At 53.7% G+C, this 230,686-nt stretch carries 203 protein-coding genes, 4 tRNA genes and 1 riboswitch (1 of these 208 cut by a window edge); of the genes, 59 read left to right on the plus strand and 148 right to left on the minus strand.

Annotated elements, in window-relative coordinates:
* Window positions 1-88 precede the first annotated feature (88 nt).
* The 7 genes from JTP09_RS04410 to JTP09_RS04440 all read right to left on the minus strand — a co-directional run bounded on the left by JTP09_RS04410 (window position 89) and on the right by JTP09_RS04440 (window position 7,279).
* Window positions 89-700 carry a hypothetical protein gene (locus JTP09_RS04410; RefSeq protein ID WP_204877249.1) on the minus strand — a complete coding sequence of 204 codons (612 nt, stop codon included), beginning with the start codon at window positions 698-700 and terminating at the stop codon, window positions 89-91.
* 182 nt (window positions 701-882) lie between these two features.
* Window positions 883-3,435, minus strand: a complete 2,553-nt coding sequence (pheT, locus tag JTP09_RS04415; RefSeq protein ID WP_204877250.1) for a phenylalanine--tRNA ligase subunit beta — start codon at window positions 3,433-3,435, stop codon at window positions 883-885.
* A 3-nt stretch (window positions 3,436-3,438) separates the two neighbouring features.
* The gene (pheS, locus tag JTP09_RS04420; protein ID WP_204877251.1) at window positions 3,439-4,575 is read right to left on the minus strand and encodes a phenylalanine--tRNA ligase subunit alpha; all 1,137 of its coding nucleotides are present in this window, start codon (window positions 4,573-4,575) and stop codon (window positions 3,439-3,441) included.
* 696 nt (window positions 4,576-5,271) lie between these two features.
* A complete protein-coding gene (locus JTP09_RS04425; protein WP_204877252.1) occupies window positions 5,272-5,469 on the minus strand; it encodes a hypothetical protein in 198 nt (65 codons plus the stop codon).
* On the minus strand, window positions 5,469-5,828 hold the full coding sequence (locus tag JTP09_RS04430; protein ID WP_204877253.1) for a hypothetical protein: 360 nt from the start codon (window positions 5,826-5,828) through the stop codon (window positions 5,469-5,471). The genes JTP09_RS04425 and JTP09_RS04430 overlap by 1 nt, the downstream gene beginning before the upstream one ends.
* A gap of 36 nt (window positions 5,829-5,864) precedes the next feature.
* On the minus strand, window positions 5,865-6,332 hold the full coding sequence (locus JTP09_RS04435; RefSeq protein ID WP_204877254.1) for a (deoxy)nucleoside triphosphate pyrophosphohydrolase: 468 nt from the start codon (window positions 6,330-6,332) through the stop codon (window positions 5,865-5,867).
* 2 nt (window positions 6,333-6,334) lie between these two features.
* Window positions 6,335-7,279, minus strand: coding sequence for an RNA methyltransferase (locus tag JTP09_RS04440; protein ID WP_204877255.1), 945 nt, complete (start codon window positions 7,277-7,279; stop codon window positions 6,335-6,337).
* A 188-nt stretch (window positions 7,280-7,467) separates the two neighbouring features.
* On the opposite strand from JTP09_RS04440, the gene JTP09_RS04445 reads away from it, so the two are divergent.
* Window positions 7,468-8,145, plus strand: coding sequence for an NAD(P)H-dependent oxidoreductase (locus JTP09_RS04445; protein ID WP_240333908.1), 678 nt, complete (start codon window positions 7,468-7,470; stop codon window positions 8,143-8,145).
* 83 nt (window positions 8,146-8,228) lie between these two features.
* On the opposite strand, the gene JTP09_RS04450 is transcribed toward JTP09_RS04445, so the two are convergent.
* From JTP09_RS04450 to infC, 4 genes are all read right to left on the minus strand, one after another.
* A complete protein-coding gene (locus tag JTP09_RS04450) occupies window positions 8,229-8,429 on the minus strand; it encodes a hypothetical protein (RefSeq protein ID WP_204877256.1) in 201 nt (66 codons plus the stop codon).
* Window positions 8,430-8,675: 246 nt separating this feature from the next.
* Window positions 8,676-9,059 carry a 50S ribosomal protein L20 gene (gene rplT, locus JTP09_RS04455; protein WP_204877257.1) on the minus strand — a complete coding sequence of 128 codons (384 nt, stop codon included), beginning with the start codon at window positions 9,057-9,059 and terminating at the stop codon, window positions 8,676-8,678.
* A gap of 122 nt (window positions 9,060-9,181) precedes the next feature.
* Window positions 9,182-9,376 carry a 50S ribosomal protein L35 gene (gene rpmI, locus JTP09_RS04460; protein WP_204877258.1) on the minus strand — a complete coding sequence of 65 codons (195 nt, stop codon included), beginning with the start codon at window positions 9,374-9,376 and terminating at the stop codon, window positions 9,182-9,184.
* Window positions 9,377-9,577: 201 nt separating this feature from the next.
* On the minus strand, window positions 9,578-10,240 hold the full coding sequence (infC, locus tag JTP09_RS04465) for a translation initiation factor IF-3 (protein WP_204877510.1): 663 nt from the start codon (window positions 10,238-10,240) through the stop codon (window positions 9,578-9,580).
* Window positions 10,241-10,607: 367 nt separating this feature from the next.
* On the opposite strand from infC, the gene JTP09_RS04470 reads away from it, so the two are divergent.
* Complete coding sequence (locus tag JTP09_RS04470) at window positions 10,608-11,036, plus strand: DUF1844 domain-containing protein (protein ID WP_204877259.1); 429 nt, start codon at window positions 10,608-10,610, stop codon at window positions 11,034-11,036.
* Window positions 11,037-11,146: 110 nt separating this feature from the next.
* On the opposite strand, the gene JTP09_RS04475 is transcribed toward JTP09_RS04470, so the two are convergent.
* The 7 genes from JTP09_RS04475 to JTP09_RS04505 form a co-directional block, all read right to left on the minus strand.
* Window positions 11,147-12,037, minus strand: a complete 891-nt coding sequence (locus JTP09_RS04475; protein WP_204877260.1) for an SseB family protein — start codon at window positions 12,035-12,037, stop codon at window positions 11,147-11,149.
* Window positions 12,037-12,771 (minus strand): bifunctional 1-(5-phosphoribosyl)-5-((5-phosphoribosylamino)methylideneamino)imidazole-4-carboxamide isomerase/phosphoribosylanthranilate isomerase PriA, encoded by a 735-nt coding sequence (gene priA / locus JTP09_RS04480; RefSeq protein ID WP_204877261.1) that lies wholly within the window; start codon window positions 12,769-12,771, stop codon window positions 12,037-12,039. The genes JTP09_RS04475 and priA overlap by 1 nt, the downstream gene beginning before the upstream one ends.
* Before the next feature lie 71 nt (window positions 12,772-12,842).
* Window positions 12,843-13,010 carry a hypothetical protein gene (locus tag JTP09_RS04485; protein ID WP_204877262.1) on the minus strand — a complete coding sequence of 56 codons (168 nt, stop codon included), beginning with the start codon at window positions 13,008-13,010 and terminating at the stop codon, window positions 12,843-12,845.
* Window positions 13,011-13,685 carry an imidazole glycerol phosphate synthase subunit HisH gene (gene hisH, locus JTP09_RS04490; RefSeq protein WP_204877263.1) on the minus strand — a complete coding sequence of 225 codons (675 nt, stop codon included), beginning with the start codon at window positions 13,683-13,685 and terminating at the stop codon, window positions 13,011-13,013.
* Window positions 13,686-13,687: 2 nt separating this feature from the next.
* Window positions 13,688-14,311 (minus strand): imidazoleglycerol-phosphate dehydratase HisB, encoded by a 624-nt coding sequence (gene hisB / locus JTP09_RS04495; protein WP_204877264.1) that lies wholly within the window; start codon window positions 14,309-14,311, stop codon window positions 13,688-13,690.
* 70 nt (window positions 14,312-14,381) lie between these two features.
* Window positions 14,382-15,512: a histidinol-phosphate transaminase gene (locus tag JTP09_RS04500; RefSeq protein ID WP_204877265.1), complete on the minus strand. Its 1,131-nt coding sequence runs from the start codon at window positions 15,510-15,512 to the stop codon at window positions 14,382-14,384.
* 29 nt (window positions 15,513-15,541) lie between these two features.
* A complete protein-coding gene (locus JTP09_RS04505; protein WP_204877266.1) occupies window positions 15,542-16,033 on the minus strand; it encodes a LysM peptidoglycan-binding domain-containing protein in 492 nt (163 codons plus the stop codon).
* A 222-nt stretch (window positions 16,034-16,255) separates the two neighbouring features.
* Between JTP09_RS04505 and lexA the strand changes: the two genes are divergently transcribed.
* Window positions 16,256-16,966, plus strand: a complete 711-nt coding sequence (gene lexA / locus JTP09_RS04510) for a transcriptional repressor LexA (RefSeq protein WP_204877267.1) — start codon at window positions 16,256-16,258, stop codon at window positions 16,964-16,966.
* Between the two features lie 180 nt (window positions 16,967-17,146).
* Here lexA and JTP09_RS04515 read toward each other — a convergent pair whose 3' ends face one another.
* The gene (locus JTP09_RS04515) at window positions 17,147-19,198 is read right to left on the minus strand and encodes an ATP-dependent DNA helicase (RefSeq protein WP_204877268.1); all 2,052 of its coding nucleotides are present in this window, start codon (window positions 19,196-19,198) and stop codon (window positions 17,147-17,149) included.
* A complete protein-coding gene (hflX, locus tag JTP09_RS04520) occupies window positions 19,199-20,797 on the minus strand; it encodes a GTPase HflX (protein WP_370592498.1) in 1,599 nt (532 codons plus the stop codon).
* Between the two features lie 146 nt (window positions 20,798-20,943).
* Between hflX and JTP09_RS04525 the strand changes: the two genes are divergently transcribed.
* Window positions 20,944-21,552, plus strand: coding sequence for a class I SAM-dependent methyltransferase (locus JTP09_RS04525; RefSeq protein WP_204877269.1), 609 nt, complete (start codon window positions 20,944-20,946; stop codon window positions 21,550-21,552).
* Between the two features lie 94 nt (window positions 21,553-21,646).
* Here the strand turns inward: JTP09_RS04525 and dapF are convergent, their stop codons facing one another.
* The 3 genes from dapF to miaB form a co-directional block, all read right to left on the minus strand.
* The gene (gene dapF, locus JTP09_RS04530) at window positions 21,647-22,591 is read right to left on the minus strand and encodes a diaminopimelate epimerase (RefSeq protein WP_204877270.1); all 945 of its coding nucleotides are present in this window, start codon (window positions 22,589-22,591) and stop codon (window positions 21,647-21,649) included.
* Between the two features lie 186 nt (window positions 22,592-22,777).
* Window positions 22,778-23,710 (minus strand): tRNA (adenosine(37)-N6)-dimethylallyltransferase MiaA, encoded by a 933-nt coding sequence (gene miaA / locus JTP09_RS04535; RefSeq protein WP_204877271.1) that lies wholly within the window; start codon window positions 23,708-23,710, stop codon window positions 22,778-22,780.
* Complete coding sequence (gene miaB, locus JTP09_RS04540; protein ID WP_239478803.1) at window positions 23,710-25,218, minus strand: tRNA (N6-isopentenyl adenosine(37)-C2)-methylthiotransferase MiaB; 1,509 nt, start codon at window positions 25,216-25,218, stop codon at window positions 23,710-23,712. The genes miaA and miaB overlap by 1 nt, the downstream gene beginning before the upstream one ends.
* A 41-nt stretch (window positions 25,219-25,259) precedes the next feature.
* On the opposite strand from miaB, the gene JTP09_RS04545 reads away from it, so the two are divergent.
* Window positions 25,260-26,432 (plus strand): hypothetical protein, encoded by a 1,173-nt coding sequence (locus JTP09_RS04545; RefSeq protein ID WP_204877273.1) that lies wholly within the window; start codon window positions 25,260-25,262, stop codon window positions 26,430-26,432.
* A 17-nt stretch (window positions 26,433-26,449) separates the two neighbouring features.
* Here JTP09_RS04545 and JTP09_RS10005 read toward each other — a convergent pair whose 3' ends face one another.
* The 11 genes from JTP09_RS10005 to dapB all read right to left on the minus strand — a co-directional run bounded on the left by JTP09_RS10005 (window position 26,450) and on the right by dapB (window position 38,781).
* Window positions 26,450-27,463 (minus strand): regulatory protein RecX, encoded by a 1,014-nt coding sequence (locus tag JTP09_RS10005; protein WP_239478805.1) that lies wholly within the window; start codon window positions 27,461-27,463, stop codon window positions 26,450-26,452.
* A gap of 144 nt (window positions 27,464-27,607) precedes the next feature.
* Complete coding sequence (gene recA, locus JTP09_RS04555; RefSeq protein ID WP_204877274.1) at window positions 27,608-28,735, minus strand: recombinase RecA; 1,128 nt, start codon at window positions 28,733-28,735, stop codon at window positions 27,608-27,610.
* 260 nt (window positions 28,736-28,995) lie between these two features.
* Window positions 28,996-29,217: a DUF3046 domain-containing protein gene (locus JTP09_RS04560; RefSeq protein WP_204877275.1), complete on the minus strand. Its 222-nt coding sequence runs from the start codon at window positions 29,215-29,217 to the stop codon at window positions 28,996-28,998.
* 121 nt (window positions 29,218-29,338) lie between these two features.
* Window positions 29,339-29,791, minus strand: coding sequence for a helix-turn-helix domain-containing protein (locus JTP09_RS04565; RefSeq protein WP_204877276.1), 453 nt, complete (start codon window positions 29,789-29,791; stop codon window positions 29,339-29,341).
* A gap of 281 nt (window positions 29,792-30,072) precedes the next feature.
* On the minus strand, window positions 30,073-30,570 hold the full coding sequence (locus tag JTP09_RS04570) for a CinA family protein (RefSeq protein WP_204877277.1): 498 nt from the start codon (window positions 30,568-30,570) through the stop codon (window positions 30,073-30,075).
* A gap of 23 nt (window positions 30,571-30,593) precedes the next feature.
* On the minus strand, window positions 30,594-31,199 hold the full coding sequence (gene pgsA, locus JTP09_RS04575) for a CDP-diacylglycerol--glycerol-3-phosphate 3-phosphatidyltransferase (protein ID WP_370592499.1): 606 nt from the start codon (window positions 31,197-31,199) through the stop codon (window positions 30,594-30,596).
* A gap of 91 nt (window positions 31,200-31,290) precedes the next feature.
* Complete coding sequence (locus JTP09_RS04580; RefSeq protein WP_204877278.1) at window positions 31,291-34,359, minus strand: DNA translocase FtsK; 3,069 nt, start codon at window positions 34,357-34,359, stop codon at window positions 31,291-31,293.
* A 124-nt stretch (window positions 34,360-34,483) separates the two neighbouring features.
* Entirely contained in the window at window positions 34,484-36,193 is a 1,710-nt protein-coding gene (locus tag JTP09_RS04585; protein WP_204877279.1) for a ribonuclease J, read from the minus strand.
* A gap of 136 nt (window positions 36,194-36,329) precedes the next feature.
* On the minus strand, window positions 36,330-37,262 hold the full coding sequence (gene dapA, locus JTP09_RS04590; RefSeq protein ID WP_204877280.1) for a 4-hydroxy-tetrahydrodipicolinate synthase: 933 nt from the start codon (window positions 37,260-37,262) through the stop codon (window positions 36,330-36,332).
* Between the two features lie 166 nt (window positions 37,263-37,428).
* Window positions 37,429-38,025 (minus strand): hypothetical protein, encoded by a 597-nt coding sequence (locus JTP09_RS04595; protein ID WP_204877281.1) that lies wholly within the window; start codon window positions 38,023-38,025, stop codon window positions 37,429-37,431.
* Complete coding sequence (dapB, locus tag JTP09_RS04600) at window positions 38,026-38,781, minus strand: 4-hydroxy-tetrahydrodipicolinate reductase (protein WP_204877282.1); 756 nt, start codon at window positions 38,779-38,781, stop codon at window positions 38,026-38,028.
* Window positions 38,782-39,034: 253 nt separating this feature from the next.
* On the opposite strand from dapB, the gene JTP09_RS04605 reads away from it, so the two are divergent.
* Window positions 39,035-40,966 carry an acyltransferase family protein gene (locus JTP09_RS04605; protein ID WP_204877283.1) on the plus strand — a complete coding sequence of 644 codons (1,932 nt, stop codon included), beginning with the start codon at window positions 39,035-39,037 and terminating at the stop codon, window positions 40,964-40,966.
* A gap of 78 nt (window positions 40,967-41,044) precedes the next feature.
* On the opposite strand, the gene JTP09_RS04610 is transcribed toward JTP09_RS04605, so the two are convergent.
* The 5 genes from JTP09_RS04610 to JTP09_RS04630 all read right to left on the minus strand — a co-directional run bounded on the left by JTP09_RS04610 (window position 41,045) and on the right by JTP09_RS04630 (window position 47,497).
* Window positions 41,045-42,376 carry a pitrilysin family protein gene (locus JTP09_RS04610; RefSeq protein ID WP_204877284.1) on the minus strand — a complete coding sequence of 444 codons (1,332 nt, stop codon included), beginning with the start codon at window positions 42,374-42,376 and terminating at the stop codon, window positions 41,045-41,047.
* A gap of 143 nt (window positions 42,377-42,519) precedes the next feature.
* Window positions 42,520-44,754 carry a polyribonucleotide nucleotidyltransferase gene (locus JTP09_RS04615; protein ID WP_204877285.1) on the minus strand — a complete coding sequence of 745 codons (2,235 nt, stop codon included), beginning with the start codon at window positions 44,752-44,754 and terminating at the stop codon, window positions 42,520-42,522.
* Window positions 44,755-45,082: 328 nt separating this feature from the next.
* Window positions 45,083-45,352, minus strand: a complete 270-nt coding sequence (gene rpsO / locus JTP09_RS04620; RefSeq protein ID WP_204877286.1) for a 30S ribosomal protein S15 — start codon at window positions 45,350-45,352, stop codon at window positions 45,083-45,085.
* Window positions 45,353-45,617: 265 nt separating this feature from the next.
* Window positions 45,618-47,030 (minus strand): amino acid permease, encoded by a 1,413-nt coding sequence (locus JTP09_RS04625; protein ID WP_204877287.1) that lies wholly within the window; start codon window positions 47,028-47,030, stop codon window positions 45,618-45,620.
* A gap of 161 nt (window positions 47,031-47,191) precedes the next feature.
* Window positions 47,192-47,497, minus strand: a complete 306-nt coding sequence (locus tag JTP09_RS04630) for a hypothetical protein (protein WP_204877288.1) — start codon at window positions 47,495-47,497, stop codon at window positions 47,192-47,194.
* 140 nt (window positions 47,498-47,637) lie between these two features.
* On the opposite strand from JTP09_RS04630, the gene JTP09_RS04635 reads away from it, so the two are divergent.
* The 3 genes from JTP09_RS04635 to JTP09_RS04645 are packed head-to-tail and all read left to right on the plus strand — an operon-like array spanning window position 47,638 to window position 49,707.
* On the plus strand, window positions 47,638-48,111 hold the full coding sequence (locus tag JTP09_RS04635; protein ID WP_204877289.1) for an S-ribosylhomocysteine lyase: 474 nt from the start codon (window positions 47,638-47,640) through the stop codon (window positions 48,109-48,111).
* Window positions 48,111-48,887 carry a 5'-methylthioadenosine/S-adenosylhomocysteine nucleosidase gene (mtnN, locus tag JTP09_RS04640; RefSeq protein ID WP_240333911.1) on the plus strand — a complete coding sequence of 259 codons (777 nt, stop codon included), beginning with the start codon at window positions 48,111-48,113 and terminating at the stop codon, window positions 48,885-48,887. Before JTP09_RS04635 ends, mtnN begins: the two co-directional genes overlap by 1 nt.
* Window positions 48,880-49,707: an aldo/keto reductase gene (locus JTP09_RS04645; protein ID WP_204877290.1), complete on the plus strand. Its 828-nt coding sequence runs from the start codon at window positions 48,880-48,882 to the stop codon at window positions 49,705-49,707. The genes mtnN and JTP09_RS04645 overlap by 8 nt, the downstream gene beginning before the upstream one ends.
* A 111-nt stretch (window positions 49,708-49,818) precedes the next feature.
* Here the strand turns inward: JTP09_RS04645 and JTP09_RS04650 are convergent, their stop codons facing one another.
* From JTP09_RS04650 to rimP, 9 genes are all read right to left on the minus strand, one after another.
* Window positions 49,819-50,778, minus strand: coding sequence for a bifunctional riboflavin kinase/FAD synthetase (locus JTP09_RS04650; RefSeq protein WP_204877291.1), 960 nt, complete (start codon window positions 50,776-50,778; stop codon window positions 49,819-49,821).
* Window positions 50,779-50,869: 91 nt separating this feature from the next.
* Window positions 50,870-51,292 carry a hypothetical protein gene (locus JTP09_RS04655; RefSeq protein WP_204877292.1) on the minus strand — a complete coding sequence of 141 codons (423 nt, stop codon included), beginning with the start codon at window positions 51,290-51,292 and terminating at the stop codon, window positions 50,870-50,872.
* 60 nt (window positions 51,293-51,352) lie between these two features.
* Window positions 51,353-51,727 carry a hypothetical protein gene (locus JTP09_RS04660; protein ID WP_239478807.1) on the minus strand — a complete coding sequence of 125 codons (375 nt, stop codon included), beginning with the start codon at window positions 51,725-51,727 and terminating at the stop codon, window positions 51,353-51,355.
* Window positions 51,724-52,791 (minus strand): tRNA pseudouridine(55) synthase TruB, encoded by a 1,068-nt coding sequence (truB, locus tag JTP09_RS04665; RefSeq protein WP_204877293.1) that lies wholly within the window; start codon window positions 52,789-52,791, stop codon window positions 51,724-51,726. Before truB ends, JTP09_RS04660 begins: the two co-directional genes overlap by 4 nt.
* Window positions 52,792-52,801: 10 nt before the next feature.
* Window positions 52,802-53,257, minus strand: a complete 456-nt coding sequence (gene rbfA, locus JTP09_RS04670; protein ID WP_204877294.1) for a 30S ribosome-binding factor RbfA — start codon at window positions 53,255-53,257, stop codon at window positions 52,802-52,804.
* Window positions 53,258-53,486: 229 nt separating this feature from the next.
* On the minus strand, window positions 53,487-56,381 hold the full coding sequence (gene infB, locus JTP09_RS04675) for a translation initiation factor IF-2 (protein WP_204877295.1): 2,895 nt from the start codon (window positions 56,379-56,381) through the stop codon (window positions 53,487-53,489).
* A gap of 197 nt (window positions 56,382-56,578) precedes the next feature.
* Window positions 56,579-56,926: a YlxR family protein gene (locus tag JTP09_RS04680; protein WP_204877296.1), complete on the minus strand. Its 348-nt coding sequence runs from the start codon at window positions 56,924-56,926 to the stop codon at window positions 56,579-56,581.
* Between the two features lie 103 nt (window positions 56,927-57,029).
* Window positions 57,030-58,037, minus strand: a complete 1,008-nt coding sequence (gene nusA, locus JTP09_RS04685; protein WP_204877297.1) for a transcription termination factor NusA — start codon at window positions 58,035-58,037, stop codon at window positions 57,030-57,032.
* 148 nt (window positions 58,038-58,185) lie between these two features.
* Window positions 58,186-58,770, minus strand: a complete 585-nt coding sequence (gene rimP, locus JTP09_RS04690; protein WP_204877298.1) for a ribosome maturation factor RimP — start codon at window positions 58,768-58,770, stop codon at window positions 58,186-58,188.
* A gap of 119 nt (window positions 58,771-58,889) precedes the next feature.
* On the opposite strand from rimP, the gene JTP09_RS04695 reads away from it, so the two are divergent.
* Window positions 58,890-59,738: a hypothetical protein gene (locus JTP09_RS04695; protein ID WP_204877299.1), complete on the plus strand. Its 849-nt coding sequence runs from the start codon at window positions 58,890-58,892 to the stop codon at window positions 59,736-59,738.
* Window positions 59,739-59,759: 21 nt separating this feature from the next.
* Here JTP09_RS04695 and JTP09_RS04700 read toward each other — a convergent pair whose 3' ends face one another.
* From JTP09_RS04700 to JTP09_RS04720, 5 genes are all read right to left on the minus strand, one after another.
* The gene (locus JTP09_RS04700; protein ID WP_204877300.1) at window positions 59,760-60,533 is read right to left on the minus strand and encodes a TSUP family transporter; all 774 of its coding nucleotides are present in this window, start codon (window positions 60,531-60,533) and stop codon (window positions 59,760-59,762) included.
* Between the two features lie 130 nt (window positions 60,534-60,663).
* Window positions 60,664-62,463, minus strand: coding sequence for a proline--tRNA ligase (locus JTP09_RS04705; protein WP_204877301.1), 1,800 nt, complete (start codon window positions 62,461-62,463; stop codon window positions 60,664-60,666).
* Between the two features lie 215 nt (window positions 62,464-62,678).
* Complete coding sequence (locus tag JTP09_RS04710; protein WP_204877302.1) at window positions 62,679-63,719, minus strand: GNAT family N-acetyltransferase; 1,041 nt, start codon at window positions 63,717-63,719, stop codon at window positions 62,679-62,681.
* 60 nt (window positions 63,720-63,779) lie between these two features.
* A complete protein-coding gene (gene ispG, locus JTP09_RS04715) occupies window positions 63,780-64,946 on the minus strand; it encodes a flavodoxin-dependent (E)-4-hydroxy-3-methylbut-2-enyl-diphosphate synthase (RefSeq protein ID WP_204877303.1) in 1,167 nt (388 codons plus the stop codon).
* A 140-nt stretch (window positions 64,947-65,086) separates the two neighbouring features.
* The gene (locus JTP09_RS04720) at window positions 65,087-66,424 is read right to left on the minus strand and encodes an RIP metalloprotease (RefSeq protein WP_204877304.1); all 1,338 of its coding nucleotides are present in this window, start codon (window positions 66,422-66,424) and stop codon (window positions 65,087-65,089) included.
* Between the two features lie 451 nt (window positions 66,425-66,875).
* Here JTP09_RS04720 and pflB point away from each other — a divergent pair, with 451 nt between their 5' ends.
* From pflB to pflA, 3 genes are read left to right on the plus strand one after another with little or no spacing between them, the layout of a single operon-like run.
* A complete protein-coding gene (gene pflB, locus JTP09_RS04725) occupies window positions 66,876-68,990 on the plus strand; it encodes a formate C-acetyltransferase (RefSeq protein ID WP_204877305.1) in 2,115 nt (704 codons plus the stop codon).
* 53 nt (window positions 68,991-69,043) lie between these two features.
* Window positions 69,044-69,298, plus strand: coding sequence for an autonomous glycyl radical cofactor GrcA2 (grcA2, locus tag JTP09_RS10155; RefSeq protein ID WP_204877306.1), 255 nt, complete (start codon window positions 69,044-69,046; stop codon window positions 69,296-69,298).
* Window positions 69,299-69,306: 8 nt separating this feature from the next.
* Entirely contained in the window at window positions 69,307-70,173 is an 867-nt protein-coding gene (pflA, locus tag JTP09_RS04735; protein ID WP_204877307.1) for a pyruvate formate-lyase-activating protein, read from the plus strand.
* Between the two features lie 94 nt (window positions 70,174-70,267).
* Here pflA and dxr read toward each other — a convergent pair whose 3' ends face one another.
* On the minus strand, window positions 70,268-71,578 hold the full coding sequence (gene dxr / locus JTP09_RS04740) for a 1-deoxy-D-xylulose-5-phosphate reductoisomerase (RefSeq protein WP_204877308.1): 1,311 nt from the start codon (window positions 71,576-71,578) through the stop codon (window positions 70,268-70,270).
* Between the two features lie 116 nt (window positions 71,579-71,694).
* On the opposite strand from dxr, the gene JTP09_RS04745 reads away from it, so the two are divergent.
* Complete coding sequence (locus tag JTP09_RS04745; protein ID WP_204877309.1) at window positions 71,695-72,663, plus strand: alpha/beta hydrolase; 969 nt, start codon at window positions 71,695-71,697, stop codon at window positions 72,661-72,663.
* A 104-nt stretch (window positions 72,664-72,767) separates the two neighbouring features.
* Here JTP09_RS04745 and JTP09_RS04750 read toward each other — a convergent pair whose 3' ends face one another.
* The 10 genes from JTP09_RS04750 to rpsB form a co-directional block, all read right to left on the minus strand.
* Window positions 72,768-74,591 carry an ABC transporter ATP-binding protein gene (locus JTP09_RS04750; protein ID WP_204877310.1) on the minus strand — a complete coding sequence of 608 codons (1,824 nt, stop codon included), beginning with the start codon at window positions 74,589-74,591 and terminating at the stop codon, window positions 72,768-72,770.
* A 183-nt stretch (window positions 74,592-74,774) separates the two neighbouring features.
* Window positions 74,775-75,035: a GlsB/YeaQ/YmgE family stress response membrane protein gene (locus tag JTP09_RS04755; RefSeq protein WP_204877516.1), complete on the minus strand. Its 261-nt coding sequence runs from the start codon at window positions 75,033-75,035 to the stop codon at window positions 74,775-74,777.
* Window positions 75,036-75,303: 268 nt separating this feature from the next.
* Complete coding sequence (locus JTP09_RS04760) at window positions 75,304-76,920, minus strand: cation acetate symporter (protein ID WP_204877311.1); 1,617 nt, start codon at window positions 76,918-76,920, stop codon at window positions 75,304-75,306.
* Window positions 76,917-77,312 (minus strand): DUF485 domain-containing protein, encoded by a 396-nt coding sequence (locus JTP09_RS04765; protein ID WP_204877312.1) that lies wholly within the window; start codon window positions 77,310-77,312, stop codon window positions 76,917-76,919. Before JTP09_RS04765 ends, JTP09_RS04760 begins: the two co-directional genes overlap by 4 nt.
* A gap of 182 nt (window positions 77,313-77,494) precedes the next feature.
* Complete coding sequence (locus JTP09_RS04770; RefSeq protein ID WP_204877313.1) at window positions 77,495-78,073, minus strand: DivIVA domain-containing protein; 579 nt, start codon at window positions 78,071-78,073, stop codon at window positions 77,495-77,497.
* Between the two features lie 19 nt (window positions 78,074-78,092).
* Window positions 78,093-78,956, minus strand: coding sequence for a phosphatidate cytidylyltransferase (locus JTP09_RS04775; RefSeq protein ID WP_204877314.1), 864 nt, complete (start codon window positions 78,954-78,956; stop codon window positions 78,093-78,095).
* A gap of 19 nt (window positions 78,957-78,975) precedes the next feature.
* Window positions 78,976-79,533 (minus strand): ribosome recycling factor, encoded by a 558-nt coding sequence (frr, locus tag JTP09_RS04780; RefSeq protein ID WP_204877315.1) that lies wholly within the window; start codon window positions 79,531-79,533, stop codon window positions 78,976-78,978.
* Between the two features lie 188 nt (window positions 79,534-79,721).
* The gene (pyrH, locus tag JTP09_RS04785; RefSeq protein WP_204877517.1) at window positions 79,722-80,462 is read right to left on the minus strand and encodes a UMP kinase; all 741 of its coding nucleotides are present in this window, start codon (window positions 80,460-80,462) and stop codon (window positions 79,722-79,724) included.
* Window positions 80,463-80,620: 158 nt separating this feature from the next.
* Window positions 80,621-81,451 (minus strand): translation elongation factor Ts, encoded by an 831-nt coding sequence (gene tsf, locus JTP09_RS04790; protein ID WP_204877316.1) that lies wholly within the window; start codon window positions 81,449-81,451, stop codon window positions 80,621-80,623.
* Window positions 81,452-81,595: 144 nt separating this feature from the next.
* The gene (rpsB, locus tag JTP09_RS04795; protein WP_204877317.1) at window positions 81,596-82,402 is read right to left on the minus strand and encodes a 30S ribosomal protein S2; all 807 of its coding nucleotides are present in this window, start codon (window positions 82,400-82,402) and stop codon (window positions 81,596-81,598) included.
* 655 nt (window positions 82,403-83,057) lie between these two features.
* Here rpsB and JTP09_RS04800 point away from each other — a divergent pair.
* Window positions 83,058-83,540 carry a M23 family metallopeptidase gene (locus JTP09_RS04800; protein ID WP_204877318.1) on the plus strand — a complete coding sequence of 161 codons (483 nt, stop codon included), beginning with the start codon at window positions 83,058-83,060 and terminating at the stop codon, window positions 83,538-83,540.
* Between the two features lie 476 nt (window positions 83,541-84,016).
* Here the strand turns inward: JTP09_RS04800 and JTP09_RS04805 are convergent, their stop codons facing one another.
* The 11 genes from JTP09_RS04805 to dusB all read right to left on the minus strand — a co-directional run bounded on the left by JTP09_RS04805 (window position 84,017) and on the right by dusB (window position 95,916).
* Complete coding sequence (locus JTP09_RS04805) at window positions 84,017-84,340, minus strand: hypothetical protein (RefSeq protein WP_204877319.1); 324 nt, start codon at window positions 84,338-84,340, stop codon at window positions 84,017-84,019.
* A gap of 113 nt (window positions 84,341-84,453) precedes the next feature.
* Window positions 84,454-86,949, minus strand: coding sequence for a S8 family serine peptidase (locus tag JTP09_RS10010; protein WP_239478811.1), 2,496 nt, complete (start codon window positions 86,947-86,949; stop codon window positions 84,454-84,456).
* A 229-nt stretch (window positions 86,950-87,178) separates the two neighbouring features.
* Window positions 87,179-87,252 (minus strand) — tRNA-Ile (locus tag JTP09_RS04815).
* Window positions 87,253-87,322: 70 nt separating this feature from the next.
* Window positions 87,323-88,552 carry a glycosyltransferase gene (locus JTP09_RS04820; RefSeq protein ID WP_204877320.1) on the minus strand — a complete coding sequence of 410 codons (1,230 nt, stop codon included), beginning with the start codon at window positions 88,550-88,552 and terminating at the stop codon, window positions 87,323-87,325.
* 175 nt (window positions 88,553-88,727) lie between these two features.
* Complete coding sequence (locus JTP09_RS04825; protein WP_204877321.1) at window positions 88,728-89,594, minus strand: phage holin family protein; 867 nt, start codon at window positions 89,592-89,594, stop codon at window positions 88,728-88,730.
* 124 nt (window positions 89,595-89,718) lie between these two features.
* Window positions 89,719-90,183 (minus strand): OsmC family protein, encoded by a 465-nt coding sequence (locus JTP09_RS04830; protein ID WP_204877322.1) that lies wholly within the window; start codon window positions 90,181-90,183, stop codon window positions 89,719-89,721.
* Window positions 90,184-90,568: 385 nt separating this feature from the next.
* Window positions 90,569-90,641: transfer RNA gene (locus JTP09_RS04835), tRNA-Asn, on the minus strand.
* A gap of 130 nt (window positions 90,642-90,771) precedes the next feature.
* A complete protein-coding gene (gene dnaG / locus JTP09_RS04840) occupies window positions 90,772-92,673 on the minus strand; it encodes a DNA primase (RefSeq protein WP_204877323.1) in 1,902 nt (633 codons plus the stop codon).
* Between the two features lie 108 nt (window positions 92,674-92,781).
* The gene (locus JTP09_RS04845) at window positions 92,782-94,110 is read right to left on the minus strand and encodes a deoxyguanosinetriphosphate triphosphohydrolase (RefSeq protein WP_204877324.1); all 1,329 of its coding nucleotides are present in this window, start codon (window positions 94,108-94,110) and stop codon (window positions 92,782-92,784) included.
* Window positions 94,111-94,132: 22 nt separating this feature from the next.
* Window positions 94,133-94,648 (minus strand): hypothetical protein, encoded by a 516-nt coding sequence (locus JTP09_RS04850; RefSeq protein ID WP_204877325.1) that lies wholly within the window; start codon window positions 94,646-94,648, stop codon window positions 94,133-94,135.
* Between the two features lie 86 nt (window positions 94,649-94,734).
* On the minus strand, window positions 94,735-95,916 hold the full coding sequence (gene dusB / locus JTP09_RS04855; RefSeq protein ID WP_204877326.1) for a tRNA dihydrouridine synthase DusB: 1,182 nt from the start codon (window positions 95,914-95,916) through the stop codon (window positions 94,735-94,737).
* Between the two features lie 226 nt (window positions 95,917-96,142).
* Here dusB and JTP09_RS04860 point away from each other — a divergent pair, with 226 nt between their 5' ends.
* Complete coding sequence (locus JTP09_RS04860) at window positions 96,143-96,493, plus strand: MGMT family protein (RefSeq protein WP_204877327.1); 351 nt, start codon at window positions 96,143-96,145, stop codon at window positions 96,491-96,493.
* Window positions 96,494-97,037: 544 nt separating this feature from the next.
* Here JTP09_RS04860 and JTP09_RS04865 read toward each other — a convergent pair.
* Together JTP09_RS04865 and JTP09_RS04870 are read right to left on the minus strand one after the other, a co-directional pair.
* Window positions 97,038-97,844 carry a DUF2382 domain-containing protein gene (locus JTP09_RS04865; protein ID WP_204877328.1) on the minus strand — a complete coding sequence of 269 codons (807 nt, stop codon included), beginning with the start codon at window positions 97,842-97,844 and terminating at the stop codon, window positions 97,038-97,040.
* Window positions 97,845-98,400: 556 nt separating this feature from the next.
* Window positions 98,401-99,381 (minus strand): GNAT family N-acetyltransferase, encoded by a 981-nt coding sequence (locus JTP09_RS04870; protein WP_204877329.1) that lies wholly within the window; start codon window positions 99,379-99,381, stop codon window positions 98,401-98,403.
* Window positions 99,382-99,544: 163 nt separating this feature from the next.
* Between JTP09_RS04870 and JTP09_RS04875 the strand changes: the two genes are divergently transcribed.
* Complete coding sequence (locus JTP09_RS04875; RefSeq protein ID WP_204877330.1) at window positions 99,545-100,153, plus strand: GNAT family N-acetyltransferase; 609 nt, start codon at window positions 99,545-99,547, stop codon at window positions 100,151-100,153.
* Window positions 100,154-100,362: 209 nt separating this feature from the next.
* On the opposite strand, the gene JTP09_RS04880 is transcribed toward JTP09_RS04875, so the two are convergent.
* On the minus strand, window positions 100,363-101,745 hold the full coding sequence (locus tag JTP09_RS04880; RefSeq protein ID WP_204877331.1) for a glycine--tRNA ligase: 1,383 nt from the start codon (window positions 101,743-101,745) through the stop codon (window positions 100,363-100,365).
* Between the two features lie 150 nt (window positions 101,746-101,895).
* Here JTP09_RS04880 and JTP09_RS04885 point away from each other — a divergent pair, with 150 nt between their 5' ends.
* Entirely contained in the window at window positions 101,896-102,123 is a 228-nt protein-coding gene (locus JTP09_RS04885) for an RNA-binding S4 domain-containing protein (RefSeq protein WP_204877332.1), read from the plus strand.
* Between the two features lie 133 nt (window positions 102,124-102,256).
* On the opposite strand, the gene JTP09_RS04890 is transcribed toward JTP09_RS04885, so the two are convergent.
* The 3 genes from JTP09_RS04890 to JTP09_RS04900 form a co-directional block, all read right to left on the minus strand.
* Complete coding sequence (locus JTP09_RS04890) at window positions 102,257-102,934, minus strand: alpha/beta hydrolase (protein WP_204877333.1); 678 nt, start codon at window positions 102,932-102,934, stop codon at window positions 102,257-102,259.
* Window positions 102,935-103,005: 71 nt separating this feature from the next.
* Complete coding sequence (locus tag JTP09_RS04895) at window positions 103,006-104,226, minus strand: homoserine O-acetyltransferase (RefSeq protein WP_204877334.1); 1,221 nt, start codon at window positions 104,224-104,226, stop codon at window positions 103,006-103,008.
* Between the two features lie 116 nt (window positions 104,227-104,342).
* Window positions 104,343-105,686: an O-acetylhomoserine aminocarboxypropyltransferase/cysteine synthase family protein gene (locus tag JTP09_RS04900; RefSeq protein ID WP_204877335.1), complete on the minus strand. Its 1,344-nt coding sequence runs from the start codon at window positions 105,684-105,686 to the stop codon at window positions 104,343-104,345.
* 152 nt (window positions 105,687-105,838) lie between these two features.
* A riboswitch (SAM riboswitch) is annotated at window positions 105,839-105,973 on the minus strand.
* A gap of 206 nt (window positions 105,974-106,179) precedes the next feature.
* On the opposite strand from JTP09_RS04900, the gene JTP09_RS04905 reads away from it, so the two are divergent.
* Window positions 106,180-108,345, plus strand: coding sequence for a S9 family peptidase (locus tag JTP09_RS04905; protein ID WP_204877336.1), 2,166 nt, complete (start codon window positions 106,180-106,182; stop codon window positions 108,343-108,345).
* Window positions 108,346-108,484: 139 nt separating this feature from the next.
* Here the strand turns inward: JTP09_RS04905 and gatB are convergent, their stop codons facing one another.
* The 9 genes from gatB to JTP09_RS04950 form a co-directional block, all read right to left on the minus strand.
* On the minus strand, window positions 108,485-109,990 hold the full coding sequence (gene gatB / locus JTP09_RS04910; protein WP_204877337.1) for an Asp-tRNA(Asn)/Glu-tRNA(Gln) amidotransferase subunit GatB: 1,506 nt from the start codon (window positions 109,988-109,990) through the stop codon (window positions 108,485-108,487).
* Window positions 109,991-109,996: 6 nt separating this feature from the next.
* Window positions 109,997-111,580 carry an Asp-tRNA(Asn)/Glu-tRNA(Gln) amidotransferase subunit GatA gene (gene gatA, locus JTP09_RS04915; protein WP_204877338.1) on the minus strand — a complete coding sequence of 528 codons (1,584 nt, stop codon included), beginning with the start codon at window positions 111,578-111,580 and terminating at the stop codon, window positions 109,997-109,999.
* A gap of 17 nt (window positions 111,581-111,597) precedes the next feature.
* Complete coding sequence (gene gatC, locus JTP09_RS04920) at window positions 111,598-111,894, minus strand: Asp-tRNA(Asn)/Glu-tRNA(Gln) amidotransferase subunit GatC (RefSeq protein WP_204877339.1); 297 nt, start codon at window positions 111,892-111,894, stop codon at window positions 111,598-111,600.
* 179 nt (window positions 111,895-112,073) lie between these two features.
* A complete protein-coding gene (locus JTP09_RS04925; protein WP_370592500.1) occupies window positions 112,074-112,733 on the minus strand; it encodes a transglycosylase family protein in 660 nt (219 codons plus the stop codon).
* Between the two features lie 524 nt (window positions 112,734-113,257).
* Window positions 113,258-115,453: an NAD-dependent DNA ligase LigA gene (gene ligA, locus JTP09_RS04930; protein ID WP_204877341.1), complete on the minus strand. Its 2,196-nt coding sequence runs from the start codon at window positions 115,451-115,453 to the stop codon at window positions 113,258-113,260.
* A 175-nt stretch (window positions 115,454-115,628) separates the two neighbouring features.
* Window positions 115,629-116,720: a PP2C family serine/threonine-protein phosphatase gene (locus tag JTP09_RS04935; RefSeq protein WP_204877342.1), complete on the minus strand. Its 1,092-nt coding sequence runs from the start codon at window positions 116,718-116,720 to the stop codon at window positions 115,629-115,631.
* A complete protein-coding gene (locus tag JTP09_RS04940; protein ID WP_204877343.1) occupies window positions 116,717-117,844 on the minus strand; it encodes an adenylate/guanylate cyclase domain-containing protein in 1,128 nt (375 codons plus the stop codon). The genes JTP09_RS04935 and JTP09_RS04940 overlap by 4 nt, the downstream gene beginning before the upstream one ends.
* Window positions 117,845-118,014: 170 nt before the next feature.
* A complete protein-coding gene (locus tag JTP09_RS04945) occupies window positions 118,015-118,473 on the minus strand; it encodes a hypothetical protein (RefSeq protein WP_204877344.1) in 459 nt (152 codons plus the stop codon).
* 184 nt (window positions 118,474-118,657) lie between these two features.
* Window positions 118,658-119,503 (minus strand): biotin--[acetyl-CoA-carboxylase] ligase, encoded by an 846-nt coding sequence (locus JTP09_RS04950; protein WP_204877345.1) that lies wholly within the window; start codon window positions 119,501-119,503, stop codon window positions 118,658-118,660.
* A 191-nt stretch (window positions 119,504-119,694) separates the two neighbouring features.
* On the opposite strand from JTP09_RS04950, the gene JTP09_RS04955 reads away from it, so the two are divergent.
* The 4 genes from JTP09_RS04955 to JTP09_RS04970 all read left to right on the plus strand — a co-directional run bounded on the left by JTP09_RS04955 (window position 119,695) and on the right by JTP09_RS04970 (window position 123,726).
* Window positions 119,695-119,979: a YciI family protein gene (locus JTP09_RS04955; RefSeq protein ID WP_204877346.1), complete on the plus strand. Its 285-nt coding sequence runs from the start codon at window positions 119,695-119,697 to the stop codon at window positions 119,977-119,979.
* 75 nt (window positions 119,980-120,054) lie between these two features.
* Entirely contained in the window at window positions 120,055-121,656 is a 1,602-nt protein-coding gene (locus JTP09_RS04960; RefSeq protein ID WP_204877347.1) for an acyl-CoA carboxylase subunit beta, read from the plus strand.
* Between the two features lie 30 nt (window positions 121,657-121,686).
* A complete protein-coding gene (locus JTP09_RS04965; RefSeq protein ID WP_204877348.1) occupies window positions 121,687-121,938 on the plus strand; it encodes an acyl-CoA carboxylase subunit epsilon in 252 nt (83 codons plus the stop codon).
* A gap of 84 nt (window positions 121,939-122,022) precedes the next feature.
* Window positions 122,023-123,726 (plus strand): DUF885 domain-containing protein, encoded by a 1,704-nt coding sequence (locus JTP09_RS04970; RefSeq protein ID WP_204877349.1) that lies wholly within the window; start codon window positions 122,023-122,025, stop codon window positions 123,724-123,726.
* A gap of 74 nt (window positions 123,727-123,800) precedes the next feature.
* Here JTP09_RS04970 and JTP09_RS04975 read toward each other — a convergent pair whose 3' ends face one another.
* Together JTP09_RS04975 and JTP09_RS04980 are read right to left on the minus strand one after the other, a co-directional pair.
* Complete coding sequence (locus tag JTP09_RS04975) at window positions 123,801-124,823, minus strand: Gfo/Idh/MocA family protein (RefSeq protein ID WP_204877350.1); 1,023 nt, start codon at window positions 124,821-124,823, stop codon at window positions 123,801-123,803.
* A 120-nt stretch (window positions 124,824-124,943) separates the two neighbouring features.
* Window positions 124,944-126,353, minus strand: coding sequence for a dicarboxylate/amino acid:cation symporter (locus JTP09_RS04980; protein WP_204877351.1), 1,410 nt, complete (start codon window positions 126,351-126,353; stop codon window positions 124,944-124,946).
* A gap of 395 nt (window positions 126,354-126,748) precedes the next feature.
* On the opposite strand from JTP09_RS04980, the gene JTP09_RS04985 reads away from it, so the two are divergent.
* The 3 genes from JTP09_RS04985 to JTP09_RS04995 all read left to right on the plus strand — a co-directional run bounded on the left by JTP09_RS04985 (window position 126,749) and on the right by JTP09_RS04995 (window position 131,761).
* Window positions 126,749-129,082, plus strand: a complete 2,334-nt coding sequence (locus tag JTP09_RS04985) for an NAD-glutamate dehydrogenase domain-containing protein (RefSeq protein ID WP_204877352.1) — start codon at window positions 126,749-126,751, stop codon at window positions 129,080-129,082.
* Window positions 129,083-129,178: 96 nt separating this feature from the next.
* Window positions 129,179-129,841: a nucleoside triphosphate pyrophosphatase gene (locus JTP09_RS04990; protein WP_204877353.1), complete on the plus strand. Its 663-nt coding sequence runs from the start codon at window positions 129,179-129,181 to the stop codon at window positions 129,839-129,841.
* Between the two features lie 123 nt (window positions 129,842-129,964).
* Window positions 129,965-131,761, plus strand: coding sequence for a biotin carboxylase N-terminal domain-containing protein (locus JTP09_RS04995; protein WP_204877354.1), 1,797 nt, complete (start codon window positions 129,965-129,967; stop codon window positions 131,759-131,761).
* An 83-nt stretch (window positions 131,762-131,844) separates the two neighbouring features.
* Here the strand turns inward: JTP09_RS04995 and JTP09_RS05000 are convergent, their stop codons facing one another.
* Window positions 131,845-133,263 (minus strand): NAD(P)H-quinone dehydrogenase, encoded by a 1,419-nt coding sequence (locus tag JTP09_RS05000; RefSeq protein WP_240333916.1) that lies wholly within the window; start codon window positions 133,261-133,263, stop codon window positions 131,845-131,847.
* A gap of 124 nt (window positions 133,264-133,387) precedes the next feature.
* Here JTP09_RS05000 and JTP09_RS05005 point away from each other — a divergent pair, with 124 nt between their 5' ends.
* The 4 genes from JTP09_RS05005 (at window position 133,388) to JTP09_RS05020 (ending at window position 137,264) form a co-directional block, all read left to right on the plus strand.
* On the plus strand, window positions 133,388-134,227 hold the full coding sequence (locus JTP09_RS05005) for a purine-nucleoside phosphorylase (protein ID WP_204877355.1): 840 nt from the start codon (window positions 133,388-133,390) through the stop codon (window positions 134,225-134,227).
* A 9-nt stretch (window positions 134,228-134,236) separates the two neighbouring features.
* Window positions 134,237-135,931: a phospho-sugar mutase gene (locus JTP09_RS05010; RefSeq protein ID WP_204877356.1), complete on the plus strand. Its 1,695-nt coding sequence runs from the start codon at window positions 134,237-134,239 to the stop codon at window positions 135,929-135,931.
* 27 nt (window positions 135,932-135,958) lie between these two features.
* On the plus strand, window positions 135,959-136,651 hold the full coding sequence (gene deoC, locus JTP09_RS05015; protein WP_204877357.1) for a deoxyribose-phosphate aldolase: 693 nt from the start codon (window positions 135,959-135,961) through the stop codon (window positions 136,649-136,651).
* A gap of 220 nt (window positions 136,652-136,871) precedes the next feature.
* Window positions 136,872-137,264, plus strand: coding sequence for a hypothetical protein (locus JTP09_RS05020; protein ID WP_204877358.1), 393 nt, complete (start codon window positions 136,872-136,874; stop codon window positions 137,262-137,264).
* A 70-nt stretch (window positions 137,265-137,334) separates the two neighbouring features.
* Here JTP09_RS05020 and mfd read toward each other — a convergent pair whose 3' ends face one another.
* Window positions 137,335-140,976, minus strand: coding sequence for a transcription-repair coupling factor (gene mfd / locus JTP09_RS05025; protein WP_204877359.1), 3,642 nt, complete (start codon window positions 140,974-140,976; stop codon window positions 137,335-137,337).
* Between the two features lie 458 nt (window positions 140,977-141,434).
* Between mfd and JTP09_RS05030 the strand changes: the two genes are divergently transcribed.
* From JTP09_RS05030 to JTP09_RS05075, 10 genes are all read left to right on the plus strand, one after another.
* Window positions 141,435-142,079, plus strand: coding sequence for a hypothetical protein (locus tag JTP09_RS05030; RefSeq protein ID WP_204877360.1), 645 nt, complete (start codon window positions 141,435-141,437; stop codon window positions 142,077-142,079).
* Between the two features lie 151 nt (window positions 142,080-142,230).
* Window positions 142,231-145,335, plus strand: a complete 3,105-nt coding sequence (locus JTP09_RS05035) for a fibrinogen-like YCDxxxxGGGW domain-containing protein (protein ID WP_204877361.1) — start codon at window positions 142,231-142,233, stop codon at window positions 145,333-145,335.
* 733 nt (window positions 145,336-146,068) lie between these two features.
* Window positions 146,069-146,812: a CDP-alcohol phosphatidyltransferase family protein gene (locus JTP09_RS05040; RefSeq protein ID WP_204877362.1), complete on the plus strand. Its 744-nt coding sequence runs from the start codon at window positions 146,069-146,071 to the stop codon at window positions 146,810-146,812.
* 1 nt (window position 146,813) lies between these two features.
* Window positions 146,814-147,737, plus strand: a complete 924-nt coding sequence (locus tag JTP09_RS05045) for a glycosyltransferase family 2 protein (RefSeq protein WP_204877363.1) — start codon at window positions 146,814-146,816, stop codon at window positions 147,735-147,737.
* A 20-nt stretch (window positions 147,738-147,757) separates the two neighbouring features.
* On the plus strand, window positions 147,758-149,056 hold the full coding sequence (locus JTP09_RS05050; RefSeq protein ID WP_204877364.1) for an O-antigen ligase: 1,299 nt from the start codon (window positions 147,758-147,760) through the stop codon (window positions 149,054-149,056).
* A 3-nt stretch (window positions 149,057-149,059) separates the two neighbouring features.
* Window positions 149,060-150,538 carry a lipopolysaccharide biosynthesis protein gene (locus tag JTP09_RS05055; RefSeq protein WP_204877365.1) on the plus strand — a complete coding sequence of 493 codons (1,479 nt, stop codon included), beginning with the start codon at window positions 149,060-149,062 and terminating at the stop codon, window positions 150,536-150,538.
* 50 nt (window positions 150,539-150,588) lie between these two features.
* Entirely contained in the window at window positions 150,589-151,842 is a 1,254-nt protein-coding gene (locus JTP09_RS05060) for a YveK family protein (RefSeq protein WP_204877366.1), read from the plus strand.
* 44 nt (window positions 151,843-151,886) lie between these two features.
* A complete protein-coding gene (locus JTP09_RS05065) occupies window positions 151,887-152,336 on the plus strand; it encodes a UDP-N-acetylglucosamine--LPS N-acetylglucosamine transferase (RefSeq protein ID WP_204877367.1) in 450 nt (149 codons plus the stop codon).
* Between the two features lie 30 nt (window positions 152,337-152,366).
* Complete coding sequence (locus tag JTP09_RS05070) at window positions 152,367-152,981, plus strand: glycosyltransferase (protein ID WP_204877368.1); 615 nt, start codon at window positions 152,367-152,369, stop codon at window positions 152,979-152,981.
* 152 nt (window positions 152,982-153,133) lie between these two features.
* On the plus strand, window positions 153,134-153,634 hold the full coding sequence (locus JTP09_RS05075; RefSeq protein WP_204877369.1) for a DUF2505 domain-containing protein: 501 nt from the start codon (window positions 153,134-153,136) through the stop codon (window positions 153,632-153,634).
* Window positions 153,635-153,700: 66 nt separating this feature from the next.
* Here the strand turns inward: JTP09_RS05075 and JTP09_RS05080 are convergent, their stop codons facing one another.
* The 8 genes from JTP09_RS05080 to rfbB all read right to left on the minus strand — a co-directional run bounded on the left by JTP09_RS05080 (window position 153,701) and on the right by rfbB (window position 161,543).
* On the minus strand, window positions 153,701-154,120 hold the full coding sequence (locus tag JTP09_RS05080) for an adenylyltransferase/cytidyltransferase family protein (protein WP_204877370.1): 420 nt from the start codon (window positions 154,118-154,120) through the stop codon (window positions 153,701-153,703).
* Window positions 154,121-154,333: 213 nt separating this feature from the next.
* Complete coding sequence (sufU, locus tag JTP09_RS05085; RefSeq protein WP_204877371.1) at window positions 154,334-154,786, minus strand: Fe-S cluster assembly sulfur transfer protein SufU; 453 nt, start codon at window positions 154,784-154,786, stop codon at window positions 154,334-154,336.
* 35 nt (window positions 154,787-154,821) lie between these two features.
* Window positions 154,822-156,123, minus strand: a complete 1,302-nt coding sequence (locus JTP09_RS05090) for a SufS family cysteine desulfurase (RefSeq protein WP_204877372.1) — start codon at window positions 156,121-156,123, stop codon at window positions 154,822-154,824.
* Between the two features lie 133 nt (window positions 156,124-156,256).
* Window positions 156,257-157,297: an acyltransferase gene (locus JTP09_RS05095; protein ID WP_204877373.1), complete on the minus strand. Its 1,041-nt coding sequence runs from the start codon at window positions 157,295-157,297 to the stop codon at window positions 156,257-156,259.
* Window positions 157,287-157,883, minus strand: coding sequence for an aminoacyl-tRNA hydrolase (gene pth, locus JTP09_RS05100; protein ID WP_204877374.1), 597 nt, complete (start codon window positions 157,881-157,883; stop codon window positions 157,287-157,289). Before pth ends, JTP09_RS05095 begins: the two co-directional genes overlap by 11 nt.
* 149 nt (window positions 157,884-158,032) lie before the next feature.
* On the minus strand, window positions 158,033-158,725 hold the full coding sequence (locus JTP09_RS05105) for a 50S ribosomal protein L25/general stress protein Ctc (protein WP_204877375.1): 693 nt from the start codon (window positions 158,723-158,725) through the stop codon (window positions 158,033-158,035).
* 394 nt (window positions 158,726-159,119) lie between these two features.
* Window positions 159,120-160,541 (minus strand): dTDP-4-dehydrorhamnose reductase, encoded by a 1,422-nt coding sequence (gene rfbD / locus JTP09_RS05110; protein WP_204877376.1) that lies wholly within the window; start codon window positions 160,539-160,541, stop codon window positions 159,120-159,122.
* Window positions 160,542-160,544: 3 nt separating this feature from the next.
* Window positions 160,545-161,543 carry a dTDP-glucose 4,6-dehydratase gene (gene rfbB / locus JTP09_RS05115; RefSeq protein WP_204877377.1) on the minus strand — a complete coding sequence of 333 codons (999 nt, stop codon included), beginning with the start codon at window positions 161,541-161,543 and terminating at the stop codon, window positions 160,545-160,547.
* 74 nt (window positions 161,544-161,617) lie between these two features.
* Here rfbB and rfbA point away from each other — a divergent pair, with 74 nt between their 5' ends.
* The 4 genes from rfbA (at window position 161,618) to JTP09_RS05135 (ending at window position 165,225) form a co-directional block, all read left to right on the plus strand.
* Window positions 161,618-162,478 (plus strand): glucose-1-phosphate thymidylyltransferase RfbA, encoded by an 861-nt coding sequence (gene rfbA, locus JTP09_RS05120; RefSeq protein WP_204877378.1) that lies wholly within the window; start codon window positions 161,618-161,620, stop codon window positions 162,476-162,478.
* A 107-nt stretch (window positions 162,479-162,585) separates the two neighbouring features.
* A complete protein-coding gene (locus tag JTP09_RS05125) occupies window positions 162,586-164,004 on the plus strand; it encodes a polysaccharide biosynthesis tyrosine autokinase (protein WP_204877379.1) in 1,419 nt (472 codons plus the stop codon).
* 64 nt (window positions 164,005-164,068) lie between these two features.
* Window positions 164,069-164,932, plus strand: a complete 864-nt coding sequence (locus JTP09_RS05130; protein ID WP_204877380.1) for a nucleotidyltransferase family protein — start codon at window positions 164,069-164,071, stop codon at window positions 164,930-164,932.
* 2 nt (window positions 164,933-164,934) lie between these two features.
* Window positions 164,935-165,225 (plus strand): PqqD family protein, encoded by a 291-nt coding sequence (locus tag JTP09_RS05135; protein WP_204877381.1) that lies wholly within the window; start codon window positions 164,935-164,937, stop codon window positions 165,223-165,225.
* Between the two features lie 53 nt (window positions 165,226-165,278).
* Here the strand turns inward: JTP09_RS05135 and JTP09_RS05140 are convergent, their stop codons facing one another.
* The 14 genes from JTP09_RS05140 to JTP09_RS05205 form a co-directional block, all read right to left on the minus strand.
* Window positions 165,279-166,421: a glycosyltransferase gene (locus JTP09_RS05140; protein ID WP_204877382.1), complete on the minus strand. Its 1,143-nt coding sequence runs from the start codon at window positions 166,419-166,421 to the stop codon at window positions 165,279-165,281.
* Window positions 166,422-166,444: 23 nt separating this feature from the next.
* Entirely contained in the window at window positions 166,445-167,386 is a 942-nt protein-coding gene (locus JTP09_RS05145; RefSeq protein WP_204877383.1) for a glycosyltransferase family 2 protein, read from the minus strand.
* 54 nt (window positions 167,387-167,440) lie between these two features.
* Entirely contained in the window at window positions 167,441-168,487 is a 1,047-nt protein-coding gene (locus JTP09_RS05150) for a glycosyltransferase family 4 protein (RefSeq protein WP_204877384.1), read from the minus strand.
* Window positions 168,488-168,511: 24 nt separating this feature from the next.
* A complete protein-coding gene (locus JTP09_RS05155; protein ID WP_204877385.1) occupies window positions 168,512-169,525 on the minus strand; it encodes an acyltransferase family protein in 1,014 nt (337 codons plus the stop codon).
* A 396-nt stretch (window positions 169,526-169,921) separates the two neighbouring features.
* On the minus strand, window positions 169,922-171,157 hold the full coding sequence (locus JTP09_RS05160; protein ID WP_204877386.1) for an O-antigen ligase family protein: 1,236 nt from the start codon (window positions 171,155-171,157) through the stop codon (window positions 169,922-169,924).
* A gap of 1 nt (window position 171,158) precedes the next feature.
* Complete coding sequence (locus JTP09_RS05165; protein WP_204877387.1) at window positions 171,159-172,256, minus strand: glycosyltransferase; 1,098 nt, start codon at window positions 172,254-172,256, stop codon at window positions 171,159-171,161.
* A gap of 29 nt (window positions 172,257-172,285) precedes the next feature.
* The gene (locus JTP09_RS05170; protein ID WP_204877388.1) at window positions 172,286-174,529 is read right to left on the minus strand and encodes an N-acetylneuraminate synthase family protein; all 2,244 of its coding nucleotides are present in this window, start codon (window positions 174,527-174,529) and stop codon (window positions 172,286-172,288) included.
* 14 nt (window positions 174,530-174,543) lie between these two features.
* Entirely contained in the window at window positions 174,544-175,257 is a 714-nt protein-coding gene (locus tag JTP09_RS05175; RefSeq protein WP_204877389.1) for a cytidylyltransferase domain-containing protein, read from the minus strand.
* Window positions 175,257-176,351, minus strand: a complete 1,095-nt coding sequence (locus JTP09_RS05180; RefSeq protein WP_204877390.1) for an RNA-binding protein — start codon at window positions 176,349-176,351, stop codon at window positions 175,257-175,259. Before JTP09_RS05180 ends, JTP09_RS05175 begins: the two co-directional genes overlap by 1 nt.
* Complete coding sequence (locus JTP09_RS05185; protein WP_239478815.1) at window positions 176,342-177,196, minus strand: glycosyltransferase; 855 nt, start codon at window positions 177,194-177,196, stop codon at window positions 176,342-176,344. Before JTP09_RS05185 ends, JTP09_RS05180 begins: the two co-directional genes overlap by 10 nt.
* Before the next feature lie 150 nt (window positions 177,197-177,346).
* A complete protein-coding gene (locus JTP09_RS05190; protein ID WP_239478879.1) occupies window positions 177,347-178,348 on the minus strand; it encodes an NAD(P)-dependent oxidoreductase in 1,002 nt (333 codons plus the stop codon).
* Window positions 178,349-178,405: 57 nt separating this feature from the next.
* On the minus strand, window positions 178,406-178,942 hold the full coding sequence (locus JTP09_RS10230) for a DapH/DapD/GlmU-related protein (protein ID WP_304621700.1): 537 nt from the start codon (window positions 178,940-178,942) through the stop codon (window positions 178,406-178,408).
* Between the two features lies 1 nt (window position 178,943).
* Entirely contained in the window at window positions 178,944-179,840 is an 897-nt protein-coding gene (locus tag JTP09_RS05200; protein WP_204877393.1) for a glycosyltransferase family 2 protein, read from the minus strand.
* A gap of 14 nt (window positions 179,841-179,854) precedes the next feature.
* Entirely contained in the window at window positions 179,855-180,997 is a 1,143-nt protein-coding gene (locus tag JTP09_RS05205) for a Coenzyme F420 hydrogenase/dehydrogenase, beta subunit C-terminal domain (RefSeq protein ID WP_204877394.1), read from the minus strand.
* Window positions 180,998-181,288: 291 nt separating this feature from the next.
* On the opposite strand from JTP09_RS05205, the gene JTP09_RS05210 reads away from it, so the two are divergent.
* Together JTP09_RS05210 and JTP09_RS05215 are read left to right on the plus strand one after the other, a co-directional pair.
* The gene (locus JTP09_RS05210) at window positions 181,289-182,392 is read left to right on the plus strand and encodes a polysaccharide pyruvyl transferase family protein (protein WP_204877395.1); all 1,104 of its coding nucleotides are present in this window, start codon (window positions 181,289-181,291) and stop codon (window positions 182,390-182,392) included.
* Window positions 182,392-183,840 carry a lipopolysaccharide biosynthesis protein gene (locus JTP09_RS05215; protein ID WP_204877396.1) on the plus strand — a complete coding sequence of 483 codons (1,449 nt, stop codon included), beginning with the start codon at window positions 182,392-182,394 and terminating at the stop codon, window positions 183,838-183,840. The genes JTP09_RS05210 and JTP09_RS05215 overlap by 1 nt, the downstream gene beginning before the upstream one ends.
* An 80-nt stretch (window positions 183,841-183,920) precedes the next feature.
* On the opposite strand, the gene JTP09_RS05220 is transcribed toward JTP09_RS05215, so the two are convergent.
* From JTP09_RS05220 to JTP09_RS05230, 3 genes are all read right to left on the minus strand, one after another.
* Window positions 183,921-184,904 carry a ribose-phosphate diphosphokinase gene (locus JTP09_RS05220; protein WP_204877397.1) on the minus strand — a complete coding sequence of 328 codons (984 nt, stop codon included), beginning with the start codon at window positions 184,902-184,904 and terminating at the stop codon, window positions 183,921-183,923.
* Window positions 184,904-186,379 carry a bifunctional UDP-N-acetylglucosamine diphosphorylase/glucosamine-1-phosphate N-acetyltransferase GlmU gene (gene glmU / locus JTP09_RS05225; protein WP_370592504.1) on the minus strand — a complete coding sequence of 492 codons (1,476 nt, stop codon included), beginning with the start codon at window positions 186,377-186,379 and terminating at the stop codon, window positions 184,904-184,906. The genes JTP09_RS05220 and glmU overlap by 1 nt, the downstream gene beginning before the upstream one ends.
* A gap of 72 nt (window positions 186,380-186,451) precedes the next feature.
* Window positions 186,452-186,523: transfer RNA gene (locus JTP09_RS05230), tRNA-Gln, on the minus strand.
* Window positions 186,524-186,671: 148 nt separating this feature from the next.
* Between JTP09_RS05230 and JTP09_RS05235 the strand changes: the two genes are divergently transcribed.
* Window positions 186,672-188,495 (plus strand): ABC-F family ATP-binding cassette domain-containing protein, encoded by a 1,824-nt coding sequence (locus JTP09_RS05235; protein WP_204877398.1) that lies wholly within the window; start codon window positions 186,672-186,674, stop codon window positions 188,493-188,495.
* Between the two features lie 124 nt (window positions 188,496-188,619).
* Here JTP09_RS05235 and JTP09_RS05240 read toward each other — a convergent pair whose 3' ends face one another.
* The 5 genes from JTP09_RS05240 to rsmI form a co-directional block, all read right to left on the minus strand.
* Entirely contained in the window at window positions 188,620-189,606 is a 987-nt protein-coding gene (locus JTP09_RS05240; RefSeq protein WP_204877399.1) for a 4-diphosphocytidyl-2C-methyl-D-erythritol kinase, read from the minus strand.
* Window positions 189,603-190,466, minus strand: coding sequence for a 16S rRNA (adenine(1518)-N(6)/adenine(1519)-N(6))-dimethyltransferase RsmA (gene rsmA, locus JTP09_RS05245; protein WP_204877400.1), 864 nt, complete (start codon window positions 190,464-190,466; stop codon window positions 189,603-189,605). Before rsmA ends, JTP09_RS05240 begins: the two co-directional genes overlap by 4 nt.
* Before the next feature lie 86 nt (window positions 190,467-190,552).
* The gene (locus JTP09_RS05250) at window positions 190,553-191,149 is read right to left on the minus strand and encodes a low molecular weight phosphatase family protein (RefSeq protein ID WP_204877401.1); all 597 of its coding nucleotides are present in this window, start codon (window positions 191,147-191,149) and stop codon (window positions 190,553-190,555) included.
* A gap of 104 nt (window positions 191,150-191,253) precedes the next feature.
* A complete protein-coding gene (locus JTP09_RS05255; protein WP_204877402.1) occupies window positions 191,254-192,324 on the minus strand; it encodes a TatD family hydrolase in 1,071 nt (356 codons plus the stop codon).
* Window positions 192,325-192,360: 36 nt separating this feature from the next.
* Window positions 192,361-193,287, minus strand: a complete 927-nt coding sequence (gene rsmI / locus JTP09_RS05260; RefSeq protein ID WP_239478817.1) for a 16S rRNA (cytidine(1402)-2'-O)-methyltransferase — start codon at window positions 193,285-193,287, stop codon at window positions 192,361-192,363.
* 70 nt (window positions 193,288-193,357) lie between these two features.
* On the opposite strand from rsmI, the gene JTP09_RS05265 reads away from it, so the two are divergent.
* Window positions 193,358-194,980 (plus strand): dolichyl-phosphate-mannose--protein mannosyltransferase, encoded by a 1,623-nt coding sequence (locus JTP09_RS05265; protein ID WP_370592505.1) that lies wholly within the window; start codon window positions 193,358-193,360, stop codon window positions 194,978-194,980.
* A gap of 79 nt (window positions 194,981-195,059) precedes the next feature.
* Here JTP09_RS05265 and JTP09_RS05270 read toward each other — a convergent pair whose 3' ends face one another.
* The 4 genes from JTP09_RS05270 to JTP09_RS10235 form a co-directional block, all read right to left on the minus strand.
* Window positions 195,060-196,205: a TIGR01906 family membrane protein gene (locus JTP09_RS05270; protein ID WP_204877404.1), complete on the minus strand. Its 1,146-nt coding sequence runs from the start codon at window positions 196,203-196,205 to the stop codon at window positions 195,060-195,062.
* A gap of 128 nt (window positions 196,206-196,333) precedes the next feature.
* Window positions 196,334-197,593, minus strand: coding sequence for an Ig-like domain-containing protein (locus JTP09_RS05275; RefSeq protein WP_204877406.1), 1,260 nt, complete (start codon window positions 197,591-197,593; stop codon window positions 196,334-196,336).
* A 161-nt stretch (window positions 197,594-197,754) separates the two neighbouring features.
* Window positions 197,755-198,021 carry a DUF3499 family protein gene (locus JTP09_RS05280; RefSeq protein WP_204877407.1) on the minus strand — a complete coding sequence of 89 codons (267 nt, stop codon included), beginning with the start codon at window positions 198,019-198,021 and terminating at the stop codon, window positions 197,755-197,757.
* 18 nt (window positions 198,022-198,039) lie between these two features.
* Complete coding sequence (locus JTP09_RS10235) at window positions 198,040-198,498, minus strand: WhiB family transcriptional regulator (protein WP_304621701.1); 459 nt, start codon at window positions 198,496-198,498, stop codon at window positions 198,040-198,042.
* 370 nt (window positions 198,499-198,868) lie between these two features.
* On the opposite strand from JTP09_RS10235, the gene JTP09_RS05290 reads away from it, so the two are divergent.
* The 5 genes from JTP09_RS05290 (at window position 198,869) to JTP09_RS05310 (ending at window position 204,394) form a co-directional block, all read left to right on the plus strand.
* Window positions 198,869-199,621 (plus strand): TIGR03089 family protein, encoded by a 753-nt coding sequence (locus tag JTP09_RS05290; RefSeq protein ID WP_204877408.1) that lies wholly within the window; start codon window positions 198,869-198,871, stop codon window positions 199,619-199,621.
* Window positions 199,622-199,690: 69 nt separating this feature from the next.
* Window positions 199,691-200,881: a 5-(carboxyamino)imidazole ribonucleotide synthase gene (locus JTP09_RS05295; RefSeq protein ID WP_204877409.1), complete on the plus strand. Its 1,191-nt coding sequence runs from the start codon at window positions 199,691-199,693 to the stop codon at window positions 200,879-200,881.
* Between the two features lie 82 nt (window positions 200,882-200,963).
* The gene (purE, locus tag JTP09_RS05300; RefSeq protein WP_204877523.1) at window positions 200,964-201,572 is read left to right on the plus strand and encodes a 5-(carboxyamino)imidazole ribonucleotide mutase; all 609 of its coding nucleotides are present in this window, start codon (window positions 200,964-200,966) and stop codon (window positions 201,570-201,572) included.
* 138 nt (window positions 201,573-201,710) lie between these two features.
* On the plus strand, window positions 201,711-203,279 hold the full coding sequence (locus JTP09_RS05305) for an LCP family protein (protein ID WP_204877410.1): 1,569 nt from the start codon (window positions 201,711-201,713) through the stop codon (window positions 203,277-203,279).
* Window positions 203,280-203,377: 98 nt separating this feature from the next.
* On the plus strand, window positions 203,378-204,394 hold the full coding sequence (locus JTP09_RS05310) for a peptidoglycan bridge formation glycyltransferase FemA/FemB family protein (protein ID WP_204877412.1): 1,017 nt from the start codon (window positions 203,378-203,380) through the stop codon (window positions 204,392-204,394).
* A gap of 221 nt (window positions 204,395-204,615) precedes the next feature.
* Here JTP09_RS05310 and glpX read toward each other — a convergent pair whose 3' ends face one another.
* Entirely contained in the window at window positions 204,616-205,611 is a 996-nt protein-coding gene (gene glpX, locus JTP09_RS05315; protein ID WP_204877413.1) for a class II fructose-bisphosphatase, read from the minus strand.
* 182 nt (window positions 205,612-205,793) lie between these two features.
* Between glpX and JTP09_RS05320 the strand changes: the two genes are divergently transcribed.
* The 3 genes from JTP09_RS05320 to JTP09_RS05330 all read left to right on the plus strand — a co-directional run bounded on the left by JTP09_RS05320 (window position 205,794) and on the right by JTP09_RS05330 (window position 208,710).
* Complete coding sequence (locus JTP09_RS05320; RefSeq protein WP_204877414.1) at window positions 205,794-206,510, plus strand: DUF4245 domain-containing protein; 717 nt, start codon at window positions 205,794-205,796, stop codon at window positions 206,508-206,510.
* A gap of 58 nt (window positions 206,511-206,568) precedes the next feature.
* Window positions 206,569-207,216 (plus strand): carbonic anhydrase, encoded by a 648-nt coding sequence (locus JTP09_RS05325; protein ID WP_204877415.1) that lies wholly within the window; start codon window positions 206,569-206,571, stop codon window positions 207,214-207,216.
* A gap of 84 nt (window positions 207,217-207,300) precedes the next feature.
* The gene (locus JTP09_RS05330; RefSeq protein ID WP_204877416.1) at window positions 207,301-208,710 is read left to right on the plus strand and encodes a class II fumarate hydratase; all 1,410 of its coding nucleotides are present in this window, start codon (window positions 207,301-207,303) and stop codon (window positions 208,708-208,710) included.
* Between the two features lie 629 nt (window positions 208,711-209,339).
* Here JTP09_RS05330 and JTP09_RS05335 read toward each other — a convergent pair.
* Genes JTP09_RS05335 through JTP09_RS05345 form a run of 3 tightly spaced genes read right to left on the minus strand, consistent with a single transcriptional unit; the run spans window position 209,340 to window position 211,154 of the window.
* The gene (locus tag JTP09_RS05335) at window positions 209,340-209,825 is read right to left on the minus strand and encodes an NUDIX domain-containing protein (RefSeq protein ID WP_204877417.1); all 486 of its coding nucleotides are present in this window, start codon (window positions 209,823-209,825) and stop codon (window positions 209,340-209,342) included.
* A gap of 36 nt (window positions 209,826-209,861) precedes the next feature.
* Window positions 209,862-210,389, minus strand: a complete 528-nt coding sequence (locus JTP09_RS05340; protein ID WP_204877418.1) for a prepilin peptidase — start codon at window positions 210,387-210,389, stop codon at window positions 209,862-209,864.
* Between the two features lie 3 nt (window positions 210,390-210,392).
* Window positions 210,393-211,154: an isoprenyl transferase gene (locus JTP09_RS05345; protein WP_204877419.1), complete on the minus strand. Its 762-nt coding sequence runs from the start codon at window positions 211,152-211,154 to the stop codon at window positions 210,393-210,395.
* A 174-nt stretch (window positions 211,155-211,328) separates the two neighbouring features.
* Between JTP09_RS05345 and JTP09_RS05350 the strand changes: the two genes are divergently transcribed.
* Window positions 211,329-212,018, plus strand: a complete 690-nt coding sequence (locus JTP09_RS05350) for a hemolysin III family protein (protein WP_370592506.1) — start codon at window positions 211,329-211,331, stop codon at window positions 212,016-212,018.
* Window positions 212,019-212,119: 101 nt separating this feature from the next.
* Here the strand turns inward: JTP09_RS05350 and JTP09_RS05355 are convergent, their stop codons facing one another.
* Both JTP09_RS05355 and mca read right to left on the minus strand, forming a co-directional pair.
* Window positions 212,120-212,395 carry a hypothetical protein gene (locus JTP09_RS05355; RefSeq protein ID WP_204877420.1) on the minus strand — a complete coding sequence of 92 codons (276 nt, stop codon included), beginning with the start codon at window positions 212,393-212,395 and terminating at the stop codon, window positions 212,120-212,122.
* Window positions 212,396-212,404: 9 nt separating this feature from the next.
* A complete protein-coding gene (mca, locus tag JTP09_RS05360; protein WP_239478911.1) occupies window positions 212,405-213,322 on the minus strand; it encodes a mycothiol conjugate amidase Mca in 918 nt (305 codons plus the stop codon).
* Between the two features lie 212 nt (window positions 213,323-213,534).
* Here mca and JTP09_RS05365 point away from each other — a divergent pair, with 212 nt between their 5' ends.
* Window positions 213,535-213,939 carry a DUF4307 domain-containing protein gene (locus tag JTP09_RS05365; RefSeq protein WP_204877422.1) on the plus strand — a complete coding sequence of 135 codons (405 nt, stop codon included), beginning with the start codon at window positions 213,535-213,537 and terminating at the stop codon, window positions 213,937-213,939.
* A 180-nt stretch (window positions 213,940-214,119) separates the two neighbouring features.
* Window positions 214,120-214,623 (plus strand): transcription elongation factor GreA, encoded by a 504-nt coding sequence (gene greA / locus JTP09_RS05370; RefSeq protein WP_204877423.1) that lies wholly within the window; start codon window positions 214,120-214,122, stop codon window positions 214,621-214,623.
* A gap of 78 nt (window positions 214,624-214,701) precedes the next feature.
* On the opposite strand, the gene ilvA is transcribed toward greA, so the two are convergent.
* From ilvA to JTP09_RS05440, 14 genes are all read right to left on the minus strand, one after another.
* Entirely contained in the window at window positions 214,702-215,952 is a 1,251-nt protein-coding gene (ilvA, locus tag JTP09_RS05375; RefSeq protein WP_370592507.1) for a threonine ammonia-lyase, read from the minus strand.
* A 56-nt stretch (window positions 215,953-216,008) separates the two neighbouring features.
* Complete coding sequence (locus JTP09_RS05380) at window positions 216,009-217,256, minus strand: AI-2E family transporter (RefSeq protein WP_204877425.1); 1,248 nt, start codon at window positions 217,254-217,256, stop codon at window positions 216,009-216,011.
* Window positions 217,257-217,468: 212 nt separating this feature from the next.
* Window positions 217,469-218,356 (minus strand): Bax inhibitor-1/YccA family protein, encoded by an 888-nt coding sequence (locus JTP09_RS05385; RefSeq protein WP_370592508.1) that lies wholly within the window; start codon window positions 218,354-218,356, stop codon window positions 217,469-217,471.
* A gap of 86 nt (window positions 218,357-218,442) precedes the next feature.
* Complete coding sequence (locus tag JTP09_RS05390; RefSeq protein WP_204877426.1) at window positions 218,443-219,330, minus strand: HAD family hydrolase; 888 nt, start codon at window positions 219,328-219,330, stop codon at window positions 218,443-218,445.
* A gap of 353 nt (window positions 219,331-219,683) precedes the next feature.
* Window positions 219,684-219,757, minus strand: a tRNA-Leu gene (locus JTP09_RS05395).
* 75 nt (window positions 219,758-219,832) lie between these two features.
* Window positions 219,833-221,218, minus strand: coding sequence for an NAD(P)/FAD-dependent oxidoreductase (locus JTP09_RS05400; protein ID WP_204877427.1), 1,386 nt, complete (start codon window positions 221,216-221,218; stop codon window positions 219,833-219,835).
* Window positions 221,219-221,499: 281 nt separating this feature from the next.
* Window positions 221,500-222,450, minus strand: coding sequence for a Ppx/GppA phosphatase family protein (locus JTP09_RS05405; protein ID WP_204877428.1), 951 nt, complete (start codon window positions 222,448-222,450; stop codon window positions 221,500-221,502).
* A gap of 2 nt (window positions 222,451-222,452) precedes the next feature.
* Window positions 222,453-223,028 carry a DUF501 domain-containing protein gene (locus JTP09_RS05410; RefSeq protein WP_204877429.1) on the minus strand — a complete coding sequence of 192 codons (576 nt, stop codon included), beginning with the start codon at window positions 223,026-223,028 and terminating at the stop codon, window positions 222,453-222,455.
* Window positions 223,029-223,126: 98 nt separating this feature from the next.
* On the minus strand, window positions 223,127-223,828 hold the full coding sequence (locus JTP09_RS05415) for a septum formation initiator family protein (RefSeq protein WP_204877430.1): 702 nt from the start codon (window positions 223,826-223,828) through the stop codon (window positions 223,127-223,129).
* Between the two features lie 221 nt (window positions 223,829-224,049).
* The gene (gene eno, locus JTP09_RS05420) at window positions 224,050-225,330 is read right to left on the minus strand and encodes a phosphopyruvate hydratase (RefSeq protein ID WP_204877431.1); all 1,281 of its coding nucleotides are present in this window, start codon (window positions 225,328-225,330) and stop codon (window positions 224,050-224,052) included.
* A 216-nt stretch (window positions 225,331-225,546) separates the two neighbouring features.
* Complete coding sequence (locus JTP09_RS05425; RefSeq protein WP_204877432.1) at window positions 225,547-226,278, minus strand: MazG family protein; 732 nt, start codon at window positions 226,276-226,278, stop codon at window positions 225,547-225,549.
* Window positions 226,278-227,501 carry an adenosine deaminase gene (locus JTP09_RS05430; RefSeq protein WP_204877433.1) on the minus strand — a complete coding sequence of 408 codons (1,224 nt, stop codon included), beginning with the start codon at window positions 227,499-227,501 and terminating at the stop codon, window positions 226,278-226,280. Before JTP09_RS05430 ends, JTP09_RS05425 begins: the two co-directional genes overlap by 1 nt.
* Window positions 227,502-227,634: 133 nt before the next feature.
* Entirely contained in the window at window positions 227,635-229,854 is a 2,220-nt protein-coding gene (locus JTP09_RS05435) for a hypothetical protein (RefSeq protein WP_204877434.1), read from the minus strand.
* Window positions 229,855-229,955: 101 nt separating this feature from the next.
* On the minus strand, window positions 229,956-230,686 hold the 3' portion of the coding sequence (locus JTP09_RS05440) for a thymidine phosphorylase (protein ID WP_204877435.1). Its footprint extends 577 nt past the window's final position; only the last 731 of its 1,308 coding nucleotides appear in the window; its start codon lies off the right edge, out of view; it ends in the stop codon at window positions 229,956-229,958.

The following is a 230,686-nucleotide window of genomic DNA, read 5'->3' on the forward strand; positions in this document are numbered from 1 at the left end:
CCCTCCACAACAAAACATCTGGTGGTTTTGTTTATTTAAATAAACACCACACCCCCCGCCACCGGCTTTTACTGATAAAAACTAAGACTTAGGCAGCTTTGCGGAAGAAGAAAATACTACCCAGCACCCCAGCAATCATCATCAACAGAGCTCCGGCAACCATCATCCAGCCCATGATCCGCTGCGTAGTAACCGTCGATGAAGTCACCTCCTGCAAAGAACCGGGTTTACCCGTGCGAACCACCTGCAAGGTGCCGTTCTCGTGTTCAGCCAAAAGCGCATCCACCTTCTCGGGAAAATCAGCGCGCACACTACCCGCCTGAGAACCGCGGAATTCAATACGCTCGCCGACCGCCTGAACCTGGGTATCATCGCCCAAGTCTGACTTGTAGGTCATGCCCACCAAGCGAGTATCAGCAGGAAGATTACCGGCGTAGGTTGCCACATTAGATTTGGTCTGCAAGTCCGGGGTCAGATCAAGATATTCACCGCTAATCACCCAGGTGCGGTCTTCATACCCCTCATTGGCGTCCGCTTCGTTCACCGAACGAACCCCAAAGAGGGCAAGCCCCAAGGTGATGATAACCGCTAAAAGCATCGTGCCGACGGCAACCCATCGGTATTTGTTATCGTGAGGCTCCTCATCATATGAGTCATCATCGAACTCAAAAAAGTCTGTTTCTTGGTAATCCTGACTCACGCTTGTGCTCCCGACGTTATCGCCCGTTATCGAGCGAGTGCAAAGGCCTGTTATAAAAATCTAACTCTACCGCAGATTAGAGGGGATGCTTCACTGTTATAAACGCCGAGAGCACACTTTAAGACCGTTTTTAAGCTAAAACATGTCTTAAAGTACACTCTCGGCGATCTATGAGCGAGTACTTATGCTCGCTGAGTAGCCCCGTGACACTCGGTGACCAGAGCAACCGCTGCTTCGCGGGCGGCAGTTGCCTCATCAGCGGTCAGGGTGCGATCGGTAGCACGGAAGCGCAAGGTGAAGGCAACAGACTTCTTGCCCTCTTCAATACCGGTACCGCGGTAGTCGTCAAAGACGCGGATGTCTTCGAGCAGCTCTCCGGCGCCCTCAGCAAGGGTTGCTTTGAGGTCGGCAGCGGGAATCTGCGCATCCACAATCAACGCAACATCTTGGTTGGTTGCTGGGTAGCCGAAGATACCGGTTGCTTCTACAACACCGGTTTTCGCCGCAACAAGTGCAGTGAAATCCAGTTCGTAGGCAGCAGAGCGTTCGGGCATGTCCAGGCTTGCCAGCAGCTTGGGATGCAGTTCGCCTGCGTACCCCAAGTGAGTACCATCTGCCAGTGAGAGGGCAGCGGTGCGACCGGGATGGAATGCCTGGTGGGCACCCTGAGAAATCACAATCTCAACACCTGCAACGGCAGAGATGAGGCGGACGGCGTCCACCGCGTCCTGCCAATCGTAGGCGCGCGGTGTCACACCGGGGGTAGCCTCAGCGTCAGCGCCAGCAAACACGCCAGCAATGAAACGGGGCTGGTGAGGCAGACCCTCATTGATAGATGTCAAAACATCATCAGAGGGCTTTTCACCCAAACCGGGAATAGTGTCTGCGCCCATCTGGCTCTTGGGAATAAAGACGTGCCCGGTTTCAAAGATCGCCAAGTTGCGGAAGCCACGGGAGACATTGCGTTTGAGCACCGTGGTCAGACCGGGTAGCAAAGAACGACGCAGCCAACCGGTGTTCTCAGCAATCGGGTTTGCCAGCTTAATTGAGTCTACGGTCTCTGCGGCAGAAGCTGATGCCCAACGGTTATTATCGTCTGCTGAGACGAAGGGATAGGCAAAGACCTCGGTGCCACCTGCTGCTGCCAGTGCGTTGAGGACGCGACGGCGCACGGTCTGCTCAAGGCTGTAACCGCGGCCGGGAGGGGCAACGGGCAGGGTAGATGGAATCTGGTCGTAACCCACCAGACGCGCAACCTCTTCGGTCAGGTCTTCTTTGTCGGTGATATCAGGACGCCATGAGGGTACAGTCACAGTGTAGGAACTGGTGCCGGTTTCAACCTGGGCACCGATTTCGGTCAGCGCACCGGTGATCTGCTCGGGGGTGAAGTTAATACCGACGCGCGATGCGGTGTAGGCGTTGGGCAGTTCAACCACGGTGGGTTCAAAAGTATCGCCGTAGTCGGTAACGCCCTCTTCGATTTGAGCACCACCGAGTTCAACCAGCAGTTCCACGGCACGCTGAGCTGCGGCAGCCTGAATCTGCGGATCCACACCGCGTTCGAAACGCTTGGACGCCTCTGAGGTGAGCTTGTGACGGCGGGCAGTGCGAGCAACAGAAACCTCGTCAAAACGGGCAGATTCCACCAGAATTGAAGTGGTCGATTCGCTCACTTCGGTAGAAGCTCCACCCATGACACCGGCAAGACCAATGGGGCCCGACTCATCGGTAATCAGCAGATCTTCTGCGTGAAGCTGGCGCTTTTTCTCGTCCAGGGTAGTGAGTGTTTCACCAGCGGACGCGCGACGCACGGTGATGCTACCGCTGAGTTTTTCAGCGTCGTAGAAATGCAGGGGCTGACCGGTCTCAAGCATGACGTAGTTAGAGATATCGACAGCCAGTGAGATGGAGCGTACACCGGCGAGGCGCAGGCGTGATGACATCCAGGTGGGTACCGGGGCGGATGCATCAAAGCCGGTGACCTTGCGGGTCACGAAGCGGGTGCAACCGGGCTTACCGTGGATGGGTGCTGCGTCCTCAACAGCAACGGGGAACCCAGCAACGTTAGCTGCCGGCGCTTTCGCTGCCAGTTCCAGCACGAAATCGTCAAAGGTGTTACCGGTAGCGTGGCAGTACTCGCGGGCGATACCGCGAATGGAGAAACCGTAGCCACGGTCGGGGGTGACGTTCACTTCTGCTGCCTGATCGTACAGACCCAGCAGCTCCATCGCGTCCGTACCTACCTCGGGGTCAAGACCGAGGGTTGAGAGCACCAAAATGCCACCATGATCGTCACCAATACCGAGCTCTTTGACAGAAGCAATCATGCCAGCCGACTTGTGACCGTAGGTCTTACGAGCGGTGATGGCGAAGCCACCGGGCAGAACAGCACCGGGAAGGGTCACAACCACCTTGTCGCCGGGTACGAAGTTGTGGGCGCCGCAGATAATGCCCTGCACACCTGAATCTTCGATGCCCTTACCGGTCAAGGTTTGGGTCTGCCCCTCAGGCACCACACGCACCTGGCACCAGTTCACGGTTTTGCCGTTGGAGTGGGTTTCAGGCTCCATAGAGAGCACCTGACCTACCACGATGGGGCCGCTCAACTCGTCAGTGGGGCGATGCACATCTTCTTCTTCAAGACCGACCTTCACCAGGTCAGCCATTACATCTTCTGCAGTAGCATCTGCAGGAACAGGCGCGTATTCACGCAGCCATGACAAAGGAATTCGCATTATTTAGATCTCCATCCCAAACTGCTGTGAAAAACGAATATCGCCTTCAATCATGTCGTGCATATCGGCTACGCCGTTGCGGAACATAAGAGTGCGCTCAATCCCCATACCGAAAGCAAAACCTGAGTAAACTTCGGGGTCGATGCCAGCAGCGCGCAGAACGTTAGGGTGTACCATACCGCAGCCACCCCACTCGATCCAGGCGGGCCCGCCTTTGGCGTCCGGGTGCCAGATATCAAGCTCAGCAGAGGGCTCAGTAAAGGGGAAGTAGTTGGGACGCAGACGAATCTTCGCCTCCGAACCGAACATGGCGCGTGCCATGTGCTCCAGGGTGCCCTTGAGATCTGCCATGGTCAGACCCTTATCAACTGCCAAGCCCTCGATCTGGTGGAAGACCGGGGTGTGGGTGGCATCCAGCTCATCGGTGCGGTAGACCTGACCGGGGCAGACAATGTACAGCGGGCGCTCCTGACTCACACCGCGTGAAAGCAGCGAGCGCATCTGAACCGGTGAGGTGTGGGTGCGTAGCATCAGGTGCTTCTCAACGGGGTCAACGAAGAAGGTGTCCTGCAGCTCGCGGGCGGGGTGGTCAGGTTTGAAGTTCAGGGAGTCAAAGTTGTACCACTCTGATTCTAATTCGGGACCGTCTGCGACTTCCCAGCCCATGCCGACGAAGATATCGGTTAGGTTTTCCTGCAAAACGTTAATGGGGTGGCGAGCGCCTGCGTGACGGCGACCAGAGGTAGCGGTAACGTCCACTGCTTCTTCAACCAGGATGCGTGCTTCGCGTTCCTCTTCAAGCTGGGAAGTACGGGCGTCTAAAACCTTAGCCAGGCGTCCGCGGGCTTGCCCCATCAGTTTGCCGACTTCAGCTTTGTGCTCTTTGGAGAGGTTGCGCATCTGCTTATTAGCAAGAGTAAAAGCGCCCTTATCGCCGGTGAAGGCAAGTCGGATTCGTTTGAGTTCATCAAAGTCAGTAGCGTTTTCGGTGATCTCGTGGGCAGCGCGTTCGTATTCGGCGGTGAAAGCCTCGCGCACTGTTTCAAGACCGTTGGGGTCGTTCTCAAGAACCTGGGTGAGGTTAGCTAGAACCTCATAGGAACGAGGGTTCTGAGTTTCCTCAGGCAAAGAATCAGTCATCAAACTCATCTTCTTATTGGCGAATAGGTACCTTACCCTTTTGCAAAGGGCATTTGGTTAACAGTTTAGTACAGGTGATGAAGATGGTCTTGTTCTTGGCTATCGCGCAAGGTCAACCTTAGTCAGCCTCGGGGGGGGCAAAGCATTGTTTTATATCCCTTCGGCTGTCAAAAAAAGAACCAGGCAGATCCGAGCGCCAGGTTAAAGATAGCAGAGGCGACAGTCCAGGTATTGCCCCAGTTGACAACCAATCCGATACCTCCGACGATGACGAACATGATGGCAATCAGAAAACCTATCATGCGAGCTGTACCGTTACGCCGCCCCAAACCTCGCACTACCCAATAGGTTAGGAATGCATAGATGACGAGGCTAAAGAGAGCAGGTATCCACCCTTGCTGCCCCCGGTAGCACGAAGTTGCTGATAACGGTATAGACGGCTCCAATCACCGCTACGGTTTGCAAACCCCGCACGGCTAAAGGAGTGGCGCTCAGGTCTTTGTCGATTAAAGTACTGCGTGGTCTTTTCGCCGAAGGACGTGCGTCCTGCCCTTGTTTGAGTATTCTGTTCGTGCTTTCGTGATGACTTCATGCCAGCCAGCTCCTTATGAACCAGATTACTATTTCTTAGAACGTGATGATACGCAAAAAGCAAGAACCCCTTATGGGGTCTCTCGCCTTTTGTATATAGAGAGTTTAGCGCAGTGCCGCGCTAACCTCTCGTGATGAAACCAGAACAATCCAGATGATCGCGCAAACAATCCATCCCAGCAAGAAAATCAGGTTGAGCGGCTCAATGAGCAAAGCTCCAAAACTCTGCATCAGTGCGCTGGCAAAGCTCAACCCCGCAAAGATGTAACCGATAGACCGACCAGATTTTTTGCGTTTAGCCATCAGCCCAAACACCTGACAAAAAAGCTAAGACCAATGACAACGCTGACCAAGGCACCTACCAAAGTCGGAACATAACTACCGCCTTCACCGCGAACAAACGTCCATCCGTTATACAGGTCGTACAGCTTGGTTACAGTAAAAAATGCTGCGGTTGCTAGCAGAACAATCTGCGAACGCTTAATTTTTTCTGTTACCTGCGGAGTCTCGAAAACCTGCGGCATAGGCTGACCGTACTGATTATACTGTTGCGGCATCTGACCGTAGCCGGGGTAATTGTAGGCTGAGGCGTTCTGCGCGCTGCCAGGATTCTGGTAAGCGTCGTTGTAGGGGTTGTTGTTATGATTCGGTGGGTAAACCATGGGCTATTTTCCTCGTGTAGGTATTACTCAGTGCTACTATCCACCGTAGCTAAGGCTACAGGTAATGCTGATGCGGGACGCTGAAAGCTGAGCCAACAGCTGCTCTACGATGGGAAAATCAGCCGGAATCCACTCGATATTCAGCAGAGACTGATCGAGCGAGCACCAGCGTAATTCGTGGTGGTCTTGCAGGGGCTGGGGTTCACCGCTTGAAATTTCAGCAAACCATACACGCATGGCATGGCGGTCAGTGAGTTGCCATCCCTGAGCGTGAGGCCCGGCAATTTCGCGTCCTAAAGTAGCTGTAACACCGAGTTCTTCTGTCAGCTCGCGCAGTAATGCCTGTTGGCAGCTCTCACCGGCATCGACCTTTCCACCGGGAAACTCCCACAACCCCGCTACTTTCTCAGGAGCGCTACGCTGACCAACCAGAATTTTAGTGGGGTGCTCCAGCGAATCAACGATTGCTGCACCCACTACCTGAACTTCGAACGTTTCTACCAAGATTAGCTCGCTACCGTTCCGGTGGCGTTCTGAGCACGAGCCGAAGCGTACAGACACACAGCAGAAGCAATACCAACGTTCAGGGATTCTGCCTGACCGTGTACGGGAACCGCTACGCGAAGGGTCGCAGCGCGTTTCTCTTCAGCGTTCAGCCCCTGGGCTTCGTTGCCAAAGAGCCACATGGTTTTCTGCGATAGGTCATACTTAGTTTTCTTCTCTAGTTCAACGCCGAAACGCTGAGCAGCAGCGGCATCTTCGAGATCATAGATATTGACACGACCGTAGCCATCGGCTGCCAGTACGCCGATGCCCTGAGCTTTCGCGTCCTCAGCAAACTCTTCAAGATCCACACCGGAGATCACCGACACGTGAAAGATTGAGCCCGCAGTAGAACGCACCGCCTTGGGGTTATACAAATCGACGGTGCCCTTGGTACACACAATCAAATCAGCACCGGCAGCATCGGCTGCGCGGAAGATGGTGCCCGCATTACCAGGGTCTTGTACACGTGCCAGCACAGCAACCAGTCGGGGGTTGATACCCTCAGCACCCCAAATGTCAGCAGGAGTCACATCGAGCATGAAGCTCACAGCAATGATGCCCTGCGGTGAAACGGATTCAGCCATCGCATCCAGCACCTCGTCGGTCACCATACGCATGAAGACCTTACGCCCCTGCTCGGGGGTGGGTGTGCCATGTACTTCTTCCATCAGCTCAACAATGTCATCGTGACGGTCAAAGGCTGATTCAGTAATGTACACTGCGTCAAGCACCGGACGCTGCTGGTGAGCTTTGAGAGCCTCCCGCACCGCCTGTGGTCCCTCCACCAAAAACTGGTTCTTTTTATTGCGCCCCGTACGGGTAGCAAGTTTCGCGATATCTTTCACGCGATCAGCGTGAGGGTTTTCCATAATAACGGGAGTGCAAAGGCGTTCTCTAAAATCCATAGTTTCTATTCTCTCACGCCTCAGCTCACCATTGAGGGGGTATGTGGGCAAGGACGCTCTCGTAAATTCAACCCCGAAACTGTGGCGGCGCTGACCCGCGAGAGGGAATATTCACTCCCTGTACAGTGTTATGCGAAACTACCTATGACAATTACGGGCAGCGTAGAAATAATACAAGGAGCTACTCCGTGCAGAACAAAGAGATCAAAAACCTAGTTCTTGAAGCCAGCGAACGTCGAAGCGCCATCAAATTTTTTGACCCCGAGAAAAAAATCACCCGCGAAGACATGGATTACATCCTGGAAGTCGCCCGTCTCTCCCCCAGCTCTGTGGGCGGACAAGGCTGGCGTTTCGTAGTCTTGGAAAACCCCGAGGTCAAAGAAGCGCTCAAGCCCTTTAGCTGGGGCGCAGCCCGACAGCTGGATAGCGCCAGCCACTTTGTTCTTCTACTCGCAAAGCGCAATATGCACTACAATGGTCCGCACATGCAAGCTTCCCTAGAAAGCCGCAACCTCTCACCTGAAGATTACGCCAAGGCTATTGAGACCTACAAAAACTTTCAGGTCGATGACATGCAACTAGACACTGATCGCGCGCTCTTTGACTGGGCAGCGAAACAGACCTACATTGCCTTAGGCAATATGATGACCGCAGCAGCTCTAATCAATATTGACTCCTGCCCCATTGAAGGCTTCAACGTACAAAAAGCTAACAACCTGCTAGCTGAACACAAAATTCTAGACCCCGAAGAAGAAGGCATCGTCACCATGCTCGCGCTGGGCTACCGCCAGCAAGATCTGCCCTGGCCCAAAAACCGTAAGCCAGCCGAGGAAGTCATTACCTGGGCACAATCGTTAACCCCGTAGCCTACCGATGTAAACCGTAAAGAAAGATGCGGTATCCACCCCGTGCTGGAGCGGAGACCGCATCTTTTTTCGCAAAAACAACTCTAACTATTTCTGTCACAATCTTCTCGGTACTGACGAATAGCAACAACAGTCAGCACGAGGGTCACCGCAAAATAGGGCACTACCAAAGTCAAAATAGACCCCAGCGGCCAACCCCATATGGTGTACAAGAAACCAAAGAGGGGTAAAAATACCCACAAAGCACTTACATAGCCCGGATTGATTTTCTTCTGCTGACGCATTATCTCTACTCCTTAAAAAGATGAGGTTTTGTCATTGAGATATACCGTCACAAGGTCGGTGTACACACGTCCATCCGTTATGTCTCTCTACAACAGTCATTACCCTATCCACCGTCCAGTGGACCACGGACGCTTAGAGCGGATCACACAACCCAGAAAACAAAAAGAACGCTGCGTCTTTCCCTGTAACAGGAGAGACGCTGCGTCCCCTTTTTTTCAGCTTATTCAAGCTGTGAAATCAAATGCTTAGGCAACCTTGGGTGCTGAAGTGTCTTCAGGCAGGTTGTCCTTAGCGATCTGAACCAGAGCTGAGAAAGCCTCTGCATCGTTTACAGCCAGCTCAGCCAGCATACGACGGTCAACCTCAACCTCAGCAGCTTTCAGACCTTGGATGAAACGGTTGTAAGTCAGACCTTCAGCGCGAGCTGCAGCGTTGATACGCTGAATCCACAGGCGACGGAAGTCACCCTTCTTTTTACGACGGTGGTCGTAGCTGTACACCAGCGAGTGAATGACCTGCTCTTTTGCCTTACGGTAAAGGCGTGATCGCTGACCACGGTAACCTGATGCGCGTTCCAGAATGACGCGACGCTTCTTATGCGCGTTAACCGCGCGCTTCACACGTGCCACGTGTGTTCTCCTTCGTCTTATGTCCCCTACCGGCTAGAGAAAAATGCCAGTAGCAGGAGCGAGTTTGAAAAATGTTAGGTGCGAAAAAACTTTACTTTCGCAACAACGAGATGCAAAAGGGTTTACTTACCCAGCATCTTCTTGATGACTTTAGCCTGACCACCGGTTACAATCTGGTCTGATGCCAGACGACGGGTCACGCGTGATGACTTGTGCTCCAGGTAGTGGCGACGGTTTGCCTGCTGGCGCTTTACCTTGCCAGTACCGGTGAGCTTGAAGCGCTTTTTAGCACCAGAGTGGGTCTTCTGCTTCGGCATATCTGCCGTTCTCCTTACGTATAGCCTGCATCTTCATTTCAAAGCGCAGGAAACTTGGTTTGTGACGCTTTCACCCGCAAGGGGCAAAAGTGCCACCTCGAAAGGTTGGCTTATCGATCGCTTCTTCATTAGAAGTATCTAGCAGCCAAGCACTCAACCGGGCATGGGTAAACGCCCGATTATTGAAGTGCGTACCGACTGTCAGTTCTGTTCCTCTGCTGACGCCTGAGCCTTCAACTCTTCAGGCATTGCATCTGCCAGAGAGTTAGACACGGGAGTAGCAGTGGTGGTGTCAATGCGTTCGCGACCCTTGCGCCCGCCTGATGCCTTGGCTACATTCTGGCGTGATTCTGCCTTGCCGCGAAGCGGGGCAAGAACCATCACCATGTTGCGACCATCGACGCGGGGGTTAGACTCAACGGTGCTAACCCCTGCCAGGTCGGTAGCCATACGCCTAAGCAGGCGCACACCCATCTCGGGGCGTTGCTGTTCACGACCACGGAACTGAATCATAGCCTTGACTTTGTCACCACCGGTGAGAAAACGACGTGCGTGACCCACCTTGGTTTCATAGTCATGGGTGTCAATCTTAAGACGGAAACGGATTTCCTTCAAAGCAGAATTGACCTGCTTCTTGCGGGATTCACGCGCCTTGACAGCAGCCTCGTACTTGAACTTGCCGAAGTCCATCAGCTTGCACACCGGAGGCTTAGCGTTCGGTGCGACTTCAACCAAGTCAAGATCAGATTCGCGCGCCAGACGCAGAGCATCTTCAACGCGAACGATGCCTACCTGCTCGCCGCCCGGACCGACAAGACGGACCTCGGGAACGCGGATTCTTTCATTGATACGTGGATCGCTAATGGCACAGCTCCTGTACTAGGGTGGGGCGCGAACCCCTTTAACATTTCATTCTTGAACTGCCACACGAAAAAAGCCTTCCCTGCGGCAGCGCAAGCGAAGGCTCAAAAACTTAAGCAAAACCCGGTCTTACAGTTAGGTACGAGGCTCTACTGTAAGCGGCATGTTTTACCACTGTACCCGTCAACCGTGAGGTTGAAGCAGGTGGAAAGCTCTAGTCTTTCGCTTGCAAACTTCTCAATATTTTACACAGGTTAAAGGGATTTCACAAGGTCTGCTACCCCACACCATGACTTAAGTTACGCACCCCACTTTTATACGGTGTGACCTTAATTTTTGAGCCACCCGCGCTCTGTGAGATTCTTAGAGCATGACTAACGAAAATCAGAATGCTTTCCGCTTCGAGGATTCAGTCCCCGAGACTAAGCAAACCTCAAGCTACGAACCCACTGCCGAAGAAATCGACGCTGTGAACGCGCAGATGCGCGATATCGCCGAAGTTCCCGCAGTCGAAATCATTACCACCGCAGCTGTTCACCTCATGAGCGCCGCAGCCGTCAAGTGCGGTTTGGCTGCTGATGAAAACGCAGAAGAACTCAAAGACCTGGACGAAGCCCGCAAGCTCATTACCGCTCTTGCAGGGTTCCTCACCGCAGCGTCCCCTGAGATTGGCTCCCAGCACGCAGCTCCCCTGCGCGATGGTCTGCGCACTCTACAGCTGGCTTTCAAAGAAGCATCCACTATTCCCGATGCTCCCGGAGCCGGCCCCGGCGAAAAGTTCACCGGACCCGTTTTCTAAACATGCTTAGATAGGCACCAACCTACGCAGACAGTAATGACACCGCACTTACTCATACTGCCGGGGCTACTTGATATATCAAGTAGCCCCGGCAGTTTTACTGTATGCGCTCAATGCTCCTGCGCAGGGATAAGAGCCATCTGCACAGAATCGACCTTGTCAGAAATAACCTGAGAGGTCGCCAACTTTTGCTGGTAGGCTCCAACCACAGTGTTCAAGCCTTCACGGTCTAAGCCGGGAGCAAGCACCAGCGTAATCTTCAGCTCAGGGCCAGAGCCGCCACCGTCAAGAACTTTCCCCGAGCGGTGAGCCGTGTTGGATCCCTCGCCCCTCGATACACGCACCTGCACAATGCTGCCGATACCCTGCGCCAAGGCGGTCAGCTCACGGCTAATCTCCGGGTCACAATAGGAAGGAACCCATGACTCGTCCTTAGCCAGCGCCCACAGAGCCGGGCGTCTCACCACGAACGTCACATCATCACCAGGGTTAATCACCAATAATTGATTGCCATCGTCCACAGCACTCAACGCGGTCTTTCGAATATCCGCAGCAACAGGACGCGCCTGCTCATGCCAGCTCGTCAGCCCCTCAGTGCTGGTGAACAGGGGTAACGCCTTACGACCGTCCGGAGCCTGAATGCTCACCAGTGCCATATCTGACTCTTTATCAGAGACCAGCCCCTCATCAGTCACATGCGCCTGAGTCAGCTGAGCCACCACAGCAGCAAACACACGAGTATCACGAAGGGCAGCAACCACCTCAGCCTCACCCGCGCGTCCATCAGCAAAAGCCTCAAGAACTAACTGCAAACGAGCATCCGCAGCACCTGAATCATCGGGAAACTGATGAGTATGCGATGTACCCTCACCCAGATTACGCCCAGCCCACGGCTGACCACCGGTATCGGTTTCACGACCAGCACTAGCAAGCTGAGCAGCAATATGAGCAGGTAGCTGGCGCGGGGATGAAGAACGCTGAGTTGCAAACTCTTCAGCCATTACTCGGGGTGCCCCGCAACATCAAGGGCTTCTTCCAAAGTGAACTTACCGGCGTACAACGCCTTACCCATAATGGCACCTTCTACCCCGTATTCTACGAGCTCACGCAAAGCGCGAATATCCTCAAGGTTAGAGATACCGCCGGAGGCAACAACCGGCTTATCCGTACGTTCAGCAACCTGCTTCAGAAGCTCAAGGTTGGGCCCCTGCAAGGTACCGTCCTTGGTCACGTCCGTCACCACATAGCGAGCACAGCCATCAGCTTCAAGGCGATCAAGCACGTCCCACAAATCGCCGCCCTCCTTCGTCCAACCACGGGCAGCAAGGGTGGTTCCACGAACATCCAGGCCCACAGCAATCACATCACCATGTTCAGCAATGACGCGACGGGTCCACTCAGGATTCTCAAGGGCTGCAGTACCCAAGTTAATACGGGCAGGCTTGAGGCTCAGCGCACGTTCCAAAGACTCATCATCACGAATACCACCTGACATCTCAATCTTAATATCAAGGGCAGCTGCAACTCGCTGGAGAACATCGAGATTATCTCCCCTACCAAATGCCGCATCAAGATCAACGAGGTGAAGCCACTCAGCACCAGCATTCTGCCATGCCAGAGCCGCTTCAACAGGATCGCCATAACCTGTTTCTGAGCCAGCTTCACCCTGAACCAGGCGCACAGCCTGACCATCAGCTACATCCACTGCCGGCAGCAGTTCGAGTCTTTTATTCATGTTTAACTCCTTAGCGAGAAAACTATTCATAGATACCCACCCCACTCGCGGGAGCACTGGGTACCCATCTACTAATAATTAAAAAGAACGTACCCGCCGTAGACGAGAACAACCAAACCTAAGAGGGCAACAACAGCAGTAGCTACGATAGGTAGCTTCTGCTGATAAAAAGAAAAAGCTCCGCCCAAAAGGAAAAAACCAAAAACCATCAAAACCAGTGCTGAAACTGTGGGACTCACCTAGATGCCCTCCTTCAATCTGCCGGTACGCGGAAGGGAGCCAACCCAATTACGCAAAAGGGCGATACCTGCATCCCCCGATTTTTCGGGGTGAAACTGGGTTGCGCTCAGCGGCCCGTTCTCAACAGCAGCGATGAAAGGAGCACCGTGGTGTGACCAGGTCACTTGAGGGGGCACCATCGACTCATTGTTCTGGTCAAACTCCCACCGTTGCACACCGTACGAATGCACAAAATAGAAACGCTCACTCTCAATGCCCCTGAACAGGGTTGAGCCTTCAGGCACCTCAACGGTGTTCCACCCCATGTGAGGTACAACCTCAGCCTTGAGTTTCTCGACAGTGCCGGGCCACTCACCCATACCCTCAGACTCAATACCGTGCTCAACACCGCGCTCAAAAAGCACCTGCAAACCCACGCATATACCAAGCACCGGACGTCCGCCCGCCACCCTGCGACCAATCATACGCAGGGCATCAGCCTGTTTGAGACCTGTCATAACAGCGTCGAAAGCACCAACACCGGGCACCACTAGACCATCAGCACCCAAAACATCAGCCTCAGCGCGTGAAAGACGAACAATAGCCCCGGCTTCTTCTAAGGCGCGAACGGCGGAGCGAATATTACCGGCACCGTAATCAAGCACGGTTACCGTTGGCTTATCATCAACAGTCATCGTTAGAGAGCGCCCTTCGTAGAAGGAATGTCCTTATGACGCGGGTCAGGCTCAACAGCCTGGCGCAGTGCTCGCGCTAGCGCTTTAAACTCAGCCTCGGCAATATGGTGGGGGTCGCGTCCGCCCAAAACATTGATGTGCAGGCAAATGCCGGCGTGGTAAGCGAAAGCCTCGAAGAGGTGGCGCACCATAGAACCGGTAAAATGACCGCCAATCAGATGAAATTCAAAACCATCTGGCTCGCCGCTATGCACGAGATAAGGTCTACCCGAAATGTCCACGACCGCCGAGGCGATAGCTTCATCAAGGGGAACTATTGCCTGACCAAAACGGCGGATTCCCGCCTTATCTCCCAACGCTTGTTTGAGCACCTCGCCCAGCACAATAGCGGTATCCTCCACCGTATGATGCACATCGATATGAGTATCACCGGTTGCTTTGATATTCATATCAATCAATGAGTGCTTCGAGAGGGCGGTGAGCATGTGATCGTAGAAAGGCACCGAAGTATCGATGGTAGAAACGCCGGTACCATCGAGGTTAATCTCAACACTAATAGAAGACTCGCTGGTAGTGCGCTGCATCGATGCGGTGCGTGGGCCAATGCCTGTGGAGGTCTGAGCCATGATTAGTCCTTCTTTCGATTTTAAGCGGTTCTATAACACGCTCAAGAATCCATCAATAGTGGTCGGCGGGTTAGTGATCTGATGCGCGCGTGTAAGCACCCGTTTCAACCAGGTAATCTTCAAGCGCCTGCAAAAATTGAGTAGTTTCTTCTTGCGTTCCAGCGGTGACCCGCAGGTGACCGGGAATACCGTTATCTCGCACCAGGATCCCTCTGTCTAGCAGATACTGCCAGGCGGCTTTTTCATCCTGTAAGCCCGAGAAAAAGACGAAGTTAGAATCAGATGCTGCAGGTGACAGTCCCAACTCAGTGAGTCTTTGGACGATGCGATCGCGGGCGACCTTAATATCTTCAACGTTGGCAAGTAGTTGAGTGCGATGACGCAAAGCGGCAATAGCAGTTGCCTGAGTGACGCTTGAGAGATGGTAGGGTAGCCGTACCAAACGGACGGCGTCCGCGATGGCAGGATCAGCGGCAAAATAGCCCAAACGCACCCCCGCAAAGGCAAATGCCTTGCTCATGGTTCGGGTAACAACAAGGTTAGGGCGGGATGGCAGCAGAGTAAGGGCAGTCTGCTCGGGGTCTTGGGCGAACTCAGCGTAGGCTTCATCGACAATCAATATGCCGTTATACTCGCTCAGTGACTCATACACCTTTTTGATAACCTCAAGCCCCAGACCGGTGCCGGTGGGGTTGTTAGGGGAACACAGCACAACGATGGTTGGCTGATGCTCTCGCACCTGCTCAACGGCAGAAATCGCAGAAAGTGAAAAATCCTCGGCACGAGATCCGGCGATGAAGCTAGTATTGGTGCCATCAGCAAGCAAGGGATACATGGAGTAAGTGGGCACGAAGCTCATGACGCTTCTGCCCGGTCCGCCAAATACCTGAAACAACTGCTGCAAAATTTCATTAGAGCCATTGGCAGCCCAAACTTGTTCGGGGCTGATGCCGTGACCTAAGAATGAGGCAAGCTCCTCGCGCAGGGTCACGAACTCACGGTCAGGGTAACGGTTAAGCGCAGAGGCTACTTGAGTAACCTCTCGACCAATAGCATCAATGACCTCTTGCGGCATGGGATGCGTATTTTCATTGACGTTGAGGGTAACCGGAACGTCAATCATGGGGGCGCCGTAGGGTGAACGACCCCGCAGGTCTTCACGAATCGGCAACTTATTCATAGCGTCTAATGCATCACTCACGCTGATAGTCTACCGGTGTATCAAAGCAATTAATGATTTGTGACAGGGATTTCCAAATCTTGGCCAGCTGAGAGAGCGGTGTCTGTCAGCCCGTTGATTTTCATAATCTCTGACATCACATCGCGAGTATCGCGCTCGGGCTCCACCTGCTGAGCAATTTCCCATAGAGACTGCCCGTGCTTCACAGTGAGGGTGTATGAAACCTCAGATACCCGAAGACTCTCCCCCGCCTGGGCATCACGAGGGACAATGAATGCTAAAGCACCCAAAGCCACCAGTGCCGCCAGAGTCATCAGCGCAAGACGGCGCACACCAAAACGCGGACGGGGTCGTTCCACGTGGGGCATTATAGGCTGCTCAGCTCGTGGAGTCCTCTGAGCAGGCAGGGCACGCGCGGGCTTGATGACCTTAAGCTGAACCGGGCTCTGCGGCGCGGACGCGCGGGGGCGTTCGAAAACTGCATGGGCACGAGAAAATGCGGTACCTGGGCGCACCGGACGCTGAATCACTACGCTGCTCATGATCTACTCCTCAACACTTAATATTCGAACTTTTGTTCGAAGTTCGCATATATGTTCTATCAGAAAATTCGAATATAGTCGAGGAAAATTAGAACAAATGTTTGGTTTTCGAATAAAAGTAGCATAGGCTAAGACCAAGGTACATAGCACCTGATTCCTGTCAGAACAGGGCAAAGACAGCAACCTCTATGCCAGATAAGACCAACAGAAACGAGGTAGACCGTGAGCAACACTGCAGATTTTCCGCACGGCCAGCCCGCCGACCGCAGACGCCCGCTGACCACCCGTCAACACCGAATCTTGACGGCAATCACCACCTCGATTAATGAGCAGGGCTACCCGCCGTCCATGCGTGAAATTGGCGATATCGTTGGTCTAGCTTCTCTTTCATCTGTTACTCATCAGCTGGCACGACTTGAAAAGATGGGCTACATCAGGCGTGACCCCAAGCGTCCGCGCGCTATCGAGGTCTTAGACTATGAGCCAGGTACAACTACCGAACAGACCGCAGAAGTTATTACTCTGCCCCAGCTCCCCACTTTTGAATCAGCTGATGAATCCCTCGCGCGAGTGCCACTGATGGGTCGCATTGCAGCGGGTGCCCCTATCACCGCTGAACAAAATGTTGAAGATGTGCTTTCCCTCCCCCGCCAGCTGGTCGGCAAAGGCGAGCTCTTCATGCTTAAAGTACGAGGCGACTCAATGATTGACGCCGCTATTATGGATGGCGACTGGGTGGTAGTGCGTTCACAGAGCACCGCCAATAACGGTGATATCGTAGCCGCGCTCCTCGATGATGAGGCAACCGTGAAAACCTTCCGCCAGCGCGACGGTCATACCTGGCTTCTTCCCCAAAACACCCAGTACGAGCCTATTCTCGGCGACCAAGCAACTATTATGGGCAAAGTCGTTTCGGTACTGCGTAGCCTGTAAAAACATTTCACGCAACAAACCCCGCTCTGGCCCATCTGCAACATCAGATAAGCCTGAGCGGGGTTTTGTTGTGTGAACCTATCGGCGTTGTAAGGAGCACCCGTACCTGCGGGTAGGTTCAAGCGGTAACGCCTCTTATTTATGAGGGAACGCCAGAGTTACTCTGGCGTAGGGTACCGCCTAAGAGGGTTCAATGGTCGCCGCTAACCGCTGCAAAGCACCCACCGTTTGGTCCTTGTTTTGGGTCGTCCAAAAAGGTGGTAGCGCTTTGACTAAGTAGGAACCATAACGTTGAGTAGCAATACGCGAGTCGAGCACCGCCACAACCCCGCGGTCATTCACCGAGCGCACTAAACGTCCAGCTCCCTGCGCCATACGAATCGCTGCGTGATAGGCAGAGACTGCCATGAACCCATTACCGCCAGCCTGCGCCACAGACCGTGAACGCGCCGCTGATAGGGGGTCATCGGGGCGTGGAAACGGAATACGATCCATCATGACCAAACGGCACGCATCACCCGGAACATCAACGCCCTGCCACAAACTCATGGTGCCGAACAGACACGAGTCTGTGTCCTCAGCGAACTCTTTAACAAGGGCACGCAAAGAAGATTCACCCTGTACCAGAATATTGAGGTCAGTTCTCTTTCGAACGTATTCGGCAGCTAACTCAGCTCCTCGCTTCGAGGAGAAAAGCCCGAGCGCGCCACCGCGCGAAGCTTGAATCAGTTCAAGGACGCGTTCAAGCTGCTCCTCCGATACACCGCGCCCAGGTTTAGGCAGGTCAGAAGCCAGGTAAAGAACACCCTGCTTGGGGTAGTCAAAAGGAGAGCCAACGTCCACGGCCTCCCAACGAGGCGCACCAGCGCCCTGCAGTCCCAGAGCACCGGCAACAGAATCAAAAGACTCACCAACCGTCAGCGTTGCCGAAGTAAGTACCACCGTGCGGTCTTCGAACAGACCTTCTCTCAGGCGTCCGGCGACAGACAACGGCGCTACGTGAAGTGTTGCAGGGTCAGTATCTGAAGCAGCGACGTAACCGCGCCCAGGTTCCCAGGATCCCACACGAGATACCCAAATAACTTCGTATTTCTCGTCAGCGTTGAGCATCCGCTCAGAGAGCTCCATGACTTCGGTGAGACGCGCTCTGGCAAGCTGACGACCAGCATCAGAATCTTTTGCATCGCTCTTAGTCTCTGACAAAGCGGTGCGCGCAGCATCCATCACCTGGCTCATTGCATGAGCGATACGTTCGGGTAACCCTCGGGGCAGTAGTTCTGCGGGCACGCCCAATAACGCTGTTTCGAGGTTACGAGCTGCCGTTTCAAGGGGCGCAGATTCTGCTTTGGTGTTCTTCTTAAGGCTGCGGGCGGCAGCTTGCACCATAACCGGCGAGAGAAGACCAGTCACTGCCCCGGTCACGCGGTCGGCAAGCTCGTGTGCCTCATCGATGATGACGGTGTCATGCTCGGGTAAAACCCCAATACCCTCAAAGGAATTAATCGCTAAGAGGGCATGGTTGGTAATGACAATATCAGACTCATTAGCGCGCGTCTTCGCCATCTCAGCAAAACACGATTCAGACAAGGGGCATTTGCGCCCCAAGCATTCAGCTGAACTAACTGAAACCTGACGCCAAGCTTTATCGCTCACACCGGGAATCAGCTCATCACGGTCACCGGTATCAGTGGTTTCAGCCCAGGCGCGCAAGCGCATGACTTCTTCGCCCAGTCTACCGGTGGTTCCGCCAGGATCGACGCTAAAGAGTGCGTCCTGCTCGTCCTCTGGGTAACCGCCCTCAAGTTTATTGACACAGACATAGTTATTGCGCCCTTTGAGAATGGCAACCTGAGTTTCAGCCTCGGGAGTGTCACCAAAGGACTCCAACAAGCGAGGAATATCTCGGTTAACAATCTGCGATTGTAGAGCCAAGGTCGCCGTGGCAACAATAATGGGCTTATCACTCTGCTGGGCAAAGTGAACAGCGGGCACCAGGTACGCTAAAGACTTACCCGTGCCGGTACCAGCCTGAACCAACAAATGCCGGTCAAGTTCTAGAGACTGGGCAACATGAGCCGCCATGAGGCGCTGCCCGTCACGACGCTGACCGCCTGATGCCTCTACTACCGTATCGAGAAGATCAAGAACGTCAGCGGCACCGGGCAGAGTTTCAATTTCATTACCCGTGAGTGGGGTACGCACTGGGCTATCGGCATCTCTCAGACCTGACATTTAGCGCACCGTTTCGGTTGCACCGGTGACCTCTGCCTCTTCAATTTCGGGTTGCAGAACTTCCAGCAGGTCATCATCAAGCACGTATTCAGCCAAGTCGGACGCGACTTCTTCGCGGACGAGTGCCTGAACGTAAGTGCCATCTGAGACAAAGGCGGTACGCAGAATTTCAGCGTCCCACTCATGCAAACGTGAGACGATTTCTCCGTGGTTGTAGGGCACCAGCAGATGCACCTCAATTGAGGGGCGGGGAATCATATCGGCAATCAGCTGCTTGAGCTCTTCAATACCTTCACCGGTGCGTGCCGAAACCACCACGGTGTTTTCTTCACGCTGACGCAAACGCTCAATCACAAAGGGGTCAGCGGCATCCGCCTTATTGAGTACAACAATCTCGGGGATATTTTGTGCCTCAACCTCGGTGAAAACCTCACGCACCGCGTGAATCTGCCCCTCGGGGTCAGGGTGCGAAACGTCTACCACATGCACAATCAAATCAGCGTCAGCTACCTCTTCAAGGGTGGAGCGGAAAGCCTCCACCAGCTGGGTAGGCAAGGAACGTACAAAGCCCACAGTATCGGAGAGAGTGTAACCTACTCCGTCAGGGGTCTGAGCCTTACGGACGGTGGGGTCTAGGGTTGCGAACAGAGCGTTTTCAACCAACACACCGGCATCGGTCAGGCGGTTGAGCAACGAAGACTTACCCGCGTTCGTGTACCCTGCGATAGCAACAGAGGGCACACGGTTACGTTTGCGGTTAAGACGCTTAGTCTCGCGTGCAGGAGCCATCTGAGCAATTTCGCGGCGCAATTTCGCCATGCGCGAGCGCAGACGGCGGCGGTCAAGTTCAATTTTGGTTTCACCGGGACCACGCGAGCCAATACCTTCACCACCGGCGGCGCGTCCACCTGCCTGACGAGAGAGGGATTCACCCCAACCGCGCAGACGAGGAAGCATGTATTCCAGCTGGGCGAGCTCCACCTGAGCTTTACCTTCGCGTGATTTCGCGTGCTGGGCGAAGATATCAAGAATCAGGGCGGTGCGGTCAATGACTTTTACCTTCACCACGTCTTCAAGGGCGCGGCGCTGGGAGGGGGCGAGTTCGGCATCAACAATCACGGTATCGGCACCGTGCATCTCCACAATTTCTTGGAGCTCTAGGGCTTTGCCTGAGCCCAAGAAGGTACCGGGATCTGGTTTGAGGCGACGCTGCACCAAACCGTCCAGCACTTCAGAACCCGCGGTTTCAGCAAGCGCTGCCAGCTCACGCAGGGAGTTTTCAGCGTCCTGGACGGTGCCTTCGGTCCACAACCCGGCAAGTACAACGCGCTCAAGGCGCAACTGGCGGTATTCAACTTCGGTCACGTCTTCGAGCTCGGTGGAGAGACCGGCTACACGGCGCAACGCACGGCGCTCTGCAAGGTCCTGCTGGTCACCATCGTAGGACGAGTGTTCACGGGTAAGGTTAGAGAGCTCACGAGCTCGAGTATCAAGCACCCGAGTGTTCTCCGATGATTCTGCTCTGCCCAACACTCGATCGACAGTTGCTCGCAACTGCTCGTCACTGGGCAGTTTTTCGGTGTTGGAGGTATCGCTCACGCGCACATGTTCCTTTCGAGGCAAGAATAGTTGTTCCAGTCTATCGAACACACCTACGAATAACCATAGTCTGTGCCTTGTTTCATCTCAGGGCTAAGTTGGTCCTCTTTTCCCTTTATCTCAGCCAACCACGTAGAATCGTGGTTATGGTCAACCAGCACTATTTTTCATCAAATCCCGATACCGACTTCGTTCCCAAACACCTTAAAGTGCGTCTAGCGGGTGCCGAGCACACCGTGGTCACGGCACCGGGTATTTTCTCCCCCGGCGGTATCGACAAAGGAACAGCCGTGCTGTTAGCAGAAGTACCCCCAGCAACCGGTAAGAACCTGCTGGATATCGGTTGCGGTTGGGGACCTATCGCACTCACGATGGCGTTAGAATCTACCGAATCTCAGGTCTACGCCGTTGATGTAAATACACGCTCCCTGCAACTCACCGCAACTAACGCCGAGCGGCTGGGGGCAACCAACCTACACGCATCCGCCCCCGAAGATGTTGATGCTACCCTAGAATTTGACCTTATCTGGTCAAACCCGCCCATTCGCGTCGGCAAAGATGTGCTGCACGATATTATGCGCACCTGGTTGCCCCGCTTGACAGTCGGCGGCGAGGCCTACCTAGTGGTTCAGAAGAACCTCGGTGCAGATACTTTGCAAAAGTGGCTGTTTAATGAACTCGGCAATCAGTTTATTGTGGAGCGCCATACCACGTCTAAAGGCTTCAGAATTTTGCGTGTTGAACGTACAGCCTAAGTCATAGTGCTTACACCAACTATGCAAAAGATCCCGATGCGCCGTTACGATGCACCGGGATCTTTACAAACAGCAATCTAGCCGTTATGGGTATCTAGCCCAGGGTAACCTTGCCGGTCATTTCTGCCGGCCCTGCCAGCACTACATGCTCTAGATTATCGGGACCCAGCACGAAGGTCACTGCCAGGGTGCCACCGGGCACATGAACCAGCCACTCATCCGGAGCTTCATCTCCACCCCAGAAGCGGACGGCAGCGGCAGCGGCACACGCACCGGTACCGCATGAGAGAGTCTCCCCCACGCCGCGTTCGTACACTCGCATGCGAATCGCACCCACATTAGCTTCACCAGTTTCAGCCTCTGTTTCTTCGATTTCTTCAGGCACCACAAACTCAACGTTAGTGCCCTCCGGTGGAACAGGGGTCACCTTCGGCGCGGTCTCCAACCCCAAGCCTTCTAGTTTGCCCTCAGTACCCAGAGCAACCACAGTGTGGGGGTTACCCATCGAAATAGAGACAGCAGGACGCGGGGTCTTAAGCCCTCGGGCGGTCACCATCGCGTCGTGCCCATTATCACGGGCAGAATCACCGTCAATAAAGCTCCAAGGGCCCATATCTACCGCATACCCGTTATCAATCCGCGCCACCGTCTTGATGCCGGCGCGAGTGCCAATGCGAACATGCTCGCCTTCTTCAAGAATGAGTAATTTCTGGGTGATCAGGTACTCGATGAAAGCGCGCACCCCGTTGCCGCACATCTCCGAGATAGAACCGTCGGCATTGCGGTAGTCCATGAACCACTCGGCATCTTCAGCTTCATCGAGCAGATACTTGCCCTCAGCGAGCTCTGAGGTTTTGATAGCACGAATAAAACCGTCAGCGCCAATACCAAAGTGGCGGTCGCATACACGTGCCACCAATTCAGGATCCAACGACAGCGCACCATGCTCATCGGTTACAAACACAAAATCATTACCGGTACCCTGCCCCTTGGTCAGGGGAATACCGGAAAGTTCACCCCAGCGTTCTTGTTCAGTCATGATGATCCTTTTATCTCGTGCGACCAGCAAATGTTCTTCTACCTATTGAACCATGAAGCCCCGGTTCACAGCCGAGAGAGCACCAGCTGCCGTAACAACCCACGCTTATTTTTATGGTATTTCAGCCCTTATAGAGTTCTTCCGCGATACCACGGCGCTACTTGTCCAAGGTTCAGAAGATTCTTTCTACTGTTCGCTTTTATGCACACGCGCCAGCGCCTGAGCACGGAGGTCAGCATCAGCCCAGTCTAACCAGTTCACCCGGTCATCAGCGTTGAACCAGGTAATCTGGCGGCGGGCAAACTGGCGTGTAGCGGTCACGGTGTCTTCGATAGCTTGCTCGCGGGTATAACCGGTTGCTTCAGGAACACCGCGTTGGGCGTCCAGCAGACGCAAGTACTCCCGGTAGCCGATGGCACGCGAGGCTGTTTTGCCTTCACGCAACCCGCGTTTTTCGAGGGAGCTCACCTCATCGAGCAGACCGAGCGCGTCCATGAGCTCAACGCGACGGTGCAAACGCTCGTGCAGCTGCGCTCTGTCGCCGTTAAGCCCAATCTGCACGGTCTCGGTGACGTACTCACGACGAGGCATAAACGAGGTAAAGGTTCGCCCCGTCACCTCATACACCTCAAGGGCACGCACTAAACGGCGATCATCCTTAACTCGCGAAGCTGACTCCGGATCAACCTCAGCCAACCGGGCAAGCAAAACGCCGCGTCCGCTCGTCGCAAGTTCCTCTTCAAGGCGGACGCGCACCGCCGGGTCAGTCTCGGGGAACTCCAGCACATCAAGAACAGCACGAACATACAAACCTGAACCACCCACCAGAATCGGGTAATGCCCGCGAGCGCGCACCTCCTCGCAGAGGGCACGCGCCTGAGCTTGGAAGGTGGCAACGGAGGCTTCATCGCGTACATCCATAATGTCAAGTAGGTGATGGGGTACGCCCTTCATCTGCTTACTGGTGACTTTGGCTGTACCGATATCCATGCCTCTGTAAAACTGCATCGAATCGGCGTTGATACATTCGCCGCCAAGCTCCAGTGCCAGTTCAATGGCAAGATCTGATTTGCCGGACCCCGTAGGCCCCACCACAGAGATGACCGGTAGCGTGTTCATTACTTACGTAAGGTGGGGAAGCCCAGTGATACTGGCGCGCCGGGTACCTGAGTGATACCGGTACCGCAAGAATCTGCCTGGGCGCGGTCCCACGCATCGCCCGCGCGGGAACGACGCACAGCATACTGCTCAGCGGTGGGGTCAGAAATCAGGTGGAAGGAACCGGCTTCGGTGATGGGTAGAGTCACCAAATCTCCGGGGCGCGGAGTCTCGCAACCTGCCGGAATGGAGAAGTGAACCAGACGCATATCCTGAGTACGACCCGAAAGACGGTGGGTCTGCTCTGCCTTACGACCAGATTCTGCTACCACCATCAGCTCAACCGTTTTACCCATCTGCTTACGGTTTTCTTCAGCTGCAATGCGATCCTGCAAAACGGTCAGACGCTCGAAGCGTTCCTGCACAACTTCTTTGGGAACCTGGTTCTCAAACTCAGCGGCAGGAGTGCCGGGGCGAATGGAGTATTGGAAGGTGAAAGCGGTTGAAAAGCGGGCTTCTTCAACCACGCGCATGGTTTCTTGGAAATCCTCTTCGGTCTCACCGGGGAAGCCCACAATAATATCGGTGGTGATAGCCGCGTCCGGCATTTTCTCGCGCACCTTTTCGAGGATACCCAAGAATTTCTTGGAACGGTAGGAACGGCGCATATCTTTAAGCACCTTGTCAGAACCCGATTGCAGGGGCATGTGCAGCACCGGCATCACGTTGGGAGTCTCAGCCATCGCATCAATCACGTCGTCGGTAAACATTGCCGGGTGAGGGGAGGTGAAGCGGACGCGCTCCAACCCCTCAATCTCACCGCAGGCACGCAACAGCTTAGAAAAGGCCTGACGGTCGCCGAATTCAACGCCGTACGAGTTCACGTTCTGACCCAGCAGGGTCACCTCAATAGCACCGTCGTCGACTAGAGCCTGAACTTCAGCCAGAATATCTCCGGGACGGCGGTCTTTCTCTTTACCGCGTAGTGAGGGCACGATGCAGAAGGTACAGGTGTTGTTACAGCCCACCGAAATTGAAACCCAGCCCGAGTAGACGTGATCACGCTTGGTCGGCAGCGTGGAGGGGAAAACCTCCAGTGATTCCAGCAACTCAGCCTGTGCCTCATTGTTGTGGCGAGCGCGTTCTAAGAGGGCAGGCAAAGAACCAATATTGTGAGTGCCAAAGACAACATCAACCCAGGGAGCACGCTTGATGATGGCGTCCTGATCTTTCTGCGCCAGGCATCCGCCTACAGCAATCTGCATGCCTTCGTTCTCACGCTTGGTGGGAGCCAACATCCCCAGATTGCCGTACAGCTTGTTCGAGGCATTTTCACGCACAGCGCAGGTATTGAACACTACAAGGTCAGGAGTCTGCCCTTCTTCTACCGGAAGGTAACCGTTAGATTCCAACAAACCGCTCATGCGCTCGGAATCGTGCACGTTCATCTGGCAACCGAACGTGCGTACCTCGTAGGTGCGGGCGCTGTTGGCAGTTACTGCGGGGGTCTGAGTTTCATCTAAGTTCAAAGTCACCTTACAAGACTACTCGATAAGGCATAATGTGCTCCATGAATAATACGCCACGTTCACCACACTGCCAGGGGCTGTACGATGCGGCGTGCTCTCGTTATCAGCCCCAACCGGCGGACTCCCCCGTTGATACTCCCAAATTTGCTTCTCTTCTTGATGCCCTGGTTTCGGTGGCAGCTGGTGTCTGCAATATTGAGCAGGACGCGCTAGAGCACCTTGAGATCCTTTCAGCTGGTATGCGTTCGGTGGTGGTTCGTTGTGTCTTTGCTTTTGGTGCTGATTCTAGTCCACAAGGTTCCAGGCACACGTTTTCGGTTATTGCCAAGCACTACAGGCGCAAGGATTCTGCAACCAATTCCGGCGGGTTCGGGTATATTCGCGAAGTCTGTTCGCTGCCGACTTTTAACTATTGGGCACCTAAACTCTTTAGCTCGCTGTTGGGTTCTGACCCTTTAAAGCGGGTGACTGTTACTGAGGATTTAGGGAATTTTCGTTCCGTTCATGCCCTACTGACCAAGGGCGAAATAGAGGCTGGTCTTGATGCCTATCTGAAATTTTTTGAGGATATCTATGCTCAAGATGACACCTGGCACATAGAGTTCCAAGCAGCGGTGAAGGAGCTTGACCCCCAGGCGACATCACCGGGGTCACTCACCAGCCCCCGTTTAGGTATCAAGGGGTGGCGGCGTTTGGCTGCCATTGCTGGAGTACCACTGGCTGAGTCTGTGGAATGCACTCTTGAGATCAATACGGTACCCGCTTTTTCCATGCACACTGTACTTTCGCACGGAGATTTTTCTCCGCACAATATAGCGGTCGCTGACGCAGAGGTGCGTGCTTTTGACGCGGAGGGAGCTGCTATTCATCACGCCTTTTTACCGATTGCCGATATGTTGCTGGGGTTCCCTCTCTCCCCATATCACCGCGACTATTTACCGCTGGTAGAAAGGGCGCTATGGCAGGACGCCTGCCGGCGGCTCTACGCCCTAGCATCTCAGCACGATTTGGAAGCTGGTTTCGATACTGACTTACATCTAAGCGAACAGATGATGGTTATGGCAGGCATGGTCTTGGAACTTACAGGTTTCACCGCCCACGACCTAACCGATACACACCGTCAGCTACTCACGCACACCGCCGCCCGCGTAGCGCAACACTACCCGGATGCGTCCGCACTGATACAGCGGGTCTTAGAGCACCGCAATCTCTAGCTCGCAAGCGGGGTATGTTAGAAGTAATACTCCTCAGATTCTGCTGATCTGCCGCCATTCTCCTGCACGTAGTTCTCAATTTCTTCGCTGACCACGCTAAAAGCCATAGAGGGCGGATAGCCCTTGCGTGCCAGCATACCCACCAGCCGGCGCATAATCTTTTCTTTTTCTTTCCGATCTGAAAAGTCCATAGAAGGTCGCATTTTTTTGGCAACCAGCTGGTGAGCGTCGCTGCGTTCGTCCTCTTCGCTGCGCTGCTCAAGAGCTTCAGCAACGTGCTCCTCAGCGACCCCTTTACTTTTGAGCTCGCGGGCTATTGCTGAGCGTGATAGCTTTTTGAAAGTCACTTTTTCCCGAACGTACATCTGAGCGAACTCTTGATCATTTATGAGTTTGGCTGCTTCAAATCTATCGAGAACATCAACGATGGTTTTTTCGCTAATTTCTTTGTCTCGGAGTTTCTTCTCAAGCATCACCCTTGACTTAGCGCTAGCTGCCAACTGGTTGAGCACAATATTTTTAGCTTTGGTAAATTCGCTCTCAGGCTCATGGGCAGCCCCCCTGCGCCAGGGCTTTTTGGCTTCGTCGGGCGTCCCTACCCCGTGCAGGGCGTATAGCGCCAAATCTTCTTCAGTATCAGGCTGGGCAAGTCTGCTTTCGGGGCGAAACTGAGTTGTCTTAGCCGGTTTATGTGGTCCTTTCTTCTCGTCCTCAAGCTCTGGCGCAGCGCCGAAAGCCGGGGCGAAAGGGGAATTCTGCAGGTACTTAGCCGGTGGTTTACGAAACCCTTTTTTGCGTTGAGTGTTCGGGTTCCTGCTGTGTTGCCGTCCTGAACGGTTACGACTGGACGCCTCCTCTTCCATGCGCCTATCGCTCTTGGAAGATTCAGAAAACGGTGCGTTTTCGCCAGTATATTGGCGTCCCACAGTGTTAGCGCTTGGACGGATACCCTCCCCCGGCTTTTCTTCTTGGGCGCCGGTAGATGCGGGGTGCCAGTCAGGATAATCGTTAGCTGGGTTGCTTACCATCATGTTCTAGGGCACCTCCTCCATTTATATACTCACGGTGCTTAGCCATTGTAAAAGGTAAGAGACTACTGACTTGTTTCAACGCAAAAAAGTGTTGCTACCAACGAAAACCGCAGGTAGCAACACTGTGATAACCCGCGTGCCGAGTTAGAAGTTTTCGGGCAAATCTCCTAGGGGATCAATAGCGTCGTCGGTGATGACTCCATCTGCATCTACTCCATCAGGAGCGTCCGCGTTTTCGTCCTCAATGATTCCCAGCTTCACGAGAGTCTTGTACTGGATTTCCTCAGCAAGCTCGGGATTGTCTTTGAGGAAGCGGCGGGCGTTTTCTTTACCCTGCCCCAGCTGATCGCCTTCGTAAGTAAACCATGCACCTGACTTCTTGACGATGCCGTTTTCAACACCCATATCGATGATACCGCCCTCAACGGAAATACCTTCACCATAGAGAATGTCGAATTCTGCCTGCTTGAAGGGCGGTGCCATCTTGTTCTTCACGATCTTGGCACGGGTGCGGTTACCAATCGGGTTTGCACCGTCTTTGAGAGTTTCAATACGGCGAATATCAATACGAACCGATGCGTAGAACTTCAGTGCTTTACCACCGGTAGTGGTCTCGGGTGAACCGAAGAAAACACCGATCTTTTCGCGCAGCTGGTTGATGAAGATGGCGGTGGTGTTGGTCTGAGCGAGGCGACCGGTAATCTTACGCAGTGCCTGTGACATGAGGCGAGCTTGCAGACCCACGTGTGAGTCACCCATTTCGCCTTCAATTTCGGCGCGGGGAACGAGTGCGGCAACGGAATCAACGACGATGATGTCCACTGAGCCTGAGCCGACGAGCATATCCATGATTTCCAACGCCTGCTCACCGGTATCGGGCTGAGATACCAGCAGTGAGTCGGTATCGACGCCTAGCTTAGCTGCGTAAATGGGGTCAAGAGCGTGCTCAGCGTCGATGAAAGCTGCAATGCCACCCGCTTTTTGAACGCTAGCAACGGCGTGCAGAGCAACAGTGGTTTTACCTGATGATTCAGGGCCATAGACCTCAATCACGCGGCCGCGGGGCAAACCGCCAATGCCGAGTGCAGCGTCTAGGGAGAGAGCACCGGTTGAGATGGTCTCGACCTTGACAGCTTCTTTGTCGCCCAGACGCATGACAGCGCCTTTGCCGTAGTTCTTGTCGATTTGTGCGAGGACGCCTTCGAGCGCCTTTTCGCGGTCTGATGCCGGAACCTGGCTCACTGAAGTGTTAGCACGTGCTTTAGCTGCCATGTTTTGCCTTCTTTCATGGTGTAATCTCGTGGTGCGCCTGAACTTCAGCGGTTCAGACTTCGTGTTTTCTATAGTCACCACGGTAGCGGTACCGGCTGACAATTTAGGACCGTTTGAGCAAATCTGTGGATAACTTGCTCATTTTTCGACCGTTTTGACCGATTGTGGAAACAACTCTACCAGATTTTCGAACATATTTTCTAGTTACACGGGTAGATTCGAATACCTAGAATATATTTACGAAAAGATTGGTGGTGAGCCTATCGCTTCGGAGCGATATCAGGCCCCCACCAGCGTTCCTCCGGTATTTCCTGCACCTGACATACTGCCCGCCACACCTCTGCCGGGTCAAACCCCTGCCGAAGCGCTTCCTCTGCGGTGAAGTCACCACACTGCCCCAGCACTAAATCGCGGGCAAGCACTCGGGCATACCCCTCACCGAACTCATGCCCCATCAAAAACCAGAACTCACTCAGCTTCATGTGTCTTGAGTTTACTCTCAATCATCATCTGATACATGTCTGCCCCCTCACAAGAAATGAACGCTCTATATAAAAGTGCCCCGCACTTCACCAAGTGCGGGGCTTTTCTGAGATCTAGACCTTAGCGGGCAACGCTCAAGGAGTGAGCGTCCTGAGGAATATCCTTGCTTGAAGTTGCAGCGATGCCGTACTCACGCTTGAACTGATCTGAGAATTCAGCAGGTACGGTGTCAGGCACAGTAAAGCCGGTCTCAGGTGCCATGCGGTCTGATACTTCGCGCAGCATCTGCGACAGTGAAATATCGAGCGCCTCGCAGATTGACGCCAGAAGCTCAGATGATGCTTCTTTCTGTCCGCGTTCTACTTCTGAGAGGTACCCCAGAGATACGCGAGCACTGTGTGAAACTTCGCGCAGGGTGCGACTCTGACGCTGGCGAACATCGCGCAACACTTCACCGATAGCGTGGCGCAGGAGAATAGTTTTGGGAGCAGAAGTGGTAGGTGCAGCTGCCTCTGATTGGTCAACGTCCTTCCATCGAACGACGCCGTTTACTGATACTGGTTGCTTCGACATGAGAGTCTTTTTCCTTCAGTGATCATCGCGCTCTTTCTTCTAATGAGCGCTCCTTTGTGTTCTACTCAACAGCCTAACGCATTTTTGAGCAGTATGCACTGTGTTTCGTGGGACGCCCCCACGCTTCACTCATTGCGTTATGACTATTTCAACGCATGAAGCTGGGAGTTTGTTCCCGGTTTACCGCAGAATTTTCTGACGAGAAGCTGAGCGAAAGCTGGTAGAAGATGTGCCTTGTTCATGCAAAGTTCATTCAGCGCACTGAGACAGGCGTACTATATTCAGGTGCCCACCGACAGTTTCTCGAGATGCGCTAAGAGATAAGCCAGTACGTCCTCTACCGTTGCCTGACGAATCTCTTGCCTGTTGCCCTCATATTTTTTCTCATACGCATAGGTCTCGCCAGCACAAAATATACCAATAAATACTGTACCCACGGGTTTGCCATCGGCAGGCTCAGGGCCAGCAGCACCCGTGGTTGCAACAGCGCAGTCTGCCTCGCAAACGCGTGCCGCGCCCTGCGCCATGGAGCGAACTACCTCAGAGTCTACTGCCCCCTGAGTTTTCAGCAGCTGGGCAGACACACCCAAAACCCCGGCCTTCACATCGCTACTGTAAGAAATCACACCACCACGATATACAGCTGAGGCACCGGGGACATCGCACAGAGTTGCCCCAACTAACCCGGCGGTCAGCGACTCAGCCGTTGCGAGCTGAACACCTCGCGTCTTGGCGGTTTCGATGACCCGTTGCGCTAGAGAATAACCCCGTGAGCTCATGATTCGATTCGCTCCTGTCTGTGTTATTTGTTCTGAGACGTGAAGTAGTCACGGCGCAGCTGCATAGCCTTAATCACGTAATCCATACCGGTTACCACAGTGACGATAACGACTGCTGCCATGACCAGCCAACCAGGCCATAGCGCCCAAGCGCCCAAGGACGCCAGCGGCAACAGCATCAGCACTAGAGCCACCGTCTGCAAAACAGTTTTGAGTTTGCCACCCTTCGAGGCTGCCATTACCCCGTACTTAATGATGAAAAGACGCATCACGGTGATGCCCCACTCACGCACCAGAATGACAATAGTAACCCACCACCACAGCTCACCCAGCATCGACAGCAGAACAAAGGCTGCGCCGGTGAGTAGTTTGTCAGCGATGGGATCAGCAATCTTACCGAAGCTGGTAATAAGGTTACGCGAGCGTGCGATGGAGCCGTCCAGCCAGTCGGTAATCATTGCCAGTATGAACACTGCTACTGCCCACCAGCGCATGCTCATGTTGGTTTCGCCGTAGGTACCTCCCAGCCAGAGAAGCCAGATGAACAGTGGAACCATCAGGATGCGTAGCGCGGTCAGCGCGTTGGGGAGGTTCCAGTTTGACGCGGTGGGGTTCACGGGGGTTGTCACTTTTATGCCTTTCGCAGGTGGCGGTGGCGTACTGTCTTTTTCTTTACAGTACGCCACCGCCGTCAGTAGTCCAGGTAGCTCCGTCAGTGTTTTATCTGCCGGTGAGGTTCCAGGCGTCCTCACCGGTGGGATCTTCAGCGTCGTCGAAGTAGTCAACAGCAGGTTCGCCCATAGCGTCGAGAGAATCAGCGACTAGGTCGGTGGGTTCAGCTGCGGGAGGCTCTTCACCGCGTAGGCGTGCTAGGACGGTGGGAAGGTCATCGGGCTGAACCAGCACGTCGCGTGCCTTAGACCCTTCTGAGGGGCCCACAATTTCTCTAGATTCCAACAGGTCCATCAGGCGCCCTGCTTTAGCAAAGCCCACGCGGAGTTTACGCTGAAGCATAGACGTTGAGCCGAACTGGGTGGTAACGATCAGTTCAGCTGCCTGCAACAGAACGTCAAGGTCGTCTCCGATATCATCGTCAATCTGCTTCTTGGGAGCAGCGGCAATGACATCGTCGCGGTATGAAACCGGCATCTGGGTTTTGACGTGTTCCACGATTTCGTGAATTTCAGATTCACCCACCCATGCGCCCTGAACACGCATGGGTTTAGAAGCGCCCATGGGCAGGAACAGCGCATCGCCCTGACCAATGAGTTTCTCTGCACCCGGCTGGTCAAGAACAACACGAGAGTCGGTAACAGATGAGGTCGCAAACGCCATGCGAGAAGGCACGTTGGCTTTAATCAGACCCGTTACCACGTCAACAGAGGGACGCTGGGTTGCAAGAACCAGGTGAATACCGGCAGCTCGCGCTAGCTGGGTAATACGCACAATAGATTCTTCAACATCGCGCGGGGCAACCATCATCAAGTCGGCAAGCTCATCAACAATCACCAAAAGGTAGGGGTAAGCCTTAATCTGGCGTTTGCTGCCGGGTTCGGGCTGAATCTTGCCAGCTTTGACGGCTTTATTAAAATCGTCGATGTGTTTGTAGCCGTAGTGTGCCAGATCGTCGTAACGCGCGTCCATCTCACGCACTACCCACTGCAGTGCCTCAGCGGCTTTCTTGGGGCTGGTGATGATGGGGGTAATCAAGTGTGGAATACCCTCATAAGCGGTGAGTTCAACGCGCTTGGGGTCTACCATGACCAGACGCACCTGATCGGGGGTTGAGCGCATCAGGATTGAGGTAATCATCGAGTTCACAAACGATGATTTACCGGCACCGGTTGCACCCGCCACCAGCAGGTGAGGCATCTTCGCCAAGTTGGCGAGTACGAAACCGCCCTCGACGTCTTTGCCCACGCCCATGACCATGGGGTGTTCGTTGGTATGTGCCTGGGGGGAACGCAGTACATCACCGAGTGCCACGGTTTCGCGGTCGGTGTTAGGAATCTCGATGCCGATAGCAGATTTTCCGGGAATCGGCGAGAGAATACGAACATCTGCTGAGGCAACAGCGTAGGAGATGTTTTTACTCAGTGCGGTGACTCGCTCTACCTTGGTGCCAGGGCCGAGCTCAATCTCGTAGCGGGTGACGGTAGGACCGCGGGAGAAGCCGGTGACAGCTGCATCAACGTTGAACTGGTTGAGTACCTCGGTAAGAGATTCCACCACCTGCTCATTGACCTCAGATGATTCTTTGGCGGGAGGGCCCGCTTCGAGCAGGGTCTCAGACGGTAGATCGTAGTTACCTGCCGATGACTCCACGCTGATACTGCCGCGCGGTTGCTCGGTCGTTGCAGGTACCGTGTGATTGGCGATATTCGTAGGCGCTTTTGGCTTCTCTGTCGCAGTGGTTTTGCTCGTTGCAGGGTTTGTAGGTTGAGCTACAGGCGGACGCGACGCCGCAGATGCAGACGCTGGGGCTGATCGCTGCGGAGCAGCAGCCGGCACCGTCTGAGTGCGCGGTTGTGGTTTTTCTTCTGTCATCGGTTCAGCGCGGGGTGAACCTGACGGCTTGTCGAGCTCGTCAGTGTAATCAAAAAGATCCGGGGTTTGGGTTTGCTGGGCTCGTCCACTATCTACCGCAGCTTGACGGACCTTCTCCAAACGCTGAGCGGGCGCGTCCGACCACTCGCCCTGGTCAAAGAGGGTGGGTTCAGCTTTTTTCTTGTTTTTCTTGGGGCGTCGAGGCGCGGGTGGCTCAACATCAAAATCTCGGTTGACACGTTGCAGAGGAGCGGTATCTGACACAGGCTCGTCAGGGTGCAAGAGCGCAGTGTCGAAAGCTTCATCGCCCTCGTAGCTATCAAGACGGCGACTACCAGAGCTGCCGTTGCCAAAGCCCAACCACGCTAAAATTCCCTTACGGGGTGCGGGCGCTGCTGGTGTAGATTCATCGTAGAGGTAAGAACGGTCATGCGATTCCTCGCGGTGCAGTTCCTGCTCTTCATGGGCTTTTTCGGGTTTTGAGGGTGCCTCGCCAAGCATGATGCTCATCAGGTGTACCAGCCGAGGCCCAATCATGCGCAACGGAGTTTTAGTTGCGATCAAAAGACCCAGCGCAAAAACAGCCGCGGTAACCAGCCATTCAAAGATTGAAATACCGCCCACGAGGCGAGAGAGAGGGTTAGCCACAAGCAACCCAATAATGCCGCCGCCAGCCCATACGTCCTCAAAACCACGACCACGGACGAGGGCGGGAAAGCCAGCGAGTTTAGCGGCGAGCATTGACCCGGCGACCAGCATGATGAAAAGACCAACAGCAATGCGGTTATTAGCCCCAATCTCTAGCGGATGTCTAAAGATGCGCCAGGCGAAAATGAAGGCAAAGATTGGAATCAGCAGGGCACCGTGGCCGAAGGTGCCGCCCACCATCACGTGCCACGCATTAATAGGGGCTTCAAACCATCGGTAGGTATCAACGGTGCGTAGCGCCCACCATTCCACCAAAGCGGTGATGAAGCCAAAGAGCAGAATCAGCAGCGCTCCCCCATCCCTGCGGTCTTCGGGGGCTAAATCGGTGCGCAGGGCACCCACGCGGCGCACAGCGGCGCCCACGATGTGGGCGCACGTCAACCAGGCACCCAGAACAACCTTGCTCACCATGTTCTGCTGGGGAGCCGTTGATTTAGCTTTGGTGTTCTGGCGGGATCGGGCGGAACCGCGTGCCGCAGTCTTCGTCGCTTTGGGCTGCCTCGATGAACGCGGAGCTGACTTTCGTGATGCCATTGTTTCCAATCACTGCAATCGCTTGTCTATAACACCTCACGCGCGATGGGGTCTGCATCGCAAAGATATAAGACTCCACCGCGCGCGGGTAAAGGTTAAACATTATGTTTAAGGTACAGGATTTTTAGCCCTTATCGGTATGAGTTTCAACCACAACCGGAATAATCATGGGTTTGCGACGCAAACGACGTGCCACCCATGAGCCGATGGTACGGCGGACGATCTGCTGTAGCTGGTGAACAGTGTGCACTTCGTGCGGGGCACGACGCAGAGCGTCCTCCAGGGCGGCAGTGATTTTGGGAGTGATGTCGTCAAAGACTGAGTCGTCTTCGGCAACACCGCGGGCGTGTACATCGGGGCCGGTGACCACGCGCTTGGTAGCACGGTCAATAACGGTCACGATAGAGACAAAGCCCTCTTCACCCAGAGTACGGCGATCCTTGAGATCTTCTTCGGTAACCTCACCGACGGAGCGGCCATCAACGTAAACGTATTCGTTAGGCACCTGCCCCACAATGCGCGCCTTTCCGTCCGCTAGGTCCACAACGGTGCCGTCCTCACAGATCAACACGCCCTCGGGATCAATACCGGTTTCAATCGCCAAATCGGCGTTGGCGATGAGGTGGCGAATTTCGCCGTGAACGGGCATAACGTTCTTGGGCTTGAGAATGTTGTAGCAGTAAATCAGCTCACCGGCAGCGGCGTGACCCGAAACGTGAACCTTAGCGTTGCCTTTATGCACAACGTTAGCGCCAAGTTTCATGAGACCGTTGATGACACGGTAAACGCTGGTTTCGTTGCCGGGAATCAGTGATGAAGCGAGAACTACGGTATCGCCCTGTTCAATCTGAATCTTGTGATCGCCATTTGCCATGCGTGAGAGCGCGGCCATAGGCTCACCCTGCGAACCGGTACACATCATCACGATTTCTTCGGGACGGTAGTCATCAACTTTTTTCAAATCTACCAGTAGACCCTGGGGCACGTTGAGATAGCCCAGCTTCTCAGCGATGGTCATGTTACGCACCATCGAGCGCCCCACCAGCACGACCTTGCGTCCGCGCTCAGCCGCAGCGTCAAGCACCTGCTGAACGCGGTGAACGTGCGATGAGAAGGACGCGACGATAATGCGCTGAGGAGCATCGCGGAATACCTGGGACAAAACGCCGCCGATGTTCTTTTCGGTCGGAGTAAAGCCGGGAACTTCAGCGTTAGTGGAGTCAGGCAAGAACAAGTCGATGCCTTCTTCACCCAGACGAGCAAAGTGGCGAAGGTCGGTCAGGCGTCCGTCGAGGGGCAGCTGATCCATCTTGAAGTCACCGGTGTGCAAGACCTTACCCGCCTGGGTGCGAATAAAGACTGCGAGCGCGTCCGGAATCGAGTGGTTAACCGCTACAAATTCGCATTCGTAGGGACCGAATGCCTCAACCATACCCTCTTCAACGGTGAGGGTGTAGGGCTTGATGCGGTGTTCAGCAAGTTTCGCTTCGACCAGTGCCAGGGTCAGCTGCGAACCGACCAGGGGAATATCTGCGCGACGCTTGAGCAAGTAGGGCACGGCACCAATGTGGTCTTCGTGACCGTGGGTCAGCACAACTGCGACAATGTCATCGAGGCGGTCCATGATGTAGTTCAAATCGGGCAGAATCAAATCAACGCCGGGCTGGGACTCTTCGGGAAAGAGCACGCCACAGTCAACAACGAGCAGTTTTCCGTTGATTTCGTACACGGTCATGTTACGACCAACTTCACCCAAACCACCGAGGGCTACAACGCGCAGGGTGTCGCGCTTTAGTTTGGGCGGGCGGGGCAAATCGAATTCTAGATGAGCCATAAAACCTCTTTCATAGACACGGTGAAAGCGGATTCTTGCTGGTATGTGCCAGCTGAACCCGCCTCACGCTGTGGTGCAGTGCAGTTGCGGGTCACCTGTTATTCGGTGCCAGTTGCTGCCTTTTCTGCTTTTATTTTTACTGAGTGATGGTTGATGCCAGTGCTGATTCAGCGAGGTCTGCGCGCATGGCAGCTTCTTCTGAGTCGGTCGGACCAACGTGGGGCAGTCGGACTGCGCTCGATTTGAGCGCTCCCTGCCATTTCAAAATTTCTTTTGCAGCGACGCAACCGGGGACGCGCCCCATAGCGGCGCGAATAACGGGCACTAGATCGCGATGAATCTGCTGGGCGTGGGCAAGTTCTCCACCGATGAAGGCATCGAGCATATCACGGAACATTTCGGGGGCTACGTGTGAGGTGACGCCCACATGCCCTACAGCTCCAATACTGAGCCAGGGCAAGAGCAAACCGTCATCGCCAGAGTAGTACTGTAGGTCGGTGGCTGCCATTACTTCGGAGGCAGCACCCAAATCAGCCTTTGCGTCTTTAACCGCCACAACAGTGGGCAGCTCAGCGAGAACTTTGTAGGTGTCTACAGCAATCGGGATGCCCGCGCGACCGGGAATATCGTACAACATCACAGGGGTATCAGATGAGCGCGCGACCTCGGTGAAGTGACCTACCAAGCCTGCTTGGGTTGGCTTGTTGTAGTAGGGGGTCACTACCAAAAGACCGTCAACACCCACACGATCGGCAGCCTTGACTAGGTTCAGGGTGTGGTTGGTATCGTTCGAGCCAACACCGGCAATGATCTTAACGCGATCGCCCACAGCATCTTTCACAATGTCAAAGACGCGTTCGTTTTCCTCATCGGTCATCGTGGAATACTCACCGGTGGTACCGCACACCACAAGACCATCGTGACCACGGTCAGCGAGGTGAAGAGCAAGTTCAGCAGTGGCGGTTTCGTCGACCGATCCATCATCAGCGAAAGGCGTCACCATAGCGGTGAGCAAACGCCCGAAAATAGGCTCGGCAAATGTTCCAACGGTGTTCTGTGACTGCGACATATCTCTAATCTACCCTGTGTTGTGCGCACTTACTACTTGTAACTGGTACGTAGAAGTTCACATATGTTGAGTTTTGTGTTCTTATCTAGGATGCTCCATGAAGGTGCAGATAGCGAGCTGTGAGCACTTCGTTACCTAGTATGTTCCTCCTGTTCTACGAGGTGTGTCAGGAAGCAACCAGTTTTCCTGCGCGTAAAGCAATGGCGTCACGCATGGCGGAGCGGGCACGCTTACGATCACCTGAGGCATCGTAGGCTAAAGACAGGTTGAACCAGTTCTGCCATTTTTCAGGGTTCTCTTCAGCTGCCCTGCGGTACTTCTCAAATTGTGCGTCCGCGTCCTGCCGTACCATACGCCCCGAGGGGTGACGCTCGATGGTGTCTTCAGGGAGCAGACCTTGGGCCGCCATTTCTTCTGCCATCGTTTGAATCCGAGAGCCAAAAATGATTTCGCGGATCATAGCCCAGGCGCCAATAACCGGTAGCACTATCAGGCTCATACCCAGTACTACGCCGACCCACTCGCCACTGGTCATCAAAAGGATGCCGCGTTGAACGGTTACTCCCAGATACAGAGTCAGCAAGGCGATGACGATGGCAGCAAAAAGTTTGCCGCGCCCGCGCCCCTCAATCACCGTAAAAACGCCAACAAAAGCCAGCACCATAAAAACAGTAATTTTCGCGCCCTGAGGTAACGGTAGCAAGAGCACGGTGAGAGCAACCAGCACTATAGCGGTGGCACTAAATAGTTTGAGCGAGTTCATCTATGAAAGATCCAAATACCCGTCAAGCCCGTGCGTCAGACCGGGTTGCTGGGCAACTTCTCGAACGCCCAAGAGTACACCGGGCATAAAGGACGCACGGTCAAAGGAATCATGGCGAATCACCAGCTGCTGCCCCGGATCGCCCAGCAAGATTTCCTGATGAGCAACAAGCCCTCGCAGACGAACCGCGTGAACGTGTACACCGTCAACAACCGCACCGCGTGAACCGCCCTCATCGTGTTCGGTAGCATCAGGGGACTCTCCTACGCCGGCGTTTACTCGTGCCTCAGCGATTTTGCGGGCGGTGTGAACCGCTGTACCCGAGGGCGCATCAACCTTATTCGGGTGGTGCATCTCGATAACCTCAACAGAATCAAAATAGCGAGCGGCTTTAGCGGCAAACTCGGTGGCAAGAATCGAACCGATAGCAAAATTGGGGGCAATAAGCACACCAACCTGCGGGTTTTCAGCTAACAAAGCACGCAAATTCTCGAGGCGTTCAGTGTCCCACCCAGTCGTGCCCACCACCGCATGCATGCCGTTTTCAACTGCGAACCGCACGTTCTTCTCAGTGACAGAAGGGACGGTCAGGTCAACGACGATTTCAGCGCCGGCATCAACCAGTTCCTGCAAAGAGTCGCCAGACCCCAGTGCCGCTACCAGATCCATATCCTCAGCAGTGTTGATAGCTCGCACAGCTTCGCTACCCATGCGTCCGCCCGCCCCGACAACAGCAACTTTAAGAATTCTCGTCATAGCTTCTAAACGCCCACCCTCTCACAAAATTTTGGCAATGGCTTACTACTTTACCGCGATAGTCACAGGAGTTCCCCGTTTGTGTCGATACATGAAACATCTGTGTACCCACTAAACTGGTACGGGAGTACTACAGCGCCACCTGCCTCAGGTCGCCACCTCTACCCGCTCCATCCGTTTCATGCCGTACCATCTGATACGCGCCCTGCGCCCTTGGCAGATATCGGCACCCAGCACGTCAGTGAAGGTAAGTATGCAGCAAGAACACGTTTTCTACTCCAGCGTTCGCCCTGAAGAAGGAACCAGGCGTTTCGTTCTGCCCGGTCTTGATGGGTTGCGAGCTGTGGCGGTCTTGCTAGTGGTCATCTACCACCTGTGGCCGGCTGCTCTTCCCGGCGGCATGATCGGTGTTGATATCTTTTTTGTCATCTCTGGTTACTTGATTACAGCGCTCTTACTACGCGAAGGCGCGTACACCGGCAAGATGAACATTATTGCTTTTTGGGTACGCCGCCTGCGCAGGCTCGTTCCGGCTGTTGCTGCTCTGGTGCTCACCATAGCTCCCGTGGCGCTTCTGGTCGGTGGGGATATTCTGGTAGGATTCGGCAGGCAGCTGCTCGGTGCGTTTACCTATTCTTCTAACTGGTTCTCTATCGCTGCCGGTAACGACTATTTCACGCAGACTTCGCCCGAACTACTGACGAATTTCTGGTCGTTGGCGGTGGAGGAGCAGTTCTACTTCTTCTGGCCCGTTGTCTTAGTGTTTGCCTGTATCTTTTTGAAAACCTGGCGGCAGCGAGCATTGGTGCCGGTTATTCTGGGCGTTCTCTCGCTGGTATTAGTAATAATTTTGGTATGGTCAGGCGGCAGCTTTGCTCGTATCTACTACGGCACTGACACGCACCTCTACGGGCTGATGCTCGGAGTGCTTTTGGCACTGCTAATCCCGTGGAGCATGTACCCGCCCGTGGACGCGCGTCTTTACACCCACGTAGGCTATGGCAACGGTCTCTGGGGTACAGTCCGGGCTCTTGTGGGGTGGTTCAGTCTTGCCGCTATAGTGCCGTTGGCTAGGGTGCTTTCTGAGCATGAGCAGTCTGTGTTGCAGCCCTGGGGATTGCTGGCTGGGGCGTTATTGGGGCTCGGCGTTTTGCAGGCGCTACTGCCCGATACTCGCTCAGCCATTGCCCGGTGGCTCAGAGGTGCTCTATCGTTCGCGCCCCTGGTCTGGATTGGTAAGCGTTCCTACGGAATCTATCTGTGGCACTGGCCGCTGGCTGTATTAGCCCACTATATTTTCGGTCCCGGCTTCGGTCTGTGGGTACAGATTCCCCTGCTCCTGTTGACTCTAACTATTGCTGGTTTTTCCTATATGTACATCGAGACGCCGGTGCGCAGGTACGGTTTCCGAGGGGCCCTCACAGCCTGGGTGGAGGCGATCTTCTCCCCCGCTAAAGCCCTGCCTGTTGCTGGCGTAGCTCTGCTGGTTGTGGGTGCAGCAGCTAATGTTTTCGCGGTACAAACCGCCCCGCACATGACCGAAGCCCAAGCTCTGATTGCTCAGGGAAAAGCCCAGCTTAACCGGGCGCAACAAGAATCTGGATCTTCACACGTGGCTGAGAATCAACAAACGACAGCACCCGACGCGCCCTCTTCCGTATCTACTGATAGTGCAGAAATAGCTCCCGAAGAAAGCAATAGCGGCATCAGCATTATTGGCGACTCAGTGTCATTGGCATCTGCCGGTCAGCTTCACGAGAAACTACCCGACTCCGCCGTCAATGCTGAAATCTCACGGCAGTTCGCAGCAGCTCCGGACATCATTTTCTCACTCAAGCAAGAAGGCACACTAGGCGATACCCTGGTGCTCTCTTTGACCACCAACTCCACCATTTCCCCAACCATGGTCGACCAAGCCATCACCGCAGCCAAAGACGCAGGCGTACAACATATCGTGCTCGTCACCGGCCAGGCACCCGCCCACCTCACCTGGGTTCAGGCTTCCAACGAGGTGCTGCAAGCCACCGCCCAACGACACCCGGAGGTAGCGCTCGCCGACTGGGCAACCGCATCCACCGGCAAACCCCAGCTTTTCGCGAACGACGGCGTCCACCCCACCCCCGAAGGCGCCGAGCTCTACGCCCAAACCATCAAGGACGCGGTAGAGAAGGTAAAGGGGCGCTAGACCCTCACATACTTAAAGAACCGAGGCGGAAGCCCATTATTTTAGGGGGCTCCCACCTCGGTTTACTGTACGAAGGAACTAGCGAACAATGGTAGTCACTTCAGGCTGTTGAGCAAGAAATTCTAGCAGTTCTTTAATATCGCGATGGGTCACAGAACGCACACCGTGTAGGATTTCGTCCAGCGTAGAAAATTCACCAGCGTCAAGTTCAGCCCGTCCTAGACGCGACATGCGGGAACCTGCATCTTCGCTGCCTAGAATAGTTGCCCCACCCAGCTGGCCTAAGACTTTACTAAGCTCAGCGTCGCCGAGGCCTTCCCGCACGAGCTGTTCAAACTCCCGGTACATGATCTCTTGCACCTGCTCAGTTTTCGCGGGTAGGCAACCAGCGTACATGCCAAAATAACCAGCGTCCGAGTAGGTACCAGAGAAAGCGAAAGTTGAGTAAGCGAGTCCTCTTTTTTCGCGGATTTCTTGGAAGAGGCGCGAAGACATACCGCCACCAAGAGCTGATGCGAGAACACTCATCACATAGCGACGCTCGTCACCGGCAATGATTGAGGGACGACCAACCACGATATTGGTCTGTTCAAAGCCTTTATCAAGTTCAAGGTGGGCAGACGCTGGGCTAATCAAAGTTGCTGAGCGAACACGACGGGGCGATGGCATAACGCCTTCGGTGAGATTCCACCCACTATTTTCAAGGGCTGCAAGAACATAGGAGACAATTTGTGAGTGGTCCAGCGAACCGGCTGCTGAAACAACGAGACGGTCAGGGGTGTAGAACTTCTTGTAGTGTTCATACACTGCCTCGCGGGACACATTCATAATCTCTTCGGGGTTGCCTCCAATGGGTCTACCCAACGGGTTTGTCCCCATGAGCTGCTCAATATGGTTCTCAAAGGCAACGTCTGTAGGGTCATCTTGATCCATAGCAATTTCTTCGAGAATAACGCCACGTTCCTGCTCCATATCAGCGTCATCAAGGCGGGCGCTAGTCACCATATCTGCAATAACATTGATAGCCATTTGGGTATCATCGTCCAGGACGCGCGCATAGTAGCAGGTATGTTCTTTAGCGGTCAGCGCGTTGGATTCTCCACCCACTTCGTCAAACGCTTGAGCGATATCGAGTGCGCTACGTTTTTCGGTGCCTTTAAAGAGTAGATGCTCTAAGAAGTGAGTTGAGCCAAGCATTCCAGGCTGCTCATCGCGAGAACCTACCCCCACCCAAAAACCGATGGAAACACTGCGTTGGGAAGGCATACGCTCGGTAATAACGCGGACGCCGCCGGGCAAGATGGAACGACGTACCTCATTGCCGCCCTCACCTGCGTACACGAGGCGACCGGTGACATAATTGAGTTCGCCTTGTGCAGCAGCGGTGGTGAGCGGAAGGACGATGGGCATAAAAACCTTTCAGAAGTAGGCGCGTAGTTTGTAGTGTGGTTATGCGCCCGGGAAGAGAGTTTAAAAGATAAGAAAAAGATGCAGCCTCACCCCGTGAGAGGGTCGAGGCTACATCTTTTGCCAAGTTATGACGAGGTAAGAGGTTACGCTTCGTCCGCAGCCTCAGCTGCTTCTTCAGCTACAACCGGTGACAGTGAGAGCTTGCCGCGATCGTCGATCTTGGTGATCTCTACCTGTACCTTCTGGCCGACGCCAACAACGTCTTCAACGTCGTCTACGCGCTTGCCGTCGTTGAGCTTACGCAGCTCTGAAATGTGCAGCAGACCGTCCTTACCGGGGGTCAGTGACACGAACGCACCGAAAGTGGTGGTCTTGACGACGGTACCGAGGTAGCGTTCACCGATTTCGGGAACCTGCGGGTTAGCAATCGCGTTGATTGCTGCGCGAGCTGCCTCAGCGGAGGGACCGTCGGTTGCACCGATGTATACGGTGCCGTCGTCCTCAATGGAGATGTCGGTGCCAGTTTCTTCCTGAATCTGGTTAATCATCTTGCCCTTGGGGCCAATGACCTCACCAATCTTAGAAACGGGAACGTTCACTGAGATCACGCGCGGTGCGTAATCACTCATCTCATCGGGTGCATCAATAGCGGCATTGATAACTTCAAGGATGTGCAAACGTGCCTCGCGTGCCTGGGTCAGCGCGGCTGCCAGAACAGATGCGGGAATGCCGTCCAGCTTGGTGTCGAGCTGAATTGCGGTAACGAATTCGCTGGTGCCTGCTACCTTGAAGTCCATATCGCCCAGTGCGTCCTCGGCACCGAGAATATCGGTCAGAGCAGCGTAGCGGGTTTCGCCATCAACCTGGTCTGAGACCAAGCCCATTGCGATACCTGCAACAGGTGCGCGCAGAGGCACACCAGCGTTGAGCATAGACAGGGTTGAGGCACAAACTGAGCCCATTGAGGTTGAGCCGTTGGATCCCAAAGCCTCTGATACCTGACGGATCGCGTAGGGGAATTCTTCGCGTGAGGGCAGGACGGGGGTCAGCGCACGCTCTGCCAGAGCACCGTGGCCGATTTCGCGGCGCTTGGGTGAGCCCACTCGTCCGGTTTCACCGGTTGAGTAGGGCGGGAAATTGTAGTGGTGGATGTAGCGCTTCGCCTTGACGGGGTGCAAAGAATCCAGCTGCTGTTCCAGCTTGAGCATGTTCAAGGTGGTAACACCCATAATCTGGGTTTCACCGCGCTCAAAGATTGCTGAACCGTGAACGCGAGGCAGAACCTCAACCTCAGCGGTCAGCTGGCGGATGTCGGTGAGACCGCGACCGTCGATACGAACCTGCTCGGTGAGGATGCGCTGACGCACGGTGTGCTTGGTCAGGGCGTTGAAAGCAGCGTTAACTTCGTTCTCGCGACCTTCGAATTCCTTGCCTTCGCCAGCAAGGGCTTCCATGATTTCCTTCTGCAAATCTTCAGAAGCGATTTCACGTTCCTGCTTACCCGCGATGGAGTAAACATCAACAATCTTCTGTGAAGCGTATTCCTTGACAGCTGCATCAACGTCATCACCGTGTGAGCCGAAGAAGGGCAGTTCTAGAGCGGGCTTGCCAGCGCGTGCCTTGAGTTCAGCCTGAGCCTGGCACAGAGCCTTAATAAAGGGCTTTGACGCTTCAAGACCTTCAGCAACGATTTCTTCGGTGGGTGCCTGAGCGCCGTTTTCCTTGATAAGGTTCCAGGAGTTATCGGTAGCTTCAGCTTCAACCATCATGATTGCAACGTCTTCAGTACCATCTGCACGGGTGATGACGCGACCTGCTACTGCCATGTCGAACACAGCGTTTTCAAGCTGTGAGTGCTTGGGGAAAGCAACCCACTGACCGTCAATCAAAGCAACACGTACGCCACCGATGGGGCCCGCGAACGGAGCACCTGAAAGGGTAGTTGAGCAGGATGCTGCGTTGATAGCCACGGTGTTGTAAATTTCGTCGGGCTCAATGGAGAGCACGGTGACAACAACCTGAACCTCGTTGCGAATGCCCTTGGTGAAGGCAGGACGCAGGGGGCGGTCGATCAGGCGAGCTGCCAGAATCGCTTCGGTGGTGGGGCGTCCCTCGCGACGGAAGAATGAAGCGGGAATTTTGCCGGCTGCATACATACGCTCTTCCACATCAACGGTGAGGGGGAAGAAGTCGAAGCCTTCGCGGGGCTGTTTGCCAATGGCGGTTGCTGAGAGCATTGAGGTTTCATCGTCGATGTAAACCATCGCTGAGCCTGCTGCCTGCTGAGCAAGGCGACCTGTTTCGAAACGAACGGTACGCTTACCGAACTTACCGTTGTCTATGATTGCTTCTGCAAACTGAATTTCGGGACCTTCCAAGGTTCCTCCATTTTCTTTATATCTATCGCGCACATCTTTATTTTTATTCGGCGCAGTCTTCGATCGAAGCCCACGGAAAAATTCTTTGTATTTTCCGGAAGCCACTACCGAGGACTCAACCGCATCTTCGATGTGCTTTTTATGTTCTTGTTCTGGTTTTTCTCGATTAAAGGTTATCGAGAAAATATGTAAGACGTAAGGGCGGTACTCATTCTTACGCCTAGATTCTACGCCGGTAGGATGCCGGTTGAGAAGATACCTTCTGCAACAGGTGTACCGAGAGAATCATGCGTAAAAATCAGTGGACCGCCCTTACTATCAAACGTATTTATCGACGCAGACCCAAGCGCTCGATCAGAGCACGGTAGCGTTCAATGTCGATGCCCTTGAGGTAACCCAGCAGGTTGCGACGGCGACCAACGAGAATCATCAGACCACGACGTGAGTGGTGATCGTGCTTGTGTTCCTTCATGTGCTCGGTCAGGTCGGTGATACGACGGGTCAGAACAGCAATCTGCACCTCGGGTGAACCGGTGTCGCCCTCGTGAGTTGCGTATTCTGCAATGATTTCCTGCTTGATTTTGGGATCAAGTGCCATGAGTATAACTCCTAGAGTTAGTGCCGTGACGGCCCGGTTTTGCTTTTGCCCACCGGGTTTCACAAAGCGCCTCGAAAGGGACCTGCGAGGTGCGACAACCACGGACAGCAGTCGCACACTTAGAACTTACTTTACCCCAAAAGTCCTCTGCGGTGGAAGAGATGGGGGTGCGCTAGTAGTGCAAGTTAGGGCACATACGCCAACCGCCCGTTAGCTTTTGAGGGAGGCTAAACGGGCGGTTGTGTGCTGTGAGGTTATTTCAGGTTTACTGTTTTAGGTCGGCGTTTGTGCTTTCGCTTTTACCGCGCACTGCCACGGCATAAATAACTGCCAGGAAGATACACCAGATAACACCGGCAATTAGCGCCAGCTGGGTGTCTTTGTAGAAAGCAAAGAGAACAATCACGAAGATCATGAAGGCAAGTGCTAGGTAGGACGCGGCAGGCCAGGCGGGTACTGCGAACTCGGTGCTTGCCCCGGCGCGTTTCATTTCTTTCTTGAAAGCAATGTGCGACAGCAGAATCATCACCCACACCATAACGGTTGCGAAAGTTGCGATGGCGGCGACGATCAAGAAAGCGTTTTCGAAAAGGATGTTCACGAAGACGCCAATCACCATAACAACGCCCATGCAGACCACCGTCATGAAAGGGGTTCCGTTTTTAGCGACCTTGGTGAAGGATGCAGGCGCCATGCCGCGGTGTGCTAGACCATACAGCATGCGTCCTGCCGCGTAGAAGTCTGCGTTCATAGCCGAAACGGCTGCGGTAATCACCACAAAGTTGAGAATATGAGCGGCAGCCCCGATGCCCAGACCTTCAAAGATCTGCACGAAAGGTGAAGCCTCACCCGAAATCTGGTGCCAAGGGTAGAGAGACATAATGACGGTGAGGGTCAAGATGTAAAAGAGCAGGATGCGTACCGGCAGGGTGTTGATAGCCTTCGGGATAGACACGCGAGGGTTTTCTGCCTCTCCCGCGGCGATGCCCACTGTCTCAATGCCGCCAAATGCGAACATCACAACGGTAAAGCAGGCGAGAAAGCCGGTGATGCCGTTGGGGAAGAAGCCGCCCTCGTCCCAGAGGTTGGTAACGGAGGAGTCCTGCCCCACATTGAACTGGGCACCAAAAATTAGCAGGAGAATGCCGCCCACAATCATGGCGATAATAGCGGCAACCTTGATAAGAGTCATCCAGAATTCAGATTCGCCAAAAGCTTTCACCTTAGCAAGGTTGATACCCAAGATAACCAAAATGAGACTGGAAATCCAGATCCAGGCGGGAGTAGTGGGAAACCACAGCTTCATATAGGTGGCGAATGCTGTCACGTCAGCAATAGCGACGAACGCCATCTCAAGGGCGAAAGTCCAGCCGGTGATAAAACCCGCACCGCGTCCTAAATAACGGGTAGCGTACTCAGAGAAGGAGCCAGAAACGGGGTGCGCCAGTGCCATCTCGCCCATGGCGCGCATGACCATAAAAACCGCGGCACCACCGATAAGGTACGCCAGTAGCACCGAGGGACCCGCCAGCTGAATGGCTGATGCCGAGCCGTAGAACAGCCCAGTGCCGATAGCAGAGCCCAGGGCGATAAAGAGAATATGCCTGAGCGTGAGCCCCCGTTTGAGTGCCTGCACTTCGTGGGGCGGAACGCTGCCCGCTGCCTGTGGTGTATTCACTGAATCGCCCTTTACTCTCTCATAAAACTTAAAAATGTGTGCAGGTACTAGCTATTTCTAGCCGGCACCTGCACACCTGTGTACTTACCCTATTGTGAGCTTTCACCGGGCAAAAGTCATCTTTTAAGCGGTGATAGTGTCACACTGTGGTCAGCGCTCCCCTACTTTTTGGGGCCACCTGCTACCAGTGAGGCGAGTGCGGTCGCGGCGGTAACACTCGCGACGGCGGGCCAGGGGCCAATTTTTTTGTACAGAACGTGGGAGTAGCCGAAGCTACCCAGGTAGACACCGGTAAGGGCAGCGGCGGTGGCAGTACCGCGGTTATTCTGCCAGCCTTTGAAGGCAGTGACGCCACCTGCTGCGAGCGCTAGACCACCGATGGGGCGGACGCCGGTGAGTCGGGCGAGGCTGTAGCCGCCGACCAGACCTGCGGTTGCTGCGGTGGTGGGAATCAAAACGTGAGTCATGGGGTTATTCTTTCTACTCGTAGAATGACGTGATACTAATTTTACGCCGAGATCCTGTTTTGTTGCCGAGATCCTGATTTAAAACAGGATTTGGGTGATAAATCAGGATCTCGGTGGAGAAAATGCGAAAGAATGAGGGTATGGAGAATTTTTCTAAAGACAAGACCAACGTGGAATCCTTCGATTTGGACCACACCGCTGTTGCTGCACCCTATGTGCGCGTAGCCGACCGTAAGACCTTGCCCGGTGGCGATGTACTGGTGAAGTACGACGTACGCTTCACCCAGCCTAATAAGGGGCACCTGGGCATGAAAGCGGTTCACTCCATTGAGCACATGACCGCTCACCACATGCGGAATCACACGGACGCGCTCATCGACTTTTCACCAATGGGCTGCCAGACCGGCTTTTATGCGCTGACTCTTGGCGTTGAGCTTGAAGACTTCCTGCCAATTCTTGAGCGTTCCATGAATGACCTCTTAGAGGCAACCGAGGTTCCTGCAGCTAATGAGGTGCAATGCGGCTGGGGCACTAACCACTCCCTCGATGAGGCGCAGGCTGCGGTGCGCGAGTTCCTTGCTAGTCGCAATGAGTGGGAACAGGTGATGGCATAGTGTCAGTTTCAGTGCTAGCAGGTTTTGAAGGAGCCGCTGTTATTCAGGTGGCAATGGACGCCGAGGCAGCCCCTTTTTTGGAGGCTTCAGCCTCTGCCGGTGAGGACTTTTCGGTGGGTGTTGCCCACTTCTACCCGCGCGTCCTTGAAACTGAGAACGGTCCGGTGCCTTTTATTCTGGTGCGTTCCATGATTGGTTTGGTGAACGCTGCGACTGCTTTGACCGTTGCCCTTGAGTTGGTTCCTTCCCCGAGCGTCATTGTCTCAGCGGGAACAGCCGGGGGCTTGCGTCAAGATATCAATGTGGGTGATCTTGCTGTGGGTGTTGATTACACCTATACAGATGCGGACGCAACAGCTTTTGGTTACGCACGCGGTCAGGTACCGGGTATGCCCGAAAAATTCGGCTCTCCCGCGCAGCTCATCTCACTGGCGCACGAAGTAGCTGATGGCTACAAGGGCGAGGGTACCGTTTTCTTCGACACTATGCTTGCCGGTGGATCGTTCGTGACCGCCCATAACGTTGCTGATACCCGCGAGGTCTTTCCGCAGGCGATTTCCACCGATATGGAAACCACCGCGCTCGCCCAGGTTTGCAGCACCCGTTCCCTACCTTTTATTGCTACCCGCGGTATCTCAGATTTGTGCGGTCCTGCAGCCGATCAAGATTTCCATATGGCAACCGATATTGTGTCTCAGCGTTCAGCCAACTTTGTGCTGGCGTTGGTCACCCGCGTCCGTGACGGACGCACCGAGGCAGGAGCAGCAAATGCTTAAGCACACCCTTCGTGATGGTAAGACTATTCCCGCTATCGGGTTTGGCACCTATCCCCTGAAAAATGCTGAGGCTGAGGTTCATGTTTCTGAAGCTCTACTGCGTGGTTGGCGTCTGATTGACACCGCTGTGAACTACGGCAATGAAATCGGTGTGGGTCGCGGTATTAACCGCAGTGGCATTGACCGTTCAGAAATTTTCGTGCAGACCAAGGTACCGGGCCGTCACCACGGCTTTGAAACCACCAAGGCTTCTCTCAAAGAGTCGTTGGAACGCCTTGAACTGGATTACGTTGATATGTACCTGATCCACTGGCCCAACCCCTCGGTAGGCAAGTTCGTTGATACCTGGCGGGCAATGATTGAGTTGCGCGATGAGGGTCTGACTCGCTCCATTGGCGTCTCCAATTTCTTACCCGAACATGTGGATGCGCTCATTGCGATAACCGGGGAAACCCCGGCTGTGAACCAGATTGAGATTCAGCCGACCTTCCAACAAGAAACCCAGCGTGAATATGACCGTTCCCAGGCCATGATTACTCAGGCGTGGTCGCCTCTGGGTCGCGGCAAAGATATTCTAGAACTACCCGCCGTAATCGAGATTGCCCGCGAGGCACAGGCAACTCCCGCCCAGGTGGTGCTGCGCTGGAATGTGCAATCCAACCTGCTACCCATCGTCAAAACCGCTAACACCGAGCGCATGGTGGAAAACCTCAATATCTTTGAGTGGGAGCTGACAGAAGATCAGATGAACCGACTTAAAATGCTGCACACCGGCATCGGCGTCTTTGGCTACGATCCAGCAGAGCACGAAGAAAGGTAAAGCTGGCGCGCCCCGGTATTCACACCGCACACCGTGCTAACGCAAAACCCGTCTTCTGTATCAGGTAACTGACACGAAAGACGGGTTTTTGCTCTTTCAATCTCGGAAGAACTACAGGGCAAGACCCAAAACTTGTTGCGCGTCCTGAACGTCCTTATTCATCTGCTCAATCAAGGCTTCAACACCGGTATAAGCAACCATGGGTCGCAGACGAGCAGTGAATTCGAGAACAACTCTTTGATCGTATAGATCGAAATCTTCAACACGTTCTTGAGGTCTGCCCATAACGTGCGCCTCCACCTGGCGGCGCTCAACACCCTCAAAGGTGGGGTTCGTACCCACCGAAGTCGCAACCGGCCAGCGGTTACCCGCCTCATCAGTCAGCCACCCAGCATACACGCCGTCCGCCGGAACAAACCCGTCTGAATCAACGCTCAAATTAGCAGTGGGGAACCCCAACTCGCGTCCGCGCGCCAAGCCATGCACCACTTCACCGCGCATCAGGTGCGGGCGTCCCAAAATTTCAGCAGCATCTTCAACCTGCCCCTCAGCAAGAAGCTCGCGAATCCATGTAGAAGAACAGCGGCGGGCAGAATCATGGGTTAGATCATCAACGGTGAAAACCTCAAAGCCGTACTTTTCGCCCAGCTCTATCATGGTGCTCAAGTCCCCTGAATTACGGTAGCCAAAGCGAACGTCATCGCCCACCACCACAGCCTTAGCCTTCAGCGCATCCACAAAGGTAGACTTTACAAATTCTTCAGCCGACTGGGCAGAAAACTCCAACGTGTAATGGATCAACACATAGTGTTCAAGACCCATCTGCTGCAGCAGACGCTGACGGTCCTCCTGCCCCATAATCTCGGGGTGATAGGCACCAGGGTTATGCACCACAGCGGGGTGAGGGTCAAATGAGACAGCCACAGAAGTCAATCCGCGCGCGCGGGCAACATCAACAACACGCTCGATCACCTTGGCGTGCCCGCTGTGGGCGCCGTCGAAGTTACCGAGGGTCACCACAGAGGGGCCGAAGTCAGCGGGAACCTGCTGCAAATCGGTATAGCGTTCCACGTAGTCTCCTTATTAGAGTCCAAGAGTTGAGATGTTCGTGCCCGCACGAACCCTAGAAACAATCCTAACGCCGTAGCCGCACTGTAAAAAACTAGTGCTCTGCTGTTACCCGTGATCCAGAGTGCGAACGCGTGCGGTTCAGCCACCACAACCCCACCATAGGCAGTAGCAGGGGAATATAGCCGTAGCCTGACCCAAAATGAGACCACACCGAGGGAAGCTCAAAAAGGTCAGGTCTGATATAGCTGAAAACACCAATCAACAGCACGCCGACCATCTCAGCAGAAACAGCCGCCAGCGAGAGCTTCCATGCTGAGCTTCCCTTCTTCGCTAAAGCCACTGTAGCCACAATATAAATGAGAGCCGAAAGAGCTGAGAGGCTAATAGAAAGCGGCGCTTCATCAAACTTTCGAATCACCTGGTACAGGGCGCGAGCGGTCGCTGAAAGTGAGAATACCGCGTAAATAACAACCAGTAACCGACCGAAGCCGCTGTTTTTTGCCTGCTGAACCATGGTGAGCTGAAAAGCCTTTCAAATGAAAAGTGGGGCTGTCTCAAGAAAAGAAGAAACGGTTTAGTAGTAGTACCAGAGCATGTTCATACGGTGAACCATGACAATCAGTACCGGGCCCGTCACCGCAAGGACGAGGGTTGACCAGCGGGTTCGCTCAGATAATGACCAGGTCAGAGTGCCCGCAGGAATAATCATTGCGGTCAGCAAATAACCGTAGTACTCTAACCAGTCCCCCGTTGGACCGTCCGTCATCAGTTGCATCATGATAGAACCCACGAAGTAGATCATGAGGAAACCCTCAAGCACAATAATTGAGCCCTGGGACCAGTCATCAGCTGCGGCCCCGCGCAGAAACTGAATGATGCAAATCAGCGCTGAAGCAAGACCGAGTACGGTACATATCCAAAACCACAGGTCAAGACCGGCAATCATCATGAGGTGCTCCCGTATGTTTTACCCGATTCAAAGACGAGGACGGGGGCGGCGACTTTTTCACCGCGCCACTTCTTATTCTCAAGAATCGCGACCAAGCTACCGTCAGGGGCAAAAGCAGCTGTTAAACCAGCTGTACTGACTTTGCTGTGTGCGCTCGGCACGTCCTGAGTCGCCGAGGGCGCGATACGGCGTCCGTTAGAAATGTCAGTGGCTTCAAGGTCACTGAGAGCGCGAGAGGCAAAGAGCCGCCGCGCTGAATCTTCTAAGCTCAGCATGGGGAGGGGATAATCGGGAGCCTGCTCTTTCAAAAAGGCAAGCTGTTCTAAGGTTGCCGCAGTGTCGATACCGACCTCACCGATAGAAACACGGCGCAGGGCAGCCAGATGAGCACCGGTATTCAAAGCCCTACCTAAATCGCGCGCCAAAGCACGAATATAGGTACCCGATGAGCACGAAATTGTTGCTTCGACATCCACCACGGCACATTGACCGGGCGAAATATAGTCGGGCACCGTGTCACCGGTGTAATCCACCAACTGCTCGGGGGCTTCGACCTGCTCAGGGATTACCGCATGAACTTCAAATGAATGCACAGTAATCGGGCGAGCCTCAAGGCTTACCTCTTCACCAGAACGAACGCGCGCGTAAGAACGCACCCCGTTCACCTTAATCGCTGACACGGACGAAGGCACCTGCATAATCTCACCGCGTAGCGCAGTAAGAGCATCTTCTATTTTCTCAGCCGTCACCGCTGCTAGAGCGTCGGGGGAGGCAAGCGCAGTTGCTTCGCCTTCGGCGTCATCGGTAACAGTTGAGATGCCCAAACGCATGGTCGTAGTGTAGGTCTTAGACTCCCCCACCACCCAGGTCAGCAATTTGGTTGCCTTATTCACCCCCAAAATCAATACGCCTGTTGCCATAGGATCAAGCGTGCCAGCATGCCCTACTTTGCGGGTGCCTGCCAACTGCCGAACCCTCGACACTACATCGTGGCTGGTCATGCCCGCAGGCTTATCAATGACAACTAGACCAGAAGGTCCTTTGTTCGTGTTCTTACGCGCCATCAATTAGGTTCTATGCCTCGCGAGTTTCTTCTACTGACTCGTCCTCGTCCTCAGGCTTCTTGTAAGGATCAGCCTCACCAGCGTAGGACGCGCCCTCAGCCGCAGCGGCAAGCTCGGCATCGCGTTCACGGGTCTTACGCAGCAAATCTTCAAGATGAGCGGCGTTCACAGGAACCTCGTCAGAAACAAAAGTGAGAGTAGGGGTCAATCGAGCAGTGATGTTCTTGCCCACTTCTGAACGCAAAATACCCTTCGCTGATTCAAGAGCAGCCTTAGTGGATGCCTGCTCTTCTTCGCTGCCAAAAACGGTGTAGTAGATGGTTGCGTGCTGTAGGTCGTTAGTGACGCGAGCATCGGTCACAGTAATGAAACCCAAACGGGGGTCTTTAATGCGGCGTTCCAGAGCCTGAGCCACAATAACCTGAATACGATCTGCCAGTCGGGCGGCGCGTGCTGCATCTGCCATGATTATTCTTCTTTCCTCTTTCTTCAACGGCGCACTCAAGCACCGCTCTTATCTGTATCTCTAACTCTATCGTGCTCATAACCCTCCATGCACCGCGAGTTCTCACCTATCAGAAAATTTTCTCGGCACGCCAATAAATCGCAAGTGTTAAAAGGGTGAGCCGGTCACTATCGCTAGTAACCGGCTCACCTTACACGCTAGGGTGCGTTAGCTCACCTACGAGTGAGGATTAGACGCGAGGCTTTTCACGCATCTCCCAGGTCTCAATGATGTCGCCTTCTTTAATATCGTTGAAGGAGCCCAAACCAATACCACACTCGAAGCCCTCACGGACCTCGGTAGCATCATCCTTGAAGCGTCGCAACGACTCAATCTTGAGCTTCTCGGAGATAACCGAGCCATCTCGTACCAGTCGAGCGTTAGCGTTGCGCTTGATGAGGCCGTTCTTGACGATTGAACCTGCGATGTTACCCCACTTGGAAGAGCGGAATACTTCGCGTACTTCAGCTGAACCGAGTTCAACTTCTTCGTACTCGGGCTTGAGCATGCCCTTGACTGCCTGCTCGATTTCTTCAATCGCGCGGTAGATGACGGAGTAGAACTTCATCTCAACGCCTTCGCGATCAGCAAGTTCTGCAACGCGCTCTGCAGGGCGAACGTTGAAGCCGATGATAACCGCGTTATCAACGGTTGCCAGGTTCACGTCGTTCTGGGTAATCGCACCAACACCGCGGTGGATAACGCGCAACTGAACTTCGTCGCCGCCAACCTCAATCTTCATGAGTGATTCTTCCAGAGCTTCAACAGCACCTGAAACGTCACCCTTGATAATGAGGTTGAGGGTGTCCATCTTGCCTTCAGCCACAGCGGCATCGAAGGATTCGAGGGTCACGCGCTTGCGGCGCTTAGCCAGCTGAGCATTACGATCTGCTGCCTCACGCTTTTCAGCAATCTGGCGTGCGGTACGCTCTTCCTCGGTAGCCAAGAAGGTGTCACCTGCGCGGGGCACGTTCGACAGACCGAGCACCTGAACAGGACGTGAGGGGCCAGCTTCCTCAACGCTGTTGCCCTTCTCATCGAACATCGCGCGGACGCGACCGTGGGCTGCACCTGCAACGATGGCATCGCCAACGCGCAGAGTACCTGACTGAACCAGGACGGTTGCAACGGCACCGCGCCCCTTATCAAGGTTAGCTTCAATGGCAACGCCGCGAGCTTCCTTATTGGGGTTAGCCTTAAGTTCTAGAGCACCATCGGCAGTCAGAACAACTGCTTCGAGCAGTTCATCGATATTCAGACCGTTACGAGCTGAAACGTCAACGAAGAGGGCGTCGCCACCGTATTCTTCGGGTACCAGACCATACTCGGCCAGCTGGCCACGTACCTTATCGGGGCTTACGCCTTCCTTATCGATCTTGTTGACAGCTACCACGGTCGGCACGTTTGCTGCCTGTGCGTGGTTCAGCGCTTCAACGGTCTGAGGCATAACGCCGTCGTCCGCAGCAACCACCAGAATTGCAATATCGGTAACCTTGGCACCGCGGGCACGCATAGCGGTAAACGCCTCGTGACCGGGAGTGTCAATGAAGGTCAGTGCGCGGTCTTCGCCGCCAACTTCGGTGTGAATCTGGTAGGCACCGATGTGCTGGGTAATGCCACCAGCTTCACCATCGATAACGTTGGTGTTACGGATAGCGTCGAGCAAGCGGGTTTTACCGTGGTCAACGTGACCCATAACGGTAACAACCGGCGGGCGGAATTCCAGTGCGTCGTTTTCTTCTTCAGCAACAGCTTCTGCTTCGAGATCGATCGCGAAGGATTCCAACAGTTCGCGCTCTTCGTCCTCGGGTGAAACAACCTGAACCTTGAAGCCGAGCTCTGCACCCAACAATTCAAAGGTCTCTTCATCCAGTGACTGGGTCTGAGTCGCCATCTCGCCCAGATGGAAGAGAACGGTAATCAGTGATGCGGGGTTTGCATTAATCTTTTCAGCAAAGTCCATGATGGAGGCACCGCGGCGCAAGCGCACTACGGTGTCGCCGTTACCGCGGGGAACAACTACGCCACCTACTGCTGGTGCCTGTAGCTGATCTTGCTCGCGGCTCTTGTTCTTACGTCCCTTGCGCTTACCGCCGCCGCGGCCGAAAGCTCCCTGAGCGTTACCGCGACCGCCGCCGGGGCCACCGCGACCGGGACCGCGGTTGAAGCCGCCACCGTTACCGCCAGCGCCGCCACCACGACGAGGGCCGTTTCCTGAACCTGAGCCACCGCGACCGGGTGCCGGAGCAGCTGCCATCTTGGTGGGCATCATATTCGGTGAGGGGCGGTTAGCGCCACCTGCGGGCCGCGGTGCCGCGTTGTTGTTTGAGGATGCATTGTTACCTGCGGGGCGGGGACCGCCGTTACCTGCACCTGCAGGACGCTGACCGTTACGACCAGCCGGACGAGGGCCGCCATTGCCTGCGGGGCGGGGTCCGCCGTTGCCAGCGCCACCGGGACGGGGTCCGCCGTTGCCACGCTGAGGACCGCGACCACCGGGACGAGGACCGCCGTTACGACCTTCACCGCGTCCGCCTTCGTTGCGCTTCATGCCCTGGTTGTTAGAGAAGGGGTTGTTGCCGGGGCGGGGCGCACCGGGCTTAGCAGCAGGACGCGGTGCAGCAGGCTTGGGAACGCTGGGGCGGGGTGCGTCCATACCCTGGTTAGTTGAGAAGGGGTTGTTGCCAGGGCGGGGACCACTCGGCTTCTGCGCTGAGTTAGCCTTGGGAGCAGCAGCAGGCTTAGGAGCTTCTGCTTTCTTTCCAGCGGGAGCTGAAGTCTTTTCAGCAGGTGCTGAGGTCTTAGCTGCGGGCTTAGGCACAGGCTTGTTAGCACCGGGCTTAGCAGGGCTCTTTGCGGCACCGGGCTTGGGTGCTGATGAACCTGGCTTAGCAGCCGGAGCAGGTGCTGATTCTGCTGGGGGAGCAGCATCGGGGAAGGCAGCGCGCAGTTTTTTGACTACAGGCGGTTCCAAGGTTGATGCTGCGCTCTTGACGAATTCGCCAAGTTCTTGAAGCTTAGCGACAGCTTCTTTTGAGGGGATTCCGAGCTCTTTAGCGATCTCGTGAACGCGGGGCTTAGCCACTTTTCTCCTGTCCTGGCTCGCACCAGGACGGCGCGAACCTTCAGTTTTTAGTTAAATGCGCAACGGTGATTACCGTTGCACCGTGATGTTTGCCGGAGGCAGAGCACACAAAAGTACTCATTGTGCGGCACTCATTGGTTGTTTTCCATCAGTTCTCTGACTCGCTTTCGTGATTTCAAGCCGTCAAACTCGTTGACTTATTCGTTTCGCGCAGAGATTTCTCTGCATTCACCCTCATCGAGACTTTCAACCAATTCACCGGTTGGAATGTTTTCGAGGTGGGTTGCATTGACGCGGGCACGAAATGCTTTGTTGAAAGACCCTCGTTTAAGGGCTGTGGCAAAGCACTGCGGGTTCGGGTGAACCCACGCGCCGCGTCCTGATGCGCGTTTAGCGGTATCGAGAAAAACCACCGGTGTACCGGTCGCTTCTTTCTTGAGCGCTACACGTAATAAAGACCCGCGGCTATCGGTGGTGCGGCACCCGATGCAGGTACGAACGGGTACAGCGGTAAGTGCTGTTACCTGTTGCGGGTTTTCCTGCATACTGATGGGGTACCTTCTTTCGATAAGGCGCAAGGTCTTTATTCTTAGTTACCAGTCTAGCCCTTTTGTGGGGGCTAGAGGTAACTTAAGTAGTTTAGCTCTCTTAAGCTTCTTCGGTAGCAGCGCGGGCTGCTTCAGCCTCGTTGAAGCGTGATTCAGAGATGATGTCGATGCGCCAGCCGGTCAGTTTCGCTGCCAGACGTGCGTTCTGCCCCTCTTTGCCAATCGCCAGAGAGAGCTGGTCATCGGGCACAATAGCGCGGGCTGACTGGGTAGCAGGATCGGTCACATCAACTGAGACGACCTTGGACGGTGAGAGAGCCGAGCGAATAAAGACAGTGGGATCCTCGTCGAAATCTACAATGTCGATTTTCTCGTTGTTCAAATCTGACATGACGGCACGCACGCGCGAACCCATTTCACCGATGCAAGAGCCCTTGGGGTTAATGCCGGGCTTGGTAGCGCGCACAGCAATCTTGGTGCGGTGACCAGCTTCGCGGGCAATTGCCATGAGCTCTACTGAACCGTCCTGAATTTCGGGGACTTCGTGCTCGAAGAGACGACGCACTAGGTTGGGGTGCGAGCGCGAGAGAACAACAGAGGGACCCTTCTGACCGCGCTTAGCCTCAAGAAGGTAGGCGCGGATGCGGGTGCCGTGGCGGTATTTTTCGCCGGGAACCTGCTCTGAGCTGGGCAGAACTGCCTCAACAGTGCCCAGGTCAACCTGCACCATGCGGGGGTTCTGACCTTGCTGAATCAGACCTGAAACGAGTTCGCCTTCGCGGTCGCGGAACTCACCCAAAACGTGGGAGTCTTCAGCATCGCGCAGACGCTGGGTGATAACCTGACGCGCTGTGGATGCCGCGATGCGACCAAAGTTGTTGGGGGTGTCGTCGAATTCGCCAATGCGCTGGTCATCTTCATCGAGCTCGGGCGCCCAGATGGTGATAGCGCCAGTCTTACGGTCGATTTCTGCGCGTGAACCGTGAATAGCTCCAGGCTGCTTGTTGTACGCCAGCAACAGGGCGCTTTCAATCATTGGAATGAGCTCCTCGATAGAAATATCGCGCTCTTTTTCCAGCAAACGCAGGTTGCTCAAATCAATATCCATATTGCTGGCCCTTCTTTCGTGATAACAGTACAGGGACGCTGTGAGCGTCCCTGCGTGAAAATTTATGAACCCTTCTCACAGTTTGCTCGACGCTGCGCAAACTGAGACAAAAGTAATGAGTTGTCTCTTTGATTCTATCGAATACAGGTTAGTTGGTGAACTCAATTTCTACTTTTGCGGCAGAAATTGTGCTCCATTTGATAGTTTCGGGGTCTTTGTAGGAGGGTTTTTGCCCCTTCTTCGTTTCTTTTTTACGGGAAATCACAGCGCCGGCGTCGGTGACTTCGTGTAGGCGTGCCAGGAACTTCTCACCCTGCACGTCGGTGATATTAATCAGGCGACCGATGGAGCGCTTCCAGTGGCGGCGTTCGATCAGCGAACGAGTAGCTCCGGGTGAAGACACTTCAAGGAGGTAGGGAGAGTCGCCGTCTTCTAGCTCATCGAGCTTGGCGCTAATTGCCTGGGATACTTCAGCCAGTGTGTCGAGTGAAACGAAGTCAGTGCGGTCTTCGTGCAGGTCGACAATGATTTCGAGAGTCTTGTTAACTCCATTGCCTTTTGTCTTGAGGGCTTCCAGGTGCAGACTGAATTGGTCGATCATCGGTAGCAGGTTCTCACGCAGTTCATCTACGTTGAGGAAGAACTGTTGAGGGGTGGGGGTGGTGGTGCCTGTTGCTGCGCGTTCAGCGGCGCGGCGGTCGCGGGCATTTGCTGCGTCTTTGTTTTTAGCCATTGATGTACTCACCTCGGGTAGTTGAACGTAGATACCAGTCTAACGCACCGTGTAAGGTGTGTTCGTGGGCAAGTTAGTTGCAGGCGCTTGTCGTTGTTAGTTGATGAGGTTGAGGGTTCATGCGTTTTCTCACGTGGGGTGCGGTCATTGCCACCGTAGTGGCAGTGGTTTTTGCACTGCTGGGCTTTTCTGCGGTAGGTCAGCAGAATAAGGTGTATGAGAGCCTGAGCGGTGAACGCACGATAGCTCAGCATATGCTGGCGGTACAGGCGCACGGTGACCTCAGCGATGAACAAGACCAGATTGTGCAGGACGCGCTGGAGCAGCTGCCCGAAGCCGCGGTTGAGCAAGCGCGTCAGCAGCCTGCAGATTCCCAGGTATCCTCGCAGGAGCTGTTCGAACGTCTGGTTGCCGCAAGCCTTGAGGCGCAAACCCCTCAGCAGCGTGTCTTTACCGCGCAGACAGCTCACAGCTGGCTTTCTGCTACCCAAGAAACTGACGAGGAGCTTTCGCGAGAGACAATCGATGAGGCATTTAAACACGAAAGGGTAGGGCAGTGCGAGGTTACCGAAGAAACCGGCGCCTCAGGTGCTGAAGCTGACCAGATGCAGGCAGTAAGTACTGTAGATGCGCTCGCCCAGTCTCTCTACTCCCTCAAGTACTACGCCGAGGTCTCCAGTGCCAGGGCTGATTTTGCCGGGTATACCGCAGAAGAAGCTGCCGCCCTTGAAGATGCAGGTCACTACGCACGTCAGGTTCTTACTGAACTTGAAGCAGAACTAAACTGCACCGACCACTCCCCCACGCAGCGTCCTAGCTATGTACTCGATAACGGCGCGGTGACCAATGCGCTGGCTACCTACCATGGCGTTATTGATCAAAACCTACTGGCAGTATTGGCAGACCCAGCCTTCAACGATGCCTCAGATGTACACCTTATCGCTCTAGATGCCCTGCTAAGGGCATAGCAACCTACCAGCTTTGACGCTCTAGGACGCGAGCGCGTCCCACCCCAATTTGAGAATCAACGCACTGACCACAACTACCATGAGCACCCGAATGAAGCCAGCGCCGCGGGCAATAGCTGTGCGCGCTCCCCAGTAACCGCCCACCATATTGGCAAACCCCATCAGTAGGCCGAGAGCCCAGATTTGGTGACCACCCAGCGTAAAGAAAATGAGAGCGCCAAGGTTGGTTGCAGCGTTAATGATCTTGGTCTGCGCGACAGATTGCAGCATAGAGTATCCCAGAAAAACCACCGTGCCCATCATCAAAAACGATCCGGTGCCAGGGCCCAAGATACCGTCATAAAAGCCGATTCCTGCCGCAAGCCCCAAAGCGATGCCCAGGTGTTTTCTGCCCGTGAATCTCAGTGCTGTAAGCTCCCCTTCGGCAGGCTTAACGATAGTAAACACAAGCACCGCGAAGAGGGCAACGATAATAATGGGCGTGAACACTTGGGCAGGAATTATCGTGGCAGCCGCTGCCCCGCCACAACTCGCGCACAGGGCTAGAGTAGCCATCGGCAAAGCCGTTTTTATATCGGTAGTGGTTCGCCGGTAGTAGGTCACGGCGCTGGTGATAGTACCGCAGATAGAACTCAGCTTATTCACCGCGAGCGCTTGCACCGGTGTGAGTCCAGGAACCAGCAACACCGCCGGTAGCTGAATGAGCCCACCGCCACCCACTACCGCATCCACCCACCCTGCCAGTAAGGCAGCGAACAAAAGCAAGATGATAGCGGTAGGGGCTAAGGCTTCCATACGACAAGGCTACAAGAAGCACCGTCTCAGCCCCACATCATTATTGAGGCTCGACGCGCCGCCTAAAAATAATAAAAGGCAGGTACCCCACTGCACTTTGGTGGGGCACCTGCTTTGACACTCACCGGCGTTAGCCGCGAACCTCAGCAATAACTTCATCGACTGCGGTGGCTACCTGAATATTGCGTGCCTCGCCACTACGACGATCTTTAAGCTCAAGTACGCCATCTTTGTAACCGCGACCAATCACCACAATAGTGGGAACACCCAGCAGTTCAGCATCACCGAACTTCACACCGGGGGATGCCTTGGGACGGTCATCGACCATCACCTCAAGACCAGCTGCCTCCAGCTCAGCAACCAGTTCATCACCGTAGGAGAAAATTTCCTCGCCCTTGCCGGTAATAACCACATGCACATCTGCCGGTGCCAAGTGACGGGGCCAGATCAAGCCCTTCTCATCGTGGTTTCCCTCGGCAATAGCTGCCAGCGCACGGGTAACGCCGACGCCGTACGAACCCATAGTGACGGTCTGCAACTTACCGTTGTTATCAAGAACCTTCAAACCGAGCGCCTCAGCGTACTTGCTACCAAGCTGGAAGATGTGCCCCATCTCGATACCGCGAGCTGCTTCCAGCGGACCAGAACCATCGGGAGCCATATCGCCCTCACGCACCTCGCACGCCTCAACGACACCGTCAGCGGTGAAATCGCGTCCAGCAACCAGGTAGTAGACGTGCTTGCCATGCTCATTAGCACCGGTAATCCAGTCAGAACCATCGACGACGCGAGGGTCAAGGAAGTAGGGAATACCAGTGGTTGATTCTTTGCCCAACAAGGGCGCATCCAGGGTCAAACCGGGGCCGATGTACCCCTTAACCAGCTGGGGGAAGTTCTTGAGATCTTCTTCGGTTGCCGCCTCGACCTCAACTTCGCCACCAATACCCAGCAGGGCACCGATGTTCACCTCAACACGAGCCATATCTACTGCGCGGTCGCCAGGAAGACCGATAGCAACCATGTGGCGCTCGCCAGCCGGATCAATCACAGCAACGATAACGTTTTTGAGGGTGTCAGCCGCTGCCCAATCACGACCTTCTCTGGGGTACAGCTTATTAGACTGATCAACCAGGGTTTCGATGGTCGGGGAATCAGGGGTTTCGAAAACCTGCGCTACCGGAGTGTTCGATGCATCCACGGGGTCGGGAACCACCGTAGTGACCGCTTCAACGTTAGCGGCGTAGCCACCTGCTGAGCGCACGAAAGTATCTTCACCGATAGCAGTGGGGTGCAAGAACTCTTCTGAGCGGGAACCACCCATAGCGCCGGACTGCGCCTGCACAATGACGATGTCCAAACCCAGGCGTTCAAAGATTCGCTGGTAGGCAGCGCGGTGCGCCAGGTATGCCTCTTCAAGACCAGCGTCGTCAATATCGAAGGAGTAAGAATCCTTCATCACGAACTCGCGTCCGCGCAACAGACCCGCACGCGGACGCGCCTCGTCGCGGTACTTGGTCTGAATCTGGTACAGGGTCACCGGAAGGTCTTTGTAAGAAGAGTAGAGATCTTTTACAAGCAGGGTGAACATCTCTTCGTGGGTGGGTGCCAAGAGCATATCGGTGCCCTTACGGTCTTTGAGGCGGAAGAGGTTATCGCCGTACTCGTCCCAACGGTTGGTGGTCTCATAGGGCTCACGCGGCAGCAGGGCAGGAAAGTGAACTTCCTGAGCACCGATAGCATTCATTTCTTCACGCACAATGTTCTCGACCTTGCTCAGAACCTTCAGACCGAGCGGCAACCAGGTATAAATACCGGGTGCGGCACGACGAATGTAGCCGGCACGCACCAGTAACTTGTGGCTTGCGACTTCGGCATCTACCGGGTCTTCACGCAAAGTGCGCAGAAAAAGGTTTGAAAGGCGAGTTGCCACCGTGAATCTTATCCAATCTTTGTGTTGAGCTCGCACAGCACACCCGTAGGCTGCCTGCATTTAGTATCTCTAGCAGTTTACCGCGTCCGCCTGCCCTCTTTCATACAACAAAAAAGGACGTTACAGCAAAATGCTACCAAGTGTATGTCAGGCTACTAGTGATGTGTTCCGTCAGGAACTACATGAGTACATGCTTCTCAGCAGCACCAGAGGCACTAGAAAAGAATCGTCGAAAACGTATTAATCTGTTCGAAGCCAACAGCCCGGTAGAGCGCACGAGCGCGCGCATTATAGTCATTGACGTAGAGCGAGATGTGAGCGTAGCGGGGTCGAATCAACTGGCATACTTGGGCAAGGAGCGGCGCCGAAAGTCCATGACCGCGGTATGCCGGGTGCAACCAGACCCCCTGCAACTGGCAGTGGTTGTTGTGGGCAAGCCCCAAATCTACTTTGAAGACCACCACGCCCTCACTGTTCGTTGCTACCAGGGAGCGTCCGCCAGTGATGAACTCGCTGACACGTCGAGCATAGCCCGTAGCGTCCCGTTCGAGCGGGTCGTAGCCCACCTCCTCGGTGAACATAGCGACTGAGGCTTGCAAAAGTGATGAGCGGTCGGTGGTGCGCGCCCAGCGCACACCGTAGTCAATGGCTGGCACGCGCAGGTTATGCCGGTAGAGGTCTGCCTGTGCGTGAAGCTGCGTATGAGGAGCAAGGTAGAGCAGTGGCTGGTGGGGGCGTTCGTCCATGACCGACTGAAAGCCATGCTGGGAGCGCTCCCACAACGGCCGCACAAGCTCTGCAACCCCAAATATTGAGGCGAGATACCTGCTGTTGCTCATGATAAATTCGGCGGTAGCATCAAGGTACTGCTCGGGTACCTGCAACGGTACGCAGTTGCCACACAACCAGATGGCACCCACCAGCTCTTCACGCGGTGCCGGTGTGGTAGTGGCTGACCGCCCCAAAAAATGCTGGGTCATAGTGCGAATAACCTGCGGTACCGGGTTCGCAGTCTCTGAGTAAGCCGATAAACTACCGGGATCAGGTACTTCACGCTCAAAAATTCCTACAAACCCGTAGGGCGGACGCACCGGCAGCGCCCTACCCGTGGCAGGCAGCCCAAAGGTATTCAGATGCTCGGCTTCAAAGAGATGAGCCACCGGATCATATGACATCATCCGGTGAAGGTCTTCGAAATACTGGCTGGTCAGCGGTCGAAGAATCACACGTTGATCGCGTGCAAATTTAGGTTTCATATACCCCGGCGGCTCGTTAGTGTGTCTAACCCCTTACAGAACAAGAGGGGCTATCACGCATTAGTTGCTGACATTGACGGAGGGGGTACCCTCTGGAACGTAGAGACCGCTGGCTTCCATTTCAGCTGCAATGCGGTTAGCTTCTTCGATGAGGGTTTCAACAATCTGGTCTTCAGGAACGGTCTTGATAACCTCACCCTTGACGAAAATCTGGCCCTTGCCGTTGCCCGAGGCAACACCCAAATCAGCCTCGCGTGCTTCACCAGGACCATTGACGACGCAACCCATGACAGCAACGCGCAGGGGCACCTTCATGCCCTCCAAACCTGCGGTGACGTTCTCTGCTAGCTCCCACACATCCACCTGCGCGCGTCCACACGAGGGGCACGAAACAATATCGAGCTTACGCGGACGCAGGTTCAGCGATTCAAGAATTTGTGAGCCAACCTTGACCTCTTCAACGGGAGGGGCAGACAAAGAAACACGAATGGTGTCACCAATGCCATCAGAGAGCAAAGCACCGAAAGCAGTCGCGCTTTTGATGGTGCCCTGGAAGGCAGGACCAGCTTCGGTCACGCCCAGGTGCAGGGGCCAGTCACCGGCAGCAGCCAGCTGACGATAAGCCTCCACCATAATCACGGGGTCATTGTGCTTCACCGAAATCTTGAAGTCATTGAAACCGTGCTCTTCAAAGAGGGAAGCCTCCCAAACAGCTGACTCCACCAGAGCCTCAGGAGTGGCGCGTCCGTACTTTTCAAGGAGGCGCTTATCAAGCGAACCACCGTTAACACCAATACGAATAGAGGTGCCGTGATCTTTCGCCATCTGTGCGATCTCTTTGACCTGGTCATCAAACTTGCGAATGTTACCGGGGTTCACACGCACAGCACCACAGCCTGCTTCAATTGCCTGGTAGACGTACTTGGGCTGAAAGTGAATATCAGCAATCACGGGAATCTGTGACTGCTTAGCGATAATAGGCAGTGCCTCAGCGTCCTTATCAGTGGGGCAGGCAACGCGCACAATATCGCAACCAGCAGCGGTCAGCTCAGCGATCTGTTGCAAGGTTGCACCGATATCGTGGGTTTTTGTGGTGGTCATTGACTGCACCGAAACGGGTGAGTCAGAACCAACACCAACCTTGCCCACAGAAAACTGACGGGTCTTGCGACGCGGTGCCAAAGTGGGCGCAGGCGGCAGGGGCATTCCTAGATTGACCGCGGTCAAAGCGTTCCTCCAAAACTTACGTTTACTCTTTAGTTTTAAAGAGCATAGTGTGTCATCTTCTATTGTGCACCAGTACACGAGGTTTTATGAAGAGACTTAGGCTGGCTCACAGCTAAATGCACCAGCGTTATCTACAGGGCTTAGAACAGGCTCACCGGCTTGAAAATATCAGCAACAATAAGCACCAACGACATCACCATAAATGAGCCCGCCACCACGAAGGTCAGCGGCAGCAAACGCGCAGCGTCAAAAGCTCCGGGGTCTGGTTTACCAGCAAGACGAGCGAACCCTCTGCGTACAGACTCCCACAGAGCACCCAAGACGTGCCCGCCATCCAAGGGCAAAAGGGGAATAAGGTTGAAAGCAAAAAGAAAAAGGTTCAAAGTACCAATCATCGACACCAAGGTCGCAGCTTTTTCTTTCAGGTTAATCTGATCGGTGGCAGCCACCTCACCGGCAATACGCCCTACGCCCACCACCGACATAGGACCATCGGGATCACGCTCCCCGTTGGTTGCCAAGACCACCGCAACGTCCCACACACGGGCAGGCAATCTCAGTACGGACGCGTAGATGCTACGCAGCTGCTCCCCCACTATTGGCATGACTTCCCCGGCAGTTCCCGGTACCAGCTGCGTGTCAGGACCCACACCAATAAAGCCAACATCACGGGTTTTATAGCTACCATCAGGGTTGGTTTCATAGCTGCCAGTAACCTCATTAAAGAGAGGACGCGCAGTCAGCATGGGTTCAATACGTAGTTGCTTCTCTTCCCCCTCACGCAACACCGTCATAGAAACTTCCTTATTAGCATGAGCGCGAATAAGTTCGGTCAGCTGTTCCCAGCTATCAATACGCACACCGGCAAACTCAACCACCGTATCGTTGAGCTGCACCCCGGCAAGAGCCGCCGGAGCTTGAGGGTCTTTATCGGTGCAAGTGGCAGCATTTTCCTGGGCAGCAACTACCGTCTTAACGCACTCGCTCATGGAAGCAACGGTCGTAGTCGGTTGCGCCGAACCAAATCCCAGAATCAATACGGCGGTACACACCACGCCAATTGCAAGGTTCATCAGTGGCCCACCCAGCATAATGATGATCCGCTTATAAATAGGCAGTTTATAGAAAACCCTGTTCTCGTCCCCCGGTTGCAAGCGCTCATAGTCGGTAGCACGCGCGTCCTCTACCAGCTGACTAAACGGACCGGTAGTACTAGCGCGCAACCCCGCCTCAGCGTTCGACGGCGGGTACATACCTATCATCGAAATATAGCCACCCAGCGGAATCGCTTTGACACCGTACTCGGTTTCACCGCGACGCCACGAAAAGAGAGTTTTGCCGAAGCCAATCATGTACTGGGGTACCCGCACACCAAATTTTTTGGCAGGTAGCAGATGCCCTACCTCGTGCAGACCGATTGAGAAGCCGATGGCGAGAGCCATGATCAGCACACCTACCAGAAACAAAAGTATTCCCACTTAACTGATGACCTTTACTTTTTCGCGTTGCGTGTTAGGGTTCGGGTAAGCCCCCTTACCTCTGCATATAGCATTTCGATAGTACCCCTCTAACCTGGGAGTCTTCGAGGTGCTTACCTATATTGCTTGATGGCGAAAGCGTTGTCTACATCAGCGGGGCTTGAGGTCATTTTCACCTGTTTGTTGAGGTACTTTGAACCTAATTTTTTGAGTAAAAAATACCCTAACGTCATATTTGGTATTTTTGGGCTCTACACACACCTAAATCTTGCATAAAAAATGCGACATAACAGTATTTAGCCTAGTCAAAACTATTTTTCTAAAAATCAAGCCCATGCCTGGTACCTCAGCAAAAATTTTCGTCACCTTGTATTTTCTCACTGCATCAATAGGCTTGTTAAGTAAGAAACTACGTTCATTCACTAGTAAGCATCAAAGGAGCATCTAGCACATGACTGCACTAGCCAACGCCGAAGAGGCAACCCTCATTCGTCCCGAGTTTGCGGACGCGTGGCGCGGCTTCAACGACGGCGAGTGGAAGCGCGCTGTCGAAGTTCGCGACTTCATTCTCAAGAACTTCACCCCCTACGAGGGCGATGCATCATTCTTGGCAGGCCCCACCGAAAAGACCCTCCGAGTCTGGGACACCCTTGAAAAGAAATTCCTCTCAGTAGAGCGCAAGCAGCGCGTTTACGATGTAGACACCGAAACCCCCGCTGAAATCGATGCTTTCGATGCAGGCTACATCTCAAAGGACGACGACGTTATCGTCGGCCTGCAGACTGATGTGCCCCTCAAGCGCGCCATGATGCCCAACGGTGGCTGGCGCATGGTTGAGACCGCTATTAAAGAAGCGGGTAAAGTACCCAACGAAGACGTCAAGAAAATCTTCACCGAGTACCGCAAGACCCACAACCAGGCTGTCTTCGACATCTACACCCCTCGCATCCGCGCAGCTCGTTCATCACACATCATCACCGGTCTGCCCGATGCTTACGGCCGCGGTCGCATCATCGGCGACTACCGCCGCGTAGCTCTCTACGGTGTTGACGCGCTGATTGCTGATAAGGAACGCGCAAAGGACGCCGTAGCGGACCAAGGTTTCTCAGAGCACTGGGCACGCTACCGCGAAGAGCACTCAGAGCAGATTAAAGCTCTGCAGCGTTTGAAGAAGATGGCAGAGAAGTACGGCTTCGACATCTCAGGTCCTGCACGCAACGCTAAAGAAGCTGTTCAGTGGACCTACTTTGGTTACCTGGCATCGGTGAAGTCACAGGACGGCGCTGCAATGTCCATCGGTCGTCTCTCAGGCTTCTTGGATGCCTACTTCGAGCGTGACTTTGCAGAGGGCACTATCACCGAGTCTGATGCTCAGGAAATGATTGACGCACTGGTTATCAAATTGCGTATTACCCGATTCCTGCGCACCATCGATTACGATCAGATTTTCTCAGGTGACCCCTACTGGGCAACCTGGTCAGACGGTGGTTTCGCTGAAGACGGTCGTACCCTGGTTACTAAGACCTCCTTCCGTTTGTTGCAGACCCTGCGTAACCTTGGTCCTGCTCCCGAGCCCAACATCACCATCTTCTGGGACGAGCAGCTGCCCAACGGCTACAAGGAATTCTGCTCCGCAATCTCCATTGAGACCTCTTCCATTCAGTACGAATCTGACCCCCAGATTCGTCAGCACTGGGGCGACGACGTAGCTATTGCTTGCTGCGTATCCCCCATGAAGGTCGGTAAGCAGATGCAGTTCTTCGGCGCACGCGTCAACGCTGCAAAGGCTCTGCTGTACGCACTGAACGGTGGCCGTGATGAGATGACCGGCAAGCAGGTTGTTGAAGGCTATGAGCCCATCAAGGGCGACGAGCCCCTCGACTTTGATGAGGTCTGGCACAAGTACGAAGAAATGTTGGACTGGGTTATCGGCACCTACGTCGAGGCGCTGAACATCATTCACTACAGCCACGACAAGTACGCCTATGAGTCCATCGAAATGGCTCTGCACGACTCAGACATCATCCGCGCAATGGGCTGCGGTATCGCAGGTCTCTCCATTGTTGCTGACTCGCTGGCAGCTATCAAGTACGCAAAGGTAACCCCTGTACGAGATGAGACCGGTCTGATTGTTGACTATATCACCGAAGGCGACTTCCCCGCCTACGGCAATGATGACGACCGCGCAGACGATATCGCTGCAACCATCGTCCATACCGTCATGAGTAAGATCAAGGCTATCCCGCTCTACCGCGACGCTATTCCTACCCAGTCGGTTCTGACTATTACCTCAAACGTTGTCTACGGTAAGGCAACCGGTAACTTCCCGTCAGGCCACCGTGCTGGTAACCCCTTCTCCCCCGGTGCAAACCCCGAGAACGGTAAAGACACTCACGGTATGGTTGCTTCGATGCTCTCAGTCGGCAAGCTCGACTACGATGACGCACTCGACGGTATCTCACTGACCAACACGATCACCCCGACCGCGTTGGGTCGTGACAAGGACGAGCAGGTTAAGAACCTGGTTGGCATCCTCGATGCCGGCTTCATTCCTGAAGAAGACTAATCCTCGCCTTTACACGGCAAACCCTTATATTTCAAACGAAAGAAGGTCATATCATGGCTGTCAAGACTTACGAAGAGCGCCTTGCATCGATGAAGGCTAACCGTGCGGCAAAGCCCGCCGACAGCAAGGGTCTCTACCACGCGAACATCAACGTTCTAAACAAGGACACCCTGATCGACGCAATGGAGAACCCCGATAACTACCCCAACCTGACCGTTCGCGTTTCAGGTTACGCAGTCAACTTTGTTCGCCTTACCCGCGAGCAGCAGCTTGACGTTCTCTCACGCACCTTCCACCAGGGCGCATAAATTCAATAATGACTATTGAAGTCAAGCCTCTGGCGGAGCAGGGTTTCGCTCCACCAGAGGCTCGTCAGTCAGGTGCTGGCACCTGGGGTCTTGGAGATATGACCGATCTTGAGCGTTCGTCTCAGCTGAAGCTAATGCGCGAAGGCAAGATGGGTTCTATTCACTCCTGGGAGCTAGTAACCGCTGTCGATGGTCCGGGTACCCGCATGACAGTGTTCATGAACGGTTGCCCGCTGCGCTGTCTCTACTGCCACAACCCCGATACTTTTCAGATGCGCGATGGCAAACCCATCATGATTGATGAGCTGCTGAAGAAAATTAAGCGCTACCGCAAGATTTTTAAGTCAACCGGTGGCGGTCTCACCATCTCTGGTGGTGAAGTTCTGATGCAGCGAGCTTTCGCAGAGAACCTGCTGATTAGTGCTAAATCTTTGGGCGTTCATACCTGCATTGATACCTCAGGGTACTTGGGCAAAACAGTGACCAATGAATTCTTGGACTACGTTGATCTGGTTCTGCTTGATATTAAATCGGGTGATGAGGAGACGTATAAAAAGGTCACCGGCAGAGAATTGCAGCCCACCATTGACTTTGGCGACAGGCTCAACGCGTTGGGTAAGGACGTGTGGATTCGCTTTGTCGCTGTACCCGGCTACACCGATTCTTATAAAAATGTTGAGAAGGTCGCCGATATTGTGTGCCGTTGGCCCAACGCGGTCAAGCGTGTGGAGGTTCTACCTTTCCACCAGATGGGCACCGATAAGTGGCAGTCACTGGGCTTGGAGTACAAGCTCGATGACGTAAAACCTCCGACTAAGGAGGAAACCGAGCGTATTCGCGATCAGTTCCGCGCCCGCGGGCTGACCGTCTACTAAAGGTTTCACCTATAGACTGTAAAACCCCGCTCACCTAGCCTTTATGGAATAGGGTGAGCGGGGTTTCTTTATGCTCGAACGCTTGCGAGCATGGTTAGCTCAGAATCTCGTTGGCACGGGCGCGTGCCCATTTCTCTGCTTCAAGGACGGCGTCCAAGGTGAGATGTGCGTCCTCGGTTTTCGCTGTCGAATTCTCATGTTCTTCAAGCACACGCTGAACGGTATCGATCATGTCGGTAAAACGAATTTTTCCGGCGTGGAAGGCAGCAACTGCTTCTTCATTAGAGGCATTAAAAGCGGCAGGGAAGGTTCCGCCGCGTTTGCCTGCCTGCTTAATCATCTCAACAGCAGGGAATGCCTGGTTATCGAGGGGTTCGAAGGTCCACTTACTAGACTGTGACCAGTCATAGGGGTTTGCAACGCCGGGGACGCGGTGGGGCCAGGTCAGCCCCAAGGCGATAGGAAGCAACATGGTAGGTGGGGACGCCTGAGCAATGGTTGAGCCGTCCACAAACTGCACCATGGAGTGTACCACCGACTGGCGGTGAACGGTCACGTCAATGCGGTCAAGATCTACACCAAAAAGATGGTGGGCTTCAAGGACTTCCAGCGCCTTATTAACCATAGATGCCGAGTTAGTAGTCACTACCAGACCCATATCCCAAGTGGGGTGAGCCAACGCCTGAGCAGGAGTTACATCGTGCAACTGCTCACGGGTTTTACCGTGGAAAGGCCCACCGCTTGCCGTGAGAATAAGCCGGTCAATTTCGCGGTCAGTACCCGATGCTAAGGCTTGAGCGAGAGCTGAGTGTTCTGAGTCCACCGGAATCAAGGGCTGTTCGAGCGGCGAAGCGTCAACCGCTGCGCGCACCAGCGGGCCACCAGCAATCAGCGACTCTTTATTAGCCAGCGCCACCTGCTGACCAGAGTGAAGAGCGGCAAGAGTCGGCTCTAAACCAATAGAACCAGTAATACCGTTGAGCACCACGTCCGCCCCAAAAGTTGCAGCTTCGGTAGCGGCTTGCGGACCGTAGACAATACGCGGGGTGTAGCTAACTCCGGCGACAGCGGCGGCGTCCTTGATCAGCTGGGTGAGTGTGGCAGCGTCCTCAGCGTTACCAGAGGTAGCCACCAGCGCCGCACCGGTAGTAACCGCCTGGCGGGCAAGCAACGGCAGGGATGAACGTCCCGCAGCTAAAGCAACTACGCGCAAGGGAGCGTCATGGCTACCGGTTAACGTTGAGGCAAGAGACGCCATGTGGTCAATAACTTCGAGTGCCTGGGTACCAATGGAACCAGTAGAGCCAAGAATAGTTACCGTACGCCCCTCCCCCAGAAAATCAAGAAGCTCGGGGGTGAGAGATTCACGGGTGCCAAATTCAGGAGGTGTCGCGCCAAATTTCATGGTTTTAAGTATGGCACGCTCTTGTGCCGCTGTTTCCTCCCTAGAATGAAAGAGAATTGGTTTTTTGTTGGAGGAAGGCAGATGGTATGCAGGCACCCGAGGTTCAGAGGCCGAGCATGAGCACTCTTATACCGTATGCACTGCAGCAGATACCGAAAGTGCAGCGGGTTGATCCCTCGCTACGCCACTGGATGCTCTACACCCCCTGGCATGTAAAAATGGGGTTGAAAGTGCGTGTACGCAACTGGAAGAAGTTTGAAGCGCAACCTGAACAGCAACAGCCTGTACGGGTGCGGGTCATTACGCCGAGTGTTGAGGGTTTAGCAGGCGGTCAGCCGTCTTTTCTGAATGTTCCTGAGACAAGGACCAGCAATGGCGCTGTCCTTTTTATTCACGGTGGCGGGCATTTACGCGGGGTCGCTGAGCCAGACCAGCCTTTTGTGAAACGCCTGGCACGGGCAGTGGGCGTTGCCGTCTTAAGCGTTGCCTATAGGTCTGCGGAGGAGGAGCCTTTCCCCGCCGATTTAGACGATTGCTATGTTTCCTTGCGCTGGTTGCAGATGAATACCCAGAAACTAGGTATCGACCCGGCAAAGATTGCCGTGGTAGGCAAGAGTGCCGGTGGTGGCCTGGCAGCAGCATTGGTGCAGAAGGCTCTCGATTCAGGGCATCCGGTGGGTTTTCAGGGGCTGCTCTACCCCATGTTGGATGACCGCACCGCTTTGCGTGATGAGCACGAGCATCGCGGGGAATTTTTCTGGTCGGATGCGTGGAACAAGTACGCCTGGAATCTCTACCTGGGTGAGCAGGTGCAAGAGGAGAACGCCCCAAAATATGCCGCACCTGCCCGCCGCGAAAACTACGAGGGTCTGCCTAACACCTGGTTGGGTGTCGGCACACTCGACCTTTTTCACCCGGAATGTCTGACATACGCCCAGAACCTTCACGACGCCGGGGTTCAGGTACAAACCATTGAGATACCGGGTATGTTCCACGGTGCCGATCTCATGTTCCCCCAAGCCACCGCGTCTTTGAAACTCTGGAACTCGCTGTTTGTTGCCTTAGAAAAGTTCTTTGCCGGGTAAGACATTTTCCCGGAACTGACAAGAAAGTACCCCGCGTTAGTGTGAAAGTACTCTTCGTAAAGACAGTACTTTCACGCTAGCGCGGTACGATTCTGTGCAGATTATTAGCTGACGATATCGAAGCTCTGCAACCTCTTCTTATCGGATTTCTTACCGGAATCTTGCAGTGCCAGAAGCTCTGCGTAGATACCACCGGAGGCGGCAAGTTCTGCTGGGCTACCGATTTCGTCGATGTGCCCGTCCTTGAGCGTCACGATGCGATCCACCGCCGAAATCGTCGAAAGGCGGTGGGCGATAATCAATGATGTGCGACCCTCCATCAGTTCGTCTAATCCCTTCTGAACAGCTCGCTCAGCCTTGGTATCAAGAGCCGACGTTGCCTCATCCAAAATCAGGATCGGCGCGTCCTTGAGAATAGCGCGAGCCACCGCAATACGCTGCTTCTGACCGCCCGAAAGTTTCAGACCGCGTTCGCCAATCAAAGAGTCATAACCGTCGGCGAACTTCTCAATAAAGGTGTGGGCATTAGCCTTCTGTGCGGCAGCCACAATTTGCTCGCGGGTGGCATGCGGGTTGGAGTAGGCGATATTCTCAGCGATAGTTCCCGAGAACAAAGAAGCGTCCTGGAAAACCATTCCGATGCGAGAACGTAGCTGCTCCAAATCTGCACTGGCGATGTCGTGACCGTCAACAACAACCTTACCCTCACGCGGGTCGTAGAGACCCTCAAGCAAAGCCATGAGAGTAGACTTGCCGCCGCCCGATTCGCCCACGAAAGCGATCTTTTCCCCGCGTTTAATAGTCAGGTCAATGTTTTCTAGAACGTTAGCTTCGCCCTCGTAGCCGAAAGCCACACGGTCAAAGGCTATGAGGTTACCGCCGGGCTGGGTTGTCAGCGGGGACGTGCGGACGCCTTCGGTCTGTGCCTCTGCGCCTACTAGAGCTAGGGCGCGCGTGTCAGCGTCAAGAGCCATCACATCGAAGTAATCCTTTGAACCGGCGATCGCTCGCTGAGCAGAATCAACAACCCAGCTCAAAGACGAAATGGGGTGTACTGCCATATTCATAAGCTGGATAAGAAGCACCATGTCGCCGATAGTGAAGTCGCCGCGGAGAGTACGCACGAAAATCATGAGGTAAAGACCGAAAAAGATGAGGTCAAGAAAGCCGCGGCGGGCAACATCCATACGGTGCCAGTAAGAGGACTGAGAGCGGGTGAGTCCAATTGTTTTTGCAAAGTGGCTGCTGAAGAGCCCGAGTTCGCGGCGCTCCTGTCCAAAGGATTTAACAACGCGAATCTGACCGATGACCTCGTTGAAGCGACCGGAGGCGATGTCAATGTTCTTGTTCTTGTCGCCTTCCCAGACCTGCCATTTTTCACTGGTCTTTGAGGTGAGCCAGAAGTAGACCGGGAAGATAATCACCAGCAGCAGTGCCAGCGGCCAGTAGTACCAGCCGCTAATAGCAATTACGGCGATGGTCGTGATAATCATCGTGAAGAAGGAGTTGGAGAACATCTTCACGAAGTTAGTGATTTCGGTAATTGAACGGTTAAGCCGCGAAATGATAGTTCCTGTGAGCTCCGAATCGAAGTAGCTCTGGGGCAAAACCATGAGCTTTTCGTAGTAGCGGTTAGAGAGGATGGTACGCATTTTCTGGCTCATCACGTCGCCCCAAAAGCCCCCGATATTAGAAATGACGGTGTTGAACAGCTGAGAGGCAAAGTAGGCAACTGCGAACCAGATGATGATGCTCACCGGTTGCGGATCTGAGCCGTTGAGGGTGTTGACTACCGTATCGGTGGCGCCTTTGATGACGAACGGTGCAGCAAGCGCTGTGATAGAAACAGCGATGGAACAAACGATAATTCCTACGTAGTAGGGCATGAGTTCCTTGGTGGCACTCATGATTCTAAAGATGCTTTTCATGCGGTTTCTTTCTCAACCTTCAGGTGCGTGTGTTTCTTCCACTGTGCCAGTTCTTCTGTAGTCGGCGGTTATTTAGTGCGGTTATTTTACCCATACCCCAGCTACTTGCAGTGCCCGCACAAACAAAGCACCCGCGTCCTTGATATAAGGACGCGGGTGGAAAGTTATGTAAGTCGCCAGGACTTAGCGGCGCTTGGTTACCGCACCGTAAATCCACAGAACGATCAGTGAACCAATAACTGCGGTGAAGAGAGTGCCGATACTGAATGACTGAATGCCGTCTGACAGACCGGGAACCATACTACCCAAGAAGCCACCGAGCATAGCGCCTACGATGCCGAGAACCATAGTGACGAGGATGCCACCACCCTGCTTGCCGGGCATGATGAGCTTAGCGAGTGCGCCAGCAATAAGACCAAGAATAATCCAACCAATGATACCCATGAGGTTTTCTCCTATGTATGTGTTCATGCAAACGCCATTAAATTGCGTTATGCTGTTGAACCTCATCTTATCTGCTTTACAAGGAAAATATAAGCTGTCTTGGGGGTTTCACCAGAAAGTATGTTTTTATTCATAGTGCAGTGAGAATATACGGGCTAAAACCGTCACAGCCACAAAAATTTACCGGCTCACCGTGCTTTTGTCTCTATTGCGAGAGGCGGTAGCAGGGCGTGCCGGTAAATCTTTTGAGGGGTGTTACTGATTGTTTTTAGTGGTCGATTGCGCCCTCTGCGCCGACGCCGGTGAGTGAGCGAACTTCCATCTCAGCCTGCTTATACTCGTCCTCTGAACCATCCGTCAAGGAGCCGATGAAGCCCAAGAGGAAAGCCAGCGGAATGGAAACCAAGCCGGGGTTGCTCAGCGGGAAGATCGCGAAATCCGCTCCGGGAATCATTGAAGTTTCAGCGCCCGAGAGAACCGGGGAGAAAATGATGAGAACAACCGACGAGATCAGACCACCGTACATTGACCACACCGCGCCGCGAGTAGTAAAACCCTTCCAGAACAGTGAGAACAAAATGGTGGGCAGGTTAGCCGAGGCAGCAACCGCGAAAGCAAGCGCTACCAAGAAGGCAACGTTCTGCCCTTGGGCACCGATGCCACCTGCAACCGCCAGCAGACCGATAACAACCACGGTAGTCTTAGCAACCTTGATTTCTTTCTTGGGGTCAGCCTCACCCTTGCAGATCACCGAGGTGTAAATATCGTGAGCGAAGGATGCTGATGCGGTGATAGCAAGACCAGCAACCACAGCCAGAATAGTTGCAAACGCAATAGCTGCTACCAGCCCCATGAGTACTGAGCCACCCAGATGGAAAGCCAGCAGCGGAGCCGCCGAGTTCACACCGCCGGGTGCTGCTTTAATCGCGTCCTGACCAACCAGAGCTGCGGCACCGTAACCCAGCACCAAGGTGAAGAGGTAGAACAAGCCAATGAGACTAATAGCCCACACCACCGACTTACGAGCTTCTTTAGCGGTGGGCACCGTGTAAAAACGCATGAGCACGTGTGGCAGACCAGCCGCACCGAAGACCAAAGCCAATGACAGTGAAATAAAGTCGAGCTTAGCGATTTCGCTGTGACCGTACTTGAGTCCGGGTTCAAGCAGGGCGGGGTTGCCAGTATTTTCAACCGCAGCCCCCAGCAGAGCTGAGAGGCTAAAGCCGTTGAGAGCTAGAATCCAAACGGTCATGACACCCACCGCCGCAAGCAAGAGGCAAGCCTTGATAATCTGAACCCAAGTTGTGCCCTTCATTCCACCGATGAGTACGTACACGATCATCAGCACGCCCACAATAACGATCACCAGCGACTGCCCTGCCTTGGAGCTAATACCCATCAGCAGTGAAACCAGCGCACCTGCACCAGCCATCTGAGCCAGTAAGTAGAAGAGGGTTACGGCAAGGGTTGAGATACACGCTGCAATACGCACCGGGCGCTGACGCAAACGGAAAGACAGCACATCTGCCATAGTGAATTTACCGGTGTTACGCAGCATCTCAGCGACCAGTAGCAAAGCCACCAGCCACGCCACTAAGAAGCCAATGGAGTAGAGAAAGCCGTCATACCCCTGAAGTGCAATAGCACCCACGATGCCCAAGAAGGACGCTGCTGAGAGGTAATCACCGGCGATGGCGAGACCGTTCTGAGTGCCGCTGAAGGAGCGTCCACCTGCGTAGTAGTCTGCGGCGGTTTTATTGTTTTTGGACGCGCGCAGCACCACCACCATGGTGGCTGCCACGAACAGCCCAAAAACGAGCATGTTGATCCAGGGAGTGCCTACGGTTTCTTGCGCCTCGCCTGCTGCTATGACAAGAGTATTCATGAGTGGCTCCCGCGGGTGTGAGTTGAGGGGTAAACATCGTTTTCGAGGTCAGCACGCAAAGCCGCTGCCTGGGGGTCAAGAGTGCGGTTAGCAAAACGTACGTACAGTCCTGTAATCGCAAAGGTAGAAACGAACTGCAGAAGACCCATCACAACACCCACATTGATGTTGCCCCATACCTTGGTTGTCATGAAGCTGGGCACGTAAATCGCCAAAATTGCGTAGAGAAAATACCAGACGAGAAAGATAAGCGCCATCGGGAAAATAAAAGAACGCTGGTCTTTGCGAAGTTTCTGAAAGGCATCGCTACGCTGCGCTGCCGCGAAATCTACCCGATCTGCGTCGAAGGCTCGTGCCTCCGGTGCCGGTGTTGGTGTTGGTTGCTGGGTCATATAACCCACCTCCTCAATTTTATATGACTGAGATAACAATATTATGAGTTCTGCATCACATGGAGAATTTGGGGTAAAAAATATTTTCGGCGAGTCGCACAACACATCGGGTATAAGAAAACCGCCCTCACCACAGGGGCAAGAGCGGTTAACACCAGCACAGGCGCTGAATACCTCACAACCTACTTCAGGTAGTGCATCAAATCCAAGCAACGATCCAAAAAAGCGTCCACCTGGGTTTCATCGTACGATTTAGCACCCGTAGCGGAACGGAAAACAGCACCACGAATCAGCTGCACGTCAACATCGTCCGACATCTTAAACTCGGTTGCCAGTTGCTGGCACAGTGAATCCACATCAGCAATAAGATACCCTTTGGTCAGCTTCTTTGAGGGGTGCCTAAAACGCTGACCAGCCGGACGCTGCAACCTACCCATAATCGTTTCAGCAAGCTGCTCAATGTGGGCGCTCCAAGCGCTCATCCCATGCTCAGCAATAAACCCCCGACGCTCAATCGCCGCGAAGCGATCCTCAACGCGATCAAGAGCCGAATCAACGTCCTCAATGCAATAGCCGCCAGGTGCTGGAGGGAAGCTCTTCATGCGTATCGAACGCGCCGTCGAACCCCCGGAGGCAGATTCACCGGCACGCAAGCTCTCATAATCATTAGCAAGCTCATCAAAATACTCATCCACAGCTTCAACGCTGTAGCCAACCTTACGCCCCTTCGCCAGAGCAAACTCAGAAATTCTTTTCTGCACGATCATTTCTACCTTCCACTTACAGGCTCAGCGACCAGGGGTCAAGCAACTCAAAAATCACGTACCCCGCAGCAATAGCAAACACGATTGAATCCAAACGATCCATCACCCCACCGTGCCCCGGCAGAATATTGCTCATGTCCTTAATACCAATTTCGCGCTTCACCATGGACTCAGCCAAATCACCCACCGTTGAAGCAATCACCAAGAAGAAAGCAATAATAAGACCAAACCACCAGCGCTCACCCATCACCACCATACAGATGATGCCAACAATGAAGGATCCAAGCATCGACCCAGCAAAGCCCTCCCACGTTTTCTTGGGAGAAATCTTCGGTGCCATAGGGCGTTTGCCCCACCGCACACCAGCAATATAGCCCCAGGTGTCGTTGCCAATTGCCATGACAACAATCGTAAAGACTTTGCCCACGCCCGTATCTTCGCGATAGAGCAAAAGCGCAAGCGAAATAAGAAACGGCACCCAGCCCATCACGAACATCGAGCCCATGATTGACATAATCATGCCGTTCTTCGAACCGAAGAGCCGCCAAATAATCACTAGCAAGCTAGAAGCTACCACGCCAAAAATAAGCCACTGGGCTCCACCGTAGTAGGCAAAAAAAGGCATCGTTGCCGCAGCAACCACCGCGGGAATCACAGGAACACCCATGCCGCGCTTCTGGTTCAGCCCGTTCGTTACCTCCCAGGCACCCACAGCAGTAGCAGAGGCAGCTAAACACACCAAAATAACCGGTACAAAAAACAAACCCACCGCCAGCAAGCCACCGAGAACAACCCCGACAGTGATGGCGGCAGGTAAGTTACGACCAGCCTTAGATTTTTGGGGCTGGCTCGCTGTACCTTCAGAGAGCTTCTCGCTCATAGATACAGACCTTAATCGTTTAGACTTCCGAAAGCTCAGTTTCTTTGTGCTTCAGCAAGGTATCGATGGTCTCAACGTGCTTCTTCGTCAAACCGTCGAGTTCCTTTTCAGCGCGAGTACCCTCGTCCTCACCAATTTCGCCGTCCTTGACGAGCTTATCGATGCTAGTCTTGGCGTGACGACGCACGTTACGCACTGCAACACGAGCGTCCTCAGCCTTGTGGCTGACTAACTTGATGTATTCTTTACGACGCTCTTCAGTCATTTCGGGCATCACGATGCGAATAACGTTGCCGTCATTTGAGGGGTTAGCACCCAAATCTGAGTCGCGCAGAGCCTTCTCAATGGCGCTCATTGCACCCTTATCGTAAGGGGTAATCAAAATGGTACGAGCCTCAGGAGTCTGGAATGAAGCCAGCTGCTGCAAAGGGGTCGGCGCACCGTAGTAATCAACAGTCAATGATGAGAACAGTGAGGGGTTCGCGCGACCGGTACGAACGTTTGAAAATTCGTTTTTTGCAGCGTCAATGGCTTTATTCATCTTTTCGCCAGCTTCAGCCAAGATTTCTTCGATCATAGGCGTTTCTCCTTATATAGAACTACAGGTTTTCATCCCGCAGCGGCGAGGAGTATTCCCCACCCAATATTATTTCTCTCTCAACAGTCTAGTAGCCCAGTCACTGACCGGGCTACTTCTAAACACCCAAACACCCGATTACTAGATTTCTTTTGCCTCTAGCATCGAGTCAGGGTGTACACACTGTTTTATGCGGTAACGAGAGTACCCATCTTCTCGCCCAAAATAGCGCGAGCCACGTTGTCTTCACCTTGCATACCGAACACACGCATTGAAACCTTGTTATCGCGGCACAGAGCAAAAGCGGTCTGATCCATGACACGAATATCGCGCTGCATCGCCTCATCATAGGTGAGGCTAAAAAGACGCTCAGCATTGGGGTCCTTGTTGGGATCAGCAGTGTAAATACCATCTACACCGTTCTTAGCAACCAGCACCTCGTCCGCCTGAATCTCAAGAGCACGCTGCGCGGCAACAGTGTCGGTGGAGAAGTAAGGCAAGCCAGCACCAGCACCGAAAATCACCACGCGGTCTTTTTGCATGTGGCGGATAGCGCGACGAGGAATGTAAGTCTCAGCAACCTGCGGCATGGTGATGGCTGACTGCACACGGGTATCGATACCTGCCTGCTCCAGGAAATCCTGCAAGGCCAGTGAATTCATCACCGTACCGAGCATGCCCATGTAATCAGCGCGTGAGCGATCCATACCGGCAGTTGACAGTTCAGCACCGCGGAAGAAGTTACCGCCACCAATGACAATCGAAGTCTCGACCTTGCCTACGGTGGACGCAATCTGCTCAGCGATACCGCGAATCACCTCGGTATCAATGCCTACCTTGCCACCGCCAAAAACCTCACCAGAAAGCTTCAGAAGGACGCGGCGGCGTCCGGTGGCGTCATTATTAATCTTGGTTGCGGTCTCGGTCATGGGATCCTCCACAGAATAATCGGGCAAAAGCGCTTGCAAACGCACCTTTGCAGGCTCTAGAAAAGCATACGACAAAGGGGAGCACCGTTGCGGTACTCCCCCAATGTCACCACTAAATTACATGTATATCACACACGCAGTGGCAGGTGGTGAAAACCTTATGCACCTACGCGGAAACGCTCGAAAGCAGTTGCGGTTGCACCAGCTTCTGACAGAACCTGAGCAACTGACTTTGAGGAGTCCTTTGCGAAGTCCTGGTCGAGCAGGGTGTTTTCCTTGTAGAAAGCCTTGAGCTTACCCTCAACAATTTTGGGGATAATCTGCTCGGGCTTGCCCTCAGCTGCTGCGGTCTCTTCAGCAACGCGCTTTTCAGCTGCGATGTCGTCTGCTGAGATAGCATCTGAGTTGAGGTACTTGGGTGACATAGCAGCAATGTGAACTGCAACGTCGTGTGCAACCTCGTCGGTGTTTGAACCCTCAACAGCCAGCAGAACGCCAACCTGTGCGGGCAGATCCTTTGAGGTCTTGTGCAGGTAAACTGCTACGTTTTCGCCCTCAATACGTGCTACGCGACGAACAACAACCTTTTCGCCCAGCAATGCGCCAGCTTCGGTGGTCAGTTCTTCAACGGTCTTGCCGTCAACGGTAGCTGCCTTGAGTTCGTCCAGGGTTGAAGCGTTCGCTGAAACAGCTGCTTCGAGAACGTTGTTAGCAAAAGCAATGAAAGGCTCGCTCTTAGCCACGAAGTCGGTTTCTGAGTTAACTTCAACCATGAAACCTGCGCCGTTTTCAACGCGAGCGGCTACGATGCCCTCTGCGGTTGCGCGACCTTCACGCTTGGTGACACCCTTGAGACCCTTAACGCGGATGATCTCCATTGCCTTCTGCTGATCGCCGTTAGCCTCGTCGAGAGCCTTCTTGACGTCGAGCATGCCAGCGCCGGTCTTTTCGCGCAGTGCCTTGATGTCTGCTGCAGTGTAGTTCGCCATAGTGTGAACTCCTAAGTTATTGATTTCAAAGGTTTGTGGGGCACAGCATCTCACCACTTTCGCAAGAGGTAAGGCTCTGCGGGGAACATAAGACGGCACACCGTTTGCATCAAAGGGGGTACCGTCTTATGTTGTTCAAGCTATTTACTTAGCTGACTCTTCTGCTTTTTCTGACTTTGCAGCTTCGTGCTGCTCCAGCAGTTCCTTTTCCCATTCAGCCATGGGCTCTTCGGTTGAATCAGCCTTGCCAGCCTTCTTGTTGTTACGCTCAAGCAGACCCTCAGCAACCGCGTCCGCGATAACACGGGTCAGCAGATTGATGGAGCGGATTGAGTCGTCGTTACCGGGGATGGGGAACGCAACTTCGTCCGGGTCTGCGTTGGTGTCAAGAATACCAACAACGGGGATGTTCAGCTTCTGAGCTTCGTCAACCGCGAGGTGTTCCTTCTTGGTGTCAACGATCCAGATGAGTGAAGGAGCCTTGGTGAGGTTACGGATACCGCCAAGGGTCTTCTCAAGTTTCTCGTGCTCGCGACGCAGCAGAAGGAGTTCCTTCTTAGTGTACTGTGAGCCTGCGACATCGTCGAAGTCCAGCTGCTCAAGTTCCTTCATACGATCGATTCGCTTTGAAACGGTCTGGAAGTTGGTGAGCATACCACCGAGCCAGCGGTGGTTAACGTAGGGCATGTTGACGCGGGTTGCCTGGTCAGCAATTGCTTCCTGAGCCTGCTTCTTGGTACCAACGAACAGTACGGTGCCGCCGTGTGCAACGGTGGTCTTGACTGCTTCGTATGCCTTGTCGATGAATTCGAGTGACTGCTGCAAGTCGATGATGTAGATGCCGTTGCGCTCGGTGAAAATGAAGCGCTTCATCTTGGGGTTCCAGCGGCGGGTCTGGTGACCAAAGTGAACACCTGAATCGAGCAGCTGACGCATAGTTACGACGGGCATGTCGTCTCCTTTAGAAAGTGGTGCCGGGCAGTCCCCTGGTTCCAGGCTAGATCTGCCACGCGCATAGTAGTTATCGGTTACACGGCAAACTCTTATTGTTTTGCCCCTGGCAAACCGCCGGTAATCTTCGAAGAAGTGACGAAGTTTTCACCGTCGAGCCCTGACTGCTGGTGCAGACCGAAGGTCTCTTATCACTGCGTAAGGGATCGGTTGCTACCGCAAGAATTTACGGAGCTGTTGAGCCTTAGCATGTGCGCGGGTTTGCGCGTTGTCAGATCGTTAGGTAACTAACGATGAACACGCGTGTAAGTGCGTTCTTTGTCTTTTCGTAAAGTTCTTTACGAAAGGCAAACTGCAAGCACCAACTATACCCCAGGTTGTGGTGCATTCAGCGGTTTTGTGAGGCAAAATGCACCAAAGGAAAGGATTGAGTGATACCCCACACACCACTTACCTGTGGATAAAGTTGATAAGGGGGTATTTATCCACAGATTTAAGGGTTTTACTCCCCCAATCGACGTATCTGTGGTTCGCTCGTTACATGAACTGCACCCAGTATTTATCTTCTTTTCATTTTTATCTTCAACGGTGGACGCGCCGCGTGAGCTCCCGGACCATAATACGGGTTGCGCTGGCAATAGTGATGCTAGGGGTTATGGTAGGAAGCACCCCCGCAATTGCTGAATCCACCCCATCCTTACCCAGCTGGCACCCACCGGTGACACATCCTTATTTAGTAGATCGGGAGTTCGATAAGCCCGCGAAGAAGTGGCAGGCAGGGCACCGCGGCGTTGATTTTAGGGTTGATGCGGAGGCTAAGGTTTACTCCCCTGCTACCGGTGAAATTACTTTTTCGGGAACGGTAGTTGACCGTCAGGTGATTACCGTAACCCACAGCGACGGGCGTAAATCCAGCTTTGAGCCTGTCGCTGAACCGTTGCCAGTCGGTGAGCGCGTTGAGGCGGGGCAGGTAATTGCTGTAATGGACGCCAGTATTGAACATTGCGCGGGCGGCGGGCACTGCCTGCACTGGGGCGTGCGAGAGAAAGAGACAGAGGAATATCTGAACCCGCTGCTACTTCTGGGTGAAGGTGCGCCCTCCGTTCTCTTACCCATTACCGATGATTTTGCGGCATAGACGACAGACACCCCGTACTGCCTACCTTAAATCGCCAAGGGATGCCGTACGTCCCTTGTGAAAATACCCAAATACATTGGCATGGACGTACAGCACCCCTTGAGAGTTGAGAGCGACTACTGCAAAGAACTAGTAGGCGCGTAGGGCACCGTGATTGCTGAGTCGGTACATGAAAGCACCCATCGCATCGCGTTTCACGGGGCTGACCGCACGGAAAGTGCGGTCAGGTCACCCTGTTGAAATACCGGTTGCAGAAAGCCAGGCAATTTCGTTTCCCCTGTATGCCTGAATACCAACATACGCCATCACGTATTTTCCGTTGGCTGCCTTCTCAACAGAAGGAGCCCAGGTTTCAAAACACCCTGAAACTGCCGTATTGCAGTTGGGCTGTTGCTTAACCCAGGTGCCCGGTAGAGCCAGAGTATCGTTGTACCAATAATCAGAGGCGTTCGCAGGCTTGCGACCTGCGGGGCTGGCTACAGGGGTGTATCGCTGGTTGGTCGTCTATTTTTCAGGTCGGTGGAAGTAATCAGGGGGACGTTGCCTCCGCCCATGCTCGTACCGTAGGCGTAGTAGGTGCCATTTTCTTGGAAGACATCGGGATCAGCGAGATCGCCAATAGTGATGTTATGTCCGGGTACCCACTGACCAGTTGTTACGTAAGGTTTACCGGCAACGAACCAAGGACCATCGGGGTAAGCGGACGCCGGTGGCATAGCGAGCGCTGCAGCCACTGTTACTGCCGCTGCCGCCAAACCCACCTTTTTGAGCGCTCGAAAGCGTGAGAGAAGGGCAGACATAGAGTATGTGCTTTCTTGTGTGTGAGTGAAAAGGTTTTCGGGTTCTATGGTAGGTGCGTTGCCACCCATTGACTTTTCGGCTCAGAGGGGACGATTGCTCGAACAGGTGGCATTTACTTAGCCGCGTTTTTGAGCAGCTGTTTCTGGTCAGCGCGGTACATAAAAGCTGCCATTGCCTCACGAGTGACGGTGGCACGGGGGCGGAAGGTGCCGTCCAACCAACCGGTTGTTATACCGGTAGCAGCAAACCAAGATACTTCATGATAGAACATGTCGTTGGCGGTGATGTCAGTAAAGGGCGAGCGCGTAGCAGCAGTGTGCGAGGGTTCTCCTGCCATGCGGTAAAAGAAAGCTGCCATGGCGTCTCTGTTAATGGCTTGGTCTGGTCGGTAGGTTCCGTCTGACCAACCAGTGCTAATACCGTTTTCTGCTAGCCAGGAAATCTCGTGGTAGAAGGGGTGGGTAGTGGGTAGGTCTTTGAAGTTGGGGGTTGTCGGTGCGGTGTAGGTAGGGGAACCCGCTAGACGGTATAGGAAGGCAGCTATATCAGCGCGGCTCACTGCTTGATAGGGACGGTAGGTTCCGTCTGACCAACCGGTGCTGATACCTGCTTGTAAGAGCCACCGTATTTCTTGTGCGAAGCTAGAACCAGTGATATCGGTGAAGCCAACGCGCGTCACTCCCCCAGTGGGTGTCCACCGCAGCTTCACGCCGCTGGTGAAAGTGACAGTGATAGAGCCATCCGGTTGAGGCACCTCACCTGTGACCGGGTAGCCCAGTGTGCGAGTAAAGCCGTTATTGCGCCAGTGCCAGTAGAGAGCACCCTTAAGGTTGAGGGTTTGTACACCGCCCTGCGGTGACCAGATGAGGGCGGTTTCTACCCCGGTTGCGGTGCGGAAGTTTTGGATTGCTCCGGGTCCTAAGATGTGCTCCGCATCGGTGGGGTAACCGTAGGCGTTTTCGTAACCGGCTGTGCGGTAGAAAGATCCGATAGCGCCATTGAAGTAGACGGGTGCGGCACCGGTGAAAGGCGACCAGTAAATAGTTGTTCCAGAATCAAAGTTTTGGGCGTACCCGCCATCGCGTAGAGGAAATTCAGCGCCGAGGGGCTGGCCGAAGTGCGTGGCACCGCCACGGCCCCAGTAGTAGTTTCCAATTGCTCCGGTCAACGCAAAACGCGGTACAAGGACAACGGCTTCCGTTGCTTTTCGGGCATTCACCATCAGGTAACCGTTAACAGAGGTTCCTGTAGCTTTGAGAATTTCGCGAATACGCTCTACCGAAAGATTCGGGTCGCGTTCCTTCATCAGGGCAACAATTCCGGTCACGTGTGGCGCTGCCATTGAGGTGCCGTGTAAATAGCCATAGGACGCAGCCCCCTGGGTATAGGTGCCGGTATTCTTTGTTGACCACAAGGGCGCAGCTGAGTTGCCACCGGGAGCCAATACATCGAGCATTGGACCCCAGTTAGAATAACCGACCATTGTGTTATTGATGCTGGTTGATCCCACCACGATAGCGCCCAGACAGTTAGCGGGCATCACTGTATTGGCGTTAATACCCTGGTTACCCGCCGAAGCAATCACCGGAACGTTGCGGGCGTGCGCGAGGTTCACGGCGTCCTGCATAACCTGAGGGCAGCGTCCGGTAGGCATAACGATACCTTCAGAAAAGTTAACCACGTGAGAGGGTGTGGGATTGTTGGGCACACCCGCCTGAGGAACTCCGGCGCTCCACGCCACACCGGCTGCCTGGTCTGAAACGTAGGTGGTGCCGTCCTTACCCATGACGCGTGCGTGCTGAATCTGGGCGTTGGGCGCCACACCGGCAACACCTATACCGTTATCGGTTGAGGCAGCGGCGATCCCGGCAACATGGGTTCCGTGCCAGGTTGAGACCAAAGAGTAATGGGGACCCCAATCACCCTCATCGTTGGGGTTGGGGTCGCGTCCATCTCCGTCGCGGGAGTGATCAATCGTTGAAACAAAGTCATACCCGGGTAGCATTTTCCCGTTGAGATCAGGGTGGGATGTCTGCCCCGTATCTGCCACACCAATGCGTATTCCCTGCCCGGTTGCAAAGCGCCAAGCACCCGCGGCGTCAATGGCGCGCATATTCCACTGATAACCAGCGTAGTGGGGGTCATTCGGTGGATTGCCGGGAATTGCCGCTAAACCGCCGGCAATAATGTAATCCGGCTCTGCGTACTCAACGTTGGGGTTTTCTTCTAGCTTTTCAACAGCCTCTGCTTGCTCAGCTTTATCAAGAAAAGCACCCGCGTCAATTACCTCAGCCCCAGCAATGGTTTCTTTGACGATATCGGCGCTCTCGGTGACCGCTGTAGTGTCAGTGAGTTCTTCGACGATGCTCTCTTTAGTCTGCTCGCTGACGTCCTTAGCGAACTTGACGATGATCTGGTCAGTTTCAGCTAGCACCGTGGGGTGGGCGTTGCGTTCAATGGTTTCTTGATCTTCAGCAAGGACGCGGAGGGGCGGGGCATAGGCGCCAGCTTGAGGTGTAGATGGGGCAGCCAGTGCCGGGGTCAGCGCCCCGAAGAAAGTGAGAGCTGCTAAAGAGAGCGTGAGGCGCCGAAGCGATGTGCGTTTCATGGTTGTTCCGTTTTCGGCAGAGAAAGTGTTATGCAACTAAGTTTACCCATCAGTAGTTTTACCGCCGGAATTATTAAGGGGTACTCCGTCTTTAGAGTGGGGTTGCCCAGTTCCCCCTCAAGATATCTACGGCATCCCTCCACGGTTTTCACTTCGGGCAACCCCGGTGAAAGCACACAGCAAACCCCCGACTGAGCCAAGCCAGACGGGGGTTTTGCGTATTTATATGTAGGGCCTGCGGGACTTGAACCCGCGACCAAGGGATTATGAGTCCCCTGCTCTAACCAGCTGAGCTAAGGCCCCGTGGTAGTACGCACGACGCGCGCAGCACACCTCTAGGTTACCGCAAAGTCGCAGACGCGCAAAAAATACCCTAGCCGTGCGCCTTGCGCCGGTCGTGTGCCTCCGCAAGAGCTTTATTGTAGTGCAGATTTGAAATGTAGAGGGACTCAAAAATCTGCCAGGTATTTTCAGCCCGATGCGGGGCAACCAGTGCTTTGCTGGCTTTGCCCATCTGCTGCCGCCCCTCATCATCCAGCAAAAGAATCGAGGCGAGCTTCTCCGCTAGATCCCGAGCGTTGCCCGGTTCAAAGAGGTAACCGTTTTCGCCCTCGCGCACCAGATGGGGCAGAGCAAGCGCGTCCGCCAACACCACAGGTAAAGACGCGCTGAGCGCTTCAAGGGTCACCAGCGACTGCAACTCGGCAGTACCGGGCTGGCAGAAAATATCCGCACGCAGGTAACCCGCGCGAAGCTCCTCATCTGAAACGTACCCCAAGAAACGCACGCGGTCACTTATACCCAGCTCATCAGCAAGCGCCGCTAGCTTATCGCGCTGCTCACCATCACCTGCGATCTCAAGCACCGCGTGGGAAAGCTCCGCAGGGAGCAAAGCGAAGGCGCGCAAAAGAACATCGATATTTTTCTCAACCGCTAGGCGACCCACAAAGTAGATGGACAGCTGATCGGGATTCTTCTCGATGCTCTCATGGTCCTGTAGCTCATAATCCCCGATTTCAATGCCGTTAGATACCGCAATCGCATCGCGCTTAAACACTCCAGAATCGTGCATCGCCTGCACCGCGATGGGTGTCGGGGTGGTCACCACCTGCACCTTGCGCAGCACCCTACCCATATCCCACCACAGACCCTTAGCGATAGCTCCCTGAGCCGCATGGGGAACAGGCAGAAACGGCGCAAGATTCTCAGGCATCATGTGGTTGGTAGCCACCACGCGAATACCGCGGCGAACCGCCTGAGCTGCCAGCACGCGTCCCACCACCAGATGGCACTGAAGATGCACTACATCAGGCTTAACCTCATCAAGAATTCGCCCCACCTCACGCCAGATTTCCCAGGGAGAACAGATCCGCAAATACTCGTGCGTGGGTACCTTATGAGAACGCAAACGGTGCTCAGTGATACCATCCTCAATCACACGGCGGACGCTAGAACCGTTCTCGGGGTTTGCCGCAACCACGTGTACCTCATGACCACGATCTCGCATAGCAAGAGCCAAACGGTGACCGAATTGCGCTGCCCCATTAACATCGGGCGGGTAGGTGTCAGCACCAATCATCACAGTCAAAGCAGGCGAAACCATCTCATACAACCTTTGAATCACTCGGCGGGGTTTTCAACGTATTCAAGAATACCCGGTATCACAGCCCTACCGATTCTTCACAACAGTTTTGGGCAGTAAATTACCCAAGGCACAAAAAACTGGCCCGTCACCCTATCCGGTGAAGAGCCAGTTTTATAAAGGGTGTTCACCGCTTTTATTTGCGGATCAGCTTACCCAAGAAAACAATGAACGCGGTCACCGAGGCAGCCAGTGTAGCAAGCGGCTGCCAGCGTGCCTGCAGGTTCTGCGCGTCAGAAGCATTGCGACCGATACGAGCACCAGCGTTTGCAACTCGTGAAGGAGTCTGCATCGCAGCCTGCTTTGAGTTATTGGTCAGGGTCGCAAGGTTAGTCTTGACCTGAGCGGTGTGACGATCGAAATCATCGCGCAGGCTCTTCATATGCTCACGGCGCTGCTGAGTGCGTTGCTTGAGCTGATCCTCGTTAGGTGCAGGAGCAGCAGGAGCCTTCTGTGAGCCGTCTTCGTTCGTTGATTCAGCCTTCTTCTCAGTTTCCTTCTGCCTTTCCTTCTCACGCATTTCGCTCTTGACGCGCTGGGAAGTCATTGCTGAGCCTTCCTTCAGAACACCAAGGTCGTAAAGAATACCGAAGATCGCAGATTCAGGCTTGAAAGGCAGCTGTTTCATAATCATCTTGTAGCCCGCAAACGCTAGGATTGCAGCAAGCACCAAGAAAATAAGAACCAGTACCAGTGCAGCAGCCCACGGAGGCATGAGCTTCGACAGACCAACAAACATCAAAATAACCAGTGCAATTGCCATAAGCAGAGCAAAGATAAGACCAACAACAGCTACTGCTGCGCCCTTGCCAACGGCAATACCCTTGTCTTTGAGCTCAAGTTTTGCAATCTGAACTTCGTCTTTAACCTGCTTGGGAGCAAGACGGGTCAGTACCTTACCCGCGTCAGCGACACCAGTAACGCTAGCTTTAATGCGTTCAATACTGGCACGCACGCCCGATTCGGCTCGCTCTGAACCGTTAAGGTTTTCGTGAGTGGACATATCCACCTCTCATTCATAGTAAGTCTACTTCTAAAAATACTTTACGCGTCTTTATCTAAGTTTAGGCTGATTTAGCAGAACACCAAAGCCCCACTGCAAGAAAACTCACTTTACTGCGAAACTTTTAGCCCTCTTCAGCGACAACTTCAACGGTTCCCGTTAGCGTCTTGTGAACTGGGCAACGGCGTGCAATCTCAAGCAGACGCGTCCGCTGTTCAAAACTCAGCGATTCAGCAAATTCAATGACGACGGCAAAACGGCTACGGCGCTCTTTGTTAGGCATTAGTTGAGCGCAGTGGGTTACCGAAACTCGTGTGTCACCCAACTCGATGTTCTTACGACGCGCGTACATACCAACAGTCATGAGAGTGCAGGACGCCAGTGCCGACTGAAGCATCTCGTAGGGGTTAGGACCCAGCCCCAAACCACCGGGGACGCTTTCCGGTTCATCCATGACCCACGCATAGTGCTTAGTCTGCACCAAGGTCGTGAAATCACCTTCACCGGTGGCTCGAACACTGACCATACCGGTAGGCAGCTCAGCATCTGCTACTACCTCAATCTTTTCAGCAGAAATATTCTCAGTCATATTTTCTATTTTGACAGCTTTACCGCGCGTCCGGCATATTTCGCAGTTTTTACTGCGTGTAAAGGCGCATAACAGCGAAAGCAATGCCCCCTCCAACGTGACTGTCTTCAGTTTTTCCGAGTGTGCGAGGAAGTAAAAAGCTGAAGACAGAAAGCCCGTACAAACCAAATCACCAAGGCTGTACCCAGGGTAAATGGCGGGTGCCCTGTTTTTGGGCATGAAAAAACCGCCACCCACTTGGCTGTTTAGCCTAGTGAATGGCGGTTTGTTTGCTCCCCCGACTGGACTCGAACCAGCTGTCTTCAGTTTTTCCGAGTGTGCGAGGAAGTAAAAAGCTGAAGACAGAGAAACAAAAAGACTCAGCCGAAGCTGAGTCTTAGTTTTGCTCCCCCGACTGGACTCGAACCAGTAACCCTTCGATTAACAGTCGAATGCTCTGCCAATTGAGCTACGGGGGAATATTCCCTGCGATATTTCAATCGCTGCAACGAGTAATAACTATACGCAGGTTTTTGGGGTGATGCAAATCGAAAATAAATGAAGTGCATCACATGGGCTGGTTGTTGGTGTGAACAGCTGGCGCTCCGTCTAGTCTTGCCCTTCCATGATGCGTCTGCGCGCGATTTCGAGCTGCATAAGCTCGCGTTGGATGCGTTGGAATTCTTCGGGTGCAGCATCGGCGTTGAGCCGTTGAATTTCCATGAGGAGGTCTGATTTTTGGCGGTTGATTTGTTGTTCGAAGAGTCGGTTGAGAATATCGCGGGCGTAGCGTGCTAGTTGCTCTTCGGTGGAGGCAGGTATGGGCGCGACGGTGAGTTCCGCGAGCAGAGGGTGTACAGGTTCAGGTGCGTAGGCGCGGATGGTATTAACCCAGGTTGCTCCGGGTTCTGGCCACATCTGTGCGGCGGCTCCGATGATTCCGCGTCCGAGTGCGGCGTGTACTGAGTAGCGGAAGCTGATTTTCGCGAGTTCTTGCCATTGCCCTTGTCCCAGAAGCTGCGGGCACTGAATGATGATTTCGAGCGCTTCGCGTTCCATGCGGGCTACTGGGTCGCGCATATCGGGTTGCTCGAAGGCGTCCGCGCCGGTGGCTGGCGCCTGCTCTGTGGCAGGTTCGGTGCGGGTTTGCTCTGCGAGTCGGGCACGTTCGCGGGCTGAAACCTGTGGGTTTTGTAGCGCCCAGCTGACGGCTCGTTGTACCTCGTCAATGTCAAGTCCCAGCTGACCAGAAACTCGACGTATGTAGGCAGGACGCAGGGAGGAATCTTTGATTCCCGCGACGATGGGAGCAATAGCTCGCATGCCACGTACACGCCCTTCAACGGTGGTGAGGTCGAAGGTTCGCAAAGTAGCGTCGATAGCGAATTCAAAGAGCGGACGCCTCGATTTTACGAGGGCGCGCACCGCGGCGTCCCCTTGTTCAAGGCGCAGATCGCAGGGATCCATTCCCGAGGCGGCAACGGCAACGAAGGTCTGGGCAACGAAACGCTGGTCATCTTCAAAAGCTGAGAGGGCTGCTTTCTGTCCGGCGGCGTCCCCGTCGAAGGTGAAAATAACTTCTCCGCCACTGCCGTCGTCCCCCATGAGCCTGCGAATGATTTTGATGTGCCCCTCACCGAAGGCGGTACCACTGGTAGCAACGGCAGTATCAATACCGGCAACATGCGCTGCCATCACATCGGTGTAGCCCTCTACGACAACAATTTGTTTCTTCTTGGCGATGTTGCGTTTTGCAAGATCGATACCATAGAGCACCTGGGATTTTTTGTAGAGCGGGGTCTCTGGTGTGTTGAGATATTTGGGGCCTTTATCGTCCTCGTACAGACGGCGAGCGCCAAAGCCTATTGTTTCGCCGCCGAGTGCGCGGATAGGCCACACGACGCGCCCGCGAAAGCGGTCGTAGAGCCCTCTGTTACCTTCTGAGAACATGCCGGTTTCGCGCAGTTCATCGTCGGTGAAGCCACGGGAACGCAGGAATGTGAGGAGGTTATCCCAACCTTTGGGTGCATAGCCGACACCGAACTTTTTGCAGGTTTCGGGGTCAAAACCTCGCCCGCCCATGAACTTTTGCGCTTCGCTAGCGGCGGGGGTATAGAGGTTGCGTTGAAAGAATTCCGCGGCGACTTTGTGAGCGTCAAGCAGTCGTTGGCGCTTACCGGTTTCGCGTTTGTCGGGTGCTTGCCCGGCTTCGTAGTGTAGCTCGTAGTTGATGCGAGCAGCGAGCTTTTCGACAGTTTCAGTGAAAGAGGTGTGGTCCATCGCCATGACGAAAGCGATGACGTCACCAGATTCTCCGCAACCGAAACAGTGGTAGGTGCCCATCTGCGGGCGCACGTGAAAAGAGGGCGTGCGCTCATCGTGAAAAGGGCACAGCCCTTTAAAGGAGCCGATACCGGCACCCTTGAGGGTCACGTACCCCTCAACGATCTCGCGGATGTCGGTGCGAGAACGAACCTCGTCTATGTCTTCACGTCGAATTAAACCTGCCACAGATAACAGTCTAGTCCACCTATGCCGGGGTAGAGCCGGTGCTTGCTGATAGCTCAAAATTTCATGCGCTCATACGCTAAAAGCACGTTGATCCCCTTTACTGAAAAGCTATCTTCCCGTTGTTGTTATCTGTTTGAAGAGATCAAGGGCTGAGCGGTCGGTGAGTGAAGCTACCTGGTCAATCACCAAGCGCAGACGTGCGGCATCGTCATTGGGACCTAGCTCTACGAGGTCTGCACGGAAAGTTCTATCAAGTAAAGAAGTGTCTTCAAAAAGCGCGGTAACAAGAACACCGAGGACGCTGCGCTGCTGTTCGTAGTGGGGCAGCGCGTCCCGCGTGGTCATCACGTAGGCGGTGGCAATCCCCTTCATCACCGCGATTTCGTGTTCAGTTTCAAGCGGAACGACAAGAGTAGCGTTGTAGCGTACCAAGGGATCGTTCCCGTATTTTTCACGGGTTGCATGTACGGCAGCGGCGGCAAAACGACCAATCACATCTGAGGTCAGGGCTTTGAAACCCGCCATGGACGCGCGCGAGCCGCTCATGTGTGTACCCCACCGATCAATGTTCTCTAAACGCATGAGGGCGGCGTTAAGCTGCTCGTCGGTGGCATTGGGTAGATACCACTGGCGGGTTTTCTCAAAGACCCGTTCGCGTGCAGCGGGGTCATTGAGGTGATGCAGCTGCACATGACCGCCGAATACCGCGTCTTCAACGTCATGCACAGAATACGAAATATCGTCGGCAAGGTCCATGACCTGAGCTTCCATGCACTTTTGAGTGGGTGCAGCACCTGCTGCCACTGCCTCAGAACGGAACCATTCAAACACCGGCATATCATCTGCATAAGCCCCGAACTTACGGTTGGGTTTGCCATCGGTACGAGCGGGCGCTGCCTCGCGCGTCCAAGGGTATTTGCAGGAGGCGTCCAAAGTAGCGCGGGTCAAATTCAGCCCGGCACTACCATCGTCATTGCGCATGACCTTGGGTTCTAGACGGGTGAGCAACCGTAAAGTCTGAGCGTTGCCCTCAAATCCGCCGGCGTCCTGCGCTAGCTCGTTCAAAGCAGTCTCGCCATTATGCCCAAAGGGCGGATGCCCCAGATCGTGCGAAAGACAGGCGGCATCCACCAGGTCAGGGTCGCAACCCAGCATGCGCCCTATTTCTCGACCAATCTGGGCAACCTCAAGCGAGTGGGTGAGTCGGGTGCGCACAAAATCATCGGTATTCGGATCCAGCACCTGAGTTTTAGCACCCAAGCGCCGTAGGGCAGAAGAGTGCAAAATTCTCGCGCGATCCCGCTCAAACGCCGAACGGTAGACGTTGCGATGGTGCTCAGGCACCCACCGCTGAACGTCCTGCTCGGTATAACCGGTAGAGCTACCAATTTCTGGAGGCTGCCCCGCATGAGGCTGGTGGTTCGACGTAAAACTCATGGTGGGCGTCCTTTCCTAATGCTTAAAGAATATCGCTATCGTCGTCAAACCCGTATTCGGGAGGGTAAACGATAGTTCCCGGCGCTAATTCAAAATCGGGGTTAAGGTTGCGCACTAAGAAGTGACTGCGCTCGATGGGCGCTTCAGTTTTAATGCCCTCGTAGCGAGCAGGTTTAAAACCCAACTGAGCGAAGAAATCTGGGGTATGAACGGCATCTGCGTGCGCGAGTAAGCAGCTGGGAGTACCTGTACTCCGCGCGTCCGACTCTGCCCGCTGACTCAAGGTAGATAGTAGTTGCATGGACGCGCCTTCCTCCCCCGCAAGCCCAGCAAGAAGAAGGGTCGGGAAGCTACCAACCCAACACCGCACAAACGCAACGTGAGCTACTGCCACGCCGATTTCAGCGCCATTATCACGAGCAGTGAGCGAGTAGTGGGGCAACCAGATAGTGCGGTTTTCCTCCAGCTCACGGAGTAACGCTAAAGTTTCGGGGCGGTCAGCGTAGAGGTGGGCGTAATCGGTCATAGCATCAAGCATAAAGAAAGTACCGTCTTCGGGCGAAAATATGAGCTGCTCCCCAAAGACGGTATTTTCGCTTTAAGACGGTACATTTGAGGGGTGTTTTACCCGCCTGAGATGTCCAGCTCGGCGCCCACCAGACCCAAGCGTTCGGCGTCTCCCAGAATCCGCGAGTTTAGCCACCCATCGGGCAGGTGCGGTTTCTTCGGTGATCCAGCGCGTCCACGGGAACCTTCTACCGAGGCACCGGGATAGCCAATGGAGTGATCCAGTTCTGATAAGTATTCGCGCAGGGTCGCCAGATCAGGCACGGTTGCCATCTTGGCACGCAGCTGACCGCCCACCGGGTAGCCGTGAAAGTACCAGGCAACATGTTTACGGATTTCGCGCAGCCCCTTGAGTTCATCACCAAAAGTCTCCACCAGCAACTCAGCATGGCGGTAAATCATATCGGCAACTTCGCTCACGCCGGGGCGATGGCGCTCTTCAGAACCCTCAAACGCATTCTGCAAATCACCAAAAAGCCACGGACGACCCTGGCAACCGCGTCCAATCACTACGCCGTCAACACCTGTTTGCTCAACCATATCGATAGCGTCCTCAGCGGCGAAAATATCACCGTTACCCAAAATGGGAACATCGGGAATCGCTTCGCGCAGCTCTGCAATAGCATTCCAGTCTGCCTTGCCCGAGTACCGCTGTTCCAGGGTGCGACCGTGCAAAGCGATACCAGCGACGCCGGCGTCTCGAGCAATTTTTGCTGACTCAATAAAAGTTAGGTGGTCTTCATCGATACCCTTACGCATTTTGATAGTCAGCGGAATATCGTTACGCGATGCTTCTTTGACTGCGTTCTGCACGATGGCGGTGAAGAGGTCAGTCTTCCACGGCAGGGCAGAGCCACCACCAAGCTTGGTAACCTTGGGGACGGGGCAACCAAAGTTCAGATCGATGTGATCGGCGCGGTCCTCTTCGACCAGCATGCGCACAGCCTTACCAACGTTCACCGCGTCCACACCGTAAATCTGCACCGAACGGATTTTCTCATCATCATCGTGTTCGATAATGCGCAAAGACTCGGGATTGCGTTCCACCAACGAACGGGCGGTCACCATCTCGTTGACGTAGAGCCCTCCCCCGTACTCACGGCACAGGCGACGAAAGGCCTTGTTCGTCACCCCAGCCATGGGAGCAAGAATAACGGGCACGTCAATAGTGTGCTTACCCAGGTGCAAGGGAGGCAGCTTGAGCTGCTTTGAGCGAGAGGTATCGATAGTTTCAGTCACCTAGCAATTTTCGCATACTCAGCGTATGCGTGGGGTTTGCGGCAACTCACAACAGAAAAAGCTAGTTTTAGAGCAAATGAGAGGCGCGCCTCTATTGCCACATACGGCAGGTCAAACAAGAGAGCCCCCCCCCCCCCCGAAAAATCCGAAAGCAATGAAGTACTCTTTTTAATCAGTTTTCTAAGATTATTTTTACAAGAACAAAAGCAGTAGGTAGGTTTTATACATGGATGAAACGCGAGTAGAACGTATTCTACGGGCGGTCGAATGCATCCCGGCTAGTGAAGTGGCTACCTACGGCGATCTGGGCAAAATCACGGACGAATCCCCAAGAGTCATCGGTAGGGTCATGGCGACCTGGGGCTCCAATGTTCCCTGGTGGCGGGTGGTGAACGCTAAGGGTCAGATCTCCGGTCATTTTGCCCAAGCGCTACCTCATTGGCAAGCAGAAGACATAACGGTTAAAGAAGAAGCCGGTGCGGTCGCTTTGAACAAGCACCGCACCGAGCTCTCGGTTCTTCAAGTCGCTTGGTATCAGGCGGTTGCAGACCTTACGGAGTCATCATACCGCCGGTAATCCCCAGGGTTTCACCGCTGACCTAGGACGCTTCGTCCGAGGCAAGGAACACATAGGCACCTACACATTCGGCGGGCTGACCGTGGCTGGGTTACAAGGGAATCAAGAAGGGGCGGTCAGGTACGCGGAGGACACCGCGCGGGCACAGTGCCTGCGCTAGACCCCTTGCTGAAGGTGTTCTGTGTTGCCTTAGTCAGAGCGTAATCCAGCAAGATAGCTGGGAGCTTGTATGCCTGAATCGCCACCCCCTCATCAGGGCATGGCGTCCCCAAAGACGACCATGACCAACAGAAGATTCAAAGCCCAAATCTGCAAGGGGCTCCATCTTAGAATCCAAACCCGGTTTTTCTTGCTCCTACCCCAGAGGTTTCATAGCTTCGTACTTGCTACGGGGTCATCAGTTCAGACACAATATCTCAACTCAACGCTGGTTTTAATGGTTAGTCTGTAACGCTAGGTACTGATGGCAAAGCCCCGTGCATTTCTCGTATGAAGAATTGCACAGGGCTTTGTTACACCTAGCTAGAAATTAGCGAGGGAAGAATTAGAACTTACGGTTCTGCTCGTCGCCTTCAACGATGATTTCTTCCTTGCGTACGTCAGCTGAAACGCGCTCGGTCTCAGTGTGTACTTCCTTGCCCAGTGAAACGCGCTCGGTTGCAACGGTTTCGGTTGAAACAACGGGACGCTCTTCGTGTGCGGTAACGGTTACGTCAGCGCGTGCTTCTGCTGAGTCGAAGTCGTAGCCTTCAACTACTTCGCCGTCACGAACTTCGCTGCGCTCAACAACAATTTCTTCACGACGTACGGGAACCTCAACGGTCTCGGTGTCGGTGTGAACAACCTTACGCAGGCGAACCTTGCCGGTTTCGCGTGCTGAGGTTGCAGTTGAAACGTTCAAGCGCTCTTCGTGAGCAACAACATCGCCCTCGTGCGCGTCAACGTCGCGGTGAGCGTCAGCGTGCGCTTCGGTACCTGCGACACCTGCGGTGGTGGTTGCAGTCTCGGTTGCATGTACGTCACGGTCGCCAGCTACGGGAGCTGCTGAGAGTGAGTAGTACTCGTACAAGCGCTGCTCTTCAGCAGGTGAGAGCTCGCCGTCTTCAGCGATGCTCGGAGCGTCCTTGACGAAATCCTTTGAGAAGGGAACAACAATCTCATCACCGTTGTACTGAGCGTTGTTCAGAGGTACGAAGGTCTCGTTTGCGCCAAACAGACCGGTTGCAACAGTTACGAAGGTGGGCTGGCTGTTGTCTGCGTCGAGGTAAACTTCGCCGACCTTGCCAATCTTTTCACCATCGGTTGCTACAACAACGCTGTTACGCAGGTTTTCAATTGAAGTGTTAGCCATGATTAGCTACCTTTCTTTCCCTATCATGTGAAGAGCGGTTTGCCCTTCCATCGATACTGTTCTTTCGAACTGCAGATAAGACGAACCAAGTTGACTGTTTATCACGCTACTGAGTATTTTTACCGAAAAAAATTTTTGACGAGAGTCACAGACTCCTGCCAAAATCTTCAGTTTTCAGTTTTCCCAGCCTGCCACAAACTACATGTTCAGCCCGAACTTTCTTGAGACTCAGCTTACCACCTTTCAGAAGTAGTTCGCCCACTTTCTAGTGACACAGGGCACCCCCAGTGTGTCTGAGGTAAGCAGCAAAAAATTTCGTGACTTTTTACGTCTATACCCCGTCGTCACCTGCATCACCTGACCATCCCCACCCTTCCGATGCATACTGACAGACCCCAAAAAGCTCACTCCTCAGAAGACCGCCCACCGTTACAACCAGCCTTTTCCTCCTCACGGCGTGAGCCGGGTCTACCTTCCCGATTTTGCTTGATTTTTCAAGCAAAAAGACGCGACGCTACCTCGGCAAGAGGGGCGACGCGTCCACAGGTTTCAGGGTTTAGAGAGCTTTGAGAGAAGGCTCAGCTACCACCATGGTTTCAGTAACCACAGAAGCTGCCCCCGACTTCACAAAGTGGTCAATAAGCACCGCTAAATCCTCCATAGAGTCATCAACTTCAACCGTCACAGGGTACTGGTACGCCAACAGCGAAAGCACCTGAACAATAGCTTCTCGCACCCCCACGAAGTCATAATCGTAACCAAGTAAAATTTCGGTTGCGGAGCCCTCCGCAATTTCAGCACCGGGTACATCAGCCTGCAACGGACGGTAGCTCACAGCGAAAGCCTTAATATCGCCCTTTTTGCCCTGCTTCTTGGCAGCGATGATGTCATCACGCAGAACAATCGCGCCAAAAGCCTCAGCCTCATCAGAAAGAAAGAGGCGATTGACACGCGGCAACGGTGTTTCAGCTGGAGGATCCCACGCGTGTGATCGCACATAGAAATCCCACAGTTTCTGGGTGAGCTCGATCGAGCCGGTGGCAAGATCTTCAATTGCCTGGTGGGCACGTCCATCTTCATCTTCGTGCAGTGGCACCAGTGGAATCGCACCCGCCTCAATACGAACCAGACGCGAGCGCTGCAGATTCTCCAAGCCGTGTACCTGCGCGAACGCTTCCCCTGCGCTACCGGGTTCAACCTTCGTGCGCAGAGTATGAACACCCGAGGGAGAACTTTTCGCCAGCTCTCGAAGTTTGTTCAGCAGTAAAGTACCAACACCCTGCCTGCGGTGTTCGGCAGCAACCTCAAGATAAGACCATAAATGGCGATGATGAAGGGACGTTTCGTAAATAGTGCCCGCTGCTACCGGAATACCCAGGTGCTCAACAACCAGGGTTCTTGACCAAGGCTGGGCATCGGAGTCAGCCGTAATGGACGCACGGAATGCCTCATTCGTGCTGTTATCAGCATCGTGCCAAATCTCAAGCAGAGCTAAATCATCGCCATCTTGCCAGGGGCGAACAGTAAAATCTTTCATAACACCTCATGTGTGAATAAATGCAGCAACCGAGCTGCTCATAGCCGAAATTCTTAGTATTTACCTACCAGTCTACGAGAGCTAAAGGGCGCACCCGGCAACTGTTCACCTGAACGCAAAGTTTTGCTACGTACCAGTTAGGTATGATCGTTAGATTATGACTATGTCCAAGACTCTCGCAGATAAACCCACCATCACTGGCGACCTGGTTGAACTGCGTCCATTCGATAGCGAAGCCACCGAAGCAATGCTCAGTTTCATCAAGGAGCCCGATGTCCTCAAGCGCACAGGCACCGTACATTCTACCGAGGACGCAAAAAGCGGCGCCCCCGGTGGCTACGAGCACGCCCGCAGGTGGTACGAAACACGCAACGAGCAAACTGACCGCATCGATTTGGCGGTCTTCTCTTTGAACGAGAAAAAATATGTGGGCGAAGCAGTGCTCAACGAATATGACGCTGCAGATCAGTCACTCAACTACCGTATTCTTATTGGTTCTGCTGGACAGAGCAAGGGATACGGAACCGAAGCGACCCGCCTATTAGTTGATTACGCCTTTAGAAACCTTGATATTGAACGCATCAGACTTGAGGTATTCGACTTCAACGCCCACGCCCGCTACGTCTACACCTCGGTTGGTTTCACAGAAATTGAACGCGTCCCAGACGCGCTGATCTTTGACGGCAAAACGTACGATTCCATCATCAAAGAAATAACCCGCGCAGACTTTCAAAAGTTTCAACCGCTGAAGCAGGTAGGGGCAGCTGCGTAAAAGTTACCCCGCCCCGCCTGTTGCGGTTTACGCACACGAAGCACCCGTGAGGTAGCGGGTGATTCTTTGTTGCCGCCCCTAAAAACCTTTGGTGCAAAGAGTCTATAGGACTAAGGACGCGTTGCCCTTCCCCGCGCCTCAAGCAGGGGATGAACAGCGCGTCCGGGTGCATACGCTCGCCGGTGCCCTCGCACCAAATCGCGTTCTTTTTAGAGAGCCAGCTTATCTGCCAGGTAGCTCTTGACCTGACCCAAAGAAACGCGTTCCTGGTTCATGGTGTCGCGCTCACGGATAGTGACAGCATTATCTTCAAGAGTGTCAAAGTCGACGGTAATGCAGAAAGGGGTGCCGATTTCGTCCTGGCGGCGGTAACGACGACCGATTGCACCGGAGGTGTCATAGTCGATGTTCCAGTTCTTGCGCAGTTCAGCAGCCAGCTTCTCAGCAGTCGGGGTCAAGTCTTCCTTCTTAGACAGAGGAAGAACAGCAGCCTTGACCGGAGCCAGACGCGGGTCGAGCTTCAGCACAGTGCGCTTATCAACGCCACCCTTGGTGTTAGGAGCTTCGTCCTCAACGTATGAATCAACCAAGAACGCCATCATGGAGCGGGTCAAACCAAAGGAAGGCTCAATCACGTAGGGTACGTAACGCTCACCGGATGCCTGGTCAAAGTACTCAAGTTTGGCATTTGAGTGCTCGTTGTGTACACCAAGATCATAGTTGGTGCGATTGGCAACGCCCATGAGCTCGCCCCACTCGCTACCCTGGAAACCGAACTTGTACTCCAGGTCAATAGTGCCTGCTGAGTAGTGGGCGCGGTCGTCCTCAGGAACATCGAACTTACGCATGTTATCGGGATTAATGCCCAGGTCAATAAACCAGTTCCAGCAGTCATCGACCCACTTCTTGAAGTGTTCATCAGCTTCATCAGGATGAACGAAGTACTCGATTTCCATCTGCTCAAACTCGCGGGTGCGGAAGATGAAGTTACCAGGGGTGATTTCGTTACGGAAAGCCTTACCAATCTGACCGATACCGAAGGGAGGCTTCTGACGAGCAGCGGTTACCACGTTGTTGAAGTTTACAAAAATACCCTGAGCAGTTTCAGGGCGTAGGAAGTGCAGCCCCTCTTCATTATCAACCGGGCCCAGGTAAGTCTTCATCAAACCAGAGAAGTTCTGGGGTTCAGTCCACTCACCGCGGGTGCCACAGTTGGGGCAGGCAATTTCAGCCATACCGTTTTCAGGCGCGCGACCCTTCTTCGACTCAAAAGCCTCAATGAGGTGATCCTGACGCAGACGGGTGTGGCAGGAAAGACACTCCACGAGAGGGTCAGTAAAGGTAGCAACGTGACCAGACGCCTCCCACACTGCCTTCGGCAAAATAATGGAGGAATCAAGACCAACCATGTCCTCGCGTCCGCGCACGAAAGTCTGCCACCACTGCTGACGGATGTTTTCTTTCAGCTCAGCACCGAGAGGGCCGTAATCCCATGCTGAGCGGGTACCACCGTAAATTTCACCCGCCTGAAAGACGAAACCGCGGCGCTTCGCAAGCGCAATAACGTTATCGAGAACTGACTTCTCTGCCATGAATCTTTTCGCTCCTTGTGCTCCACCACTGGATGCGGCGTGCTGGGGTTTCTTATTGGGTCTGTGCGTTTGAAAGTTCAACGCGCTTGAACTAGGTTACCAGCGTTCACCTGCTGCCAGGAGAAAAATGAAGCGAGTAAAGTGTGAACTATGAGTGATATTGAAGAAGTTTATATTCGCGATGAAATGATTCGCTTGGGTCAGTTTCTGAAACTCGCCTCAATGGTTGAAAACGGTGTGCATGCCCGCGAGGTTATTGCGGACGGTTTGGTCAAGGTCAACGGCGATATTGAAGAGGCACGCGGCAAGCAGCTGCACCCCGGTGACACCGTGACGCTGAACGGTGTGACTGTAAAAGTGGCACGCGAGGAGTTCTAAAGCGCGTCCCGCACGCCGGAGCTAAACGTCATTCACCTTTAGATGCACGATTCACCTGAGATGCAGAGGTGAATCGTGCATCTAAAGGCAACCCGCTTCTTGAAGGACGCAACAGCTCGGCACGCAGAGCGTCTTAGTTCATGACCTTCTGCTCAATAAATTCAGCCACGTGCCCGATTTCTTGGGCGTTGACGCCGTGACCCATGCCCGAGTACAGTCTCTTGGTCGTCTCAAAGTGGTCACCTGCGTACTCAAGGGTGAACGCTACCTTATCTTCGGGAATCACAGGGTCTGCCTGGTCGCGTCCGTAAAACAGGGGAATCTGAGCAGCAGCCACCGCGGCATTGTCAAAGTAGTTGCTCTGCGTTTCAATAACGTAGCCCGAGAGACCAATCACTGCCTTTACAGCGGTAGGACGATGACGCGCCACCGAGGTAGCCACCGCCATGCCCTGCGAAAAGCCAAGGAGGGTAATGTCGCTATAAATACCGGCGTGATCATCGAGCCACCGCAGTACATAATCACTGGCAAGTTCGACCCCGCGCACGTTCGTATTCAGGCGCTGATCCAGCGAGTACCACTGATAGCCCATTGCGCTACCGGGAATATACGCCTGATTTAGTTCAGCATCAAAAGGCGCACCTACTGGTTGCGGGGCGCGCAAAGCCACGTAAGTCATACCCTGATTCGGCAGATGCGGGGTCAGCCCCAACAGGTCTCGCTCGTTAGAACCATAGCCGTGCAAAAGCACTACCAAATGGCTATCTTCGCGCTGTTCAGGACGGTTGGAATATTCAGCGGTGTAAGTCATAGCCCCATTCTCGCACGGTGTAGTCGCACCCCAGGAATATTGAAGAGTTAGGCGTTGGCAACCCGAGCTCTTCAAGCGGCAGCAGCCACCTGGGAGGGCACTCCCCTGTTCTCCTCTTCTCGTTCACTGTGTTCGGCAAGTGCCTGACGCAGAATCCTCTCTACTTGACCGGTCTCAATCAAGAACCCGTCATGCCCTGAGGGCGAGTGAATGACCTGAGGTTCTACCGGGTGAGGCAGTGCGGACGCAAGAATGTGAGAATCACTGGGAAAAAAGAGACGATCCGAGTCAACGTAGGCAACCAACCAGTGGCAGTGCGCCGTGGGTTCTAGCGCCTGACGTAGGCTACCGCGTCCGCGCGCCACGTCGTGAGTTAAAAGAGCCTCATTGATTGCCAGGTAGGAATTAGCGTCAAAGCGTTTAACAAGTTTTTCGCCCTGGTAGTCTAGGTAGCTTTCGACCTGGTACCTGCCGCGACCGGTGTTGTAGGAGGTCAGGGGCTGTTCGCCAGGCTGGACGTCGCGTCCAAAGCGGAAGTCGAGTTCGGCGGCAGAACGGTAGGTTGTGTGAGCGATACGGCGCGCCAAAGCCAGACCTGTTTCGGGGGCTACTCCGTCGTAGTAGTCACCGCCCGCGAAATGAGGATCCTGACGAATCGCCAGGTTCTGCATATGCCCCCAGGCGATAGTATCTGCCGTTGCCGATGATGCTGACGCGATCACAGCACAACCGCGTACCCGATCGGGGAAAGTGGCTGCCCATTCCACTGACCGCGCACCACCCAGGGAGGCGCCGATAACATAGCTAAAACTCGGAATACCCAGGGCATCGGCTAACCTCGCCTCAGCCCGTACAGTATCGCGAATCGTCACCTGCGGAAAACGAGAACCCCAGGGTTTGTTCTCTGGATCTATAGAGGAGGGAGCGGCACTGGCAGGCCCCGTTGAGCCATTGCATCCACCTAAAATATTGGGAGAAACCACAAAATACTTGTTGGTATCAATCACAGCACCCGCGCCCACGATGCCCGCCCACCAGCCCTCAGTCTCAGCATAGGCACGGGTCTTCGCATCGGCATCATCGCCTACCAGTCCCCGCGAAACGTGGGTATCACCGGTCAAGGCGTGTAAAACCAGAATCGCGTTTGAAGCGTCGTGGTTTAACTCGCCCCAGGTCTCATACGCAAGAGTAACCTCGGGCAGCACTTCACCTGATTCAAGGGTGAGATCACCAACCGTCTCGAAACGAAGTACTCCGTCTTCACGAGCAAAATTGCGGGGTTGAATCGTCATTGATGGTTTTTCCTAGACTATTGCTGGGGTCAAAGGCAGACAGATAAAAGTAGGCGATCAAGAATAAAAATCCCCTGCCAGTGGGCGATACCCACCGGCAAGGATCGGTGGAGAGCTTAGCTAATTGCCTCAAAACCTAGTTCGAGGTCAGCAAGGATGTCATCGATGTGCTCAATACCCACCGACAGGCGAATAAAGGCAGGATTAATACCGATGGCGGCAAGCTCCTCATCAGTGGACTGCGAATGGGTGGTTGATGCCGGGTGTACCACCAGCGAGCGCACGTCGCCCACATTGACCAACAAGGAGTGAAGGCGCAAGGCGTTGACGAAGTTCTGGGCGGTAGTGGCATCAGCGTTTTTGAGGGTGAAGCCCAGCACCGCGCCGGGGCCGTTGGGAATGTATTTCTGTGCCAGCTCGTAGTAGGGCGATGAGGGTAGCCCCGCCCATGTCACCGATTCAACAGCTTCGTGGGTTCCAAGGTACTCAGCGACTTTGCGAGTGTTCTCAATGTGGCGTTCCACGCGCAGCGAGAGGGTTTCAAGACCAATAGCAATGTTGAAGGCGTTGGTGGGTGAGATTGACGAACCTAAATCACGCAACAGCCCCACGCGGGCTTTGATGATGTAGGAGACGTTGACGCCAAAGGGTGAATCCGGTCCCAGATCACGGGCGTAGACTAACCCGCCGTATCCCTCGTCCGGGGTGTTGAACAGGGGGAACTTCTCGGGGTCTTTACCGTAATCGAAGTTGCCCGAATCAACGATGACACCACCAACCGACGTACCGTGCCCACCCAAGTATTTAGTGGCAGAATGAACCACGACGTCCGCGCCCCACTGGATGGGGTTCAGTAGGTAGGGGGTGGGAATGGTGTTATCAACAATTAGGGGCACTCCCGCCTCATGTGCAACGCCTGCAACACCCTCAATATCAAAGACATCGCCGCGCGGGTTCGGCAGGGTCTCACCGAAGAAAGCCTTAGTGTTGGGCTGAACCGCTGCTTTCCATGCCTCAAGGTCATAAGGATCTTCCACGAAAGTGGTTTCGATACCAAAGTTCTTCAAGGTGTACTTGAGCAAGTTGTATGACCCGCCATAGAGAGAAGGGGATGCAACAATATGATCGCCTGTGCCCGCTACGTTAATGAGGGCGTAGGTGGTTGCTGCCTGACCAGACGCTAGCAGCAGCGCGTCCACACCGCCTTCAAGGGCTGCAATACGCTTCTCTACTGCCTCTTGAGTGGGGTTGTTGATACGGGTGTAAATAGGGCCAAGCTCTGCCAGGGCGAAACGGTCTGCTGCCTGCTGAGAGTCTTTAAAAACAAAGGATGTAGTCTGGTAGATCGGCAGTGCGCGAGCGCCGGTTGCCGCATCGGGTTCTTGCCCGGCGTGAATCTGCTGTGTTTCGAACTTCCACCCGGTGGGGTTTGAGGGGGTGGGAATAGTGCGCTCTGACATGTATGCCTCCAATAAGTTTTGTTTTTCTTAGTGGGGCTGATGCGTACAGGGGTTGTTTTTACCCGTACACGGTCAAAGTTTCTTGAGCACACAGTACATCTGAACCCTTAGTATTACCTGCTGAGAGTGACAAAGAGTCTGTAAGCGCATCAAGCCCGCGTTTGTAACGTTTGGTGCTGCAAGGCTTAGAGCCTTGCAGTCGTTACCCGGTCTTCACCCAGGGCACCCCACCGCGGTTGGAGGGTTGCCGACCAGCTAGCTGGGGCTTAGCGCTGGCTCTCATGACCTGCCTCTATGTTTTCGTATGCACCGGTGCCCGGTCAAGACAGCCCGAATAGATTTCTTAATGTGTAAACATTACGTCAGATATTAAGCCGCCGAGATCCTGCTATAAATCAGGTTCTCGGCGCAGGGGTATGAGCTTCTTACAACACCGCCCACAGCGTAAAATGATTTTTTAAGATTTGAACTCATCGCTCAGGAAGTAAACCCTATGGTTACGCATCAGCCCCCCGTAGCAGCCCAGCATCCGACCGTTCGCACTTTTCATGAAGATAGTGTCAGCGACTCTTACGAGTGGTTGCGCGATAAAGACAGCGAAGAGGTTTTAGCTCACCTGCACGCTGAGAATGCCTACACTGAGCAGGTCACAGCGGATCAACTACCGCTCCGCGAAGCAATTTTCAGTGAGATTAAAGAGCGTACCCTTGAAACTGATCTCTCGGTGCCAGCCCGTAAGGGTTCGTGGTGGTACTTTGCGCGCTCGGTTGAGGGTGAGCAGTACCCGGTGATGTGCCGGGTTGCCGCGTCCACTACTGACGATGATATTGCCGATTACACTCCCCCAGTGATTGAACCGGGCGTTGCCCTTGCCGGTGAGCAGGTGCTACTCGATTGCAATGAGTTCGCCCGCGAGCTACCCTACTTTTCTTTGGGTGGCTACAGCGTGAGTTTCGATGGGGCGCTGCTGGCGTTCTCGGTTGATTCCAGCGGCGATGAGCGCTACACCCAGCATTTCTTGGACTGTTCTACCGGCACCCTGTTAGATGAAACTATCGACAATATTTTTGCGGGTTCTTTTCTAACTCCCGATGGTTCATCGCTGATTTATACGGTTGCCGATGAGTCGTGGCGTCCCTATGAGGTGCGTAGGCATCTACTGGGTTCAACGCAGAAAGATCAGCTGCTCTTTCATGAAGCGGACGCGGGTTTCTGGTTGGGTGCCGAAATTTCTAGCGACCAGTCCTCGCTCATTATTGAAGCCGGTAATAGTGAGTTCGCCGAGGTGTATGTGGTTGCCCTCGATGCGCTCGATAGTGTGGACGCCGCCCACCTCACCCCTGTCATCTCGCGAAATGAGGGTGTGCAGTACGGGGTTGAGCCTGTGACCGTTGCGGGCAGTCAGCACCTGCTCATTGTGCATAACTTTAGGGCAGTTAATTCTGAGGTGGTGTTAGCACCAGCTGTCCCGATGCCTTTTAACCAGTTGAAGGACGCTTGGGTTAAGGTTCTGCCCCATCAAGAGACCGTGCGTGTTGAGGGTGTGGCGCTTTCCCGCGACCGTCTGGTTGTTGCTGCCCGCGCTAACACCACGAGCAGACTCTTTTTCGCCCCTGTCTCTGCGCTGCAAGAGCTCATGGTCAGTGGTACTTCACCTAAGTTTGACGAACCTGCCGGTTTCACCGAAGAACTTTATACCTGCACGCTCAGTGCCGCGCACGGAGACTCTCCCGTAGTGCGCTTTAGCTACGGTTCGTGGGTCACTCCCACTCGCATCTACGATTACTTCCCGGCAACCGCCGTACTTGAGATGCGCAAGGAAACCCCGGTTTTGGGTGGCTTTAACCGCGAGGATTACCGTGCTTACCGGGTCTGGGCGCAGGCGTCCGACGGAACCGATATTCCCGTATCCATCATGCACCGCGCTGACCTTGATCTCACCCGCGAGCACCCTGTCTTGCAGTATGGCTACGGCTCCTACGAGGTCTCTATGGACCCGGCATTCAGCATCGCCCGCCTTTCGCTACTTAATCGCGGTGTCATCTTCGCGGTCGCGCACATTCGCGGCGGTGGAGAGCTGGGTCGTCAGTGGTACCTTGATGGCAAAAAACTCGCCAAGAAAAATAGCTTCACGGACTTCGTTGCTGTTACTGATTATCTGGCTGCCCAGCCCTTTGTGGACGCCACCAACATCGTCTGCATGGGCGGTTCAGCTGGTGGTCTGCTCATAGGCGCAGTGCTCAACCTCGCCCCCGAAAAATACCGGGCGGCTATTGCTCAGGTTCCCTTCGTAGATGCCCTCACCAGCATCCTCGACCCGGAACTGCCGCTTTCAGCCCTTGAATGGGAAGAGTGGGGTAACCCCCTTGAATCGCGTGAAGTCTACGAGTACATGAAGTCTTACTCACCCTACGAGAACATCCGCCCGGTACGCTACCCACCCATCGCCGCAGTGACCAGTCTCAATGACACGCGCGTCCTCTACGTCGAACCAGCAAAATGGGTTGCGAAACTGCGCAAAACTATTGACCCCACCTCGCCTGTACCCCTGCTCAAAATTGAAATGGACGGTGGTCACGGTGGCGGTTCCGGGCGTTACACCCGTTGGCGCGATGCTGCCTGGGACTACGCCTTTGCCCTCACCCACATGGGACTCTAATACCCGCTGTTGTGAATTCTGACCGGTGACCCCACACCGGCTTGAGCGCAAAAGCAAAATCCCCTTTGCTTTTTGTTCAGAAGGCAAAGGGGATTTTGCTTTGTGCTAGCTACGAGCACTCTAGAAGAGCCAGAAAGAGTTAGCCCTCAACGCCCAGCTTTTCAAGAATTAGCTCGCGGACGCGGGCAGCATCTGCCTGACCGCGGGTAGCCTTCATGACCTGACCGACGATTGCGCCAGCAGCCTGCACCTTACCGGCACGGATCTTATCGGCAACATCGGGCATCGCAGCAAGCGCGTCATCAATAGCGGTGGTGAGAGCACCATCGTCAGAGACCACAGCAAGGTTGCGCTTCTGCACAATCTCGGCAGGCTCACCCTCACCATCAATAACGAAGCCCAGTACCTGGCGGGCAATCTTATCGTTGATTTTCTTCGCTTCAATAAGCTTATTCAGTTCGACAACAGTCTGCGCAGTTGCACCGGTCTCAGCCAAATCGACCTCACGGTCCTTGGCGATACGAGCAATCTCACCCATCCACCACTTACGGGCAACGGCGGCAGGAGCACCAGCAGCAATGGTCTCTTCGATAGCGTCCATAGCACCAGCGTTTACCACATCGCGGAACTCTTCATCAGAGAAGCCCCAGTCAGCCTTCAGGCGCTTGCGACGCTCGGCAGGAGGCTCGGGCAGTTCTGCGCGCAGACGCTCGATCCACTCTTCATCAGTGACCACCGGCACCAAATCGGGCTCCGGGAAGTAGCGGTAATCATCGGCATCAGACTTAGGACGACCTGCGGTGGTTTCGCGGGTATCCTCATGCCACATGCGGGTTTCCTGAATAATCTTTTCACCAGCATCGAGCACAGCAGCGTGACGCTGAATCTCGTAACGTACCGCGCGCTCCACCGAACGCAAAGAGTTCACGTTCTTGGTCTCGGTACGGGTACCAAACTCGGTGGTGCCCTTAGGCATGAGGGAAACGTTAGCATCACAGCGTACGTTACCGCGCTCCATGCGAGCGTCCGAAATACCCAGATTCTTCACGATTTCGCGAATAGCGGCAACATAGGCGCGAGCTAGCTCGGGGGCACGCTCACCGGCACCGACAATCGGGCGAGTCACGATCTCCACCAAGGGTACACCCGCACGGTTGTAGTCAACCAGTGAGAAGTCAGCACCCTGAATACGACCGGAGGAGCCACCCTTGTGGGTCAGCTTACCTGCGTCCTCTTCCATGTGTGCACGCTCAATATCGATAGTGAACACGGTACCGTCTTCTAGCTCAATATCAATCGAACCGTTGGCAGCAATCGGCTCATCATACTGAGAGGTCTGAAAGTTCTTGGGAGTATCGGGGTAAAAATAGTTTTTACGCGCGAAATGAGAGACCGGAGCAATCTCACAGCCCAAAGCCAGACCCAGCTTAATAGAAGACTCCACAGCCTTACCGTTCACCACCGGCAGCACTCCGGGTAAACCCAGCGAAACGGGAGTGACGTTAGTGTTCGGAGTATCGCCGAACTCGTTGGGAGCCGCATCAAACATCTTGGTGGCGGTATTCAGCTCAACGTGTACTTCGAAGCCCAGCACGGGATCGTACTTCTCCATGGCCTCTTCAAAGCTCAAAATTTCATCAGACATTGTGTATTACGCTCCAAAGTCGAAGTCACGAATAAGGTCACGAGTATCAGGCATCTGAGCATGCAAAGGAGCACCCCACTGAGCCTCCAACAGAGCCTCCAAACCAGCGCCTGCGCGGTAGAGACGCGCGTCCTCGTGGGCGGGGGCAGTGAACTGAATACCAACGGGCAGACCGTCTTCATCAGCCAAACCGCCGGGGATTGAGATAGAAGGAACGCCTGCCAAGTTAGTGGGCACCGTAGCGATATCACCCTTGTACATTGCCATGGGATCGCCCTTGGTCTTCTCCCCCAACTTGTAAGCGGTGGTGGGAGCAGTCGGGGAAATCAGCACATCGGCAACCTCGAACGCCTTGGCGTAGTCACGCTGAATCAGGGTACGAACCTTCTGCGCTGAACCATAGTAAGCATCATAGTAACCGGCGCTGAGTGCGTAAGTACCCAGAATGATGCGGCGCTTAGCCTCATCACCAAAACCTGCTGCGCGGGTAGCTGACATAACGCGCTCGATAGTCACGGGACCATCTTCGGGTACAACGCGCAGACCGAAACGGACGCCGTCGTACTTAGCGAGGTTAGATGAAACCTCAGACGACATAATCAGGTAGTAAGCACCAATTGCCTCTTTCACAGAAGGCAGGGAAACCTCAACGATTTCAGCGCCAGCCTGCTTGAGCAGCTCAACAGATTCGTTGAAACGCGCCAGTACGCCCTCTTGGAAGCCTTCGCCGGTGAGCTCTTTAATAACACCGACGCGCAGGCCTTTGAGACCGCCTTCAGTAGCGCCCTGACGGGCTGCGTCCGCGTAAGCACCAACAGGTTCATTGAGAGAGGTGGAGTCTTTGGGATCGTGACCACCAATGACCTCGTGAAGCAAAGCGGTATCAAGAACGGTGCGCGCACAGGGACCCACCTGGTCAAGGGAGGACGCCATCGCAATCACACCGTAGCGTGAGACAGAACCGTAAGTAGGCTTAACACCCACTGAACCGGTTACCGCTGCGGGCTGGCGGATAGAACCGCCGGTATCAGTACCCAACGCCAAAGGCGCCTGGAAAGCAGCAACAGCGACAGCTGAACCGCCACCGGAGCCACCGGGAATACGATCCAACGCCCAAGGATTGCGGGTTACGCCAAAAGCGGAGTGCTCGGTGGATGAACCCATAGCGAACTCGTCCAGGTTGGTCTTACCCAAAATAGGCATGCGGGCTGCACGAATCTTCTGAGTCACGGTGCCGTCATAGGGGCTCATCCAACCCTCAAGCATGCGAGATGCCGCAGTGGTGGGCTGCCCCTTGGTGACAATCAAATCTTTAACAGCGATAGGCACCCCTGCAAGCTCGGGGAGCTCTTGACCAGCGGCGCGATCAGCGTCCACACCGGCTGCTACTTCCAACGCTTCTTCAGCGTTAACGTGCAGGTAGGCATTCAAACCACTCTTACCGGCAGCACGGTTGTTATCGTCCAGCGCCTCACCGTCGGTTCCCACAATGTGGTCGATGTACGCCTGGGTAATCTCAACAGAGGTCAGCTCGCCCTCGCGCATTTTCTGCGCGAGCTGGGCAGCTGATAGTTTAATAATCTCAGTCATGTGTATCTACTTACGCCTTAGCTTTCATCCAGAATTGCCGGAACCCTAAACTTACCGTCCTCAGCATCGGGAGCGCCCGACAGTGCCTCTTCGGCGTTCAGGGTATCGCTCACTACGTCTTCACGGAAAACATTCTTGAGAGGAATCGGGTGGCTCGTTGCCGGAATATCATCTGACACAGCATCAGATACAGACTTCACAGAATCAACGATGACGTCTAGCTCTGAGGCCAAAGCCACCAGCTCATCATCGCTCATCTCAATATGAGCAAGCTGCGCTAGGTGCGCAACCGTCTCACGGGTAATGGCAGACATGCAATCTCCGTTTACTCGGTGTACGTTATCCTCCCCAGTTTACCGGCATTGGAAGGCAAACACCCACCTGATTTCAGGTGAGCGGGTAAACAAAACGGTTCCCGTGCCCTTTAGGTAAAGGACGCGGGAACCGCAAAAGATTCAAAGATGAGGTTTTATATTCAAACCTCTACTCGCAATTAGCGAGCGGGAAGAATCAGAACCTGACCAATTTCAATCAGGTGGGGGTTGGGGATGATGTGTGCATTAGCCTTAGCCAATGAGTCCCAGCCCTGGTAACCGTGTGCCAGAGCGATTTCTGACAGGGTATCACCGGCAACAACGGTGTAGGTGCCTGCAGCAGGAACGGTTGCTACGGGAGCAGGAGCTACTGCAACGGGTGCAGGAGCAGGAGCTACTACGGGTACAGGTGCCTCAACTACCACGGGTGCAGGAGCGGGTGCTGCGACAGGAGCGGGAGCAGCTGCGGGTGCTGCAACCTGAGCGGGTGCGCCACCGGTGCCGTATGCGTGAAGACCGAGCTGAGCTGAGCATGAAGGCCATGCGCCCCAACCCTGCATCTGCAGGAGGTTCTCAGCGACGCGAATCTGCTCAGCCTTTGAAGCTGCTGCGGGCGAGCCTGAGCCACCTGCTGCTGCCCATGATGAGGGGCTGAACTGCAGACCACCGTAGTAACCGTTACCGGTGTTGATGCCCCAGTTGCCACCTGATTCACACTGTGCCAGTGCGTCCCATGCTTCAACGGGTGCTGCGTTTGCGGGGGTCAATGACGCTGCAACTGCGGCACCACCGAAAGCGAGTGCTGCTGCTGAACGACGAATATTGGAAGTAGTCTTCACAATGCTCCATAAAAGGCCACCTCGCGCTCGTTCCATCCCTGGACGTCTATGCGCTGCCGTCTACCTATAAAAGTTTAGGTTTCATGTGTTTAGGCTTTGCCCTGTAGACGACGTCAGGTGTGCGGCAAAACCCAGCATGTGTTCGAAGTTTTCCGGCTTCGAACTGCCACCGAAGATGGTGGCGTTTGATTCGTTGATAACGATACTGTAACGATTTTGGTTTTGACAACCCATTTTTGAGGTTAAACACCCTAGCGAGAGTGGACTCTTATGCCCTGTGTTTCGTGGACCTGGAGATCATCAACAATCTTTAAGCAGAAACTGTACTTTGCATTAACCGCTAGATTCCGGGTCAAAAAGGTCTATTTTCGTTATCAAATCGTTATAAAAATTTTCCACGGGGTCACCACCTGCACCAGGGGTAGAGCACCAGAAGTTTCTCCAAAAAATTTTTGAGAAAAACGTGTCGCACCGGTTAAAACCACAGGTGGTGGTGAGAAGAACCCCGCCACCACCCTCATGTTCTACTCTTGAGGTCCTTTCTCTAGGAGGTTAATAAAGCCTTCTTCATCGAGCACCGTCACACCCAGCTGTTCTGCCTTATCGAGTTTCGAGCCAGCGGAGGCACCTGCCACCAGGTAATGGGTTTTCTTTGATACTGACCCTGAGGCTCGACCACCACGAACAATGATTGCCTCTTTGACGGAGTCACGCGTGAAATTTTCGAGCGTTCCCGTCACGACAATGGTGAGACCTTCTAAGGTGCGCTCTAGAGACTCGTCACGTTCGTCCTTCATCTGTACGCCAGCAGCTGACCAGCGTTCGATGATTTCGCGGTGCCAGTCGACAGCAAACCATTCAGTAATAGAATCGGCGATTGTTTGCCCTACCCCGTCTACTGCCGCCAATTGCTCGGTCGAGGCAGCAGCAATAGCGTCCATCGACCCGAACTCGGTGGCAAGTGCGCGTGCCGCGGTTGGCCCCACATGGCGAATAGAGAGAGCAACTAATACACGCCACAGGGGCTGAGTTTTAGCTTTCTCTAGCTGATCAAAGAGTTTGAGTGTGTTGCGCGAGGGCACCGAAGGTTTACTTACGGTGCCACGGGTGTAGAAGTAGGGCACAAGCTCTGTGGTACCGGCTTTGGCGTTTTTACCTTTTTTCTCACGTTCGATTCGAACCTCGCCTAAATCTTCTGGACGCAGGTCGAACAGATAAGCCTCGCTGGTAAGCGGCGGAATCTCGGGAGCAGCGGGGGCAGTCAGCGCGCGTGCGGCTTCCTCCCCCAGTGCCTCGATATCTAGCGCCCCGCGAGAACCAATGTGGTAGATACGCCCCATCAGCTGGGCGGGGCAGGAACGAGTATTGAGACAGCGAATATCAACGTCCCCATCTTTAGCTGGTGCCAGCGGTTCTCCGCAGGAGGGGCAGTGGCTAGGCATCACAAACTCACGTTCGCTACCGTCACGTAGGGCAACAACTGGCCCCACGATTTCGGGGATCACGTCTCCGGCTTTGCGTAGCACTACGGTGTCCCCAATCAGTACACCCTTAGCTTTGACGACATCCTGATTGTGCAAGGTTGCCATCTCAACGGTTGAACCGGCAACTTTGGTCGGTTCCATCATGCCAAAGGGAGTCACCCGCCCGGTACGACCCACGCTCACGCGAATATCGTAGAGCTTGGTGTTGACCTCCTCCGGCGGGTACTTGTAAGCAGCTGCCCAACGCGGCATGCGCGATGTGTGCCCCAGCTGCTGTTGGGTGGCAAAATCGTTCACCTTGATGACGATGCCGTCAATTTCGTGTACCAAATCATGGCGGTGCTCACCGAAGTATGCAATGAATTCCAGTACCTCCTCAGCAGTGTCGAGCATCTTACTGTAGGGGCTTACCGGCAGTCCCCATTCCTCAAGGAGTGCGTACATCTCAGACTGGCTGGTAACACTCAGCCCAGAGTTCGCCCCGATACCGTGTACGAACATACTCAGCGGACGCGCAGCGGTGACGGACGCGTCCTTTTGCCTCAGCGAACCGGCAGCGGCGTTGCGGGGGTTCGCGAAAGGAGCTTTTTTCTCTTCAATCATGCGCTCGTTCAAGGCACGGAAGTCCTGGGAAGAAATGAAGATCTCGCCACGCACTTCAAGCTCTTCAGGGTGGTCCTGCCCCGCTAAGGAGGTGGGAATGCTCTTGATGGTCAGCACATTGTGGGTCACGTCCTCACCCGTGTAACCGTCGCCGCGGGTTGCTGCGCGCACGAGCTTACCCTTGCGATAAAAGAGGTTGATGGCAAGACCATCAATTTTGAGCTCGCTCAGCCACTGGGCTTTGTGACCGGTGAGGCGCTGAGCATTCTGAGCGGTCTTCTCGATCCACGCGATGATTTCATCCAGGGAGAAAATGTCTTCCAGCGAGTACATGCGAGCGCGGTGAGTCACCGGAGCGAAAGCCGTAGAAACTTCACCGCCGACTTCTTGGGTGGGCGAATCGTTAGCTACTAGTTCGGGGTTCAGCGCCTCAAATTTTTCTAGCTCGGTGTAGAGAACGTCGTAGTCGGCATCCGAGAGAGTCGGCGCGTCATTGACGTAGTACTCGGTGCGGGCTGCACGCACTTTGTCGATGAGCTCAGCGTAGTGCTGTTTGAGCTCTTCAGATACATCGGGGCCTTCAACTTTTTCGCGGTCTGTTACAGACTCAACAATGGCTGGATCAACGCTCATGGCACTTACCTCACACACGGTTCTCTGGGGTTTTCTCGCTCAGGGGCGGGGCTTTGTCTATTGGGTGTTGTGTCTAAGTGTAGAACACTCGAAGGCTGAGTTACCCTGCCGGTAGCCGGTAGACGAACGCCCCGCTTGTGAGAGACAAACGGGGCGTTGTAGAAGGGGGTTGAGGTTACTGCTCGTCTTTGTAGTAGAACTCCTGGTTTAGTGACCGTTCAGAGACAAATTCGGGGTCTTCTGAGCTAGCAGTGGGTTTGACCTCGTAGTCCTCAGCTTTTTCGAGGATTTCGTGAGATTCGGTAGCGGTCAATTCCTTGAGTGCTTGAGCACGCGCGTCCGCTTCTTCTTCAGTAATAGCATCGACCACAACAACGGAGATATTGTCGCGACCACCGGCGCGCAGGGCAGCTGTTTGCAAAACGTCCGCGGCGTCTTGGGGGTGTTCAACGGTGGCGAGGACGCGCGCCATGTAGTTGTGTGAGAGCTCGCCAGAAAGACCGTCAGAGCAGAGCATCAGGCGGTCACCGGGTTTTGCCGGAATGACCCAGAAATCGGGTTCCCAGTAGTTGCCGGTGCCCAGGGCGCGGGTGATGACGTTGCGGCGGGGGTGGGTCAGGGCTTCCATTGCGGTGATCTGACCGGTATCAACGAGGTACTGCACCTCAGAGTGATCAACGGTGATTTGTTCAAGGCCCACACCGTCGAGTTCGCCAGAAAGCGATAGCGATTCCTCATTCGTTTGTAGGTCTTCGCCACGCACTAATCGGTAGGTGCGTGAATCGCCAACGTTGAAGACAAACCACATATTTTGATCGCCAATGTAGGTCAGCCAGGCACCGGTGAGAGTGGTGCCGGCACGCTGGTTCAAAGTGGATTTAATAGACTCATCAGCTTCACCGATGATGCCTCGCAGGCGCTCCAGGGTCTTCATAATCTGCTTGTTCAGCGCGGTCGTATTCTTGCGGCGGCGAGAGCGAAAGTTCGCCTGCGACTCCTGAGCCTCAGCCTCGCGCTCGGCAATCATATCTGCCAGTGCCTGTTCGTTCTGCTCTTTGGTCATCCCACCGGGCTGAGTGAACAGCGAAGAATAGGCGAGGGTTCGCGCTGCCAAACGTGAGGCGACCTCACCGGCTTCGTGACCACCCATACCATCGGCCACCACGGCAAGGGTGCCGGCTACGGTCAGTGCGTCCTCATTATTATCACGAAAAGCACCCTTGTCTGTTGCCTTACCGGTAAAAATCGTCAGGTGAGAGGTGCTCATTCGAAATCAATCTCCAGTTCATTACCGATGCCCGGGGTAATAGCCACAGGCGATACATTGCCAAAACCACGCACGTTACGAACGCCCTGCGGAATCAGCACAAATTTTTCATTATCTTCAATAGTTTCAGCAGTGTGATTGTCGGTCAAAACAACCCCCGGCTCTGCTAATGCCACAAGCCGAGACGCCAGGTTAACAGTGGGACCGTATACATCGCCCAAGCGGGGCATCACTCGTCCCCACACAAAAGCCACACGAGCCTCCGGCAAATCAGGATTCTCGCGAATCATCTTTGAAAGCGCCAAAGAAATACGAGCGGCAGATTCAGGTGTTTCGGTGAGGAACATAATCTCATCACCCACCGTCTTAATGATGCGACCCCCACCCACAGCAACAATCTCAGCGCACTTTTGTTCAAAAGAACGCACCAGAGACGCAAGGGTTCGTTCATTCATCTGACGCGAAAGCGAAGTGTACGATACCAAATCGGCAAAACCGATACCGCGAGCCAGCGGCAAATCGCTCTCACTAATATCTGGATCGCCCTTCTCACCGCGCAGGGCAAGTCGCACCACCGCAGCGTTGAGCTGACGGCGGTAACCATAGACCGCCAGAGCCTCGAGGTCCTCTAAAATTTCGGGCAGCACCGTCAATAGTTCTTGACGTGCCTCAGCATCGGTGGCACCGCGGTGAACCACCATGTCTTCGACGATGGTTTCGACCTGCCACGCCACCATACGATCCATCATCTGCCCCACTGAACGGATCAAAGAATTCAGACCGTCTTCGGTTACTACCCCACGCTCACGCAACTTATCTAGGCGCTTCAGAGCGTGTGCATCCATCGGGGTGAAATATTTATCGTCTTTTTTGAGGTTCGGGAACCCCAGAACCCGCCACACCTTGCGCGCAGAAAGCAGGGAAACACCCGCCATATCCGCAGCCTCTTGACGGCGAAGGGAACAGTTCTCGCCGAGCAAGGCTTTTTCGAGGCGTCGAATGCCCTGCTTAGCCCTGTCACTGCGGTACACGTTATTCAGTACGTTGTTGCCCAGAAGGTTTATTGCAGTGGTAGCTGGCCCTGTATCGGGAAGGTTGCTTGAACCTTCAGCTGTGGGTTCCACTGTGAGTACCTTTCATCAATGTCTGTGGTCACTGCGCCGCGTGTTCGTCGTGAAAATATACGCTCGCTTTTCACAGTCTAACGGATGTGAGCCACAATACTCTAAACAGTTCTTATGTTTATGACCTAAAACTTACTCTTTATTGAGTTAAAGGCGACTAAGACTTTTACTCACAACCCTCCCAGTTCGTGCTGAGCCCGACGCACCAGAGTCGAAAACTTCTGCGGGTAACCAATGCCCTGAATCAGATACTCACCACTGCGCGTGTGCAGGGTGAGATTCCCGCATATCTTAGCCCTCCACCCAGAACTCACCGTTGCACCGTGAATTTCGGGTAGACCAACTGACAGCAGCTGACTACCACGCATCTCGATCACCCTATAGTTGGTCAAAAAATGCTGATGAGATGCCCACTCCAGAACCGCACGAACGCTTTTAATCAGCGCCCACAGTGCCCCAGCAAAAACCAGCAACCCCAGAATTTTTGCGCTGGGGTAAACAGTGCTCGCAAAACTAGCGCTCACCACAGCAACGAGCAAGGACGCGAGCGCCGGCAATAAGGTACACGTATGTGCCCGCGTGCCAGCTATCACGTACTCACCTTCAAACAGCTCAGCCCTTAGTTTCATAGTCTCACCAGTCTAAAGGCTGAGCGCAAAGATTCCGAGCGAGGAGGTGCATCTTTGTGCTCAGAACACATGCGTGAAGTGCGTGAAGAGAGTGCCCGCAAACTAGGTTGCGTGAGGGATTTCGCCGGTGCCGTGTTCGAAGCTGTACAAGGGACTCTCCAGTAAGCCCCTGATATTTCGTTGTTTATGATGCCGGACGCAGGTGTACCACATCCCCCACGGCGTAGGACTTCACCCTCCCCCTCGGATCTCGCACCATGATTTCACCGTCATCCGCGAGATCAACAGCCACACCCTGCACGATGTCGTCGCCGGGTAAGTGAACGGCTACTTCCTGTCCCAGGGTGATGGTGTGCAATCGTAGAAGCTCCACCAGACTTACCCCGGACGTCAGAGGGGCACTCGCGTCCCCTCCAGCCTCAGCGAACCGCCGGTAGATATCAGCAAAGGAGGCAGCAAGTGCTTGCAAAAGCTCCAAGTTATCGGGGCTCTTAGCTCCCTCAATCGCCATTGAGGTGGCAGTTTCAAACGGCAGCTGTAAAGGGTTCATAGCGGTATTGATGCCAATACCCACAACAGCACTCATCTCACCGGTGGGTTCAATAGATAGTTGGGCGAGAATACCGGCAATTTTGCGGCCACCGACCACTAAATCGTTGGGCCATTTGATGCCAGCATTCACCCCTTGCTCCACAAGGGTCTGCCGGGCAGCTAAAGCCAGGATCATAGTCAGCCAGCGCAGAGCTTCGGAGCGCAGTGGCTGGGTGCTGGCGTGGGGGCGCACGATAAAGGTGGCACACAAGGCGCTGCCTGCCGGTGCCGTCCACTGCCGATCCAGGCGTCCGCGCCCCGCCCTCTGGTCATCGGTGGCGAGCACAGAAAGCTCTCCCAATTTCTCGCGGGCAGTAGCATCGGGTGAGGCAAGTAGCTTAAGAGCATCAGTATTCGTGGATTCCGTCTGGGAGAAAAAACCCGCCCGCGCATAACCGGGAATATTCAGGGGGGTAAGTTGTTTAGAAGTGGACTGCATACTGTGACCTTCATGTTGTGACGGTTCGCCTAAACACGATTCAGCTTACACTTTTAGGGCAACTTGACTAAAAATTCCTGTAGTGTGTCTCACCTAAGGTAGATTTAACCTAACTAATTAGCTTTCGAGCGTCACTTTCGATGGTGACGCGCCAAGATAAGACCACATAGCAACAGAACAGGGATTCACTCATGGCTTTTTATGCAGCAACCTACGTCTACGGCAACGCTGAGGTTCAGGCAGAGCACCGCCCCGCCCACCGCGAATATCTGGGTGCGAAGTACGAAGAGGGTGTTCTGGTGGCTTCTGGTCCGTTCGTGACCGGCGATACCCCCGGCGCCCTGTTGATTTTCAAGGCAGACTCCCAGCAGGAAGTCGCAGATATTCTCGCCCAAGATCCGATGACCCTCGGCGGTGCAGTTCTCGAAACCACCCTGCGCGAATGGAACCCCGTTTTCGGCAACCTGGGTGCCTAAAACCGCCACCCGCACCTCTGGCAGCATCGAACCACTCGCTGCCCCTCTTTGAAACCTCTCGTACGGAAAGTTGACATGACCGATAGTTCTGCACCCGAATATGATCTCACCACTACCCAGGGAAAAATCGCTGATTTTTATGCCCGCCGTGAGCAGTCGCTGCTACCCACCGGTCAGGGGCCGGTAGACCGCCAACACGAACGTGGCAAGCAAACAGCGCGCGAGCGCCTCGACATGCTCTTGGACGAGGGCTCTTTTGTGGAGTTTGACGCGCTCACCCGCCACCGCACCTCGGCATTCGGCATGGATTCCAAGCGTCCCCTGGGTGATGGTCTGGTGTCGGGCTACGGCACTATTGACGGACGTCTGGTTGCCGTTTATTCGCAGGATTTCACAGTCTACGGTGGTTCGCTCTCACAGGTGAACGGTGAAAAAATCGTCAAGGTGCAGAAGTTCGCTCTGAAGAACGGTTGCCCCATTATAGGTATCAATGACGGCGGTGGTGCTCGTATTCAGGAGGGCGTCGCGTCCCTGGCGATGTTTGCCGATATTTTCAGAATGAATGTGCGCGCCTCGGGTGTGATTCCGCAGATTTCAATCATCATGGGTCCCTGCGCCGGTGGTGCTGCCTACTCACCGGCGCTGACTGACTTTGTGGTGATGGTCGATAAGACCTCGCACATGTTCATTACCGGCCCAGACGTGATTAAAACTGTCACCGGTGAAGAAGTTGATATGGAAACCCTCGGTGGCGCCCACCAGCACAATGCGGTGACCGGCACCTCAGCCTACCTGGCTGAAGATGAAGAGGACGCTTTTGATTTCGTACGTGAGCTTGTGGAGTTCTTACCCTCGAACAACCTTGCCGAGTCCCTGCCGATAGAACATTCCCAAGAGACCGGGGTCAGCGTTGATGACCTTGATCTCGATCAGTTGATTCCCGACTCAGCCAACCAGCCCTACGATATGCGCGCAGTCATTGAAACAGTGGTTGATGACGGGCACTTCTTAGAGTTGCAGGAGCTCTACGCCCCCAATGTACTGACCGGTTACGCCCGTGTAGAGGGGCGAACCGTAGGTATTATTGCAAACCAGCCCCTGCAGCTGGCAGGTACCCTCGATATCAATGCCTCCGAGAAAGCTGCGCGTTTTGTGCGTAACTGCGATGCTTTCAATATTCCCATTCTGACCTTTGTGGATGTTCCCGGCTTCTTGCCCGGTACCGATCAGGAGTTCAACGGCATTATTCGCCGTGGCGCTAAACTGCTCTACGCCTACGCCGAGGCAACCGTTCCTATGATTACCGTTATCACCCGCAAAGCCTACGGTGGTGCCTACATTGTGATGGGGTCAAAGAAACTCGGGGCTGATATCAACCTGGCGTGGCCTACCGCCCAGATTGGTGTCATGGGGGCTCAAGGCGCCGTCAATATTCTCTACCGCCGCGAACTAGCAGCCGTTGCCGAAGAAGGTGGCGATGTTGATGCCAAGCGTGCTGAACTTGTACACAAGTACGAAGAGGAACTGCTCAACCCCTACCAGGCAGCTGAACTCGGTTATATCGACGAGGTCATTGCCCCCAACGAAACCCGCGTACGTATTATGAGTGCCCTTCACGCCCTGCGCGATAAGCGATCGTCAACGCCCGCCAAAAAACACGGCAACATGCCACTGTAAGCAGTCCTACCCGTGAAAGTTAGAGCACCTATGCCCCTCATATCAGCATCCAAAGAAACACCGGTTGCCCCCTCGCAGCCACTCTTTCAAGTGGTCAGTGGGAACCCCACAGACGAAGAAATTGTCGCCCTGACAGCCGTTATCATGCAGCAGCAGGCCTCCGCTCGTCACCGTGATTCCACAGCCTTTGAGGCCGTGCAGCGCATTTTGTTGCGCGGCCAACGACTGGGTATCGGTCTGCGCCCCGGTGCGGGCTCGTGGCGGCGGGCGCGTCCGCAATAAAACTAACCCTCGGCTCGGGAAATTTCGGTGCGTTGACGGGTTAAACCCACCCAACCGTGTGCTCTAAGCCATAGACTGGTAGGTATGACACAACTAACCGAAATTCCCGCAGCCTACCGCGTAGAACGCGCAGAAACCGAAATTGACCGCATCGCTAACGCTCACTACGAGCGGATGCTTGAGCTAAACCCCGAGAGTGCGACTGTCGCAGGTCGTAAAGGTCGTGAGACAGAGTACGCAGATTACTCCCCGGCTGGCACTTCGCTTATCTTGCAGGCTGTTCGTGACACCCTTGACGCTCTTTCAGAGGCCACCCCCGTTGATAATATCGACGAAGTCACCCTGGACGCGATGCAGGAGCGCCTGGGTCTCATGGTGGAGATGCACGAGGCCGGTTTGGGCGAGTGGGAGATTAATAACCTTGCCTCCCCCGTTCAGAGTATTCGCTCCGTTTTTGATTTGATGGGTCGCGACACCGCTGAGGACTGGGTTCACCTTTCGGGTCGTATGCACAATGTTCCCGATGCGATTGCCGGTTATATCGAGACTCTTGAGGCTTACCGTGCTCAGGGTAAGGTCGCCGCTAAGCGTCAGGTAGAAACCGCCATTGAGCAGACCGCCGCTTACATCACAGAGGATGGATTCTTCGCCCAGCTCGCCAAGGAGATTGCTCAGAACGCCCCCGAGCTGGCAGATGAAGCGAAAATCAACGCTCGCCGCGCCATCATCGGTTACTCAGAGCTCAACACCTACCTCACCGAAGCGCTCCTGCCCGAAGCACCGGTTGAGGACGCTGTGGGTAAGAAACGCTACAGCCTTTACTCCCGCCAGTTCTTGGGTTCAACCATCAACTTAGAGGAAACCTACGCGTGGGGTATTGAAGAGCTCGATCGCATCATCGCAGAACAGCAAAAGGTCGCTGAAGAAATCAAGCCGGGCTCTTCTATCGAAGAGGCAAAAGAGGTTCTCGATGCAGACCCCGCCCGCACTCTGCACGGCACCGATGCCCTGCGCGAGTGGATGCAGGGGCTCTCTGATGCAGCCCTTGAATTCCTAGCAAAAGACCACTTCGACGTTGGAGGGCCCATGCGCAATCTGGAATGCATGATTGCTCCCACCCAAGAAGGCGGTATCTACTACACGCCCCCGGCAGCCGACTGGTCGCGTCCGGGACGCATGTGGTGGTCAGTACCTCCGGGAGAAGACACTTTCGGCACCTGGCGTGAAACCTCCACTGTTTATCACGAAGGCACCCCCGGCCACCACCTGCAGGCAGCCGTCGCTACCGCTATGGCGGGCACCATGAACGAATGGCGCGCCAACGGCGTCTGGGTATCAGGCCACGGCGAGGGCTGGGCTCTCTACGCCGAGCGCCTGATGGAAGAACTCGGCTACCTGAGCGACCCCGGAGATCGCATGGGCATGCTCGATGCTCAGCGCCTACGCGCCGCCCGCGTCGTCTTTGATATTGGCGTTCACTGCGGTTTTGAAATCCCCGAACGCTGGGTCAAAGAACTGAAGATTGAGCCGGGCATCTGGAGCGCTGAAACCGGTAAAAAGTTCTTGGATGCCAACCTTGATATGAGCGTTGGTCAGCGCGACTTCGAGTACGTGCGTTACCTGGGCTGGCCCGGTCAGGCACCCAGCTACAAGGTCGGCCAGCGCATCTGGGAACAGCTGCGGGATAAGGCGCGTGCGGCAGGCATCAGCGACAAGGACTTCCACACCCGTGCCCTCAAGCTCGGCTCTGTGGGTCTTGATACTCTCAAGCGCACCCTCGCTTTCTAACCCACAAAAAACTCCAGACCACATACACAGGGGCTGCCAGTGATGACGGCAGCCCCTAATGTTTTTGCGTACTTTTATTTCTCGCCCGTGAAGAAAATCCCCGCATCATGGCGGGCGCGGGTGCAGATCTCGTTCACCAGACGAGAGACCTCGGTGAGCTGAGCGTAGCGCTCCAGTTGCTGAGAACTCAGCCCACCGTTCTTATGTGATTGGATGAGCTGGGCAAAATACTGGGCTTCAAAAGCCATCAAGACAGATAGCGAGCGCGGAGTATCAGCCTCAGCGCCCTCGACTGTAAACAGCAGCTCTGAGTGCTCAGGGCCTACTAACTCCACCGAACGGATATCGTTGACGCCGGTGAATACTAGGCGCTCGCGTCCTGCGTATATTTCTGCTGGGCTTGATGCTGCGTAGTCTTTAGCGACCCTGATAGTAACGTCAAAGGTGGGGTAGGTAAGAACCAGCGTACCGTGGGCGTCAACGCCTGAGGGAGCTAGCACGGCTTTGTAGCTCACGTCGCTGGGTTCGCCAAAGCAGGCAATGGCGGTGTACACAGCGTAAACCCCCAGATCGACCAGGGCACCGCCACCAAAATCTAAAGAGAAAATGTTAGGGATTTGCCCTGCGGTGAGGGCATCCCAGCGCGAGGAATACTGGGCGTAGGTGAAGCAGGCACTCGTTACCTTGCGCTTTTGTGCTTCTTCGATGACGCATGTCATGCCGGGTTCGTACATGTTGCGGGCAGCTTCTAAGACCAGCACTCCTGCGGTATCTGCTGCCCGATGCACGGATTCCCACTGGGCGGGGTTCCAAAAAGCCGGCTTCTCCACGATCGGGTGTACCCCTGCGTCGATAGCAGCTAGAGTGTGCTCAGCGTGCAGGGAGTTAGGTGAGGCGATATAGACTGCATCCAGAGAGTGGGTGAGCAGCTGCCCGATGGTGCTCGCATGGTTAGCGTCGATGCCGGTAGCCTTCGCCAGTTCTTGAGCGTTCTCGCGGCTGCGGCTCATGATAACCACCGGTTCGAAGAAACTGCGGCTAGCTTCTATAAAATGCTGGGAAATAAAACCTGTGCCAATGATACCGAGTCGAAGCATGAAAATTACCTACTCTCTTTTTCAGGTAAGCGCAGGTTCTCACGTTAAACGCGAAAGCCTGCGTACTGTCTGTCACCAGTGTACGCAGGCTCTCGCCTCTGGTTATAAGAAAGGCAACGGTTAAGCGCGGACGCTTGCCCCTGCACCTACCGAAACGTCAGCTGCTGTGTAGGGCGCTGAGTCGGCAGTCAGTGACTCGTCGGTGAAACCCTCGTGATCACGCGGGGCGTTGTAAGCGGTTTCGTTCAGTAGGCCTTCGCGCTTGGCGACGATGGCGGGAACCAGTGCCTGACCGGCAACGTTGAGAGCGGTGCGACCCATATCGATGATGGGGTCGATAGCCAGCAACAGACCCACGCCATCCAGGGGCAACCCCAGGGTGGAGAGGGTCAAGGTCAGCATGACCACAGCGCCGGTGGTACCTGCGGTTGCAGTAGAACCCAGTACAGAGACCAGAACAATAAGCAGGTACTGGGAAATGCTGAGATCAATGCCGTAGAACTGAGCCACAAAAATAGCTGCCAGCGCCGGGTACACCGCAGCGCAACCGTCCATCTTGGTGGTAGCGCCCAAGGGCACAGCGAAGGATGCGTAAGCGCGGGGTACGCCCAAGTTGCGTTCGGTCACGGTCTGGGTCAGGGGCATGGTGCCCATGGACGAGCGGGAGACAAAGCCCAGCTGCACAGCAGGCCATACACCCGAGTAGTACTGTTTCACGGACAGACCATGCATTTTGACAATCAGCGGGTAGAGCACCAGGAATACCAGGGCAAGCCCCACGTAGAGCACTGCCACAAACTTGGCAAGAGATCCCATGGAGGTCCAGCCGTAGGAGTAGACCGCGCGTCCAATGAGACCAAGGGTACCCAGGGGTGCAAGGCGGATAATCCACCACAGAATCTTCTGGATGATAGCTAGAGCCGACCTATTGAAGTTCAAGAAAGCTTCAGCGGGTTCACCTACCTTGAGGGCAGCGATACCCACGGCAATGGAAATTACCAAAATCTGCAGAACGTTGAAAGAGGGGGACGCGCTCAGTGCGCCCTCTGCGCTTTCTTTGACGCCCACACTCAGACCCACGAAGTTTGAGGGCACCAGTGAGGTGATGAAAGCGAGCCACGAGCCGGTTGTACCGCTGTAGGTTTCAGGGGTAGTGAGACCGGTGTTTGCGCCGGGCTTGGTAATAACGCCCAAGAAAATGCCGATAAGAACCGAGAAGAAAGCGGTAATTGCGAACCAGATGAGGGTCTGGAAGGCAAGACGGGCTGCGTTAGTGACCTGCGCCAGGTTAGCGATGGATGCAACCACAGCGGTAAAGACCAGGGGGATCACTGCTGTACGCAGGAGCGAAACGTAGGTAGTAGCGATGGTGTCGAGGGTGGTCATCAGCCAGTTTGGGTCTTCTTTTGGGGTGCCGCCCATGTTCAAGGCGAGTATGCCCAGCAGGATACCGACAATTAGCGAGGCAATAATTTGGTTGCCGAAGCTGGTTGCCCAGGCTGGAAATCGAGAAGTCTTGTGTGTGCTCATAGCGTCCAAGCTTAGCCGCGCTACCGCTGGGGTCGGTAGCGATTATTACGCTATATAAAGTGAAAACGGTCTGATACGCGGCTTTTGTGCTCAAGCTATCAGGGCGCCCCCCCCCACGCCGACTATCTTGCAGTGGGTGGGTGCGGTAGGCACGTCAAAGGTGTCTCTAGGGCACACGGGCGGACGCGCGTTACCCACCCAACGAGGTTGTAGCAGATGAGTGGCGGATGAGGTGCAGCAGTCTGCGTTCTACAGTGCGAGCGTAATAAACGCTGTAAATTTCAGGATGTGGACATATTCTGGCTAGTCGTAGCCCAAAATTAATGAGATGCAGAGCACGGGACGTAAAATCACGAGTGCGAATCATTCCCAGATAACAGAAAGCGTCCGCCACTATGCCTTCACACAACGATGAATTTACATCGCTCGCAGAGACTATGAGCTTTGCCCCGGAAGAAACCAATATTCTTCGTGCTTACTATCGTTACCTTCTTCAGCTCGGTCAGCATTTTGAAGCTGAAGCTGTCATCACCGCGCTGGCAGAGAACGCTGATATTACCCGCGATTTCATTAAATTTTTCACCGCCAGTTTTGATCCTTCCACTTCTTGCAGCATCGAAGAGCGCCTAGCCGCCCGTGCAGAAGCTGGCGAGCAGCTGAACCGAAGCATCCAAGCTCTTGATGCAGGTACATCACGCGAGATTCTCAGTGCCTACGCCGAGGTAGTACAGGCAACAGTGCGCACCAACTACTACCAGAACAAAGAAACACTCGCCTTCAAGCTGCGTCCCACCGAAATTTCTTTCGCTCCCTTACCGCGCCCCCTGTGGGAAATCTGGGTCTTCTCAGAAGCTGTAGAGGGTACCCATCTGCGCTTTGGCATGGTGTCACGCGGGGGTCTGCGCTGGAGCGATCGCCCCGATGACTTCCGCACCGAGGTCTTAGGTTTGGTCAAGGCTCAGCGCGTGAAGAACTCCGTGATTATTCCCAACGGTTCTAAGGGCGGTTTCTTCCCCAAGGGTCTGCCTGACCGCGACGCGGAGAAAGAACTGTACGCTCAGATGGGAGTTGATGCCTACAAGCTCTTCATCGGTTCATTGCTGGATGTCACCGATAACCTAGTGATTGATGATGGTCAAGAGAGCCTTGTTCACCCCGAAAACGTCATTGCTCTCGACGGGCAAGACCACTACCTGGTGGTCGCAGCAGATAAAGGCACCGCGACCTTCTCAGATATTGCTAACGGTATCTCCGTTGATCGCGGCTTCTGGCTGGGCGATGCCTTTGCCTCCGGCGGCTCAATCGGCTTTGACCACAAAGAAATGGGTATTACCGCCCGCGGTGCGTGGGAAGCTGTCAAACGTCATTTTGCGGCACAGGGTCACGATTCTCAGACTGAAGAGTTCACCATGGTGGGCATCGGCGGCATGGCTGGCGACGTCTTCGGTAACGGTGTGCTGCTATCACCGGCAATCCGCCTGGTGGCAGCTTTCGACTCACGCCACATCTTCCTCGACCCCAATCCCGATGCCGCCGCCACCTTCGCAGAACGCGAGCGTCTCTTCAACCTCCCCCGCGCCTACTGGTCTGATTACAACACCGAACTGATTTCTACCGGTGGTGGAATCTTCCGCAGGAATACTGAGAGCATTGAGATAACCCCTGAGGTACGTTCCGCTCTGGGCCTTGAAGATTCCGTTACTGCCCTGACCCCGCAGGAGCTGATTCGCGCAATCATTGCCGCTCCCGTTGACTTGCTCTACACCGGCGGTACCGGCACCTACGTCCGCGCTAGCAACGAAACTGACGCTGACGTTGCCGATCACACCAACGACGACATGCGTATCACCGCCGCTGATCTTCGCGTTTCGGTGGTTTCAGAAGGCGGTAACCTGGGGCTTACCCAACTCGCCCGTATCGAAGCGGCACAGCGTGGCGTCCTCGTGAATACGGACGCGGTCGACAACTCCGCAGGCGTTGAGACCTCAGATCACGAGGTTAATCTCAAGATCTTGGTGGACCGTCTCATCGCTGCCGGTGAGATTGAAGACGATGAACGTACCGCCCTCATTGAAGCTCAGGTTGAAGAGGTCGGTCTGCAGGTACTGGAATCTAACATTAACCAGAACATTCTCTTGCAGGCTGAACGTCTCGACGGTGGTGAGCTTCTAGCGATAGCGCCGGAGTACATTGCCTACCTGGTAGACAACGCCCACCTTGAACGTGATGTGGAATTCCTGCCCACCGATGCGGAGATCGAACGTCGCGCATCAGCAGGTGAGAAGCTCACCAGCCCCGAACTTGCAGTGCTTGCTGCCTACACCAAGCTGTGGCTGACCCAGGCGCTGGTGGAGGAAGACTTCGCAGAAGATGAGAGCCTTGCTGATGTGCTGGATCGCTACTTCCCCTCCCCTGTCACAGCCAAGTACAGCCCTCACTTCTGGTCGCACCCGCTGCGTCAGGCGATTATTTCCACCAAGGTCGCTAACGAGCTCATTGACTTTACCGGTATCGCATCGGTCTACCGTCTGGGCAAGGAGCTTAGCGCCTCAGCATCTGACATCGCCGGTGCCTATATGACGGTACGCGGTGAGAAGAACCTGGCGGAGCGTTTTGAAGAGATTCGCCAGCTGCCGGCTCACACCCCGCTCGATGGGTGGAGTAGCAAGGTTCAGGACGTTCGCGACACCATTATTGAGGGCATCCGCACCCAGCTTGCGAATAAATAACCACGTATAAAGCTGCTCACTCGATCCCTCCATGCCGCCGCACCCCGTACAAGAGGTACGGCGGTATAAGTCTTTACGGGCGGTATATTGGGGGTCATGACTACTTCTGTTGCACCCCACCTTGTTCTAGCCTCAAGCTCACCGGCACGCCAGAAAATACTGACCGATGCGGGAATCAAATACAGCGTTATGGTCTCTGACGTTGATGAGGACGCGGTTCTGCGCCAGGCTCAAGAAACTGCCTATTCTCATGGACTCGGGGAGATTACCCCGGCGCAGACCGCCCAGCTTTTGGCTCAAGCAAAGGCGCAGGACGTTGCCCAGCAACTAGTAGCTACCCCGGACGCCGGCGCTCTGGTGCTGGGATGCGATTCGGTTTTTGAGTTTGAGGGTCGCCCCTACGGTAAGCCCCATACCGCCGAGGTAGCTACCCAACGTATAACGGCAATGCAGGGCAAGACCGGTATTTTGCACACCGGCCACTGGCTAGTAGATACCCGCACCGGTCAGCACACCGCCGAGCTGCGTAGCGCCACCGTGCATTTCGCGTCCATGAGCGAGGAGGAAATTACCGCATACGTGACAACCGGCGAACCCTTGTGGGTTGCGGGTTCTTTCACCATCGACGGGTTTGGTGCCGGTTTCATTACAGGCATCGAAGGTGAGTTTCACACCGTCGTGGGACTCTCGGTGAACGCTTTACGGTCACTTTTAGCCAAAAACAGTGTTTCGCTGCCCGAAATTTGGAAAAAATCATAAATAATTTCAAAATAGAGACTTGAGACTAAGAACATCCGTATGTTCTTGACCGGTGTGCCTTGCTAACTGATAGATTCTCCCAGCGCGCCCGGGTACATCACAAGGGCCAAAAAGGAGCACTCGTTGACAACTGCTACTCATACCCACGTTGAGGGTAAACACACCGGGCCGGTTACCAAGGTTTTGATTGCTAACCGCGGTGAAATCGCGGTGCGCGTTATTAGAGCCGCGCGTGATGAAGGTATTAAGACCGTGGCGGTCTATGCTGATTCTGATCGCGATGCCCTGCACGTCACCCTCGCGGACGAGGCTTTCGCTTTAGGCGGTGCCACCGCTGCCCAGTCGTACCTGGTGGTAGACAAGCTGCTGGATGTTGCAGCACGCTCCGGTGCTGACGCTGTTCACCCCGGATACGGTTTTCTTTCTGAAAACGCTGATTTCGCCCAAGCAGTCATCGACGCAGGTCTTACCTGGATTGGTCCCTCCCCCGATGCTATTAACCGACTCGGTGATAAGGTCGCAGCCCGCCACATCGCGCAGAAGGTAGGAGCGCCTCTGGTGCCGGGCACCGCTGATCCGGTGAACTCCGCTGAAGAAGTCTTCGATTTCGCTGAGAAGCACGGTCTGCCCATTGCTATTAAGGCAGCATTTGGCGGTGGCGGACGCGGCATCAAGGTGGCTCGCAAACGCGAAGACATCACCGAGATGTACGAGTCAGCGGTACGCGAAGCAACCGCCGCTTTTGGTCGCGGCGAATGCTTCATCGAACGTTTTTTGGATGCCCCGCGTCACGTTGAAACTCAGTGTCTGGCGGACGCACACGGCAACGTTGTGGTGATTTCGACTCGTGACTGCTCCCTCCAGCGTCGCAATCAGAAACTCGTTGAAGAAGCACCCGCACCTTTCTTGAGCGACGAACAAAACGAGCGTCTCTACGAATCTTCTATCGCGATTCTGCAAGAAGCCGGTTACACCGGCGCAGGCACCTGCGAGTTCTTGGTAGGCACCGACGGCACTATTTCCTTCCTCGAAGTCAATACCCGCTTGCAGGTAGAGCACCCCGTCTCTGAAGAAATTACCGGTATTGATCTGGTACGCGAGCAGTTCCGTATCGCCAGGGGCGAAGAGTTGGGCTACGGCAGCCCCGCCCTGCGCGGTCACTCCCTAGAGTTCCGCATCAACGGTGAAGACCCGGGGCGCACCTTTATGCCCGCCCCCGGCACCATCGAAAAACTCAAAGTTCCCTCAGGCCCCGGCGTCCGCTGGGACTCAGGCGTGGAACAGGGCGACACCATTGGCGGCAACTTTGACTCCATGCTCGCCAAGCTCATCGTCACCGGCGCTACCCGCGCAGAAGCTATTCAGCGCGCTCGCCGTGCCCTGGCAGAGCTGGTTATTGAGGGCATGCCCACTGTGGTTCCTTTCCACCGCGCCGTACTTGAAGACCCCGCTTTCGCCCCTGAAAACGGAGAAGACTTCTCAGTACACACCCGCTGGATTGAAACGGACTTCAACAACACTATCCCGGCTTATGATGGTGCCCCCGGTAGCGTTGATGAAGCTGAGGACGACCGTCAGCGCGTTGTTGTAGAGGTCGGAGGTAAGCGCTTGGAGGTTGTCATCCCCGCTCTCGGTGGCGCGTCCGCCCCTGCGAAGCCCGCGGCAAAGCAGCGCAAACAGCGTTCAGCCAAGCAGACCAAGGCTTCGGGCAATGACCTTACCTCGCCCATGCAGGGCACCATCGTCAAGGTTGCTGTGCGCGATGGCGCTAAGGTTTCAGAGGGCGATCTGATTGTGGTTCTTGAGGCGATGAAGATGGAACAGCCTATCACCGCCCACAAGGCGGGTAAAATTACCGGGCTCAAAGCAAAAGCGGGCGAAACCGTAAGCGCGGGCGAGGTTATCGCCTCCATCAAATAACCCCAACGTCAAGAAGACAGGGGGGCGTCATTTTTTGACCTAAAAATGACGCCCCCCTGTCCTCTTGGCATTTAGTGGGGTCGTTAGAGCATCTGGTGCAGCTGGCGGGCTGCCTCTGAGATAGATCCGCTCAGTGAGGGGTAGACGGTGAAAGTTTCGGCGACATCGTCCACATGCAGTTTCTTATCGACAGCCAGCGAAATGGGGAAGATCAGCTCTGAGGCGCGTGGTCCCACTACCACTCCACCGATGACGGTGCCGGAGTGTTTGCGGGCAATAATTTTCACAAAGCCGTCAGTGGTTGCCATCATTTTCGCGCGGGGGTTGGTAGCCAGTGGCTGCTTGTAAATATCGGCCTGGTACTTGCCTTCCTGCACCTCTTTCTCGCTCACACCCACGGTCGCAATTTCGGGAGCGGTAAAGATGTTTGAGGCAACCTGGTGAACGCGTAAGGGTTTCACCGCATCACCCACCATGTGCGCCACAGCGATGCGTCCCTGCATCGCAGCAACGGACGCCAGCGGGTAAACACCGGTGCAGTCACCGGCAGCGTAAATATTAGCCTGGGAGGTACGTGAGACGCGGTCTACCAGAATGTGCCCGCTCTCGGTGGTTTCGATACCGACTTTCTCAAGCCCCAGGTTTTCTGTATTGGGAATAGAGCCCACCGCAATCAAAACGTGAGAACCTGCTACCTTACGCCCATCGGCGAGGGTAACGATGACCCCGTCACCAGCTTCGTTATAAACAGCGTTCTCTGCACGCGAGCGCGGCATGACGGTCACGCCGCGGCGTTCAAAGACGTTTTCCAGCAGAACCGCCGCGTCCTCGTCCTCGCCCGGAAGCACGCGGTCGCGGGAGGAAATGAGGGTGACCTGAGCACCCAGCCCGTTGTATGCTGAGGCGAATTCGGCGCCGGTAACGCCGGAACCGACCACGATGAGGTGTTCGGGGATTTCGTCGAGATCGTAGAGTTGGGTCCAGTTGAGGATGCGTTTACCATCGGGCTGGGCGGTGGGTAGTTCACGGGGATGGGTGCCGACCGCCAGCAGGATGTAGTCGGCAGTCAGATCGTAGGAGAGTCCGTTGTCATCTTTGACGGTAACTGTGTGGTTGTCTTTGAGGGCTCCGGTGCCCGAGATGACTTTAACTCCGTTGCGTTCGAGGGCTCGTTTGATGTCTTTGGACTGCTCTGCTGCGAGTTTGAGCAAACGAGCATTGACTTTTTCAAGGTTGGTGCGTAGGGAGTAGTGATCGTCGCCATCGACGATTTCTATACCGAGTTCTTTAACCTCGCGAAAGCGGGTCATCAGGTCAGCGGATGCGATAAGAGTTTTCGAGGGAACAACATCGGTGAGCACTGCGGCACCACCCATTCCCTTGCGTTCGATGACGGTGACGTCGGCGCCCAGGTGAGCTGCCACGAGTGCTGCTTCGTAGCCGCCGGGCCCGCCGCCGAGAATAATGAGATTGCGCTTTGATTTATCGTTGTTGAGTACCACACCTTACATTGTGAGACATATTATAGGTTTACTCAACTTGACCGGGTGCGCTCTCTCTGGCGAGATGCGTTGAGGGTTCCACCAATCATCGATGCAAGCTAGGTGTCTTTGGTAGATTGGTGGTATGACTACTTCTGATTTCTCTGCGCTGGCAACGAACGATCCCGCGCACCCGGCTCTTGCTGCTGCTCGTGAGGCGGCGTCCTTCATCGCTGAAGCGACCGACGTTGAGCAGCACGATATTGCACTGACCCTCGGTTCTGGCTGGGGTGAAGCTGCTTCACTGATCGGTGAGGCTACCCATGTTCTTTCTGCTGATGAGGTTCCCGGTTTTCACAAGGCAGCTGTTGCAGGTCACCCCGGCACTCTCACCTCAATTCTGACGCCCTCTGGCAAGCGCGCGCTGGTTATTGGTGCCCGCACCCACTACTACGAGGGACGCGGCGTTGATGCGGTGGTGCATGGCGTTCGTACCGCTGCGGCTCTGGGTGCTAAAACCATGATTCTTACCAACGGTTGCGGTGGTCTCAACCCCAGTTTCCATGAGGGTATGCCGGTGTTGATTTCGGATCATATCAACGGAACTTTCACCTCTCCTCTCAAGGGCGCACATTTTGTCGATATGACCGATTTGTATTCCCTGCGCATCCGCGACATTGCCCGCGAGATTGACCCCACCCTTCTAGAGGGTGTGTACCTACAGCTGCCCGGCCCGCACTACGAGACTCCGGCCGAGATTAAGATGGCTCGCACCTGGGGTGCTGATTTGGTGGGTATGTCTACTGCGTTAGAGGCTATTGCTGCCCGCGCTGCCGGTCTTGAGGTTTTCGGTATTTCGCTGGTCACCAATATGGCAGCTGGTATTCAGGAAACTCCTCTGAACCACGAGGAAGTTCTTGAAGCTGGTAGGAACGCGGGCCCGCGTATTTCACGTCTTCTTGCTGATATTGTGGGCAAGCTCTAGGAGGGTATGATGACTGATTTTTCTCAGGTACTCACGGACGCTCGCACGTGGGTTGAGATTGACCCTGATGAGGTCACTCGCACTGAGCTGTCAGAGCTGATAGCAGCGGCTGAAGCTGATGAGAATTCACCCGCCGCCCGCGACCTTGCCGAGCGTTTTTCGGGCACTTTGCAGTTTGGTACCGCCGGTTTGCGTGCTGAGTTGGGCGCTGGTCCCATGCGCATGAACCAGGTTGTCGTATCGCGGGCAGCCGCTGGTTTAGCGCTCTACGCCACAGAGCGCGCGGAGAAAGAAAACTGGCAGAAGATTACTGCCGTGGTGGGTTTTGATGCTCGCTACAACTCCGATATTTTCGCGCAGCTCACCGCGCAGGTCTTTACGGCTGCCGGCATTGAAACTACCCTTATGCCCGCTCCCCTGCCCACCCCCGTCCTGGCGTGGGCAACCAAAGAGTACGACGCTGAAATCGGCGTAATGGTTACTGCCTCGCACAACCCTGCAGCCGATAACGGTTACAAGGTCTACTTAGGTGGCAAAGCCGTAGGCGAGGGCGAGCGCGGTACCCAGATTGTTCCGCCTTACGATGCTGATATCGCCGCTTGCATTACCCGCGCCTCAGCCCAGTCCATCGAGCGAGCTGAAAACGGCTGGAAGATTTTTGGTACCAGTATCGCTGATGACTACGCGAAGATGGTGGGTGAGCTTGAAGAATCCCGTCCGCGCGATTTGTCGATTGTATACACCCCCGTTCACGGTGTCGGTGGTAAGACCCTGACCAAGGTTTTGAACCAGGCGGGTTTCAGCGATGTTCATGTAGTGGAAGCTCAGGCACAACCAGACCCCGATTTTCCCACCGCTGCCTTCCCCAACCCAGAAGAGCCCGGTGTACTCGATCTGGCTCTAGAGCTTGCTCGGGAAGTCGACGCCGATCTGATGATTGCCAATGACCCCGATGCTGACCGCGCTGCTTTTGCTATTCAGGACGCCGGTGCCTGGCGGATGCTGCGCGGTGATGAGGTCGGTGCGATTTTTGGGGCGATTATGCTCAATAAAATTCAAGACCCCTCTCAGGCTGTTTTCGCTAATTCCATTGTCTCCTCGCGTCTTTTGGGCGCAATGGCAACTGCTAACGGGGTGGAACACCGCGAGACACTGACCGGTTTCAAATGGATTTCGCGTGTTCCGAACCTGACCTACGGCTACGAAGAGGCGCTGGGTTACTGTATTGATCCTGCCCGCGTGCAAGACAAAGACGGCATTTCTGCGGCACTGGTTATGGCAGATTTCGCCCAGGACGTCAAAGACCGTGGCGGTTCTCTTGCCCAGGTACTGGCGGATATCGCCACCGAGTACGGTCTCTACGCCACTGACCAGCTCTCAGTGCGAGTGGAGGATTTGAGTCTCATTCAGAAGATGATGATGACCCTACGCACTCAAACGCCCACAGAGATTGCCGGTTCGCGCGTCGTTGAATATCGCGACCTCGCGAAGGGCTCTGAGCAACTGCCGCCCACCGATGGCTTGCTGTTCTTGACCGAGGACAACACCCGCGTCATCGTACGCCCCTCAGGCACCGAGCCCAAGCTCAAGTGCTACATCGAGGTAGTTACCCCCGTTGAATCCAGCCTCGATAACACCCGTCTAGCTGCCACCCAGCAGCTGATTCGTATCAAAGAAGACCTAGCAGCGGTGCTAGGACTTTGACGAACAACACTAAAGAAGGAAGATCTCATGACTGAATTTTCATCAGCCGAACTGGCTGCCATGATTGACCACACTATCTTAGCGCCCAACGCTTCTGAAGCTGACGTACTGCGTCTTGCCGATGAAGCACGCGAGCACGGTTTCGCCTCGGTCTGCGTGAATCCCGTGTGGGCACCGGTGCTGGCGAAGGCTCTCGAAGGCTCTGAGGTTCTGCCCTGCGTCGTTGTTGGCTTCCCTTTCGGCGCATCAGCACCGGTAGTCAAAGCTTTTGAGGCAAAGACCGCCGTTGAAGCCGGCGCACGCGAAGTTGATATGGTCATCAACATTGCCGCCGTTATCGCAGAAGATAAGGATGCGCTGGTTGAAGATATCCGCGCCGTAGCCGAGGCAACCCACGCCGGAGGTGCTCGTCTGAAGGTCATCATCGAGACCTCTTACCTCACCGATAAGCAGAAAGTTCTCGCCTGCACCGCAGCTGTTGAAGCCTGCGCTGATTTCGTCAAGACTTCTACCGGCTACTCCTCAGCGGGGGCAACCGTAGAAGATATTAAGCTCATGCGCGAAACCGTTGGCCCCGACATCGGAGTGAAAGCATCCGGTGGTATTCGCGACCGTGCAGCGGCGCTCGCCATGATTGAGGCAGGTGCCAACCGCATCGGTGCGTCTAAGGGCATTGAAATTATCGGTGCCAGCGCAGCAACTGCAGACGACACCTACTAAGATTCACCGTTACAACAGGTTATACACGGTAAACGGACGCGCCGGGCTACCCTCAGCCCGGCACGTCCGCATCTCTACACCACCGATCAACGAGTCATCACCGTGATTAGCGCGGTTCACACTTTAGTTTCTTGCCGATCAACCCCTATACTGTAACCAAGCACAATTTTCTTTGTGGGCTTCCTTGCGCCCGCAGCACACACGTAAAGAGGTACCTCTCATGGCTTCAGCAGAGCACGTACGCGCAGGCAGCGCCAACGCATCAGCCCACACCACAGCCTCAGCTGCGGGCACCCACCACACCAATGAATCAGAAGCTGAAAAGCGCTCCAACGTGGAGACCCTGGGTGTGCAGGAGGGCGACTACTTCAACGGCGGTCACCCCTACTACTCAGGTACTAAAGACCTGGGCGGTAGCATCGTCATGTTCGTTGTCTGCATGGCGATTCTGCTTGGCTCGCTGTGGGCTTTCGGCACCTATCCCGAGGGCGGTTGGATCTGGTTCACCGGCGGCATCCTTCTTTACGGTCTGACCTTCATCATTCCGACCCTCTTGCTGCCATCTAAGACCACCCACGCTAAAACCGATGGCGTGACCCCTGCAATGCGCTAACGCATCACGCAGTTCTACATTTATAAAAACCGGGCGGGTTGTTCAAACAACCCGCCCGGTTTTTTGCCCGCTAGTGTGAGGGTGCTGTCGCCGGTGCTTTCTCACGCAGAATCAAGTCAATGAAACTGTGCGTCCAGTCCAAGATTTCCCGGTCGACCAAATCCTTACCACCGATTTTGGCGGTCTTAGGGCGAGGTAGCAGAATCTGCCAGTCCTCAGTACCGGGAATCTGCTTGTACAGCGCGCCGGGGTACATTCGCTCCAAACGCATTTTGCGAGATTCCGGCAAATCGTTTACCGGGAAAACCCGCACTTTGGTGCCCATCAGCTGAATCTCACGCACCCCCACCTCACGGGCGGCAATCCTCAGCAGAGCCACCTGAAAGAGGTTTTCGGTAGGCTCCTCAGGTACAGCCCCGTAACGGTCAATCAGTTCTTCACGCACCTCGTCCAGTGCTGCCTCACTGGTAGCCTGGGCAATTTCACGGTAGGCAGCCAGACGCAGCCGCTCAGATGAAACATACTCATGCGGCAGATGGGCATTGACCGGAAGCTCAATTTTCACTTCAGCAGGTGCAGCCTCTGTATCATCACCGCGATAGTTAGCCACAGCCTCCCCCACCAGCCGCAGATAGAGGTCAAAACCAACCCCGGCAATATGACCGGACTGCTCACCACCGAGTAAGTTACCTGCACCGCGAATCTCAAGATCCTTCATCGCCAGCTGCATACCCGCGCCCAACTCGTTATGAGCAGCCACCGCTTTCAGACGCTCCAAGGCAACCTCGCCCAGGGGCTTATCCACCGGATACAGGAAGTAGGCATAAGCACGCTCGCGACCGCGCCCCACGCGTCCGCGCAACTGATGCAACTGTGACAGACCGTAGTTCTGCGCACCATCAACAATCAGGGTATTGGCATTAGAAATATCGAGGCCCGTCTCAACAATGGTGGTACACACCAGAACATCAAAACGGCGCTCCCAAAAATCAACAATAATCTGCTCAAGACGCGACTCGCTCATCTTGCCGTGCGCCACCGCAATACGGGCCTCGGGAACCAGCTGCTGAATCTCAGCGGCGGTTCGCTCAATGGAAGACACCCTGTTATGTACGTAGAAAACCTGCCCCTCGCGCATCAGCTCACGACGAATGGCTGCGGTGATCTGCTTCTCCGTCTTAGCACCCACATAGGTGAGTACGGGGTGACGTTCCTCCGGCGGGGTGGCAAGGGTAGATGTCTCGCGGATGCCCGTCAGCGACATCTCCAAGGTACGGGGAATAGGCGTAGCCGACATCGCCAGCACATCAACATTAGTACGCATGGTCTTCAGCTTTTCTTTATGCTCAACACCAAAGCGCTGTTCCTCATCGATAACGACCAAGCCCAGATCTTTAAACTGGGTTGTTTCTGACAGCAGACGGTGAGTACCCACCACCACATCAATAGAGCCGTTGGTGATGCCCTCTTGAATTTCCTTGGTCTCTTTTGCTTTTTGAAAGCGTGAGAGCACAGCAACACGCACGGGAAAACCAGAGAATCGTTCGGTAAAGGTCTCGTAGTGCTGCTGTGCCAGCAAGGTGGTGGGCACCAGAATCGCTACCTGTTTGCCGTCCTGCACCGCCTTGAAAGCAGCACGCACCGCGATTTCCGTTTTACCGTAGCCCACATCGCCTGAAACCAAACGATCCATGGGAACCTCGCGTTCCATATCGGCTTTGACATCGTTAATAGCCGAAAGCTGGTCAGGAGTTTCATTGTAGGGAAAAGCCTCTTCAAGCTCTCGCTGCCAGGAGGTGTCAAGGGCAAAAGCGTGCCCGCGCGAAGCCTGACGGGCTGAGTAAAGACGAATCAGATCAGCTGCGATTTCTTTAACAGCCTTGCGAGCGCGTGATTTGGTTTTTGCCCAGTCGCTACCGCCCATCTTCGAGAGCGTAGGTGCGTCACCGCCCACATAGTTTGAGACCTGGTCGAGCTGGTCAGTTGGCACGAAGAGGCGGTCTTTGGGGGCACCGCGTTTTGAGGACGCGTATTCCAAGACCAGGTACTCTTTCATGGGTTTAGGCTGACCCGGTGTGGTTACAGCCCCCACGATGGGGCGCTGGGTCATTTCGATGAACTGACCGATACCGTGTTGCTCGTGTACCACGTAATCGCCAGCTTTGAGGCTCATGGGATCAACGGCTTTTTTACGGCGGCGCACGGGCAGTTTACCGCTGCGCAAGTCACGAGTGGTATAGGGGCTGACCTTACCCAAGATATCTGCTTCAGTGAGCAACCCGATTTTATGTTCATCGAGCATAAAGCCTTTGCCCGCGGCAGCGGTAGTGAGTTCAATGATGCCAGCCGACGGCTCTGCCACCAGGTCATCGGTACGGGCAGCCGGTATCTCAGCCTCAGCAAAAAGCTCGCTGAGGCGTTGTAAGGGACCGGTGCCGTCGGTGACAGCCACGATGCGCCACCCGTCCTTAACCTTGCGTCCCACCTCATCTAGCAAATCGCCCACATTACCTGCAAAAGAGTGGGGAACGCGCGCGGAGTAGGTAAAGACCGAAGAATCATGGTCGCCTTCATCATCAACACCCAAGGCAGTAAAAGACCACCAGCCCATTGCTTGCTCAAAAGCAAGAGCACGCATCTGAGCGATAGTTCTAAACCCGCCGGAGGCGAAAGCCCCACCGTTTTGACCCAAGTCCAGGGGTGCGTCCTGCCCGTCAGAAGCTGACTCCCAAGCCGCAAACAAGAATTCCTCGTTGGTTGCCACCAAATCATGGGCACGCGAGCGCACCTTCTCGGGCTCAAAAATCAGCGGCAGAGAGCCCTCCGGCATCAACTCAAGCAGGGTAGTCATCTCATCCACCAGGAGCGGGGTCAACGACTCCATGCCCTCAACGTAGATGCCACCGGCGATTTTTTCGAGCATGGCGGCTGCGCCGGGAAAGTCGTTTTTAAGTTTGGCGGCACGGCTCATCACCTGCGGGGTAATCAACAGCTCACGGCAGGGCGGGGCTGATAGAGAGGTGGGAGCAGTTGTAGAGGTGATAGTGCGCTGATCTGCTACCGAGAACCAGCGCATGTTCTCTATCTCGTCCCCGAAGAATTCGATGCGCACCGGGTGGTCTTCCACCGGCGAAAAAACATCGAGGATACCACCGCGCACCGCAAACTCGCCGCGCTTAGAGACGAGGTCAACGCGGGAATAGGCTGCTTGGGCGAGGGCTTTGACTACCCCATCGAAATCTTGTTCTTCGCCCACGGTCAGTTCAACGGTCTGCATCTTCTCAAGACCGGTGACGATTGGTTGCAAGAGAGCGCGCACCGGGGCGATAACTAAGGCCGGGCGGTTCGGTGAGTGCAGAGCACGAATCACCTTCAGGCGCTGCCCCACTGTATCGCTGCGCGGCGACAGCCTTTCGTGAGGCAGCGTCTCCCACGCAGGGAAGATCTCTACCAGTTCTTTATCAAGATAGGAGGCAATAGCTGCCTCAAGATCTTCAGCTTCACGGTCGGTGGCAGTCACAGCCAGCACCGTTGCCCCGGTGGACGCTCGCACCCCGCGGGCGAACTCGGCAGTCAAAGCGGGGCGAATACCGTCCACCGCACCAATTACTAAATCATCGTCACGCTCAGCCAGCGGACGCGCTGCCCGTTGCGCCAGCATCCCAAAGCGTTCATCGGTGTGCAGTAGCGAGAGAAGACCGTGCAAAGTCATGGATTCTACCTTTACAAAAGTGGCGATGGATCGGTTAGAAGCGGTGAAATAATAACGGTACTGATTCTACCTGCCAGCCTCCACCAGGCAGTGGCGATTAGATCAGAAGCATCAAAAACAGCTATGGGCTAAAAACAGTTCTTACCTACGAGAAATCTAAAGGTGCAGAAGACCTTTATCACAGATTTGTGGGCTTTTTAGTGCTTTGTTTCGTACCCACAACCGGTTAACATAGTGCTCTAGGGAATTCTTCAACGCAGATTTTAGGGGTGAAGCTGAGATTCACCGCCTGGTTTTCACACATCAGGTGTCGGTGTCAGCTTCAAATAATCTGTGGTGAAACAAATAATTATTAGGGGAAATAGTTTATGTCACAGCGTATGCTGGGCAGTGCTAGGTTTTTGCAACCTTCGCGCGCTGCAACTGTGTCAAGAATAGCCTCGCTAGGGGTTATAGCCGTGCTCGCTCTTGCGGGCTGTTCCGGCGGTCAAAATGATACTGGTGCGGACGCTTCTGTCAGTCCGCAGTCAACCGTTGAAACACCTTCAGAAGCACCTGTTGCTAACAGCAAGGTTGCAGAAAAACTAGAGTCTGCACCGCAGGTTAAAGCTAACGCCGAAGAAGTTGTTAAGACAGAAGAGCTCTACAATTCCTTTGAGCAAACTCTCGCTGAGCTAGAAATGGCGCAGCCCCAAGCCGAAGAAAACGATGGAGGCTCCGCAGAATCTGCACCCGAGAATAAAGACAGGTTTGCAGAGCTCAGCGCCACCTCCCAAGACCGGGTACACCAGATTGCTACCGGTAGCGCCGCCGATGAGTTTCTCGCTCAGGCTCTGGAGTACGGACTCAACGGTTGGGAACAAAAAGGCAACTCAACCATTGTGGGCGAACCCAAACTTACAGACGGTGAGTACAACGGCGAACCCGCTAAATTGCTTGAGGTCTGTCTCGATTCCTCCGATGTTGTTGTCAAAGACAGCGCGGGCAATGTTCTCAACGATTCAGGCGCCTCAAAACGCTCGCTGAATATCTTTACTCTCACCGAAGTTGACGGAACCTGGAAAATTTCCAGCCACGAGTTCCCCAATAATCCCGACTGCTAAAGCCCCTGGTCAGCTTCAAATCACAGAAGCAGCACTAGGAACTTTTAGCTTCATATCACCTTTTATATTTCTCTTTTGGGTTTTCTCAGGTCACCTGCGTCTTGTTCTCTAGCGGTACCTGCACCCACCGTACTGAAAGCTATCTTTCACCATGAAATTCCGTAACCCTTTTAAAATTGCGGCGGGCGCTGTAGCGGTAGTGAGCGTAGCAACTTTGCTACCTTTGGCTACCGCTGACAACGCCGAAGCGGCAACCGACGGTTCAAGCAGCGCTACCGCTGCCGCGTCCTGCTGGGAAATCAAGCAGAAGAACCCAGAAGCGTCCTCAGGCGCTTACTGGCTCTTTACCCCGCAGATGGACGCACCTGAGCAGTTCTACTGCGATCAGGAAACTGATGGCGGCGGCTGGGTCATGATTGGCCGAGGACGCGAAGGCTGGACAGAGGAATACACCGGCAAGGGCAAGCCCGCCGACATGGCAAATAACCCCGACGGTACTGATGCTTTCGCTCCCATTCAGCTTCCCTCAGAAACCGTGGACGCCCTGCTCGGCGACCAGCCCGTTAACCAGCTGGCAGACGGTGTACGTTTCGCGCGCCCTCTCAACCCCAACGGCACCGGGGTTCAGAACGTTTACGCTAAGCGTGCCTCCCAGGAAGACTGGAGCTGGGCTCTGCGGGCTAAAGCTCAATGGCAGGATATCCGCTTTAACGCCCCCTCAAACTTTCTTTCAGCAAGCGGCCGGTTCGGAATGTCCTACGGCAGCCTCGCCAACTTCGACCCCCGTTACAAGCGTCTAGAGTTCACAGCAGGTAGCGAAACCAACTGGAAGCTAGGCTTCGCTTTCGGCAACCTGGTGCGCGGCAACAACAATGCTGAAACCTACCACTGGTCGAAGGGTAATAACCAGCACTCTCCTTTGGGCTTCACCCAGGTCTACCTGCGCCCGAAGCTCACCCAGAAGAACCTGAACTTTACAACTATTGCTGATGCCGGTACCCCCGAGTCCCAGAGGCGCGCACTGCCCAACAGCTTCACCTCCGCGTGGAACTGGCGCACCTCAGATGCAACCGGCAGCGGTGCTACCGGTGAGATGAACTCCTATGTTCAGGCAATCACCCAGGTAGGCAACACCGTCTTCATTGGTGGTGACTTCAAGCACCTCGAATCAAAAAACGGTGAGACCGTCAACCAGTCCTACATCGCTGGTTTCGATGTGAACTCCACCGAGCTGGTGCGCACCTTCATGCCCAAGCTCAACGGCCAGGTCAAGACCATGGCTGCTCTGCCCGGTGGCAAGCTCGCTGTTGGCGGCGATTTCACTCGCGCTAATGGCACCCCCGTCACCAACTTCGTTATTTTTGATCCCGCAACCGGGCAGATTGATACTACCTGGGACTGGGATATCGCCAACCGCGGCGCATCCGGTGTGACTCAGGTAAAGACCCTTGAAGTACAAGGAAATTACCTCTACGTCGGTGGCACCTTCACCCACGTTAAGGGTGATACTTCAGGCACCTACGCCTTCTCGCGCAACGCCGCCCGCTTCGACCTCACCAACGGCAGCGTCGACTGGAGCTGGCGTCCCAACTTCAATGGCACCGTCAACGGCATTTCAGCCGCTGAAGATGGTCAGAGTGTTCACGTTGCAGGTTACTTCTCAACCAACCACAGTGCATGGGCTTGGAAGCTCGCGGCGCTAAACACCACCAACGGCAAGAACCTCACTCGTTGGGACTGGGAGCTGTCCAACGGCACCACCGCCAACGCTCGTCAGGGATTCCAGTTTGACGTTCAGGACACCGGCGCACACGTATGGACCGCAGGCGCCGAGCACCTAATTGCCCAGTACCAGAAGGGCTCCTACAAGCGTCTGAGCTCATCCATTACCAAGAGCGGCGGCGACTTCCAGGAAGTAACCTACAAAGACGGCGTCATCTACGGTGCTTGCCACTGTGGCGACTGGATTTACGAGGGTGGACGCTCATACCGTGCCCCCTGGGAAGAAAACAACAACGTTCATACCATTCGTTTGACCACAGCCTTTGACGCTGTCACCGGTGAAGTGCTTCCCGATTTCGCTCCCCTGCTACAAGGCAAGTCAGGCTTCGGTGTCTGGTCGCAGTTCTTCGATTCCAACGGTAACCTGTGGGTTGGTGGCGACATCAACCGCTCGTTGGGCGCTAACGGTGCCCAGCCGACCGTAGGTTTTGCTCGTTTCACCCCGCGTGATGTTACTCCCGCGGCTATTCCTGCCAATCTCGCGGTTACTACCGAGGGCGGCTATGACAAGCTCACTTGGAACTCGGCTGGCAACGGTCTCACCTACCAGATTCTGCGTAACGATCGCGTCATTGGTACCAGCACAGCTACTTCATTCGAGGTAGCTCATCTTGATAATGCACGCTACTTTGTGCGTTCGGTAGATCAGGCTGGTAACTACTCAGCATCTACTGCAGCTGTTGCAGTAGGTAAGGCTGAGGAAGCTCCCGTTGCAGAGCCTGTAGCTCCTATCGAGGAGCAGCCCGAAACTCCTGTGGTTCCCGAAGAAAAGCCTGAGGCACCTGTAGAGGACGAGGCTAAGCCCGAGGCTCCCGCTGCCCCCGCAGAAAAGCCCGAAGAGGATGCTCAACCTGACGTAGAGCCTGTAGCGCCGGCTGAGCCCGAAGCACCTGTAGAGGACGAGGCTAAGCCCGAGGCTCCCGCAGCACCTGTTGCTCCTGATGCACCCGCCGTGAACCCTGCGTTCAAGGGCAAACTGATTGCAGCCGGCGCTCAGTGGCAGTACATCACCGACATCAACGAGTGGCAGCGCAAGAACTGGTACACCACCAACACCTCAGTGACCGGTTGGAAGACCGGCACTGCGCCCCTTGGTTGGGGTCCCGGTGTAGCAACCACTCTTGAGCGGGGCCGCTACGGCATGCCGATTTCAATCCAGGCTCGTCACGAGTTCAACCTGCCTACTACCGTTCCCGCGGGTAAGAAACTCGTTCTTCACACCCGCGCAGATGACGGCGTCGCCGTGTATGTCAACGGTGTTGAGGTAGGACGCCAGAACCTACCTGCCCAGCATTACCCCCTGACTCCTGCAGATTTCGCTGTGGATACTCAGTTCGCTATCGACAACCCGGTAGTTATTGAGGTTCCCAGCCACCTGCTGAAACAGGGTAAGAATGTGATTGCGGTCGATTCGCACGCGCGCCGTCGCAGCACCGCTAACCACACGATGGAGCTCACTGCATCGTGGCGCTAAAGCCTTGAGATAGGTTCCAGTCCCTCTGGAAGGTGCCCCCACACAGTATTGAGGGTGGGGCACCTGTTTTATAGTTTGTGTCTGAGGATAAGGCAACCCCAGTGCACGGGGCACACTACAGGGTGCGTAGGTCACAGGTTTAGCGGGAAAACGCCATTACTATTTTTTATAAAGTCCACGTATATAAAGAAAGGTCTTGAGCATGAAGAAACCATTTTCACTTCGCATCAGCGCTGTTCTCGCGACCTTGGGGCTATGATAGCCGCTGCTGCCTCATATTTTTGAGCTTAAGCAGAACGACCCCAAGGCTGAAAGCGATGTCTACTGGCTCTTCATCCCTTTAGATAAACGCACCCGATCAGTTCTACTGTGACTAGGAGACCAAGGGCGGCTGAATCATGATCGGACGCGAGGACTGGGTTGAAAATGATAACGGTCAGGGCGCCCAGGCTCCCGCAGACTCCTGGAACACTCCGGGCACATAACCTCTACGTTCTGAGGTATAAAACCTCTGCACACACCTATCGCCCCCCTCACAAAGCTCAGGGTATAGAGGCACCTTCGATGTGGCGGGCATAAAACGTGTTTTATTTCGTTACGGAGGTATGTACAACCTAGAATATATAGACACGCTTGAGATAGATCAGTACTGAGCGCAGTGATTTCTTGGGGAAGAATCAACCGCACCGGTGCTCTACAGGCATGATTTTTGGGGATTCATCAGGGGGAAAGTATGAACTCTGCACGTTCAGTGCGTCCACGGGGTTTTAAAGATACGCTGGCGGCGCTCAATAGCGCGCAGAAGCCGGGTATTGGAGTGCCTGCCTACACCCGCTGGGTGAACCGTCGTGTTGCCCGTGTTTTTGCGGCAGCCGCGGTGAAGTTTGGTATTACCCCCAACGGTGTGACCGCTATTAGCGCGGGGTTCTCTGCTCTTGGTCTCTTGGTTCTGCTGTTTGCTGCGCCCACGGTTGTAACCGGTTTTCTGGTTGCTTTACTTTTTGCATTGGGCTACGCCCTTGATTCTGCTGACGGGCAGGTTGCACGCGTGACTGGCGCTTCTTCTCCCGCTGGTGAGTGGTTGGATCACGTGGTTGATTCGGTTCGTGTGCCCTCAGTTCACTTAGCTGTCCTCATTGGTTTTGTCCGTTACAGCGAGCACTGGGCTTTCACCGGCTGGCAGCTATGGTGGTTACCGATGGCGTTCACGGTGGTCACTGTTGGTCATTTTATGAGCCAGATTCTTGCTGAGCAGTTGCGCAACAACCGCAAAACCGCTGCCCCGCCCACCGGCGGACCGTTGCGTTCTTTTGTGAACCTGCATATGGATGCCGGTACTCTCTGCTGGATTTTTGTTTTTTGGGGTTTCGGCTTGGGTTTTATCGTGGTCTATGGTGTGCTTTTTGCCGGTAATTTGCTCACCATGCTGGTGTCAATGCGCCGCAAGTACATTTCTCTTTCATCCTCAGGTGCCTAAGATGTCTTACCCTCGCGTTTCAGCTGTTATCGCAACCATTGGTAGCCGCCCAGAACTGCTACGTACAGCGGTCACCTCAATCTTTAATCAGGACTACCCCGGTCACCTTGAGGTTGTTGTCTCCTATGATCACGTCGAGATTGATTCGCTGAGTGATCTTGAGGTGCCCGTCAACCGTTCTCTACTGACAGTGCAGAATACCCATGTCTCTGGTCTGGCAGGCGGACGCAACACCGGTATCGAAACCGCTACCGGCGAGCTGGTGGGTTTCTGCGATGACGATGATTTCTGGTTTACCTCCAAAATTTCGCGCCAGGTTGAGCTGTGGCAGCAGCGTCCTGATGCAGTTGCTGTCTCTTCAGGTATTACTGTGCGTTCCGGTGGTAAAGATATTGTGCGTCTGGCACCTGAAACCGCCTCATTCGATGATTTTTTGGTATCTCGTATTACCGAAATCCACCCCTCGGCAATGCTGTATCGCCGCGCAGATCTTGTAGAGGGCGGACGCATTGGTGCGGTAGACGAGCTGCTGCCGGCGTCCTACGGTGAGGACTACGACTTGCTCCTGCGTGCGACCCGTCACGGTGAGGTCTATTCGGTTCAGGAGCCCCTTGTACTGGTGCTGTGGGATCGCCCTTCTTTTTTTGCTGGTAAGTGGCAGAACATTGCCGCTGGTCTCACCTACCTTCTACAAAAATTCCCCGAATTTGAGCGCACCCCCAAGGGTACTGCACGTATTGCCGGGCAAGTTGCTTTCGTACACGCGGCTCTGGGCAATCGTTCCCAGGCGCTGGCGTACGCGCAATCGACCCTGCGCAGAAACCCCCTACAGCTGCGTGCTTGGGCTGCCCTGCCCGTGGCATGGGGTCTCATTAGTCCTGATATCTTACTCAAAGCCGTTGAGAAGACGGGGCGAGGTCTTTAGCCCCGCCCTTATAGGTTCTTATGCCCCAGACAGTATTTATCTCCCGATCGCAACTGCGCAAAGCCAGGCTGGCTGATGAGGTCGCTAACTACCGGTTAGCGCCCCTGCCGGCGTGGCCTTTGTGGGTTTTGCTCTATGCCTTTCCGGTGATTTGGGCGATGGGTCTGATGCAGTTTGCACCCACCCTTTTGGCTGCGGTCATGCTCATGTACATGTATCTGCGGCGCTCCATTATTACCTTTGGTCCGCAGTGGCTGTGGATGGCGCTCATTGCCTGGTGTCTACTGTGTGTGGTCGCCCTCGACAGCCCCAGCCAGTTTTTGGGGTGGGCTCTGCGTTTTATCAATATCTTCAATGTTGGGGTGTACTCTCTCTACTTTTTGAACGCGAGAGAGAAAATTTCAAACCAGTCGATGCTGGGAGGTCTCTTCGTGGTCTGGCTGACGGTGGTTGTCATGGGCTATATGGGTATTTTCTTTCCCGAAGCCAGACTAATCACCCCGATGTCTTACGTTCTGCCCGATAGCCTGACCCGCAATGAACTGGTGCGCGACTACGTTATGCCGCCCATGGCTGAGGTGCAGATGCCCTGGGGCGCACCTAAGCCTTATATTCGCCCGTCGGCACCTTTCCCCTACGCTAATAGCTGGGGTTTGGCATACACTTTCCTGACACCCGTGGTCATGGCGATCTACGCTGCCGTGCTATCTTGGCGAATCCGTGCGGTGCTCACCGTCTTGCTGTGCGCGTCCGTGGTTCCCGCTATTGCCACCTCAAACCGCGCGATGTTCATCGGGCTGGGGGTCTCTGCCAGCTACGTAATTTTCCGGCAGGCGCTTAAAGGACGCTGGGTAGGAGCTATCTCGGGCATTCTCATCTTTGGTGGTGCCGCCCTGTACATGTGGCTATCGGGTGCAGCCACGCAAATTCTGGGCCGTCAGGAATATTCTGATTCAACGGGCGGACGCTTAGCACTCTACGAGTCAACCTGGGAAGCGACCCTCAAATCGCCTTTTATTGGTTACGGCACCTCGAAGATGAACTATGAGATTGGCGTTTCGATGGGCACCCAAGGCTATATGTGGGCGCTAATGTTCTGTTTTGGTCTGGTCGGTCTGGGCATTTTCTTGCTCTTCATTGGTTTTTCGATTGCCAGCACCTGGCGTGTGCAGTCGAGTGCAGGTATGTGGGTTCACTCGCTACCGATTGTCACCTTGAGCGTCTTTGCTTTCTACAGCTTGGATATCATGCAGCTTTCTACATTGATGCTATGCATCTCGCTCATGATGCGCTCCAAAATCTACGGTGAGGGGCTGTAAGTCATGGCAAAATCTCTTGCGAAAAGCGGTGCGCTGGCATCGCTGTGCGTGATGTACGGTGCGGTTGCTGCGTTTGCGGCGCAGTTAGTCGTATCTAACGGCTTTGGTGCCCAGGGTTCAGGTACTTTCTTTCAGATTATGGCGCTTTTGACCGTGGGCACTTCTCTAGCGGTATTCGGCGCTGATACTGGCTTGGTACGCATTATTTCTGCCCAGGTAGCAGTGGGACGCGGTTCAGCCGTTCGTTCCTTGCTTAAGTTTGCGGTAATTCCTGCTGTGTTGTTTGCCTTCATTATTGCCAGCAGCTCTCTGATTTATGCTCTGCCAGCGCTGACTCCTGATATGCCGCAGGTCTACCGGGCGGTGCTGTACGTGTCCGCACCTTTTATCGTTGCTTCAGCCTTGATGACCCTGTGCTTCGGGGCGCTACGCGGGCTTCAGCAGGTGGTTACCTTCACCGTCTTGCAGAACGTTCTGCTCCCCTCGCTGCGTCTGCTCGCTGTTGTTGCTGTGGTAGCCCTTGGCGCAGGTTTTGTGTACTTGGCTCTTGCCTGGTCGTTACCGGTTCTATTGGTGCTAGCTGTTGCCGGTTACTTGGTCTTCCGTTATCTACCGCGTACCGCCGATACCGTGCAGGCGGACGCTATTGTTGCCGAAACCGCGAAAACCTTCTGGGGTTTTAGCTCGGCGCGAGGGGTAGCGACCATCGTTGAATCCATTCTTGAATGGATTGACGTTATGCTCATTACTGCCTTTATGGGCGTTGCCGCCGGTGGTATTTACGGTGCTGTTAACCGCTACGTGCGCGTGGGGGCGATGGTGGAACACACCGCCCGCATGGTGACCGGCCCGGCGATCAGCGCCTCCCTCGCCACAGGAGCCACCGACCGTGCCCGCACCATTTTTGTGAACACCACCCGCGTACTGGTGGCTATTGCCTGGCCTTTCTACCTCACCATGATGTTCTTCGGTCCGGCGCTTCTCAGTTTTTTCGGTAGTGAGTTCACAGAAGCCGCCCCCATTTTTTGGATTATCTGTAGCGCCATGATGCTAGCAGCAGCAGCTGGCGGTGTTCAGTCGGTATTGCTCATGAGCGGTAAATCCCGCTGGCAGCTCTATAACAAGCTCTCATCTCTTGCTGTAGCTCTGGTGCTGAATCTACTGCTGATTCCTGCCTGGGGGCTTGCCGGTGCGGCGACCGCATGGGCAGCGGCTGTACTCACAGATACGTCACTCGCTGCCTACCAGGTCTTCAAACACGGGGGAATCCGTGCCAGCGTAGCTGAACTAGCACCAGCTGTCATATTGTCCCTTACGGTAGTGGGCGGCGGAGCGGGCTTAGTGAGCCTATTGGTAGGGCAGCACGTCACGGGGCTTTTGGTTCACCTGGTTGTTGTACTAGGACTCTACGGTCTGCTGGTACTTAAAATGAGAAAAAAGTTGGGTATCGCTTCCTTCCTTACCTCTCGCAAAAAACATTAGAAAATAGATCACACGATGAACGTACACAAGACTCAGGAGAGTGGTTAGTAATGGCGAAGCCAGAACCCACCTACTCAACCCGCCTACGAGCGGCTAATCTTCAACGCGCTAATGAGGAGTTTGCGGTCAAGCCGCTCTCACTCATGGAGCAGTTTCGCAAGGTGAAGCGCCGCCTGCCGATCTTCTTGGCTGCGATTATCGCGTGCATGCTCCTAGCTGCTGCACTCGGTTTGTTCGTCAAACCCAGCTACGAAGCAAAAACCACCCTAGTGGTACACCAGTTGCCTGCTGACCCCAATAACACCGCAACGGTGGGCCAGCGCGTTGATATCGATACTGAGTCATCCATTGCTGGCTCAAAGATTGTTACCCAAGAAGCAGCTGAGCGGGTGGACGCTGGTAACGCCTCTTTGCCCAGCGATTTGCGCGCTAACTTGCAGGTATCCGGTCACTCCCAAACAGCAATTATGGACATCTATGTGACCGATGCGAGCGCACAGCGTGCAGCTGATTTGGCGAACGCAGTAGCACAAAGCTACCTTGATCAGCGCTCAGAAAATATCGAAAAACTCGTTGAGGGTTACCAGGCAACCATCGAGTCACAGATTGATGCCACCTCGTCTCAGGCGGCGAAAACTGCCCTTGAAGAACGCCAAGCGCAGATTGCAATTACCTCGGTCTACCCCGGACGTATTATTTCACCGGCAGCGGCACCCACCGTGGCTGAGACTCGCGGTACGCCTATCTACTTGCTCATTGGTTTGGTGGCGGGCAGCCTCATCGGTGCTTTCGCGGCTTTTTTCGCTGACCGCCGTGACCCCAAGGTTTCTTACCCTGACCGTTTTGAGGAAATAGCAAACCGCCCGGTGTCGCTGGTTTCCTCGGCAAATCAGGCAGAAGGCATCCGCCGTACTCTGCGTCGTATCGGTGCTCCCGAGGGTGATTTAGCGGCAGGTGGAATCAACGGTATTACGATTCACTCCAATGAGCCGCGTCTTTCCAGCATCGTGTATGAACAGCTCAAGCAGGTGTTGCCCGCTAAGAGCGTCAACTTTGCCACCGCGTCCGCCTTCGAAGCTATTGAATCAGGGTCATCGGTCAAGCGCGTTATTGCCGCTAAAGCACCGCTGGTTGTTGAGACTTCGGCGAAGACTGAGCTTTCCAAACTTATGCTGGCGGCTGAAGGCACAGGCGTTATTTTCATTATTGCGAGCGCTGAATCAAGTTATAAGGCTTTGCGCGATCTTTTCGAAGCGGCTGTTTTTGAAGAGGGCACCATTATTGTGCCGGTGTTCTTGACCTAACGGGCATTCTCATCGACAGGTTTTATTTCAGGGGATCAGGGGATATGAAAATTATATTGGTAGCCAGTGCTGGGGGGCATTTGGCGCAGCTTATTGCACTTGATAAGTTTTGGAAGCAGCATGAGCGTTCATGGGTAACTTTTCGGCTTCCTGAGGTTGAGGCTGCGCTGAGCGGTGAGAAGGTGGACTGGGCGTATTTTCCGACCACGCGCAATATTCCCAACGCGATTCGTAATCTGGGGGTTGCGTGGAAGGTCTTGCGCAGGGAACGCCCGGATACCATCATTTCGTCTGGTGCCGCTGTTGCTGTTCCTTTTTTCATCGTGGGAAAGTTGCTCGGCATGAAGACTGTGTTTATGGAGCCCTACGACCGTATTACGATGCCCACTCTCAGCGCCCGGATGTGCTACCCGATGACTGATTTGTTTGTGGTGCAGTGGGATGAGCAGCAGAAGGCTTTTCCCGAGTCGGTCAATATCGGTGCGGTTCTCTAGGGTCACCTGCTATATAAGGAAGTTGTATTTATGTCTGATCAGTTAGCGGACGATGGCGTTCGGACCTATGACCTTGTGGTGTCGGTGGGTACTGATTATCACCATTTTGATCGTCTGGTGGGGTGGGTTGATGCCTATTTGAAGAAGCATCCGGAGCTCACTTGCCTGTTTCAGCACGGATTTACTGCTCCCCCACGTGTAGCTGAGGGTGTAGAGCGTATGCCACGCGCTGAGCTGTTGAAGTTCTATGCCAAGGCTAAGGTGGTTGTGGTTCAGGGCGGCCCCGGTTCTATTTTGGACGCGCGAGAGGTGGGCGCTATTCCTGTGGCTGTTCCACGAGTGGCTGAGCTTGATGAGGTGGTTGATAATCATCAGATTGAGTTCTCAAAGATGATGGATGAGTACGGTGAGGCTCATCTAGTTGAAAGCGCTGAGGCTCTTGAAAAGATTTTGGATCAGGCACTTGAAGATCCGAAGTTGGTGCAGGGTGAGGTTCGCTTGCCGCAGCGGGATGTTGCGTCCTATAACCTGACGCGGGCTCTTGACGAGATGGTGGTGATCGACCGGTCACAAGAGCCTGCCCGTTTTGCCCGCAGGTTCGCGCACGTTGTGGTGGGTTTTGTCGCCCAGAAGATGAAGAAGTAGAGGGTATAGGCCCCACTGGTTATTGGTCTCACCGGTTGCTGGCGGGGTTTTCTTGTACGCTGTGGGGTGATGGACGCGTGTTTGCTCTGTACCTGCTGGCAGGTTTGGTTAGTATGGGGTGAAAGTCTTTTAGCCTGTTGAAAGGAACTCTCGTGGCTATTTCAGAGAACGTTGTTGTGAACGCGCCCTTGGAGAAGGTCGTCGCCGCTTTTGCAAGCGAGGATTTCGCGCGTTTTGTGTCGGACCGTTTGGGAATTTCTCTTGATTCGTTCTCCGTTGATGGAGACACCGCAGGTGCTTACACCGCTACTGCGCAACGTGGTGTGCCGGCTGATCGTGTTCCCGATATGGCAAAGAAGTTTGTGTCTAAGGGTCTCTCGCTAACTCAGACTGACGCGGTGTCAGCTCCTGCTGCTGATGGTTCACGCACTGTTACCAGCGACATCAAGGCTGGCGGTGTGCCCATTAGCGCAACCGCTACCCAGAAGCTCACCGCTGATGGTGATAAGACCAATGTTGCTGTGAGCGGTGAGGTCAACTCATCAATCCCCTTTGTGGGTGGCAAAATCGCTAAAGCAGCTGAGCCTTTCGCGGGTAAAGCGCTGACCAAGGTTGCACGCTCCCTCGAAGAGTGGATTGCTAGCCAAGGCTAATCTTTTGAAACGAGAAAAAAGGGCTTGTCATTGCTGACAAGCCCTTCTTGTTGTTCTATGTTGTTTTTACTTCGCGTTGAGAGCCTCTAACGCAGCTCGCAGTTTCGTTGATGAGGTGTGGGCGGTGTACGGAAAGTACACAACGTTCACGCCCACTTCAGCAAAGCGCTGCTCAAGGTCAAGTCCGCGAGGGGTACCTTTCCAGTCATCGCCTTTGAAGAAGGTGTTGAACCGGACGTCCTGCCAGGTCTCTAACTTATCAACTACCGTTTCGGCGCGTACCTCATCCACGAAGTCGATGTGGCTCACGATTTCCATGCGCTCGGCAAGGGGAACAACCGGCAAACGGCCTTTGGTGAGTTCGAGCATCTCATCAGAAACTACCCCGGCAATGAGATAGTCGCAGTGTTTCTTAGCTTCTCGCAGAATATTGAGATGCCCCACATGAAAAAGATCAAAAGCTCCTGCTGCGTAACCGATATTCATCAATTCCCCCAGTGCGTGCGCTGTGTACAGCGCGGTCAAACGTATTAAGGCTACGGTAGCGGCTTCCCCAAGTGCTACCGAGCCTATCGAAAAAGTATTGTTTTTTACTGTACGCCACGGGCGGGCTAGTCTGCGGTGACTGGCGCTCATAAGTGCTGGCGGTATTCAGCACTTTTTCAAGCGCACAGCCCAACCAGTGGTGTCTCTACACAGCTAGGAGCGAGCTGCCTCCTTGCTTGCTTCTTCAGCAGCTACCCACCCGAGCATGGCGCATTTAACACGCGCGACGAACTTTGAGACTCCGGCAAAAGCGGCGGCGTCCTCTAGCACCTCTTCGTTGGGCTCAATGGTGCCGCGGCTACGCAGCATATCTCTGAACTGGTCAATGAGGTCTTGAAGCTCCTCACGGCTTCGCCCCGGAGCCATCTCTGAGAGCACTGAGGCAGCTGCCATAGAGATAGAGCAGCCGTCCCCCTCCCAAGAGATTTCTTTGATTTTTGAGCAATCTTCGGTGAGGGTTACCCGCAGGTTGATTTCATCGCCGCAGGTGGGGTTGTACTGATGATTATCAGCGCTGGGCAGCCCCTGAGCTTCGGTGAGACCCTCCCCTGATCGCTGTTTAGAATGGTCGAGGATTATCTGCTGATAGAGCATATCAAGTGACATAGTTTTTCTTTTCTGCTGAGAAGAGTAACGAGATTTTACAGACCGAAGTAGTTGCGTACCTGTGACAACGCATCGAGAAAACGGTCGATGTCATCGGTGGTGTTGTACATGTAGGTGGACGCGCGGGTTGAGGCGGTGATGCCAAGGGCACGGTGCAGCGGTTGTGCACAGTGGTGCCCCACGCGAACAGCGATGCCCTGAGTGTCGAGTAGCTGACCGACGTCATGCGGGTGTACCCCGTCTACGTGTATGGACGCCAGACCAGTGCGTTCCTCACCCGCCGCCGGTCCCAGCAAACGCACCCCTTCTATCTGGCTGATACCCTCGGCTAAGCGCTGCCCCAGAGTAGTCTCCCACGCGTGGACGTTCTCCATGCCCAAGTGCTCCAAGTAGCGCACGGCTTCAGCCCACGCCACAGCCTGAGAAACACGCTGGGTACCGGCTTCAAATTTGATGGGAGCAGGCATCCACTGTGCCTCAGTCATGGTCACCTTGGTGATCATAGAACCGCCGGTCAGAAAAGGAGGCATCGCTTCTAGCAGTTCGTTGCGTCCGTAGAGAGCACCAATTCCGGTCGGGGCGAGCATCTTGTGGGCCGAGAAAGCTGCAAAATCTACGCCCAAGGTTTCGAAGTTAACCGGTGTATGGGGCACCGACTGGCAAGCATCGAGCACGGTGAAAGCCCCGTGTTTCTGTGCCAGCTTTACCATAAAATCAACATTCGTTACCGAACCCAGCACGTTTGAAACGTGGGTGAAAGCAAGAATCTTAGTGCGGTCGGTGACGATTTTTTCAGCGGCATCGTAGTCGATGGTGCCATTCTCTAGCAAAGGAATGTGTTTAAGAGTTGCCCCGGTACGCGCGGCGAGAATCTGCCAGGGAATGATATTGGCGTGGTGCTCTAACTCGGTGGTGACGATTTCGTCGCCCTCCTCTAGGGCAAACTGGCGTGCGGTTTCTCCTCCAATGCCGGCGGACGCATTGCCGAAAGAATAAGCGATAAGGTTTAGCGCTTCGGTAGCGTTGGAGGTCCACACCAGTTCGTTCTCAGCTGCCCCCACGAAACCGGAGACTGTTGCACGCGCGTCCTCGAAAGCGTCCGTCGCGTCAACTGCTAGGCTGTGTGCCCCACGGTGTACGGCAGAGTTTTTGCCCAGGTAGTAGTCACGTTCAGCGTCGAGTACCTGCAGGGGGTTTTGGCTGGTAGCACCAGAGTCAAGGTAGACCAACTGATGGTCGAAGACCTGTTGGTTCAGAATGGGAAAGTCCTGACGGATGCGCTCCACTGTCTCGTTATTCAGCGGGGTTGCCGCCGCTACTTGGTACTTTTCGCTCATTCTATACACTTCCGCTTCTCTGTATTCCCATGATGCTGCCGGCACGAAACCTACCGCACAGTCCTGACTACCAGCTTAGAACCTGAGTCGGGCTAGGTGGTAGTGAGGTTACGCTGATTTACTTCTGAATAGCCTAAAATCTGCTGGGCACCAACCGTTTAAGCCCCAAAGCCGGTTTCTCTATAAATCGCCATGAAAGATAAGCAAAAGGAAGAGTCAGTATAAAAGTCAGAAGCATGTTTATTACTACATGCAACTGTTCCGACCCAAACGAAATAAGAACTTGCTGAACAGGGAAAGCGTAGATGTAAACTCCGTACGAAAGATCATTTCTGTAGCCCCAATAAACTTTTATCACAGAAGCTAAGCCAAGCAGGGCATAGATATATAAAATTTCAAATCCGTAGAGATAACCTTTTAAATCAAATGCTGCAATGATAAAAGTTATAAACACACAGCCCCAAACAGCCAGCTGATTAATTTTTATTTTATCTCCCCAAACATAAAAGAGGCTACCTGCTAAGAACATTGGGGCTAGGCGTGCGAAGTGCCAGTACATATTCGTAGTTGCATCAACATGTTCAAGTACGGGTCGCATGAACAGACTACCTAGAAATAAGACGGTAATCAGAGTTTTCTGATACTTTTTTACAAAAGGAATGAAGGCAACTGGTATGAGACAGAGGTACGCCACAAACTCATACCATAGAGTCCACGCCGAACCATTCCAAGCAGTATTGGGGTTGCCTCCCAAAGTACCTTCTATGCCCCATTGAAGTTTATACAAGTCAAAATTATTGAGAACATATGAAACAGCTGAGCTCTCAGATAGTCTTGCGTCATCTACGAAAAATAGGTGTACTGGCACAAAGAAAATGAGGATCATCAGCATAGAAACCCAATATCCTGGAAATATCCTCAGGAATCTCCGCCAGAGGTAAGATAAAGCCCCCCCCCTTTGAGCACTAGCCAATATTAGAAATCCGGAGGCACAAAAGAATAAGTCAACTGCCATTCCTGATATAAACTCAATTTTAGAGTCCAGATTACCAGTCAATGGATAAGCATGACCAATGATTACAAATGAAGCCAAGATAAATCTCAAAAAATTGAGAGAATTCTTACCCCGCAAGATTGCATCATTTATGGTCGGCGAGCTCTGATTAATCATCATTTTTGTTCCCTGCTGAATGAAACTGTTGCTGGGTCGCTACCAATCCTTTTTCAATGAGCATGCGGGTGGCATCCGCAGCGTTAGAAATCAGGAGAGGCAAAGATTTCGCTTCGGTGGAGCTGAAGGGCTTGAGCACAAAATCAGCTGTGTCCATGCGTCCGGGAGGGCGGCCGATGCCGGTGCGAACACGATAGTAATCCTTAGTACCCAGGGCCTTAGAAATATCACGCAGACCATTATGGCCGCCCTCACCACCACCAATTTTCAGCTTGACGGTGTCAAAGGGAATATCGATCTCATCGTGAATAGCAATCAGGTGGTCCGGGTCGATGCCATAGAACTGCGCCAGCCCGGCAACAGGGCCACCAGAAGTATTCATATAGGTCAGCGGTTTGGCCAAAATAACTTTGGGTCCGCCGATGCCTAGACGACCCTCGATTACTTGGGCACGGGAACGGTGCCATTTGAAGCTACCACCCACCTCACGTGCCAGCTCATCAATGACCATTTGCCCCACATTGTGGCGGGTCTTCTCATATTCAGGGCCAGGATTACCCAAACCAACAATGAGCCATGTATCAGCCATACCTGTCGCTTTCTTTCTACCTGTTAAAAGGTCTAAAAACTTCACGTTCACCAGTCTAAACGCAGATTCCATATAAAGAAGCCCGCACCCACCGGTGGGTGGATGCGGGCTTATACACAGTAATTACCTACTGTAAACTCAACAAGTTATTACTGCTTGTTGTTGTCTGAGTCGTGAGCTTCACCAGCCTGATCTGATTCTTCAGAAGCGGGCACGATGTCGCCATCTACTGCATCTGCATCGTCAACAGGGTTGCCTTCAGCGTCGGTGTCGCCTTCTTCACCGGGCTCGGGTACGTCGAGTACTGCAGGCTCAGCAATGTTAACAACAATTGCTTCCTCGTCAGTCAGCAGGGTAACGCCTTCGGGCATGACAACGTCAGCAGCGGTGATGTGCTCACCTACTTCGCGGCCTTCGATGTTGATTTCGATAACCTCGGGCTGCTTGATAGCGTCAGCTTCAACCAGCAGAGCGGTCATTTCGGTGTTAGCTACAGCGCCTGCTGCTACTTCACCCTCAACGTGTACGGGGATTTCAACCTCAACACGCTCGCCGCGCTTAACGATCAGCAGATCCATGTGCTGAATTTCGGGGCGGATAGCGTGACGCTGGATGTCCTTAACCATTGCCAATACTGACTCGCCTTCGATATCGAGATCGAAAACAGCGTTGGGGGTACGTGCTGCAAGAGTGGTCTCATGACCGGGCAGAACAACGTGCTTGGGTTCTTCGCCGTGACCGTAGATTACTGCGGGAATATCGCCTGCCATACGAATACGGCGTGCGTAGCCCTTACCGAATTCTTCGCGAATGGTTGCTGAAAGCTTGTATGCACCTGACATGGGTGTCTCCTTCTATATTTTGGTTGTATGAACGTACTGCGCCAAGAGATGTACTGGCGCCAGAGAGTGCGTCTCTAACCATAAGCACCAGCGTCCTGCACCCAAAAGATTCAGGGACGCGTGTGCTCGCCAGCCACCGTCAGTTTCGGACCTGCGTTCGCCCGCAATTTTCATTAAAGTGTTACAGTCCACTGCCTTGGCTTGCCTGAGCAGTTTTCTGTCAACCAATTTTTGTTTCCTCGCGTACTCGGAAAATTGGTTCACAGCTACTTTGGCTTACTGCCCATTGTGGTGGGCAACTTGTTAAGTATGCCTGAGATGGCAGGCGGTCTGCAAGATATATGAGTAAAGAAACATCGTGCCCCGCCTGTCAAGGAGCGGGGCACGAGTTATTTTATTGGTTTTTCGCCAAGTAGCTTTCCAGTGCTATGCCGTGATCGCGCGGCGTGAAACCTGCTGCGATAATCTTTGACAGATTCATCGCTGAGTTAGTGGGGCGGGGCGCGAAAATCTCAGACTTGGCAAAGTACTCGGCGGTGGTTGTCTCAGAAACTCGCGTAGCATCGTGTCCAGTCAGTTCAAAAACCTTCTGTGCAAGCGCAGCCCAGGTAACGATATCGCCGGTATTCGAGACGTGATAGGTACCGTAGTTTGCCTGTGTTTTGAGCAGGTGCAAAATCGCTCCTGCAAGGTCTTCGGTGAAGGTGGGGCGGCCGTGCTGGTCAGCTACTACTGACGGGTTGATTCCGCGCTCAGCAAGAGACTTCATAATCTCAACAAAGTTCTTACCTTCACCTATCACCCATGAGGTACGCACGATGTAGTGACGCGGTACAACAGCTACTGCTGCTTCACCTGCAGCCTTCGACTGGCCGTATACGCCCAAGGGAGCTAACGGTGCGTCCGCTGTGTATTCTTCGCCCAGTGGTAAAGATCCGTCAAAAACGTAGTCGGTTGAGACGTGCACCAGCGGAATGTTAGCTTCTCGGGCAACGGCGGCGAGCGCGGCGACACCGGTAGCGTTTGCTGCCCATGCGGCAACACGCCCTTCTGAGGTTTCAGCGGTATCGACAGCTGTGTAGGCTGCGGCGTTGATAATTGCGCTAAAGGAGCGCCAGCGGAAAGTACCTTGCCAGGACGCCGGGTCGGCGATATCCAGCGTCTCGCGGGTGGTTGCAACAAATGGCGCGCCTGATGCTTCGAGCTGGCGTACCAATTCTTTACCGAGTTGCCCTCCAGCCCCAACGACCAAAATCGGTGCGGGCTTGACCGCAACGACGTCCGTAAGACGGGGGTGGTTTTTGTCCTTATCAGAGAGTTCAGCCTGCTCCAGCAAAATGGGCCAGTCAATAGCCACCGTCTCATCTGCAAGGTTCAAAAAGGAATACTCGCCTTGGGCATCTGCTGACCAGTGGTCATTAACCACATAGGTGTAGGCGGTGTTGTCTTCGAGGGTCTGGAAAGAATTACCGACACCGCGGGGGACATAGACTGCGGTATCTGGTCCGAGTTCCACGGTGACGGTCTTGCCGAAAGATTCGCCCTCCCGCAGATCCACCCAGGCGCCGAAGATTTTACCGGTGGCAACAGAAACGAACTTGTCCCAGGGCTCTGCGTGTATGCCGCGGGTGGTACCAGCAGCTGCGTTGAAAGAAATGTTGTTCTGCACCGGGCCAAAGTCGGGCAGACCCGCAGCAACCATCTTTTCGCGCTGCCAGTTTTCTTTGAACCAGCCGCGGTTATCGCCGTGAACAGGCAGGTCAATAATGAGTAGGCCGGGAATCTTAGTTTCGTGTATTGCGAGTTCTTTTGCCATGTTCTATTGACCAGCCTTTGCGTACTTTGCCTCAACCTCGGCTTTGAGAGGCTCCCACCAAGCGCGGTTTTCTTCGTACCACTTGATGGTGTCAGCTAGACCAGCTTCAAAGTTGGTGAACTGCGGTTCCCAGCCTAGCTCTTCGCGCAGTCGGCTGCCGTCGATGGCGTAGCGCAGGTCGTGACCGGGGCGGTCAACAACGTGCTCAAAAGCGTCCTCGGGCTTACCCATGAGACGCAAGATGGTACGCAGTACGGTGATGTTGTTTTCTTCGCCATCTGCACCGATCAGGTAGGTTTCACCAATTTTTCCCTTTTCGAGAATGGTGTGTACTGCCGATGAGTGGTCGGACGCGTGAATCCAGTCGCGCACGTTCAGCCCCTCGCCGTACAGTTTTGGCTGAATGTCGCAGAGAATGTTGGTGATCTGACGCGGGATGAACTTCTCGATGTGCTGATAAGGACCGTAGTTATTGGAGCAGTTAGACATTGTTGCCTCAATACCGAAGGAACGCACCCAGGCGCGCACCAGCAGATCGGAACCTGCCTTGGTAGAAGAATAGGGAGATGACGGGTTGTAAGGAGTTGTCTCGCTGAACTTCGCCGGATCGTCCAGTTCAAGATCACCAAAGACCTCATCGGTGGAGATATGGTGGTAGCGGGTCTTGTGGGCGCGTACTGCCTCTAGCAGGGTAAAAGTACCGATGAGATTCGTGTGAATAAAGGGGGTGGGGTCGCTGAGGGAGTTGTCGTTGTGTGACTCAGCTGCATAGTGAACAACGGCGTCCGCCTCTTTAACCAACGGTTCAACAGCATCGCGGTCAGCGATATCGCCCTTCACCAGTTCAAACCGGCTAGCGTCCAAGCCTTCAAGAGACTTCTCATTAGCGGCGTAGGTCATCTTATCGAGAACCGTTACAGAGTGATCTGTGTTTTCAAGTAAGAAGTGAACAAAGTTAGAACCAATAAAACCGGCGCCGCCGGTCACAAGAATATTCGACATGTAACCAATGCTACTGCTAAATTGGGTGAATTTTGCAACGAAAATTGGTGGCGTCTGTGACAGAATATTTTCTTATGAAGGGAATTATTCTGGCAGGCGGAACCGGTTCGCGCTTGCACCCCATTACTTTGGGCATTAGCAAGCAGCTTGTACCGGTCTATGACAAGCCCATGATCTACTATCCGCTTTCAACATTAATGTTGGCGGGTATTCAGGACATCCTGATTATTACGACTCCCGCAGACCAAGATCAGTTCAAGAAACTCCTGGGAGACGGTTCTCAGTACGGTGTTCGCTTGACCTACAAGGTTCAGCCTAGCCCCGATGGTCTGGCGCAGGCGTTTCTCTTGGGAGAAGAACATATTGGTAACGACTCGGTAGCACTGGTTTTGGGCGACAACATCTTTTACGGTCCCGGACTTGGCGCCCAGTTGCGTAAGTACACTGCTGTAGACGGAGCCGCTGTTTTTGGCTATCAAGTTGCCGATCCATCGGCGTACGGCGTTGTTGATTTTGATGAAAACTTCAAGGCACTCTCCATCGAGGAGAAGCCAGAAAACCCCAAGAGTAATTACGCGATTCCAGGGCTCTACTTCTACGACAATAAGGTCGTGGAATATGCTCACAGCATTAAGCCCTCACCACGCGGGGAGCTAGAAATCACCGACCTCAACAGAATGTACCTCGATGAGGGCAAGTTACAGGTAGAAGTACTCCCCCGCGGCACAGCTTGGCTCGATACCGGAACTTTCGACTCCTTGGCAGATGCAACGAGCTTCATCCGAACCGTTCAGGCACGCCAGGGTCTTTCGATTGGCTGCCCCGAAGAGATTGCCTGGCGCATGGGCTTCATCGATGAGGCACGTCTCTCGGAGTTAGCACAGCCTTTGGTTAAGAGCGGATACGGAAAGTATCTACTTAATCTGCTCAAATAATTTTCTTTACCCCACCTCGCAGGTCTATCTGGTATTAGTATTAAAAGCCGGTGCCATTTTGTGAACAGCTCTGCGAAGCTTCGGCTTATTTAAGGAATCCCTGATTTATGACAATTCTAGATTTTATTCGCCTGACGCGGGCGAACTTAAAGTACCTGCTAGCAGGTCTCCTCATCGGTGCGCTACTAGGGCTTGGATACTCTCTTCTTCAGCCAAAGGTCTACGCATCTTCCTCGACCGGTTACGTAACAGTTGCTGGGTCTGCTGGCATCGGTGACGTTATTTCAGGTAGCTCAGCAGCAAAAGAGAAAGCTGCCGGTTACCTTTCGCTCGCCAACAGCCGCGCAGTAGCAGAGCGTATTGTGGAGCAGCATCCTGAGCTCAATATGGATCCCAGTGAAGTAGCTGGACGACTAACCGCAACACAGGACTCTGCTTCTGCCCTCATTAAGGTTCAGGCAACTGGTAATACCCCTGAAGATGCCCAGGTTCTTGCTAACTCTGCTCTAGAGTCAATTGCGTTCGTAGCTAATGAGCTTGAGGGTAGCAACGCTGTTCGTGTTGTGCCGCTTGAAGATGCTCTGCCAAACCAGACCCCGATTAGCCCTAATGCTCTTAGGAATATCCTCTTAGGTTCCCTCGCTGGTTTCCTAGCAGTGTACGGTGCTGTTTTCCTTCGCAAGGCCATCGATACTAAGGTTCGAACTCGTGACGATGCAGTCAAGTCATCAGGTCTTGGGGTTCTTGGTATGCTACCTCAGTCTGATGACCTCGACGGAGCCAAGATCCTCCATGAGGCAGGCAACCATGTCTCGCAGGAGTCAATTCGACAGCTTCGCACTAACCTGCGTTTTGTGAACGTTGACAACCCTCCCAAGTCTGTTCTGCTTACTTCATCTGAACCAGGCGAAGGTAAGTCGACTGCAGCTTCAACTCTTGCTCACGCCCTAGCAGAATCGGGTCAGCCCACCATCATCATCGATGCTGACTTGCGCCGCCCCACTGTTGCTAAGAAGTTCCGCATTGACTCAAAGGTTGGTCTAACCGAAGTTATTGCTGGTCAGATTGAGCTTTCAGAGGCTGTCAAACAGTTTAAAGACTCGCAGCTCTTCATTCTGCCCGCTGGTCGAATTCCCCCGAACCCCTCCGAACTTTTGGGGTCAGATAAGATGCGCAGCCTGATCCGGGAGCTATCTGAAGAGTTCATGGTAATTATCGATGCACCCCCGGTACTGCCGGTTACTGACGCTGTTCTGCTTTCTAACTCCGTTGATGGCGTGGTGTTAGTTGCATCTGTAGGCCGCACCAGTCGCGAGCACTTGCAGGAAGCTTCAAATAACCTGCAGCAGGTTGGCGCAAAACTCATAGGTCTTGTACTCAACCGAGTACCTACTGGTGGTTTCGGTGGCGGTTACTATGGCTTCGGTTACGCTTCTTCAAAGGGTTACACTGCTTACTACGGTTCAGATACATCCAAGAACCAAAAGCGGGGTTTCTCGAAGAAATTGACTAATCGCTCAAAGTAAAAGTTATTATAAAATATGAGGCAGGGCATCATTGCCCTGCCTCATATTCATGGAAGCGAAGTTTATGACTAGTGAATCAGCGATGGATGCGAAAAACGCTCAGAATGTACCTCTCAAGGCACGCATTACGCTGTCGCACGCCCATTTGCAGCACTTAGCGAATCTCAAGTATGTCGATGTTCTGCATGTCAAAGGCTATGCTTTTGGCACAGACACTTACCCAGCAAACCGCACTAGTTCTGATGTTGATTTGTTAGTTCGTCCTGACCATGTAGAAACCTTCATTGAGGTTCTCATCGACAACAATTGGTCAGTGATGACGAGCTTTGAGACAGGCTCCGATTATCACCATGCTATGACTGTTTACCATCCTACATGGGGGCTGGCTGATATTCATCGGTATTTTCCCGGTTTAGATGAGTCGCCTGCCGTATCTTTTGAGAAATTATGGTCTCAGAGACGCATTAAACCGCTTTCGAATTTTCCGTGTCCTACCCTTTCGATCGTTGATGCTCGCATCTTGGTGTACGTGCATTCCGCACGTTCAACGAGTCCTCTGAAAACCGATGTTCGCTATCTTGAAGACAGATTGCTTTCAAGCGAAAAGGAAGAGATGCAACAGCGGGTCAAAGAGCTAAATGCAGAACTAGCTTTTGCGGCAGCAACGGGTCGTCTCGATGAATTCGTTCACCACCGTGACTACTTATTTTGGAAGACTGCCTCAGAACCTTCACCTGAGACATTGCGCTGGTATGCCCGCGTAAAGACGGCTCGGGGACTGGGGGCTAAGGTACAAACCATCATTAATATTTTTAGAGTTAATAAAGACCATCTTGCGATGGAGCTTGGTCATACGCCCTCACGTGCAGAGGTACGCGCCAGATTCTTCTCACGGTTCGCTGTATTTACCCGTAAAAAGAGGCACTAACTATGTTGTATTCTAGGCATCGAGCATCTGCCTTTACTCTGCGATCAGATGTTGAAAGTACTGAAAATTTCGAAACTGATTGTCTGTATATAGCTAATTTAGAAACGTCAGTTATTTCGATCATTGACGGTGTGGGAATAGCTATTTGGAATCTCTTAGAGGAACCTATTGAGGATATCGATCTCATTGCGGCTGTCGCTCAGATATTTGGCGAAACGTCAGAGGTAGTAGCTGAGGGCACCCTCACCTTTTTAGAGCGTCTACAAGAATCAGGTTTCGTTGAGATCCAGTAGTAGCTCATCTAAGATGCAGGTGCCCTCAGCGAGAGGGGGAAAGTCTGCGCTTTCTAGATTTTCTCTAAGTGCTGCTTGATTTCTGTGATGAATCGGTCTTCTGAGAAACTCTCCACATGTTCTTTGATGAGTTCAGCATGCCAAGTCTGAGATTCTACTACTTCTACTGCTTGAATGAGCTGTTCTGGTCGAGCCTCGTCAATAAATACGCCGTTAACGCCCTCACGGATGGTGTCTAGGTAACCACCCGCTCGAAGCGCGATAGTAGGTTTGCCAAATGCACCAGCCTCAAGGGGGGTCAAGCCGAAATCCTCATAGGAGATGGCTATTAGCCCCAGTGAATGCGCGTAGGCATAGCGCATATTAGCGTCTGAGATATCGGAAGCAAAACGGGTGTTGGGGCCAGCAAATGCCTCTAATCTGTCTTTATCAGGACCGGAGCCAACGACAAGAAGTTTCTTTCCGGTCTGCGCAAATGCTTTGACTGCCACTTCTACGTTTTTGTAGGGAAGCAAACGTGAGACAACTAAAAAATAATCTGAGTCAGCAAGAAAATCATCGAGACCATCAATTTCTTGTGATTCTTTACCTATACCGATGGAGTACGGCGGGAATACAACGGGCACATTTTTTTTGTAGACCCGGTGTATGCGTTCTTTAATCTCGGTCGAGTTAGCTAAATACTTACCAGCTCTTCTAACGGCACGATGATCCCACGCTGCAAGCCAGGGTCTCAGAATTTTAAGCGAGATTCTGACGACTTTGCTAGATTCCTTCCCCAAATACTGATTGCTCAGGTAGAGCCATCGAGCGGGTGAGTGGCAGTAGATCAAAGATTTTGCGTCAAACATGAAACCGTGGGCCCACCCGGTTGAGGACACTATAGTTTTATCAGCTTTTACTCTCATCAGCTGAGAAAAAATAGGCAGCAGCGGCAGCGCCAGACGGTGATTTTTTCTGAAGATTGAAAATTTATTGAGCGGCGACACTATGATGGTGGCGTCTTTGAATTCTGGGTACGTTGTTTCAGGGTTGTACAAGGTAGTGTAAATCGGTGCCTCGGGGAAAGCCCTATGAAGGGCGAGCACCACACGCTCGGCTCCCCCGCGCTGTGTGAGGTAGTCGTGAGCAATAGCTAGGGGAACACGCGGTGAACTAGCTTTGTTTTTGCTCAAGAGGGGAAAACGTACATGCATAGAGGATATTCATCGCTTTCAGTTTAGAATTTTTTGCGTGCCCGGTGGGGGTAAATGCTACCGGCGTAACCTGCTGATTCGACAATGAGTGACACTATTTTCTCACCTGCATAAAATGGCAGTTTATCGATAATTTTGTCTGCGGTTTCTCCCATTATCTTAATGGTAAATTCAGTTTGTATTCTAGCAAATGTTCTCACTGCTAGCCCCCACATACCTGTTGGTCGGAGAGGGGGTAGCGCGTTCTCGCCGTGCTTTGCCAGGAATATGTTTCGTGCGGCTCCTGAATAAAGAGCCCTACGAGCTCTGCCTGCCGTTGTGGTCGCTGCGATGTGGTGTTGAACCTCAAGATTCTTCGCCAGAATCATTTTTGCTCCCCTGTCGGCGAGCATACGACCCATATCAACGTCTTCCCAGCCGTACTGCTTGTAACGGGTATCGTAGCCACCAACAGCTTGGTACATCCGAGCTGACATAGAGCAGTTGGCTGCCCAGAAATGCCAGTGACCTGAGGGATCACTTGCGTAGGCGTCTTCCCTAAATCTCTTGTCTCGGTAATGACCGAAGACACGGGCATGAGGGGTGTCTGGGTAGAGGTTGTGTACTAATCCCATAGCTCCAACTTCTTGATCACCCAAATGGTACGAGAGGTGACTTGCTATATAGTCGGGGTTCATCTCTATATCGTCATCGCAACGAATAAGAATATTCGCGTCCGCCGCTTGATGACCAGCGTTGAGCGCAGCAACTCGTCCCCGATTTTCGGGCAGGACGATAACTGAGAGGTTGAGAGCTCTCTCTGAGATGTATGTATTGACGACTTCTTCGGAGGCATCGATATCACCGTCAATCACAACAATGACCTGAAAATCCTTTTCGGTTTGCTGGATGAGCGCGTCCAAAGGGTAGTGGAGCTTTGAGGCTCCACCGCGAGTAGGAATAATAACTGCTGCTTTATATGTCATAAGTTGATATCTTTTACGAGTGGGAGAGTGGTCAGAAAATATAGATGCTTAGTCCTATTGCAACTGCTCAAGGAGAGATGCAACGCGCTGCTTGCCCGCGGCGGGCGAAAACCGTTCATGCCAACGGTTGTAGGCAAGATTAATCATGTTTTCAAGCAGCGGCGAATCTTGAGTGATTTCCTCAGCTACGGCAGCTATGATTTGGGCGAGAGACTGGGGGTCTGCACGAGCAACAATGAAAGGGTAGGTCTCACCGACTACTTCTGGGAGAGCACCAGCATCAGAAACAATCAGCGGTGTTTTAGCGCTCATCGATTCTGCTGCGACGAGACCAAATACTTCGTCCCAGTTCGAGGGCACCACTAGCATATCAATATGAGAGAAGAACTCCTCTGGGGTAACCCAACCCATTTTCTCGAGAGCTTTGCCCAAATTATCGAGAGATGCTTTGAGTTCTTGTGTATCTGATTCTTCGACGAAACGAGATTCACCGCCCAACACGAGTTGATAGCCTGCCGGGGTTCCTGTATTGAGGATATCGATAGCTTGAGCTAAATATTGAGTACCTTTAAAGTCTGAGGGGCGTCCTAAGAAACCTACCCGCACAGGTCTGTTAGAAAGTGGCTGCAAAACATTTCTTTCAACGGGATGTACCCAATTATGAAAGGTTTGGAATCCTGCGAGTTTTTGTGCTGCGAAATCCGATGGAGCTAAAAGTGCTCTAGCTTTGTGGCGGGCTAGACGTGCAACAAAACGGTGAGTACCCTCCGGTATTTGATGAAGGTGAACAATTCTGTTTTTCTGACCAGCCGTGGCAAACGACGGCACTAAGCCGTTGCACCAGAGCAGACGCCCACGACGCTGCGTGGCACTCCACAGGCGAAGCTGAGCAATGTACTGTTTACGGTTTGTACTGGGCAGAATTACGGTGGAGAAACCTTCGTCCTGCGACGCCTTAACAACTTCATTAGGTTGAGATGGCGCAATGATAGTGACCGCGTGACCCAAAGATCGCGCTGCGCGGGCAATGTTGAAAAGCATTACTTCACCACCACCAATGTCACCGTTATTGGTAGCCAGTACTAGCTCGCTAGAATTCATATACACCCACCCTTAAAATATTGCTCATTTTATCATGTTCCTGCATGGACTAGGCATTGATATAGTCCACCTCAAAAACGCATTCTTTGAGAAAAATACGTAAAGGAAAGATAATACAAGCCCGAGAGTCGATGCACATACAAGAACCATAATATCTGACATACCAATTTTGGACAGTAGAACTCGAACAGGCGGAACAAACAAAAGGTGTGCTAGGTATATGGGCAAAGAATAATACCCCACTGTTTCTAGTATCCTAAAATTTATTTTTTGATAAATAATAGAAAATATTAGGAAAACTACCAACATACCGAAAATTGAAAACAAGATACCGCTGAGCACACTTTGCGCAGTCTTATCCACGTCCTGCAAAGTAGGTAGTGTTATCCTTACGCCTTGGAAAAAAATCCAAAAACATACTAAAGTAGCAAAAGTAGCAAAAGAAATACTTAATAGATTAAACCCTGACTTCTTGATGATAATATTTCCAAATACAGATCCGCCAACAGCAAAGAAAATAAGCGATAAACCCTGCAAGTAGAAATATTCTCCATTGACTCCCCAAAACAACCAGGTAAGAACCCCAGAACCTAAGAGCGTAAGCATAGCTCTACAGATATTATGCCAAGGCTGAAGGGTAGCGATTGCTGCATAAGCAATTGCTACCCACGGTAGAAACCACAGGTGACCCAGGGGTTTAAAGATGTTTACAACTTCTTGCCATGTAACAGGGGTATTCGCAAACCGCGAGCCTAGAATCTCATATATACCTTGGATGAGAGTCCACACCAGATAGAGGTAAAAAAATTCTACAATTCGCCTAATCAACTTTTGGGAATTTCTTCCGGCACGAAACGAAAATGAAATGTTAATACCGAAAAGAAATGCCAGCAAGGGGAGATGCAAGCTGTAAAGCACAACATGAAGATTCCTAAAGAACAAAGATTCAGAATAAGTAATTCCTGATTGAAGAATCCCCAAGTTTGCATGACCAACCACAACTCCTACTATCGCAAGACCCCTGAGAGCATCAAGCACCTCGATTCTTCTTTTCACTTGCACTATCATTTCAAGATTCCGTCCAATAGGCTCCAGCCAACGTTAATACTACTTAAATGAATATATTATTTCCGAATAATTCATCCACAGAAAGAATTCAGTTACCTCTTTGAATAAGATCCAAAAGCAACCGTAAGCTTCTTTCTAAATTTCTTACTTGTAGCAACCTCGAATAGCTTGTACGTTGCAACCAAAATAGAAACAACAATCAAGAAAGCAAGAATTCTACTCCCGGATGCACCCAGAGTTTTAGTGTCGTAATGGATTATGGCGCGCCCAGTAAGGGTATACGACAAACAGTTAGGACTACCAGACCTCGTAACCCGTCCAGGTTATTCAGTCTTCTACTGGGTAACTTTTCTTTAGACAAGATGTTTAGACATCATTCATACTCTTTTCGACGCGTCCTTTGGCAGGTAAGGCTGTATAATATAAAGCTAAACCTATTGCAATTCCCCAGGGAGCTGTCAATATTACCTCCCCCAGTCTCCATGAGCAGATAGCGAGAAGAACAATTGCGGCTTCTGCACCAACGTTGCGTTTGAGGTCACCGTACAGCTGACAGCGCTGCTTCCAGATGAATCCTGCAAATACGGTGCAGGAAAGTATAACAATTGTCCACGGCCATCCACCCTCAACAAAGAGCGTCCAATAGGAGTTGTGGAACCAGATACTTCTACCACTTTCCAAGGTAACAAAAGCTTCTCCCAAACCTAAACCATTCCAGGGCGCGGACTGAACTTTTTCCCATGATTCGATATCAATTTGCTCCCTAAACCAGTCAGTACCGGTACGGTCACCAAATAAAGCGCTATCTGCAAAGTTTCTTTGTAACCACTCAAAAATCCACGAGACAAATCCGGCGAAAATCAGTTTAAGGAAAGCATTAAGGTTCTTCGAAAAGAATATCCACATAATAGCTATCATGAAAGCAGCGATACTTGTTCTAGAGCCAGTGAGCCATAAAAGAGGTAAGAATGTCAAAAATATAAGAATCTTCTGACTATTATTTTTGGAAAAAATATACAAGAAAAAAGGGGTAATAGCGTAATATAGACCAGCTACATTTTTATCTCCCAACCATCCGCTCAAAGCCCCATTATAGGTATCAGGAGCTATTCCCGCGTAGAAAGCCACCGCGTTAAAGACGAGTCCCAAACCTAATCCGCCAACAAATGAACGCAGGTTCACCCTCTGATCAGCTATAACAACGACCAAGCCAACTACAACGCTCATGCGCCCTACGCGGCTTACAATATCTTCAATTTCCTTTCCCGACAAAAAATATGACGAATAAGATATGTAAATAACGCTTATAAAGAATATTGCTAGAAATAGACCTATTTTTGGGACATGATACGCAGGCTTTTGAAATAGCCTGAAAAAGACCAGAGCAGAAACAAAAATCATTCCCGCTGGTACACCAAATAAGGGCATTCCTATGGTAATTAAGGACGAGCCAACGATGAAATCCAGTATATTGAGCTTACCAACACCTTGGGCAAGCTCTTTCGCATCGTCTTTTATGGTGGCAGTCAGAGATTGGCTAGCCAAACTATCACGGGTTTTATGATCGTTGTCCACTACCAATGATGCGCGGTACGGTGACATCTTAAAGCACCTCCGTGTATTTTTGTGCAATACGCTGAGTCATCTCAGTAGTAGTGCTCCATGAGAAATCGCTCGACCCTAACTTTTTGCCCGAAGCTACTTCCAGAATTTTCTGAGCCGCAGACTCAACTATCTCCTGACGGTTCATAGCAGTTAGAGCAGGCACCATTTCAGCATCTTCTAACTGCTCTGGGTTACCACCCATAGCAGTAGCAATCACCTGCAGCCCGCCTGCCTTCGCCTCCAGCAGAGTGTAAGAATTATTTTCAGCAATCGATAACTGCACTAAAAGGTCATTGCGTCCCATCACCTCAAAGGGATCGCTGAACCCCGAGAAGTTAACAGAATCACCGATCTTAAGATTTTCTACCTGCTCCTGAAGCTCGTCAATGCATCCGCCCTTACCAGCAATTTCAAGGGTCAGAGCCGAGTTACTTTTAAGCGCTAGAGCAAAAGCATCAATCAAAACATCAATCTTCTTCTCAGGGGCAAGACGTGCCATCGAGACAACCCGTAGGATCCCAGGCTCCCCCGCTACCCGCGCGTCCGCCACTTTCTGCGTAACTACATCAAGATCAACCCCGTTGGGTATGACAGTGACGCCGCGGGCACCCCACTTGCGCTTCATCTGCACCGCATTAAATTGCGACACCGCAATTTTTCCATCCGTAAACCAGAGACGAACACGATGTACGTTTTCCATCAACACTGACTTGGCTTTTGTACCGTGATAGACCAAGTCATCAACAGCAATGCCGTGTTCAGTGCTGATGAGTTGAGGGGCAACAGATGCGCGTCCAACCCTACGGAGCAGTTTCAACGCATTCACTACCACTACACCAATCACATCCGCATAAGCGAGGTGAGTGTGGACGAGGTCAGGTTTTACCTCTGAGATAATCGCTTGTAATGCCTTGCACGATGACACAAAGCCAAAGTCGGGACCAAATTTTCCTACACGAACATCAACGTCGAGAGTACGCAAATGCTCCGCCAGTTCACCCTCAGGGCAGAAGAAAACAAGGTCGAAACCCTCGATGCCGTTTCGTGCGATATCGACTAAATGGCGTGCCACACCCGCAAAGTCTGGAACGGGCATGCACAATAAAACCGTTGGCTTCTCTTGTTTTACAGCCACTTTTCCAACCTATCGAGTGCGGTGAAGAAACCTTCACCGTTATTGACGTGACCCTGCCAAATCTCAGGAATGAAAGACGAGGTGGGGCTCAGCTCGCGCAGCTGCTTACCCAATGATGCCCAGTCAACATCGCCTTCACCCACCTGGACGCCCTCACCATCAACACCGGTGCCATCCACCAGGTGCAGGTGAATGGTGCGAGGTGCAAGAAGCTCAACAGCCTCACTCAAAGGCATCTTCAAGAAATTAGCTGCGAGCATGGTGTGTGAGATATCCAAACAAAGAGCGGTGTCAAAGGTATCTGCAAACTCTGCGGTGTCCTTGGGATCCAAGAAAAGGTTATGGTACTGCTGACCGCCCATCAACCAGGGGTAAGGGGGCAAAGTCTGCGCCGCCAAACGCACGCCAGAAGTATCAAGACGTTTGAGAGCTTCACCGATACGCTCGTACTTTTCAGCACGCGCTGCAGCTGGTATGTGGGCGTCCTTAGTAAAACCGCCCATGGTGGTGACCATAATGGGATCATCATCAACAGTGAAGTAACGGGTCAGGTCACGAGTGATGTCAATAGTTCGCTGAACCTCAGCGATGGAGCGCTCCCAGATTTCCTGATCACGTGACGCCAAATCTACAAGGAAGTCCCCCGCGAAGAGGTCAGGCAGGTGGGTTGTGAATGATATATCGAGCTTGCGATCAAAGACGTCATCGATATCGATTTCAAGGTCTTTGTAGCTGAAATGGAACTCCAAGAAATCAGGCTTAGCTTCAGAAATGAGAGGCTTAAAGTCATGGTAGCGTACGGGCAGACCCCAGGGGCGATCAAATTTAAAGTCGCGACGGGTCACCAAGTCATCTTTAAGGTCACCCTCAAAGAAGAAGGAACCAGCTTCAACGTCACGTGCCATAGTGCGCCCCACCAGCTGCGGTAGGTAGTTGGGCTGCAGACCGCGTCCGGGTGACTTCACCTCAACGTCTTCTGCCTGCACAACCTCACCCTTAGCGATAGTGCGAGTAGCCACTAGGGACTTAGCGAGGTTCACGCGGTTCATCAACTCGCCGGTTGAAACTTCACGAGGTGCTGCGGTACCGATAGATTCTTCGACCTCGCGAATCTGAGTCACCATAGCCTTGAATTCATCGGGCAACAGAGAAACAGTGTGGTCATTGCCCTCAAGGGTTTTATCAATGGTGAAGTGCTTTTCAATAATTTTCGCACCGCGAGCAACAGCAGCAATCGGAACATGGTAGCCGCGCTCGTGGCCTGAGTAGCCTACCAGCGACTGACCAATCTCAGCCAAACGATCCATATACGCCAAGTTCACATCTTTAAAGGGCGCAGGGTAGGTTGACTGGCACTGAAGCAGAGCGTAGGAGGCACCCGCTGAACGAATCAGATTAACAGACTCACGGATTTCCTCTTCACGGCTCATGCCGGTTGATATCAGCATCGGAAGACCACGCGACGCCATATCACGCAGAAGCTCATGGTTAGTGAGGTCAGCAGAAGCCACCTTCAAACCCTGAACGCCGTAATCGACCAGAGCCTGCACGGAAGGGCCGTCCCAAGGAGTACACATGATATCCATATCATGCTGCTTCACGTGGTCGAAGACCTCATACATCTGATCTACGTTGAAAGAGAAACGACGCAGTAGGTCAAGAGTATACTGCACGCCTAAGTCTTCACCCGCTGACTTTGAACCAGCCTGACGATAGAGCGCGTCCATGTCTCGCAACTGGAACTTCACCGCATCGGCGCCGGTTTCAACAGCCAAGTCGACCAAGCGCTTTGCCAAGTCAACGTCACCCTGGTGGTTGTTACCAATCTCAGCAATGATGAATGAAGGAGAATTTTCGGTGATAGTGTGGCGACCGATACGCAATACGTTCTGCTCATCCATAGCAATAGCAATCAGATGACCGCGCTCATCAACGAGCGGTAGCAAAGAAACACCCGTGGCAAACTCTTTTTGTAGCTCAGCGAGTTCGCTGCCGAAAGCTGCTGAACGCATATTCTTATTGGCTACCTCAAGTGCTTTAGTTTCAAGAGAAGCAGTCGGATTAGCAACCAGCCAACGGCGGAAGTCACCGTCAGACAGCGCCCCCTGCAAAACACCAGACTCATTCACCAGAAAAATAATGCGCTGACCGTTGGCAGAAATCTTCTGTAGAGCAGTAAGAACAGGGTCTTCGGAAAAGACAATATAGGGGGTGGTGTTACGCTCAATAATCACGGGCGAATAATTCCTTAGTTGTTGTTATCAGCATGAATCTGCTGAAGCTGGTGTTCGGCTAGAGAAAAATCGATGGGTGCGTCAATATCAACACCCTCAATTTCATCAAGCATAAAGAGTTCAATTTTACCACCAAGACGGTTATGAAGCTGCTCGTAAATCTCAGTGGTAGTAATGTACATTGAACCATTTTCGCGATACCTAAAGGTTTCGCGAGTTAGCTCCTGACGGCGGGGACGCGCCATCACTTCGTACTGCGCGGTCGGAGGGGTGGTTGCTGCCCAAATGAAAGGACCAATGGGTATAACGCCCACCATGGAGTCTGAGTCTGATTCAGCGAACTGTTTGATAGCCCGCTCTAAAGTACCGGGGAGTCTTACCGGGCTGGTCGCTTGCAACAACATGACCGCGTCCGGACGCTTACCCTTTTGAGTGTAAAAATCAATAGCGTGTTCAATAACCGGTTCGGTTGCTGTTGTGTCTTCAGCCAAGTGCGCAGGTCGCATAAAAGGAACCTCGGCGCCGTACTCTTTAGCGATAGCGGCAAGCTCAGCATCGTCAGTTGATACAAGAACATCGATTTCGTGTACGCCCTCTAAAGCGTGTTTCGCTTCAAGAGCCTGCTCAATCGTCCACGCGACAAGAGGTTTACCTGCAATCGGTTTAAGGTTCTTCCGAGGAATACCCTTAGACCCGCCACGAACGGGAATTACACACAGTAGGCGCATCAGCTCAGTCTCTCCTTGATGTACTGCGCAATTGCTTGCGCGGGTTCTTGTGAAGGGATACTCGGTGCTGGGGTGGGTTCGCTCCCCCACCTATTCATACCGTATCGGTCCCAGAACTCTTCTAACCAAGCAGGCGGGTTGGGGTGATAAACCCAAGCAGGCACACCACGAATCGCAGCCTCTAATACACCGGTAGAAAAGACTGAAACTACCGGGTTATTTAGATTCTTGAAGGGCTCGAGACCTTCATCAATCTCTACTCCCATTTTCGCCCACAAACGATGGGTAAGTACAGACAATTTATCCTTTTCTTGTGGGTGAGGTCGGTAACGAGCGTTATTTTCTTTGCAGAAAGTGTAACCTGCTTTGGCGTAGGACGCGCGCGGCAGCTCAGCCCCGTGCATCTGCCCCAGAAAAATTGGCTGCCTCGAGATGTTGACTTTCTGTTCCCCCGCTGCCGCCTGGGCTGCATCATAAAAAAGTTGGGAACCCACTACCCTGTAGGAAATATCAGATCTACCCGAGATCCAAAACCGCGCGTCAGCATCAGTGAAAGCCAAAAGGGTGGAATTGGCAGGTAGCGGAGGTGCATATGGGGTCATAAGCCCATGTTGAACCACTACAAACTCAGTGCCCATAGCTCGGGCATAACGGTAAGCGGCAGCACCATACTGCATGTAATGACCGGTAGAGAGAATAGCTTTTACTGAAGTGAGTTTAGATACTTCACTTTCTAAAGCAATACTTGTTCGCCACTCCCCCGCCGACAAAAAATTTGAAACATCAGTAGGTGCCCACACCGCGATATCAGCAAAATCCATATGATGAGTTGGTTCTATGAGTGCACTAATAGTCGTTGGTGCTGTGGTATCTAGTACCACGAGAATTTGTGGATTAGATCCTCTTACATGTAAGTATCCCGCGATGGATTCTGGAGCTTCAGAGGCTCCCCCAACTCCCAAAAGTCCCTCTATAACTGTAGGGATATTGGAAAGAATTCCTCGAACACGTTGCTTAACGTTACTTTGTTGAGACCATTCATACCAAGCAGCTAAATCCTCGGGATGGTTCAAGCCATATTTAGCTACTGCCATAGCTGCTCCAATACTCTAATGCGTTTATCGAACGTATGTTCGTTGAGAGTTCGTTTTTGACCGGCTTCACGAACTTTTTGTGCCCACGAAGGTTCAGCGAAAATTCGCTGACAAATTTCTATTAATTCCTCTTGGCTTGAGTAGGCAAGAACCTCTTTGCCCACCTCGTAATAACGCTCTACTTCAGAGCGATCAATGATCTGAAGCCCGCCTACTCCTGATGCCTCGAAGGTACGCATAGTGAAGCCATCTTGGTCACCATGGATATTGAGGGTCGCTGGCGAGTTCGCCATGACACCATATGCCTGAGAACGATCTAAGTCACGCCCCACTTCGATTCCCGCGCTGGTGAAATTGCGGGTTCGTGCGACATCCCACCAGTGACGTGACCACTGCTTACCATAAGCTTTTACTGGCAGACCCGCTGTGTGCAAAGCTTTGAGCATCGCTTCGCGTCCGGGATAGCGAGCACCAACGAAAGTGATTTTATTTTCAGCTGCGGGAATCACAGGAGTGTATACATCGTATGCTAAAGGAACCTCTAGTGCTGAGTAGCCTTTGCTTTTAAGATTCTCAACGTCTGCGGGGCTGTAGCTGGCTATAGGTCCTAGTAACCCCAAGTTGAAAGTTTTGTCTGAGTAGCGCATGCGCCTGAACTCGTCGTACATCCAAGTAGCATGGCGGGCGCCGCTTGCTGCAACCGCATGCCACCACTCTTCACCCAGCTGGTCACCTTTAATCACGAGCACAATATCAGGCTGCACCTGACGCAATTTTTCAATTGCAGCATGAGTTATTTGCTGCTCCACATTTGCAGGGCGCAACCGCTCAGGTAGGTCATGCAAGGCTTTATTTTTGACGCGCTCTAATATATTCCCGGAGGCATCATAAATATGAGTACTGACATTGTACCCTACTTGAGCGAGTGACTCTTTTATTGCCTTCCAATAGCCGTGAAAGTTAGGGGAGACCAAGAGGAGTTTGGGATGTACCATTTATTCCGCCAAGCCGCGTTCAGTGAGCTCTTCAAGGGCAGTATCCCAAGCTTCGCTCTTAGCACCGGGGGCTTCCCACGACTTCTGAATAAAATCAGCAATAGATTCACGAGCACTCCATCGGGGCTTGGGGGCATTAAGAGAGTAAGCGTAGGACATATCTGCCAGAGCATGGTTAATGTCACCGGCACGCTTAACATCAACGTGCTCTATAACAGCCTTACTACCACCGGGCACAGCATCAATCGAGTATTGAGCTAGCTGGTCGAGCGTAATACGCTCGCCTGAGCCGAGGTTGAGAACGCGCGGTGATTCGTCACAATCAGGTAAATTGTCTATTGCCCAGATAATAAAATCTGCTACATCCTCCACGTGAATAAAATCGCGGGTTGCAGTACCATCACCATATACAGAAAGGTTCTTCCCTTCTCGAAGGCGAGCAAGAAAAGCCGCAAGCACGCCGGTATACGGGTTATGAAGGGCCTGCCCTGGTCCAATAACGTTTTGAGGACGAATGATGACTGATGGCACCTTACTTTGGGTTATTTCACGTACTACGTCTTCACCCTCAGACTTAGTTTCACCGTAAACAGAGAGAGGCGCGTGCGCATCATCCTCGCGAGTACCTCGTTCCTTAAATCCTTCACCGTAGACAGCTCGAGAACTCAGTGAGATGAGTGGAATACCCCACTCAACTGCGTATTCCGCAGCTATGCGGGTGCCATCGACGTTAACACGACGGTATCGATCAGTTTCATACATTGACTGGGCTGTGCCGGTTTCTGCAGCGAGATGTATAATGACGTCACTTTGGGGAAGTTGGCTCCACGCTCCGTCATCAGATACATCACCCACGTAGATCTCACCGGGGAAAGCAGCTTTCTCAGCCTCAATGTCTTGATGCACCTGTTCAAGTAATGAATCTAAAGCTAACACTTCATAACCTACGTCTACAAGCTTTCTTGCCAGTTTTAGTCCAATGAAACCGACACCGCCTGTCATGAGAATCTTCAAGATGTACCCCTAATAGATTGGTAATAAAAAAAAATTAGCTAGACTCTAAGAAATCATACGCGCAGGTACACCAGCAACCGTAACACCGGCTGGAACATCTTTAGTCACAACAGCGCCGGCACCTACCGTTGCACCTTCACCAATAGTCACGCCGCCAAGAATAATTGCTTTCTCACCGATAAAAACATTATCGCCGATAACGATGTCTCCTTTTGTCCATATTTTATCGTGATTATACTGGTCATGTTCGCCAGTAGTAATTGTAACAGAGTCCGTGAGCATAATATTATTTCCCAATACGACGCGCCCCACTGCGTGAAGGTGAACCCGATGACCAATATAATTATTGTCCCCGATAATTATTTCCGCTCCTTCTTCTGCCTTGAGCCAAATTCCTTCATAGATCGCGTTATTAGAACCGATAGAAATTTTATCGATACCACCCAAAGCCATTGGAGATACAATGACCGAATTTGCTTCAAATTTTTTAAATGAACGAGTATAAATTTTCTTTGAAATTTGCTCATGCAATCGCCAGCGCAAGGAAGGGATTTTTTCTACAAGAGTTTTAGGGATGCTCAACTTATTTTCCTTTCAAATAGCCTAACTCTGTTTTCAAGATATTTTCAGCATGGACATTAGGATTTCCGAGACTTCTCACTTTATTAAAAGCAAAGTTAACGAGGGATACAGCAGTTAATGCCAACTTGATATTTTTAGGTCTTCCCCATTTTCGAGAGTAGATAAAACGTGAGTCAACAACCCACTGACGGCGACGCTGAGAATCACCACTGGATCCGCCGCCGACATGTTCAACGGCAATGCTCCCAGCAAAGTAACGAGGCAGACCCATCCGCTTCATACAATACTGGAAATCCACTTCTTCACTATTCATGAAATAGCGTTCATCCATTCCCCCAACCTGGTAAAACAGGGTTAAAGGCATAACCATACAGGCACCAAATACCCAATCAGTCTCAACCGTTGCCCCAGTAACGCATTTCAAATCATGCCCCACCAGCTTATGCCACCATGTGGTTTCTCTAAAACGAGCCACCGGGGTAAACCATTCCCAAGCGAACTGAAAGGTAGTTGGAAATTTACGTCCTACCCATTGGGTATTCCCATTCTGTCCTAAGATTTGAGGGCTGAATAACGCGTAACCGAATTTTTCTGCCTGAGCAACAGCTTCTTTGACAAAGCTTTTACCCAAGTTCAAATCAGAGTTCAAAATAAATAACCATTTACCTGTAGCAGCTGCTACGCCGGAGTTCACATTGGCACCAAACCCACCGTTAGATTCTCGCCGAACAACTACTACCCCCTCTATCTCAGGGAAAGGCTGAGGCGAGCAGTCATCAGAAACAATAATTTCCATTTCTACGCTGTCCCTCTGCCGCTGAAGCTGCTCAATAAGGGCTAACGTGTCGGTAGGATCGCCGTAAAAAGGGATAACTGCTGATACCAAAGGAGACGTCATAGATACTCTTTCTGTTAGCTCTTAATACCAGCACGAGAACGGTGTCTGATGCGAGTGATACTGCCTCTGAACTCTTTATAAAGTAGAATGGGTTCTTTTAACAAGGTCTTATAAAGATCAAATCCACGCATGGTAGGGACCTTACCCATGAAAATCCTTGTGGCAAGAAGACGACCCATAAGATATTTGCGGCGCGCATATTGATACGGCTGCATTGGTGTAACCACATCGGGGTTTGTCTCTCGAATCTCAATGACACCGTCAGCAGCGGCGTCCTGAATCAACTGATAGCCACGCTGCGTACGGGCAATAAGCACGCTGCGCCCGGGCTTATCGCCGAACTCTGGGTAGCCTTTTTCATCTGCCTCCCAGAAATCTCCAGCAGTAATATCAGCTGACTCGCCTACACCATCCGGGCAGATTCGGCATCTCCACTGAACGGTTGGACCCAACGATGCGCCCCAAGACTCATCATAAGAAGTTGAAACTCGCTCACCACCCTCAGCAATAGCGGTGAACTCCCCGGGCCACCCGTTTCCTCTGTACCACATTGATTCCAGCGGACGATCCTTAGGAATACCCAGCTTCTCAATAAGGTTCTCCGTCGCGTCCTGCGAGGGAGTACCTGCGCAGAAGAAACTCATCATAATAGGGCTAGCAACCCCAATAGATTTCTCATATGCGCGACGAGCGGAAACCTCACAGGGTTTGCCCACCAATGCCCCCGCGCTTTCCAAAGACTCAGGATCGCTGAGAGCACTGACGGGTGCGTATCTAGAGCCAGCACTTGCGAGGGCATCCTCTTTAGACATAATGGTGACGGGCACCGTACGCCGGGGATTAGGTGCTGCCGCTACCCCTCTAACCGAGGAAACAATACCTCGCGAAATCATCCATGCGTTAAGAGCTGATAGAGTACCACCGCTACTACCCTTCGTTCGAAAGGCGTCATCGGTTGCCCAAGCCTCCCAGATTCCCACAATAGGACCAAGAGTTTCATGACGCTTAGCCTCTGGATTTTTAATAGCCCGAACGTTCATACCTGGACATGACTGTTTAAAGACTTTTACCAGGCGAGGGTCGTCTTTATCATCACCGACGAAAATGGGACGCATGAAACCATCATCTGTCATCTTCATCTCTACCGCGGAAGACATGGCTGCACATAGGCCACAGCCAGTACACATCTGATTAGCCACAACCCCAGTCACAACATTTTGAAAGGTAACCATATTTTCCCTGTAAACCTAATAACTCGCTTCAGTAGAAAGTCTAACAACTCATACCCTGGATACAAGCTACTCACCTTACGTTTGTACTGTGAGATTACAATCTCTTTAGGAGTTCAACCAGATTTAGTTATAGGTTCTTAGCGTAGACTTCTCTATGAACGATTATTTTCACTGACTAAATTGGCTTATGCCATAGTTGCTAGAGATAGAGGGTTTATGCGAGTTTTGATACTCTGGGCTAACGAAAAACACCCGAACTTGGGCGTTGCAGCCTTAGGACAGGGGCTAGAAAGTCTAGCTAAACGCACTTATGGAGAAGACACTGACGTGAGGTTTCACGGTACCGGAGCAGCCGATCTTGCATATAACGATGGTCCAGTCAATATCTCACGAGTAAAACTTCTCATCAAAGAGACACTGAATCCCAAGAGCGAGTTCTCCCAATGGATTAAAAAGTTTGATGTTGTAATCGATGCTCGAGGCGGCGACAGCTTCACTGACATCTACGGTCTCAAGCGCCAAATTAAAACTAGTGCTATCAGTTGGGTTACACCGCTCCTTGGGATACCTACAGTGCTCGGTCCTCAAACTATTGGTCCCTTCACTTCGCTTCCCAGTAAACTGGCAGGTATTCTCACCCTCAAAATGGCACGCCAGGTATATGCACGAGATAGCATTAGCTATTCATTTGCCCAGAAGCTGTTCCGTAAGGATGTTCGACAGGCAACTGACGTGGTTTTCGCCCTGCCTTATGAGAAACTGCCCAAAAAATACGATGTACTGCTCAACGTTTCTGGGTTGCTGTGGGATGAGAACCCACATGTAGATCATCTCAAGTACCGCAGGATGATTCACGAGACAATCCAGGGACTTCTTGACCAGGGGCGCTCAGTTACTCTGTTGCCTCACGTACTGGCAGATAAACCTGAACTTCGCAACGATAACGACCTTTACCCGTTGGCAGAGGTACGCGAGAGCTTCCCACAGCTAGAGATAGTAGTACCCGAAGACCTAATGGATGCGCGTGCTTGCATTGGTAGCGCAAACCTTGTGATTGCTGCTCGTATGCACGCTTGTCTCAACGCGCTGTCTATGGGAACTCCTGCCATCGCGATGGCGTACTCACGCAAATTCGCGCCCTTGCTCGACCAAATTGGGTGGAAGCATACCGTTGATCTTCGCGAAAAGTCATCATCAGCCCAAGATATTCTGTCTAAATCTCAGTACAAAAACCTGGCTGATGAGGCTTTGCGTGTAAGAGTTCAAGCAGACGAACGAATTGCCCAAGTTGTTGAGGGCTTGAAGAGTCTGGTTCAGTAGTGGCCTCGCTTGGTCACTCCGGAGCTCGTGGCGCTATTGTCGGCGTCAGTGGTCAGGTCGCTAAGCTTGGTATCAACCTGGTCTCGCTGGTAGTCTTAGCTCGGTTTCTCAGCCCCCGTGACTACGGTTTGGTTGCTATGGTCATGGCAATTATTGGCGTCGCGGAGCTCATTAAGGATATGGGCTTATCAACAGCCAGTGTGCAAGCAAAGACCCTCAGCAAACAACAACAGAGTAACCTGTGGTGGGTCAATACTGCTTTGGGTCTTCTTTGCACACTTGTTGCCGTTGCGCTAGCACCGGTTCTTAGCTGGTTGTATCAGGAACCCACAGTTATTCAGATTACCCTCGTCATGTCATCGATTTTTCTCATCTCGGGTGCCGCAACTCAGTACCGTACAGACTTGATTAGAAAACTGCAAATGGGGAGAATCGCGTCCATCGACCTTACAGCCGGAATTATCAGCTTAGCGGTAGCGTTCGTTTTAGCGGTTAATGGGGCAGGCTTCTGGGCTCTTATCTCCCAACAACTCATTTCAAATATTTTTACCCTCATTTTCTTGGGGCTATGGGCGGGCTGGTTACCCAAAAAGTACGACCGCTCAGTGAGCGTGAAGCCTTTTTTTAGCTTTGGTATTCCGGTCTTTGGCTCTAGCATACTAACGTATGCGGCTGGCAATCTTGATGCTGTTTTGGTGGGACGTTTTTTTGGTACCGGCGAGTTAGGTTTTTACAACCGAGGTATGCAGCTCATCAGGCTACCCATGAACCAAATTCGTGGGCCTCTGGGCAGTGTTGCTCTCAGCACTCTTTCAAAAGTCCAAGATGATGACGATCGATTCAGAAACCTCGTTACTAAAGCGCAGTCTGTATTCCTGTACCCTGTAACGCTCATTGGCTTTTTGATTGCGATTACCGCCGATGAGTTAATTCCTCTACTGTTGGGGGAAAAATGGCTGGCTATAATTCCCTTTGTTGTGATTTTCGCTGTGGGAGACGCCATTTCAAATCTTTCATCAGCAGGTAGCTGGATTTACCTATCCAAAGGGAAAAGTGGCGCGCTCTTCAAATACACGATCCTCTCAGCAGTCGTGCGTATAGTACTTTTCGTCATCATGCTACCGTGGGGATTACACGCAGTTGCATCCGTATACGCTATTGCACCATTATTCCTCTGGCCGCTTTCGCTTTTCATCTGTGCAAAGGCAACCGGATTCAACACTATGCCGTTGTATCTGAACTCCCTGAGGATCCTCCTAGTTGCCGCGTCCTCAGCACTTTTTGCGTGGAGTACGGTTAATCTCTTGCATCTAAACAACACCATTGCTTTGCTAGTTCTTCACACGGTAATATATGCCCTCGCATTGGGTCTTCTTACACTGATTCCCCGCGTCCGGAAAGACTACCTAGAACTTATTAATACTTTCAAGGGTATTATCAAGCGTTAGCCTGTACTAGGTATTAAATAAATGACCGGCTATTCTCACAATAAATAGTGAGAATAGCCGGTCATTAGTTTACCGATGCTTTAGTTCGCTCGCCCATCAAACAGGCTTGTCACTGAGCCTTCGTCGAAGACTTCCTTGATAGCACGTGCAATTAGGGGTGCGATGGAGAGAACGGTGAGGTTCTCGAACTTCTGGTCTTCGCGCAGGGGCAAGGTGTTAGTAACTACGACCTCGCTGGCACCGCAGTTGCCCAGACGCTCGGCAGCAGGAGCTGAAAATACCGCGTGGGTCGCAGCGATAATCACGTCTTTAGCACCGCGTTCCTTCAGCACGTTCACAGCGCCGGAGATGGTGCCTCCTGTGTCAATCATGTCGTCAATCAGAACGCAGACGCGTCCTTCAACATCGCCCACCACGGTCTTAGAAACAGCTTGGTTGGGAACGTTCACGTCACGAGTCTTGTGAACGAACGCTAGAGGTGCACCGCCCAGAAGCTCAGCCCACTGCTCGGCCACACGCACGCGACCGGTATCAGGTGACACAACGGTCACGTTATCGGTATCAACCTTCGACGCGATGTGATCAGCCAAAAGAGGAATAGCCATCAGGTGGTCGACAGGACCGTCGAAGAACCCCTGAATCTGCGCTGTATGCAAATCAACGCTCATGAGGCGGTCAGCACCAGCAGTCTTGTACAGATCAGCAATCAGACGAGCCGAGATAGGCTCGCGACCCTTGTGCTTCTTGTCCTGACGCGCGTAGGGGTAGAACGGCGAAACAACGGTGATTGAACGAGCCGACGCGCGCTTGAGCGAGTCAGTCATAAGCAGCTGTTCCATAATTGCGTCATTAATGGGCGCGGAGTGGGACTGAATGACGAAGGCATCTTTGCCTCGCGTTGACTCTTCAAAGCGAACGTAGTTCTCGCCATTAGCGAAAGTGTAAGCGGACGAAGGTAGAACTTCGTTGCCGAGTTCCGCGGCAATCTGCTCGGCGAGTTCGGGGTGGGCGCGACCCGAAAGTAGCACCATCTTTTTTTCGCCGGGATTCGTAATCTCAGTCATTACTGGTTATCGCTTTCATCTGATGAAGGTGACTGGTCCTGAGCTGCAAGAGCTGCCTCAGCGGCTTGGGTGCCAGCACGTTTTTCAATAACCCAGCGCTCAATGTTGCGCTGAGGAGCTTCATTAATTGCAAGCGCGCCTGCGGGCACGTCTTTGCGGATCACAGTACCGGCACCAGAGTAGGCACCGTCACCGATGGTCACGGGGGCAACGTACATATTGTCTGATCCCATACGCACGTTATTGCCAACCGTCGAGCGGTGCTTATTCACACCATCATAATTCACGAAAACTGAGGCTGCACCAATATTGGAGTTTTCACCAATGGTGACGTCGCCAGCGTATGAGAGGTGGGGAAGTTTAGAACCGGCACCGATTTCAGCGTTCTTGGTCTCAACAAAGGTACCGATTTTGCCCTTGGTGCCCAGCTTAGTTCCCGGACGCAGGTAGGCAAAGGGACCGACGGTGGCGTTATCAGCAATTTCAGAGTCGGTGCCCTCAGTGCGAGAAATCTTTACGTTTTCGCCAACCGTGACGTTCTTAAGGGTGGTGTCAGGACCAATAATAGAACCGGTACCAATGTGGGTGTTACCCTGCAGGTGAGTGCCGGGAAGAATGGTGACATCGTTCTCGATGGTCACGGTCACGTCAATCCAAGTGCTCTCAGGATCAACGATAGTCACGCCGCCAACCATATGCGAAACGGCAACGCGGTCGTTGAGCTTGCGTCCTAGCTGGGCAAGCTGCACGCGGTCATTAGCGCCTTCAACTTCCCAACGATCTTCAATATCAAGAGCCGAGGTGCGGAAGCCGTCTTCGCGGGCAATTGCCAGTACATCGGTAATGTACTTTTCGCCCTGAGCATTGTCGGTAGTAACGCGGGTGAGCGAATCGCGCAGAACTTTAGCATCAAAAGCGTAAATGCCCGAGTTGATCTCGGTAATCGCCAGCTGTTCCTCAGTAGCGTCTTTGGCTTCAACGATTGCAGTTACCTCGCCAGCCTCGTTGCGAACAATACGACCGTATGAACCGGGCTGGTCAATGTGAGTTGTCAAAACAGTGACCGCGTTCTTGCCCTCTTCGTGGAAAGCGATTAGCTTACGCAAAGTTTCAGTCTTCAGCAGGGGCACGTCACCGTAAGTCACAACGACGGTTCCCTCAATGTCTGAGCCCAAGGCATCCAGACCCAGTAAACCAATTTCAACGGCGCGTCCGGTACCGGGGATTTCATCCTGATCAACGATGGTAACGTCCGCATCAAAAGCAGTTACGTGCGCAGCAACCTTGTCGCGCTGGTGGCGAACTACCACAGCTAAGCTCTTAGGCTCCAGTTCGCGAGCAACAGCCACCGCGTGCTCGACCATGGAACGCCCACCAATAGGGTGCATCACCTTGGGGGTTGAAGATTTCATGCGAGTTCCAGCTCCAGCAGCTAGAACAATAACAGCGGATGGAACAGTTGCTGTGATACTCACAGATAGAACTCCTCGTTCTAAAGGGAAACTCCCCTACCCCGAAAAATATCGGAAAAAGTAAGGGGTTGAACGCTCCGCCACAAGGACTCGAACCTTGAATAACGGCTCCAAAGGCCGCTGTGTTGCCAATTACACCATGGCGGAATGTTACCGACCGATATCATCTTCTGATCGTGAACACCGAACAATCCTATCAAAGACTTCTACATTTACGGCAATCTTGAGGCGCAGTGTCTAGCAACTTTGCCCACACCTAGCAAACGGCTACCTAAGAACCTAGTACCCTTGAAGAGTGGCACATTTACTTGGCGGCGAAGCGCTGCACCTAGAATTCCCTACCCGTACTGTCTTTGAGGGCATCACCGTGGGTGTCAATAAAGGCAACCGCATCGGCATCGTTGGTCGTAACGGTGACGGTAAGTCTACCCTTCTTAAACTTTTGGGCGGACGCCTCACCCCAGATTCCGGCAAAGTAACTGTACGCGGTGGCACCCGCATTGGTTTTCTTGACCAGTCTGATATTCTCGACAACAGCCATACCGTAGGTTCTGCCATTGTGGGCGATGCCCCCGAATACGAGTGGGCTTCGAACCCGCTGATTCGTGATGTTATTTCTGGTCTGGTTTCTGACCTTGACTGGAACGCTTCCGTCGTTTCCCTCTCAGGTGGTCAGCGTCGTCGTGTAGCACTGGCGTCCCTGCTTGCCGGTGACTGGGATGTACTGATGCTTGATGAGCCAACCAACCACCTCGACGTTGAGGCAATTACCTGGTTAGCGCAGCACCTGAAAAACCGCTGGAACAAGAACGCTGGTGGTCTGCTAACGGTTACTCACGACCGCTGGTTTCTCGACGAAATTTGTACTGATACGTGGGAGGTCCACGACGGCATTGTAGAACCTTTTGAAGGCGGTTATGCTGCCTATATTCTGCAGCGCGTAGAACGCGACCGCCAGGCAGCAGCTTCAGAAGCAAAACGCCAGAACCTTATGCGCAAAGAACTTGCGTGGCTACGCCACGGTGCTCCCGCCCGCACGTCCAAACCCAAGTTCCGTATTGATGCCGCTAATGAGCTGATCTCAGACGTCCCCCCGGTGCGTAATAAGGTCGAGCTGTCACAGATGGCAGTATCTCGACTGGGCAAGGATGTTGTCGATATCGAGAACGTTGATGTTTCTTTTGAGGACCCCACCCAGCCCGGCGGCACCCGTAATGTGCTGAAGAAAGTTACCTGGCGCATTGCTCCCGGTGAACGCACCGGAATTATGGGTGTCAACGGCGCGGGTAAGTCTACTCTACTAGGTCTCGTCACGAAAGCAGTTACCCCGTCAAGCGGACGCGTCAAGCACGGCAAAACAGTTGTTGTTGCTACCTTGACTCAGCAGTTAGATGAGCTTAAGGAGGTAGAGAACGACCGCGTTTCAGACGTTATTGGACGAAAGAAAACCTCGTATGTAGCTGGTGGTAAGGAGATGACTCCCGGGCAGCTCCTTGAGCGTCTAGGGTTTACCTCTGCCCAGCTTTCCACCCCGGTGAAGGACCTCTCGGGCGGTCAGAAGCGCCGTTTGCAGCTTCTGCTGATTCTTCTGGATGAGCCCAACGTTTTGATTCTCGATGAGCCTTCCAACGATCTTGATACAGATATGTTGGCAGCTATGGAGGATTTACTCGACACTTGGCCCGGCACCCTGCTGGTTGTCTCCCACGACCGCTACCTCATGGAACGCGTTACTGACCAGCAGTACGCCCTGATTGACGGTACGTTCAGACATCTGCCCGGTGGTGTGGATCAATACCTTGAGCTTTCCTCCACTGGTTCAGCAGGACGCGACGCCGGAGTTATTGGCTCAGCATCCCCCCTTGAGAAGTCAGTCAACAGCTCTGATGAGCCTAAAGCATCCGGTGCGGAGGTACGTGCCGCCCAAAAAGAAATCAACCAGATTGACCGCAAACTGACTAAGCTGGCTAATGAGAAAGAAAAGCTGCATCTGAAAATGGCTGAACATGACCAGTCGGACTACGCCGGTCTCGCTGAGCTCAGTTCTTCTATCCAAGCAATCGACAATCAGGTCGAAGAACTGGAAATGCGATGGATGGAACTCTCGGAGATTATCTAAAGCAATGTGCTATCAATAATGAATAATTACCGACCTCGTTCTCTATAGCACTTTGGTGGGCATACACTGTCAGTGTATGCCCACCATTTTTATCGTGATACTAAGGTTACAGGCTGTGCTGAGTCTAGGCTTTTGAGGCATCCAGGGTAAGAGCCATCGTATAGCTATGAGGATTCTGGTTTTTCCCTGCACATTTATTCGTACGAGCATCACCTGTGATAACCGCTAACGTCGGGCCTGAGCCCGACACGAAGGCATGTGCGCCCGCTCCCTGCTGTTGGTTCAGGACGTCCGCTAAGGCAGGTTGTAAGGTAACCGCCGGTGCCTGCAAATCGTTGCGGATATGTGAAGTGGTAGCCTCTAAATCCCTGCTAGGTGAAGGATCTATGAGCGCATAAATAAGAGCCTGAGGAACTTCCAACTCACCCGGCGCTGGGTACCTGCCCTCAGCGCGTCCTGCGTCCAATTCAGCGAAAACCGCTGGTGTAGATAATCCTTGAGTGCTCAGAATCATCGTCAGGTGCAGGGGCTGCGTATCTGCTGGAACATCAAGAGGCGTCAGCTCCGTTCCTGTGCCATAGCCGATAGCGAGCCCACCCATCAGACAAAACGGCACGTCAGCACCCAGCTCAGCGCCCAAGTCACGTAGCTCATCGTCAGTAAGAGCCTTAGACGCCCAGCCCGCCTCAACAACACAACGATTAGTAGCTTTCAGGGCAGCGGCGGCATCCGCAGACCCACCAGCCATGCCACCAGCTACCGGCACGTTCTTGACGATATGGATGCTAAGCCCTTTCTCCCCGAGTTCAATGCCCTGAGCATCGAGAACAGCTTGCACAGCTTTCACCGCAAGGTTTCTAGCATCAAGGGGAATAGACGAGCGGTCAAAATCCCCTGCACGTTCCATCTGGGCTAGAACAGATTCCTCGGGAATCTCCACGCTCACACTAAAACCTGGCTCATCGCTGACAGCAACCGTTACCTCTTCATAGAGGGAGACAGCTGCATACAACGAAGCGACAGGATGATAACCGTTAGGCTGAACATCCCCCACCGCGAAGTAGAGATTTACCTTGCCAGGGGCACACGCCGTTGCTGAGGCAGCACTCATGCCTGCTCCATAAAGTGATCCCGGTATGCTTCAGCGATTTTTATAAATCCGAAAATATCGAGCTTCTCACCGCGAAGCGACGAGTCAATACCGGCAGCATCTAAAACCTCACCAGCGCGAGCAGAGCTACCTGCCCACGGACCAAGGGCAGCGCGAAGGGTTTTGCGACGCTGAGCAAAAGCTGCATCGATAATATCGAAGACCAGCTGGCGCGAAACATCAGACAGAAGTTCAGGACGGCGTTTGAAAGCCACAAGACCCGACTTGATCTTGGGTGCGGGCCAAAAAACGTTAGTGCCGATAACACCGGCCTTAGAAACCTCGCAGAACCAGTTAGCTTTCACGCTAGGAACACCGTAAATCTTTGAACCCGGCTGAGCAGCAAGACGGTCAGCAACCTCGTCCTGAACCATCACCAGGGCGTGCTCAATGCTTGGGAACTGCCCCAGTAAGTGAATCAACACCGGTACCGCGACGTTATAGGGCAGATTAGCAACCAAAGCGGTGGGGATCTTGGGTAGCTCCATCACCTTCATAGCGTCGTTAAGCACCACATCAATCCGCTCCTCAGCACCGGGGCGGAACTTAGCAACCGTTAGCGGCAGTTGCTCAGCCAGCGGAGGATCAATCTCAACCGCAACCATGTCGTGAGCAGCGTCCAAAATACCCAGGGTAAGAGAGCCAAGGCCAGGACCCACCTCTAACACCGTCTCATCCGGGTCAATGCGCGCCGCTGCAATAATGCGGCGAATAGTATTGGGGTCAATAACGAAGTTCTGCCCCAGGGTTTTAGTCGGTCGAATGCCCAGCACAGCGGCGAGTTCGCGAATTTCTTGCGGGCCGAGAAGTTGATTTTCCATTGCCTTCTATTCTAGACAGGTTTTTAAACTCGCACCGCCGCATTCGTCTACCTCAAGCTATATGTGCGCCATATACGTAGACTAAGCTACCTCTCAAAGAAGCCCAACCACGGCAATAGTACGTCCAAGCCGTCCTCGACTTCTTCCACAGCAGTGCGAGCCGCTTGCACACCCAACCGATAGGGATCAGCAATATCATCGCTACTACGCACCGGAATATCCATCTGTTGCAGGTAAGAGATAGCCTCAACTCTGCGTCCTGCTTCTGCCCTGACGCGCTGAATTTGTTTCAGCAAAACTACCCGGTGATGCAGGTGCGGCCACTCACGAATAATCCACTTACGGTGGCTATGATCCATAGCAACAATAAGAGCGGCGCTCTCGGCAATCTCACGGGTGAGCTGCTTAGCCTTATATCCTGAAATATCAATACCACGATCAAGCAACTCATGGTCAATGTCAGGTGCAACACCCGAGCCGACCACCGCACCAATACCTGCGCTATCGAAAACCCAGCCCTCGTTCCAGCTACGGTGCTGAGAAATAAGCTGAGCAGAGGCACTCCGCGCGATATTTCCGGTACACACATACAAGATAGTGTTCAGCTCATCTGCAGGAGGCCAACCCGCCGCAGCCGGTGATTCCCTGCGCTTTAACAGGGCAGAAACGTTAAATCTAGACACAGGTTCATGTACTTTCTCTTCGTGTGGGAACTCCCAACTTACTTACGTTAGCAAATAAACCCACGAGGAACCTGCCCTGTGCCACCCCAACGTTCAGTGACATTTTACTGCCAGGTGCCGTATACAGCCTGCGTATTCTCATGAATCTTCGCGCACAGTGCAGCAAGGTCATCACCGCGATGCTGCGCCATAAACCGCACGGTGTAGTTCACCATGTACGACGCGTTAGGACGCCCACGGTAAGGATGCGGCGTCAAGAAAGGAGCGTCGGTCTCAGCCAAAATCAAATCTTCGCGGGCAATCTTTAAAGATTCCTGAATGCCGTGGGAGTTCTTAAAGGTGACGGTGCCCGCGAAACTCATGTACCAGCCGTTATCGTTACACCTCTCAGCTAACGAGGCATCCCCTGAATAGCAGTGGAAAACGACCTTCTCAGGTGCACCTTCGTCCAGCAAAATACGAACCACATCGTCGTGGGCATCGCGGTCGTGGATTTGTAAGGCTTTGCCGTACTTTTTAGCGATGCGAATATGCTCACGGAAGCTGCGTTCTTGGGCATCAATGCCGTCAGCGCGTGTTCTAAAGAAGTCTAGACCTGTCTCCCCCACCGCGCGGACGCGAGGGTGGGCAGCGAGCGCATCGATTGCGGCAAGGGCTTTTTCGAGCTGCCCGGTGGCTTCTAGTTTCGGGGCTTCATTAGGGTGCAGAGCAACAGCTGCTAGGACGCGTGGTTCTGAGGAGGCGACCTTGACGGCATATATGCTAGAAGGCACATCGCACCCCACCTGCACTACCGATTCGATTCCGAGCGCGGCGCCTGTGTCGAGGGCGTCTTTAACGGAGATCGCCACCTCGCCGTCGAGTAGGTCCATGTGCGTGTGGTTATCGATGATGGGGTGAGGTAGAGGTTCCGGTGCAGGTGGAAAGACCAGGTTACGCTTTCGCCCACCGTCGCCGTCAGTGGAACGGCGGCGGGTGCCCTCACCGCTTTCTTCGTCGGTCACGTTGTAGTGTTCAGCCTCATAAGCCGGTGGTGTAGCCCCTTCTTCGGGAGTTACTGGTTCTGTAAAAATGCTACTGTGGATTTCCCGGTCGCTGGGCAGAGCAAGGTCAAAGGTTGCAGCCAGTTGTTCTAACTGTTCTTCGGTGTAGCATGGGTTTTCGGGGGTACACATCTGTTTGTTCCTCAGTTTTCGTGGGGTGTTTTGCTGTTACCGTGCAGCCAGGGTCGCTTCGTATAAATCACGTTTGCTCGCACCGGTTTCTGCGGCAATTTGAGCGGTGGCAGCTTTTAACCGCATTCCTTCGTTGACGAGGGCGAGGACGCGCTCGGTCAGATCCGCGGCGTCCTGCACCTTGGGTTCTGGTGCGCCTTCTATGACCAGGGCAATCTCGCCGCGGATGCGTTCGCTGTCATCTGCCCAGGCTACGAGTTCAGCGAGGGTGCCTCGGATGATTTCTTCGTGCAGTTTTGTGAGCTCCCGGCAAATGACCGCACGGCGCTGTAGCCCGAAAGTGTCAGCGAAGTCTTTGAGGGTCGCGGAGAGGCGGTGCGGGGATTCGTAAAAGACCATGGTTCGCTCTTCCCTCGCTAGAGACGCCAAACGGCGGGTACGGTCTGATCCCTTGCGTGCGAGAAAGCCTTCGAAGGTAAAGCGTCCGGTCGGCAAACCTGAGACCGCGAGCGCGCTGAGTACCGCAGATGGGCCAGGTGCTACGGTTACCGGCAAACCGGCGTCGGCTACAGCTTGTGCGGCGGCGTACCCTGGGTCTGAGACTGTGGGCATGCCGGCATCTGAGAGGAGCAGCACGGTTTGACCGTCTTGGATCGCTTCAACGATTTGAGTGCTACGACCGGCTTCGTTGTGGTCGTGGTTGACGATGGTGCGTCCGGTGATTTTTACACCCAGACCGCTGGCGAGTTTACGCAGAGTTCGGGTATCTTCGACGGCGATAATATCGGCTGAGGCAAGGTATTCTTTGAGGCGGGTAGTGGCATCGCCGAGGTTTCCGATGGGGGTTCCGCCCAGTATAAGCACGCCGTCAGTGCGTACAGGGGCGCTCGCGAGTTCCTCGTCTACCAAGGGGGCAGCAGAATCAAGAGGGGTGCGGGGGTCATTGATATCGTTGGTGTGCATGGCTGCTCTCATACGGGGTAGATTTGCGCTGTTCTTCTCATCGATTCTAACGGCTTGATACCATGAGCAGGTGATAGATACTGCCCGTACTGCGCCCCTACCGCGCGTTTTGACCGTCAAACATGCTTTTACTGAGCTCACGTTGCGCGCCCGTTTAGGCGTTGCAGAGGTAACGATGCCGCGTTATGGGTGGTTAGCCCCGACGCTGGTGGTTGTGTTGGCTGCGGTGCTGCGGTTGTGGAATTTGGGGCTTCCTCACGCGATTGTTTTTGATGAGACCTATTACGCTAAAGATGCCTATTCGCTGTTGCATTTTGGCAACGAGCGGTCATGGGCTGATGAGCCCAATGATGCCTTTTTAGCAGGGGATGCCGCCAGTGTGGTGGGCACTGATCCGGCGTATGTGGTACACCCACCGGTGGGCAAGTGGATGATTGCCGCGGGCATGGCTGTCTTTGGTGATGATAACCCTGTGGGGTGGCGTGTGGCAGCAGCGCTGGTGGGCATTCTTTCAGTGGCTCTTGTTGCAGTGGCTGGGTGGATGCTTTTTCGTTCGCTGACTGTTGCCACAATTGCGGCTTTTTTGTTGGCGATTGACGGTCACCATCTGGTGCAGTCTCGCTTTGCGCTACTTGATATTTTCTTGATGTTTTGGCTGTTGGCTACCTTCGTGTGTTTATTGGCTGATAGGACGCGGTCGCGGCGGTTATTAGCCCGTAGGGTAGCTGAGCATGCTGCAGCTCATGGAGGTCTGCCGCATGATTCGTTCATGCGCTACGGACCGATGGTAGGGGTACGCTGGTGGCGTCTAGCTGCCGGTTTCACTGCGGGTATGGCAGTGGGCGTGAAGTGGAATGCCCTGTTTTTTATTGCTGTTTTTGGCGTCATGACGGTGCTCTGGGATCTCAATGCCCGCCGTATTGTGGGTGTGCGCCGCTGGTTAGTTGCCGGTGTGTTCAAAGATGGCGTTCTGGCTTTTACCTACATGATCGTACTGGGTGCTGGCTGGTACTTACTAACCTGGGGCGGCTGGTTCGCGTCAGATGATGGTTACAACAGACGTTGGGCGGCGGAGCACCCCGGCGAAGGTGTGCAGTGGCTACCGGCGGCATTGCGTTCTTTGTGGGAATACCACCGGAGTGCCTACGAATTTCACCAGGGTTTGGATTCCGATCACACCTACGAATCTCCTGCGTGGAAATGGCTGATTCTTGCACGCCCCACCTCTTACTATTATGAATCTCTTACTCAGGGTGTTGATGGTTGTGCCGTTGAGAAGTGTTCTGCCGCAGTGCTGAATATAGGTAACCCGCTGATTTGGTGGTCGTTTATTGCAGCCATCCTTGTTGCTTTAGTAGTGGTTTTGATTCGTAGAGACTGGCGTTTTATTGCCCTCTTAGCAGTATTTTTGGTGGGTTATCTTCCCTGGTTTATGTACCCGGAACGCACCATGTTCTTCTTCTATGCTCTTTCTTTTGAGCCGTATCTGGTGCTACTTCTGGCAGGGGTGCTGGGGCTTGTGCTAGGACGCAGCACCTCTAGCGTGCGTAGACGCCGCATCGGCGTGGTGCTCGTCGGTGCTTACCTGGTCTTTGCTACCCTCTTGACCCTCTACTTCCTGCCCATTTGGAGTGCCCAGGTTATTCCCTACGAGCACTGGCGCTGGCGCATGTGGTTTGATTCGTGGATCTAATTTAAGCTTTCTTCCTCCTACTAAAAATGCTCCCGCTTGTGTCATAGCTGACCAAGCAGGAGCATTTTTTAGAAAGCACTTACAGCACTGAGGACGAAAGTTTACGACGCAGCTCTAGACGGTCCGCAGCAACTTTTTCTTCGCGAGCTTTGCGTAGTTTGGTGGGCCAGGTGAGCATCATAATTAGCAGCGTAATAGCCAGGGTAATCAGCGCAACTGCGATACCCGCGTCCACCCAAAACTGCGGCGGGTAGAGACGAATCAGAGTATCGGATGCGTGAAACTGCCAGTTGCCCTGCGGAAAGAAAACGTGGTGAAAGTTTTCAAAGAAACGTTCCCAACCCACAAAAGCTAAAGTACCCAGCGCCGCCATGAGTGCAAGGGTTGCCCAGCTGCCAGCAAAGAGACTGCGACGCACAGCTCCAGCGGCACGCTCTTTGAGGGTGCGGGAGCTCATCCACGCCACAAGCCCAAGAATCATTGCAAGCGTCATTGTTATAAGCATGACGACCTTTACATCTGTCATATGCTCAACTTCAGAGGGCAAGAACCAGGTGACGTTTTTTTCGTTGCGTAGAGCGCCCAGGTAGCTCGCCGGGGCGAAGTTCAAGATGTAGTCCAGTCCGTAGGAACCCAACCGCATACGTTCTTCAGTGTTCATACCGTAGGTATCGGCAGGAAATCCCGGTCGATGGTATGCAAACCACAAGAAGGCGCTGCTGGCGACCACGCGCACCGCAAGAGCTAGGGTCAGCACGGGTACTGCCATCCCCATCAGAAACTGGCGCAACTTCAACCATCGGGGGCGGTCTTCAACAGCCAGTTCTCGGGCGGACGCGCGTTCTTCAGCTTCCGTTGCAGCCACAGCGGCAACCGGCGCAGACTGCTCGGTCTCATCAGCCGCAGAGTTCAGGGTGGGCGCAGAACCCTCACCGGCTACAGCTACCGACTCGTCGAGGAGTTCTCGTACCTCAGGTAGAGGCATAGAATCTACCGGTGTCTCGGATACCCCGGTAACAGGCGCGTTCCGCGTCGCGGGGGATCCCATAGAAATAGCAGTAGGCTCCGAGCTGTCAAGCCCAGATTCCACTCTGCGGGCACGAAGCAGACGGTCTGCTGTTGCTCGCTGGGCAACAGCCTCGTCGTTATCATCAATCGCCGGTGTTAGATCATCCCAGTCACGCTCGGCACCCGCTAAGGGTTCCAGCGGTTCTTTCTCAGCCATGAAAGCCTTTCTGTGGTCTCTATACAAAGAAAAAATCCTCTCACACTCTACCGCACCGCCTTCTGAGTCAGCGGTGAGGGAGTAGGTGAGAGGATTATCTTAAAGTTGTCGCGCGAAGGCTTCGGATGTTACCAGTTACCCCTGTAGTTCTCATCAGCGTATGAATCAAAGGGAATGTTCCAGTCGCCGTAGCCGTTATCAGGATCAGCCATGAGGTAACCGGTATTCACGGTTTCAACAACATCGCCCACATCAAAGGTATCGAAGAAGAACTTAGCATCGGCAGGCAGCATACCAATGCAACCGTGTGAGACATTGTAGTAACCCACGGAGCCCCATGCGCTCGGTAGCGCCTGGTGTACAAAAACACCCGAGTCTGTCAGACGTGAAGTCCAGGACGCAGTAAAGGGCTCATACCAGTGCGCATTGCTACGATCCAAGCCTAAGGTGGTGGGATCAAACTTGTAGGTGGGTGCCTGTTCCTGAATAACAAGCTGACCAACAACAGAGGGCCACTCTGCGTTGCCCAAAGTAATAGGAGCGGTATGCACTAACTCATCGTTCACGTACATCTTCATGGTCTTAGTGTTGTTATCAGCCAGCGCATAACGCTTCTCGCTGGTTTTAAAGTTCACCGCCGTATTGGAATTACCAATCATGCCGTTGCCCAAGTCAACGCCCAAAATATTAACCTTTACGGCAACATCGGTGTTAGCAGGCAGGTAGTCCTTAGTGCGAACGCGAGCCATGTAATCCGAGTACCAGCGCACACGAGGCTCAGTAACACCGTTGCCGGTGACCTCAATGAGCTTCTCCACCGCGTCCTTATTAATCACAGGTTCAGAGAAGTTAATCTGAATAATCTGACCAACACCGTAGACGGCTCCCTCTTTGAGGTTCGTCATAGCATTAGCCTCGTTAACAGCTGAGACCGTAGTGAAGACGCTAGAGCCCTTACCTTTGCCGCCCTCAGCATCTTCTGCCTCCCACTTCAAGGTGTACTCGGTATCAAAAGCCAAGTCCTCAGTAGAAGTCCAGGTGGTCTTATCTTCGCTTAACTCACCGGCAATATTTGCTTTACCAGCCATCAACTTAACCGAGGTAAAAGTAGCATCAGTGGCAGTAGCGACCACGGGGTTAACCGCTAGCACCGGGTTGAACTCCACCGCGTCTTTTTCGGGGGTAACAGCAACACTACCGACGAACTTCTGAGTGGGCGAAGCTGAGGGAGTAGACGAAGCGGCCGCAGAGGCTGAGGCGCTAGAACCGGTACTCTCGGATTCAGCAGTGGAACAAGCAGCAAGCCCAAAAACAGAAGCTGCACCAACAGCGGTAAAGCTCAGAGCTTGGCGTCGTGAAGTTACGCTATCGCGAGGGAAAAAAGCCACGTAGATGAGTCCTTTACGATTTGGCTAAAAATAACATTCTTTCAAGACTATCAGCAAACGGAGCAATAAAAAATGCGTATCCGTGTGAGATACGCATTTCATCTTCAAGGATAATTTTGATATTTCAAAAGTTTATGAACGAAGCTTAAGATACCTGCCCTTTAGACGCTGCGAAGCGGTGGGTAGTTACCATCGTTCTGCGCAACGGGTGCGGAAGCGTCCGAGCCTGACATCGGCAATCGAACAACCTGCCAGCCTTGGGGCGCGGTCAAACGGTCAGCATGAAACTCGCACAGATCGTAGGCGTGGGGTTCGCGATGGGTAGAAAGTACACCGATCACCGCAGTTGAGTCTGCGTAGGCGTAGGTGAGGGTGAAAATAGCTTCGCGAGTACAGGTCTGACGCGAGCAGAGACGTTGCTGAACCATAAAAACGGTCTTCTTTCTTTAGATATTCTGCTTGCGAAGGCGACGACGTTCACGCTCTGACAAACCGCCCCAAATACCGAAACGCTCATCATTTTCCATGGCGTAATCCAAGCATGCCTGACGTACAGGGCATTCGCTACATACGCGCTTAGCATCGCGAGTTGAGCCACCCTTTTCAGGGAAAAAAGCCTCGGGATCGGTCTGAGCACAGAGAGCATCTGCCTGCCATGCCAGCTCACCATCATCACCGTCGGTACTGTACAGACCGGCAGCCGCCTCCCACAAAGACAGCGCATCGGGATCGTTGGAGAAGAGATCTACGTTTTTAGCAACGGGTGCTTTTTGCTGTTTCTGGGCAGCTTCACGTGCCTCAGCCGCAGCAAGAAAATCATTAGCCTGCAAATCAAGGTACTGAGTGTAACGCTGGCTTGCACCAGAATACCCTGGGTCACTCCCGTAGTGAGTCAACGAACCCATAGTTCTTAATAGTCCCTTCGTATTCTCGTGACATTTGCTTCCGGCTCCACTCGTTGTGGAGCAGACAAAGTGATGCCACTGATGACGACGCGTGTGGGTGTCCTAGCCTGCCAACCACTGTTTAACAGTCAGCGGGGCAGATTAGCCACATCATCATTACACGTGTGTAGTACGCGATTCGTCAAACTGAGTCAGTAAATTAACGGGTGTTGAAACAACCATATTCACATTGTCATGAGTTTTTATGATATAAGGCAAAGCGCTCATTTGCATAATAAAGGTGACCTACCCCTCCTTTATGTGGTGTGTTGGGAGGTCATGAGCTTCAATGCTTTTGCTCACCCTCCTTTTAGTTTTGTAAGTTGGTTTCATGTCTCAGCTATCTTTCGCACATTTTATGGACTCCCTTAAAATCCGCCAGACGCCAGCCCTCATCTGGTACGGCGCCCCCGGTGAGCGCATTGAGCTTTCCGGCAGGGTGCTCGATAACTGGGTATCCAAGTCTGCTAATTTTTTGTACGAAGAGTGCGATATTGAGGTCGGCGATACTATCAGTCTGCCTGCGGCTGCCCATTGGCGCAGTGTTGCCCTTTCCTTAGCCGCTTTGCGGGTGGGCGCTGTGGCGAGCGTCCGCACAGGCAATGATGAGGCGCAAGATGAACCCTACCAAGTGGCGGCAGGTTTCTCGCCCGAAGATTTCAGCTCGGTAGATGCGAACGTCTATGCCTTGGTTGAAGTAGCAGCCTTGGGCATGCGCTATATGGGCGAGATTCCCACCGACCGCGAGTACGTGGACTACACCAGTGAAGTGCGCGCCTATGCTGATCTTTACATGGGGTTCAACCAGCCAACCCCCGATACTCCCGCCTTGAGCGACAGTACCCACCGCCAACTGATGACGCGCGTCATTGACCTTAGTCAACAGATTAAAGAGCAGGTGCCAGAGGGGGTTCAAGCGCTAGAGGTCACTGGGTCACCGGCGCTAGCGGTCGCTGAAATTCTAGCCGTGATGCACGCTGGTTACGCGGTTATTATCCTCGATGACCGGTTTGATTTCACAGCAGGCGACCGCCACCTAAAAATTTACGCAGACGAACGCGCCCAGATACTGCAGCATTCATAAAACGCTCAGCACCCCTACCCACTGAACAACGGCTTTTAGAAAGACCGATAAGCAGGTAGCCTAGAGACTGTGACTTACCCTGTAACTGGACCTAAAATTGGCGTCGTTGGTGGCGGACAGCTTGCCCGCATGATGGCACCCGCCGCCACCGAGCTCGGCTTCAATCTACGCGTACTCGCTGAGACCCCCGACGTGTGTGCTGTGCCCGCAGTGAAAAATACTCCCGTAGGCGACTACAAAGATTTCGAGGCTCTGCGCGAGTTCGCCCGCGATGTTGATGTATTGACCTTTGATCACGAACATGTACCCGGTGACTTTCTGCGCGCTCTCATCGCAGAAGGCGTCAACGTGCAACCCCGCCCCGATGCTCTGATCTATGCGCAGGACAAAATCGAGATGCGCAAGGCAATTGATAAGCTGGGGCTTCCCAACCCCGTGTGGGCTGAGGTCACCACCCTTGATGCGCTTCTTGAATTTGGTGATACCACCGGCTGGCCCGTAGTGCTCAAAACTCCGCGCGGTGGCTACGACGGCAAAGGCGTCATGGTTCTCGATACCCGTGATGAAGCGCTGAACGCTGAAGTTGAAGCGTGGTTCAATGCGCTTGCAGATCGCGCTGATTTTTCTTCTCTGCTGGTTGAGCAAAAAGTACCTTTCACCCGTGAGCTTTCCGCCCTCGTTGCCCGCAGAGACTCAGGTGAAGTGCGCGCATGGCCCCTTGCTGAGTCTATTCAGGTGAACTCAGTCTGCGATGAAGTCATCGCCCCTGCACCCGACCTCTCCCAGAGCGTCGCTCAGGCAGCTGCCGACGCCGTTACCCTCATTGCCTCAGAACTTGGCGTCACCGGTGTGATGGCTGCTGAGCTTTTTGAAGTACCCGGTACCGAGCACGGCTTCTTAGTTAATGAACTTGCTATGCGCCCGCACAACTCCGGTCACTGGACCCAAGACGGCTCCGTCACCAGCCAGTTCGAGCAGCATCTACGCGCAGTTCTTAACCTGCCACTAGGTGACACCTCGGTCAAGGGCGAGGTTGCGCTTATGAAGAACTTCCTCGGCGGTAATAATAAAGACCTCTTTGGAGTTTTGGGCAAGGTTCTCTCCACGGACGCGCGCGCCAAAGTTCACCTCTACGGCAAGGGAGTACGCGCCGGCCGCAAAATCGGGCACATCAACATGACCGGCGCCGCAGCCGAACTCAACCAGATGCGCTCATCAGCCGCGTCCTGCGCCGTACTTTTCACTGACGGCGCTGCCTAAACTTTCTACCAAGATTACTAGCAAGAAGGAGAACACCGTGAGCTCCCCCTTTGAATCAACCCAACCCATCGTTGGAATCGTCATGGGCTCAGACTCAGACTGGCACGTCATGGAAGCCGCCGCCCAGGTTCTTGAAGAATTCGGCATCGCTTACGAAGCAGACGTTATCTCAGCCCACCGCATGCCCGAAGATATGGTCGCCTACGGTCGTAAAGCACACGAGCGCGGCATTCGCGTCATTATTGCTGGTGCCGGTGGTGCAGCCCACCTGCCAGGCATGCTCGCCTCGCTCACTCCCCTGCCTGTCATTGGTGTGCCCGTCAAGCTCAAGAGCCTAGACGGCATGGATTCTTTGCTCTCCATCGTGCAGATGCCCGCCGGTGTTCCCGTTGCCACTGTTTCTATTGATGGGGCACGTAACGCTGGTTTGCTCGCACTACGCATACTGGGAGCAGGAGCTGATGACTTCGCCCAGCAGGTACGCAGCGACCTCATTGACTTCGCGGCATCACTACGTCAAACCGCGATGGACAAAGGCGCAGCACTACGTTCCAAAGTCGGCGAGCGCCGCGAAGACCTCGAAGAAGATAATTCGCACATCACCACTATCGCTGATGCGGCGCACTCAGCTCGTCAGCCCCACACTGATATTCCCTCCGATGATGACTACCGAGAGCCCTACGCACCCTAAGCCCAGCACAGGGTAACAACGGAGAGTTTTCAGTTTTCTTCGCTACGGTGGTATCACTGCTTGTTCTATGGGTAGGCACAGATGCTGCCGTAGGAATTTTAAAGACTTTGGGTAGAAGGTAAGGTAAAGGATTAGGTGATGGCAGCTAGAGAGAGAAACTCCGCAGGTCGTCAGCAACCGCGACGGGGCTCTATTAGCGCAGTCCGGGTGAAGGGAGATAAGCTTTCGCGTCCGCAGTACACCGACCCTCTCCACCACCCTGAGTATGCCTCTGATCAGTTGCGGGTACGTCGTGCGTGGATTTTCGTTCTCCTCACACTCCTCGTACCGGGTTCTGTACAGCTCATTGCAGGTAACAAGCGTTTAGGTCGCAGGGCATTGACCGTGACCCTTACGGTATGGGTGCTCATAGCTCTAGGAATTTTCTTAGGGGTTACTGCTCGAACCGCTATCTTTTCAGCTCTTACCAGCCAGAGTTTCTTGTTTATTTTGGTGGGTATTTTATCTCTTTTGGCAGCAGGCTGGATTTATCTCTTTTTTGATACGTTGCGCGTTATTCGCCTCAAGACTTTACCTGCCCGCGCTCGCGTTCCGGTGGTGTTAGGTCTGGTTGCTCTGACAGCTATTACCGGTGGTGGGCTTGCCTACAGCGCCTATATTGCTTCGGTAGGACGCAACGCCCTGGGAAATATTTTTGCCGGTTCTGGAACGCTCACCCAACATGAGGGTAGGTATAACATCCTTCTCATGGGCGGGGACGCCGGTGCGGACCGCGTCGGGCGCCGCCCCGATTCTATGACGGTGGTGAGCATTGACGGCGCTACCGGTCAAGCTGTGACGATTTCGGTTCCGCGCAACTTACAAAATGCTCCTTTCTCGCAGGATTCTCCCCTGTGGCAGGTATACCCTGAGGGCTTCAACTGCGGTGATAAGTGCATCTTGAACGCCCTCTATACCGATGTGAGCGCTAATCACCCGAGTCTTTATCCTGAGGCAAAAGATCCGGGGGCAGAAGCTATGATGGATGCGGTCTCTGGGATTTTGGGCATTGAGGTTGAGAACTACGTGCTAGTTGATATGCAGGGTTTCTCAACCATGATTGATGCCCTCGGTGGTATTACCATCGATGTGGGTGGCTATGTTCCTATCGGGGGCGGTACCCACGCTGTGACCGGTGAGCCTAACCCCATTGAGGGTTACATTGAGCCGGGTATTCAGCATCTCGATGGGTTTCATGCCCTGTGGTATGCTCGCTCCCGTGAGGGTGCCTCTGACTATGATCGTGAAGCGCGCCAGCGCTGTGTGCAGGCTGCCATGCTCAAGCAGTTAGAACCGGCAAATGTGCTCACTAAGTTTGCCGATATCGCTGCAGCGGGTGAGCAGATTATTGAGACTAATCTTCCCGAATCAGGTCTGAGCGAGCTGGGTGATATCGCCCTGAAATCTCGTCAGTACGATCTTATTCAGTTCGCTATCGCCCCGCCCTATTTTGACCCGATGTTCCCGACCTACCCTGATTTTGATGAGGTACACAGCCGGGTGGATCAGGTGCTAGTGGACTCAGCTGAGGGTAAAAGCCCTCAGCCGATGGCGCAGGGAGTTGGGTCTGTGGCGCATCAGGTGGTTTTTGAGCAGGCAGATGGCACGGTAGTTCCTCTCATGACAGCGTCAGAGCTTACCCCCAACGGAACCTGTTCGGTGCCCTAACCATCGTTATAAGAACTCAGTCGCTGTGCCCAACACCGCGTCTGCACACCCTGCCCCTACCTTAGACCTGGTACGGGGCAACCGGTACACTGGAGCGCATGAGTAATATTCTGCAGACAGATGTATGGGCACGTTTCCAAGAGTCTAACGGTCACAAGGTTTTCAAAAAGTCGGGTTACGGCTGGTGCTATATTGCCACTCTTGAGGGCGGAACCATCGGACGCTACCTGTACGTACCCTACGGGCCTGTTGCAGATACTCCCGCAGCGTTCGATGCCGCCATGGCTGATTTGATGCAGGTAGCTCGCGATAATAAGTGCCTTTTTGTGCGCGTAGAGCCCATTGAAGAGGGCATTTTTGCCGGTGGTAACCACCAGGATTTCCTGGTTCAGCGTGGCTTCAAGAAGTCACCGCGTCAGGTGCAGCCAGCTCACACTCAGATTATTGATCTCACTCAAGATGAAGATGCCATCTTGAAAGATATGAAGTCAACCAACCGTAATCTGCACCGCAATATCCATAAAAAAGGTGTTACTTTTGAGACTTCACAGAACCCATCTGATCTCGATATTCTGTTGAAGTTCTTGGACGAAACCGCCGGACGCACCGGTTTCAATCGCCAGCGCGATGAGTACCTGCGCCAGGTAGCGCGCGTCCTCATGCCGGCAGATGCAGCGACTCTTTATATTGCCAAGGTCGAAGGCCAACCAATTGGCGCTGCTTTTGTATATGACTCGGACGATACCCGCACCTACGCACACGCGGCAGCGTCCTTCGAGCACCGTAAGTTATCGGCGGGTATTCCCCTGGTCACCAACTTGATTATGGACGCGAAAGCTAAGGGTCTGACCAAGGTTGATCTCTTCGGCATTGCCCCCAACGATGACCCCAACCACGAATGGGCGGGCTTCACCAAGTTCAAAAAGTCATTCGGCGGCGAGTCTGTGGAATACGCCGGCACCTGGGACAAGCCTGTCAGCGCTCCGGGTTACACCGCCTATAGCGCTATCTATGCAACCAAGGCAAAAGCCCCCACAATCAAAGAAAAAGCGCTCCAGCTCAAAGGCAAAGCGCTTAATGGCATCAGCAAAGTAAAAGCGAAACTGAACAAGTAAGATTTTTATAGAAGAGAGGTCGGTGCCATTCTTTGAGTGGCTCCGACCTCTCGCTATTGGAACTTCCTTTTAGGAATAAAAAGCGTTCTAAGAATCTAAGAGAAAACCTAATACTCCGCTCATGAGCACTATGACAACTAGAACGATGACTGCGCCCAGTATTACTACCAAGCGGAATGTTTTAGTGCGGTCAGCGGTGTTCATGAGCTACTGCCAGATTCCTACTTTTTGGGCATATGCTTTTCGAGGATTTTTTCCCAGCGTGCCAGGTTGTGCTCTGCTTCGATGGTACGAATAGTGCCTGATTTGGAGCGCATAATCATCGACTGGGTGGTAACCGTGTTGCGACCGTAGCGCACACCGCGCAGCAACTTACCACCGGTAATACCAGTAGCAGCAAAGTAGCAATCATCTGAAGTCACCAGTTCATCGGTGGTGAGCACAGCATCAAGATCATGACCGGCAGCCAATGCCTTTTCGCGTTCGGTATCGTCGGTGGGTGCCAGGCGTCCTTGAATAATGCCACCGGTTGCCTTAATCGCGCAGGCAGCAACAATACCCTCGGGGGTGCCACCGGTACCCATCATTACATCAATACCTGAACCTTCACGGCAGGTAGCAATCGCACCAGCAACATCACCGTCAAGGATCATGCGGGTACGGGCACCAGTTGCTCGAATCTGCTCAATAATGTCAGTGTGGCGGGGGCGGTCAAGAATACAGACGGTAAGCTGGTTGATTTTCTTACCCTTGGCTTTGGCAACCAGATGCAGGTTCTGTTTGACCGGCAAACGCAAGTCAACCAGGTCAGCCGCTTCAGGACCGGTCACGAGCTTTTCCATGTAGAACACGGCCGAAGGATCGAACATGGAGCCGCCCTCAGCCACAGCAATCACAGACAGGGCATTATCCATGCCCAACGCGGTCAAGCGGGTACCGTCAATGGGATCAACCGCCACATCCATCTTCGGTCCGGTGCCATCGCCCACAGTTTCGCCGTTGTAGAGCATGGGCGCTTCGTCTTTTTCGCCCTCACCAATCACAACAGTTCCGTTAAAATTAACGTTTGAGAGACGGTAACGCATCGCGTCCACCGCTGCCCCGTCGGCGAGGTTCTTCTCACCGGCACCCACCCAGGGCGCTGAGGCAATCGCGGCAGCTTCAGTAGCTCGTACCAGTTCAAGAGCGAGGTTGCGGCCATGGTTGGTTTCTGACATGTTCTCCCCTTTGAGTTGTTCAGCGTGCGGACGCGCCGGTGCGCCCTGCTCTTCTCAGAATAGCTAGTTTGCCGGTGGGTGGCTAACAGTTTTCGCGTATATAACCTACGCAATAGTGTGTTATCTTTCACCTTTAAGCGGTCAATGAGGGGTTTGGGGTAAAAGTGCGTGAGAATAATAGGGTGAAATCATCTGAGTTTGAGAAATCTTCAGCCGCTCCCTCCACCGCAGGCGCGCCGGAAAGCGCCGAATCGGCGCGTCCTGCCACCGTTGCTGACGGTGTGAAGCCGCAGATTACCCCCAAGCAGGCTGAACGCATTAACCAGCCGGTGCGCAACATGATTATCTCGATGGTTGTGCTACTTGCCTGTGTGCTACCGGTGATTTGGTTGATGCCCAAACCAGATAAAGACCCCTACCAGGCGTCAGTTGATTTACCCAAGGTTGCTTTTGAGGCGGGCGAAGTAGCTAGATTCACTCCGACCGCGCCGCAGCTTGAGAACTGGCACTACAACTACGCACGTTGGTACTCCCATCAGGCTGATGGTATTAGTTATTGGGAGACAGGGCAGATTACTGCTGCCGCCGAGTTTCTCACGGTCAAGCAGGCTGATGCAGGCGAAACGAACGTTTCGTGGATTGCTCAACAAACCGGAAACTCACGCCCCATAGGCGCAGAGTCAATTGCTGGAGTCGAATGGGAGGTGCGCGAGGGCACCACTGACAAAGACGAAACCCTTACCTACTATGTGGGCGAGGTCGATGGGACCACCGTTATTATCTACGGTGATGCACCCGGCACTGAATTTGCCCAGCTTGCCGAAGCCATCGTGAACTATCAAAAAGCCCCCACGGCAACAGCTTCGCCCACTGCGACCTCAGGCACCGGAATCGAATAAATCCAACGGAATGTAGATAAGCTCTCACCAGTATCAGTTTCTAAGAAGGCAGGTTACCGTGGCGCAGACCGTTTCTACTCCCGCCCAAGCGTGGGCGTATCTGGCTGAGGGCAACGCTAGGTTTGTGGCGGGTGAATCCTTACACCCCAACCAGGACGCTTTACACCGCGAGTCCCTCACCGCCGGGCAGTACCCTTTTGCCGCCATTTTTGGATGCGGCGATTCCCGTCTTGCCGCTGAAATTATTTTTGATTTGGGTTTGGGCGATGCTTTTGTGGTGCGTACTGCCGGTCAGGTAATCGACAATTCGGTGCTCGGGTCACTGGAATACGCCGTGGGCGAGCTTGACGTGCCGCTGATTATGGTTCTCGGTCACGACTCCTGCGGTGCTGTCAGCGCCGCCAAGAAAGCCCTAGAAACAGGCGATATGCCCCATGGTTTCGTGCGTAACCTGGTAGAACGCATCCTGCCCTCAGTTATCTCCCCCAAACTGCCCAAAAACGCGACCGTCAACGATATGGTGCGAGAGCACACTTACCAAACGGCAGCGCGGATTGCCGAGCAGTCCCACGTGGTGGCCGAAAGCATTAAGGACGAGAAAGTCGCGGTGGTGGGCGTCTATTACCACCTGGTTGATGGACGCGCAGAGCTGGTCTACTCATCTTCCCCTACCATCGCGGTGGACGCCGGACCTCACGCGTCCTAAAAATCACCCAGCTTTTTACGCAATAAACGAACACATCAGGTCATTGCTGAGGTTCAGCTCACGCGAACCGGTTATGCTGTAGGTATGACTGATAACACTGAATACCGCATTGAACACGACACTATGGGCGAAGTTCGCGTGCCCGTCAACGCGCTCTACCGTGCGCAGACTCAGCGCGCTGTAGAGAACTTTCCTATCTCAGGTCAGACTCTGGAGCCCGCGCATATTCGCGCCCTGGCTCTGGTAAAAAAAGCTGCTGCTACCGCTAACGAAGAACTGAAGGTGCTCGACGCTGAACGCGCACAGGCTATTCGTGATGCGGCAGACACAGTGGCAGCTGGTAAGCACAACGCTGACTTCCCCATCGATGTATTCCAGACCGGTTCTGGTACTTCATCAAATATGAACACCAACGAGGTGCTTGCAACCCTGGCAAGCCGTTTGCTGGAAGATAAAGGCATTGATGTTCACCCTAACGACCATGTGAACGCCTCCCAGTCTTCAAACGATGTTTTCCCCACCTCAGTACACGTTGCAGCTACCGAAGCGCTCATCAACGATTTAAAGCCCGCCTTGGATTATCTGGCAACATCACTGGAGAAGAAAGCAGCTGAGTTCAAGGACGTCGTCAAGTCGGGTCGAACCCACCTCATGGACGCAACTCCGGTAACCTTGGGTCAGGAATTTGGCGGTTATGCAGCTCAGATTCGCTACGGCATCGAGCGTATTGATTCAGCTCTGCCCCGCGTTGCCGAGGTTCCTTTGGGCGGTACCGCTGTTGGCACCGGTATCAACACCCCCGACGGCTTCTCAGCACGCGTCATTGAGCTGCTCGCTGAAGAAACAGGTCTTCCGCTGACCGAAGCACGCAACCACTTCGAGGCGCAGGCTAACCGCGACGGTCTCATTGAAGCATCAGGGCAGCTACGCACCATTGCCTACTCACTCATGAAGATCAATAACGATATTCGTTGGATGGGTTCAGGTCCCAACACTGGCTTGGGCGAGCTGCATATTCCCGACCTTCAGCCCGGTTCATCTATCATGCCCGGCAAGGTTAACCCCGTGATTTGCGAGGCTGTTGTTCAGGTAGCGGCTCAGGTGATTGGTAACGACACCACCATCGCGCTGTCTTCCACTAACGGAGCCTTCGAGCTCAACGTCGGTATTCCCGTGATGGCAGCTAATCTGCTACAGTCCATCCGTCTGCTCACCAACGCATCACGCGTCATGGCAGATAAGATGATTGACGGCCTTGAGGCAAACGTAGAACGCGCCCGTTTCTTGGCTGAGGCATCACCCTCAACTGTGACCCCCATGAACAAGCTGATTGGTTACGAGGCAGCTGCAAAGATCGCTAAGTACTCAGTGGCTAATAAGACTACTGTTCGCGAGGCTGTTGTTGCTCTGGGCTACGTTGAGCGCGGTGAAGTCACCGAGGAGCAGCTGGATTCAGCACTCGATGTCACCAAGATGCTCGGTAACTACTCCTAAGCAGAATTCTTTAACTCAAGTTACTGAGCTCTAGGGCTCAGATTTTGAGAATGCGGGTTGCACCTTCGTAGGTGCAACCCGCATAAGTTTTAAGCGATTGCGCCTTGTACGACGAGGCGAAAACAAGAATTATCGCACACCCAGGATAGAAAGCTCACTGTTATTTCCTAGTTCGCCCCCCTGAAGAGCACAAGTAACAGATCAAGAGTAAAAAGGTAAGAATTACTTGAACCTAAAAGTTTAGGAGCAACAATGAAGCTCGCGGAGCAAAATTGTTAGCCAACTGCTTGAAACCGGCGTTAATCGCCTCTACGGTGTTTCGGTCATCACCATTCCCGGTGACACTGCCGATGCTGACGCATTGTCAATACCCCCTGAGGTCGAAGCTAACCAATTTGTTGGTTGTGCAACTTCTATGAGCAAGATTGCTCTTAACCGCGATGGGGGTGAGGCAGTTGCTATGGTGAAATCTAACCTCCGCAAGGCTCGTGCATGGCATCAGTTCTCCTAGAGAATCCGCCCACGGAGGCAATGTCTATCAGGTAAAAGGTCCGGCACCGCTAAGACAGCGGTGCCGCACCTTTATCTTCTCGTAGCACAGAGATAAATGCCTGCCGGGTAAACACCCATCACACGCTTTCAAACCCAAAGCGGGCGTAACCGCTGTAGTTCAGCGCCGAGTCTATACGATCATACATGCGCTCGTTGACCAAACTCTTGAGCTCATCAACAGTCACCCAGCGCACTTCAGAAGATTCCTCATCATTGACACGAGCTTGCCCGCTGACCCAGTGGCACAGAAAGGTGTGGTCAAGAAACTGGCATTGATCTCCGTTAGAAAAAGTCTGGGATGGGTCTGCTTTAATCTGGGTAAGTGCTACTACTTCAATTTTTACCCCGGCTTCTTCTTCAGCTTCCCGCAGGCAGGTAAGGGCGGGATTCTCACCCGGATCCACGATGCCGGTAACAGGCGTCCATAGACCGTTGTCAGAGCGTCGTACCAGCAAGATGCGACCGTCTTCGGGTCTAACAATCACAGCGGTAGCACCCGAGAGCCACAGTTTCTCATGACCGATTTTTTCTCGAAGCTGGGTAATGAACTCTGGTGTGGGCATGGTGAGCAACCTCCTTTTCTATAGCCGTTAGGCTATCTATGCGGGGAAAATCGTAGCAATGAGCGTTCCCAGTAGCATAAATGGTCCAAAAGGAATATGAGTTTTGGGGCTCGCTTGATGCCTCAACAGGAGCCACAGGCTGTACACCCCACCAAGTACAAAGGTCAGCAAAGTGCCCCACAGGAGGTTGAGGAGTGAAAAATACCCTAAGAGTAGCCCTAAAGCACCGGCGAGCTTCACATCGCCTAACCCCAGTGCCCTGCGCGATACAGCGCGTAGAAGATAATAGGAACCCAATAGCATGACGCCGCTGTAGGCAATACGCCGCGGCCCATCAGCATCCCCCGTCAAGAGAACCACAGCAAAGAGCGGCAAGCCCACCCCAAGGTACAGGGGCAAAACAATACGATCGGGTAGACGGTGGCTCGCCACGTCGATACGCCACAATCTCACCGCACTGACCGAGTAAAAAGCTAGGGCAAAAACTAAAAGAAAAGCTACAAGAGCCGAACGAGCATCACCAGCCAAAGCGCTTTCTACAGAGCGCCCGATATGAACCAGCATGTTCTATGACCCAAACCGGCGCTGACGGTTGGCATAATCGCGCAAGGCACGCAGAAAATCTGTACGCCTAAAATCTGGCCAGAGAGCCTCACAAAAATGGAACTCGGAGTAGGCAGACTGCCAGGTAAGAAAACCCGAAAGCCGTTGCTCACCGGAGGTTCTGATGAGAAGATCCGGGTCAGGAAGACCTTTGGTATAGAGGTGGGCTGAAATATCATCAATCTCCAGTGAACGAGCCAGCTCCTCCAGGTCTTTACCCTCAGCCACAGCGCTGAGAATCAAATCGCGAACAGCGTCCACAATCTCCTGGCGACCACCGTAGCCCACCGCAATATTGACGTGCAGCTGCTCGATATCGGCGGTTGCCTCCATCGCAGTCTGCAAAGTACCCCGTAGGCTCGGTGGCAACGCCTCAAGTTTACCCACCCCACGAATACGTGCGATGCGAGCGCTCTCTAGCTCCTGAATAAAGCCCTCAATGACATCCAGTAGATCAACCAGCTCAGCTTCAGATCGTTTGAGGTTCTCGGTGGAGAGCATGTAAAGGGTAACCATTGGGATTTTCAGCTCGGTACACCAGTTCAAGAACTCCGTGATACGACTAGCACCGGCGAGATGACCGTGTTTGGTGCTCTGCCCCAGTTGGGCTGCCCAGCGTCGGTTGCCATCCACCAGCACACCAATATGTGCAGGTAGGCGGTCTTCTGGAATCGATGAACTAAGAGCGCGGTCGTAGACCTTGTACACCGGCTGCGGTATTTTCATGATTCCCCTCGACGCTAACTAAGTGGTAGGTCTATATTCTAACGCTACATCGGTGAAGTGAACTTTTGCGGTGCCTCATTCTTGTCTACATATTGAGTAACTTTTCGCGGGCATCACGCTGTATCGGTCATACTGATATTTAGGTTCCACACATCATCAAAAAAAGGAAAGATTGTGAATACTTCACGCAAACCAGCGGCGAGTTCGCTGAGCGCTGATCACCCTTATTTTGAGAAGAAACCGCTGATGCGCGGCTGGTTGCACGCTGGTTTCGCGCCGCTGGTTTTTGTGGCTGGCATTGTGCTGGTTGCGCTCTCGGGCGGTAGCTTGATGGGCTTAGCGTGCGCTATTTTCGCGCTCACAGGCGTCCTACTCTTTGGTGTTTCGGGTATGTATCACCGGGCGTATTGGTCTGATAAGTGGCGGTTGGTGTTCAAGCGCCTCGACCACGCCAATATTGCCCTGGTCATTGCGGGTACTTATACGCCACTGGCGGTGGGTCTTTTGCAGCAGCCTCAGCGAGGCATTTTGCTATGGATTATCTGGGGTTGTGCCATTGCTGTGGTACTGTTCAGGGTTCTTTGGACGCACGCCCCTCGGTGGCTCTATACCCCCATCTATGCGGTGATGGGCTTAATCGCAGTTTTCTATCTGCCTGATTTCTGGCAGGTCTCCCCCGCCGCATCAGTGCTCATTGCGGTGGGCGGGGCTATCTATATTCTGGGTGCTATTTTCTACGGCACTAAATACCCTAAGCTCTCGCCCAAGAACTTTGGTTTCCACGAGCTTTTTCATGCTTGTACCCTCGTCGGTTTCATTCTGCACTACATAGCGGTGATGATGGCGGTTATGAGCAATCGGTAAACCCCTAAATTGCCCCATGGTTATTCAGCAAACGTAAAACGCCGGTTACCTCGTCTCAGAGGTAACCGGCATTTGTGCGCCAAAAGGCGGTGTCTTAGACCCTAGTGAGACCGGGGCGATTCCTTGGGGTGAGCGCCCTGTTTTTCTTGTTCTTCACGCGCCAGTGCGTAGTCCATACGGTAGCGCAGACGGCGGGTACGGCGGGTCAGATCGAGACCCAGCAAGATAATCAGAACACCCAAAATCATAGTAACCAGCGCACCTGTAATGCCCGGAGAACCCAGGGGCGAGCCGTCAGCATTGTACTGCTGTATGCTAGGGGTCACGGTGGATAGGTCAGCAGCAAGAATCAGCGCTTCACTCAGCAAAACATTCATAGTGACACCTTATCGTTCTTTGTAGTCAATGCCCGCAGCAAAGTCGGTTTCGGGCAGAGACGTTTCAACCCGTGACTCGATAAGAACGTAGTCATCGGTGGGCCATACTTCAGCAGTTTCCTCCGGGGTGAGGGCAAAGAATAGATCCTTTGGTCCTACCTGTGTGGCGTGAGAAAGTAGAGCCTGATCTCGCTGGGCAAAGTAGTCCTTTGAAAGAATTCGAGTGGTGGTCTGGTGACGCGAAACCGGGGCAGTGTGCCCCTCTGCATCTTGTTCTTGACGGCGCGCAATCCACTCAGCAAAAGGATTCTCGGTGCCCTTTGCTACCAGGTAGTCGTTAATAGCATTGAGGCGGTCAAGGTTGAACGCTCGGTCATAGTAGAGCTTCAGCGGTGCCCACGGCTCGCCCTCGTTCAGGTAGGCAGAGGCGTCCCCCGCTGCGTGAAAAGCCTCCACCGCCACACGGTGCGACATAATGTGATCGGGGTGGGGGTAACCGCCAATTTCATCGTAGGAAAGAATAACGTGCGGTTTGAATCTACGTACCAAGCGCACCAACGGCGCGGACGCACGCTCCAAGGGTTGGCTGGCAAAGCAACCAAAAGGCAACGGTGGCAGAGGATCACCTTCGGGTAAACCTGAATCCATGAAACCAATCCACCGGTGTTCAATACCCAAAATATCTCGTGCCTGCGCCATCTCTGCACGGCGTACTGAGGGCAGGTAGCGATGGGCAGCGGGATTGGTGTCAGAAACCGCGGTGAGCACGTCCCCACGTTCGCCACCCGTCATGGAGGCAACCATGACGCGCGCACCTCGCGCAGCGTAGGCAGCCATCATCGCAGCGCCCTTTGACGACTCATCATCGGGATGAGCGTGTACAGCAAGAATGCGAAAACCGGTGTAATCATCGGCTAATTCTTGCAGCGCAGACTGCGGGTTTTCCGCATTGTTTGAGATTTTCCCAGCGTCACTCACGTTTGCTCTCCGCAGTTTTTCGATACAGTAGGTATTACCCGCTACGAGAAGTAACGGGGTAAACCGCACTCAATGGCAGTTATTGTGGTCTTTCTATTTTAGCGAATCAAGAGACCCGTTATTTTCTGGCGAAATATTTTACGTCTTATTTTGAGGTTTGTGTGAGCAACCAGATACTTTCAGATCGTTACGGGCAGAAATCGGCGCGTAAGCCCCTGCCCACCCGTTTTTGGGCCATTCTTAGCGCTGTTCTCATCGCTGGTGCAGTGGTATGGGGCATTTGGGTTCAAACAGCACAAAGCGCAGCCGCCCCGGAGTTTAAAAATACCGGTTATGAACTCACCAGCGGGGACGAAGTGAGTGTCTCTTTTGAGATTGTCAAAGACCCTTCCACCACAGCAGTATGCACCCTGCAGGCACTTAATACAGCCAGCGCACCGGTGGGGTGGGATGAGGTAACCATAGGCCCGTCCCAGAACGGTGAACGCGTCACCGCCCACACCGCTCACCTGTTCATCACTTCCCCCGCCCACACCGCTGTCGTTGAGGCGTGCTGGAGCCTATAGATTTCACACGACGTTCATGTCTCTGTAGTTCGCAAACCTAGAGCATGCGCTGCGTACACTGATGATTTGTTCACGTCATGCTGCCGTATAGTTTCGTGTATCGTCTGGACACGCCGTAGAATAAAACACAGATTTCACCGGTATATACCGGTCTTAATTGAGTGAAAGGAATTGTTCTCCATGTCTGAAGAACAGCACGAAGGCGCCTGGCTAACCCAGGAAGCATACGACCGTCTCACCGAGGAGCTTGAGCGTATCTCTGGGCCCTACCGCCAGGAAATTATTGACCGTATTGCAGCGGCTCGCGACGAAGGCGACCTCAAAGAAAACGGTGGCTACCACGCTGCCCGCGAAGAACAGGGCAAGAACGAAGCCCGCATCAACCAGCTCAAGAAACTGCTCGAAAACGCTCAGGTGGGCGAATCAGTCAAGGACGACGGCATCGTTGAACCCGGCATGGTTGTTGAGGCAGAACTTGCCGGAAAAACCATGAAGTTCCTTCTCGGCTCACGCGAAGTAGCTGAGACCTTGGTTGGCGGCAGTGACCTCCAGGTCTTCTCAGAGAAATCCCCTATGGGCGCGGCTATCAACGGTCACAAGGCTGGCGACTCAGTCACCTATGAGGCACCCAATGGCAAAGAGATCACCGTCAAGATTATTGATGCCAAGCCTTTCCAGGGCTAATTTCCAACCAGCATCTTTAAACTAAAAGTGAGGGTACGCATCCTGCGTCCCCTCACTTTTTACATATGGGCTTTTATTTTAATAGACCACGATCGGTTCATAGCCATCTGCGCGCAGAGCTTCAAGCACCTCTTCGCAGTGTTCATGCCCCTTGGTTTCCATGTCGATAGTAATGAACACTTCGCCCATAGAGAGAGCACCGGACGCACCAGTGTAATTAACACCGGTAACGTTAGCTGAGTTCTGGGAGATGATTGATGAGATAGTGGTTAGCTCACCTGGGCGGTCAGTGAGCATCAGACGCACCGTGAGGTAGCGTCCAGCCGCTGATAGACCGCGCTGAATCACCTTAAGCATCAGCATGGGGTCAATGTTTCCGCCCGAAAGCACACAAACAGTCGTGCCCAAATCACCGTACTTCTCACTGGTTGCAGGGCTCATCACCGCTGCTACCGGCACAGAACCGGCAGGCTCTACCACCAGTTTGTTGCGCTCTAGTAAGAAGATGAGAGCGCGGGCTATGTCATCTTCAGAAACCGTGTGTACGTCATCGACCAGCTCTTTGATAATGTCAAAGGGCAGCTGACCGGGACGCCCCACGGCGATACCATCGGCAATGGTAGATACCTTTTTCAGTGGCACCAGCGCGTCCGCCGCCAAGGAGGGTGGGTACGCCGCAGCGTGCTCAGCCTGAACACCGATAATGCGGATCTTTTTGCCCAGCTCTTTTTCTTTAGCGCGCACGGCGACAGCCAAACCGGCTAGCAGTCCACCGCCACCAACACCCGCAAAAATGGTATCGACATCGGGTACCTGCTCTAAAATTTCAAGCCCCAGTGTGCCCTGACCAGCAATGATGTCAGCGTTATCAAAGGGGTGTACAAACACCGCGCCGGTTTCATCGGCAAAACGCTTTGCCTCTGCTAAAGCCTCATCAACCGTCTTGCCAAAGAGAACAACCTCTGCACCGTGGTCACGGGTTGCTGCAATCTTAGGTAGTGCCGCGCCCTGAGGCATATAGATACGAGCCTTAATACCGAGCTTCGACGCCGCCAAAGCAACCCCCTGAGCGTGGTTACCTGCCGAAGCAGCCACCACGCCCCGCGCCTTTTCAGCATCGGAGAGCTTCGCCATGCGAACATAAGCGCCGCGCACCTTAAAAGAACCCGAACGCTGCAAGTTCTCAGCCTTGAAGAAAACCGGTGAACCAACCTTGTTTTCTAAAGCACGTGAATGAGCAACCGGAGTGCGCTCAATAACGCCCTCCAACAGCTCATGTGCGCTTTCAATATCAGCCAGAGTCACCGGCAAATCTTCACGTGTGCTCACAGACATTAGCTCCTCAGCATAAAAATCGTCAACCTATCTTTAGTGTAATGCTGCGCTTAAGCCTCAGTAGCCGTCATCTCAGCATCTGATTCACGCTTACGGTTCATACGTTCTTTAACCTTCTCAGCAATTGCTTTCTTTTTCTTACGTTCAATCTCGTGAGGGTACAAGAACTCGCTCCTGCGGATCTCCTCATCAATTTCCCACTCGCGGTTAGCAAGGTAGCGCACCACGGTGTTGATCATTGCGAGTAGCGGCACCGCAAAGAGAGCGCCGGTGATGCCGAAGAGGATGCTGCCGCCAGCCACAGCAATAATGACTGCCAGCGGATGCAAAGAAACAGCTTTACCCATCACCAGGGGCTGCAGAATGTTAGATTCAACCTGCTGAACCAGCAGCACCATACCGAACATGATAATCGCGTTAACCGGGCCGTTAGCCACCAGCGCAAGCAGAACTGCGACAGCTCCACTGGCAAGAGCACCTACCACAGGAATAAAGGAGCTCAAGAATACGAGAACGCCCAGGGGGAAGGAGAGGGGCACACCCAAGAAGAAAGCTGCAAGACCAATGCCCACCGCATCCACGAAGGCAACGAATACCTGAACACGAACGTAGGAAACCATGGACTTCCAGCCACGGCGGCCAGCACCGTTCACCGCGCGTCGTGCGGCACGGGGGAACAAACCTACCAGGAACAGCCAAATCTTCTCGCCTTCCATCAAGAAAAAGATAAGGGTGAACAGGCAGATCGCCATGCCTGTAGCGAAGTTTGAGGCGGTGGAACCCACGTTGGCTACACCGGTGAAGATAGTGTCAGCGTTATCTTTGAGGGTGTTAAGCCCGTCAGATGCCATTTTGTCGAATTGGGCGGCACCCACGTTAATGGGCAAATCCTGCAGCAGTACGATTAGCTGCTGGTAGCCCTTCATTGCTTGGTCAGCCAGATTGCTGAAACCTGAAATCATCTGCTGCCCTACCAAAGTCAGCAAACCGACAATAGTTGCAATAAAACCAATTTCGGTGATAGCAGTTGCCAGACCGGGGATAACACCGTATTTACGGAGGATAAACACTACGGGCGACAACAAACCGGCAAGCAGAGCCGCCACCATCACTGAAACAACAATGAGGCTCACGCTCCCCAGCATCTTTGACAGACCCCACGCAACCACTGCAACAACAATAAGGCGCCACGACCACGATGCCGCAATTTGTAAGGCAAAAGGTACCTCGCGGCTGGTTGAGTCACTGTCTTGCACCGAGGCTGCCAGCGGCTGGTTCTCTACGCTTTTTTCAATCATTGTTCAATAATCGCACACCTTGGCTAACTCATAACCACTCCGCAGGAGCTAATTCTCTTCGTTCTTCACCACATTTACCAGCCCCGGCACTCCGGTTGCTCTTGGCGTCCTTCTGCTGAGTAAGCAGTGGGAGCAGCAATATACAAAAAGCGTCGGTCTCTTTCACACGCGAAAGAGACCGACGCTTTTATGCACCGAAGAATACAGTCTATTTAATTATCTGCAATCTGACGCAGGAAGCTCAGTACACGAAGAATCTCAATGTACAACCAGACCAAAGACGCGGTCAGTGCAAACGCCAAGCGCCAGGACTCGCTCTTGGGCGCACCTGCATTAACCATCTCAGTCACGTTGGTGTAATCCTGCAAAAGTGAGTAGGATGCCAGCAATACCGCAAAGAGGGCAATAGCCAAACCAACGTAAGGATTAGCGCCGTAAAGGCTAACTTGGAAGACAAAGGTGCTCACCAGGTTGATGAGCAAGAAAACCAGGTAGGCAGAAGCCGCAATCATGAAGAACTTGTTGAGCTTGGGGGTAGTGCGCAGCTTCTTGTTAGCAAAAAGTACCAAGATGGTACCGGCTACCACAACAGTTCCGCCCACAGCCTGAACCACAATACCGGGGTAGGCATAGTCAAAAAGACGAGAAACACCGCCCAGGAAGAGACCCTGCATCAGCGAATAGGTCACGATGAGAGCCGGTGAGACCTTTTTCTTAAAGGCGTTCACCAGACCCAGGACGATGCCGCCCACCAAACCGAGGTACATCAATACAGGAATGAACCAGGCAACTGCACCAGCGGCAACCACTACAGCAAGGTTAATGCCGGTCTTGCGCACAACGTCGTCCATAGTGACGCGTCCTGCTTCAAGATTGCTTGCAGCGGGAGCCTTGTACATCTGGTTCAACTGCTCAGCATTAGGCTGCTGGTAAGTGTTCTGAGCATACGGATTCTGGCCGTACTGGGGGGCGCCGTAAGCGTTGCCGTATGACTGCTGACCGTACTGAGCGGTTGAAGTACCGCCCGCACCGAACTGGCCAAAACGGGGATCGCCTTTATGCTGGTTGCCCATTGAAGTAATGAGGGGGTTACCTGCCACAGGTGTCTCCTAGGTCGTGTTCTTGAATTGCTCTTACCTACCCTACCGAATTTTTACGGTCAAAGAGTGTGATTTTGCTGAAGGCGTTATGAGAGATGCTTAGCTGAAATGCCAAGAATTTCCTCGAGATAATCAAGCACACCGCCGTCATTATTATTACCAATCACTAGGTCAGCTGAGGCTTTGAGTGCAGGGGATGCGTTGTCCATAGCGATGCCAGTACCCACATAGCTCAGCATCTCAGCATCATTAGCAGCATCACCGAAAGCAATCATTTCCTCAGGTTTGATGTTCTGCTGCTCCCCCAGCCACTTCAGAGCGCTGCCCTTATTAACCCCGCGGGAAATCAAATCGATCGCCCCAAACCCAGAGGTCACCGGAACAACATTTGATGGCAACCGATTAATCAGCTCGGCGAGAATCTGGTCAGTTTCACGGCGCCGGGTTTGCAAGGCAAACTTAACCACGGTCTCATCGCGAAGGTCAGCGTAATCGTCAATAGGGCGGACGGTGGGGTACCAGCGGCTAATAAAGGTCAGAGGATCAACCTGCTTATCGTAGTCAGCCCCCAAGAAATCCATGTGGTCCCTTATTAACCGAGCAATCGGTTCGGCGCGGTGGGTTGGCATATAAGCGTGCTGGTGACCAGAGATAATAACGCCGATCGCTGGGAACTCATCGAGCACAGCCAATGTCTGCTGGATGGTTTTATCCGAAAATCCTGAGATAAGAATATCTTTTTCTTGGTCAGCGATATATGCCCCATTTTCAGCAATGTATGTCAGAGGACGCGCGCGGTACCCTTCCAGGTAATGATGCAGTTTAGGTAGCTGGTTGCCCGATGCAACCACAAAATGAATGCCCTGTTCTTCCATCGCGTCCATGATGCGATTGAAACGTTCAGTATCAAATGCTTTATCAGTGTCTCGCAGTAGTGTGCCGTCCATATCGGTGGCAATAAGTTTCAGGCTCATGGAGGCTTCTTTCTGTATACGGGTTCTTGTACAACTCTAGCCTTCCTATTGTAAGTAGGCTCTGTATGACGAATCAGCTCGTGCTGAAACTTTGCACTGACTATTACCCCCCCCCCCAATGTTTACGCAGATGCTGGGGTATTGTGCCTCTCCCCGTCCCAGTGACCACCTTCTACTCACAGTGACCGTACTCTGCCCAAGTGACCACGTTTATCGCGGTCACCTGAACATAGCTTGGTCACCCAAGCCACCGAGTATGGATTGAACCCTCGCTCAGAGGAGCGAGCCCACGATCGCACCCACTGCGGGATACGAAAAAACCACCAACGCGTAAGCATTGGTGGTTTTTGAAGTGCCCCCAGTGGGACTCGAACCCACACTTGGCAGATTTTAAGTCTGCTGCCTCTGCCAATTGGGCTATAGGGGCTTAGCTGGTATCTGCTGATAAAAACAGACACTAGCTATTTATACCAGAGCTTGGGGTTAGACCCCAAAACCGTGGTTAGAGGCGTGCTTTTGTCTTCTCGGACGCGGTTCCGGTTGCTTCCTGGAAAGCACGTCGCGGTGAGCGCTGGTGACGGATTGATGAGGTGTCACGACCGAAGACCTGGTTGAGACCCCATACTGCCATGACGCGGACGGTGCGTTCGACGGTGGGGATTGCGTAGCCGTGGTAACCGCGGTGCATAATCCATGCCAGCGGGCCAGCGATGGTCTTGCCCTTGACGTTTGCGACGCCCTTCCAGAGACCCAGACCTGCGACAACGCCGATGGTTGCGTGGTAGTAGTCCTTGAGGGGTTCGCCCTTGCGAGCTGCCAGCAGGTTCTTTGACAAGCGCAGTGCCTGACGTGAGGCGTGCTGGGCGTTGGGTACGCAGTAGCCGCCTACGCCGCCACCTGAGAGGTCGGGTACAGCTGCGTTGTCGCCTGCTGCCCATGCGCCCTCTACTACACCGTCGTCGCCGGTGACGCGCAGGTCTGCGCCCACGCGGATGCGTCCACGCTCGTCGATGGGGAAATCGGTCTCTTTGAGCATGGGGGATGCTGCTACACCGGCAGTCCAGATGAGGGTGTCGGTGCTTGCTTCGCCCGCGGGTGACTTGTCGCCCATGTTGATCAGCTGCAGGTTGCCGTCGGTTGCATCGGCAAGTGAGGTGTTGAGCAGTACCTCGATGCCGCGGGCGCGCAGTTCAGCAACGACCTTCTCAGCGCGGTCTGCGGGGACCTCGGGCATGATGCGCGGTGCTGCTTCGATGAGCATGAAGTGCAGGTCTGAGACGCGCAGGCGCTCGTTGCGCTTGACTGCAACGCGTGCCATGTCTTCGAGTTCTGAGATGGTTTCGACACCCGCAAAGCCGCCACCGACAACGACGAAGGTCAGGGCGCGACGGCGCTCTTCTTCGTTAGCGGTGAGGGATGCGGTTTCGATGCGCTCTAGAACCCAGTTGCGTACGCTAACTGCTTCTTCGACGGTCTTCATGCCGATAGCAACATCTGCCAGACCGGGGATCGGGAATGCACGGGTTACAGCGCCTGCGCCCAGAACGATCTCGTCATAGGTGATGTCGAAGGACTCGCCTGCGTTGATGGGTTCAACGGTTGCGGTGCGCTCTGCGTGGTTAATGGAGGTGACGCGACCGGAAACGATTTCGGTGTCGGTCAGGTGCTGGCGCAGCGGAACGGTTGCGTTGCGACCTTCCATGGAGCCTGCAGCTACTTCGGGGAGGAAGGGCTGGTAGGTCATGTAGGGGTTGGGTTCTACGATGGTGACGATGCCACCGGAATCCTTGATTTCCTTCTGAATTTTCTGTGCAACGGTGAACCCTACGTAGCCACCGCCGACAATCAGAATGCGTGGGCGATCCTGCGCCAACTTGGTGAATGCCATAATCTTTTTGCTTCTTCCCTTTGTACTGTGTACGACCCGCAGCGTGAGCTAATCTCCGTGAGAACTCACTACTACCGTCGTAAGTGCCGGGTAGGCTTGTTCAGCGCTACCTCGTTGTCCATCGCGCGGAATGCGAGGACAAAAAGCTTCATTAAACATTGTGCCATTGATGCAGGCTTTAATGCTTATTTGTTTGTGCGTGTAGACAGTAATCTTTACAGCGTAACTAATTTTTGTACGGGACGCATTCTCATGGTGTGCGCCCCCGCCAAGCAAGCTCTCTATCGTGCTGTGCCGCTCTCAAGAAGAGACAGCGCTATACCGTCGAGAATATCGTGTTCGCTGATTATAACGTTTGAGATGCCGGGTATCTGTTCTTGCAGGTAGCTCAGTGCTTGGCTCCAGATGATCGCTCCAGTACCGATAACGTCCGCGCGTCCGGGGTGCATAAAGCCGGTAGCAAGGCGCTCTTCGCGGTTCATCGCCGCCAGCTCGTTGGCAGCTTTCTGCACGACATCGATGGAAAGCTCTGAGCCGTTGATGGCATCGGGGTCATAGGTGGTGAGCCCCAGCACCTGGGCGGTGACGGTTGTGACGGTGCCAGCAACACCCACGATGCGTGTGACTGATGAGAAATCCAGTTCACGAGTAAGCGTTTCTAAGGACGCACGCACATCAGCTTCGACAAGCTCTCGCTGTTGGGCGGTAACCGGCGCTTGCACCTTGTGGCGTTCGGTCAGTCGAACACAGCCAATGTTGAGCGAAAGGGCTCCGCTGACGCCCTCATTATTGCCCACTACGAACTCGGTAGAGCCACCGCCTAGGTCCATGACAACAGTTGATTTTTCGCTCTGCCCCACGGCTGAGACAGCTCCGGCAAAGGAAAGATTTGCCTCTTCCACACCGGTAATAACCTCGGGTGTTACACCAAGAATTTCTTGAATACCGCTCACAAATGCGTCCCGGTTTGAAACATCCCGGCTAGCGCTGGTTGCAGCAAAACGGACGTTTTCTACCCCATGTAGGCGCAAAAGCTCAGCATACTCGCGGGTCGCTGCGAAGGTACGCTCCAGGGCGGCTTCGCTGAATGCACCGGTTGCATCGACGCCTTCGCCCAGCCGCACCACCCGCATTTCACGTTCAAGATCGTGCAACTTACCCTGCTCGTCCGCTCGGGTAATCAGCAGACGAATAGAGTTTGTACCGCAGTCAATAGCACCGACAACAGTCATTTTTACGCCTCTTTCCATGCGGGGTCACAGGTACACTGATCGACAGTCCACCAAGGGGCAATAGCATCTAGCGCCTCATCGCCCATAGGGTTAATGCCACGACCCACCGAAAGGGTGTGTCCGATGACAGCGTGCAAGCATTTGACGCGGGTGGGCATGCCACCTGCAGAAACATTTGTAATTTCAGGAACCCCGTCGATGCCGCCTGCTAGGCGAATACGCTCGCGTTCTGCGATGTAATTTTCGTGGGCAGCTTCGTAGGCTTGTGCCAGCTCATCGTCTTCTGAGAGGCGGTCGGTCATGTCATACATGAGACCTTCAGCTTCAAGACGCGACGCCGCAGCGGTGATAGCTGGGTGGGCTAAGTAAAAGACGGTGGGGAAAGGGCTACCGTTCGAAAGGCGCGGAGCGGTCGCTGCCACCAGCGGGTTCCCGCACACACAGCGGGCAGGAATTTCTGCAACGTCGCGCACGGTGCGCCCCAGCTGTGCCGAAAGAACGCGAAGATCCTGTTCGGTCGGGGTGAGGGTTTGCGCGGTCACGTTGAAGCCGCCGGGGGTTCGTTGGGTTGCTGTCATGAGTTTTCCTTATAACCGGTCAAAAAATTCTTACTCTGCAAGTGCCGCTCTTCGCACGCGCTCTTTCATTACAGTATGGCGAAGGCAGACACGCGGTATTAGCGGGTGCTAGAACCTGCGGATTCTGGGCTCGCACTGGAGTTGTGCATTGAGCTTTCAGCAGTCTCTGAACTGCTGCCCTGGGTGGGTGAACCCTCGGTTTCTGCGCTGCTGCTAGGAAGATCCGTCGAGAGAGCCGATCCGGCATCTGATGATGGGTGTGATTCACGATAGGCTGCCGGATCCCCGTTAACAGCCGAAAGTTGGAAGGAGTCCCAGAGTTTAGTGGTCCAGTTATCTTCGGGAGCAGTGAGGGCATTGGCACTCGTTTCATCCGCCAACTCTGTGGTGTAGTCAGTACCAACGACTAAATAGGGGGTCTCTCCCGGGTTCACATAGAAGAGACGCCCCTTCGCCTGTTGCTGAACATAATTATCGTCTTGCCACCACGACTGTTGCACCGCGAGCTCCCGGTTTTCAGTCTCTAATCGGGAGATATTCGATTGCACCTGAGCTATTTCTGCAGATTGAGTAATATAGCGGCTCAGGGTTCCATAGACTGCTAGCGCAACCAGGGCAAAGACCACCAGAGCCGCCACCCATTTACCCGAAAAAGCACGCGCTGCGACGGGGACGTTGGCGCCCTGACCAACCTGACGAGTTGGCTTATCATCTCGCCGGGCAGAAACGCCAGCAGGTGCGCGTCGTGAACCGAAAAAACCCTGTAAGCGGGCACCCGAGATGTTGCCGAGTTTCTTCATGGGCGTATACCTTTCGGTCGCTAGCGGTGAGCAGAGAGTTCCATTCTACCGGTCTTACGTCTTCAACAGGTGAGAGCGTGAGCGTATCCACTCAAAATGCCCCTGCCTCGCGTGCGAACCTTACTTCTTGAAATCAAGAAAATGCGCGCACACAAAACAGGGGCAAATTCAAGCACTTTTAGCCTACCGTTTAGCGGTGAGCCAAGCGCTGTGAGAAGAATTTACTTCTTGAAGCGGGGGAAAGCTGATGCGCCAGCGTATGCTGCTGCCTCGCCCAGCTCTTCCTCGATGCGCAGAAGCTGGTTGTACTTAGCAACGCGCTCGCTACGTGCGGGAGCACCGGTCTTAATCTGACCGGCATTGGTTGCAACAGCCAAATCTGCAATGGTGACGTCTTCGGTTTCGCCTGAACGGTGTGAAACCATGCAACGGTAGTCGTTGCGCTGAGCCAGCTGCATAGCGTCGAAGGTCTCGGTCAGTGAACCGATCTGGTTCACCTTCACGAGCAGAGCGTTAGCTGCGCCCTCTGAGATACCCTTGCCCAGACGCTCGGGGTTGGTGACGAAGAGGTCATCACCCACGATCTGAACCTTGTCGCCGATTTCAGCGGTGAGGGTCTTGTAGCCGTCCCAGTCATTCTCGTCCAGGGGATCCTCGATGGAAACCAAGGGGTACTTAGCTACCAGATCAGCGTAGTAAGCTGACATTTCTTCAGCTGACTTCTGCTGACCTTCGAAGGTGTATGAGCCGTTTTCAAAGAATTCTGATGATGCAACGTCAAGTGCCAGTGCGATTTCTTCACCGGGCTTGTAGCCAGCCTTCTCGATTGCTTCGATGATCAAATCGAGTGCTGCTGCATTGGAGTCAAGGTTAGGAGCAAAGCCACCCTCGTCGCCCAGACCGGTTGCAAGACCGCGGTCGTGCAGAACACTCTTGAGCGCGTGGTAAACTTCAACGCCAGCCTGCAGAGCGCGTGAGTAGGTGTCGAAACCGATGGGAGCAATCATGAACTCCTGGATATCAACGTTTGAGTCAGCGTGTGAGCCACCGTTGAGGATATTCATCATGGGTACGGGCAGAACATGAGCGTTAGGGCCACCCAGGTACTTGTAGAGGGGCAAATCAGCTGATTCAGCAGCTGCCTTAGCTACCGCCATTGAAACGCCGAGAATAGCGTTTGCGCCGAGCTTGCCCTTGTTGTCGGTACCGTCGAGCTTAATCATAGCTGCGTCAACTGCACGCTGGTCGGTTGCGTCGATGCCGATAATGTCTTCAGCGATTTCTTCGATAACAGCAGCAACTGCACCCTCAACACCCTTGCCGAGGTAAACAGCCTTTTCGCCATCACGGCGCTCTACGGCTTCCCATTCACCGGTTGATGCGCCTGAGGGAACAGCGGCGCGACCGAAAGCACCGTCTTCAAGCAGAACCTCAACCTCAACGGTGGGGTTGCCGCGTGAATCGAGAATCTGACGTGCGTGTACAGCAGTAATAACAGCCATGAATATGCTCCTTGATTGAAATAGAGTAAGGAATTGAAGTGGCTTCGTATCTAACCCTAACGAGCTGCGGCTGTAACCGACAAGCCCTCTAGAGCTAAATTCTTAGTTAACATCTTAGCAAGATACCCACATGAACACAGGTAGAAAAAACATAAACCCACCACCTCGTTTCTGTGATAATAATAAATGCACTTTTATCCTGTGGTTTTAGTTGGGTTATGCCCCTGCTTTTTCCGTTTTTCCACCGCAAGCTGATTCGTTATTCTCAGCGAATACCATGGACGCGCGAGTAAAGACGCGCAGGGCTTGTTCGGGGTCGATTCCCAGCTCGCGGGCTTCTATCACCAGTTCAAAAGCCCGCGCAGCCCACTGCGTTTGAGCTGTCGTCAAGGCGTCCGTTTCAGGAGTCTGTTGGGTGTGCCGCTGTGCAAAACCGGGCAGATCAATCGATGCCTTACTCGATTTTGAGAGAGCTTTCTCAGTGTAGGCAAGTGCCGGTAAGTGCGGCGGAATACCGTCGAAAACCCCGGTACGCTCTGGTTTCTCTGCTTTTTTGAGTTCGTCCCACCGGGCATTGACATCTCTAATATCGCTGCTGACGGATTCATCAAAGACATGGGGATGGCGACGCTCCAGCTTGTCGCACAGGTGGTTAATGACGGCGATAATATCGAATCCGCCCAGTTCCGCTGAACGCTCAGCAGCTACACGGGAGTGAAAGACCACCTGCAGAAGCACATCACCCAGCTCCTCACGCAGTAAATCAGTGTTCACGCCCTCGGGAGCTTCGATAGCTTCAACAACCTCATAGGCCTCTTCAATCAAATAGCGCACCAAAGACTCGTGGGTTTGTTCTGCGTCCCAGGGGCAACCACCGGGCGAACGCAGAGTATCCATGATGTCCACGAGACGTTCGAAGGCAGCGCCGGCGCTGTGAGAATCTGACATTAGGCGCTTTCCTCCGGCAGGTCTTCCTGTGCCTGGGCAAATGTGCTGTAGTAATCCTGCAAGATACCGCGCAGTGAGTGCTTCTGATCAACGGGCATAAACGAGCCATCAACAGCGTTCAGCGTCAGCTGGAAGAAATCGGGCCAATCGAACCCAAAGTTCTCGTGCAACTTGATGAACTCGGTAGTCACCGAGGTGCTACTCATCAGGCGGTTATCAGGGCTAATAGTAACCGCGAACCCGCTACGGTAAAGCATCGCTACCGGGTGAGAAGCATAATCGCGAGCGCGCTTTTGCTGCTCAAGCGGCAACCTGCCGATGTCGGTGAGTAAGGCGGCAGCGTCCGTCTGTAAGTTAGAGCAGGGGCATATTTCGAGGGTAATTTGGCGGTCTTTGATCCAGGCTGCAAGGTTGCCAAGTTTCATCACTTCCTGGTCAGCATCTAGATCCTCGGTGACGGCTTCTGGGTTGGCTTCGCCCAAGGTGGTGATGGTGATGTCATCGGTAATCTGAACACCGTGCCCCAGCCGCAGGGCGCGTCCGTCGATTACGGCTTCTTGAATGGAATCTAAGGATGCCGCTTCACCAGCGTGTAGAGTGACGGGAAGAAAATGCTGGGTTGCGTAGTCTAGAGCTTCGCGGTGATTCTGTAGTGAAAATTCTTTCTCGGGCCCTGCAATATCGAACCCAACAACACCCAAGGCGCGGTTGGCGACAGCCAGCTGGGCGACGGCGAGGGAATTATTTTTCTGACGCATAGCGCAGAGGATTTGGCGAACCATAACGGGTTTACGCAGGCGCTGGCTCGCCATCGCAGCGCCCTGGGCGAACCCTTCGGCGACAGCTTCTACGGCTTCTTGCATGCTCAGCCCACCGGCGGTGTGCAGTTCGGGTGCCCAGCGAACTTCACCGTACAGTACCCCGTCAAAAGCAAGCTCGAGGGCATGTTCACCTGCAATACGCACTAAATCCTCGCGGCGTTGCATCACCGCCAGCGTGTGCTTAAACGTTTCAAGGTAGCTGGCAAGAGACCGAGAATTAGCGTTATCTTCAAACCAGGCTTTGAGGTCATCGGCGTTTTGGGCAGGGAGTGCGTGACCGATTTCCGCTGCAATATCAACGATGGTCTGCGGGTGGACTCCCCCATCTAGGTGGTCATGCAGGCTCACTTTGGGGAGCTGTTCAATCCAAGCGTAATCGGGTGCCGGTGCTGAAGCTGTCATAAATATGCCTCTAGTTCAAAAGTCGATGGTGAGTAAATTCTAGTACACGCAACCCGCCCGCACCTTCCTCACCTCGGGTGGGCGAGAAGGTACGGGCGGGTGGGCTACTGATAGCGAAAGTTATTCAAGTGTTTTAGAGGGTCCAGGACGCCAGCGCCTCGCTCATGTGCTCCGGAATATTAGCGCCGGTGCGCGGAAACATCCGCAACTCTTCTACGTACTGCTGGGCAGGAAGGTGGTCGGGGTACTGCACGAAGGCTTCTTCGTTGCTGTAATCAAAAGATGCCTCTACTGGCACGCCGGGAGTGAAGCGTAGCATCATCGCCAGCGGAGCACCGTAACCCTCCTTGTAAGAATCTGACTTGAGCTGCAAAAGATCCAGAACTTCCTCAGGCACCAGTTCAAAGGTTTTCTGCTGATCCCAGAAACCATCGCGTCGTACGTGAGTCAGCGCGTCGTAGTAAGAGCCCAAAGAGCGGATGCGAATAAGTACGGTAGAAACATCGCGGGCAGTGCCGTTCTCGCCAAAGAGGGCAAGCTGCGCCGGACGCAGTCGTTCAACAACATCTGCCTCAGTGAGTACCAGGTTGCCCGCTGCCAGCTGGGTTTTCGAGGGTAACACCACGTTATTGTGGGCATCCAGAGTGTATGAGGGAGCTACATCCAAGAAACTCGCTGCACCCGGTGCAGCTGCCTCGTCCGCACTCTGGGCGTTCGGTGAACCCGTCGCAACGAAAGCGTCCTGTTCCCACTCTGATTCATCAATCACCTCGGGTACTGACTCATCGGCCGCCATCGAAAACTCGGCGTCGGTGGGGTAATATTCAGTCTCCACCGACTCTGTTGTATCAAGGTCAGCTTCAAGGTTCTGCTGGCTTTCCTCTTCAATTTCTTCTGCAAGAGGCGCAACAGTGACAATCTCAGCTTCGCTGGGATCGTGTTCTTGTGTATCCGGGCTCTGGACTGTCTCGTCAAGAATCAGCAGTTCATCGGCAGGGGTCTCCGCGTCATCTCCCGTAGCACATTCTTCGTTTTCTGCGGAGCTCGCGAGATCCAAGGACGCGCTACTTGCCCCCGTCTGGGATCCGAAGTCGTCCCCGAGGTATGCTTCGGTTGCCGTATCCACAGCACTCACATTGTGGATATCAGGGGCAGAGTCATGGGATGATTCTTCAATTGTTTCTTCTTCCAGTCCACCAACAAAACCTGCCGAGCTAGCAGTGCCCACAGCGGGTTCATTCACCAGCGCAGCATTAGAATCCTCAAACGCCACAGGAGCAGCGATGAGCTCGTCGGTATCGCTCTTTGCACTAGAATCGTTTTCCTCGAAACTCAGAAGGTGCTCTGATTCAACATCGGTCTCAGACTCAGCAGGCTCTGCATCGGTCTCTGCGCTCGCAAAGATTACCTCGTGCTGAGGTGCATCGTCGGTGGGCGCATCGGGGGTTTCATGAACCTCATCTGCCCCGCTCACCTCCACCTGATCTTCGGGGGTCTTACGAGGTTCCCCTGTTTCAAAAGCAGTCTCAGTCTGCTCGCCCATGAAAGCTGAGTCTTCGCCGATCTCACGAGTCTTAGCCTCCAAAGTATCAAAGGCGATTTCTTCGAAGCTCGGCAGGGTCTCAGGCTCAGAGCTTTCCTCTTCGATACGCTGCATGATGCGCTCGAAACGGCTCTGGGCATCGTGTTCATCACTAGCCTCAGTATCATTGAGCTGGATAGCCAAAACTGCGGGTGAGGCGGGGGCTTCATCGTTCTGCTCGCTGTGTACAGCGGTATGCATCACCAAGTTTTCGTCACCGGTTTTCGCGTTTTCTTGCACCGACTCTGCCCCGTCAGCTTTGAACCCATCGGTATTCAACACATGGTGAGGTTCAGCGTCAATCTCAGCCAGATGCTGCGGAACTTCATAGTGTTCACTCGCGACATCGCCTTTTTCATTCGTAAAGCGAACCTCGACGCGCACCGGAGCACTCGTCACCGGGTAGCTAATGTGAGCACGAGAAAAAGCGCCGTGCTCAGATCTTTCAGACTCGGTGTAAAGAGCCGCTACGCCTTTAAACCAGTCATCGCCGGGGGCAACGACACCGCGCTCCTGTTCACCGTTGTCATCAGAGAAGACATAGTTCATCTCACTACCCTGCAAAGAAAGATCCATCTCCAGGCGACCCTGACCGCGTCCCTGCATGGTCGAGACAATCCAATACAAGCCACCGGTGGCATCCAGCGAAGCCAACTGCGGCTCGGAGTGCTCAACCAGCGGATCCTCTGACGTCTGCCCTGATGCTACAAGGTTCGATGCCTCAACAGGTGCAGGTTCGTTTTTCTTCTTCAAACGGTCGAATAAACCCATGTGCTTCACTTTCTTAAAAATCTACGGAGCACTGACGGCGCAGTAGCGCCCTCACCTTTTTCTTTACACCAGAATACGCCAGGTGAGGGAGCAGTCACCCCCTATTCCGAACGCTCAGACACAATTCGGTCAATAATCAGCGGTCGTTCTCGCAGGTCTCCACCAATAGTGAAAGATCCCTCGAGAGACTGCTGGGCTCGCTCGAAACGCTCCGGGGTATCAGTCATCAGCGTCATCAGCGGCTGCCCCTCGCGTACCTCATCACCCGGCTTGGCGTGCAGCTTAATGCCGGCGGCAAGCTGAACCGGGTCTTCCTTACGAGCGCGCCCTGCGCCCAAACGCCAAGAAGCTACACCCACCTTGTAAGCATCAAGCTCAGTCAAAGTACCAGACTCCGGCGCCGTAATAGTCACAGTTTCTTTCGGCTGAGGAAGAGCCGCATCGGGGTCACCACCCTGATCACGAACCATCGCGCGCCACACATCCATCGCACGTCCGTCCTTCAGCGCCTCTGCCGGGTCAGCGTCAATACCCGAAGATGTCAGCATTTCGCGCGCCAAAGCAACGGTCAGTTCCACAACATCAGAAGGCCCTCCCCCGGCTAGAACCCCTACCGATTCTTCAACCTCACACGCGTTACCCACAGCCAGACCCAACGGGGTGTTCATATCGGTCAGCAAAGCAGTAGTCTTCACCCCGGCATCAGTACCCAAATCAACCATGACGCGGGCAAGCTCGCGCGCCATCGACGCATCCTTCATAAAAGCACCGGAGCCCACTTTCACATCAAGCACCAGCGAACCGGTACCCTCTGCAATTTTCTTAGACATGA

This window comes from Rothia sp. ZJ1223 (assembly GCF_016900985.1).
Classification (GTDB): domain Bacteria; phylum Actinomycetota; class Actinomycetes; order Actinomycetales; family Micrococcaceae; genus Rothia.

What these genes read in the sequence shown, in the direction of transcription:
- JTP09_RS04775 (WP_204877314.1), bottom strand. Translation starts at nt 78,956, where the DNA reads ATGAGCGAGAAGCTCTCTGAAGGTACAGCGAGCCAGCCCCAAAAATCT.
- ligA (WP_204877341.1), bottom strand. Translation starts at nt 115,453, where the DNA reads ATGAGCGTTGATCCAGCCATTGTTGAGTCTGTAACAGACCGCGAAAAA.
- rimP (WP_204877298.1), bottom strand. Translation starts at nt 58,770, where the DNA reads ATGGCTAAAAACAAAGACGCAGCAAATGCCCGCGACCGCCGCGCCGCT.
- gatC (WP_204877339.1), bottom strand. Translation starts at nt 111,894, where the DNA reads ATGTCTGCCATTACCCGTGAGACGGTTGCGCACCTAGCGCAGCTTGCT.
- hisH (WP_204877263.1), bottom strand. Translation starts at nt 13,685, where the DNA reads ATGACTGTTGATGATAAGCCAACGGTAACCGTGCTTGATTACGGTGCC.
- JTP09_RS05280 (WP_204877407.1), bottom strand. Translation starts at nt 198,021, where the DNA reads ATGGTTCAGCAACGTCTCTGCTCGCGTCAGACCTGTACTCGCGAAGCT.
- JTP09_RS04610 (WP_204877284.1), bottom strand. Translation starts at nt 42,376, where the DNA reads ATGCCCATCGTCCTTCCGCTCACCACCGCTGCTGCACAAGGCGAACTC.
- JTP09_RS05055 (WP_204877365.1), top strand. Translation starts at nt 149,060, where the DNA reads ATGGCAAAATCTCTTGCGAAAAGCGGTGCGCTGGCATCGCTGTGCGTG.
- rpsO (WP_204877286.1), bottom strand. Translation starts at nt 45,352, where the DNA reads ATGGCACTTGATCCCAAAATCAAGCAGGAAATCATTGCAGAATACGCA.
- JTP09_RS04425 (WP_204877252.1), bottom strand. Translation starts at nt 5,469, where the DNA reads ATGGCTAAACGCAAAAAATCTGGTCGGTCTATCGGTTACATCTTTGCG.
- JTP09_RS05415 (WP_204877430.1), bottom strand. Translation starts at nt 223,828, where the DNA reads ATGAAGAAACTCGGCAACATCTCGGGTGCCCGCTTACAGGGTTTTTTC.
- dapA (WP_204877280.1), bottom strand. Translation starts at nt 37,262, where the DNA reads ATGTCGCAGTCACAGAACACCGTTGGAACATTTGCCGAGCCTATTTTC.
- hisB (WP_204877264.1), bottom strand. Translation starts at nt 14,311, where the DNA reads ATGGCTCAGACCTCCACAGGCATTGGCCCACGCACCGCATCGATGCAG.
- JTP09_RS05125 (WP_204877379.1), top strand. Translation starts at nt 162,586, where the DNA reads ATGACAATTCTAGATTTTATTCGCCTGACGCGGGCGAACTTAAAGTAC.
- sufU (WP_204877371.1), bottom strand. Translation starts at nt 154,786, where the DNA reads ATGTCACTTGATATGCTCTATCAGCAGATAATCCTCGACCATTCTAAA.
- JTP09_RS05410 (WP_204877429.1), bottom strand. Translation starts at nt 223,028, where the DNA reads ATGACAGCAACCCAACGAACCCCCGGCGGCTTCAACGTGACCGCGCAA.
- priA (WP_204877261.1), bottom strand. Translation starts at nt 12,771, where the DNA reads ATGAATAAAAGACTCGAACTGCTGCCGGCAGTGGATGTAGCTGATGGT.
- JTP09_RS05065 (WP_204877367.1), top strand. Translation starts at nt 151,887, where the DNA reads ATGAAAATTATATTGGTAGCCAGTGCTGGGGGGCATTTGGCGCAGCTT.
- JTP09_RS04680 (WP_204877296.1), bottom strand. Translation starts at nt 56,926, where the DNA reads ATGCAGGAAAACCCGCAACAGGTAACAGCACTTACCGCTGTACCCGTT.
- JTP09_RS04900 (WP_204877335.1), bottom strand. Translation starts at nt 105,686, where the DNA reads ATGTCAGAGCGCACTATTCCCACCCCCTCAAACCCCACCGGGTGGAAG.
- JTP09_RS04545 (WP_204877273.1), top strand. Translation starts at nt 25,260, where the DNA reads ATGAATAATACGCCACGTTCACCACACTGCCAGGGGCTGTACGATGCG.
- JTP09_RS05130 (WP_204877380.1), top strand. Translation starts at nt 164,069, where the DNA reads ATGACTAGTGAATCAGCGATGGATGCGAAAAACGCTCAGAATGTACCT.
- JTP09_RS05060 (WP_204877366.1), top strand. Translation starts at nt 150,589, where the DNA reads ATGGCGAAGCCAGAACCCACCTACTCAACCCGCCTACGAGCGGCTAAT.
- JTP09_RS05200 (WP_204877393.1), bottom strand. Translation starts at nt 179,840, where the DNA reads ATGACGTCTCCTTTGGTATCAGCAGTTATCCCTTTTTACGGCGATCCT.
- pheS (WP_204877251.1), bottom strand. Translation starts at nt 4,575, where the DNA reads ATGACTGATTCTTTGCCTGAGGAAACTCAGAACCCTCGTTCCTATGAG.
- eno (WP_204877431.1), bottom strand. Translation starts at nt 225,330, where the DNA reads ATGGCTGTTATTACTGCTGTACACGCACGTCAGATTCTCGATTCACGC.
- JTP09_RS05425 (WP_204877432.1), bottom strand. Translation starts at nt 226,278, where the DNA reads ATGTCAGATTCTCACAGCGCCGGCGCTGCCTTCGAACGTCTCGTGGAC.
- JTP09_RS04875 (WP_204877330.1), top strand. Translation starts at nt 99,545, where the DNA reads ATGTCCAAGACTCTCGCAGATAAACCCACCATCACTGGCGACCTGGTT.
- JTP09_RS04765 (WP_204877312.1), bottom strand. Translation starts at nt 77,312, where the DNA reads ATGACCCAGCAACCAACACCAACACCGGCACCGGAGGCACGAGCCTTC.
- JTP09_RS05145 (WP_204877383.1), bottom strand. Translation starts at nt 167,386, where the DNA reads ATGACATATAAAGCAGCAGTTATTATTCCTACTCGCGGTGGAGCCTCA.
- JTP09_RS05390 (WP_204877426.1), bottom strand. Translation starts at nt 219,330, where the DNA reads ATGAGCCTGAAACTTATTGCCACCGATATGGACGGCACACTACTGCGA.
- JTP09_RS04895 (WP_204877334.1), bottom strand. Translation starts at nt 104,226, where the DNA reads ATGACGATTCAACCCCGCAATTTTGCTCGTGAAGACGGAGTACTTCGT.
- glpX (WP_204877413.1), bottom strand. Translation starts at nt 205,611, where the DNA reads ATGTCAGAAACCAACCATGGCCGCAACCTCGCTCTTGAACTGGTACGA.
- JTP09_RS10005 (WP_239478805.1), bottom strand. Translation starts at nt 27,463, where the DNA reads ATGATGGTAAGCAACCCAGCTAACGATTATCCTGACTGGCACCCCGCA.
- rfbD (WP_204877376.1), bottom strand. Translation starts at nt 160,541, where the DNA reads ATGGCAAAAGAACTCGCAATACACGAAACTAAGATTCCCGGCCTACTC.
- JTP09_RS04745 (WP_204877309.1), top strand. Translation starts at nt 71,695, where the DNA reads ATGAGCACTCTTATACCGTATGCACTGCAGCAGATACCGAAAGTGCAG.
- JTP09_RS04570 (WP_204877277.1), bottom strand. Translation starts at nt 30,570, where the DNA reads ATGAGCTCACGGGGTTATTCTCTAGCGCAACGGGTCATCGAAACCGCC.
- JTP09_RS05240 (WP_204877399.1), bottom strand. Translation starts at nt 189,606, where the DNA reads ATGAGTGCTGCCTCAGCAACGGCGTGTGCCCCTGGCAAGGTAAATCTC.
- JTP09_RS05345 (WP_204877419.1), bottom strand. Translation starts at nt 211,154, where the DNA reads ATGAAAATACCGCAGCCGGTGTACAAGGTCTACGACCGCGCTCTTAGT.
- JTP09_RS05105 (WP_204877375.1), bottom strand. Translation starts at nt 158,725, where the DNA reads ATGTCAGGTGCATACAAGCTTTCAGCAACCATTCGCGAAGAATTCGGT.
- JTP09_RS04935 (WP_204877342.1), bottom strand. Translation starts at nt 116,720, where the DNA reads ATGAGCACCTCTCACCTGACGATTTTTACCGGTAAGGCAACAGACAAG.
- JTP09_RS04580 (WP_204877278.1), bottom strand. Translation starts at nt 34,359, where the DNA reads ATGGCATCACGAAAGTCAGCTCCGCGTTCATCGAGGCAGCCCAAAGCG.
- JTP09_RS04515 (WP_204877268.1), bottom strand. Translation starts at nt 19,198, where the DNA reads ATGTCAGGTCTGAGAGATGCCGATAGCCCAGTGCGTACCCCACTCACG.
- rpmI (WP_204877258.1), bottom strand. Translation starts at nt 9,376, where the DNA reads ATGCCGAAGCAGAAGACCCACTCTGGTGCTAAAAAGCGCTTCAAGCTC.
- JTP09_RS04755 (WP_204877516.1), bottom strand. Translation starts at nt 75,035, where the DNA reads ATGGGTATCATTGGTTGGATTATTCTTGGTCTTATTGCTGGCGCACTC.
- pyrH (WP_204877517.1), bottom strand. Translation starts at nt 80,462, where the DNA reads ATGACCGAGACCGCAACCAAGATTAATAATGACGCCACCGGACGCCGC.
- JTP09_RS04945 (WP_204877344.1), bottom strand. Translation starts at nt 118,473, where the DNA reads ATGAAACTAAGGGCTGAGCTGTTTGAAGGTGAGTACGTGATAGCTGGC.
- deoC (WP_204877357.1), top strand. Translation starts at nt 135,959, where the DNA reads ATGACTGAATTTTCATCAGCCGAACTGGCTGCCATGATTGACCACACT.
- JTP09_RS04905 (WP_204877336.1), top strand. Translation starts at nt 106,180, where the DNA reads ATGGTTACGCATCAGCCCCCCGTAGCAGCCCAGCATCCGACCGTTCGC.
- JTP09_RS05165 (WP_204877387.1), bottom strand. Translation starts at nt 172,256, where the DNA reads ATGCCCGTTCCAGACTTTGCGGGTGTGGCACGCCATTTAGTCGATATC.
- JTP09_RS05050 (WP_204877364.1), top strand. Translation starts at nt 147,758, where the DNA reads ATGCCCCAGACAGTATTTATCTCCCGATCGCAACTGCGCAAAGCCAGG.
- frr (WP_204877315.1), bottom strand. Translation starts at nt 79,533, where the DNA reads ATGATCGAAGAAATCTTGGCTGAAGCTGGCGAAAAGATGAATAAAGCC.
- JTP09_RS04750 (WP_204877310.1), bottom strand. Translation starts at nt 74,591, where the DNA reads ATGAAAAGCATCTTTAGAATCATGAGTGCCACCAAGGAACTCATGCCC.
- JTP09_RS05435 (WP_204877434.1), bottom strand. Translation starts at nt 229,854, where the DNA reads ATGGGTTTATTCGACCGTTTGAAGAAGAAAAACGAACCTGCACCTGTT.
- JTP09_RS04870 (WP_204877329.1), bottom strand. Translation starts at nt 99,381, where the DNA reads ATGAAAGATTTTACTGTTCGCCCCTGGCAAGATGGCGATGATTTAGCT.
- tsf (WP_204877316.1), bottom strand. Translation starts at nt 81,451, where the DNA reads ATGGCGAACTACACTGCAGCAGACATCAAGGCACTGCGCGAAAAGACC.
- grcA2 (WP_204877306.1), top strand. Translation starts at nt 69,044, where the DNA reads ATGGCTGTCAAGACTTACGAAGAGCGCCTTGCATCGATGAAGGCTAAC.
- JTP09_RS04990 (WP_204877353.1), top strand. Translation starts at nt 129,179, where the DNA reads ATGACTACTTCTGTTGCACCCCACCTTGTTCTAGCCTCAAGCTCACCG.
- greA (WP_204877423.1), top strand. Translation starts at nt 214,120, where the DNA reads ATGTCTGAAGAACAGCACGAAGGCGCCTGGCTAACCCAGGAAGCATAC.
- JTP09_RS04475 (WP_204877260.1), bottom strand. Translation starts at nt 12,037, where the DNA reads ATGGCTGAAGAGTTTGCAACTCAGCGTTCTTCATCCCCGCGCCAGCTA.
- JTP09_RS05175 (WP_204877389.1), bottom strand. Translation starts at nt 175,257, where the DNA reads ATGCGCCTACTGTGTGTAATTCCCGTTCGTGGCGGGTCTAAGGGTATT.
- JTP09_RS04655 (WP_204877292.1), bottom strand. Translation starts at nt 51,292, where the DNA reads ATGGTTCAGCAGGCAAAAAACAGCGGCTTCGGTCGGTTACTGGTTGTT.
- rsmA (WP_204877400.1), bottom strand. Translation starts at nt 190,466, where the DNA reads ATGGAAAATCAACTTCTCGGCCCGCAAGAAATTCGCGAACTCGCCGCT.
- JTP09_RS05095 (WP_204877373.1), bottom strand. Translation starts at nt 157,297, where the DNA reads ATGATGATTAATCAGAGCTCGCCGACCATAAATGATGCAATCTTGCGG.
- JTP09_RS04645 (WP_204877290.1), top strand. Translation starts at nt 48,880, where the DNA reads ATGCTTAAGCACACCCTTCGTGATGGTAAGACTATTCCCGCTATCGGG.
- JTP09_RS05255 (WP_204877402.1), bottom strand. Translation starts at nt 192,324, where the DNA reads ATGTGTACCCCCGAAAACCCATGCTACACCGAAGAACAGTTAGAACAA.
- JTP09_RS04700 (WP_204877300.1), bottom strand. Translation starts at nt 60,533, where the DNA reads ATGGAAGCCTTAGCCCCTACCGCTATCATCTTGCTTTTGTTCGCTGCC.
- JTP09_RS05430 (WP_204877433.1), bottom strand. Translation starts at nt 227,501, where the DNA reads ATGACAGCTTCAGCACCGGCACCCGATTACGCTTGGATTGAACAGCTC.
- JTP09_RS05355 (WP_204877420.1), bottom strand. Translation starts at nt 212,395, where the DNA reads ATGAATGTTTTGCTGAGTGAAGCGCTGATTCTTGCTGCTGACCTATCC.
- mfd (WP_204877359.1), bottom strand. Translation starts at nt 140,976, where the DNA reads ATGACTTTGCACGGTCTTCTCTCGCTACTGCACACCGATGAACGCTTT.
- JTP09_RS05405 (WP_204877428.1), bottom strand. Translation starts at nt 222,450, where the DNA reads ATGACTGTTGTCGGTGCTATTGACTGCGGTACAAACTCTATTCGTCTG.
- dxr (WP_204877308.1), bottom strand. Translation starts at nt 71,578, where the DNA reads ATGAAATTTGGCGCGACACCTCCTGAATTTGGCACCCGTGAATCTCTC.
- JTP09_RS04630 (WP_204877288.1), bottom strand. Translation starts at nt 47,497, where the DNA reads ATGACTCACGTTTTGATTCCCACCACCGCAGCAACCGCAGGTCTGGTC.
- JTP09_RS04440 (WP_204877255.1), bottom strand. Translation starts at nt 7,279, where the DNA reads ATGGATTTTAGAGAACGCCTTTGCACTCCCGTTATTATGGAAAACCCT.
- pth (WP_204877374.1), bottom strand. Translation starts at nt 157,883, where the DNA reads ATGGCTGATACATGGCTCATTGTTGGTTTGGGTAATCCTGGCCCTGAA.
- JTP09_RS04695 (WP_204877299.1), top strand. Translation starts at nt 58,890, where the DNA reads ATGCGTTTTCTCACGTGGGGTGCGGTCATTGCCACCGTAGTGGCAGTG.
- JTP09_RS05290 (WP_204877408.1), top strand. Translation starts at nt 198,869, where the DNA reads ATGTCTCAGCTATCTTTCGCACATTTTATGGACTCCCTTAAAATCCGC.
- JTP09_RS05035 (WP_204877361.1), top strand. Translation starts at nt 142,231, where the DNA reads ATGAAATTCCGTAACCCTTTTAAAATTGCGGCGGGCGCTGTAGCGGTA.
- JTP09_RS04970 (WP_204877349.1), top strand. Translation starts at nt 122,023, where the DNA reads ATGACACAACTAACCGAAATTCCCGCAGCCTACCGCGTAGAACGCGCA.
- JTP09_RS05310 (WP_204877412.1), top strand. Translation starts at nt 203,378, where the DNA reads ATGAGTAATATTCTGCAGACAGATGTATGGGCACGTTTCCAAGAGTCT.
- purE (WP_204877523.1), top strand. Translation starts at nt 200,964, where the DNA reads ATGGGCTCAGACTCAGACTGGCACGTCATGGAAGCCGCCGCCCAGGTT.
- JTP09_RS04850 (WP_204877325.1), bottom strand. Translation starts at nt 94,648, where the DNA reads ATGCTTGATGCTATGACCGATTACGCCCACCTCTACGCTGACCGCCCC.
- JTP09_RS05070 (WP_204877368.1), top strand. Translation starts at nt 152,367, where the DNA reads ATGTCTGATCAGTTAGCGGACGATGGCGTTCGGACCTATGACCTTGTG.
- JTP09_RS05020 (WP_204877358.1), top strand. Translation starts at nt 136,872, where the DNA reads ATGGCTTCAGCAGAGCACGTACGCGCAGGCAGCGCCAACGCATCAGCC.
- JTP09_RS05380 (WP_204877425.1), bottom strand. Translation starts at nt 217,256, where the DNA reads ATGATTGAAAAAAGCGTAGAGAACCAGCCGCTGGCAGCCTCGGTGCAA.
- pflB (WP_204877305.1), top strand. Translation starts at nt 66,876, where the DNA reads ATGACTGCACTAGCCAACGCCGAAGAGGCAACCCTCATTCGTCCCGAG.
- JTP09_RS05330 (WP_204877416.1), top strand. Translation starts at nt 207,301, where the DNA reads ATGACTGATAACACTGAATACCGCATTGAACACGACACTATGGGCGAA.
- JTP09_RS05040 (WP_204877362.1), top strand. Translation starts at nt 146,069, where the DNA reads ATGAACTCTGCACGTTCAGTGCGTCCACGGGGTTTTAAAGATACGCTG.
- JTP09_RS04830 (WP_204877322.1), bottom strand. Translation starts at nt 90,183, where the DNA reads ATGACTGAGAATATTTCTGCTGAAAAGATTGAGGTAGTAGCAGATGCT.
- rpsB (WP_204877317.1), bottom strand. Translation starts at nt 82,402, where the DNA reads ATGCCCGTCGTAACTATGCGTCAGCTGCTCGATTCAGGTGTTCACTTT.
- JTP09_RS04805 (WP_204877319.1), bottom strand. Translation starts at nt 84,340, where the DNA reads ATGTCTGCCCTTCTCTCACGCTTTCGAGCGCTCAAAAAGGTGGGTTTG.
- JTP09_RS04860 (WP_204877327.1), top strand. Translation starts at nt 96,143, where the DNA reads ATGGATGAAACGCGAGTAGAACGTATTCTACGGGCGGTCGAATGCATC.
- pheT (WP_204877250.1), bottom strand. Translation starts at nt 3,435, where the DNA reads ATGCGAATTCCTTTGTCATGGCTGCGTGAATACGCGCCTGTTCCTGCA.
- JTP09_RS04585 (WP_204877279.1), bottom strand. Translation starts at nt 36,193, where the DNA reads ATGGCTCATCTAGAATTCGATTTGCCCCGCCCGCCCAAACTAAAGCGC.
- JTP09_RS04985 (WP_204877352.1), top strand. Translation starts at nt 126,749, where the DNA reads ATGCCTTCACACAACGATGAATTTACATCGCTCGCAGAGACTATGAGC.
- JTP09_RS04950 (WP_204877345.1), bottom strand. Translation starts at nt 119,503, where the DNA reads ATGCAGTCCACTTCTAAACAACTTACCCCCCTGAATATTCCCGGTTAT.
- JTP09_RS05220 (WP_204877397.1), bottom strand. Translation starts at nt 184,904, where the DNA reads ATGACTGAGATTACGAATCCCGGCGAAAAAAAGATGGTGCTACTTTCG.
- JTP09_RS05160 (WP_204877386.1), bottom strand. Translation starts at nt 171,157, where the DNA reads ATGTCACCGTACCGCGCATCATTGGTAGTGGACAACGATCATAAAACC.
- JTP09_RS10235 (WP_304621701.1), bottom strand. Translation starts at nt 198,498, where the DNA reads ATGGGTTCGTTGACTCACTACGGGAGTGACCCAGGGTATTCTGGTGCA.
- JTP09_RS04595 (WP_204877281.1), bottom strand. Translation starts at nt 38,025, where the DNA reads ATGAACTCGCTCAAACTATTTAGTGCCACCGCTATAGTGCTGGTTGCT.
- JTP09_RS04965 (WP_204877348.1), top strand. Translation starts at nt 121,687, where the DNA reads ATGCCCCTCATATCAGCATCCAAAGAAACACCGGTTGCCCCCTCGCAG.
- JTP09_RS05400 (WP_204877427.1), bottom strand. Translation starts at nt 221,218, where the DNA reads ATGGCATTCACCAAGTTGGCGCAGGATCGCCCACGCATTCTGATTGTC.
- JTP09_RS05140 (WP_204877382.1), bottom strand. Translation starts at nt 166,421, where the DNA reads ATGCATGTACGTTTTCCCCTCTTGAGCAAAAACAAAGCTAGTTCACCG.
- JTP09_RS04955 (WP_204877346.1), top strand. Translation starts at nt 119,695, where the DNA reads ATGGCTTTTTATGCAGCAACCTACGTCTACGGCAACGCTGAGGTTCAG.
- rbfA (WP_204877294.1), bottom strand. Translation starts at nt 53,257, where the DNA reads ATGGCAGATGCAGCACGCGCCGCCCGACTGGCAGATCGTATTCAGGTT.
- JTP09_RS04560 (WP_204877275.1), bottom strand. Translation starts at nt 29,217, where the DNA reads ATGAAGCTGAGTGAGTTCTGGTTTTTGATGGGGCATGAGTTCGGTGAG.
- JTP09_RS04505 (WP_204877266.1), bottom strand. Translation starts at nt 16,033, where the DNA reads ATGAGCAGCGTAGTGATTCAGCGTCCGGTGCGCCCAGGTACCGCATTT.
- gatB (WP_204877337.1), bottom strand. Translation starts at nt 109,990, where the DNA reads ATGTCTGATGAAATTTTGAGCTTTGAAGAGGCCATGGAGAAGTACGAT.
- JTP09_RS04960 (WP_204877347.1), top strand. Translation starts at nt 120,055, where the DNA reads ATGACCGATAGTTCTGCACCCGAATATGATCTCACCACTACCCAGGGA.
- gatA (WP_204877338.1), bottom strand. Translation starts at nt 111,580, where the DNA reads ATGACTGAGATTATTAAACTATCAGCTGCCCAGCTCGCGCAGAAAATG.
- JTP09_RS04430 (WP_204877253.1), bottom strand. Translation starts at nt 5,828, where the DNA reads ATGGTTTACCCACCGAATCATAACAACAACCCCTACAACGACGCTTAC.
- truB (WP_204877293.1), bottom strand. Translation starts at nt 52,791, where the DNA reads ATGGCGCGTAAGAACACGAACAAAGGACCTTCTGGTCTAGTTGTCATT.
- JTP09_RS05005 (WP_204877355.1), top strand. Translation starts at nt 133,388, where the DNA reads ATGACTACTTCTGATTTCTCTGCGCTGGCAACGAACGATCCCGCGCAC.
- JTP09_RS04885 (WP_204877332.1), top strand. Translation starts at nt 101,896, where the DNA reads ATGAGTGATATTGAAGAAGTTTATATTCGCGATGAAATGATTCGCTTG.
- JTP09_RS05340 (WP_204877418.1), bottom strand. Translation starts at nt 210,389, where the DNA reads ATGCTGGTTCATATCGGGCGCTCTGTAGAAAGCGCTTTGGCTGGTGAT.
- JTP09_RS05150 (WP_204877384.1), bottom strand. Translation starts at nt 168,487, where the DNA reads ATGAATTCTAGCGAGCTAGTACTGGCTACCAATAACGGTGACATTGGT.
- JTP09_RS10010 (WP_239478811.1), bottom strand. Translation starts at nt 86,949, where the DNA reads ATGAAACGCACATCGCTTCGGCGCCTCACGCTCTCTTTAGCAGCTCTC.
- JTP09_RS04710 (WP_204877302.1), bottom strand. Translation starts at nt 63,719, where the DNA reads ATGAAACCTAAATTTGCACGCGATCAACGTGTGATTCTTCGACCGCTG.
- rsmI (WP_239478817.1), bottom strand. Translation starts at nt 193,287, where the DNA reads ATGCACACCAACGATATCAATGACCCCCGCACCCCTCTTGATTCTGCT.
- miaA (WP_204877271.1), bottom strand. Translation starts at nt 23,710, where the DNA reads ATGAACACGCTACCGGTCATCTCTGTGGTGGGGCCTACGGGGTCCGGC.
- pflA (WP_204877307.1), top strand. Translation starts at nt 69,307, where the DNA reads ATGACTATTGAAGTCAAGCCTCTGGCGGAGCAGGGTTTCGCTCCACCA.
- JTP09_RS05210 (WP_204877395.1), top strand. Translation starts at nt 181,289, where the DNA reads ATGCGAGTTTTGATACTCTGGGCTAACGAAAAACACCCGAACTTGGGC.
- JTP09_RS05205 (WP_204877394.1), bottom strand. Translation starts at nt 180,997, where the DNA reads ATGTCTTCCGCGGTAGAGATGAAGATGACAGATGATGGTTTCATGCGT.
- JTP09_RS05305 (WP_204877410.1), top strand. Translation starts at nt 201,711, where the DNA reads ATGGCAGCTAGAGAGAGAAACTCCGCAGGTCGTCAGCAACCGCGACGG.
- JTP09_RS04975 (WP_204877350.1), bottom strand. Translation starts at nt 124,823, where the DNA reads ATGCTTCGACTCGGTATCATTGGCACAGGTTTTATTTCCCAGCATTTT.
- JTP09_RS05270 (WP_204877404.1), bottom strand. Translation starts at nt 196,205, where the DNA reads ATGGCTGAGAAAGAACCGCTGGAACCCTTAGCGGGTGCCGAGCGTGAC.
- JTP09_RS05010 (WP_204877356.1), top strand. Translation starts at nt 134,237, where the DNA reads ATGACTGATTTTTCTCAGGTACTCACGGACGCTCGCACGTGGGTTGAG.
- JTP09_RS04635 (WP_204877289.1), top strand. Translation starts at nt 47,638, where the DNA reads ATGGAGAATTTTTCTAAAGACAAGACCAACGTGGAATCCTTCGATTTG.
- JTP09_RS05090 (WP_204877372.1), bottom strand. Translation starts at nt 156,123, where the DNA reads ATGAGCGAAAAGTACCAAGTAGCGGCGGCAACCCCGCTGAATAACGAG.
- rfbB (WP_204877377.1), bottom strand. Translation starts at nt 161,543, where the DNA reads ATGTCGAATATTCTTGTGACCGGCGGCGCCGGTTTTATTGGTTCTAAC.
- JTP09_RS05045 (WP_204877363.1), top strand. Translation starts at nt 146,814, where the DNA reads ATGTCTTACCCTCGCGTTTCAGCTGTTATCGCAACCATTGGTAGCCGC.
- JTP09_RS04565 (WP_204877276.1), bottom strand. Translation starts at nt 29,791, where the DNA reads ATGTCGAAGCAACCAGTATCAGTAAACGGCGTCGTTCGATGGAAGGAC.
- JTP09_RS04525 (WP_204877269.1), top strand. Translation starts at nt 20,944, where the DNA reads ATGGTCAACCAGCACTATTTTTCATCAAATCCCGATACCGACTTCGTT.
- JTP09_RS04800 (WP_204877318.1), top strand. Translation starts at nt 83,058, where the DNA reads ATGGTAGGAAGCACCCCCGCAATTGCTGAATCCACCCCATCCTTACCC.
- JTP09_RS04890 (WP_204877333.1), bottom strand. Translation starts at nt 102,934, where the DNA reads ATGACTTACACCGCTGAATATTCCAACCGTCCTGAACAGCGCGAAGAT.
- JTP09_RS05135 (WP_204877381.1), top strand. Translation starts at nt 164,935, where the DNA reads ATGTTGTATTCTAGGCATCGAGCATCTGCCTTTACTCTGCGATCAGAT.
- JTP09_RS05190 (WP_239478879.1), bottom strand. Translation starts at nt 178,348, where the DNA reads ATGACAGGCGGTGTCGGTTTCATTGGACTAAAACTGGCAAGAAAGCTT.
- recA (WP_204877274.1), bottom strand. Translation starts at nt 28,735, where the DNA reads ATGGCAGCTAAAGCACGTGCTAACACTTCAGTGAGCCAGGTTCCGGCA.
- JTP09_RS04660 (WP_239478807.1), bottom strand. Translation starts at nt 51,727, where the DNA reads ATGATGATTGCCGGTCTTGACCTGTGGTTTTGGATATGTACCGTACTC.
- nusA (WP_204877297.1), bottom strand. Translation starts at nt 58,037, where the DNA reads ATGGATATTGATTTGAGCAACCTGCGTTTGCTGGAAAAAGAGCGCGAT.
- JTP09_RS04820 (WP_204877320.1), bottom strand. Translation starts at nt 88,552, where the DNA reads ATGGTTTCGCCTGCTTTGACTGTGATGATTGGTGCTGACACCTACCCG.
- JTP09_RS05335 (WP_204877417.1), bottom strand. Translation starts at nt 209,825, where the DNA reads ATGCCCACACCAGAGTTCATTACCCAGCTTCGAGAAAAAATCGGTCAT.
- dapF (WP_204877270.1), bottom strand. Translation starts at nt 22,591, where the DNA reads ATGACTGAACAAGAACGCTGGGGTGAACTTTCCGGTATTCCCCTGACC.
- JTP09_RS04845 (WP_204877324.1), bottom strand. Translation starts at nt 94,110, where the DNA reads ATGAGTTTTACGTCGAACCACCAGCCTCATGCGGGGCAGCCTCCAGAA.
- JTP09_RS04450 (WP_204877256.1), bottom strand. Translation starts at nt 8,429, where the DNA reads ATGCGTCAGCAGAAGAAAATCAATCCGGGCTATGTAAGTGCTTTGTGG.
- JTP09_RS04980 (WP_204877351.1), bottom strand. Translation starts at nt 126,353, where the DNA reads ATGAGCACACACAAGACTTCTCGATTTCCAGCCTGGGCAACCAGCTTC.
- JTP09_RS04470 (WP_204877259.1), top strand. Translation starts at nt 10,608, where the DNA reads ATGACTAACGAAAATCAGAATGCTTTCCGCTTCGAGGATTCAGTCCCC.
- JTP09_RS05080 (WP_204877370.1), bottom strand. Translation starts at nt 154,120, where the DNA reads ATGAATATCGGTTACGCAGCAGGAGCTTTTGATCTTTTTCATGTGGGG.
- dapB (WP_204877282.1), bottom strand. Translation starts at nt 38,781, where the DNA reads ATGACGAGAATTCTTAAAGTTGCTGTTGTCGGGGCGGGCGGACGCATG.
- JTP09_RS04880 (WP_204877331.1), bottom strand. Translation starts at nt 101,745, where the DNA reads ATGGCAGAGAAGTCAGTTCTCGATAACGTTATTGCGCTTGCGAAGCGC.
- JTP09_RS04825 (WP_204877321.1), bottom strand. Translation starts at nt 89,594, where the DNA reads ATGTCCACTCACGAAAACCTTAACGGTTCAGAGCGAGCCGAATCGGGC.
- JTP09_RS04760 (WP_204877311.1), bottom strand. Translation starts at nt 76,920, where the DNA reads ATGAATACTCTTGTCATAGCAGCAGGCGAGGCGCAAGAAACCGTAGGC.
- rfbA (WP_204877378.1), top strand. Translation starts at nt 161,618, where the DNA reads ATGAAGGGAATTATTCTGGCAGGCGGAACCGGTTCGCGCTTGCACCCC.
- JTP09_RS04865 (WP_204877328.1), bottom strand. Translation starts at nt 97,844, where the DNA reads ATGGCTAACACTTCAATTGAAAACCTGCGTAACAGCGTTGTTGTAGCA.
- JTP09_RS04605 (WP_204877283.1), top strand. Translation starts at nt 39,035, where the DNA reads ATGCAGCAAGAACACGTTTTCTACTCCAGCGTTCGCCCTGAAGAAGGA.
- JTP09_RS05180 (WP_204877390.1), bottom strand. Translation starts at nt 176,351, where the DNA reads ATGGCAGTAGCTAAATATGGCTTGAACCATCCCGAGGATTTAGCTGCT.